We start from the raw sequence: 205,292 nt of genomic DNA on the forward strand, positions 1-205,292 counted from the left end.
GCCAAGCCGTCGACGTGATCGATCCGCAAGCCATCGACCTGTCCGGATCGGACAAGGTCGAGCGTCAGACGATGCACATCTTCGAAGACGGAAGGCGCCTCGACACGCACGCCAACCAGGCCCGTGACTTCGAAGAACCGCCGGTAGTTCAAGTGCCTTCGGGCATCCTTCCAGTAGAGGAGCCGCCATGGCTGGGCGGCGTGGGTTGCGTCGACAAAGGCGCTGTCGTCGGAACGCTGGGCCAACGCATCTTCCAGCTCGGATGTTGCGGCGCTGTCGCCCAGCGAAGCCTCGAGCGCGTCATTCCAGGCCTGGTCCTGTTCAGGACGCGCTGTGCTGGCAATCTGCAGCATATCGGCAGCGAGCTGTCCGCTAATTCCGGCCAGCACTTCCTGATATGTCGACGGCGATAGCGGCAAGTGGTGGTCGAAATAGGCCAGTACCAGCCCGCCTTGACGGCGATCCAATCGGACCGACAATTCGCCCGTTGCCAAGGCCTCTTCATAGGGACGACCGAGGATCGGCAGTGTCAGCCTTTCACTCCAGTCAATATCGAAGTGGCGGTGATAGAGGCTCCGCGACCCCCACTCCACCACGTCCCGCCACCATGGGTTTTCCAGGGCCGCCGCCATGTGGTTGGGCACGATGTCGAGGATGAGACCCAGCCCCGCGCGTTTCAGGGCGCTGCTCAGCCTGTCAAAGCCCTGGCGCCCGCCAAGCGCCGGATCGATCTCATTGTGGTTGGCGACATCATATCCATGCGTCGATCCGGCGGCGGCGGTGAAGATGGGCGAAGCGTAAAGGTGACTGATTCCAAGGCTTTGCAGATACGGGACGATGCCGACGGCGCGATCGAAATCCATGCCGTTGCGAAACTGCAGCCGATATGTTGCCCGAGGCAATGTCATGCCGGTCTTTCCTCAGCCATGGCCCGGGTGATCAACTGGAATAGCTCGCCGGTGGAGAGGTCTTCCAGGCGCATCGATGACCGGAGACGCCAGTTGGGATAGCTGTCGACGGTGCCCGGGAGATTGGTCTGGCGTCGCTCGCCGGTCAGGTCAGCCAGCCGGACGCCGGCCAGCAGGCTCTGTGTCTTCGCGACGAACCGGTTCGCGGCAACAGCAATAACGGCGGGAAGGTCGCCCGCGCAAGCTTCGGCAGGTTCGGCAATGGCGAGATCGTCCGAAGCCAGAGCGCCGGCGGCCGCCAGCGCTTCCACCAGCGCGGTGCGTTCCCGTTTTCTTTCCAGACGTTGCGCGCGTGCGGCGGCCGCGTCGATCAATGAATGCCGCAGCCGCAGTTCGATGTCGTCGCCAAGCCACCAACCCTGCAATGTCGGCATATCATGCGTCGAAAGACAGGCGAGTGCCAGCCGCGGATAATCCTCGGGCGCGATGAAGGCTCCATTCTGCTTCTCGAAATAAACGATGCGATAGGAGAATATCCCGGCCTGCTCCATGACATCCCGAAATCCCGGCGGGACATGGCCGAGATCCTCGCCAATGACGATCGTGCGGTGCCGGTTCGATTGTTCCGCCAGGATGCGCAGCAAGCTGCCTAGGGGATAACGGACATAGGCACCGGCCGCCGGCGTTTTTCCGGCCGGCACGAAGAAAAGCTGCCAGAGCGACATCACGTGATCGATACGCAACGCGCCCGCATGCCGCATCAGAGCATCGTTCGTCCGGCTGAACGCCGCAAAGTCGGTGCGCGCCATGGCCAGGGGCGAGACCGGCGCCAGTCCCCAATCCTGGCCATTGGCCGTAAACATGTCGGGCGGCGCGCCGACGCTCATGCCGGAAACGCAAAGCTGCTGATCGCTCCAGGTGGCTGATCCGTCCGGCGCTTCGCCAACAGCAAAATCGACATAGATGCCGATACGCATGCCGGCTTGGCGAGCCGCCGCGGCGCATTGTTCCAGCTGATCGTCCGCGATCCACTGCAACCAGGAATGAAACAGCACTTCGTCCTCGTTCGCCCTGGCGAAGTCTTTCACGGCGGGCCCGTCTAGGTCCCTGAATTCCTCCGGCCATGCCGTCCATCCGCTCCCATTGCCGGCGGAAACCATGGCATCGCTGAGTGCCTCGAACAATGCGTGCCTCCGCAGCGCCTCTCCCGATCGCTCGAGAAACCGGGAGAATTCCTGCTTGGCGGACGACGCTACCGGCTGGTCCGGCCCTTGCCAGGAGCGCCAGAGGCGGTGCAACGCCGAAAGCTTCAACGCGGCGACCGCAGAATAATCCACCTCAGTCCTGTCGCGGAGTCGTTCCGCGATGCCGGCCTCGTCGCCCTCGGCAGTATAGAAGGGGATCTGGTCGACTGCGATGTAGAGCGGGTTCAGGAACAGGCGGTTGGAAGGGGAAAACGGGCTGCAGCGGCTTGGATCGGAGCCGAACAAAGCGTGCAGCGGGTTGGTGCCGACAAAATCGGCGTGGACCGAAGCAGCAATCCGGCAGAAGGCGGCGAGGTCGGCGAAGTCCCCGATGCCCCAGTTACGGTCGGAACGAAGTTCGTAAAGCTGAACGGTGATGCCCCAGGCCCTTCCCTTCTCCAACCAGTCGGGCAGATAGCAGCGCGTGCCGGCACTCGCCCGCAACGTCGGCGGTTCCCGGTCGGCAGCCTGCCTCAGGCTCTCGTCGATTGCTTTGCTAGACCCCACATCGATGCCGAGCGCAGCGAGAATTTCGCCGATAGCGGCGGTGCTGCCGGGGGTGTCGGCAAGCGGCGCGACGCCGTAAAGCCTTGCCAATTCATCGATGCCGGGCGGGTTCATGTCCTTGTGCCCGCTTTCGAGCGGTGTCCGCGCCACAACGACACAGTGGGGTGGGAGTTCTCCATCGCAGAGAGCGGCGGCGGCGTCCGCCGGCTCTGCGAAAACGACTTCGGCGTCCGACGGCGGCAACTGCTGGGGCACGGCCGTAAAATTTGCCCGCAGGTGCAGGCGCGCTGCTGGCATTGTCCAGTCGATCGCAACAACCCCGTCAGGCACATCGAGCCGCTCGCCGCTGTTGCCTCCGGCGTCGCGAAGCAGAGGCACGATCACCTCTCGACGAAGCGCCAGAAGCTGCGAAACGAAGCGCAGCCATGCGGCGCCATCTCCTTCGGCTTTCGCCCAGTCGATCCGGGACCGCTCGAAGGTAGACCGGGCATTGGGATCGGGGATGTGCTCCCGCTTCTCCTCGCTGTTGAAGGCCCCGAACTTCGCGAATTCGCGACGCCGTCCGTTGCGCACCGCTGAGGCAAGCTCACCCTCGAAATCGGTGAAGAACAGGAAGGGGTTCGTCTCGCCCCATTCCTCCCCCATGAACAGCAGCGGAATGTGCGGCGATAGCAGCAGCGTTGCCGTCAAGACACGCAGCACAGGCTCCTCGCAAAGGGTCGGCAGCCGTTCCCCCAGCGCTCGGTTGCCGATCTGGTCATGGTTCTGGAGAAAGTCGATGAAGGCGGTGGGCGGCAGGTGCCCGCTCCCGACACCCCTGCTGGCCCCATCGGCCTGCTCCTCACCCTGATAGGCGAAGCCTTCCGCGAGGGTGCGGGCCAGGTGACGCGCCGGATGTTCGGCGAAGTCCTCGTAATACCCGTCGGTCTCACCGGTGGCGAGGACATGGGCCGCGTTGTGGAAATCATCGTTCCATTCCGCCGTGAACCGCACGGCGTTGCCGCGCGCGTCTCGCTCATGCAGATACACGATGTTCCTGTTGTCTTCCGTCGTCAGGTGGATGTGCCTGTCAGGAAGCTCACGACGCACGCGGTCGGCGATTTCGATGAGGATCTCCGTCTCGGACTTCGGATCGGCGATCTGGTCGATGGCGTCGAAGCGAAGTCCGTCGAGATGGAATTCCTCCAGCCAGTAGAGTGCGTTTTCGATAAAGAACTGCCGGACCGGCAGTTTTTCATAAGCGATCGCGGCTCCCCAGGGAGTGTGGCGGTCGGGGTCGAAGAATTCGGGCGCCAGTAGGGGGAGATAATTCCCGTCGGGCCCGAAATGATTGTAGACGACGTCGAGCAGCACCATCAGTCCATGCCGATGCGCGGCGTCGATGAATGCCTTCATGGCGTCCGGAGGGCCGTAAGCACGATGAGGCGCGTAGAGAAGCACGCCGTCATAACCCCATCCGCGCTCGCCGCCGAACTGCGCCACCGGCATGATCTCGATGGCAGTCACGCCGAGCCTGGCTAGGTGCTCCAGCCGTGCGTTCGCGGCGTCAAATGTTCCTTCCGGCGTGAACGTCCCGACATGCAGCTCGTAAACAACCGCCTCCTCCCATGGACGCCCGCGCCATTCCTCGTCCGTCCACGCATGGCTTGTCGGATCGACGATCAGCGAGGGGCCATGCACGTCTCCGGCTTGTGCTCGGGAAGCGGGGTCCGGGATCGCGCGCCCGTCGGGCAGCACCAGGCAATACCGGTCGTTCGGCGCCACGCCGGTGGCCAACAGCTCGAACCAGCCGTCCTCGTCCCGCATCATCTGACTGTCGGCGCCGTTTCGCCGCAGATGGAGTTGCTCGATGCCAGGTGCCCAGACCCGAAACCGCGCCTCCCCGGGACGAACGAACGCCGCGCCCCAGGATCTGGGAGCAACGCGGAACGCGTTTGCGTCTGATGAGCCCGATAGAATCATGGACGTCTTTCCAGCAAGACGAGCGACCTCGCCTCGGCCAGAAAGGACGGATGCTCGACTGCGTTCGCCGCATTCTCATCGGCGACCGCGGCGGCGGTATCGACCACGATGCGCCAACTGTTTCCGACATCTGCCGGCAGGTTGAACGAGACCGCTTCATGGTGCGCGTTAAACAGCAGGATCAGCGCCTCGCTCGAACTGCGAAGCAGCATGGCCATGGACCGCGTGTCTTTGGCCTCCCAGTCTGTCGACGTCATTCCCTCTCCATCGGGCCGGAGCCACTCCACATCGGCACGCCCGCTGTCGTCGACGGCGTTGCCGTGCGGGAAACGCCACTGGCGAAGCAAGGGCCGGGTGCGCCGGATGCGGATCAGGCCGGCGAGAAATTCGCTGAACTGCCGGTCCCGATCGGGGATGTCTTTCCACTGTAGCCAGTTCATCTCATTGTCCTGGCAGTAGGAATTGTTGTTGCCGGACTGGCTGCGGCCTATCTCGTCGCCCATCAGGATCATCGGTGTGCCCTGCGATGTCAGCACCGTGGCGATAAGGCTGCGCCGCATCCGGTCGCGCAGGTCGAGGATAGCCGGATTGTCCGTCGCACCCTCGACCCCGCAGTTCCAGCTGAGATTGTGTGAATGACCGTCGGCGTTGTTTTCACCATTGGCTTCATTGTGCTTGTCGTTGAAGCTGACGACATCCTTCAGGGTGAAGCCGTCATGCGCGGTGACGAAATTGACGCTTGCATAGGGGCGCCTGCCTCGCTTGTCGAAGCGATCGGCCGAGCCGAGCAGACTGCTTGCCAATTCGGGAGCCAAGCCTTCGTCGCCTTTCCAGAAACCCCTGGCTGTGTCGCGGTATTTGTCGTTCCACTCGGCCCAGCCCGGCGGGAAATTGCCGACCTGGTAGCCGTCCGGGCCGGTATCCCAGGGTTCGGCGATGAGTTTCACCGTCTGCAACACGGGATCCTGCCGGATCGCCTCGAAGAAGACCGCGTGATGGTCGAACTCCGCGCGATCGCGGCCAAGCGTGCTGGCAAGGTCGAATCGGAACCCATCGACATGACAGTCCTCGACCCAATAGCGCAGCGAATCCATCACCATCTGCAGCACGCGGGGGTGACGAAGATTGACGTTGTTGCCGCAGCCGGTCGTGTCGAAATAGTAGCGGGGATCGTCGGCCAGCACATAGTAGCTGGCGTTGTCGATGCCCTTGAAGGAGAGCGTCGGGCCCATATGGTTGCCCTCCGCCGTGTGATTGTAGACGACGTCGAGAATGACCTCGATGCCGGCCTCATGCAGTCGACGGACCATCAATTTGAATTCGTGGATGTCACTCCCCGGCGAGATATAGCGGGCAGCCGGCGCGAAAAAGCCGATCGTGTTGTACCCCCAATAGTTCTTCAGACCGCGCTCGAGCAGGTGGCGATCGTCGAGAAAGGACTGGCTGGGCATCAGCTCGACGGAGGTGACGCCGAGCTTGACCAGATGATCGACCACGCTGGGGTTGGCCAGGCCGCCGAACGTGCCACGCAACTGGGGCGGGATGTCGTCCCGCAGGGCCGTCATCCCCTTTACATGGGCTTCATAGATGATGGTCTCGCCCCACGGCACCCGTGGCCTTGGGTCATCGCCCCAGGTTACCGCCGGGTCGACGACGACGCATTTCGGCATGATCGAAGCGGAGTCACGCTTATCGAAGGAGAGGTCAGCGCGGCTGCTTCCGACGCGATAGCCGAAGGCTGAATCATGCCAGCGCATGTCGCCTTTCATAGCCAGCGCATAGGGATCCAGCAGGAGCTTGTTGGGGTTGAAGCGATGGCCCGCCGACGGTTCATATGGGCCATGAACCCGATAGCCGTAGAGCTGCCCGGGCCTGACATCAGGGAGGTAGCCGTGCCAGACCTCGTCGGTGAATTCGGGGAGCGGGATTCGCTGCAGCTCGCGCCGTCCATTGCCGTCAAACAGGCAAAGTTCCACCTTGGTGGCATTGGCCGAAAACAGCGCGAAATTCACGCCCGACCCATCCCAACGCGCACCCAATGGAAACGGCGATCCATGGGAGATGCGGGACGCTCTGGTCATTGGAACCTCGGGTATGTTGGAAAAGCGATCTGGTGGCGGGAAGCAAGGACGAACTCTACCAGCCGGAATATGTTCCGGGGATCTGGCATTTTCCTGTCGCGCCGTCGGGGCGAGCCAAGCTTTTCGCTGGCGCAGCCATGTCAAGCTGCAAGCTAGATGCTTTTGTGTTCCCGCTCTGTCGCCGGGCGGACGTAGACTTCATCCCCGGTCCGCGGAAATCTGATCGCTTTCGCCGCTGCCGGGAACCTGGCTGTGTTTGACGTCGTTCCGAACAAGAGACGACACTATACGCGTGCGACCATTGCGGCACTGCACACATGAAAGTTCGAGGAGGAAGCGGTTCGATGGCTTGGGTCGGGCAAAAGCTTATCTACGCCGTGGCGCTTATGGCGGCTGTCGGCGCCTCGCAGTTCCCGGAATTCGCGCAACAGTACAGGCAGCGGCTTGGAGGAGCGATCGAAGAGCTCGGGCGTCTCGTCAGCGACTTCGATCGGGATGCGGTCAATTCGGGCCTGTCGCGCGGTCAAGCGCTTGACCTGCACCAGCAATCGACCGTTGCCTTTTTCCAGGCGCGCGGACGCAGCATGCGCACCACCATCGACCGATACGAGACATTGCTGCGCCAAAGAGACGATTTCGCCAAGAGCTCGACCCTTGCCCAGCCGCTTGTCCTTGCACGCAGCGACGCAGCGACCTTCGCCGGGGCATGGCACGATTTCAGTCCTGCGGTGCCCACCACGACCGATGGCTTGATCTGGGCAGCTTTGGGATTCGTTTTGGGCGCAGCCGTTTCATATGTGATCGCCGCTATAATGGGGTTGGGTTGGCGAAGGACCGTGCTGGCCACGCGCCGGACGCCTTCCATGCCGCGGCGATGAGGCTAGACTGCGAACTACCCAAGACCGCCCTTCGCCATTGGACTCTATAATTCCCGGGCATTATTGACCCGGCCAAGTGGGGAGTTGTCATAATCTGCCAGCAGCGCCGCAACATCGTCGTAGATCGCGATTGCGCCGGCCTTGCCGAGAAGCTCATCCGTAAAGCCGCCGGACCTCAGCGCGATGGTGGAGATGCCGATTTTCCGGGCGGCTTCGACGTCATATGGCGTGTCGCCGACAACGACGGTTTGCCGGGGAGAAACACCGGGCAGCTTAGCGAGCGCGGTGGAGAAGATGTCGGGGGCGGGCTTCGTCCTGGCGACGTCCGCGCTGCTGGTCGTGGCGGCAACGATATCGCGCGCCTTGAGCAAGTCGAGATGGTGGGCAAGGTCTTCCTCGGACGCTGAGGATGCGAGCGCAACTCGCTGTCCCAAGCCGTGCGCATGCGCCAGGATTTCGTGGGCGGCCGGAAACGGCTTGACCTGGTGGAGGAACTTATCCCTGAAAATCTTGCCTTGCGCCTCACCAAGCTCCTTGCGGGTTTCGGCATCCGCTTCGGGCATCAGCGTGGGAACCAGCATGTCGGCCCCCTTTCCGATCTGGTCATGGATCACCTGCCGCTCGAACCGCTTGCCGGCGCCAAGAAATGCCTCTTCCCATGCGAGGACATGGAGGTCGTTGCTGTCGACCAGGGTACCGTCAATATCGAAGAGGATGGCGGCTACATGCATGCGATGTCCTTTGGCTGGCGTCATGAGGTTCGCATGCGGTGCGATATCGCACCGGCTGCGGCCCTGACCTGCAGCAGAAGCAAGCCCAAGCTTGGCGGATGGTTCCACCGACAGTCTAATTGCGGCGGGGCCGTCCCATTTGAACGGGGGAATCAAGCTTGCCAGCATTGCATTGCGTCAGCAGGCCAGCGTGCTGCCTGCGCATCGTACAGATGCAGAGGAATCGATGGTACCGTTGGCTGGGATCGAACCAGCGACCTCCGGATCCACAATCCGGCGCTCTAACCATCTGAGCTACAACGGCACGTTTGCCTGAGCGTATCGCGGCAAAGTCTCCGGGATCTGCTGCGTCGTTCGGCGATGCGTCCTTACGGTCTAATGGATCTTAATTCAAGACTTTTGCACGGCAAAGATGACTTCCCCCGCGGCGGCGACTTTTCGCCGGGCAAAAGAAAAGGCCGGCGGGAGGAGGTGCCGGCCTTTTCCTGTTACGAGCCAGCGGGAGGAGGTGCTGGCTGGTTACCCCGGGAAGCAGAGGGAGGAGGTTCCACTCGCCGGGTATCTGTTATAGCTGCATCGTACGCATGAATGGATTTAATGAAAATGCGACCTTTTGTTGCATCTACCAATCATGCGCAAACATTAGGCAGCCTTGATTTCCCTGATCGCCTTCTCGAAGGCGGTCTTGATCGGTGTGGAGACGTCCTCGGCCGCCTTGGAAGCGACCGTCTGGAAGTCCTTGGCCTGGGCAACAGTCATCTCGAAACCCTTGCGCAGGAAGGCGGTCTGCAACTCGACGACTTCCGAAAGCGACTTGGCGCCAATCAGTGCCTCAAGGTGCGAGAAGCCGGCTTCGGCATTGGCGCGCAAGGCGGAGATGGTCTTGAACGACAGGTCGCTGGATACGGATTTGGCGGTCTCGAAGGTCGACTCGAGAGCCTTCTGAGTCTCCTCGGCACCGGACTTCATCTTGGCGTAAGCTTCCTTCGACTGCTCAACGCCCTTTTCGGTGAAAGCGCGGATCTGGTCGGTAGCCTTGGAAGCATCGAAACTCGGAAATTCAACGTTTTCGATCGTCTCTGCGGTCTTGGTCCTGGACATTTTCCATCCTTTTCAGCGGCAGCGGCTTTGACAGAAAGCCGTCTCGTTCCTGTATGATGGCAATATAGAGGCAAATCTTGTGCGTTGCAATATCTTTGTTGCAGTGCACCATAACATTCTTCCCTGGCGTTAACCAAGAGCCCAGATTCCGCCTTCTGCACGTTTTGGCTTGTGGACCTTGATGCCGCCGGCTTTTATTAACAAAGCGTTAACTGCAAATTCGCCGCTCCGTGAGGGTTCGCCAAGCGCATGCCGTCCGAATATTCCTTCCTCGACGTTGCCGTGCTGGACGCGGTGCGCCAGCGCTTTGCCGCGGGAGATGCGATCGCGATTCTGTCGGCGGACCTGGAGCAGGTAATCTGGGCCAACGGCCCGGGCGCCGCGCTGTTCGGCTATCCCGACATCGAAGCGATCATCGGCGCCTCGGCGCAACTGCCGCTCATCGCCAGGCGCCAGATCATGGCGACCAGTGGCTTTCCCGAGATCGGCCTGGACCGCGCGACAACGGTCCGGCTGGCGACCGGCATGACCAGCCGCGCCGTCGGCTTTCTGGCCAGCGCCGTAACCATGCCGGATGCCGAAAAAGCAATCATGTTGGTTGTGCCGGTGGCGTATTCAGGCTCGCGCGGCGCCCACGAAATCGCTGCCCGCGCCATCAGCGGCTTTACCGAGGACGGGCATTTCATTGCGTTCGTAGATGCCAACGGGAAGGTCGAAGCAGCCTCGGAAGGGTTTTCGGCGTTGGGCATCCTGCCGGAGACTCTGGCCGCGCTTGTCGCCGATGTGGCTGGCGAGAGCGACCGCATCGTGAAACGGCTGGTTCCCGGCCGTACGGTTTCCTATCCCGCGGGGATGGCCAGATTGACGGAAGAACGGCATCTGCTGGTTGTGATCGACGAGGACCAACTCGACGACGCGACCGACGGCCGCTCGGCAAAGGAAGAAGCAAGCCTGGCCGCAGTCGAAGCACCGGAAGAGTTGCCCGCTCGCCCGGTGGCGGATCAGGACAACAAGCCTGCGCTCGACGTTGCGGCATTGGTTGGCGCGGCCGATCCGGTCCTGCCGGAGGAAACCGAAACCAGCCAGGCGCCAGACCGGGAAAATGCGGTGGAGCGGGCCGCGGAGAAAGCCGACAATGACGCCGGGGCCGCCGGGAGCATGCCCGCGCAGCACGACCATTGGTACTTCAATGCCGATGAGGACGTTGCGCAACCAGCCGGGCGGCAGGCCGGGAGCGAAGTCATCAATTCCCCCGACGCTGCCCCGGGAATGGTTGACGACGATCCGGCGCCGGGCGACCAAGCTCCGCTTGCCGCTGCCCAGCCGCCTGCCCAGCGCTCGATCGACCGCACGGCCGCGCCGCTGCGTTTCGTGTGGCGTACCGATGCGGATGGCAAGTTCAGCGCGTTGTCGCGGGAATTCGCCGACATTGTCGGGCAGCAGGCCGCGGATGTGATCGGTCGCCGCTTCAAGGATGTCGCCGCCACGTTCGGGCTCGATCCCTCGGGCGAAATATCGGCCCTTTTGGATCGGCGCGACACCTGGTCCGGCCGCACCGTGCTTTGGCCTGTCGTCGGTACTGATCTGAAGATCCCTGTCGATCTGGCTGCGCTGCCCGTTTATGGGCGCAGCCGCGCCTTCGAAGGTTTCCGAGGCTTCGGGGTGGCGCGCGCGGGTGATGCGGTCGTCGACCCGGAAGCTATCGGCATGGCGTTGGTGCCGAACAGCGAGGTGCCGGCGGAGCGACAGGCGCCAGCGAACGAAGCGGCGCCGGAAGAGCCTAAGACCGACGAGCCGGGAGAGGCATCGGATCCCTTCAAGGGCGAGGTGCCGGCCCTGACGATCGTGCCGAAACCGGAGCGCCGTTTCGCCGATAAGGTCATCCGTCTGGCCGAACACCGCCAGCCCGCCAACGACAAGGGCCTGTCGACCCTGGAGCGCAGCGCGTTCCGGGAGATCGGTGAGCGGCTGAAGAAAGACAGTTCCCCGTTAGAAGCCGAGAAGCTTGCTTCGGCCCCCCAGGAACAGGCGCCTGTAGTACCCGCTATCACGCAGGAAGAAATTGCGGTCGAGGCGACCGGTGATACTGTCCCGGCCCACGATGTCTCGCCGGAGAAGCTCGCCGATTTCAGCGCGATCCCGGGCATGGAGGCAGCGAGCGAACCAGCGTTGGCGTCGCCCGCCGGGATCGACGCAGAAGATGAACAGGATCTCGCCCGGATTGATGGTGGCCACCCGCGCGACGCGGCTGATCGGAGGTTTGCGGACACCCTTCCTCACGCGGCGGGGTCGCTGGTCGGCTCTGCCGACCGGGAAGAGACCGGCCCGGTCACGGACAATAATGGAATACCGGTCACAGAACCGGTTGCGGCGGAACAGGAGGGCGTTGAACCCGCCGCAGCGGGCGATGATGAGGCGAAAAAGGCGCCCGGGGATGTCGACGACGACAGCATGACATCGGCCGACTTTCGCGATGCCGAGGACAGCGAGGAATGGATCGACCGCGAGGAGGCCGTTGCGGCCGATGACCGTGGTTCCGACGATTTGGATGTCGCATCGGCAACGGAAGCCGATGCAGTCGACGAGTTAATGGAGACAGCCGTCGAGCCGCCTCGCCGGCTTGCGCCGCCGCTGAAGGTTGCGGGGTTCGTGCCTTCGGCCTTTTCCACCGGCGACGAAAGCAGGGCTCCGGACACATCGCTCCTGGCGAAATTGCCGGTCCCGCTGCTCATCCATTCCGGCGACCAATTGCACTATGCGAACGACGAATTCCTCAGCCTGACCGGTTATGCCACCCTGCAAAGCCTAGGGGACGCAGGCGGCCTGGGGGCTCTGTTTGCGGATCCCTATGCCGACGACGGCGCTTCCGATGGTAGCGACCGCGCGTTGCGGCTGAAGACGCGTGACGGACAGGAATTCCCGATCGAGGCCATCCTGCGCTCGGTTCCTTGGCGGGACGGCAAGGCGCTGATGCTGGTCGTGCGACGCTCCGGGGAGGATGAGGCCCCAGCGGCGTTGCATGCCGTTGGCGAGGAACAGACGCAGCCCGACATTTCCGAGCTCAAGGCCCGCATCGCCGAGATGCGCACCATCATCGACACCGCCACCGACGGCGTCGTGCTGATCGGACGCGATGGTATCATCCGTTCCATCAGCCGCCCCGCCGAAGCCTTATTCGGGTTCGACAGCGACGAGGTGACAGGCAAGCCGTTCGCCTCGCTGTTCGCGATCGAGAGCCAGCGGGCGGCCCGCGACTATCTCAACGGACTGTCCGAACCCGGCGTCGCAAGCGTGATGAATGATGGTCGCGAGGTGATTGGGCGGGAGGCGCAGGGCCGCTTCATTCCGCTGTTCATGACCATCGGCCGGCTGCCCAACGACAGCGGCTTCTGCGCCGTCGTGCGCGACATCACGCAGTGGAAGCGGGCTGAAGAGGATTTGACCCAGGCTCGCGCGGTGGCCGAGCGCGCCTCCTCGCAGAAGACCGATTTCCTTGCCCGCATCAGCCACGAGATCCGCACACCGCTCAACGCCATTATCGGCTTTTCCGAGCTGATGGTGGACGAGAAGTTCGGGCCGGTCGCCAATGACCGCTATCGCGATTATCTGCGCGACATCAACCGCTCGGGCAACCATGTTCTCGATCTGGTCAACGACCTGCTCGACATTTCGAAGATCGAGGCCGGCCAGCAGGAAATGGCCTATGAAGCGGTGTCACTCAACGACACGCTGGCCGAGACGGTGGCGATGATGCAGCCACAGGCCAACCGTGAACGTGTCATCATCCGCTCCAGCTTCGCGTCACGGCTGCCCGAAGTGGTGGCGGATCTGCGCAGCGTGCGCCAGATCGCCCTTAACATCCTCTCCAACGCCATCCGTTACACCCAGGCTGGCGGCCAGGTCATCGTTTCGACTGCTTACGAGACGTCGGGCGACGTCGTCATGCGGGTGCGCGATACCGGCATCGGCATGAGCCAGGCTGAAATCGAGCAGGCCATGAAGCCATTCAAGCAGATCAACGCGCTGAAGCGCGGGCGCGGCGACGGCACCGGACTGGGCTTGCCGTTGACGAAGGCAATGGTGGAAGCGAACCGCGCGAGGTTCACCATCAACTCGACGCCGGGCGAAGGCACACTGGTCGAGATCGCTTTTCCGTCAACCCGCGTGCTGGCCCAGTAGGCCGACCTGCATCCGCGCGTCAAAAGAAAAGGCGTCCGGGGGGACGCCTTAAGGATGGGATTGCTGTCACAACGGGGCTTGAGCGAATTCTGATCCTCCGGGGATGTCGAGGAACGGGATTTCTCCCCTCAAGTTACATGCGACTATCGACGTCGGGCCTTAACAAATCCTTACCAGCTTGGCGAGAAATTTACGAATGTGTACCACTCGTGAAATCTAGGTAAATTCGCGCTTCACATCCGATTAACCATCCGGTTCTGACTCACTCGGCCAGTTGCGGCAGGCTCCTGAACAGCTCCAGCGCTTCGGGATTGGCCAGCGCCTCCTTGTTCTTGATGGCTCGGCCGTGGACAACGTCGCGCACGGCGAGTTCGGTGATCTTTCCAGACTTGGTGCGGGGGATATCCGTGACGGCAACGATCCTGGCCGGCACGTGACGGGGGCTGGCGCCGTCGCGGACCTTGGCGCGGATGCGCTTCTCCAGATCCTCGTCCAGTGCGGCTCCGGCTGCCAGCCGCACGAACAGCACGACGCGCACGTCATTGTCGAAATCCTGGCCGATGCATAGCGCTTCCAGAATCTCGGGCATCTGTTCAACCTGGTTGTAGATCTCCGCCGTGCCAATGCGCACGCCGCCCGGGTTGAGCGTTGCGTCGGAGCGGCCATGGATGATGATGCCTCCATGCGCGGTCCATTCGGCGAAATCGCCATGGCACCAGACATTGTCGAAACGTTCGAAATAGGCGGCCTGGTATTTCTTGCCGTCGGGGTCGTTCCAGAAACCGATAGGCATCGCCGGAAAAGCCTTGGTGCAGACCAGTTCGCCCTTCTCCTGTCTTACCGGCCTGCCGTCGTCATCCCAGACATCGACGGCGAGGCCGAGGCCCGGTGCCTGGATTTCGCCGGTCCATACCGGCAGCGTCGGAACGCCAAGCACGAAGCAGGAGACGATATCGGTGCCGCCCGAGACCGAGGCGAGGTGCACCTCCTTCTTGATGCCCTCATAGACGAAGCGGAAGCCTTCCGGCGACAGTGGCGAGCCGGTGGAGGAAATGGCACGCACGCTGGACAGATCATGCGTGCCAATCGGCTTGAGGCCGGCCTTGCGCACGGAATCGATGAATTTGGCCGATGTGCCGAAAAAGATCATCTTCTCGGCATCGGCGAAGTCGAACAGCACGTTGCCGTCCGGATAGAAGGGCGAGCCGTCGTAAAGCAGCAACGTCACGCCTGAAGCGAGGCCCGACACCAGCCAGTTCCACATCATCCAGCCGCAGGTGGTGAAATAAAACATGCGGTCGCCCTCGACCAGGCCGGCATGCAACCGGTGTTCCTTGACATGTTGGATCAGCGTGCCGCCGGCGGAGTGAACGATGCATTTGGGTATGCCGGTCGTTCCGGACGAGAACAGGATATAGAGCGGGTGCGAAAACGGCAGCCGCTCGAAAGCCACGGGCTTGACGGCGAAGGGCGACAACGCCTCCTCAAGCGCCATCGCCTTATCGACGGTGGCCGCGACATCGGCCGAAGTGCCGAGATAATCGACGACAAGGACTTTGCGGACGGTGCCGAGCTTGGCCGCGACCGCCGCGACCTTGTCGCCGACCTCGATCGCTTTGCCATTATACCAATAACCGTCGGGCACGATGAGGATAACGGGCTCGATCTGGCCGAAGCGGTCCAACACGCCCTGCTCGCCGAAATCGGGGGAGCAGGATGACCAGACCGCGCCGATCGAGGCGGCGGCCAGCATGGCGGCAACCGTCTCCGGCATGTTGGGCATCATCGCCGCGATGCGGTCACCCTTCTTGACCTCTAGCGCCAGGAAAAGCTGCTGCAGGCGCGAGGTCAGCGCATGCAACTCGTTCCAAGACAGCCGACGCTCGACCTTGTCCTCGCCACGAAAGACGATTGCCTCGCCCGAGCCGGTCTTGCGCAACAGGTTTTCGGCGAAATTCAGCATGGCATTGGGGAAGAACGATGCGCCCGGCATCCTGTCGCCATCCACGAGCACACCAGGGCCCTTGTCGCCAACAATGCCGCAGAAATCCCAGACCAAGGCCCAGAACCCTTCCCGGTCTTCGACCGACCATCGGTGCAGTTCGGCGTAGCTGGAGAACGAAGCCCCGGCCTTGGCGGCCGCCTCCCGCGTGAAAGCCGTCAACGGAGCGGCGTCGATCTGGTCTTGCGTCGGGGTCCAGAGTGGTGCTTCGGCAACCATGTTCGATCCTCCACGATCGCCATCGCTTATGCATATCGCGGCGCGGCAGGGCAAGATTTGTTCTGATGAACCCACGGAGTGTGCGCAAATGCCATCGCCGGGCCATAAAGACTTGAAATGCCTCGCCGCTAGGTCGTAGTGACGAATGATTGTACAAGTCGGCCGATTTGTCGGAATGGGAGCATACGGGGCGATATGCCATCATCCTTGATCCGGCGCGGAGTATGGGCGATCGGCGCTGCCGCGATCGTCGTGGCGCTGGTCGTCGCCACCCTGCCGCTGATCGCGTCCACCCGCATCGTGCGCGACCGGATCGCCTGGGAAATGAGCGCCTGGAGCGGTTTCCGGGTGGCCATCGAAGGCTCGCCGCAGATCGAGGTCTGGCCGAAGTTCCGGGCAATCCTGACCGACGTGACGCTTTCGCAATGGACGGATTCGGAAGCGCCGCCGGTCGTCGAGTCCGAACGGGTCGAGGTCGACCTTTCCGCCATGGCGGCACTGCAAGGCGACGTCGCCTTTTCGACGGCGCGGCTCATTCGGCCGACCATCCACGTCCAGCGCACGTCAGCAGGGGTTTTCTTGCCGGCGCAACCGACCGGGGGACGCATCACGCGATCCATCGACGCGGCGCGCGAGGTGGTCAAGGCCGACCCGGCCAAGCCCAATCTTGACAAGCTTCCCACCGACGCATTCGGCACGGTCGAGTTCCGCGACGGCCGCATGGTGGCTTCGGTCGGCGGCAAGGATGTCGAAATCCTGAGCAGCCTGACCGGCCAGGCGAGTTGGGCCGCGATGAACAGCAATGCGACGCTTTCAGCTACCGGCATCTGGCGTGGCGAAAGCGTCACTCTCGATGCCGCCTCGCCAAAACCGCTGGTGCTGTTTGCCGGCGGCACGGCGCCGCTGACGCTCTCCTTCAAGGCAGCACCCGCAACCTTCTCTTTCGACGGCATGGCCAGCATGTCGGAGAACGCCTATTTTGATGGCCAGGCCAAATTCTCGGCGCCATCGCTACGGCGCGTGCTGGAATGGTCGCAGGCCGGTATCGCTCCGAGCGCGGCAATCGGCTCGGTCGGCATTTCAAGCCGGATCACGGCCACGACCAGCCGGGTCAAGTTCGACAATACGGCGATCACTCTCGACAACAACCCTGGAATGGGGGCGCTCAACCTCTCGCTGGGCGAAGCGCAGCCTGTGGTATCCGGCACACTCGCCTTCGACACACTGGACCTCAGATCGTTTCTGTCAGCCTTCACGCCGCTCTCGCCGGCCGGCGGGGCTGCACAGGGGGACATCGACACAAGTTTCGCCGACCGGGTCAACCTCGATCTGAGGCTGTCCGCGGCGCACGCCACAGCAGGCGCCATCCAGCTAAACGACGTCGCCGCCACGGCCCAGGTCAAGGACGGGCTTTCCGTTTTCGACATTTCCGACGCCTCGGCCTTTGGTGGCAATTTGCAGAGCAGCCTTCGCTTCGACCGCAAGCCGGAAGGCACGCAGGTCGAGATCCGCCTGCTGGCTTCCGGCATCGACGGCGGCGCCCTCGGCACTGCGGCCGGAATGACGCGGCTGGTGCCTGCGGGCCCTGGAACGGTTTCGGTCATCCTGAAGGGGCCAGGCAGAACCTGGGATTCAATCTTCGACAATGCCGATGGTTCGGTTTCCGCGACCTTCGGGGCGGGTGCGCTCAGCAAGCTCAACCTGCCCGAATTTCTAAAGCATACGGAGCAAGGCGGCTTCTTTGCCCTGGACGACGTGTCCGATGGCACGCTGCCGATCGACGGCGCCGAGATCAAGGCCACCATTTCGAAGGGCGTGGCACGGATCGACAAGGCTGAGGTGAACTCGGCGAAGACCAAGATCTGGCTGTCCGGCATCGCTTCCTACGCAGGGCGAGGATTGGCCTTGTCCGGCGGCGTCATCCAGACGGACCAGACGGCGACGCAAGCCAATGGCCAGCAGGGTCCGAAACAGTCGTCGTTCTTTGTCGGCGGAACATGGAGCACGCCCTTTATCTCGCCGATCAGCCGCGGCGTTTCCGGGGAATAGCCCGGCGAGCCGATCGGGCTCCAACTGCCCTGCTCTCAGCCGCGTTGCGCCGCCCGCTCGTCAAGCTGCCGCTGCACCTCGCGCCGCTTGTTGACGACCGACGCGGCTATGACGCCGACCGCGACGATCGCGATCAGGATCGTGCAGGCGGCGTTGATCTCCGGCGTCACACCGAGACGGACCTGGCTATATATCTTCATCGGCAGCGTGGTGGCGCCCGGCCCCGAGGCGAAGCTGGCGATGACCAGATCGTCGAGCGACAGCGTGAACGCGAGCATCCATCCAGAGACGATGGCCGGCATGATCACGGGCAATGTGATCTGGAAGAAGGTTTTCACCGGCGTTGCGCCAAGATCCATCGCCGCTTCTTCCAGCGAGCGGTCGAAGCTGATCAGGCGTGACTGCACCACGACCGCGACAAAGCACATGGTGAAGGTGATATGCGCAAGGGTCACCGTCATCAGGCCGCGATCCAAACCGATGGCGACAAACAGCAGGAGCAGCGACAGGCCGGTGATGACATCCGGCATCACCAGCGGCGCGAAGATCATGCCCGAGAACAGTACCCTGCCGTGGAAGCGGGTGTAGCGGGTCAGCGCCAGCGCTCCCATCGTGCCGAGAACCGTCGCCACGGTGGCGGATACCAGGCCGACACGGATGGTCACCCATGCGGCGTCCATCAGGCCCTGATTGTGGAACAGCGACACATACCACTTGGTCGAGAAGCCGCCCCAGACGGTGACCAGCTTGGACTCGTTGAACGAAAAGACGATGAGCAGCACGATCGGCAAATAGAGAAAGGCAAAGCCGAACGTGATCGAGGTGATGTTGAAGCGGCTCCAGGTCGTGTTCATGATGTCACCGTTCGATTTCCTGGGCGCGCGCCTGGGCGTGCTGGAACAGCACGATCGGCACGATCAGCAACAACAGCAGGATGACGGCGACGGCCGACGACACCGGCCAGTCGCGGTTGGCGAAGAACTCGTTCCACAGTGTCTTGCCGATCATCAAGGTTTGAGAGCCACCGAGCAAATCCGGAATGACGAACTCGCCGACGGCGGGAATGAACACCAGCAGGCAGCCGGCGATGACGCCCGGTAGCGACAGTGGAAAGGTGACCTTCCAGAACGCCGCCGTGGGCGGACAGCCGAGGTCCTTGGCAGCCTCGATCAGCGAATAGTCCATCTTTTCGAGCGACGAATAGAGCGGAAGCACCATGAATGGCAGATAGGAATAGACGATGCCGATGAAGATCGCCGTGTAGGTGTTTAGGATCACCAGCGGCTGGTTGATGATGTGCAGCGAGAGCAGCAGCTGGTTGAGCAGGCCCTCGGGCTTGAGTATGCCGATCCAGGCGTAGACGCGGATCAGGAACGAGGTCCAGAATGGCAGGATGACCAGCATCAGCAATGTCGGCCGGATCGTCGCCGGCGCGCGCGCCATGCCGTAGGCCAGGGGGTAGCCGACCAGCAGGGTCAGCACCGTGGAGATCGCGGCGATGATGACGCTGGTCACATAGGCGTTGAAGTAGAGCGCGTCCTGCGTCAGCCAGGCATAGTTGTCGAAGTTGAGGTCGCGGAACCCCGCGAAGAAGCCTGCCACGCCATCGCGGAAATCGAGCACCGGCGTATAGGGCGGCATGGCGATGGCCGTCTGCGAAAGCGAAATCTTGAAGACGATGATGAACGGGACGAGAAAGAAAAACAGCAGCCAGAGATAGGGGACGAGGATCACAAGACGGCTGACGAAACCGGCCGCGAAGCTCTTCACGACCGGCTTTGCGGGAACGGCTTGACCGGTCGTGTCGGTGATGGCGATGTTGGACATGGCGGCCCCCCTACCGTGTCAGCACGACGCCAGCGTCGGGCCGGAAGGAAACCCAGGCGCGGTCGTTCCAGGTCAGCGGGTCCTCGGTGACACGGGCCGCGTTCATGGTGCTCGCTCTCACAACCTGGCCATCGTCGAGCCTGACATGATAGACGGTCATGTCGCCGAGATAGGCGATGTCGTAGACCTCCCCTTCGATCGCATTGACGGCCTCTTGTGGCTTCTTCGACGAGACCTTGATCTTTTCCGGCCTGATGGCGAAAGTGACGGCCGCTCCGGCGGTCGCATTGCCGGCGTTATCAGTCTGGATGGTGATGCCGTTGCCGGCATCGATGCTCGCAGGGCCCGTCTCACCGCGCGCGATCTTGCCCTCGAACATGTTCACATTGCCGACGAAACCGGCGACGAAGCGCGACCCCGGCGCCTCGTAGACTTCTGCCGGCGTGGCCACCTGCATCACCTCGCCCTTGTCGATGATGGCGATGCGGTCGGCCATGGTCATTGCCTCTTCCTGGTCGTGGGTGACGACGACGAAGGTCAGGCCGAGATTCTGCTGCAGGTCCATCAGTTCGAACTGGGTTTCCTCGCGCAGCTTCTTGTCGAGTGCGCCCAGCGGCTCGTCGAGCAGCAGCACCTTCGGCCGCTTGGCGACCGACCGCGCGAGCGCGACACGTTGGCGCTGGCCGCCCGACAATTGATGCGGCTTGCGCTTGGCGAATTGCTCGAGCTTGACCAGCTTAAGCATCTCGGCGACGCGCTTTTCGATATCGGGCGTCGGCATGCCTTCCTGCTTGAGGCCAAAGGCGATGTTGTTCTCGACGGTCATGTGCGGGAACAGGGCATAGGACTGGAACATCATGTTGACTGGCCGGCGGTAGGGCGGGATACCGCGAAGGTCTTGGCCGTCGAGCAGGATGCGGCCGGCTGTCGGCTCCTCGAAGCCGGCGAGCATCCTGAGTAGAGTCGACTTTCCGCAACCGGAAGCGCCGAGCAGGGCGAAGAATTCACGTTCGAATATGGTCAGGGACAGATTGTTGACGGCCGTGAAGTCACCGAATTTCTTGGTGACGTTTTCGAACTGGATGTATGGCTTGGCGTCAGGATCATTCCACGGCGCGAAATCCCTGCGGATGCTGCCAAGCGATTTCATGTCCCCACTCCGTCCTGATTTTTCTTGCCCCTGATAGAAAACAGTCCCGGCGGATAACGCCGGGACCTGTCGGATTATTGACCGGTAACGATCTTGGTCCAGGTGCGCGTTATGATGCGCTGGGTCTTGGGATCATAGGGCGCTACGGTGTAGAGCTTCTTGATCGTCTCGGGGTCAGGATAAACGGAAGGATCTTCTAAGAGCGCCTTGTCGACGAATTGCTGCGAAGCCTTGTTGCCGTTAGCGTAGAGCACGAAGTTGGAAGATTTGGCGATTACTTCCGGCTTCATCATGTAGTTGAGGAACTCGAGTGCTTCGGCCGGATGGGGCGCATCGGCGGGAATTGCCATCTGATCGAACCACATCTGGGCGCCTTCCTTAGGCACCGAATAGCCGATTTCCACGCCCTGCTTGGCTTCGTCCGCCCGGTTACGAGCCTGGAACACGTCGCCCGACCATCCAACCGCCAGGCAGATATCGCCATTGGCGAGCGCGTTGATATACTCCGAGGAATGGAATTTGCGAATGAAAGGCCGGACCTTCAGCAAAGCATCCTGGGCCTTGGCGATATCGTCAGCGGAGGTGCTGTTCGGATCGAGACCTAGATATTTCAGTGCCGCCGGGATGATGTCGGCCGGCGAGTCCAGCACATAGACACCGCAATCCTTCAACTTGGCCAGGCTGTCGGGATTGAAGAATACATCCCAGCTGTCGATCTTGTCGGTACCGAGCGCGGCCTGGACTTTCTTGGTGTTGTAGCCGATGCCAACCGTACCCCACATGTAGTTGATCGAATATTCGTTGCCGGGGTCGTAAATCGCGGTCCGCTCCGAAACCGTGTCCCACATGTTGGAGAGGTTCGGGAGCTTCGACTTGTCGAGCTTCTGGAATACGCCGGCCTGGATCTGGCGGGCAAGGAAGTTGCCGGTTGGCACGACGACGTCGTAGCCGCTGCCGCCGGCAAGCAGCTTGGTTTCCAGGATCTCGTTGGAATCAAAAGTGTCGTAGACGACCTTGATGCCGGTTTCCTTGGTGAAATCATCGATGATCGAACTGTCGATATAATCCGACCAGTTGAAGACGTTGACGACACGATCCTCCGCATGGCCCCCGACCGTGAACAGGGTCAGCAATGCCGAAGTTGCCGAAAGCCAGAGCGCTTTACGGATCATGCTATTCTCCTTTTATGAGTGTTCTGTCGCCGGCTCCTCGCGGACCCCGCGGGACCGGGCATTTGTTTCAGACTATTGAGCTTTCCAGGATGCGACAAGCGCGAACTGCCGGCCGCTTTGGAGAGCCAGGACGTGCGGCCGATCATGGTGTTCGCGCCATGCCGGGACCTGATCGGCTTGCATATGACGGCGAAGCTTTCGCCCCGGCGTCCACGGAGACGTGACGATGATGTCCGGTCTCGAACTTACCGGCTGGGAGACTTGGCAAGATACGCCTGTCTTGTCTGTTTCCGATGCGCGAGCCTGCCCGCCCGGCAGAGGCGTTGTCAATGGCGAAGCCATGCGTAGCGTCAGTTGGGCAATGACATTCCGGTGACCCCTGCCCGCGCGGGTCGCGTCTGACGCTTGAACTCGAAGCCGATATGAACCAGCAGCGCCGTTACCACCACCGCTCCGCCGATGATGGTGCGTCCCGACGGCACCTCGGAATGGATCAGCCAAACCCATATGGGTCCAAGGATCGGCTCGAACGTTCCGAGCAGCGCTGCGATCGCCGCGGGGATCAGTCGCGCTCCGGTGGCGAAGAACGCGAGGCCCATGCCGAGATTGAGTACGCCGAATGCAAAGAGGAACCCCATGTCGCTGACCGAAACCGTGAAGGTCGAGGCCTGCGATAGGGCAAGCCCTGCAGCCAGGACGGTTCCCAGACAGGTCGCCGGGGTCATGCGCACGCTGGAGAACCGCCGGGTGATGACGGTGGCGACCGAGAACATCAACGCGATCAGCAAAGCCAGTCCGTCGCCGATCGGCGATACGGTGCCGTCCAGTGATTCCGAGACCATTATGGCGACGCCGGTTATGACCGCGGCGATCGCCAGCCATGTTGCGACACCGACCCTTTCGCGAAACAAAGCCCAAGCAAACAACGCCGCCAGCAGCGGCACGCCCGCCTGCATCAGCAATATGTTGGCAACGGTCGTATAGGCGAGCGCCACGACGAAGGCGGTCGATGCGGTGGCAAAGCAGGCGCCGACGGCAAGGCCGGGCAGGCCCATATCGCGGAACAATCTCAGAGTGCCGCGCCAGCCGTCGCGCCAGATCATGAAGCAGACCAGGAAGGCGGCTGCCCAGACGGAGCGCCAGAAAATAATTGTCCAACTGTCGCCGATGGCGATGAAGCGGGCGATGGTGCCGCCGAAACTCCACATCAGAGCCGACAGGAAGACCAGCAGGAAGCCGATGCGTTCCTCCCGCAACGGGACTGTGGATGGTAAAATGATCGGCGGCGATGCGGTGTCGGTCATGGGCGCGACTGTCGAGCTTTTGTGGACGGGACGATGCGCGAGGGACGACAAAAAGATGCCCTGTTCGCGTAACGCAAAGACGTTTGCCGGGCCTGAGCCAGAGCGCGTCGGCAATGGTGGCAGATTGGCCCGCTTGTCGTTTGCCGTTACTGGAAGTCGAAGGCGCTAAGTCCCGTCGCCATTTCGTCGAGGCCAAGAGGCCGCGTCACAGGCGGTTCGGCGCGCGCCAGGCAGCCGACACGTTCGCATAGCCGGCAGACCGGTCCGATCAGTGTGACCGAGGCAGCGCCCAATCCCGTCTTCGCCGACGCAGCAATGCCTGGCAGTGCCGCGCCGTAGACGACATCGTCACGAAAGCCGATATCGCAGCCGAGCAGCAGCGCCGTGCGACGCGGACGCTCCGAAAACGCCCCTTGAGGTCCTTCCAACGTGCGTGCGATGCAGAGGAAGCGGGCGCCGTCGGGCATCTCGACGGCGTCGACGAAAATCTGGCCCGGCTGGGTAAAGGCGAAATAGACCGGCAGTTTGGGACAGGCGCCACCGAAGCGACTTTGCGGAAAGCCCTCGCTTCCAACCTTGCGGAAACGATTGCCGGCATTGTCGACCTCCAGCAAGAAGAACGGCACGCCCGTCGAGCCCTGGCGGCGTAGCATGGTAAGCCGGTTCGCCGCCTGCTCGAAAGAGACGCCGAAGCGCGAACGCAAGACGTCGATGTCGTATCGGGCGCGGACGGCTGCCGCTAGAAACGCCTGATACGGCATCATCACGGCGTGCGCCGCATAGCGGCCGAGTTCGAAACGGGCGAGACGGCGGGCCTCGTCCGTGGTCAGCCCGAGCGCCTGGATCTCGCCGGCGATCGCGACCGTCATGCGGATCAGGCACGCTTCCATTGCCACTTCGCGCAACTGGTCGAAGGGCGACAGGCGTTCCGACAGGAACAGGCGTTGCGAATGGCGGTCATAGCGGCGGCGCCAGTTCGGCATGGTCGATACCGGCAGCACCTTGACCACGATGCCATATTCGCGTTTCAGCCATGCTTTCAGGGCGCCGAACAGGTCGTCGCCGGGATCAAGGACCGAGGTGAACGCCTCGGCCTCCTCCTCAAGAGCGGGGAAATGGTTGGGCCTGCGCTCGAGGACCTGGTGCACCTCGTCGATCGGCAGGCGGGCGCCGGCAAGCGCAGTCGCCCTGCCCTCGCGCGCCAGAAGTTGGTTGAGGTCGGACAGCCGCTCGGCCTGCTCGCGATAGGCGCGAAACAGTTTTATCATCGCCGCGGACGCATTCGGTGCTGCTTCCGCAAGCTCGATCAGTTCCTGGTCTCCGGGCAACTCGCCGACCAGGAGGGGATCGCCGAACACCTCTTTCAGGGCAGCGACAGCACTCCTTGCCTCGCCTTGCAATTCGTGCGGATCGACCTTGTAGATGGACGCCAGCCTGAGGATCAGCTGGACCGTCAACGGACGCTGGTTGCGCTCGATCAGGTTGAGGTAGGACGGAGAGATCCCGAGGCCTTCGGCCATAGCCGTCTGGGTCAGACCCTTGGCGTTTCGGATGCGGCGGATACGCGGCCCGGCAAAGATCTTCTGGTCAGCCATCGACAGCCGTTGACAGGATTTTACATGACATTGGGAGAGCGGGTTCCATCCCTCACTTGACAATTGTTACAAGTTTACAGCCAGCCTCCGTCAAAGGCAATACAGGTTTGCTCTTATATCCCAATGGATTTGTTGAATTTTCTGGTTCGCTTCGCGTTGTCGTGTAAATCTCGTCACATACAAAGGACACCGCAGGTGGTTGCCCGAATAGCGCCCAGACAAATCGGAGAAGAGAGAGCATGACCGACTTTTACAACCTTGTTCCATCGGCACCGCAAGGTCGCTTCGACGGCGTTGAGCGGCCCTATTCGCCGACGGATGTGAGGCGGCTGCGCGGTTCGGTGCAGATACGCCAGAGCCTTGCCGAAATGGGTGCCAACCGGTTGTGGAAGCTCATCCACGAGGAGGACTTTGTCAACGCTCTCGGCGCCATGTCCGGCAACCAGGCGATGCAGCAGGTGCGTGCCGGGCTCAAGGCGATCTACCTGTCGGGCTGGCAGGTCGCCGCCGATGCCAACACCGCCTCGGCGATGTATCCGGACCAGTCGCTCTATCCGGCCAATGCGGCGCCCGAACTCGTCAAGCGCATCAACCGCACACTGCAGCGTGCCGACCAGATCGAAATGTCCGAAGGCAACGGGTTGTCGGTCGAGACCTGGTTCGCGCCTATTGTCGCCGATGCCGAAGCCGGCTTCGGCGGGCCGCTGAACGCCTTCGAGATCATGAAGGCGTTCATCGAGGCAGGCGCCGCCGGCGTCCATTACGAGGACCAGCTCGCGTCGGAAAAGAAGTGCGGCCATCTTGGCGGCAAGGTGCTGATCCCGACCGCGGCGCATATCCGCAACCTCAACGCCGCGCGCCTGGCGGCGGATGTGATGGGCACGGCTACCCTGGTCATCGCCCGCACCGACGCGGAAGCCGCGAAGCTGCTGACCTCCGACATCGACGAACGCGACCAGCCTTTCGTCGACTACGACGCCGGGCGCACCGTGGAAGGTTTCTATCACGTCAGGAACGGCATCGATCCCTGCATTGCCCGGGCCATCGCCTATGCGCCTTTCGCGGACCTGATCTGGTGCGAGACCTCGAAGCCGGATCTCGCACAGGCGAGGAAATTCGCCGAGGGCGTGCGCCGGCGTCACCCCGACAAGCTGCTCGCTTACAATTGTTCACCGTCGTTCAACTGGAAGAAGAACCTCGATGACGCCACGATCGCCAAATTCCAGAGGGAGCTCGGAGCGATGGGCTACAAGTTCCAATTCATCACGCTGGCCGGCTTCCATCAGCTCAATCACGGGATGTTCGAACTCGCCCGAGGCTACAAGGCACGCCAGATGAGTGCCTATTCCGAGTTGCAGGAGGCGGAATTCGCGGCGGAGACCAATGGCTACACCGCGACCAAGCACCAGCGAGAGGTGGGCACCGGCTATTTCGACGCGGTGTCGATGGCGATCACTGGCGGACAATCGTCAACCACCGCAATGCATGAATCGACCGAGCACGCACAGTTCAGGCCGGCCGCGGAATAGCCAACAGAAGACCACAGAGGGAACGCCCAACAGGGCTCGATAGTAAGGAGAAGAACAATGGCATCGATCAGCCGGGTCAAGGAACGCGCCGAGGAACAATCCTCGACGATGAGCGGCGACCAGCAGGCGACAATCCGCATGCTGGCCAATGATTTGCACCGCCTCAACCAATCGGTGATGAAGGCGGTCGAGGCCGGCGTTTCCGTCGAACTCGTGCGCTCGGCGCGGCATCATGGCGGCGATGGCAATTGGGGCGATCTCCTGATCCCGGTGATCGTCACGCAACACGGCCAGGCTGATTGAAGGCAGCGCAACCGGCCCGTTCAGCCGGCCGGTTCCGCAAGCCGGTCAATTACTTTTCACGGCCATCTATGTAGACAGTTCAGTACAGTAGTAATGCCCGAATTCGCCACCAGCCAGAAGCGTTTCGGCGGCTTTATTTCAACTTGACACAGACCCCAATCTCACGCCAATTGCTGCAAGATTTCAACTCTGCATTGAAATAGGGGCGAACTCTTGGCCGGCTTGGGTGGGCAGTGAATCGCGAGGATGGGGATCCAAAGCATTTGACCGTGGTGGGCCGCGACCCGGGCCTCGAGGCCCCCCGTGATGCCTCCCAGGTTCTTGTCGTGGGGCGATCGCCAATCAATCGCGTCGTAATTTCCAAGATCGTTGAGCGATCCGGACTCAAGCCTATCTCGGAGTCACCCGACACAGCTGCGAAAGCCTTGCGAGCCTTGGTGCCGGGCGCCATCATCCTTGACGGCGGCGCCGACAACAAGGACTGCGACAACCTGCTTCCCAGCATCGATGCCTTGCGGCGTGCTTCGGGAAAATCGCTCCTCCCGGTAATCCTCCTCTCGACAAAGACCGGGACGCCGCAAAGCCTGGACCTGTCGAATATCGTCGACGCCGTGGTCGCCAAGCCAATCACACCCGAAAGACTGCAGCCCGTGATCGATCGCCTGACCAATCGATAGTCTGGCGCCATTCAGGCCAGTTGAAGACAACTCGGCGATGGTCCTTCCGCGAGAGCGTGGAACAAGCTGCCCAACTCGGACTCAGCCGGGGTTCGTGATGGCCTCGATCAGTCCGGGCAATTGTCCGAGATCGGATATCTGCCGGAATCTCGGGGCCGTTACCGGCGCCTCGACATGTTCGAGCACCCATGTCAGTTCGTGCGGGACATGGACACCCCACCCGCCGGCCTCGATGGCAGGGACGACGTCGGACTTCAGCGAGTTGCCGACCATCATGCTTCTCGCCGCTCCGTCGCCATGCCGGCTGAACACACGGGCATAGGTGGCTGCGTTCTTGTCACTGACGATCTCGACCGCGTCGAACAGATCACCGAGGCCGGAGCCGGCCAGCTTTCGCTCCTGGTCGAAGAGATCGCCCTTGGTGATCAGCACGAGGCGGTATGCCCCGGCGAGCCTCTCCACCGTTTCGCGCGCATGCGGCAAGGGCTCGATCGGATGGCTGAGCATATCGCGGCCGGCATCGAGGATTTCGGATATGACCGAGCCCGGAACTCGGCCCTGCGTCACCTCGATCGCCGTTTCGATCATCGACAGCGTAAACCCCTTGATGCCGAAACCGTAGACAGCAAGATTGCGCCTCTCCGCCTCCAGCAATCGTGCCGAAATGTCTCCCGCATCGGCATGATCGGCAAGCATGGTCGCGAACCGCTTCTCGGTCATGCGGAAGAACTGCTCGTTCTGCCAGAGCGTGTCGTCGGCATCGAAGCCGATCGTGGTGAGGGATTGCATGATATCTCCCGTCATGACGGTGCCGTGGACGTCGTTATCAGGCGCTGGCAGCAAGAGGAATATGTGATGTGAAGCGAGGTGCCGAAACCAGTTCCTGGAAGTCGCCCTTGAGCGGCTTCTGCCGAGCTCGCAAGAGCGCGCGCCGACCGAGGTAATCGCCTGGATCCTCGGGCCTGCTCTTTGCTTTCATGACCCGCAGCGGCTATACTCCGAAATCCGCAACCAATCTGGTGAATGATGCCGCCTGCAAAAAAGGAAGTCCGTCCGTCGAGCCGCGGAGGACGCGCCCGCACGCCTGCCTTCGTGAAAAATCTACGTGGCGTGAAGAACTGGAAAGAAGTCAGCGAATGGCTGGAATGGCGCGGCATCGAGGACATTGAGTGCATCACGCCCGATCAGGCCGGCGTCGCGCGCGGCAAGATGATGCCGTCCAAGAAATTCACGTCAAACACCTCGCTGGCATTGCCCTCGGCTGTCTTCATGACGACGATTTCCGGCGGCTATCCGGAGGATGGCAACGGCTTTCACTATCCCGAGGATGACGGCGACCTCAAACTGATGCCGGACCTGTCGACATTGACGGTCGTGCCGTGGGAGGAAGATCCAACGGCCGCCGTCATCTGCGACCTCGTCCACCAGGATGGCCGTTCGGTGGAGTTCACGCCGCGCAATGTCTTGAAACGCGTGCTGGCCGCTTACGACAAGCGCGGGCTAAGGCCGGTGGTGGCGCCGGAGATCGAATTCTACCTGGTGCGCAAGAACCCGGATCCGGATTACCCGCTCACGCCGCCTGTCGGCCGGTCCGGGCGGCCAATCGGCGGAGGCGCCGGCTATTCGATCGCCGGCGTCAACGAGTTCGACGAACTGATCGACGACATCTATCATTTCTCCGAAAGTCAGGGCCTCGAGATCGACACGCTCATCCACGAGGAGGGCGCCGGCCAGCTCGAGATCAATCTGCGCCATGGCGATCCTATCGAGCTCGCGGACCAGGTATTCATGTTCAAGCGCACCATTCGCGAGGCGGCGCTCAAGCACGAAATCTATGCCACCTTCATGGCCAAGCCGATCCAGGGGCAACCCGGCTCAGCCATGCATATCCATCAGTCGATCATCGACAAGAAGACCGGCCAGAACATCTTTTCGGCCGAGGACGGATCGGAAACCGAGGCGTTCTTCCATTTTATCGGCGGCATGCAGAAGCATGTGCCGAACTCGCTGGTGATGTTCGCGCCCTACGTCAATTCCTACCGCCGGCTGACGCAGTCGGCCTCCGCGCCGGTGAACAACAAATGGGGCTATGACAACCGCACGACGGCGTTTCGCGTGCCGCGTTCCGATCCCGCGGCACGCCGAGTCGAGAACCGCATCCCCTCATCCGACGCCAATCCCTATCTGGCGCTCGCCGCCTCGCTTGCCTGCGGTCTGATCGGCATCACCAACAAGATCAAGGCGGAGCCTCCCGTCCTGACCACCGCCAACGCGCACGAGATCGACCTGCCGCGCAGCCTCCTTGAAGCCGTTGACCTGTTCGAGGCCGACGAGGAACTCTGCGCGCTGCTGGGCAAGTCCTTCGCGGCCACCTACGCGGCGATCAAACGGGCGGAGTTCGAGACCTTCATGGAAGTGATCAGCCCGTGGGAGAGGGAATATCTATTGTTGAATGTTTGAGTGAGTGAGTAGTGGGTAGTTTTTAGCGATACCCATCGCGACTCGGAGCAATATCCGCCCTCACGATTCACTACTTCCTACCGACTCTCCATCCGATCCGAGTGTTCGCAATACCATGCCTTACCAGTCCCCCATCTCCCCCGGCCGTTCCTGGTACGAGGACACTTCCGGGCCACGACCCGAATATCCCCCGCTTGACGGTGACCGGACATGCGACGTCATCGTCATCGGCGGCGGCTTTACCGGGCTGTCGGCGGCCGCGCACCTCGCCAAGGCGGGCAGCAATGTCGTGCTGATCGAGGCGCATCGCCTGGGCGATGGCGCGTCCGGCCGCAATGGCGGGCAGCTGGGCACCGGCCAGCGGGCCTGGGTGGAGGAACTGGAAGCCGAGTACGGTTTCACCCGCGCCAAGGCGCTGTTCGATCTCGCCGAGGAGGCCAAGGCGCATCTCATCGAATTCGCCGCCACCAACCAGATCGACATCGATTATGTGCCGGGACAGATGTCCGTGGCGCACAAGCCGCGTTATGTCGATGACTATAAGGCCCATGCCGAGATCATGGCGAGCCGGTTCTCCTACCCACATATCTCGTTCATGGATGCGAAGGAGACAGCGGAGCGGCTGGGCTCGGCGCATTATTTCGGCGGAACGCGTGACACCGGGACCGGTCACATCCACCCGATGAAGCTGGTGATCGGTACCGCGCGGGTTGCGGCCCAAGCGGGCGCGCAACTGTTCGAAAGGACGCCATCGACCGCCATCATGTCCAGCGGCGGCAAGGTGAGGGTTTCGACACCCACAGGCACGGTGTCGGCGCAGAAATGCCTGCTAGCGGCGAACGCCTATGGAGGCACGCTCGAGCCGGTGAGCGCGGCGCACATCATGCCCATCGGCTCGTTCATCGGTGCCACCGTCCCCCTGGGCTCTGATTCGACGGTGTTGCCAGGGGGCGAGGCGGTCGACGATTCCCGCTTCGTCGTTCGCTACTTTCGCAGGTCGAAGGACGGGAGGCTGCTGTTCGGCGGACGCGAGATCTATGGCGTCAATGACCCCAAGGACATCCACATCCACATCCGCCGCCAAATCACGGAGCTTTACCCGGCATTGAAGGATGTCGAGATCACGCACGGCTGGGGCGGTTATGTCGCTATCACCGTTCCGAGGAAGCCATTCGTGCGGGAAGTGATGCCCAACGTTGTTTCCGCTGGCGGCTATTCGGGCCATGGCGTCATGCTTTCGAACTTCTTCGGCAAGCTTTATGCCGAAACCATTGCAGGCAACCGCGACCGGCTCAAGCTGATCGAGGACCTCAAAATTCCACCGTTCCCCGGCGGCCGGCGCCTGCGCGCGCCCTTGCTGTTCCTGGCGCTGAACTGGTTTGCGTTGCGCGACAGGATCTAGTGCATCGCTGTACTACTCGAGTGTAATATTCCTGTAACATTTGTTGCCGACGCCAGACATTGCGCAATTTCCGGCAAAGGCGCAGACTCGGCCAAGGCGTAGTGCTGCCACAATCGGCGGCGAAAGATGCCGGCCTTGGGCGATCACCGGGGGAATTTGCGGGCTTGCCCGCTTGGTTTCTTGGGACCGATGCAGATCCGGCACCTCTTCTCGGATGCCCGATCAAGAGAACATCGGCCCGCTTATGGAGGTGGCAAGAAGTGAGAGAGCCCTTCAGTTTCGGTACGCCGGAACGTCGGCGCTTTGCCATGCAATTCGGATACGACATGCGGCCGTCCTTCTGGCAGGAAGTCCGTTCGAAGTCGCATCTGGTCATCGCCGCGATCGGCACCGCTGCCCTGCTTGGCGTCGCCGCGGTGGCGCTTTGGCTGGCAATGCCCGCAGGTGAGAGGCAGGCTGCAGCGAGTGCGGAGCAGGCCATCCCGGCCGTACGGGTAAAGACGACGAAAATTGCCCCGGCGGCAACTGTCGTTGCCACGACGGCTTCACCTGGGACGACGCGCAAATCCGACGCCGTCGTACCAAAGGTGGCGGCAGCGGAAGCGAACATTCCCGCGCTCCCGGCCAATGATCCGCGCTGGACCAGCGCGAATCCGAAGGCTGCTTCCGCGACAGCCGATGCCGATCAAAACGCACCCGGCCAGGTGGCAAACCAGGCTCAGCCGGCGCCCGACAAGGCCGCGGCATTCGCAGCCTCATCAGACGACACCAATGCCACCGACGAACTTGCCAAGGTCGCGGCACCGGCCCCCACCGCCGGCAGCACTCCGGATGGCGCGCAGACCGCCGCCATTCCCGCAGCGAAGCCGGCGGCCGGGGATGACGCCGGCAAGACCAAGGCTGCAAAAACTGTGGCTGCCGGCAACGGGTTGATCGTCAGGGCCGTCACCATGCGCAGCGGCCCCAAGAAGAATGCAGCGGCCATCCAGACCATACCGGCCAGGACTTCCGTGCAGGTGCTGAGCTGCAAGCAATGGTGCCAGATCGTCCACAACGGCAAGACCGGCTGGGTTTACAAGAGCTACATCAAGATCTGAGCCTGACTGCGGCAAGGGAAATGCCGACGCGGCGTCGGCCGTGGCCAGCGCGAAACTCGGCGCGCCAGCCGGCATCCGCTATGGTCATTCGCCAGTTCCGAGACCGAACAGACGTCGGAGCCTATGCCGCCGTTTCAATCGTCGGCGCTGCTCGACGAGGCCACGATGCTGTTCAAAGGGAATTCCATAGAGGCCGCATTGCTGGCATCCCTGCGTTTTGCCGCATTCCGGCACCCAGCACTGAACATCGTGGGTCCAGGCAAGCGGCACACGTTCCAGATGAAGATTGGAAGAACTCTTCAACAAGATCAATTCACCAGGCGCTGCTGTCCGCCGAACATAGTCCGAGACCTCTTTGGGCGTGCGCAGTTCGATGAAGCGGCCAGTGTCGCGATCGGCCTGGCTTGCCTTGGAACGATGCGCATGCTCGCCGACATAGACTACCTGGTTTGCGATCTCACGCACGCTCTTATAGGCGCGGGCATACTTTGCGTTCGAATCGCTGAAATCCGACATCTGGCCAAGCACAATCCGCTTTTGACCAAGGGTTGATTTGGCCAGCATGTCAAAGGCCAGGGGCAACGAGTGCCAAGGCGCTTTGACAGAGTCTACGATGAAGTGAGGCCCGCCCTCCGGGATGATAACCTCACAGCGGTTTTCGATCGGCTGAAACGTTTCGATCCGGTCCTTCACCGTTTGCGCAGGGACTCCAAGTTCCAGGGCCGTAGCAGCAGCCGCGACCGTCGGCAGCCAGAAGTGCTCACCCGGAAAGGGGGTTTTGAGTTCAAGCACGCCGCCGCGCCAGTGCAATTTGAAGCTTAGCAAGCGCGGGTATTCGGCACTGACCTCGGTGACCCGATAGCCGGCGGCTTCCGACTCGCCGAATGTGACGAAGCGTTGCGTGTTGCCGGAGGCCATGGCCAGCACATTGGGATCATCGGCATTGAGCACGGCAAGGCCGCCCGGTTCCAGCGCCTCGACAAGGGCGCCCTTTTCACGGGCGACATTCTCCAATGTTCTGAACCTGGAGACATGCTCGAGCCGGATCATTGTGACGACGGCAACCTGCGGCCGCAATGTTTCCGCCAACGGCTTGATGGAATTGACCGCCGATGCCGACACTTCGACGACCACGTAGTTTACGCCGCGGATCCTGTGCGAAAGCATCTTCGACAGCATCTTCAGCGAATGAAAAAGCAGTTCAGTATGGACCGAACCGTGCCCGGCCAATATATGCCCAAGCAGTGCCGTTGTGGTCGATTTGCCCGAACTCCCTGTTATGCCGATGAAGGTCGCCTTGCTTTTTGAGCGCGCGCGCCTTGCCCCGTAAGCCCTGAGGCGTTGCCCCAAGCCTTCGCGAATTTTCCGCAGTCGCACTATAATCATGCCGCCATATGCCTCGAGCGAGCAGCTTTATGCCTTCGCGCGGTTAATCAAGTCAAATCGCAGCCATGTGTCGCCCATACCAACTCAGATGCAGCGGCCGCCGTCGACTTCCAGCGCCACGCCGGTAATGAAGGCGGCCTCGTCCGACGCGAGCCAGAGAGCGGCGTTGGCAATATCGAGCGGCGTCGACAATCTGCCCAGGGGGATCGAGGCGCGGAACTTCTCCCGAATTTCGGGCGCATCGACGCCCATGAATTTCTCCAGCATGCCGGTCTCGCCGGCAACCGGGCAAAGACAATTGACGCGGATGTTCTTTGGCGCCAGTTCCACCGCCATCGATTTTGTCGCGGTGATCGCCCAGCCCTTCGACGCATTGTACCAGGTGAGACCTGGTCGCGGCCGCAAGCCGGCGCCGGTGACGATGGCAACCTTGTTTTCAAGACGCATGTGGTACTGCCTGTGGCTGGTGGCGGGCGATCCGGTACTGTCGCGGAGCCGGAGCTGGCGCATTTGGTAGAAGATCCTCGACCATTGCCGATTTCACCTTTGGCTTTCGCCCTGATCCCGTTCTATGCTGCACCCGCGAAGGCAATTCAGGCTCGCTTTGCCGACAAGCCCTTCCGGTCATCGCGCTGTCAAGCGGTCGGCGCATAACACTTGGATGTGACCATTAGAGCACTGGAAAATTTAAATCGATTAGATTATATCAGCCGCGTATTTGCGACCGGCGTCAGAGCGGACAGACAATGACCAGCCAAATTATCCCCGTCGATCCTTTCGACTTCATCATATTCGGCGGCACGGGCGACCTGTCCGAGCGCAAGCTGCTGCCGTCGCTCTATCATCGTCAGCGCGACCATCAATTCTCCGAGCCGACGCGCATCATCGGCGCGTCGCGCGCGAAGATGACCGATGCGGAGTTCCAGGCCTTCGCCAAACAGGCGATCTCGCAGCATGTCAAACCGGCCGACATCGACGCCAAGGAACTGAAGACCTTCCTCGCCCGACTTTCCTACATTTCGGCGGATGCAACGACCGGCGCCGGCTTCGACAAGCTGAAGAAGGCGATCGGCGAGAGCGACAACATCCGGGCTTTCTATCTTGCGGTTGCGCCGGCGCTTTTCGGCGATATCTCGCACCAGTTGAAAGAGCACGATTTGATCACGCCGAAATCGCGCATCGTGCTGGAGAAGCCGATCGGTCGCGATCTTAGCTCGGCGCGCACGCTCAACGATCTGGTCGGCGACAATTTCCAGGAAAGCCAGATCTTCCGCATCGACCACTATCTCGGCAAGGAGACAGTGCAGAACCTGATGGCTCTGCGCTTCGCCAACGCGCTCTACGAACCGCTCTGGAACTCCGCCCATATCGACCATGTGCAGATTACCGTGGCCGAAACCGTGGGGCTGGAAGACCGCGTTACCTATTACGACAAGGCCGGCGCCCTGCGCGACATGGTGCAGAACCACATGCTGCAGCTTTTGTGCCTCGTCGCCATGGAGGCGCCGTCGTCGATGGACGCCGACGCCGTACGCGACGAGAAACTGAAGGTGCTTCGCGCGCTCAAGCGCATCAATGGCAATGAGGCGCCGAAGCAGACCGTGCGCGGGCAGTACCGCGCCGGGGCCTCGGCGGGTGGCCCGGTCAAGGGTTATGTCGAGGAGCTGGGCCATGACAGCAATACCGAGACCTTCGTCGCCATCAAGGCCGAGATCGGCACCTGGCGCTGGGCAGGTGTGCCGTTTTACCTGAGGACCGGCAAGCGGCTGGCGACCCGGGTTTCGGAAATCGTCATCGAATTCAAGCCTATCCCGCATTCGATCTTCGGCGACAGCGCGGGGCCGATATCGGCCAACCAACTGGTCATCCGCCTGCAGCCCGACGAAGGCGTCAAGCAGTTCATCATGATCAAGGATCCGGGTCCGGGAGGCATGCGGCTGCGCCAGATTTCGCTCGACATGAGTTTCGCGCAGTCTTTCGACGGGCGCGCGCCGGATGCCTATGAGCGGCTGATCATGGATGTCATCCGCGGCAACCAGACCCTGTTCATGCGACGCGACGAAGTCGAGGCCGCGTGGAAATGGATCGATCCGATCCAGAATGCCTGGGAAAGCGCCAGGCAGGACGCGCAGGGATATACGGCGGGGACCTGGGGTCCGTCGGCCTCTATTGCGCTTATCGAACGCGACGGACGGACATGGCACGAGAGCAATTGAGCAGCGCCGCCTATAGCTGGAACGGCTTTGCCAGCCGCGCGGAACTCGCTGCCGCCCTGGCAGGCCATGTCGCCGGCCGCCTGACCAAGGCAATCGCCGAACGCGGCCAGGGATTTCTCGCCGTGTCCGGCGGTACCACGCCGGCAAAGTTCTTCGCGGCGCTTTCAGCAGTTCCGATAGAGTGGGACAGGGTGATTGTGACGCTCGTCGACGAGCGCTTCGTTCCGGCCTCGTCGCCACGCTCGAATGCCGGACTTGTTGCAGCCAATCTGTTGCAGAACGCGGCCAAGGCGGCCCAATTCGTGCCGCTCTACCATGAGGGCAGCAGCATCGAGGACGTGGCCGCATCCGACAATGCGAAGCTGCGATCACTGCCATGGCCCCTCGACGTCGTAGTGCTCGGCATGGGGCCCGACGGCCACACCGCTTCGTTCTTTCCCGACGCCGACGAGCTGGCGACGTTGCTCGACGCAGCTTCCGACAGGATCGTGCTCCCGGTTCATGCGGTGAGCGCGGGCGAGCCGCGGCTGACACTGTCGATGGCGCGTATCGTCGACGCCGGTTTCGTCGCTCTGCACATAGAGGGTGAAGAAAAGCGCGTCGCCTTCGACGGCGCGGTCGCGTCCGGACCGCGAAAGCCGATCCGCGCCGTGCTGGAAGCGGCCGCCACGCCCGTGGAGATTTTCTGGGCGCCTTGATTAAACTTGCCGAGGGGTCCCGATAAACGGCGGGAGGATGTTTCCGGGACCTCGCCTGAAAGGACCAATTCCATGACCGTCAGACGCGATATCGAAGCCATCACCGAGCGCATCCGCCAGCGCTCCAAACCGGGCCGCGAACGCTATCTCAGCCGGATCGCCGAGGCGTCGAACCAGACCGCCAACCGGGCGGTCCTGTCGTGCGGCAACCTCGCGCATGGCTTCGCGGTATGCAGCCCGTCGGAAAAGCAGGCGCTCGGAGCCGACAAGGTGCCAAATCTCGGCATCATCACGTCTTACAACGACATGCTGTCGGCGCATCAGCCGTTCGAGACCTTTCCGGCGCTGATCAAGGATGCCGCGCGCGAAGCAGGCGGCATCGCGCAGGTGGCGGGCGGCGTGCCGGCGATGTGCGATGGCGTGACGCAAGGCCAGCCAGGCATGGAGCTGTCGCTGTTCTCGCGCGACGTGATCGCCATGTCCGCGGCGATCGGCCTGTCGCACAACATGTTCGACGCCGCCGTCTATCTCGGCGTCTGCGACAAGATCGTGCCGGGTCTGGTGATCGCGGCGCTGACCTTCGGCCACCTGCCGGCGGTTTTCATCCCGGCCGGGCCGATGAGCACCGGGATACCGAATGACGAGAAGGCCAGGATCCGCCAGCTCTATGCCGAGGGCAAGGTGGGACGTGCTGAACTGCTGGAAGCAGAATCCAGGTCGTATCATGGGCCGGGCACCTGCACCTTCTACGGCACGGCGAATTCCAACCAGATGCTTATGGAGATCATGGGGCTGCACACGCCGGGCGCATCCTTCGTCAATCCCGGCACGCCGCTTCGCGACGCCTTGACGCGGGAAGCGACGAAACGGGCGCTGGCGATCACCGCGCTCGGCAATGCCTATACGCCGGTCGGCCGGATGATCGACGAGCGGTCGATCGTCAATGGCGTGGTCGGCCTGCACGCCACCGGCGGCTCGACCAACCACACTATCCACCTGATCGCGATGGCTGCCGCCGCCGGCATCGCCATCACCTGGCAGGATATTTCCGATCTTTCCGAAGCGGTGCCGCTGCTGGCGCGTGTCTATCCGAACGGTCTTGCCGACGTGAACCATTTCCATGCGGCCGGCGGCCTCGGCTTCCTCATCCGCGAGTTGCTCGACGAAGGCGTGCTGCACGAGGACGTGCAGACCGTGTGGGGCGAAGGATTGCGGCCCTATGCGGTCGAGGCCAGGCTCGGCGCCGATGGCGGCGTGGTGCGCGAGGCCGCGCCCCGGATCAGCGGCGACGAAAAGGTGCTAGCGCCCTTCGACAAGGCCTTTCAGGCGACAGGCGGCCTCAAGGTGCTGGCGGGCAATCTCGGACATGCCGTCATCAAGACATCCGCCGTGAAGCCGGAGCGGCGTGTCATCGAGGCGCCGGCCAGGGTATTCGACAGCCAGCAAGGGCTGAACGACGCATTCAAGGCCGGCACGCTGACCGGCGACTTCATCGCCGTCATCCGCTTCCAGGGGCCGAAGGCGAATGGCATGCCCGAACTGCATAAGCTGACCACAGTGCTCGGCATCCTGCAGGATCGCGGCCAGCGCGTTGCGCTGGTTACCGACGGACGCATGTCCGGCGCCTCCGGCAAGGTGCCGGCGGCGATCCATGTCACACCGGAAGCCGTCGAAGACGGGCCGATCGCCAGGATCCATGACGGCGATATCATCCGGCTGGACGCCGATGCCGGGACCCTCGAAGTGCACGTGCCGGCGCCGGACTTTGCGCTGCGCCGCACGGCGGAAGTCGATCTTATCGGCAATGAATTCGGGTTCGGCCGCGAACTGTTCGCCGGTTTCCGCCAGCTGGTCGGCCGCGCCGACCACGGCGCGAGCGCGTTTGGCGGCGCTTGACCCGCGGCGAATCGCGACCGTCGAGGGCTACTGGACGCTAAGTTCTGTCCGCTCCCCAGCCTTGATGGCGAAGGGTGTTTCCTTGTCGGCCTTGTCAGTGGTGAAATTGGTCACCAGCACATAATCGCCCGCGGCAAGGGTTGTCTGCATCTTCTCTCCGAAGGCGTAAGTCACCTGCTTGCGCTCGCCCTGGATGTTCTTCTTGGCCTCATAGATCTTGTAGCCGTCGGCTCCGGGCGCCTCCACGGCCAGGACACCAGCGTTCAGCGTCACGTTGACATCGCTCATCTGACCGACAGTCACGGTGAAAGGCTGTTCGACGGACGCCGCCTGCACTTCTGCGCTCATCACATAGTCGCCGGCCGGGAGATCGAACTGGCTGTCGGCGCCAAAGGCATAGGTCACCTGGTCGCGTGTACCGTCGATCTTTTTGGCGGCCTTGTAGACTTTCCACGAGACATCGGTGCCAGCCTTCTCGCCGCCCTGGGTGTAGAAGGCATTTGCCTTGACCTTGCCCACGCCGACGATCATGTCCTTGTCCACGACCTGGCCGGCGGCGAGCTGCATCGTTTCGCTTGCCTCGCCGGCGCCCAGGCGCACGGTGATCTTGGTCTCGCCAGTCGGCACAACCAGCTTCGCCTCGCCGTAATTGCTGTCGGACGTGCCACCGGGATAGGCGATGCTGATCTGCGCGTTGCGGTCGACATCTGCGCCGGGCCATGGCCGCGCGCGGATGTCGAGCGACGCGGCGTTTAGGTTGAGCGCCATTTCCGTCGCCTTGTCGGCGGTCAGAGAGACTTTCGCTTCGGCTCTCGCAGCCCCGCTGGTCGCAACGACGATATAATTTCCCGCCGCAATGTGGAACTTGATGGCGTTGTAACCGGAATCGACATGCTGGCCGCTCGTCCCCTGCGCGTCATCCTTGAAGATCTCGTAATAGATATCGGACTTCGGCTGTTCGCCACCCTCCTTGAGCAGCGCTGTCGGAATGAGATTGTAGTCGATCTCCGCCGCTTTCGGTGCTGGAGCTGGTTCGGGCGATGGTGCCGGAGCGGGGGACGGTTCTGGCGCGGCGACCGTCTCGGCCAACGCTTCCCGCAGCGCCTTCGCGTCGGATGCCTGGATATACTTGCCGCCTGTATTGTCCGCGATGCAGGCGATCTGCTTGCCTTCGTCGGCGGTCAGGCCGAAGCCGACAACGTCGGCGGTGAAATCGACGCCGGCCGCCTCAAGCTCCTTGCCGAGCGCGCACGGATCACCTCCGCAGGTTTCCAGGCCGTCGGTGATCAGGACGACAGTTGCCCTGTCCTCCGTATATTTCAACGCCTCGGCAGCCTGCTTGACGGCCGCTGTGAGGGGTGTCTTGCCCAGAAATTTCAGGCTGTCGGCGGCAGCGGTGATCGCGCTTGCCGATCCGGGCTGGGGCGGCACGATCAGCTGGATATCGTCGCAGCTGCCTTTTTCGCGATGTCCATAGGCCATGAAGCCGATTTCCGCATCGGCGGGGGTCGATTGAAGGACCGTCTTCAGCGATTCCCGAGCGATTTCAAGCTTGGGCCGGCCATCGATCTGCGCCCACATCGAGCCGGACGCATCGAGGACAATGATGACCCTATCGGCGGCAAAACCCAGCGTTGTCATCGACAAAAGGAACATCGCCGCGGCGATGTTCCGTGCAAGTCCCGCCATCGAAATCTCCTGAATGAGCCATCCCGTCCGTCCGCGCGCCAAAGCTATTTGAGCCCGCGTCGAGACACAAGCCCGGGCCGGTGGCGGCTTAATATGTGGTGCGTCGCTCTTCCGACGGCGGCCTGCCGAATTGCAGCCGGTAGCTCTGGGCGAAATAAGAATGCGAGGTGAAGCCCGTCGCGATCGCGACGTCGAGGATCGGCATGTTGGTCTGGCGCAGCAATTCGCGTGCCCGCTCGAGCCGCAGTCGCATATAGTAGCGGCCGGGCGTGACATTGAGATGGCGCAGGAAAAGGCGCTCGACCTGGCGCACCGACAAGCCCGCCGATTTGGCCAGTTGCACCGCCGACAGAGGCTCGTCGAGATGGTCGGCCATCAATTCGACGATACGCCTGAGCTTCTCGGACTTGCCGGTCAGGTCGCGTTCGGGGCCGACACGCTGCCGGTCGCCCGCCGAGCGGATGCGCTCGTGCTGGAACTGGTTGGCGACGCCATTGGCGAGGTTGGAGCCGAAGTCGCCCCGCACGATCTCAAGCATCAGGTCGATCGAGGTGGTACCCCCGGCGCAGGTGTAGCGCTTGCGATCGATCTCGAAGACGTTGCCCGTGCAATTGATGTCGGGAAAGCGCTCGACGAAGCCGGCGCGGTTCTCCCAATGGATCGTGCAGCGATAGCCGTCGAGCTGACCTGCCTCGGCAAGCAAGTAGGACCCAACCGACAGCGCGCCCAGCGCATTGCCACGCCGGCCCCAGCTCCGCAGCGCCGCCAGAACCTTGCTCTTGCCGTGAAATTCCGTCGTCAAACCGACCGAAACGAAGAGGATGTCGACGGGCGGGAGGTCGGCAACTGCGTAGTCAATCTTCAGCGGCAGGCCGTTCGACGCCATCACGGCATCGCCATCGGCCGATACCGTGGTCCAGGCATAGAAATCGCGGCCAAGCAGACGGTTCGCCGAACGGAAGGTGTCGATCGCCGCCGCCAGCGAAAACATGGAGAATTTGTCGACCAGCAGGAAGGCAAAATGCCGGCCACCTTGAACGGGATCGCTGACGACCGGCCGCTCCTGGAGACTGGTGGGGTTCGGCAAAGCTGTGGCTTTCAGGGACAATCCGGGCTCAGAAGGAGGGCCGCTTCAATCCGGCCGCAAGATAGGCCGAGGCTAACGTATTGGCCATCAGCATGGCAATGGTCATAGGCCCGACGCCGCCGGGCACAGGCGTGATGGCGCCGGCCACCTTGGCCGCTTCCGTATAGGCGACATCGCCGACGAGGCGGGACTTGCCCTCGCCCTTTTCGGGCGCGGGAATGCGGTTGATGCCGACATCGATGACCGTCGCGCCAGGCTTGACCCAGTCGCCTTTGACCATTTCCGGCCGACCGACAGCGGCCACCAGTATATCAGCGGTGCGGGCGAGTGCCGGCAGGTCCTTGGTGCGGCTATGGGCGATGGTGACGGTGCAGTTCGCGGCAAGCAGCAAGTTGGCCATCGGCTTGCCGACGATGTTGGAACGGCCGACGACCACGGCATTGAGACCGGACAGGTCCTTGCCGCGCACGCGTTCGATCAACAGCATCGAGCCGGCCGGCGTGCAGGGAACGAAGGCGGTGTCGAGTTCGCCCGTGCCGAGCTTGCCGACATTGATGAAATGGAAGCCGTCGACATCCTTCTCCGGCGCTATGGTCTGGATGATCTTGCCAGCATCGACATGAGCGGGGAGCGGAAGCTGCACCAGTATGCCGTTGACGGCCGGGTCGGCATTGAGCTCGCCGATGATCTTCAGCAGGGCCTGCTCGGACGTTTCGGCGGGCAGCGTGTGCTGGACCGAATGAAAGCCGCAATCCTTGGCGGTGCGAGACTTGGAGGCGACATAAACCTGGCTCGCCGGATCCTCGCCGACGATCACGACGGCGAGACCGGGCTTGGCCCTGCCCTTGGCAATCAGGTCGGCCGTCAGGGCCTTGACCTGCCGCACCACGTCTTCGGCAACACTCTTACCGTCAATTACTTCGGCCATGGACCACCCTCAACACCGCGATGCTTCGGGCGACATTTTCACGAAAATTCGGCGGGGCAATCTCGTCAGAGCGCCGTCCCATGCCGCTAACTCGAAACCGGCAGCCTTTATTCGACGCTCAGAAATAGCGGCGGCCCGCACGGCTTCCGGTGAGTCCATGGACTGCTTCGCGGAATTCACGCAGGCTGGCGCGGATTTCATCGATCGATGGCTGGGAACCGGCCGGATCGGTGGCTTGCGAAGGCTCCTCCGACTGCGCGAGAGGCTGGGGCGTCTGCCGCGGATAGGGCGCGGGCCCAAGTGGACTGGGCGTCTGCCCTTCGGCCGTTGGCACGGGCCGCGAATCGGGATAGCCGGCTTGCGGCTGCGTCCGCGAGGGCTGCCCCCGGGGAACGTCCATCGGCTGCGCAACGTGCCGCGGATCCGGAGTATCGGCGCCCTGCGGGGAAGACGATCGCGAAGTTACCTCTTGCGAAGCGAATGCCGGTGATGGTTCGCCCCGGGCGGTTGGAGCCCGATCCTGCGCGGAGATTCCAATGTCCGCTGCACCGGCTGCCGACCTCTTGGGACGGGTCTCACCCGTGTCCCGTGCGGGCGGCTTGCGCGACAAGCCATCGCGCATCCTCGACAGCAGTGCACCGATCCGACCGTCCTTGGCGCTTGCGGCTTCTGCCTGTGGAGGCGCGGGCGATTCTGGGAGCCGCGATGTCGGCGGAGGTGCCGCCTGATATGCCCTGTCCTCGTATCGCGTCCGGCGCTCGTCCTCGGAGCGGTCGCGGCGCGAGCGCGATGTGGCGGTCTCGCGCAAGCTCTCATAGGCGCCACGCATGACGCCGAGGCCGATGCCGGACGCAAAGCCCAGCAGCAGCCCGGCAAGCACGATCATGGCTCGCGACGGCCCGGTGGCCTCGAGCGGGGCGAAGGCCTTCGAAATCACATTGATGTTGGCGGTGTTGATATCTTTCTGCTCGCCAGTCTCCTTGGCGCGCAGCAGATATTGTTCATAGACCGACCGTTTGGCGGTTGCTTCGCGCTCCAGCTCTCGCATCGATACCAGGTCGTCGTTGACGTCGCCGCTGCGGACTTTCAGCTGCGCCAGGCGCGACGCAAGATCCTGTTCGAGCTGAACCGCGCGCTTGAGGTCCACCTGCAACGACGACGCGATGCGGCGCAGCTCCGACGCGATACGCTCGCGCGCGCCGGCGAGCTGCGCATTGAGCGCCTGAAGCTCCGGATGGCGGGGGCCAAGCCGGATGGCGGCGCGATCGGCCTCCTGCTTGAGCGTCGCGTATTGCGAACGCAGGTCGCTCATCGTGTTCGAACTGATCTCTTCCGGCAGGGTTCCGGCGAGCACGGAGTTGACGTCGACCCCGCGCGCCGAGGCTGCCCTGGCGTTGAGTTCCAGGGTGCGGGCGCGCGCAACCGACAGCTGCTCGTTGAGCTTCAACATTTCGTCGTCGCTGATGAGATGGCCCTGCGCGTCGACGAGGTCGTGCGAGGCCCTGAAATCCTCGACCTTGCGCTCCGCGGCTTCGACGCCCTTGCGCAACTCGTCGAGCCTCGCCGTCAATTCGTCGGTGGCACGACCGGCGGTCTCCGACTGAATCTGGCCGAAGGTCTGCAGGAACACGTCCGTCATGGTGTTGGCGATCAGCGCCGACTTCTCGCCGTTCTGCGTGGTGGCGCTGACCGTGATGACAAAGGTTTTGCCGCCGCGCTCGACCGACAGGCTCTCGGCCAAATTGTTGAGGGCCAGGGCGCGGCGGCGCTGGCTGTCGGCACCGCCCGGCCCGTCACTTGGCGAAAGGACGGAGCGGATCAGCGAGATAGGGCTGAAGCCGCCACCGCCCTGCCCGTTGAACTCAGGATCGTCGACGAGGTTGAGCTTGTCCACGACCTTGTTGAGAACGGTTCCCGACGTCAGCACCCGCACCTGGTTTTCGACGATAGCCAGCGTGGCGTCGGAAGCGACGACCGATTGGGTGAGATCGCGGTCGGTTAGTTTCAGGTCTCGCGGGTCGACGATCAGTTCGGTGGAAGCTTCGTATTTCTTGGGCGTCGACAGGGCGATAGCAATCCCCAGACCGGCGCCGAGAAGGGTCGTGGTCACGATCAGGAGCTTCGACCTGGCAACGCCCCGCACGACCTGCATCGGATCGATCAGCGGCTTCCACCGCTGTCCGTCGCCGTCATCGCTGGAGGATTGTTGCACTCCATGGGGATGACGAACTTCGAATTCGGCGTGCGACCGATAGGCATCCTGGTCATGTTCCGGCCGCGGCCTCTGTTCGGTCGCGGCTGGCGAGGCTGGCGCATATTCGGCGGATTCCACCTGTTGCGGCGGTGGGGGAAAATCAGATTCATGGCCGGGCGATTGCGTCTCACGCTGCGAGCGGGCGAGACGGTGACGTGTCGCGGCATCCTCGCGCCATGAGGGGTGCGCGCGATAGCCTGGCGACCCGGGCGGCGCTCCGGTGTCGTCCTCGCCGCGAACAGCCTGACCGAGCGCGAGCAGAGACCGTTCGCGCTTCCAGTCTTCACGGTCTTTCATGTCAACCATAGTCTTGGCGCTTGTTCCTGGCGGCCACGACGTCGCAGTCGGCCATTCGTTAAACCACGCTAAACAGGCATGGAAAACAAAACGTTAATTTTGCCTCGGAGGAGAGGCTGTTTGCGTGCGTCGCCGGCGCACCTGGCACCCGCCCAGTTATTTTCCGAACGGCACGTTAAGCTTTGCGATCTAGGCTCTCGCCAACACATGACGCAGGCCAGTGACATACCGCAAAAGCGGCTGCTCGCCCGGATCGGCGCTTTCGTGGCCGAGCGACGGGGGGTCTTGCGCGACTATCTGTCGGCGATCAGCGGCGCCGGCGGTCGCCTGGTGTTCTCGCTTGCCTATTTCATCGCGCTTGCCAATACGCTGTCGATTTCCGAGTTTGGCATGTTCGCCACGGCCTCCGCGGCGGGCGTGATGCTGTCGCGCATCCTCGCTTTCGGTTTCATCTCGGCCCTTTACCGCACGGCCACCATCCGCCCGAACCTCATCGGCACTTTCACCGCGGGCTTTCTGCTGCTCGCGCTGCTGTCATTGCCAATGCTGGCCGCGACCTCGTTCGGCGTCTATCTGATTTTCTTCGCCGGCACGGTGCCTCTATCGGTATTCGTGGCGATCGTCGCGGCCGAAGCGCTGCTGTGGCGGCCGGTGGAAGTGGCGCTGATCGTCAACAACGGCCTTGGCAGGTTCGGGCGCGCAGCGGTGCTGGCGATCCTGGCGACGGCACTGCGGTCCCTGGGCGCTGTGCTGTTCATGGTCTGGCCAGAGCACAGCATATGGATATGGTCCTGGTTCTATCTCGGCGCCAACGCCGCGTCGCTGCTGCTTGCGTTTGGTTGGTTCTACCCGCGGCAGCGGCTGCGGCTGCGCATCGCGCTCTACGTGCGCCGGCTTGCCGATTCCATCTACGTCGCCGGCGCGGAGATATTGTTCTACCTCCAATCGGAATTCGACAAGCTTCTGGTCCTTGCGATCGGCGGGCCGCATCTGGCCGGTATCTACGCCATCATCATGCGGCTGGTCGACCTGACGGCAATCCCCATCCGCACCTTCTCGATGATGCTGGTGCAGCGCATGATGCGCGCGCCCGACATGCTGTCACGGCTGCGAGTGAAGAGCGGCATCGAAGGCGGGGTCTTTCTCGTCTCGACTTCGGCGCTGCTGGCGCTGGGCCTGGTGCTGCATTTCTTCCCCAACGCACTTGGCAGGAATGTCTCGGAGGCGGCCCCCCTCGTGGGGCTGGCGATCTGCGTTCCAGGCCTGCGCAATCTGGTCGAGTACCAGGCCGAGCTTCTGTTCGCGAGAGGACAGACGCTGGTGCGAGCGCTCAATCTCGGCCTGCTGGCCGCACTGAAGGCGGCGCTGCTGACCTATGTGCTGACGAGGATCGCCGACACGCCAACCCTTGTGCTGTCGCTCAACGTCGTCTTCCTGTTTCTTTACATCGCGTCCATGCTGCTCACCTATTCGGCGATGCGCAAGCCAGCCAAGCCGGTCTAGAATTTTCTTGCTGGTGCCTAATGCCGGAAGGCCGAGCCTAGGCTTGGCGACTCAGCCTTTGTCCAGCCCGATCAGGCGGCGGATACGGCCGATATCGGTGCCGATGAACGACTGCATGCCGATGGCCACCTGCTCTGGCGACATGGCTGCCACGAAATGGCGGAACTCGTCATCCGAAAGCGCTTCGCCCGTCCAGTGCACGCGGCAGAATTCATCCGCAGCATGGAAATGGCCGGCGCCGCCCTGAAGATCGTCGACATAACGCCCGTAAATCATGCATTCGGAAAATCTGCGCGCCGACCCCACGACTTCGACCCAGCCGCGCTCATGGACCTTCTCGATCCGGGCGCACATGGCCAGCACGGTGTCGCGCCGCCACGCGATCAGCGTCGAAATGTAGTCGTGGTTCGACGTCCGCGACGGATCGATGCCGAGGGCCGAGCCGGCGTTGCGGGACCAGGCACGATGCTCCTCATAGCCTTGCTGCGCGAGCACGCCGTCGCGGCGGAACAGTCGCGCCTTGCCGTCGCGCCAGAAGGCGTCACAGTCGAAGGGCTTGAGGAAGGCGACATCGGAATCGCAGAAGACGAGCACATCCTCGGACGCGTGGGCGGCAATGGCTATGCGGCGCAGCTGCTGCACATGCCAGCCGCGCAGCGGTTGGGTCTTGAGGCTGAGCCAGACGCGCCGGCGAAACAGGCTGAGGGGATCGTCGAAGGCGCGCAGCCAACGCGGCAGCAGATCACGCTCGTCGACGATGCTGCGGCGCCCGTTCTCCAGCTGTCGGAAAAGCGCGATGTCGCGATGCTCGACCAGAATATAATGATGCGCCACGCCGGTGACGTGCCGGTCGAGTGTCTCGCACAACAGGCGGCAGCGTTCGAAATCCGGTGCGTAGCTCGCCGTCACGACGGCGCAAATCGGCGTCGACGGAAGCGGGCCGGAGTCGATGGCTACACCCGACGCGAACTGGCTTTTCAAGCGATGTCTCCGGCGGCCCGGACCCTGCGCGACAATCTCTGTCTGGCCACCCTCATCAGGAACAGCGGATTGCCGACAATATATCGGCGCCAGAGGCGGCCGGGCTCGATGGCAAGCCGGAACACCCATTCGAGGCGCAGCCGGCGCATCCACAAGGGCGCGCGCGGCACGGTTCCGCTGAAGAAATCGAGCAAAGCACCAACGGCGATCGGCAGCGTGCAATGGCGCGCGTCGATATGGCGGGCGATCCACAGTTCCTGGCGTGGAACCCCCATGGCGACAAGCAGCACGTCCGGACGCAGATCCTCGATGCGCTTGATGATCCCGGCCTCCTGATCGGCGGAGAAAAACCCATCATGGATGACCACGAAGCGGTGCTGGCCGGCCAGCGCCATCAACCTGAGCGACGCCGCTTCGGCATTGGCGCGCGTGGCGCCGAGCAGCCCCACGGTCAGCGGCTGCGTCGTGGCTTGCAGGAACGCCGGCACGAGATCGGTGCCATTGAGGTTGTCTGGAAAGGGCGCCCCGTAGAGAAACTTCGCCGCCAGATCGACACCAACGCCATCGGGCAGGATCAGGAAATCATCCAGCGCTTCTGCGAAGACCGGATCGATGTAGGCAATGTTGGCATTGTGGGCGTTGAGGAAACTGATCTTGGTGAAACGCCGCTCCGCAATCAGCCGGCCCAGCAAACGGATCGCGTCGTCCCAGCGGATGGCGAGCACCGATATGCCGAGAATTATCCTCAGCCTGTCGCGACTGAACACGGGACGGGAGGGATACACGCTCATGAGAACGCCTCCTGCCTCGCCCTGGCGAGCTTGCGCAGGCCGATCCCGATAGCGGCATCGAGCGCGGCGAGCTGGCGCCGGTGAAAAACGGCGCCGTCGACATCCCGGATGTCGGCCGCAGCCGCCTCCAATGCCTCGGCGAAGGTGGCGGGATCGTCAGTGACCACGCAATTGGAAGGGCGATGGTCGATACCACGCAACGAGTGGCTGGTGGCGACGGAAGGCAGGCCGAGTTCAAAGGTTTCGATCGTCTTCAACTGGACTCCGCTGCCAGCGGTGCTGATCAGCGGGATGACGGCGGCGCCGCGGACGAAGGCCTGCGCATCCGGGACGCGACCGACGAATGCGACACCCGGATGAGCGGTAGTCACTCCCGACGGGACGTCTCCGGCGATACGGATGCGAAAATCGGGCCGCAGACGCGGCACGACCTTGTCGAGGAACCAGTCGAGTCCGATGCGATTCGGCTGCCAGGTCCAGGTGCCGATCAAGGCCGCGTCGCAATCGATGCGACGAGGACTCTTTACGGTCGGCGCCTTGGCGTCGGTCACCAGGGGCAGCACCGCGGAACGGTCTGCGGAGGCCACACCAAGCGCGGCGCGATCGTCCTCGGCCAGCGTGAAGACGAAGCGAGCCCGGCGGCAGAGACGCTCTTCCATGGTCTCAAGCAGCCTCGCTTCGCGGCGAAACAGCAGGCGCTGGAAGATGCCGGGGGCGGCGGCAGCGTTCTCCAGCGCCGAAAGATGCTCGACATTGTGAGCGATGAAGATCGAGGGCCGGTCGCCGAACAGCTTTTCAAAGGCACCGGCAAACTGCACCGAATTCAGGATATAGAAGTCGACCGGACCGGCGCGTTCAACGGCGGCGACAACATCGGTCTCAGACACGATCCGCAGTTTGACCGATGCGAAGGTAAGGCCCGAAAGCAGCGCGTTGCCGGCCCATGCGAGTTTCTGCAGCGACGAGGCATTTTCCGTGCGTACGTCAATAGGGCCCAGCACAAGGGTGTTTTCAGGATCGGCCGCGGATCTTCCCGGCCAGGTGAAGCCAAGGACCGTCACGCGCGCGCCAGTGCGCCGCAAGGCGGCGATGATGGCGGCGTTGGCGATCTCGTAGCCCGAGGCAAGTCCGCCGTCGGGCACGATAGATGTGGCGAACAGCAGATGCATCTCACCTATCCCGTGGTGCAGCCGGTAGCAAAGTGCGGTGAAGCCTTGCTTAAGCGGACACAATCGGCGGTGCAAAGCTCATGCATGGCAGGCTTCTCCCTGCAAGGTGATTAACGAAACGTTATCGCCGCGATGCTACCACAGCACCAACTCACCATGTGACTGGACACGGATGATCCCTTTGCCATCGGACGGTTCGGTATCGATCGTGGGACGCTCGCCGCAGCTTGCCGCCGAGACTATCGACGCAGTCGTCACCTTGCCGACCTTCAAGCGCCCGCAACAGGTGCTGGAAACCCTTGCTTCCTTGAAGGCGCAGCGGACCGGCAGGCGCTTTGCCGTCATCGTTATGGAGAACGAAGCGGAAGCGCTCGCCGGCGCCAAGGCCGTGCTGCCGCTGTACGAGCGCGGCGAGGTAGAGGGCTTGGTCGTCGTTGCGCATGAGCGGGGCAATTGCAGCGCCTACAATGCCGGCTGGCAGACGGCGATCGTGCAGTTTCCGAACTTCAGGCATCTGCTGGTCATCGACGATGATGAAACCGCCGATCCACAATGGCTGGAGCGGATGTGCAAGGCAGCTGAAACACTCGGCGCCGACATTGTCGGCGGCCCGCAGATACCGCACTTTGCGGATCCGGCCCATGCGAAATGGGCCGATCATCCCGTGTTTGCGCCCCCTTACCGGATGTCGGGACGGGTGCCCGCGTTGTATTCGTCCGGCAATCTTCTGGTCGGGCGCAACGTGCTGACAGCCATGGGGCCGCCCTTTCTGGATCTCAGATTCAATTTCATGGGCGGCGGCGATTCGGACTTCCTGAGCCGGGCGGTGCAACGCGGCTTCGTTCTGGGCTGGTGCGCTGAGGCCGAGGTCCGGGAGTCCGTACCGGCGCGGCGCGTCGAGGCCGACTGGATCCGCGCCCGCAGCCTGCGCAATGGCGTGATCTCGACGCTGGTCGAGAAGAAGAAGCGCGCCGGTTCGCCGCTCGCCGGCACCAGGGTGCTGCTGAAGAGCCTGGCGCTGCTTGCCGCCTCGCCGTTTCGCGGCCTGACGCGGTTGGCATTAACGAGATCGCCGGCGGTCGCCATCTACCCCATCCATGTGGCGCTCGGCCGTGTACTGGCCGAATTCGGATATGCCAATGAGCAGTACCGCCAGCCCGAGAAAAACTGAGCGGGCGCCGCTCAGCGCCGCGTTCACGCGCGAAGGCGTGGCGACCACGATCGCCGCGTTGCTGTTCACAGTCATCCTGGTGTCTTTCCGGCCATTCCAGCCCGGCGGGGCCGTACTGACCGGGGACGGCGGCGACATCGTCAACCAGCTCGGCTTGGGCTCTCTCGGCGCCGTCTCGATCTTCTCGCTGATGGCCTTCGCCGACCCGCGCATCGTGCGCTCGCTGCTGAGCCCCTCCTGGATGCTCATGCTGGGTTTCTTCTTCCTGTCGGTGGTCCTGGCGACCGACCCGCCTTCGGCCATGCGCGCCGCCTCGTTCACGCTGATCGGCATCCTGACCATGGCGACCATCCTGGTGCTGCCGCGCGATGCCGACGCCTTCGCGAAGGTCATCATTTTCACCGCCGTCGTGGTCATGGGCCTTTCCTATGCCGGCCTCATCGTCTTCCCGCATGAGGCGATGCACACCGCCGATTCGCAGGAGCCCGAGCATGCCGGGCTGTGGCGTGGGGTGTTCACCCACAAGAACATCGCCGGACCGATCATGGCCTGTTTCAGTTTTGCGGGCCTTTATCTCTACCGGCGCGGGCAACGCTGGTGGGGCGCGGGCATTTTCTGCGCGGCGATGATCTTCATGCTGCATACCGGCTCCAAGACGACCGCCGGTCTGGTGCCCTTCTCGATCCTGATCGTCGTGCTGCCTAGCCTGATGGGTATGCGGCTCGGCACGCCGATCCTGTTCGCGGCGGCGATAATCGCCACGGCGGTCGGCACGCTGGGCATCGTCTTCCTGCCGCCGGTCAAGCATCTGGCGGCAATCTATTTCCCCGACATGACCTATACAGGCCGAACGACGCTGTGGGAGTTCGCCGGCTCGATGCTGGCGAAGAAGCCATGGACCGGCTACGGCTACGAGAGCTTCTGGGGAACGCCACTGCTGCTCAACCAGGACCAGCCCTTCGACCGTCCGTGGGACATCAGGACCATCGTGCACGGCCATGACGGTTACCTCGACATCGCGTTGTTGATGGGCATTCCGGCACTTTGCGTGGCCGTCTACACGTTCCTGCTGGCGCCTTTACGCGACTACATGCGCATCCCTCTGCGCAAGGAGAACATCTATCTCGGCGACTTCTTCATGATGGTCGTGCTGTTCGCAGCGCTCAATGCCTTCCTGGAGAGCTTCTTCTTCCATCGCGGCGATCCGGTATGGCTGTTTTTCGTGCTGGGGGTGCTCGGCCTCCGGCAAGTGTCGCTGCGCCCGATTGCCGTGCGAGAGGGCGGTCGCAATGCGCGGTCTTGGCCTCGTTCCTGACAGGGCTTCCCCGCCGGGGCGCGAGCGTTTATGTGAAGGCCTTCCTTCGGAGGGCTCCATGACGATCAGGCTTGTTCTCGCCGGCTGCGGCAATATGGGTTATGCGATGCTCTCGGGCTGGCTGAAATCCGGCAAGCTCGCGCCATCGGCGGTTTTCGTGGTGGAGCCCAATGCCGATCTGCGCCAGCGCGCGGCAGCGCTCGGCTGCGATACGGCGCCGGATGCCGGCGACATTCCCGCCGACGCCGTGCCGGAGCTCGTCGTCATTGCGGTGAAGCCCCAGGTGATCCGTGACGTCTCCGCGGCCTATAAGCGCTTCGGCGATGGCCGAACCACTTTCGTCAGTGTCGCCGCCGGCACTCCGTCGGCCACTTTCGAGGCAATCCTCGGCCACCGCGCACCGATCGTGCGATGCATGCCCAACACGCCCGCCGCCATTGGCAGGGGCATGATGGTTGTGTTCTCCAACAAGCTCGTTTCCGAAGATACCAAGCGTTTCGTCACCGACCTGCTTTCCGCGAGTGGCGAAGTGACCACCATCGAGGACGAGGGCCTGATGGATGCCGTGACCGCCGTCTCGGGCTCGGGGCCGGCCTACATTTTCCATTTCATCGAAGCGTTGACCGTCGCCGCCGAGAAGGCGGGCCTGCCTGCTGCAACCGCCCAGCTGCTGGCCAAGCAGACGGTCTATGGCGCCGCCTCGCTGGCCATCGAAAGCGACGAGGAACCCGGCGTGCTGCGCCAGCAAGTGACGAGCCCCAACGGGACGACCGCCGCAGCCCTTGCCGTGCTGATGGGCGAGGATAGGCTGACCAACCTGCTCACCGAAGCGGTCGAGGCGGCGCGCCTGCGGTCGATCGAACTGGGAAAATAGAGCCGGCACTGATGCGGCTCGCGGGCCGGGAGAGATTGCACAAAGCCGGCGGCGCGCTCTTTGGTCGAAATCGGCCAATTTCCGCCCCGCTGCCACCGGATATCCACAACTAGTTTCCACGTGGCGCCGCGAGCGCCGCCAGCTCCATTTCGAGCAGGCAACGGCAATTTTTCCAAGCAACGCAGGACGATAGCTGCGATTTCCCGTGGGCGGGGAGCGCGCCGTTCGTTGTGCGCCATTGGCCCAAAGGGTTGCCGATTGACATTGTCGTGAACAGCCACAATAAAACATTCGTTTGGCGATGGAGGCAAATGTTCATACCGGTCAGGTCGACAGGGAAGCGTTTGTCTCGGTCATAATCGGGGGAAGCATCTTTCGCGCCAAGGTGCGGAAGATGTTGGATGGAGCATCAATAGGGGCGCCGGGCCTGGCTCGGTGATCCTTGGGGAGGAAAAATGGACACTATTCTCGCGGGCCTCAAAGGGGCCATCGATACGCTTGGGCCGACGATCCTGCTGCCGATCGTCATTTTCATCATCGCCGTGGTTCTGGGCGCCAAGGTCAGCAAGGCCTTTCGCGCCGCCGTCACCATCGGCGTCGCCTTCATCGGCATCAATCTGGTGCTCGGCCTCATGTTCACGTCGATTGGCGACGTTGCCAAGGCCATCGTCACCAACACCGGAATCCATCGCGACATCATCGATGTGGGCTGGCCATCGGCCGCGGCCATCGCCTTCGGTTCTTCGGTCGGCCTGTGGGTCATCCCGGTCGGCATCCTGGTCAACATCGTGCTGCTGCTGACGCGCATGACGCGCACGCTCAACGTGGACGTCTGGAACTTCTGGCACTTCGCCTTTGTCGGCTCGCTCGTCGTCGCCGCCACGGACAATCTTGCCTACGGCATCATCGTTGCCGCCCTCGTCGCGGCGCTGTCGCTGTTGTTCGCCGACTGGTCGGCGCGCGCGGTGCAGCAATTCTATGGCGTGCCCGGCATTTCGGTGCCGCATCTCGCTTCCGCGCAGATCCTGCCGATCGCCATCATCCTGAATTGGATCATGGACCGCATCCCCGGCATCAACCGCATCAACATCAACACCGAGACCATCGAGCGCCGCTTCGGGGTGTTCGGCGAACCTGTCGTGATGGGCCTCATCATCGGCCTCGTCCTCGGCGCCATCGCCTTCTACAATGCGGGCGAACTCGGTGTCGTGCTGTCCAAGGTCCTGGGGACCGGCATGACGCTGGCCGCGGTCATGCTGCTGCTGCCGCGCATGGTCAAGATCCTGATGGAAGGGCTGATCCCGGTCTCCGACGCCGCGCAGGAATTCGTGCGTAAGCGCACGGGTGACCGCGAACTTCTCGTCGGGCTCGATTCGGCGATCCTGATCGGCCATCCGGCGGCGATCTCCTCGTCCCTGATCCTGGTACCGATCGCGATTATCCTGTCCATCATCCTGCCGGGCAACCGCGTCATCCTGTTCGCCGACCTTGCGGTCATCCCTTTCATCGTCGCCATGACCGCGCCGCTGGTCAAAGGCAACGTGTTCCGCATGGTGGTGATCGGCACGGTGACCCTGGCCATCGGCTTCTACGTCGCCAACGCGCTTGCGCCGCTGTTTACAAGTGCCGCCGTCTCGTCGGGCTTCAAGCTGCCGGCGGACGCGCTGCAGATCACCTCGGTGGTCGACGGCTTCCTGTGGGTGCCCTACGTGATCATCGAGGCGATGGGACTTGGCGTTATCGGCCTTGTCGTGATGGCTGTGGTCATCGCAGCGCTGTTCGTCCTCTACCGCCGCAATCCGCTCGGCTGGGAGCGGGCGGCAGGTGCGGAGGACGAGCCTGTCGACGGCACGGTCTGAACTTCACGCCTCTCAATCGAAACGATCGTGCGCCCTCCCCGGGCGCACGATCTATGACGGAGCAAGACATGTCGAATGGCCTCATGCAGCTTCTCGACCCCGAAGCGATCGTGCTTGGATCCGATGCCTCCACCAATGAGGAGATCATCCGTATCCTGGCCGGCCGTCTAGAGGCGCTCGGCTATGTCAAGGGATCCTATGCCGACGCAGTGGTGCGGCGTGAATCGACCATTCCGACCGGACTGCCGCTGGAGCGCGCCGACAACGTCGCCGTGCCTCATACCGATCCCGAGCATGTGCTGAAGCCCGGCATTGCGCTGGGCACGCTAAAGCACCCGGTGACCTTCGCCAACATGGAGGATCCTGACGAGATGCTGCCGGTGGGCTTTGTCTTCCTGCTTGCCATCAACGACAAGGACAAGCAGATTGAAGCGTTGCAATCCGTCGTGGCCACCATCCAGGATCCGCAAGCCCTGGATGGCTTGAGATCCGCCAGGACACTCGACGACGTGCGCGCCGTGCTCGGCTGAAACAGGAGGAGCAGTGATGGCCAGACAGAAAACGATACTCTTTGCCTGCGGTACCGGTATCGCGACCTCGACCGCGGTCAATGTCGCCGTCACCGAGGAGATGAAGAAGCGCGGGCTCACCTTCAATGCCCAGCAGGCGAAGGCCACGGAAGTGCCGGGACTGGCCGACAGCGTCGACTTCATCGTCGCCACGACACCGATTTCTGCTTCGGTGACCAAGCCGGTCATCAAGGGGCTCGCCTTCCTTACCGGCATCGGCAAGGACAAGGTGCTCGACGAGATCGAGGCGCAATTGCGCAAATAGCGCAACGGACCCGGATTACCGGGGCCGGGTCAGACAACCCTGACGTAGCTCGTCATTCCCGATTTCTGGTGCTCGATGATGTGGCAATGCAGAAGCCAGTCGCCGGGATTGTCGGCGACGAGGCCGAGGCTCACCTTCTCGTTGGGCTGGATGAGATAGGTGTCGGAAATCAGCGGCTGCACCTGGCGGGTCGAGGACGACAGGACCTTGAAGCTCATGCCGTGCAGATGCATCGGATGCGATTGCGGCGTCAGATTTTCCATGTCGATGACATAGCTCTTGCCGAGCTTCAATTCGGCCAGAGGCGCGGTCGGATCCGGCGTGTCGCCCGACCACGGCACCTTGTTGATGGCCCAGAAACTGTAGCCGAGCGAACCGCAGATGCCGTCGCTCGGAACATTTTCAGCCGTGGCGCTGAGTGCCAGCGAAATATGCGCGGCGGCGGAGAGGTCGACTTCCGGCACCGGGTTGACCTCCAGCGGCCCGAGATCGAGGAGGTCGCGCTTGAGCGATGACCCAGTCGCACGCAGGGTGGCCAGGACCTTGGGCTTGGTGCCTCTGACGTCGCGCAGGCTCACGACAGCGTCCTCATCGTCGGGCATTCTGATAGCGAGTTCCATGCGCTGGCCCGGTCCAAGCAGCAAGGCATCGGGCGAGAAACGCTCCGGCACAGGATTGCCGTCGAGCGCGATGACGGCGGCCTCGGCGCCGTCGACGCGGAACGCATAGATCCGCGTGACATCGGTGATGGCCACGCGCAGCCGTGCCAGCCCTCCTGCCGGTGCGTCATAGCGCGGCTGGTCGAGCCAGTTGGCCGTGCGCACCGTGCCATAGGTGCCGGTCCTTGCGGCGTCGCGTGGCCGGAACTGATCGATGAACTGGGCGTCGTCGCCGAGCCGCCAGTCTCGCAGGTTGAGGACGATCTCGGCATCGAATTTCGGATCACCCGGGTTCTCGACCACGATCACGCCGGTCAGCCCATGGCCCATCTGGGTCAGTGTGTTGCAGTGCGGATGGTACCAGAAGGTGCCGGCGTCCGGCGGCGTGAACGCATAATCGAAATGGTCGCCTTGATAGACGTAAGGCTGGACCAGGAACGGAACTCCGTCCATGTTGTTTGGAACACGAATGCCGTGCCAATGGATGGTCGTCGGGTCGTCGATGCCGTTGACAAGGCGCGCGGCGAAAGGCTCGCCCTTCGTCATTCTGAGCACCGGCGGCATTCCGGCACCGCCATAAGTCAGCACATCCCTGGTCTCAGCGACATCCATCAGCTTTGCCTGGATCGTTGCCGTCTTCAGCACGACCGGCTCAGGGCTCGCGTTGGCCCAGCCGCCAAGCCGGCCCATGGCCGACAGTCCGACCCCGCCCGCGCCGGCAATCGCGGCCGTCTTCAGAAGTCCCCGGCGTGTGAAGAAGGTCATTCCGTGCTCCAACTGCTTGGGCGGCTAGCCCAGCGCCGTCATCGTCATGCCATGGACCACAGGCCGGAAACCAGCGCAAATGCCGCTTTGCCGCAGGCGCGGAACCCCATATCTGCCGCCACCAATAGACCACCGCGTAGGATTAAAGACGACAGAGTTCGACCCCGCGGTCAGACGTTCGGCCCGGGTTGAGCTGAGGGCGTGGCGTAGGGGAACGTTCTTCTATTCTTGAGGTTGAGTCTTGAAGGAGACTTCCATGAATGACACCGAGAGCATTTGGACACTGACCGTGATTGGCGGCCCCATTATCCTAGGAGCCATCATCGCTTATGCCCTAATCAAGCAGCGAAGGCTCAGGCAGCCTGAAAAGGCTAGACAGAACCAGGCCGTTAAAAACCTCTACGATGACCCTGACGGTGGCACATCACCCGCTGGAGATGCACGCTCTGTCGAGGCAGAGGTTCGCGCCCCGCAGAAATAGGAACACCTGCCGATCCGTTGCTTGCCGAGCCGCCGGCTCTCCAGTCGGCTGTGAGGTTCCTAAGTAGTCAGATGGCAACCTTGCTCCACAGCTGCGCCTCTGCACGCAGCAGCATGCCAAACAGGTCGCGCGGTTCGTCGGGATCGGCCAGCATTGTCGAGTTCCTGATAGAGGCCGGTGGACGTCAGCTGGTCGCGGACGTATCGCAAGGCCGAGAAATCCTCGATGGCGAAGCCGACCGAATCAAACAAGGTGATCTGGCCGGGATCGCGCCGCCCAGGCACCGAGCCGGTAATGACCTGCCATAGTTCGGTCACTCCGTGATTCGCAGCAAGCTGCTGGATCTCGCCTTCTATGCGGGTCTGCGGTCCGTATTCGACGAAGATGTCGGAGCGCAGCAGGATGTCGCGGTGCAGTTCGGTTTTGCCTGGGCAATCGCCGCCAACCGCGTTGATGTGGACGCCGGAGCCCACCATGTTGTCGGTGAGGATGGTCGCATACTGCTTGTCGGCCGTGACAGTGGTTATGATGTGCGCACCCTCGACCGCCTCCTGTGCAGTGCTGCATGCGACCAGATCGAAGCCAAGCCCAGCGAGATTGCGGAAGCATTTCTCCGTCGCCGTCCGGTCGATGTCGTAAAGCCTCAGCTTGCGAATGCCGAGCAGCGCCTTGAACGCCACCGCCTGAAACTCCGCCTGTGCGCCATTGCCGATCAGCGCCATGCAATCGGAACCGACTGGGGCCAAGTGCTTTGCGGCGAGCGCCGACATCGCCGCGGTGCGCAGCGCGGTCAAGATGGTCATCTCGGACAGCAGCACCGGATAACCGTTTTGAACGTCAGCCAGGACGCCGAAAGCGGTCACCGTCTGGCGACCTTCGCGCATGTTCTTGGGATGACCATTGACGTATTTGAAGCCATAGACCTCGCCGTCGCTGGTCGGCATAAGTTCGATGACGCCCTCGGCGCTGTGCGAGGCGAGACGCGGCGTTTTGTCGAACAATTGCCAGCGCCTGAAATCATCTTCGATATAGCCGGCCAGTTCCACGAGGAAGCGCTCGACGCCGATTTTCAGCACCAGCTTCATCATGTGGTCGACGCTGACGAACGGCAAGATGTTGAGCTTCGGGATCATTTTGTTTCCTTGCTATCGGCATGGCGCGCCGTCCATGCCGCCGGGGCCAGATGAGCGCACATGCCTTCAGACAGCTGACGGGTTTCAAATTGGATGTATCAGGTCAGCTTCGCTGCACCCGCACCGCGGGGATCAGGCCTTGCGGGCGAAGCAGCAACACGGCGATGACCCCCGACAGCACGATGGCATCGCGGTAAGGCGCGATCGCCGCCGGTAATGTCGCCTGCAGCAGCACCTCGATTATGCCGAGCAGGAAACCGCCGGCGACAGCACCAGGCAAGCTGCCCAGACCGCCAACGACGGCGGCGATGAAGGCCTTCAGCACCGGTGTGAAACCCATCAGCGGATCGACCGAGGCACGCTGTGCCACCCAAAGCATGGCCGCAAGCCCCGCCAGCAGCCCTGACAGCAGGAAGGCGGTGGCGATGATGCGGCTGGCCGGAATGCCCATCAGCCGCACCACGTCGAAATCCTCGGCCGCCGCGCGCATCGCCGTGCCGGTCACCGAACGGCGCAGGAAGGTCTCCAGCAAAATCAGCGCCAGCGCCGAGACGACGATCGAGATGCTGGGACCGACGCCGATGGTGAAATCGCCGAAAGAAAAGGCACCCGTCATCCAGCCTGGCATGGCGACGGCCTGCGGCCGGGCCGAGATGCCGTTCTGGAAAACGACTTTCAGCAGGCTGGAAACGGCAAAGCTGGTCAACAATAGACTGGTGACGCTGGCTCCGCGCATGGGCCGGAAGGCGATGCGCTCCATCGCCACTGCGGCGAGCGCCCCACAGGAGACGGCGACAAGCACGGCAAGCGGGAAGGGCAAGCCGAACACCAGGGCGGCCAAAAGCGCATAGCCCGACAGCGTCATCAGTTCGCCATGGGCGAAATTGATGAGGCCGACGATCGAGAAGACGATCGCAAGCCCGAGCGCCAGAAGCGCATAGACGCCGCCGAGGCTGATCGCATTGATGATCTGCTGCGCGAACATGCTTCCTAAGCTCCCAAATAGGCTTGGCGGACGAGATCGGACGAGGCAAGTTCCTTTGCCGTGCCCGACAGCACCACCTCGCCATTGGCGAGCACCACGGCGCGGTCGGCGATTTCGAGCGCCAGCGCCACATTCTGCTCGACCAGAAGAATGGTCATGCCCTTGCGGCGCAGTTCGGCGATGAGGTCGAAGACGGTATCGATCAGCTGCGGGGCGAGGCCGAGTGACGGTTCGTCGAGCAGGATCATGCGCGGCTTGCCCATGAGCGCGCGGGCGATGGCCAGCATCTGCTGTTCGCCACCCGACAGATTGCCGCCCTTGGCGCGATAATAGCGGCGCAGGATCGGGAACAGCTCCAGCATCTCTTCCTCGCGCAGCCGCGCCTCGGCTGCGGGTTGATGCACCGCGCCCCCCAGACGCAGATTGTCGGCCACTGTCAGGCTGGCAAAGATGCGACGGCCCTCCGGAACCAACGCGACGCCTTTGCGGGCGACGACTTCCGGCGCAAGGCCGGTAATGTCGACGCCTTCAAAGACCACCTTGCCTGCAGCAACCCGCACCAGCCCGGCAATCGCGCCGAGCGTCGAGCTCTTGCCTGCGCCATTGGCGCCAACCAGCGCGAGGATCTCGCCGCTCTCGACCGTGAGGTCGACGCGGCGAACCGCCTCGACTTCACCGTAGCGGATCTTCAGGCCTTCGACGCTCAGCATGGCATTACGGCGCCGGCACGTCGGCAGCGTCCGGGATCAGCGTCTTGACATGCTTACCCTCGCCTCCTTCGTAGCGCATGAGCGCCACGGCCCGTAGCGGCATGCGGTTTGTGCCGGCATAGGTGATCTTGCCGGTGACGCCCTGGAAATCCTTGAGGCCAGCAATGGCGTCCCGGATCGCTTTCGCATCGTCGGAACCGGCCGTCTTGACCGCCTGATCGAGTATCAGGCCTATCTCGTAGCCGTTGACCTCATATGTCGATTCCGGAGCATGGCCGGCATATTTGGTGAAGGCGGCGTTGAAGGCCTCCAGCTTGCTGCCCGGCTCGGCATAGCCGGCAGCCGTATAGACCACGCCGTCGACCAGTTTTCCCAAGGCCTTGATGGTCGGTGTGCCGATGGCATCGGCACCGTAGACCGGAACGGTGACGCCGGCGCCTCGCAATTGCTGAATGAAAGCCGGGAAATCAGGCTCGTAGGCTGCCGTCATTATCAGGTCCGGCTGGTCGGCCATGCCCTTGATGTTGGTGATCTCGGCGGAAAAATCGGGCTGACCCATGCTGAACGTGCCGCGACCAACGACGGCGCCGCCCTTCTTCTCGAACACCTTGCCAAAATATTCGGGCAGGTTGGCGGTATAGGTAGAGTCCGGTGACGTCAGCAGGAAAACCTTCTTCTTGCCTTCCGACACGGCGAAGTCGGCAACCGCCGTCGCCTGCACGTTATCAGCGGGATAGGTGCCGAACATCACGTCACCCACCGCGTCGGTGAGCACGGGGGCGGATCCGCACAGCGTCAAGGTCGGAATGCCGGCCGGCTGGGTCAGCTGGCCCGCGGAGATCGAGGCATCGGCGTCGCAGGGCGTGATCATGATCTTGGCGCCTGCGTCGATCAATTCCTGCGCAACGGTGGCGGTCTGGGCAGTGTCGGAACGTGTGTCCTTGATCAGAAGCTTCACGACGTATTTGCCGCCAAGCCCGCCCTTGGCATTGAGTTCGTCGAGAGACATGCGCAAGCCGGCGAGTGCGGGCTGATCGTAGGGGGCCAGGCCACCGGTCTGCGCGGTCGCAGCTCCGATGATAATCTCTTCGGCATTGGCCGTGGAGAACGAAGCGATACCGAATACGGCCGCGCACAGGGCAGCGCGTTGGAGGCGGTAGAGACGTGGCATGTGGTTCTCCTTCTGGATTTGTTATCGTTGGATGAGTGGGGCGTTGCGGGTCATGCGGTCTGTTCCTCCGATGCGGCCGACTTCGCGCGGGCAGTGCGGCTGCCGAGATAGGCGGCGATCACCGCAGGATTGTTCTGGACCTCGCTCGGCGTGCCGTCGGCGATGACGTGGCCATGGTCGATGACGACGATGCGCTCACACAGAGTCATTACCAGCCGCATGTCGTGTTCGATCAGGACGACGCCGATTCGGCGCTCGACGCGGACCGCGGACAGGATCGCGACCAGTTCGGCAGTCTCGACCGCGTTCATCCCGGCAGCGGGTTCGTCAAGCAGCAGGAAGCGCGGCCTCAGCGCCAGCGCCCGTGCCACTTCCAACCGGCGACGTTGCCCATAGGCGAGCCTGGCCGCCGGCTGGTCGGCCAATTTCTCCAACCCCATGCGCGCGAGCTCCGCCATGGCCGCCGCTTCGGCCTGGCCAAGGTCAGGTTCCACCTGGCGCGCGGCAACGACGGCATTTTCCAGCACGGTCATGTGCGGGAAGACCCGGATGTTCTGGAAGGTGCGGGCAACGCCCGAGCGCGCGAAGCGGAAGGCCGACGCCTGCCGCACGGTGCCACCGACGGATACCGTCCCGGCACTTGGCTGGACATCGCCGGCCAGCATGTTCAGCAGCGTCGTCTTGCCCGCGCCGTTGGGGCCAATGATGCCCGTGATACTGTCGGTCTCGAAACTGAGCGATACGTCGTCGACGGCGACGACGCCGGCATAACGGCGCGTCAGATGCTCGGCTACCAGCCGGTCGGCACTCACCGGCCTCGGCAGCGCGGTCGATGCATTGACCGCAGGGCTGCCGGTCATGCGCATCAGGTTCAGCTCGCGCTCACCGAAAAGGCCGGTCGGCCGCCGCCAGATGACCAGGATCATGGCGATGGCCAGCACGCCCTGAGTCAGTCCGAACATGACCGGCAGATGCAGACCAAGCACTTCTCCGCCACCCTCGAAGCGGCGCACAGCCTCGATGACGACAATGGTGACGATGACGCCGGCAAAGGCGCCGAGCGAAGACGACATGCCTCCGACAATCAGCATGGCGAGCATGGTGAAGCCTAGATCGAAATAGAAATCGCGCGGCGAGAAAGCGCCCAGGAACTGCGCCATCAGGGCGCCTGCGGCCATGGCGGCGATGACACCGGCCACCCAGGCCGCGAGTCGGGCCATGCGCTGATCGACGCCAACCGCGGCGGCACCACGCTCGTCATCGGCGGCGGCGCGAGTTGCCAGGCCAAAGGAGGTTTCGCGAAACAACCTTGCCGCTATGAGCGCCACCGAGGCGACCGCCGCAGCGGTCCAAAGGCCGACCTCGCGCGGCACGCCGTAGAAGGGCTGGCTGCCACGGGTGATTTCGCGCCCTGCAACCAGAAGCGTGTAGACGATGATCAGCATGGCAAGCGTTGCGATCGAGGCGCTCGATCCTGTCAGCCTCAGCAGCGGCGTGCCGGTCAGCAGACCGACAAGCGCGGCAAGAGCAAGGACGACGGCCAGTGCTGCGAAGAAGGAAAGTTCATGTCCTGCAAGAAACTGCGGCAGATCGCGCAATGCGGTCCGCTGCAGGGCGGCTGGCATAGTGAGAATGCCGGTGGCGTAGGCGCCGATGCCGACAAAGGCGGCCTGTGCGAAAGAGACGATGCCGCTGTTGCCGGAGAAAATCTGCAGCCCAAGCACCGCCGTCAGCATGATCGCGGCATAGGTGACGACGCGTTGCATAGCCGCACCGCCGAAGGCGGCGGCGGCGAGCGCCATCAGCAACAGCACCGCCACCATGCATAATGCATCCACCGTCGCAGCGCGAAACGCAGCAGGCATGACATTGCGTGGTTTGCTGTCGTCGGGCGCCGCCGCCATCACGCAGCCTTGAAACGGCTGGGCAAGAACGGCGTTAGGATTGGCTGAGCGCCTTCGGTGACCAGTTTGGCGATTGCTTCGCCTACGGCTGGCCCGGTCTTGAAGCCGTGCCCGGAGGACCCTGCCGATACAACCAAACTTTCGACACCAGGCATGGCCCCTATAACGGGCAGATCGTCCGGGCTCATGTCGTAGAGCCCGGCATAGCCGGGGCGGATGCCAAGCTCCGCCATGGCCGGAACACGGGTTGCGAAGGTTTCTAGAATCTCCACCGATTCCGCCTCCTCCACCCCTTCCATGTAATTGTCAGGGTCCTCAACCAGACGCGGCCGCCCAGCGTGCTCATGGCGCAGGCCGGTGCCGCCACCGGCCCAGGTCCCAGCCAGGATGACGCCGTCATTGTCGGGTCGCGCATAGTTGCAGGAGATGTCGTCGCACCACGCAAAAGGCATCACTTTGCGCGCCCGCCCGGCCGCATCGAGCACGGCCATGGGGTGGCGCTCGACATGCAGCGGCAGGTCAAGGCCGATCGTCGCCAGTAGCCGGCGCGTCCACGGACCGGCGGCGAGAACGACCGTATCGGCCTCCAGCACAGTGCCATTGGCAAGAGTGACGCCCGTGATGCGGTCGCCCTGTCGTTGAAGGCTTTCAACGGCCGTGTTCTGCAGGATCGTGGCCCCATTGGCCCGGGCCGCGCGGGCGATGGCGTTGGTCGCGCCGAAGGCATCGGCGTAGCCGAATTCCGGCTCCCACAAGGCCAGTGCGACATTGTCCAGCGTGAACCCCGGCGCGGCGTCGCCGAAGGCTTGCGGCGACAAAGTCTCCATTCGCGCGCCCTCGCCGCGAATGCGTTCGGCCGCCGCCGTCCAGCTCGCCTCATTGTCGTTGCCGCAGACCCACATCATGCCGATCTCGGTGACGAAGGAGCCCTCGCCGGCGATCTCCGGCAGCGACACCAGGATTTCGCGGCCGCGGATGGACAGCTGCGACAGTTCCGGCAAAAGGTAGAAGGCGTGTAGCAAGGCAGATGATTTGCCCGATGGGCCGCCAGCGGGATGGGTCTGCTCGACGAGGGTAACCTTCACCCCAGCCTTGGCCAGGTGATAGGCGGCGCTCGATCCGACAATTCCCGCACCGACGACGATGACGTCGCTTCCGTTTCGCATCGAAGTTCCCCAGAGTTTCCCGATCGCTTTGGGGCAAGGTAAGACCAGCGGTCAGACAATGTCAACATCTCTTCATTGTTGACCGATATTTCAATCTCTGTAATAAACTCGACACTAGCGAACACGATTGTCGGGAGGGCCAGTGGCGATACGCGATGTTCTGATGCGCGGCGATCTGGCGCTGACCCCGTCGGAAGAGAAGATAGTCCGGCTGCTATTGACGGACTATCCGACCTCCGGCCTCGGCACCGCTTCGTCGCTGGCGCGGCGCGCCGGCGTCAGCGATCCAACGGTCGTGCGGCTGGTGATGAAGCTGGGCTATGATGGGTTTGCCGATTTTCAGGCGAAGCTTTTGGCCGAGGTGGAGGCAAGGCTGCATTCACCGCTGCACATGATGGAGGCCAAGCGCCAAGCGGGGTCCAATGACGGCCCCGTGCTGGCATATCTCGATAGTGTCACGACGGCCTTGCAGAAGGCCAACGCCGCGACGCCGGTGCAGACTTATGAGCGGGCCGCGCGATTGCTGATGGAGGCAAAGGGCGAGATCGTGATGCTTGGCGGCCGGTTCAGCCGTCACATAGCGGGTATGCTTGCCGGCTATCTCGTGCAGTTTCGTTCCGGTGTTCGCGATCTCGGCGTGCTTTCCCAGGAGGCTTTCGACACGCTCGCCGATCTCGACCGCCGCGACGTGCTCGTTGTCTTCGACTATCGTCGTTACCAGCTTGATGTGATCGCCTATGCGAAACAGGCAGCGGCGCTCGATGTTCGTATCGTGCTGTTCACCGACCAATGGCTGTCGCCGATTGCCGATCTGGCCGAGGTCACCATAGTCAGCCCGCTCGAAGTCGCCTCGCCCTACGACACGTTGGCCCCCGCGATCGCTCAGATGGAGGCGCTGGTCGCCCAGATTGTTTCGGCTCTGGGCGACGACGCCCGCACCCGCATCGAGCGGCTGGAAAAGGTGAGGCATGCCAACGCGGTAACGCTTGACAGCGACCCGCAACAGAATGGTTTTCGAAAGACACCCGGACCCAAATCAGCAAAACAGGACGGCAAAGCATGACTCAAGCCCTACCCAAGCGAAACGAGGCCTTCCGCGCCGGCGAAACGGCGCTGCTGCTCGTCGACATGCAGCGCATTTGGCTGGAGCCGGGGGTCGATCCCGCGCATCCGGAGCGTGGGCCTGATCATTATTTCTATCGTCAGACATCCTCGCAGACGATCCCCAACCAGGAGCGCTTGCTTGCCGCCGCAAGGGCCAACGGCGTCGAGGTCTTGCATACCATCATCCAGAGCTTGACCGAGGATGGCCGCGACCGCTCGCTGGACCACAAGCTGACGCCCATCCATGTCCCGCCGAGCCTCGCAGCGGGCCTTCCGGTGGCATCGCTGGCACCGGTTGGCGACGAAATCATGCTGCCGAAGACGTCCTCGGGCATCTTCAATTCGACCAATGTGGATTATCTCCTGAAAAACCTCGGTATCCGCTACCTCGTCGTGGCCGGGGTGCTTACCGATCAATGCGTCGACATGACGGTGCGTGACGGCGCCGACCGCGGCTATCTCGTCACCTGCGTCTCGGACGCCTGCGCTACCATCACGCAGGAACGCCACGATACCGCGCTCGAGGCTTTCGGAGGATATTGCTGGGTCACCGACACCGAGCAGGTTGTGGCCCGCTTCAACGCGTTGGAAAAAACCGCATGACATCGATCGTGGAGCCTTTGGTTGCCGTCGTAACTACGGATCTCTCCGCTGTCACGCGAGGCCGCTTCGTTGCCGAAAGCAAGCTGCAGAAATCAGCTGCGACTGGCGTCGGCTGGTTGCACGCCAACCTGTCGATGACGCCTTTCAACTCGATCGTCGATCCCAACCCCTGGGGTTCGTCGGGCGATTTGCGGCTGATCCCCGATCTCAAGGCGCGCTTTCGCACCACGCACACCGGATCGGCGACGCCGTTCGACATGGTGGCGGGCGACATTGTCGAGCTCGACGGCAGCGCATGGCTAGGCTGCACTCGCACGATGCTGAAAGAGGCGCTGGCTGACTTGAAGGCCGCGACCGGCCTATCGGTCATTGCAGCGTTCGAGCATGAGTTCCATGTCGTCGGGGGCAGCTTTGAACCGGCGCATGCGTTTTCGTTCGCGGCCCTCAGGCGCACCGACCCGTTCGCACCCAATCTGATGGCGGCGCTGGCGGAGGCTGGCGTCGCTCCCGAAGTGGTGATCGCCGAATATGGCGAGGATCAGTTCGAGGTGACGCATGAGCCGACCGAAGCGCTGACGGCGGCAGACCGGGCCATAGCCATCCGCGAAATCACCCGGGAAGTCGCGCGTAACGCCGGCTGGCGAGCGAGTTTCGCGCCCAAGACGGCGCCGGCAGCGGTCGGCAACGGTGTCCATGTTCATTTCAGTTTCATCGATAACGCCGGCAAGCCGGCAACTTACGATGCGGCCGAGCCCGGCGGCCTTTCCAGTCTTGCCGGCGCGTTTTGCGCCGGCGTGCTGCGCCACTTGCCGGCGATCACCGCCATGACGGCAGGCAGCGTCTCGTCTTTCTACCGACTGAAGCCGCATAGCTGGAGTTCATCCTATACCTGGCTTGCCGATCGCGATCGGGAAGCCAGCCTGCGCATCTGCCCCACGGTGACGATCGATGGCCGAGATCCGGCGCGGCAATACAACATCGAATACCGGGCCGCCGACGCCACGGGCAACCCCTATCTGTCGCTGGCGGCGATCATCCGGGCCGGGCTGGAGGGGCTGAACGCAAAACTGCCGTCGCCGCCGTTGGTCACCGGCGACCCAACGCTGATGAGCGAAGCAGAGCGGTCCAATCTGGGGCTCGTGCGCCTCCCGGAAACCTTGCCGGCGGCGCTCGACGCGCTTTTGGCCGACAGCGTGGTCACCGGGTGGTTCGCGCCGGTCTTCATCGAAACGTTCGTCGGGCTGAAGCGTCACGAGGCCGAGCGGCTTGCCGGGCTTGATCCGGTTGCCATCTGCGATCTTTATCGGACGCTTTATTGATGAGTGCGCACACCGACTGGCCGGACGCTGTCGAGGTCCTCAACGAGCGCGGCGGCTGCGACGTCGTGCTGCTGTGTGAGCATGCCTCGAACCACATCCCGGCAGAGTATCGGCAACTTGGCCTAGAAGCCGCAAATCTGCAGCATCACATCGCCTGGGACATCGGCGCCGCCCGGGTCACTCGGCTGCTGGCGACCCGGCTCGACGCGCCGGCCTTCCTCGGCGGTTACTCACGGCTGTTGATCGACCTGAATCGGCCGCTGGGCTCCCCGGGCAGCATTCCGGTGCGATCGGAAGACACCGACATTCCAGGCAATGTCGGTATCGATGCAGCGGAAAGAGCGCGCCGCGCCGAGATCATGTTTTCGCCTTTCCATGACCGTGTGGCCGCCCACCTCGATCTCCGTATAGCCGAGGGCAGACCAACGCGAATCGTGACGATCCATTCCTTCACGCCGGTCTTCGTCGGCGTTGCCAGACCTTGGCACGCCGGCGTCCTGCATGGCGCTGCAAGCGATCTTGCCGAGGCATTGATCTCGGGCCTCTGCAAGGATGCGGCGCTCAATGTCGAGGCCAACGTGCCCTACATTATCAGCCGTGACGGCGATTACGCTGTGCCCGTCCATGGCGACGATCGCGGCATCCCCGCCATCCTTGTCGAGATCCGGCAGGACCTGCTGTCGTCACGGTCCGGCATCGAGGACTGGGCAAACCGGCTGGCGGTGGCGCTGCCGGCATAGCAGTCGGTGATGGTTCGGTGAGCACCCGCAACTTGCCGGAGGGTGAGACTGCCATCGCGGATCGGCGAGATGCGTTTTCTCGCCATAGCGAGAGCCGCGGCGCAAGAAGGCTACCTTGGAAGCTTTGATTTCAAAGAGATAATCTGGTGCTGCGAGAGAGGATTGAACTCTCGACCTCTCCCTTACCAAGGGATTTATAGCCACTCCGCAACAGTGCCTTACGATTTGGCGCGATGCCGAACGGGGTCATGCGGGGCCATGAGACGTAAGGGGGTGGCCTTCGTTGCGCGCCACCTGCGCGCCAGCAGCAACCTGGAGGTTCTCGCAAGTTACCTACATTTCTAACATTGACGCCGGTTGCAGCGTGCATCTTATAGGAGGCCTCGCTACTTTTGGAGGCATTCCCCATGACATCCCTTGGCAACACCATCGAATTTATCATTGAGCGCCGCGCTGGGCTCTCTGACAGCGAACTCGCGGAAGCGATTTACGGCGAGAGCATCCAGCAGCACGTGAACGGCGAATGCAGATATCTAGAGAGTGGCGGCAAGCTTGTCCGCCGTCACCGTGAGGACGGCATCATCGGCAATTATCTTCCTTCGCTGACCTCGGCCTAGTGCAGAATCTTGGCCGGATGAACTCGACGCTCCCAGGTGCTCCACTGCCGCATCCACTATGGGTGGGTGGCTGTGGGGGTGGCGTAGCCACGGGTGCAATTAAATAATAGTTTCGCGGTATCTTAGTGCGTTACGGGAGGCAAGTATGTCAAAAACCGGGATTCCAGACATGGACTTTGCCGACGAGCATCTCGACGGCATCGACGACCCATTATTGATGCTGCTAAAAGGGCACTTGATAGTCGAAAGGTTGCTACATGACATTTTGGCTGAATCGGTAACGAACACGAGAAATGACGAAAATTTGGGATTTTTTAGAACGATGTCTCGGGTGCGCGCCCTCTATCCAATCATTGGCAATACATCGCCCTCGGATTCTGATCGCTTTTGGGCTTCCATTGAGGCCCTAAACCAGCTGCGAAACCGGATGGCTCATCGCTTGGATCATGGCGACATTGGGTCGTTGTTGAACCAACTCTTGATATTAGATGACCCGAGCGTAACATCCTTGTCTGACAAAGCGTTTTTGCCTCCGCTTAGTCGGACGATAGGCTTCCTGCTAGCAGGACTGGCAACCATACGCGCAGCCGTACCTCAGCGCGACGGCGCTTGAAACGCCCCACCCTCGCTTCGGGCTCAATGTCAGGGGTCGATGTACTAGATATCATTTCGCCGCCGTTCGTTCATCTTTGCGATCTGGTGGGTGAGGAATTCCTCGCGGTCGACCGCACCCATCCGTTGCGCTTTCAGCCCAGCGGCCAAAAGCTCCATCTTCGTCAGCGGCGCAGCTTCAATCCGTTTCGGCTCGATGGCTGAAAGGAAGTCGAGCTGATCCATGGTCAAGCGGCTTTCCGAGCAGGCGCCAACTCCGCCAGCACCTCTTTCGCCATCCGATAGACAGCGCGTGCTTGCTCTAGCGTCTTAAGCTCACCGGTATGATATTCGTAGCCCAGCCGCACTGACAGCTTCCCATAAATCGCCCGGCGAGAGATGCCGCCGAAACGCCATGCCGGGTCGATGAGGGCATGGATGTGTTGGCGAGCTTTCTTCATCTCGCCTGAGGCAATATTGCCTAGAGGCTTTGTGCGAGTGGCTGTCTTGTGATGACAACCCACATACCCCTTGCACGTGTCACACTTCCAAAACGGTAGGTCGGATAGGTCGGCGCGGTGCGGATAAATTTCGCGACCGTCAGTCAGGCGAGGCGTGATTTCCGCCTGACACTGGCAACAGAAGATCTCCACATCTGCGCCTTCCCTTAAGCCACTCGGGCCGTGGGCCGGACAATCTCAATGTCGTCGTCCTGCCCCTTAATCTTCACGTCAACGGTGACGTTCTTCATGGTGGAGCGGGCAAGGCGGAAAGCCTCGTGCTTGGCTTCGTCCAGTGGCATGGTCTTGCCCACGTATTCGTCGCGGCTGGCAATCTCGCCCTCGCGGTCGTCGCCGAATTGGTTTGGGCAGATATAGCCGGTGGCTGCTTTTACGGCTTCGCGCTCATTTACTAAGTCGCGTTCCCATTGTTGTGTCTGTGTCATAGTCATTACTTCTATTGGTTTACCATAGACTGACACAGATCCGTCTATTAGCAAAGTATAATATGCATAAAACGTATAAAAAGATGGCATTGGGGTGGGATAGCCACGCCCAGTGCGGTTTATTGAATCGCAATGCTTAAAGGTATACGGTCGAATCACCGTTCACAGGAGTCCTACCGGATGGCCAAGCTTCCCTTCTTCGGCAAAAACAACCTTCCCGACCTCGGCTCCCTGTCACTGGAGGAACTGACCGCCCTCCACACTCACGTTGGCAAGCATCTGGTGGACCGCAAAGAAGCTCGCATCAAGGAGCTTCAAGCGGAGCTGAAGTCGCTGGGTGCCGCTACCAACTCCACATTTGTAGGTAACGGAAAGCCTTCTGGCCCACGCGTCGGCAACGGTAAAAAAGCCGGAGGCGAAATAGGCAATGCTAACACGGCCGGAGGCGTGGACAGCGGCGGAAAGGAACGGGCCAAGCCCCCTGTGACCCACCGCGGCCCTAATGGCGAGACCTGGACCTCCCGCGGCGCAAAACCCCGCTGGCTGGCCGCTCTCGTTGCCGAAGGCAAGAACCCGGACGACTACAGGATTAAAGCGTAGCCCTGCATGGACCCTACTCGGGCAATCCCCGCAGGTCTGGCTTGAAACCGTGGAAGGCTACGGCGCTCGTGCCGTATCTCAGCAGCACCTTCAACATGCCGCAGTAGGTCATGGCCCTGTGCTTGTCTTTGAGCGCCTTCTTGGGCACTAGCACGCGTACCACGTCCAGCTTGGCTAGCTCGCTAGTCGCTATGTGGGAATAGCCCCCGTCGGTGTCTATGATGATGTCATAGCCCGGCTGGAGCCCTTCTTTGTAAAAATTGACCTTCACCAATGTCACCTCCTCAATCGTGGAACCCGAAGAACGCCACCGTACACTCGGGATAGACGATAATGAACCGCCCCATTTCCTGCAGGGCGGTGTCCATCAAGTTGATGTCGGCAACCTTCACCAGCACCCTGATTGTCTCCTGATGGACATTGAAGCGGCGCTGCACCGTAAAGCCCCTGTTCGGGTCTATGGTGCAGTCGAACTCCGGTGGGGTGGACTTTCCGTATAGATAAAACTCGATTGTCGGGGTCAATCCTGAAACCCATGGAAAACGACCGTTGAAATCGAGAAGAGCATTACCACCCGCATCATGCTGCCCAAAGCCTCTTCCATGAATGCCTTGCTGCGCAGCTTGACCAGCACCCTCACCACCTTCTTGTCGCGCACATTCCCTTTGCCGACCGGTGTGGCGAACCCAGCCCCACCGGTTATGAGTACGTCGGGATTGTCGATGGTGTTTTTGCCGTCCATGTAGAATTCGATGACCGTCATTAGCTCGCTCCCCGGGTTAAACCCTCCGGAGAGTCGCACACGCCGAATCAGGTGTGAATCCCCGACCCCTGTGGATAAGTCGCTTTGTGGTGTACCGATTGAACGCGCCGAGCTGAACGCATAGGCTCGCCGTCCGAAGACAGGAGGCGGTGTTGGAACCTACGCAGGAACAGCTACGAAAATTCATGATCTTCAACCCGCTGGCGTTCGAAAAATACAACGCCATGAAATTGTCCGGCAGGCGCTTCGTGCACTACTCCAGCTCCGAAGCCGCCTTCCACATGATCAAGACCAATCGGATAAGGCTTCGAAGCTCGTCGGTCATGAACGATTTCATGGAAATTGAGCATGGACTGAATTGCCTGGTGCAAAGCTGGCGCGGTGAAGCGGGCGAGCACCTTCGCTCCCTCATAGACGACATGTTTCCCGGCACCTCGGAGGAGTTGGCAAAGCTTTTTGACGCTTGGTCGCCGCTGTTTCGGGAGGACACCTACATCGCGTGCTTATCCGAGCATGAAGACAAAGACGATGTTCTCGGCCGGCTTTCGATGTGGCGTGCCTATGGCGGCCCCTCGGGCGTTGCCGTGGTGGTGAATCCGCAGGTCTTTCTCTCGGTGTCCGAAGCCCTTTCAGCGTTTACCTCGCCAGTTGCATACTTGTCGGCCGAAGAGTTCGATACCGAATTCCGCCGGGTTACAGGCAATATCGAAATGACCCGCGACTTCCTCATGGAGGGAGGTAAGGAGGAGTTCTTCGCTTATCTGTTCCAGGCGTTTCGCTCGGCTGTTTTGTGTACAAAGCACCCCGGCTTTGCGGAGGAAAAGGAATGGCGGATCATCTACGCCCCGAAGTATTCCACGTCTGAGCTTATCGAGCAGAGCGTCGAACTTATCCGCGGCACGCCGCAAATCGTGTACAGCATCCCGTTCAAGGACTATCCTGATAAGGATTTCGTGGGCGCTGAATTGCCCAAGCTCATTAACCGCATCATTATCGGCCCGACGCAATTCCCACAGGAATTGCGGGCGGCAACAATCGCCTTGCTCGACGGGGCCAATGTGCCGGACGCCGCTAACAAGGTAGTAATCTCCAGCATCCCGCTCCGGCAATAAGCCAGATCGACCAGGGTAACATCATCAATGGCCAATCCACCGACCAAACCACCAGCCCAAAAACTTTGCTTCATTGTTGGCCCCATCGGCGGCAACGACACCGAGGACCGAGTTCATGCCGATTGGCTGCTGGAGGAGATTATCAAGCCCGTCTTTGACGCGCATTTCGCAGACTTCCGGGTGGAGCGCGCAGACAAAATTCCCAATCCTGGCCGCATTGATGAGCAGATCATAACAGCCCTACTAAGCGCCGAACTGGTCATTGCCGACCTGACGACACTTAACCCGAACGCGTTTTATGAAATCGGGATACGTCATGCCATTCAGAAGCCAACCATTCATATGCACCTCGAAGGGCAGAAGATTCCTTTCGATATCGGTTCCTTTCGCTCGATCGAGTTTTCTAGAAAATGGCCGAAGGATATCAGGGCGGCTCGTGAGATTTTGAAGGACTTCGTCGAAACTGCCACTGCGGACGACTATGTGGTAGACAATCCGGTGACATTTTCCCGCGGCAAGGTGGAGTTTGCAAAAACAGCGACGGCTCCGGAGAAAATTATTCAGGACCAACTGTCTGATATCGTTCGTCGGCTAGGCACAATTGAAGGCATTCGCCAGCGGGAGCAATCCTCCGCTCATCTAGCGAAAGTGCGGGACACGCTGCTGAATTCGGTGTTGTCAAGAAATGCCGTCAGGGATACCGGCAAAATCCTTATCAAGTTGAGCCCTCACGACGTCCAAGGGATAGCCTCTTTTCCGTCGGATCTCCAAAAACTGTTGGCTGCGCATGTTTCCTACTTTGCGACCGAGGAGGCCACACAAACGAGTGCCGTGGTGTCTATCCCCGACAGTGCTGACAATCGCGAAGCGGTCAGGAATTTGGTGGAAGACGCTCGGAGGCGAGAGATCGACGTGACCCTGAGTGAACTTTGACAAAATCGCCCCCATCACTGGGGGCAATCTGGGTGCACTCGGGTGGGACCTCCCCGAAGGGAGCGACGGTCCGACATTCACCCTGCTGGCATGGGGTCGCCCCCATGATTATCCAGACAGGCTCGCGAGGGTGAGGTGCATTGACCCGGGTTCACGATGTTGTCGCGCCCGCTCGCTGTGTGTTGACCTAGGCGGCCTTCAGCGGTGGTATTTTGAAAAAGAACAGGGGAAGCCAGTTGGTTTCCCTGATGTAGCGGTTGATGGTGTGCCTCTGGGCCATTGTCGGCGCCTCGGCGCCACCTTCCAGAACCACTTGCCTTACGCCTTCAAGCGGCTCGGGTAGCGGGTTAATGGTCAACCCTCGCCCGTCCATTTTGATGTACACGTCGTAGAGCGGCGGGTACGGGTCACAGTCGCGGTAAAACTCCAATTCCATATGGCCTCCTTTGGATTAGCCGGTGAGGAAGGGATGGAGGCGAACTTCAGCGTTCATAGCCTGGGCCATGAATGCCAGCTGCTCGCGCTGAGGGGCGTTCAAAGACCAACTGTCACAGACGATGTGGATGGTCATTTTCCAGCCCACCGTGGTGAAGAAGCCGGTGTGCAGCTCACCCCTGTCGTCCATCGTGAACTGATACGGCAGGGGCCAGACGGAGCCCCGCCGCCAAACATGGATGATGTTGGGCATGGGTATCTCCTTGTTCGGGGAATAACGCGTCCCCGTGCGCGGCAGGTTTAGGCGCCTTTCCTGCTGCCTAGACGGGATCACCCCCTTCCGATTGCCTGAAAGTCCTGGATCAGTTCCCGCCAGCCTTTGCAGTAGTCGCATTCCTGCTGGCAGCGCTTACACTCCCGCCTCCAGTCAATCTCGAAGGCGCGGGTGTCGGGGACGTTAACCGGCTGCTCGTTTGCGGGCGGCGCCCGTGGTTCCTGCATCGCTGCATCCTTAAACGTGAGAGGTATTTACCTTCACAGGATGAGTCAGCGGCGTAATCTCGGCAAGACTAATTAACGGCGGTTAGCGGGGTTTAACAAGTATACCATAATTGTACTTGCCAAGGGGAGCAACTTCACCTCAGATTGTTTTTAAGGGGTGCGGTTCCTAAGGCCGCATCCTGGCTGATTTAATCCTTAGGAGCCAAAACAAATGAAAGTCTTAGGATGTGGAACGTCCCATTTTGCTTAAAGCCCACGAAGTTCGTGGCATTTTAGAAAATCGTCAAACGCAGCTAAGGCGCGCCTTAAAGGTCCAGCCCCCGCTCAACACTGACCGCTTCTTTGAAAATGAGATTTGCGGCAAATCCAGCAGCTATCGAGAGTTCGAGGGCCTACAACTGAACGGCATGGGGCTAGGACATACGTGTTTCGTTAGGTGTCCCTATGGCGAACCCGGCGACCTTCTGTGGGTGAGGGAGACGTGGGAGGTTTGTCCGCAGGGATGTGGTGCAGGAAAAGACAGTTTTCATATCCGCTATCGTGCGGACGGGGGCATGGTTTTTCATGACTTAGATGAAGGTAACGAGCGCGCTAATTATCTGACACGCGTTTACGACACGCGTCCAGAGAATCTTCCCAGCATCCAAATGCCCCGCTGGGCCAGCCGCATCCAACTGGAAATCATCAGTGTGCGGGTCGAGCGCTTACAAGAGATTTCGGAAACAGACGCTGAAGCGGAGGGCTGCTACTCCCATTCGCAGCGATCCTTTCCGAGATTGGCGCCGGGCTTTCGAGATGACTTCAAGCGCATTTGGCAAGAGGAGTATGGCAAGCCTATTAGCCCCAGGAAGCAATTGAGCTCAGGGAAGCAGCACCGACCGGAAAGCTGGCATGCCAACCCTTGGGTATGGGTCGTCGAGTTTAAGCGGGTGGAGGCATAGCCATGCCAACACTCTGTTTTCTGCCCACCCAGCTCGTCAAAGAGGCGTTCATCGGACGGGGCATCTACCGGCTCTACCGCGAAGGTCGGATCGTTTATGTCGGCCAAGCCAAATGTATCTCGGCCCGTATCCATGTCCATTGGACTGAGCGTCAGAAGGACTTCGACGGGTTCGATTACCTGTTGATGCCTGACGCCTCGGCAGCGGCAATGGATGAGGCGGAAGCTTCGGAGATCTTTCGCCTGAAGCCTGAGTACAATCGTGCTTTGCCCCGTACAGGTAGGCATCTGCGGCTGACGCAAATCGCTCACCAGATGAAGGTGCGGCCGATGAAACTTCAACGGTTCATCACCGCCAACGCAATCGAGTGTTTTCTAGGTCTTTACGACACCGCGATGTTCGAGGGGGTGAGCCGTGAATCACTCGTTTAACATCGATGTTGCCGGGGAGACTGGCGTTGAGGCTGCCATCATCTTCGAAAACATCCTCTACTGGGTGGTTAAGAATACTGCCAACCAAGAGAACGTTCGTGAAGGCGTAGCGTGGGTTTATAACAGCCGCGCCGCATGGTGTGAGCTCTTCCCCTATCTCGGCGAAAAGCAGATCAGGAACGCCCTGGAGCGCCTTCTCGCTGCCAACCTGATTGTGCGGGACAATTTCAGCTTCGGAAGCATGAACCGCACCTATTGGTACACCCTGGCCGAAAGGGCCAAACCGTACTGGCCGAAAGGGCCAAACCTAGGTTCTGGCAAAAAGGGCCAAACCAAAACTGTTATAGACAACCCTATAAACGAAACTCCCTCTGTATCTCCCAAACCAACGAAAGCCTCTTCTCGTGCAAACCCTGCAGCAACCCTTCTCCAGCATCTTGAACCAAGTGGAGGCGTCCCGCCGACCGAATGGGGAGACTGGGCACACACCACCTTCGGCTGGGACGTTGACCGCATCAGCTTCGAATGGGACGACTTCTCTGACTACTGGACCAGCGGCAACGCCAAGGCTGGAGGCCGCAAGTCAGATTGGGCTGCCACCTGGCGGAGCCATTGCCGGCGTGTTGCCCACCTCAGCAATCGAGGCTACCGAGCTGGCGGAAAGGCTCGTAGCGGATTTGCTGCCGCCTTCGCTTCAAGCGTGGCTGCACGATATGGAACAGCACCAGCTGGTGGCAGCGTCGGTGGGGGGCAGGCCGCCGAAGGCGCCGGAGAAGTCACCCGAACTCGTCGCGACCGTCTCCCAAACGGTGAGATCCCTTACTGACCTGCTCGTTCCTGCCCGCGACCGCGGACCCGAGCTCGAAGCGCAGATCCTGAAGATGTTCGCCGCCTTCAACCTCTACACCGGCGACCGGGGTAAGCTGAACGCCATGGTCGAGGTCTGGGCCGATGAGCTGGAGGAATACCCGCTGTACGCCATCCGCAAGGCCTATAAATGGGCCATCCGCGGTGAAGGCAAGCTGCCGTCGCTGGCCGCGTTCATACGGGACGTTAAGCTTGCCGTCGGGAATAACGTGGTGGAGCGCAGGAAGCTGCTACAAAGATGGCTCAACCAGTAGGAATAGCGATGTCAGGGTTTTCCGAGAAGGAAGTGCAGGCGGAGCTGGAGCGCAGAAAGTCGGCTTCTTTACGTGAGGAAGAGGCGAAGAAGTATCGCACGCCACCCCATCCCAGCGGTGAGCATTGCATCCACTGCCAAACCGCCCTCACTGCGCTTGAGCGGCCCCCGTTGTGCGACATCTGCCTGGGCAATTGACCTAGCTGGCGTGTTGCAAATCGTGCCGGCGTGACCGGATGGCGCTTTTCAGTTCCACCATCTCGGTGACGCCCGTCTGGAACAACCTGACCAGCTCGGCGGCTACGCCCGTTGCTTCCTCGGTGTCGGGCAAAATGCCGTGCTCTACGCACACGTCATCGAACACGGCTTTCAGCGTGTCGAGATCGTTGGGATACATCGTATGAGAGTGGACGAGAAAGTGGAGCATCGAGGGCCTCCAAATGAAGAACAGGTGGAGTGACGACCCCGCGAACATGACTCCGTTCGCGTTACCTATCAATTAAAAATGTGTGTCTGATGTGACCGGTTAAAACCGTACCGTCCAATGATGCTGGGAAGGCTCACGTTTCAGGCTCGAATTTCACCTTCCCAGCTGCGTTCTTGCCAGTGAAGGTCAAGCTGAACAGCAGGATCTGGTCGGAGTCGGTCACGTGCATAATCCACGTTTTGTCGCCCTCCCAAAGCTTGCCATCCAGATCGGTGAGCATTTCTCCAGCGGCGCGTACCGCCTCGGATCTTGCTGTATCGATGTCGGGCAGCTGGGTTCCTACCGGGTCGGGCACCAGCTTGCCGTTATCTACGTGGAAGTGGAAGAGAGGCATTACGGACTCCAGGGCGTTCGTCCAACTTCACTTTCGGCTCTATGTTCCAAGCCCTATCTGAACTCAAACAGGCCAATTGACTCTCCAGAACAAAAGGGGAACATATTCCTAGACCCGTTCTGGAGGCCACCATGCCGACCCGACACAAGGGCGTCCACTCTGACGCCTACCTTGACCATTTCTGGCCGCATCACGCCGTCATTCCATGGGAGAACTGCTGCGGCCGGCACTATGACCCTGCCCACAGCCGGGCGCAGGAAATGGGCGAAGCCGTCCGGCATGCCCACATCACCCGGGACGGGCGGGACTACGTGGTGTTTCGGTTCAAAGAGCCGTTCCAGGCTGAGCGCATGGCGCAGGAGTTCGGTGGGGAGACTTACTACGGTGGTGACCGCAAAGGACCGGGTTGGGATAAGTGGCGGAAACGTCTGCGGCGTACGCAGTTATCTTGAGCTCTAGAAAGCCGAACCCGCGCAAAAGTTCTTCTTGAAATAGTCATAGGCTTTCGTAGCGCGTTCAGGGTCTCCAACATTCATAGCCCGCAGCACGTCAGCGACCTTGCAATCGCTCCACGTTCCATCCCTCTCGAGCCCTTTACATTCAGAAACCGCCAAGCCGTCGATTGAAAGTTGTTTCACCAAACTTCCGGCCGGAGTACCCACCGGGGTCGTTAGCTTGACAGATGCAACCTTTGACCAGTCAAGTACACCGTGCATGATCTCCACCAATGGTTTATCCTTCTCCATCGCGATGGATACGTTCGTAGTGTAGTGACACCCGTCAATCTGCTTGTACCTGGCACTTATTGACAATAAGCCGTCCACTATGAAATCTACGCCTGAAGGAGACTCTACGGGCTTGAGAATGACCGTGTGACCTCCCCCGTAATTCGTCACTGGGTCAGCGTCAACACCGTGCATCATGTATACGACTGTTTGCTCAGCGCTTTGGGCAAAGCTCGAACTGATGAGGGTCAACAGCATAAGTACAACAAGTGCAGCCGACTTGGCGACAATCCCTATACGCTTCATATCCAGCCCCCAAAAAAACTCTGGTGGCAGTTTAGCGGAGCAGCAATGAAGTGCAAAGCCAGTTCTATTGGATTGTAGTGTATGCCCGAAATTGCGGTGGTTGAATGTCTGTGTCAGACTCCGAGGACTGGAATTCACCCTGCCCTACAAGACGCCACCGTGCCCACGGCCAAGGGTTACGCGTTGGGGCACCTTCTATCCGAAAGCCTACACTGCGTGGAAGAAGGAGGCTGAGGCCTTCATACGTATGCACGTCACCGCTCAATACCAAGGCCGTGTGAGCGTCTGTATAGAGTGTGTGGAGGCACCCCCTACCAGCGACTCAAGGAAGCGTCGTGAGGAGCGCCTACGTAGTGGGTGGCCTAGAGGGGACGTGGATAACCTGGCGAAGGCAGTGCTGGACGCAATGACACAGGCAGGGGTGTGGCTGGACGACGCTCAGGTCGTTGACCTTCGGTGTACGAAAAAATACGGTGAAATCAACAGAACAAAGGTGGTATGCGAGGCTACAACGCCGGGAACTTAATGCCGTGTGACGCCGTGTACAGACGGAGAACACGGAGCGCGTTAACGTCTCATAAACAGAAAACCACTTGCCTGGATGTGCGTAACGCACTACATACGGGGCCTGCTGCTGACGAGTGCAAAACAGCGAACCCACCAGAAATGGTTCTGCGGAGTGCAGACGTAAGGGGACTCTCGTACAGGCTTTCGGGCCGAAAAATAGCTCCTTCGGGGGCTATTTTTTTGGCTTCACGATGGGCAGCCCCCTCACCACCTTCGACACCAGCGTGGCCATGCTGATGGACGGCGGCGCTTTCGGGAACGCCGTGCGCTCGTGCGCGCTCTGGACGAACAAGAAGGCGTCGTACTTGTTCGAGTTTGACGGCTTCAGCGAGAAGAACGCGACGTACGGCCCGATGCAGCCGGGGACGTTCTGCAGCACCAGGTAGTTGTCTTTCAGGCTGAAGTGCACCTTGCCGTTGGCCGACGCGCGGATCATCGCTGGCAGATGCGCGGACAGGCCGTGTCGCGTGGTGCAGAAGCACCGGATGTCGCCGTTGTAGTCGACCTGGTGCTCGATAGGGTCAGCCGCCAGCCATTCGCGCGAGAAGGTGTGCGAACCGAAACGCACGTGAACACGATATGACGGTGCGCCCGGATTCTGGGGCGCAACCGTCATCGTGAACGGGTTCAAATGCTGAAGGGGGTACTTGACCCCCTGAATTTCCTTCGTGCCATACATGGCGTCTGCGGGCTCCTGTCACCCCGTTACGTCCGGCTTGGTCAACGCCAACGCCGTCTGAGATTTCGTTTTGTCGTCGCCCGTGTCGCCCTCGGGCTCGCGGGACGGTGCTTGGTAAGCCGCCTTCGGGTAGTCCTCGCCCTTGAACCAGTAGCCCCAGCCCGGAAGGTTCACGAATTCGTCGCGCATACGCCACATGATGGTGCCGATGGCCTTGCTGCGGTCGACACCGGCCACCGGAATGCCCATCAGCTCCAACGCGTCGACAATCTCGGTGCGCGTCATCGGCCGCTTGTGGTCCTTCAAGATCTGCGTCACAACCTGCGACATCCGGGCTTTCGGAAGGTTCCTAGTCGGCCGTTCGGTCTTGCCGGACTTGATCGTAGTAACTATCGGTATATCGCCCGCAGAGAAGTCAAACTGGCGCCGAGTGCGGCTAGACCAATAGATCGGCTTGTGCGTCGGCGGCGCCTCCCTTCTGCTATTTTCATCATCGTCAGCGAGGAGATCGGCCTCGTTGATATCGTCGTCGGTGTCGACGTCCTCGACGCCGTGCTTCTGCAGCAGGCTCAGCAGGAGGTCGATTTCCTCAATCTGTTTCCGGTGCGCCTCGCGGCGCTTCTGCAATTTTTCATAGAGCGTGGCCATAACCCATCGACCCACGTTTCGGTTGACGACGATATAGTCGCGGCACCCGGCAAACACAAGCCTGAATCCTATGCGTAACCCTGTGTTCGCGCTTTGTTCATGTGGACTCGTTTTTCATTTGAAAATGAATATCTAAGTCTTTTCAGTCTGTTAGTATAATTCATCTCCCTGAAAAAATTCTGCTGTTTTGAGAGGGCCGAATGTTCTTTTTCGATACAATCGTGCGCACGGTGTCAACAAGGGGCCGACTCAATCGGCTTCGATTCGGCAGCCGGTGTCAGGATCGCCCAAGCTGGAAGTAGGCGGCGCGACGCTGCTCGGCATCGTGCCGAACCTTGTCGGCATGACCTTTCCGCTCCTGATAGTTGTCGCTGTGCGCGCCGAAGGTTCGGTTTGCTGGCACGCGCTCCACAGGTTCGGACGGCATCTGCGGCAGAGTTTCCGGCACCTGCCATACGACGGCATTGCGGGAGCGTATGGCGTCCTCTTCGGCCTTCAGCTTCACAAGGCGGTGGATGAGCTGCCGCTGCTCGGCACCAATGTCCTGCAGGCGCTGATAATCTGCACCGTGCATATCATTTGACCCGCCATATTTCGCAGCCGCCGTCGACGGCACGGGTGGTAAACACCCAGTCCGGCTGCCGCTTGTTGGCGCGCTTGATGTAGGCGTAGGCGTTGGAACGAAGGACACCAGGCACGAAATGCATGGTGTCCACCTTGAGCTCCAGCAAGGCGGCAAGCACCTTGCGGTTAGGGCGTGGGGTTTTCGGCTTCATTAGAAGGGGCATTCATCGTCGACGGTCGCCGCAGCTACAGGTTTTGCTTTTGCTGTAGTTGGCCGTGGCTCGGTCCCCTCGACCTTGTCGCCGACAAGGATGAAGCCGTTCGCGGAAAGCTCCAACGACACGCGGGTGTTGTTCTCCTTGTCGGTCCACTCGCGGTTGGAAGGCTCGCCGGTGAAGCCTATGGCTGCGCCCTTGGTCAGGTTGAAGCGCTCCAGCGTTTCGGCCGTCTTGCCGAAGGCGGACACATTCCACCAGGTCGTGCGCTTCTTGTCGCCAAAGCCGGTGTTGACGGCGAGCGCGGCGCTGAACACCAGCGTGCCAGACGTGGTGTTGCGCGTCTCAGGGTCACGGCCAAGGTGGCCGATGATGGTTGCGGATGCGTGGTTAGGCATTGGAAGTAGCTTTCATTAGTTTCTTGCGGGACACGGCCAGCGCGTAAGACGGCTTGACCTCGTGTCCCTGTTCGACCAGCCATTCGGCCAGCTTCGTTGCGTCGAGCACCAGCTTGACCTCTTCGGTGAAGCATGATGCGGGAACCTCATTTTTCGGATAGCCGTACTGGCGCTCCACCCATGCAAGGCTGATGGCCTCGCGTTTCAGTGTGGATTGCCAGCCGTTGAACTCGATTGTCGTCTCGCCGGTCGAGACCTGGCGGTTCAGAAGCTCTCGGCGGATTGGCTCGGCGCGGGCTTTCGCCTCCCCCTCCAGGCTGATGCACTCCGTGAGCTGGTCAAGCAATTCGACCTCGGAGAGGTTTGAGAGCGGGGTGTCGATCATACCTCCACTCCCAACCCTTGGATCTCTGCATAGAGGTCGGGGTAGTTACGCTTCAACCACTGGATGGCTTTCAGCTGGTCAGGGTTCTCTTGGAGCCATGCGGCCTGAGCGAAGCTGTCGAGGGGCGCCAGCTGTTCGCGGACCTCGGCAAGCTTGGCCTCGGCCTTGGTGCGCATGGCCTTCTCCTCTGGCGTGGGTCCGGCCGCTGGTGCCTTTGCCCGAGCAGCTGTGCCTTCCTCCGGCGTCGAAACGTCAGGATCATCGCCAGTCTCGATGAGGAGGGTCTGCCGCAAGGCATACTTAAGAGCGATGGTTGCCGCCTTCGGACTAGCCTTGTCGCTGGTGTCGGCGCCTTCACCGACGGCCACCACCTGAATGCTTTCACCACTGATATGGGCGAATGTGAACCGATATTCCGCAACAATGCGGTTCATCCGTGAGCCGGACTTCGTCAGATAGTCCTCGCCCTTTATAAGGCTGTAGCCGCTGGGATATACGACGATGCCGTGCTTCAATAGCACTGGTCGAACGGCTTCGATAAAGTCCGCCTCACCGGCGAATTTGTAGCCCTGCTCCTTGTTTTTGCCAGCCTTCTGGACGTAGCCACATTCTTTGTACGCCGCGTTTAGCGCGGTTATAATTTCTTTCACATACCGAGCTTCCTTTGATTCTCGGTGTAGCGGGCCATGTCTGCCCACGCCTGTTCAGCCGCAAGCATTGCTGCCTGCTCCTGCTGTTCGCGCCATTCTTCATATTCCCGGCTACTGCGGCTCATCGTTATTCTCCTATTGGTTGATATTGGAATAATCCTGACGCAACTCTTATAGGTCGTCAACAAGTATAATAAGAATGAAAAAGATAAGAAATAAGTAGACAATGGTTTATTCTTGCGTCAGCATTCATTCACTAACCCAACCAATAAGGAATAAAACCATGACCTATAACCCTATTCAAATGCCTGACACGTGGGCCGACCGCTTGGCAGACGCCTACTGGAGCCACTCGCTCGCGTTTACGGCTAAAGCTGCCCGCATTGGCGGCATGCTGCTCGCCATCGGCATCTGTGCCGCCGCGTTGGCGATTTAATCAAAGAGAAAGTGAGGAATATGAATGCACCAAAGCTCCAGCTCGAAGCTGGGAAATATTACCGGACGCGCGATGGGCGGAAGGCAGTTGTAGTCGGGTTGAGCCCTTTTGAAGGCACTGGCGAAACATTTGTCGCGGCCGGTTATATCGAGACCGAGCCCACTGTCATGACGTGGTCTATGGATGGATTTTTTTCTCCAACGCGCAACAACCACCATCGCGACCTCGTCGCCGAATGGGTCGAGCCGAAGCGCATCAAGGGGTTTGTCGCGCTTTGGGACATCGGCCACGGTGGCAGCTTAATTGCAGGATGCTCACACGTTTACCTAACCCTTGACGCAGCTAAGGCAGAGGGATTTTGCGGCGTTATTGCTTACGTCGAAATCGACGTGCTGGAAGGCCAAGGCCTCGACGGGGAGGCAGGCCGATGAGGAACCTCCTCGACGCAATGGTGATCGCAGCCCTGCTTTGTGCAATCTCCCTCGGAACGACGGTTTTGCAGGAGCGTCGTTATCAAAAGACTATAATTAGGGACGGCGACAACGGTTGCCTGTATCTCGGAACACCTGCGGGTGGGTACACGGTGATGCGCAACACCGACGGCTCGCTGCAATGTGAGGAAGGCCGGTCATGAGTCACTGGCCATTCCTTTCCGCCCTGCCCCTCCGCATGTGGGGCAAACGCCCTCGCCCGCCTGAGCCGACCAAGCACCAGCTGAACGTGAAGGCCCTCGCCGCCCAACACCTCATCAAGCACGGCTGCATCGACGCCCTGACCATCCAGCGCATGGGCACTACGGCACCGCACCGGCTCATCAACCGGCTGCGCAAGGATGGCTACCTGCGACCGCTGGACCATCCGCGGGCGTTCATCGAGGTTCCGAATAGCTCAGGCTACGGCAGGCACCGGCTGCACTACTGGTCCGGATGGCAGCCCAAGGCTGGCGATCGCCGAGCGGTAAGCCGAGCGGCCAGAAAGTAAAAGGGGCACCTTTCGGTGCCCCTTCTATTTAGCTACCGAAGTAGCCGATCAGAAAAACGACGATCTTGAGGACCGTCTTTAGTTCCAGCTTAACTTCAATGTTGACTCGGATGACCATTCTCTTGGCGTTCCGGGTCTGCAGGCGCCGACAGTACCCAAAAGGGGGGTTAATGTCGAGATTTCGAAATCCAGTTCTTGTACCATAGCTCCTGACGGGCGTGGCCACACCCTTCAGCAGCTAGAATAATATCTTTTGTTTCGATACTGTTTTGAGATGGGTTCTGTTTGCTTTGCGCTTGCTAAATTTGATTCTGTTTTGCTTCGCTGGTTCTGTTTTTGATTATTAGCTTTGCTGATCGGTTCTTTTTTGCTTGTCTGAGTTGCTTTTTGCTTGGCTCGATTTGGCGCGCAGTGCACCCACCCTTGATATGGGAATGCTGGCTCGTTCGTTCAAGGGGCGGCCACAATTCTTCTGAAACTTTTGCAGCCCCCTAAGACTGGTCAGACGGAATCAGCATAACCGAGCGGAGCTGATATTGCAGCGACCGCCGACTAGCTTCTGGGTTTATGGCCCATCGCACGGATGGCGTACATGTTCATGTCTTCGCGAAGCACACGGATGCCACCTAATTCATCATTTGCGCACTGTTCCATGTTTGCCGGGATCTCCACGTAAATGCCAGCGCTGTGATTGAGGACGGCGACGGCCAATTGCCCCTTGATAGGACCGACGACCATCTCACACATCATCGTATCCAGTCGGTCGCCTTGCTGAGCAATATTGTAAACGCCTTCGTAGCTCATCGTGGCGGTTGCGGTGTTTTGCGGGCTTCGGAGATACAAAGTGGTTCCCTGGAACCGTGTGCCGTAAGCGTTTGTACGGTCATAGACCTCGGGCTCAGACATGACGATGCCGGTGGCGTCTGTCAGGGTGTAGGCATAGCCATTGGTGCTCCGGGCATGGACAACCGGAGGCTTTGAGACGGTGACGCTTTTCCAAACTTTCTTTGCGCTATCAAGAAACGTGCCCACTGCTCTCTCCCCAGAAATCGATTTGGTCCCTGCCTAGCTCAACCCGCCTGCATTAGGGAGACCTTAACTAAAGATCACTTGCTAGAGAAGTCAACTCGTTCCTATTGTTTACTGTGAACATCACAGAAACGCTTTTTGCTATCAAAGCTGACGTGGACAGCCGCATTGTCTACGATAATACCGACACGCTCCGCCAGCTTCCAGATTACACATGGGTGACTGCGGGCTCCCACGGCCGGGGTGACTGCACCTGCTTTGCGCAGACCTACATGGAAGAATGCAGGCTAGTGGGCCTGGACGCTTCCACCTTCGTCTACCGCCTTGATGATGGGCAGTGGCACTGCGTCTGCAACGTGATGGTCGATGGCGAGACATGGGCCCTGGATTGCCGGGTGAAGTATCCCGAACGACGATAAAAATGGCCCCTCGTGGGGGCCTGTCATTTTGTTGACCTACTGCTTGGCCTCGGGGCTCCCACTGAAGAAGTTCCGGTCGTGGGGACGCTTCTGACCATCTTCAAATCCCAAGAGGGTGCCGAAAAGAGTTATTCCGATAGTGGCGATGAATGCGAGCATATATTAGACTTTCGATTGATTAAGTGGTTCAGCGTCCCGCTATTCCTTATTGGTGTCAAACGTAATTGTTGGCGGGCGGGTGCTTATGCCGTAAGGTATAAGGGTGAAGAAGAATGCAGTTGGCCGCCCCACTGACTTTAAGCCGGATTACGTAGACCAGGCCGCGAAGCTGTGCCGCCTCGGAGCTATCGACCGAGACCTCGCAGACTTCTTCAACGTCAGCGAGGTCACCATCAACGCTTGGAAGAAAGCCAAGCCCGAATTTCTTAAGTCCATAAACGATGCGAAAGCTCAAGCCGACGCTCAGGTGGAGCGGAGCTTATTCCATCGCGCCAACGGCTACAGCCATCCGGCAGTGAAGATCTTCAACCATGATGGGAATGCATTGACCGTCCCTTACATGGAGCACTACGCTCCGGACACGGGAGCCTGCATCTTCTGGCTGAAGAACCGCCGCCCCGACCTTTGGCGAGACAAGCAGGAGGTCGAGCATTCGGCTAACAAGGATGCTCCGCCGCTGTTCACCCTCAAAATCGACAACAGTTAGCCGCCATGCGTGAGCGAGCACGTTTACCAGCGGCCTAAGCTTTACCAGAAGCAGACTGACGCCTTTTTCAACGATAGCCGCTACTCTTGGATCGAAGGCAGCACCAAGAGCGGCAAGACCGTTTCCTGCATGGCTTGGCTGTTCGAGCAGGCGCTATTCCTCGGCAAGCCGGGACGGCAATTCTGGTGGGTAGCGCCGGTCTTTGCTCAAGCCAAGATTGCCTATGGCCGGATGAAGCGCGGGCTGCCGCATGAACTCATCCGCTGCAACGATACCGAGCAGACCATCACGATCATTCCCAATGGTGCCATCATCTCGTTCAAGTCGGGCGAGAAGACGGACAACCTCTACGGGGAAGACGTGTGGGCGGCGGTGCTGGATGAAGCAAGCCGCATGCGTGTGGAAGCCTTCTACGCCATCCGCTCTACCCTTACCGCCACCCGTGGTCATGTCCGCATCATCGGGAACGTCAAAGGCCGTAAGAACTGGTTCTACCTCGGTTGCCGCAAAGCCGAAGGCGGGGAGACTGGCCACAGCTACCATAAGATCATTGCAACCGATGCCGTCGCGGCCGGCGTGTTTCCGCAAGAGGAACTGGACGACGCCCGCCGCGCCCTCCCCGACGCGGTGTTCCGTGAGCTTTACCTGTGCGAACCCTCCGACGACGGCGGTAACCCTTTCGGCCTCCAGTTCATCCGCCTGAACATCGCACCGCTTTCAAACGATGCACCCTGTGTCTACGGCGCCGACCTGGCGAAGTCCGTGGACTGGACCGTTATCCATGGCCTCGATGCCAGGGGCACCACTTGCAGCCACACGCGCTTTCAGAAGCCGTGGACCGATACCATTGACCACATCAAGCTCATCTGCGGCCACACCCATACGGTGTTGGACAGCACCGGCGTGGGCGACCCTATCGTGGAAATGCTGAATAAGGTCGGCGACAATTACATAGGCTTAAAGTTTGCCGCACAATCCAAGCAGATGCTCATGGAAGGTTTAGCGGTTGCCATCCAGCGGGGCGAAGTGCAATATCCTGATGGTGTTATCGTCTCCGAGCTCGAGAGCTTCGAATACGAATACACCCGGACAGGGGTTAGATATTCCGCGCCGGAAGGCCAGCACGACGACTGCGTGATGGCGCTGGCCCTCGCGGTTCATGCCCGCAACTCCCGTCCCCCAGAGCCACAAGTGATTGTATTATGAAGTGCGTATAGCAGAATGGTTTTCTAGGAAGTCTCTCCCGGCACCCGGCACCAGCAGTTTCCTTTTCGGCGGCACCGAATCCAGCCTCCCCCAATCCGTCAAAGCCTACGCTCTCGAAGGGTACGCCCAGAACCCCATCGTGTTTGCGTGCGCCAACATCATCGCCACCGCCGCCGCCAGCGTGAAGCTGGAGCTGCACACCTACGATGCCAAAGGCGACAAGACGGTGGATGTCTCACATCCCGTCCTGACCCTCATGGCCCAGCCCAACCCTGCCCAGACATGGGAGGAATTCGCCATCGAGCTGGTGGCTTGGCACCGCGTGGCTGGCGAAGCCTTCATCCTGCGCCTGCCGGCGACGGGCCAGCCGCGTGAGCTGCACGTGCTCAATCCCGAAGCTATGGATGTAAAGGGCGGTAAGGGCGGCATTCCCACCGAGTATGTGTTCGGCACCGGTGAGGACAAGAAGACCTTCCCCGTCAACCAACTCACCGGCGTAAGCCAGATCCTGCACATTAAGACGTTCAACCCGCTGAACCAATGGCGGGGCCTGTCGCCTCTCAGCCCCGCGGCGCGGGCTACCGACATCCACAACCGCGGGAGCGCGTGGAATTCTTCGCTGCTGCTCAACAGCGCCCGTCCCTCAGGCATTGTGGAGTTTACCGGCACGGTGACCGAAACCGTCCTCAGTCAGATGCGGGAGTATTTCAAGAAGGCCTGGTCGGGTACCGCCAACGCCGGCAACGTGCCCATGATGACCGGTGGCGCCAAGTTCACCGCCCTCTCCCACACACCGAAGGACATGGATTTCCAGTCCGGCATGAGTGAGGCTGCCAAGAACATCGGCCTCGTTTACGGCGTGCCGCTGCCGCTGCTGACCATGGACGCCGCCACCTTTTCCAACATGGATTCCGCACAGGAGCGGCTGTGGACGGAAACCGTGCTGCCATTGCTCAATCTCGTTATCAAGAAGCTTGGGCAATTCGTCATGCCGCTGTTCGCTGATGGCAAGGCGGACAAGAAGACCCGCGTAGTGCTGGCCTACAATGCCGAGAGCGTGCCTGCCTTGGAGCCGAAGCGGGAACGCCTCTACAAGCGCATGAAGGACGCTGTGGCAGGCGGTCTTGTGACGCCGAACGAAGCTCGGGCCGAAATGGGCTTTGAGGAAATGGACGGCGCCGACCAGCTGCTCATCCCCGGCACCCTCAAGCCCCTCGATGCGATTGACACCCAGCCCGCAACTGAACTGGCCAAGGCCATGAAGGCCAGCGGGTTCACGGCTGCTGAAATTGCGGAGGCACTCACTCCAACCCTCAAGGCAGCCGCATAGGGTGATCCTCTGGCGGGCCAAAACCAAAGACTCACTGGCCCGGTGGGATGCCCTCATGCGCGTGGTGGAGACACCGTTCGCCAAAGAGGTCGAGGAGGAAAAGAACCGCTACATTCAGGAGGCTGCCGCCAACTTCCCGCTTCTCCGGCAACTATCCCAGACTGGCGCGGATCTGCACACCGCCAACATGCTGGACATTGCCGCCCGGTACGACGGCATCGCCATCCGCATCGGCCTGAAGGAGGCGCTGGGCGGCATCAAGTCCGTCCATGACCGCCTGAACCGCAAGGAAGACTGGGACAAGCTCTGGCTGTACCTGGTGCGGCTCTGGATTCATGAGAACGGCGCAAAGCGTGCCCGCGAGACCGCCGCCACCACACGGCAGGACATGCAGCGGGTGATTGACCTGGCTCTCGCACCGGATGTCGAGTTCAACCCGGTCGAGGTCGCCACCAGCCTCCTGCGTGTGCAGGCTATGTCCGCGTGGCGGGCCAGCACGATCGCCCGCACCGAAGTCCATGCGGCCATGATGTTCGCCAGCGAGGAAGGTGCGGCCAAGCTGGGCCGTGACGATGCCCTAACCCTGCTCAAGTCATGGCTGCCCGTCACCGATGAGCGCACCCGCGTCAGTCATGCCGCAATGGCTTCGCACCCGGCCATCGGCATCAATGAAGACTTTCTTGTGGGCGGTGTACGCATGAAGAGGCCGGGCGACCCGCGCGGTGGTGCCGACAACTGCGTTAACTGCCGGTGCGTGCTGACCTTTAAGGAGCAAGAATAATTGTTGCCCGATGTTTAATGATGTGAGTTTAATGAAGGCATGAAGAATAAGCACCTTGAGTTCAACGCCGAGTTTAAGGCTGTTGGTGACGACAATAGCGGGGAGTTCGAAGGTTATGGCTCCGTGTTTGGCGTGGTCGACAGTTACAACGAAGTCGTCGACAAGGGTGCATTCGTTGACAGCCTCGCCAAGAACGGTCTCCCCAAGCTCCTGCTTCAGCACTCCACGTGGATGGTTGGCGGCGTCTATCTAGAAGCCCGTGAAGATGAACGCGGCCTCTTTGTCCGCGGTAAGCTCAACCTCGAAGTGCAGGCGGCCCGTGAAGCCTACTCCCTGCTCAAGCAAGGCGCCCTGAGTGGACTTTCCATCGGTTTCCGAACTGTCCGTGAGGAAACGAACGCCGACACCCGCATCACGCACATCAAGGAAGTGCGTCTGTACGAGGTCTCCATCGTGACCTTCCCCGCCAATGAGGCGGCAACCATTTCAGCGGTCAAATCCGCGCCCGATACCATTCGGGATTTTGAGAATTTCCTGCGTGAGGCAGGCAAATACAGCCAGTCGGAAGCCAAGCTCATAGCTTCCAAAGGCTTCAATGCATTGCAAGCCCACCGGGAGGGTGGGGACGCGGCATTGGCACAGTTGGCGCTGCAAGGTGCCCTAGACCAATTACGAAAGTCCCTCCCTAATGGAACCGCAACTTAAAGAGCTGGCACAGCTCGGTACCGAGCTGCAAACCGGCCTGCAGGACCTCAAGTCTGCACAGGAAAAACTGAAGACCGACACAAGCGCCGCTGTGAAGGCCCAAATCGACAAGCTGGCCGAAGACGTGGCCGACAAACTTGCCGCCATCCAAGCCAAGAACGCCGACATCGAAGCTGCCATGCAGCGCGTTGCCGGTGATGCCGGCTCAACCCGCGAGAAGGCCGAAGAAGCCGCTAACCGCGTCCTGCGCGAAGCATACGGCGAATACCTCCGCAAGGGTGGCACCACCCAGGGCATGGACCCCGAAAAGGTCAAGTCTCTTGCCACTGACAACCTCGCCAGCGGCGGCTACCTCATCACAGCCCAGATGCTTGGCGTGGTGCAAACCCGCATTTTCGAAACCTCGCCGATGCGTCAGGTGGCCAACGTCATCAAGACCACCAGCAAGAGTGTCGAAATCGTGCTCGATGACGATGAAGCCGGTGCTGTCTGGCTGGGTGAAGGCGACTCTATCAGCGAAACCGGTACCCCGACCCTCGGTCGTCTGGAAATCGTTGCCAAGAAGATGGCGGCCTATCCAAAAGTCACCAACGAAATGTTGGCCGATAGCTCCATCGACATCGAAGCCTGGCTGACCCGCAAGCTGTCCGATAAGTTCGGCCGCACGGAAAACACCGCTTTCATCAACGGCAACGGCGTCAGCCAGCCGCGCGGTATCCTGACCTATCCCGCATGGTCAGTGGCCGGCGCCTACGAGCGCGGCAAGATCGAACAGATTGCCAACGGCAGCACCTCGGCGCCGACTGAACAGGGCCTCATCTCTCTGATGGGCAGCCTGAAGGAAGGCTACCAGGCCCGCGCCTCCCTGCTGATGAAGCGTGCCACCTTCATCGAATACCTGAAGCTGTCCGGCACCAACATCTTCCGCTTCTTCAACCTGCAACCGCAGACCGGCCCTCAGGGCTCCGTTCTCGGCCCGACGCTCACGTTGCTCGAGAAGCCTGTTTACCTCGCCGATGACATGCCGATCATCGCCTCCAACTCCCTGTCGGTGGCGTACGGAGACTTTGGCGCGGGGTACACCATCGTGGACCGTACAGCTATCTCCGTGCTGCGCGACCCCTACACCCTGCCGGGCTTTGCCAAGTTCTACGCTGAAAAGCGCACCGGTGGCGAAGTGGTGAACTTCGAAGCCATCAAGCTTCTGAAGATGGCCTAACAGTAACAATCGAAAGTCCCGAACATGCAGTTCGATTCCGCAAACGGTATGACGCCGAAGGTTGCCCTTAACACGGCGGCCATCACGTCCAGCACCACCACCAACGGTGTCATCCTCGATACCCAAGGTTACAACGCCCTGACGTTCGTCCTGAACGTCGGTGCGCGGACCGACGGCACCTACACGCTTGCCGTCACCCATGGCGACGACTCCGGCCTGTCTGATGGCGCCACTCCGGCTGCCGACGACCTCGTGGGCACCGCTGCCGGCACCGCAGTAGCGGCCGCCCAAACCATGAAGAAGCTCGGCTACGTCGGCAACAAACGCTACGTGCGCGTGAGCGTTGTCAGCACCGGCGTGACTTCCGGCGCCACGGTCGGCGCGACTGCCATCCTTGGCCGTCCGACGGTCGGTCCGGCTGCCTAGGGCCTGAAGGGGCGGTTCGCCGCCCCGCTTTTAATCAATGAAAGTCATTACGATGAAGATCCTGATGCTCCGGAGCAAACTGGGCTCCAATGACGGCGCCACCGTCCAGATGTATGACGAAGGCGAAACCTATGAGGTCTCAGAAGCCCTCGGCACCTGCTTCCTCGCCGAGAAGGATGCCAAGCTCGTCGAAGGCGAAAAGGCCGTAGCCGCCGCGCCCGCCAACAAGGCGATCGGCAAGGCGCCCGCGAACAAGGCTTCCTAGCCTTGAAAGCCTACACGTTAGTCACCGCACCGGCTACTGAGCCGGTGTCGTTGGCTGATGTGAAAACCTACCTGCGTATCGACAACAGCGCAGACGACGCGGTGCTTACCATTCTGATTGCGGCCTGCCGGCGATCGGCAGAGGAATATACCAAGCGGGCATTCATCAGCCAGACTTGGCAACTCACCATGGACCGGTTCGGGGTGGAGATCGTCCCGCCTCCCGGCTTCCATGTCGCGCCAACTCCGTTCCTCGTGGACGGCAGCCAAACCATTCAGCTTTCCCGGCAACCCATCCAATCCATCACCAGCATCAAGACCACCGACAGCGCCAACGCGGAAACGATCGTGTCGACCGCCACCTATGCGCTGGATAAGGACGCCGGCCGTGTCCTGCTCAACAGCGGCTACAGCTGGCCCACTAGCCTGCGGGCCAATGCTGCCGTGAAAATCTTGTTCGTTGCCGGTTACGGCGATGCTGCTGCGACCGTGCCGGAGCCCATCAAGCAGGGCATCCTCCAGCACGTAGCTGCCAGCTATACGGCCAAGGTTTGCGGCGACATCCCCGAAGGCAGCAAGTCCGCGTATGACGCCTTCCGCCTCGCCGAGGCATTCGGTGCCTTCTGATGTGCAAGTGCGGTGCCGATTTCCCGTCCGTCGCCAACAAGCGGATCTCCGTCCAGTCTGCCGCCGTGCTCGAAGACGCCGTCGGTGGGCGCTCTGAGACGTGGAGTGAGCTGCTTCCGCTCTGGGCTGAGATAGAGCCCATGGCGGGCCGTGAAATCTACGTGAGCGCCCAGCTGCAAAGCCGCGTCGATGCCCGTATTACGGTTCGCTACCAAGGCGCGCTCTCCGATACGACCTCGGCAGCTACCCTGCGCGTGCTGTACGGCTCTCGCATCTACAACATCAAAGCCGTGCGCAACCTCGCATCCGACATGAAGACCGAGGGGACCGAGTACCAGCAGCTGTTTTGCGTGGAAGGAGAAGCCTCATGAACGGGGTCACCGTCCGCGGCTCGGACAAGCTCATCAAGCAGCTTAACCAGATCCCGCTGCAGGCGCGCGCGGGCATCGGTAACGCGTTGGCCGGCTCCGTTGTCCTGCTCGATGCCTATGCCAAGCAGAAGATACAGGGTGGCGGGCGCGCAGGCCGTGTCTACACCCGTCGTACTGTCAGCCATCAGGCGTCCGCACCAGGCGAATTCCCAAAAACCGACACCGGTCAGCTCGTGTCGTCCCTGTTCTTCCGTGTCGCCGCCGACAAGCTCTCCGCCTTCTTCGGCACAACCCTCGCCCACGGCCGCTACCTTGAATACGGCACCAGCCGCATGGCGGCACGTCCGTGGCTACGTCCCACCCTCAAGGCCAACGCATCTGCCATCACCGAACGGGTGCGCAACGCCGTCAACGAGGCGCTGAGAAATGTCTGATACCGCCTTTCCCGTCATCAAGGGCATCATCGCCGCACTTAAGGCGAGCGCTCCCGTGACCACTCTTGTCGGCCAGCGGATTTACTCTGACGTGCCGCAGGGCGCGGCATTCCCGTACCTTGTTGTCTCCATCCAGAGCGAACCTTTTGCCGCGAACGACTTCAGCGGCCAGTCCCATACCGTCCGCCTGCAAGCTCACAGCCGCAAGGCGAGTGCTTCAGAGGTGCTGCTCATCCGGGCGGCCTCGCTGACGGCACTTGACCGGCAGGAGAATGCCATCGCCCTTGATACCGGAACATTGGTGAAGTGCGAGTATTCCGGCCTGAGCGACGCGTTTATCGAAGACGACGGCAAAACATGGCAGTCGGTCGGCGAGCTGGACGTCATCGTAGTTTAATGTTGCGCACCATGCGGTTTAAGCCTTAGTCTAAAACCAATAACGGAAGGGTCATAATTTGGCTGCACAAAAAGGGCGGGCAGTGCTCGTCAAGTACAACACCACGGGTACCACCTACGCAACCGTGGGGGGCGCTCGTGAAGTGACCCTTACCATCAACAACGAACCGGTCGACATCACCAACTCCGACGATTCCGGCATCCGCAAGCTCCTCGAAGGCGCCGGCGTCAACTCCATCAGCATCAAGCTTCAAGGCGTATACGTCGAAGACGCCGCCGCTGCTGCCATCCGAGTCGATGCCAGCACCAATGCCCACCGCAACTACCAACTGGTCATGCCCGGCGCGGTCGCCAAGACCTACCAGGGCAACTTCATGGTGGCTTCCTACGAAGAAGCCGGCTCCTACAAGGACACCGTCACCTACAACCTCACGCTCGAATCTGCGGGCGCGGTTACCATCAGCTAACCGGAAGTCTCGACATGAAGAAACTCCTCCTCGTTACAACCGGCCTTAGCCTGTTCGTGGCCAGCGTGTTTGCGCAGGCTGCCAACATCAGCACCACCGCGGCCAGCTCGTTCAACATCCTGAACCTCACGACCAGCATGACCACGGCCATCAGCAACACCTACTTCACCAATGATGGAGACACGATGCTGGTGGTGAAAACCGGCGCCACCGGCATCAGTGCTACCGCCAAGACGCAGGCGCAAACTATGTCCCAGGCAGGCTACGGGAGCGTTCCGCTCACCGACCTGACTGTGGCTGTTCCTGCCAACACCTACGCGCTGATCGGCCCCTTTCCCCAGGGGCGCTGGAACACGCCACAAGGCACGGTGCAGGTCCAGTTGACCTCCACCACTGCTGTGAGCGTCTCCGCAATAAGTCAGTCCCAGTAATGGCCAACACCCTCCGCAACGAAGTCAAAATCATACTCGCGGGCGAAGAGCGCACCATGCGTGCGACCTTCACCGCCATCCGGGCTATCGAGAAGGATGTGGGCAAGAGCATCATGGCGCTCATCAACCAGCTCGGCCAGCAAGGGGACCTGTCCGTGACGGACGCCGCCGTGGTCATTCACAACGGCCTGCGCGGGCATGACGACAACCGCCTCACCCTACCAGAGGTTGGCGCCGCCATCCTGGAAGCCGGTCTTACCAACGTCAGCATGGCGGTAGTGGAATTCGTCAGCATGGCGCTGAATGGTGTGAGCGTGGGAAAGCCGGAGACGGCGGCTCAATAACCGAGCTGCCGTGGGAGGATATAATCTCCTCCGCTCTCGGCGCACTGAAGTGGTCGCCTAATACCTTTTGGCAAGCCACGATTTATGAATATACTGCTGCTATGAAAGGCCATCTGGTTTCTCAGGGCGTTGACCTTAATCCCGCGGTATCGCGGGATGAGTACCTCACCCTCAAAGCCGAAGATGAAGCCCGCGAGAGAAACAAGAGATTGCCTGATGCGTGAGCCAAACCCTAGAAGCGCTGGTTGTTGAGCTTCGGGCTGACGTAAAGGGTTTACAGACCTCCCTGCAATCCGCTGCCGGCGACGTGCAGCGCTTCTCGAATTCCGCATCTTCCTCAATCAAAGGCTTCCAAGCCTCGGTCCTTCTCGCCCGTACCGCCATCGTTGCAATGGGCGCCGCGTTCGTCGCCTTTAAGGTTGGCAAAGGCATCGTCGATGCCGGTGTGCAGGTGCAGGCGCTCGGCTACCGCATGAACGCCGCTACCGGCGATGCCAAGATCGCCACTGAGGCACTGGCCTTTGTCCGTGCCGAATCTGAACGGCTTGGCTTGAGCTTCCTCGATTCCGCCAACAGCTTCGCCAGCTTCAGTGCGTCAGCGCTGCGGTCGGGCATGACTTTCCAGCAAACCAAGGAGGTCTTCACCGGTGTGGCGGAGGCTGTGACTGCCCTCCACCTTCCCGCCGACCGGGCGCAATCGGCTTTCCTTGCTATCGAGCAGATGGCCAGCAAGGGTACAGTGCAGATGCAGGAGCTTAAGCTCCAGCTCGCTTCCGCTATTCCCGGCGCCATGGAAATCATGGCCCAGGCCAGCGGCAAGTCGGTGCAGGAGTTCAACGCACTCATCGGCAAGGGTGAGGTGCTTTCCTCGGATGCCCTGCCGAAGCTGGCTCGGGCCTTCCGTGACCAGTTCGGCAAGCAGGCCACAGAGGCTGCCGAAGGCGCGCAGGCAGCGTTCAACCGCCTTGGAAATGCGCTTCTTGAACTGCAATCCAAGCTTGCCAACAGCGGCATCCTCGATGTCGTTGTTGAGAGCGTCCGGGATCTGACCAAGGCCCTGAATGACCCGGCCATGGTGGACGGCCTGGTGAAGTTTGCGCAGGCGCTGGCGGCCATCGCGAAGATCGCCCTCGATGTCGCCTCCGGCATCGGTCAGGCCCTCTACAAGATTGGCGAGTTCGAGACCAAGGCGCTTGCACTTGTTGGCCTCGGCGCTGGGGCGCACCCACAGACCGGCAAGATCCGCATACCGGTCCAGCCACACGTGGATCCTTCAGCAAGCGGGAGCTACTCGCTTGGCGGCATTCCGGCACCGGCTGAAAGCGAAGCACAGCAAAAGGCGCGGGAAAAGGCCGAACGCATGCGCCAGCAATTGCGCGACAAGGTGAGCGCCATCGGTCTCACCAACGCCCGAGAAAACGACCCTGGTGAGGCGGCAGCTCTAGAAGTGGACAAGCAGCTTAAGACACTGAAAGAGGCTCTGGATAAGAAGGCCATCACCGAATCCGAGTACCGGGACGCCAGCATAGCCGCGGAAATGGCCTATCAAGACAGGCTTACGGACATCCGTAAGGAGGCCACGGATCTGGAAGTCAGCATGCGTGGCAAAGCCCTCAACAGCATTCAGGGGCTGATGCAGGTATTTGCCGGCAAGAACAAAGCCATAGCGATCGCCATGCTGGCCTTTGACAAGGCCCGAGCGATTGCGCAGGCCATCATGGAAACCCATGTGGCTGCCGCTGCTGCCCTGAAATACGATCCCACCGGTGCTACCTCGGCTTATGTCACGACCTTGGGCTACGCCAACGTGGCTGCGATCGCAGCGACTGGTATCGCGCAGCTCGCCACCATGGGTAGCGGTGGCGGCTCCGGTGGCGACGGGGGTTTCTCTGGAGGAGACAGCCTCGGCGGCGGTGGGGGCGGCACCTCATCCGTCGCCGCCTCTCAGAAGGTCATCCAGGTCACGCTGCAAGGCAGCGAGACGGCCCAGATGTCGAAGAACCAGGTCCGCGACCTCATCGACCTCATCAACGATGCGCAGAAGGACGGCAGCCGCGTCCAGGTGATGAACGCATGACCTCGAATGTGCGCATCGGCTACCAGAACTTGCTCGAACTGGGCACGGTTGTGGCGTCCAGTGAGGATGCCGGGTTTCCCGTCCAGAACGCCTATGACTGGCTTACGTCGGACTATTTCAAGCCGGCTGCAAGCGGAACAATCACCCTCACCCTGACCCTCGGCGCCGCCAAGTCGGCCGATTACTTCGCCTTCTACGGTCACGACCTCTATGCCCACGGCGGGACCATCAAACTGCAATACTGGAACGGCAGCGCTTACGTCGACTGCTTCGCAGCCATCACTCCCACTGATGGGGCGCCACGCCTGGTCACGTTTACGGCACAGACATCCACGCTATTTCGCGTGGTCATCACCTGCACCAGCGTATTCGCCATTGCCGTTATCAGCTTCGGGTCCGCGCTGTCGCTGGAGCGGGGCATGTACCTCAACTGGACCCCGCCTCCATTCGGCCGCACAACGCGTCTGATCAACAGCCAGTCTGAGGGCGGCGCCTTCCTTGGGCGCAGCATCATCGCCAAAGGCGTGAAATCATCGCTTGAGGTGCGGGCGGCATCGGACACGTGGATGCGCAGCAACTGGCCCGCGTTCGTGGCCCATGCCGAGCAAAAACCGTTCTTCTTCCTGCCGGACAATGTCGGTCAACCGCTGGAGTGCGTGTTCTGCTGGGCCGATCAGGACATCCCGGCACCCGCCCATGTCTATTACGGCTACATGGGCGTCACCATCCCCATCCGGGGCCTTGTCGAATGACCACCTACAACGAACTTCGCGTGAAGGTCGGCCGTCGGCCGATCACCGTTGTCGAGCTCGACCTGGACTTCTGCAACAATGTCTACGGCACAGCACCCTGCACCGCGGCTGTCGGCGTCACCGGTACCCAGAAGTGCTTCAACACCTACCCCACCTGTCAGGATGCCGCCCATTACAGCCGGGGCACCAAGACATACAAATTCACGGAGGCAAACTCATTCCTCCCGATCGGGGAAACGGTTTACCCGTGCATCAGTGACGTGGACATTGCGCCGACCCAACTCAAACCCGGCGCCTTCTCTGTCAGCGCGGCTGTCACGGTCACGCTTGACGACTTTCCGCACCACGATCGGGGAGTCGACCCCTACATCGCTTCACGCAGCTATGACGCCCGCAATCAGGGCACCTTCTTCGGCAAACTGAAGGCTCGCAATGCCATAGTCACCAACCGGGTAATGCGGGTGAATACCGGCTATATCGACGCCAACCGCACTGTTTATACCCTCACCCGCACCTACTTCATCGACCGCATCGAAGGCCCGGATGCCAACGGCCGTGTGAAAATCGTCGGTAAGGATCTTCTGCGATTCGATGAAATCGAGAAAACGAAGATGCCACGCCAGCCGACTGCAACGCTCACGGCAGGGGCGCCGCCGAACAGCACCTTCAACGTAAGTATGTCGCCGGCAGGTGTGGGAGCAACTCTGCCCTCCGGCACCTTTCTCATCGCCCTCGACGATGAGATCCTGAACGTCAATGTGTCGCCAGGCGACATCCTAAGCGCCTCAACCCGGCACGAGTATATCACCACAGCACTAGCCCATGGCGCTGGGACGGTCGTCAGGGAAGTTTTCCCGAACGCAACGGGCACCTATCGCCCTGTGCAGATGATACGGGACCTGCTTCTGGCTGCGGGAATCGACAGCTCGTACATTCCCTACTCAGCGTGGCAGACCGAGTGCGACGCGTACATCGATCCTACCTCGGTCGAAACCGTGATCGTGGAGCAGGAAAGCGTCAAAACCCTCATCGAGGAATTGCTGACGGACTTCGGGTGCGCACTCTGGTGGGATGAGCTGGACGCTCAGCTGAAGTTCAAGGTTCTTTCCACGGGCGCATCCTCCATTGCCACCCTGCGTGACGTGGAGAACATTCTTGAAGGGTCAATGACGGTGAAGGTGCTCGAGAAAGAGCGCATGAGCCGCGTGCAGGTCAGCTACGGGATGGTCAAGAAATATCCCCCCTACGCAGACGGGAATTTCGCCTCGGCAATGACACCAGACGTTAAGAACATGTCCAAATCAGCACTCGTGATTGATACCGTTGCCGAAAGCCCCAACGCCTATGCCGGCGCCGTTCCAAAGGAGATTGTGAGCCGGTGGCTGGGTTTTAATGCAGGCGCGGAGGCAACGGCTGTAGCAAACCGCTATCTGGCCCGGTACGGGAAAACCCTGCGGGAGGTTGCCTTCCAGATGGACGCCAAGGATAGCCATATCCGCACCGGCGACGTGGTCAACATCGTATCGAGGTTGCTCCAAGCGCCGGATGGTTCCCAGCAACCGGTTAAGTTCATCATCACCCAATTCCGGGAAACGGTCGTCGGGTCACAATATAGCTATACCGCGCTGGAACTTCCCGCTTAAAGGTTTATTGCCAAGCATCTTTATTGGTGGCTTAATGGGCTAACGAAAGTACCCGCCCATGTTCGACCGTCAGCAATCCATTACGCGGGCGCGGGCCGTAGACTTATCATCCACTGATGACGCAATGTCTGCCAACTCCCCCACGCGGGCCGTTTTCGTTGGCACCGGCGGGGTACTAAATGTGGAGTTGTCGGGGGCGCCGGGGGTAGCGGTGTCCTACACGGTCGCCTCAGGCACACGGCATTCCATATCCGTCTCCAAATTCCTTAAAACCAGCACCACAGCGGCACTCATCGTCGCCGAGTTCTAATGCAGATCGGCGTCAGCACCTGGTATCCCGATCAGCCTTCGGACGGGTTTGACCAGGCGTCGGCTGCCCTGTTCGCAAGAATGACTACGCCGCCGACTGCGGCGCGCGCAGCCCTTATCGACACTATGGTAAAGGCCTTAAAAGCCGCAGGCATCTGGGACAAGATGGATGCTCTTTATGTGATGGCGGCGGCCGATAGTCAGTCAGCCGGGCTAAATTGGAAAAGCTCCAGTTATACCCTGTCTCCAGTTAATAGCCCAACGTTTACGACTGACCGAGGCTACCGAAGTGATGGGGTTACAGCGTACTTGGAAACCAACTGCGCTGTCGGCACCATTGGGGGACAATTCTCGCAAAACAGTGCCCACGCGGCTGTGTGGATCAATACCGACCAAGCCGTTGACTTACGGGACATGGGAACGCCCTTTATGGGGGTGAATAGCCGCAACTCCACTAACGGTTTGGGCGTCGCACTCAACGCTGCCGAAACCATCGTAGCTGCCGCCGCCTCCGATGCGCGTGGGTATTCAGGCGGGCTACGGAACAATAGCGCGAGCATTGACATCTATAAGAACGGCGCGCTCCTCGGCAACCGGCTTGTAGCGTCAGCTGCTATGACCACCGAAACGGTTCACATCTGTAAGCGGAACGGTAATCCATCCCCAACGACCCGGCGTGTTGCGGTGGGTCACTTCGGCTCAGCGTTGACGCCCCAGAACTTCGCGGACGCCTACACGATATTTAATACCTATCTCACAGCAGTCGGAGGTGCCTAATGATCATCCTTACAGCCGAACAAGCTGACCACGTACGCGGGCCGACCACCAACGGTGCCGCGCTGGAACCGCGTGAGCTGCCGGACGGCGTTTTCATTTTGAACGAAGCGGTCCTGACAGACCCTAACCATACGGTGCATCATGATTTTCTTGCCACCCTACCAAAGCGCTCTGTGACAATCCCTGAGAGTGCTGAGTAGCCTGATGCGAAACAAACCTCCCGTCCTGGTGTTACCGTCCTATGAAGCGAATGAGTAATGCTGTCCGCAATGCTGCTAGAGTTTCTGACCGCCTACCAAAGAGAGATAGGCCTGGGGACGCTCGGCCTAATGGGCGGCGTCGTTCGAATTCTCGCGGCCAAAGAGCAAATGTCACCGTCGCTCGCGGCAGCCACGCTTATCAGTGCGTTCATCCTGCCGGCGACGGGCGGAGATCTGCTGCACGATTGGTTCAACCTGGGGGACAAGGCGACAGGGTTCTGTGCATTCTTGGCGGGGGGAGTGGCTATCAAGGCAGTATTGAAAGCTCAGGAAGCCGACCTTTCATGGCCGCCATTCGCGAAAAAGGAGGAAAGGCCATGAAGCTTTTGCGGATGCCTGTGCTGTCGGGGTTCGACGTTGAGGACCTTCTGATCCTGGCGGCCTTCGTCGTCGCGGTGGTAGCTGACCGTCTGTTCTGAACGTGAACCTGACGCTCACCCGCTTCCTGACACTCAACGGCGCCACCATCGGGCGTCTTACCGGGCTCTCGCGGACCCTCTATGTCCTCGAACACCAGTGGAACGCCAACAAGGTCGGGGTGAGCTGTATTCCGGTGGGAGCCTATAAGTGCGTTCCACATGGCTGGGAGCCAGCGTCCAAGGTCACTAAGCCGAAAACGTGGGAGGTCGAAAACGTTCCCGGTCGCAAAGACATCCTCCTCCACATCGGCAATTACCTGGCCAACACCCAAGGTTGCCTGCTGGTGGGACTCGGCTTCTCTGTGACAGACCGGCTCTCCATGGTCACAAGCAGCGCTTTTGCGATCGAACTGATGCGGCAGGAGATTGGTCCTGCCCCTTTCACCATTACCGTCAGGGATGCGTAATTCCGTTTGTCGGCGATTCGGTGACGTGGTGTAATTCCCTCAATGAAAGGGTTTTACGATGAAGTTTTTTAAAGGTGCTGCGTGGCTGCTCGTCCTAATGGCCGCATTCTACGGAGGCTCGAAAGCGGCAGAAGCTGCAGGTTATCCGCAAGTCTCCGACTACCTGAGCAAGCAAGCTGCTGACTTTGGCGAGCAATACCAAGCCGCCAAGGCCACGGTCATATCTCCAACCGAACCCGCCGCCGTTGCTGAGTGACAACGTCCTGCTCGACATCGTCAAGGCGCTATGGAGCGCCGTGTCGGCGTTCTTCCTTGGCATGTCCCGCCAGCAGGTCGCCCAGCTCGAAGCCGACCTGGCTGCTGTGGATCGTGCAAATAAAGCTGCTTCCGGTGTTGAGCTGCTGCCTGATGCTGATGTCGTGCGCGAGCTCAAGAAGCGCGGCCTGTATCGTGTATCAGGCAAATAGGCCGACTGTGTCCGACGGCGATATGGCTGAAACTCTGCGGAGCGTGCTCAAACTTGACGTTGCGATGGATGCCGCTTGCCCTTGACGCAGGGTGTGGCAGTGCCACATCCCGTCAATGGAACAGACACCGTACGAGAATGCCTGGGCCGCTCTCAAGATGGTCCGGATGGCGATTGAGGAAACTTGTCCAGCTGGCGTTCTGCCCAGTGTAGAGGCTGTCATTTCGCTTTATGGGCCAGAGCCGGTTCACGAGGGCGAGGCACTTGCCAGAGCGATCATCGCCACCGTGGAGAAGCTCACTCTCCCTCGCTGAAATCCAGCAACGACGCGTGGCGCAGGTCTTCCTCGCCCCTCAAGTGCTTCACTCGGGCGATGATGCCCGGCTTTACCCATTGCGTTGCCGGCCTTTTCATACCTTTTGGCGCTGAACCTGCATGGTCTTGCACCCGCTTCCAAAGCCTCTCCCGCATTTCGCGGTTGAGGGTGATGAAGGCCGAGCCGACGTATTTGCCGGTAGCGCGGTCGGCCATGAGCGCGAAGGCTGGCTTTCCCGCCTCCCGCTCGACTCCAAGCAGCTCGAACTCGCTGACCGCATAGCTCTTGATCTTCAACCAGTCATTGGTTTGGCCGCTGCGATACCTGCTGCCCACCCGCTTTGACACGATACCCTCAAGTCCGGCCTGGTCGATTAGGTGGAAAACGGACGGGCCATCTCCGGGCATTGCCTCGCTGAACTGGATGCGGGTGCCGGAAGGAATGATCTCGGCTAGGGTCTCGCGTCTCTCCTCGACGGGTAGTGCGCGTATGTCCCGGCCGTTGATGTACAGTAGGTCGAAGGCGATCAGGTACAGATCTTGCGGCCGCTGGGTGATGGCTGAACGCAGAGAGCCAAAGTCCGAGAGGCCCTGTGCATCGGGGACGATGACCTCGCCGTCAACGATGGCGCTGGAGACATCCAGCGCCTCGGATACCTTCACCAGCGGCTTGTATTTGGCGGTCCAGTCAATGCCGCTGCTGGTGAACATGCGCCGGCCTTCCGGCTCGATGTGGAGCTGGGTGCGGTAGCCGTCGAACTTTGCTTCGTGAATCCATTCGCCTGCCTCGGGCGGCTTGGCCACAAGGCTAGGCTTCATTGGCGGGATGAACGCCAATCGACCATCCGCGGTCTTACGCAACACAACACTCCACAGTCCCGGGCGATTCAATGGCAGGGAGGGGTTTCGGTTCCCTTTCCTACACCGGCGGGAAGCGATTCCTTAACGTGAAAAACCGATACTGCTCTTAGAGGCCGGATTGGTGCTGAAATTAAAAGCGAAAAAAAGCTCCAACGAAACAAAAGCATGAACGAATTATTAAACCGTAGTGCCGATCTGTTAACGTCCGATCAAGGTACTGGTGCCAGCCTAAGCGTCATCGAAACTGGCGTTGGGATTGCGTTGGAGCTACACATGTACCAAATCTTACGAGACTGTATTGCGGATGGCGCAAACTTCGCCACCGTCATAACGGCGCTGATAGGGCTTGTCTTCTGGCTACGCCGCCGTAGGCGCTCGCCCAAATGAAAGGCAAAAAAACCCGCCTCAAGGCGGGTTGTGACAGGTCGGGCATGAGGAGCAACGGTCAGAGGGGCATATCGCGATCTGTCATCTGCCTCCGTTGTTAGTGACGGTGGGCTGCACCTTGAGCCAGCGGCGTGTGTCAATGACCTAGACCGTTCGGCAGCTGGGCTATTCCCTGCCTGAACCAATAAACAGGCGTGAAGGGAACTCCAAAACAATGGCGGACAGCTAATGCGGGGTCAAACATTTCCTCTGGTACGCAGTGGAGGAAACTGGATTAAGACGTATGGACTATGTCAGCCTTCTAAGTTGAAATCCGAGCTCTCGACTTTTGACCCGTCCATCATCACTACCACAATCTTCAGGCTTCTGCCCTTATCAACTCGCTCATTAAACGCTTCGGGATCCGCTGGCGAGAAGTAAATCCCTTCTCCAGCAACTATAGAAATTGGCGGATTTTTTTCCTCTACAAACGCAGGCCAGACGACAAGCGGGTTAGAAAAGATGAAATTTGCATGAGAAATGGCGACTTTGCCCGTTTCGACGAAAAATCGACCTCTGTAATGCGCCCTCTTATTATCGAATCCGGCAGCCGATGCGAAAATTGCGTCTGTTGGCACAATAGCCGCTACAGCCGTATTCACACTTTCTTTGGTATCCAAGCTAAATTTTCTTATCGCTATGGTAGCGGATATAACTGCAATCACCGATCCGACGATTGCAGTTCCAGCCGTAATAAGGTCTTTCAAGTTATCCGGCATCATGCGTAAGGCATCCTATTTGCCGTGGTGCAACGGCTTTGCGTCCAAGATGAAGCAAAGTAATGCCACCCCTTTCACGGGGTGGCAAAGCATTTCGCTATTCGGCAGCCTCAAGCTGCTTCTCTTCGACCTTCGGGAAGGCCTGGTTCCAGAGGAAGTCCGCACCCTGCCCGGCATAGCTGGCTGCGGTGAAGATGGCTCGGGTGTCCGACTTCAGCACCTTCAGCCAGTTGTCCAGATAGCTTGCTGACCGGTAGCCGGCGGGCATGCCTAGTCGGGCGCAGAGGAAGGCACTGCCCAACTCCGCGACCAGCTCTTCAAACGCATACTGCTCGTCGCCGAACCGCCTGCCGAGTTTCCGTCCGCACCGCTTTTCGTGGGCGGTAGCGTGCGTTAGTTCATGCATCAGGGTTTGCCAGTAGGCATCATCATCCACAAAGGCCGACGGTCTGGGCATCTGTACCTCGTCACGGGACGGGATATAGCAAGCCGTGTTGCCGCCATGCTGGACCGGAACGCCGCTGCCACGGGCAAGAATGACCTTCGGGGTTAGCTTCTCCGGTTCCTCCGGTTCCGGCTGCTGGGGTACCAGATAGGATTCCGGCACCTTGTCGAGTTGGCTGAGGTTGAACACCGCATAGCTTTTCACGATGGTTTGGCCTCGCTGCTGTCCCTCCTCCTCGCCGTCACGCATGACATGCTTGGTGAAGATGACGTGTTGGGCGCGTTCTCCCTTGCGGACCTGGGCACCTATGCTGTTCACTTGCTGATAGGTGCAGAACTGCAAGTTGGAGTAGCCGTGGATATGTGCGGCCATCCAAAGCAGGAGGATGTTGCCACCGCTGTAAAGGCGGCCGGTGACAAGGTTGGTGGGGATCATGCCGACACCATGAAGCCGGTCGTCCTTCCATGGTTTGACCCATGGCGGAACGCCGTCCTCAAGCTGCTTGATGACGACTGCGGTGATGGTTGAGTAGAGGTCGTTGATTTTCATTTGGAGCCTCGCTGAAGGCCGCAAAAGACTATCTAGCCGGAGGTGTCTCGCGGCTGCGCAAAAGGGTGAAGATGTTTAAGGCTAGATGTGCCAATAATACTGCATGTCCCTTATTGCAGCCATCTTATTCATCTATGGGGTGGCCCGTGGAATGAGAGAGCTATGGAATTTACTCACCGCGCCTGCCCAAATCGCCATCTACCTAATCAGAGTCTTATTCTCTCTGTTTGCTGATGCCGGCCGCGTAATAATAGGCTATTGGGGCTTAAGAAATAAGACCGCACCAACCCACGGCAATGCCGAGCTGGCCTCATGGAAACAGCTCAAAAACACGAACCACGCCAAGCCTGACGGCTGGTTGATGGGGCTTTTAGACGGTCACCGGGTCTATACTGACGCGGAAGCCTGCGTGATTGGGGTCGCTCCCCGGCGCACCGGTAAATCAAACATGGGTAAGGCCCAGCTTCTGGCGCAGGCAAAGCGGGACAGCAAACCCGATGTGGTGTGTTTTGACCCGCACGGGGATCTTCGCCCTGCCGTGCTGCGAACCTTTATCAACCAAGGCTATCGCACGCTGTTCCTGAACTTTGAGCAGCCAATGCAGAGTGATCACCACAATCCGCTCTCTTTCGTGCGCGCCCACCCTTTCCACCAGGGGAAGGATGCCGACCAGATCATGAAACTCATCATGGCGGCCGAGAAAGGCGCCAACGAGCATTTTACAAACTTCCCGCGCGTCGTCATGGCCGGCGTCATCGCCTACATGCTGCGTACCAACCCCACTAATGCCAAGCTGCACAGCGTGGTCGAGATGATGATCGCCGACGATAAAAACCGGGCGGTCATGTTTGACGACATGATTCTCAACGGCGGCCCCTTGGAAAAGGCCGCGGTCGTAGCTTACCGGAATGCCGGCGAACGCGAGCGTGGCAGCTTCGGCACCACCATGACTTGGAAGCTTGGCATCTGGCTGCGGCCAGGCTTTATCCATGTCACCGGAACCGACGGCTTCACCTGGGAAGATGTGTTTCTAGATCCTCGCCCGGTCGTGGTGTTCGTCACCACAGGCGGCAGTGACATTGAAGGCGCCGCCGCGCGCCTCATTCTCGGCAATGCCATCAACACCCGTATTCAGATGTGGCCGCACTTCGTCGCCACCCATACCGGCGACGGCCAGCCGCATTTTCCAAAGGAGCTGCGCATCCTCGTGGACGAAACCCGCCTGCTGGGGAACTGCGCGGCCATCGTCACCGCTGTTACCGAGACCGGCAAAATGGGAGTGTCGCTCATGATGTGGGTGCTGGGGATGCGGGACATCTTCGACATCTATCCGGAAGCCTCCGTCATCACCAACAGCTGCAACGCGGTCATCTTTGGTGGAGGTACGGAAATGTCTACTTACGAGGACTTTAGCAAGGCAATCGGCGAGAAAACCATCGCCAACCCTGCACGTTCCGAAAGCGACAACGGATCTAGCCAGAGCGAAAGCGACCAAGCCCGACGGGTGCGGAAGGCGGATGAATTACGAAGGATGCCAACCGATGAATTGGCGGCGGTGATGGGGGTGACATCCATCCAACCGAAGAAGCCATTCAAGATCGTGGGCGAAGGCAAGCAGCGGCGGCTGGTATTCCTATAACGCTTCGCCTTCGCTGGGGTCTTCCATCCCCATATCGTAGGCCGCAAGCAGCGCCTCCTGGCCAGACTGGACAAGGTAGGTTCGAAACTCGTCGGACGTAATCTCACCTTCGTACATGGCTTCGGCCATTTGCTCGACAGTGGTGCCTGCCTTGGTGATTTCGTGGAGATGAGCTTTTACGGTATTTTGCATCACCTCTTCAGCTCGCGCTAAATCCTGTGCGTCCCCGTAAAGGTCCAGCAACTCGTTCCGGCGTACATAGGCCTCTCGCTCGGCCTCCTGCTCGCGTGTCTCCGCCAGCTTGGCGTTGTAGTCATAACCTTCCTGCTCTTTGGCATGGTAGGTCGCCGCAACGTCGGCTCGCTCGGCGCGGTCTTGCGCCTGTTCTGCCTGCTTGCGACCCGGCGTCTTGAAACCGAGTAGCTTGAACCCCTTCAGCTTGCCTTTGCCAGTGACGTGGGCCTGCAAATCCTGCTTGGCCTGGTAGGCGGTCTGACGAGCTTTCTCGACGTGGATGAAGTGGGCACTCGCCGCGATGCTGGTGTTCTCGCGTGCCTTCGTGGCAAGCGCATAGCGACGCTCCGCCTCGGCAAGGCGCTTCTCGGCGTCATGCTTGCGGTTAAGCTCGGTAACCGTCCGAAACAGCTCGCGGGCGTGAAAGCCGTGGGGCGTGCCCTCGTAGCTCTCAAGCGCAGTCGTCTCGATGCTGGCGGCAGCTGCCATGTCTTCATCCTCAGGAAAATCCACCGTATCAATATCCGGCTCGGCTTCAAGGTCGGGTTCGGAAGATGGCTCGGGCTCTATGTGGTCAACCGCGTTGTCGTTGTCGAAGCCGCGATGCTCCTCGGCTTCTGGCAACCCGCGCTCCAGGTTAGTGCGCCGGTCCATGACGATCTCATAGCCGAACTCCTCGCAAACGGAGTTGCATTGTCGCTCCCAAACTTTGCGCAGCCACTCGGTAGCGTTTGGCTCAAGTCCAGCCTTCATCCGGTTCGACCGGCTGGCGCCCATCATGGCAACGGCTTGGCCGGTCTCTACGTCCCGGTCGAGGAGGATGACGTGCATGTGCGGGTTATGGGCTTTGTCCGCATGGTAGAAAGCCGCCGCCCGGCTCCGACCTTCCCCGGTAATCACCCAGAGGAAACGCGCCGTCGCCAGCTCGCGGTGTTCGTCCGAAAGCTCGGTAGGCAGCGACAGTAAAATCTTGTCCCCCAGCCTCGCGTTCTTCCGGGAGATCCCTTCCTCGTGACGCTGGATATAGTCACGAATGGCGTACCTGTCAGCCGCCATATTGATGTGCAGGATCTTGGCGCACTTGTTGTCGTTAGCGGCATAGTTGGCCGACGCGGCTAGGTATCCGTCGCCTTTATCGGCACGGTTTACCGAGCTGTGCTCCAACCGGAAGTAACCAAACTGTGCCATGCCGCCAATCTACAACAGGCGCAGCTCTTGGGGACAATTTCTCAAATTGTCTAACTGCGCTATCCCTACATGGCACGCTACGCTAACCCCCAAAATTCCGCATTTGGCTTAACGAGGCTTAACGGGGTACGGGTTGGGAAATGTCACACGGGGAAATCTTGCCTGCTATGGCGACCCAGAGTGCCCCATCTTCCTCCGGCAAGCGAAGAATCGGGGGCAGCAACACCATGGGCTCCTCCGGTTCGGGTGGCTCCTCTGCAACAGGTGCAGACGCTCGGACAGGGAAGGTTAAGGCAGGAAGGTCAGTGCGAGTCAGACCGGTGTGACTGGCCGCCCACAAGGCTCCATCGGTCTCTGGCATCGGATGGACCGGCATAGGCGGCGGCAGGGGTGCATACAGCGCATAGTCGGGGGGTGCTGCGGAGTCGTCCAGCTCCGGCATGGATATCTCGGAAACGAGGTTCGCGTTCATGCGTAAGGTGGCGAACCGCGTCACCATCTCGTCCAGCTCACCAGCGTAGGGGTGTTCGAACATCACGGCACTTGATGTGGTGATGTAAATACGATTGTCTGGCGACACTAGGGGCGACGACGGGGGACTCTGCGACGGCTGCAAGCGCGGCTGGGGTTGGACGGGCACAACTTCACGGCTTGGCTGCTGAGGAGGAGCTTCCGGCAGCGGCTCGGCCTTTAGACCCCGAACGGCCCTGTACACGCCTCTCGCCAACCCGGTCACGAGTCCTGCTACAATCAGAACCGACCACTCAGCCAGGTGCAGTGCAAACTTGAACATGTCCGACCTCGCAAGGAAGTATGCCGCCAAGGTGGCGTCCACGGCAAACCGTGACGGCGACGGCTTGAGCATCGGCGACCTCAATATTCTGGTGATGTCACTGCCGTTTGCCGAGGCCCACACTGCACTAAGCGGCAAACTCGTCAAATACCTTCCCTTGCTGGGCGAGGATATTTCGCTCGAACAGCATATCAAGGACGCCTTCTTCGCCATCGTGAACAGTGACCGGGAGGCCTTCAAGCTCACCGAGCCGGTGCTCATCTCTGGCGAGCATCTCGTGGGGCTGGAATACTGGCAGGAATGGAGGACGCTGTTCTCCTTCCTGTCCCAGTTCGGACTCTGCCCCTGCGTGGTGTTCAGAAACACACCCATCGTCAAGCCGGGAGTCGGGCCGTGCTACGTCGCTGATGTCCGCGTCACTTTTCAGGAAGCTTAGGGCGATGAAAAGCCAGTCGAAGCTGCCCAAGATGAATGCAGGGTCAATCGCCCTCGGCGTGGCGCTGCTTCTGCTTCTCGTGAACTGGGCGGGTGGATATTGGTTTAGCTACCCATTCGTTTATTGCTTGACGGCTCCCTTCACCGCGTCGGCTTATATGGCGTGGGGCCGGTTCATCATGATCTTATTCATGGTGCTTATCGTTTATGGCCTTTTCTGGGGAGCCAAGAAGTGGGCGTTTGTAGGGGTCGCGGGCTTCATACTCGTCGTTGAATTGCCGAAGCTTATAACCTATGTATTAGGCGCCGGTGCTTCCTGTGGATGAGATACAGTGGATGCGTGAGGGTGTCGCCAAGGAAAAAGGAATAAGCCTGTTCCGCGAATACGGAGAGGAAGAAGCCGCCCATTTCCTCGGCATCCACCACGACACCTTAAAAGAATGGCGCCGTACCGGTAAACTGGATGCGGTTGTGCGCGGTCCCCGGATTATCCGGTATTACGGCTTTATGCTGGTCGACTTCCTCCTGTGGGGTGAAAAGTGGCGCGATACACAAAGAGGGATTTCCAAGTCGGGGAATACTGGCTCTCCCAGCGAGAGGGAAGTGCCGCCTATTACCGCACCAGCTACGACGCCAAAACCCGACGCACAATCCGCGTTAGCCTTGGCACGGAAGACGGTGAAGCCGCCAAGCAAGCGCTAACCGAGTATTATCTGCTCACCCGTAAACCCGTCGATGAAAAACCTACCGAGGCTTTTCTGTCGGATGTGCTGCGCCGGTATTATACCGAGCATGGCAGCAAGGCCCGTTCGAAAGGGCAAGCCAACGTGGGTGTCAACCACTGGCTCGACTTTTGGGAAACGTCCACGGTCGAGGAGCTGCGCGACATCACCCGGCAGGAAGATTTCCACAAGCACCTGTTCGCGCGCGGGATGACGCCCGCCGCCGTCAACCGGGTTATTGGTGTCGGCAAGGCAGCGTTGAACCGTGCATGGAAGCGTGGCGAGCTGCAACAGCCGCCCTACATCGCCCGCGTGAAGGAAAAGCCCGTGGCGCCGCGTGGCCGCCCCATGACCGTGGAGGAGCTGCAGAAGCTCTACGCGGCGGCAAGCCCGCACCTGAAAACCTTCATGCGCTGGATGCTGGGGACCGCGGCGCGGCCGGAAGCTATCCTGACGCTAAACAGCGACCAAGTCTCCCGCACCGACCGGACGATTCGGCTGAACCCCGAAGGCCGGGCGGAGAACAAGAAGCGTCGTCCTGTCGTGCGGCTGCCTGACGCCCTCGCCAAAGAGCAATTCAACGGTTCACTTATTCAATACAAGGGTGAGGCAGTTGGCTCGCTCAAAACCGCATGGAAAGCCGCGCGGGTGCGCGCTGGGCTGGATGATGCGTGCAAGCCTTACTCGCTCCGCCACACCGCCTCCAAATGGATGCGCAAGCACGGCGTGAGCATGGACGAAGTGGGGCAGCAGCTCGGCCACCGCGAGAAGGGGAACGCCGTCACAGCCATCTACACGGCGGATGACCCGGCCTATCTGGAGCAGGCGTCAAAAGCCCTGAATGCTCTTGTTTCGGCTGTTTGCGCGCCAGTTGCGCGCCAACAACGCAAGCGGTATTCCGGTACCGCCAAGCAAGTCACTGTTTCTGCTTAGGAAAATGGTGCTGCGAGAGAGGATTGAACTCTCGACCTCTCCCTTACCAAGGGAGTGCTCTACCACTGAGCTACCGCAGCCGCTGATGGCGGGGCTTCTGCCATATCGAACCGGCAAGCGCAAGGCCAGAACCGCGCATGCGTGAAAGCCTTGCCGGATCGCTTCCAATGACATGGCCGCGCCACAATGTTGGCTATCCCTCATCGTCGGGGCGGCGGTTGCCTGCCGGGACGGGACGATGAACGACAAGACAGCTTCGCCTGATAAGAACGGGCCAGCGAAAAAGCGCCGCGAGGACCGGCTGGCCGAGCAATTGCGCGCCAATCTGCAGAAACGCAAAGCGCAGTCGCGCTCGCGCCGCAGCGGCGAGGCCGATCAGCGGCCGGATGGACTGACCGCTTCGAAGGAACCGCGGGAAATCTAACCGAGTCGTCCCCTCTTCAGCCATGGCCGGCGAAATCCTATTTCTTGAACCGGGTTGGCCAATGGTCTAGAGGGGCCGATACTCAAACGATTGAACCGGCCTTCCTGGCCGAGAGGGACGCTCTTTCATGGATCGCATCAGAATTGTCGGCGGCAACGAGCTTGCCGGGAGCATTCCGATCTCGGGTGCGAAAAACGCGGCCCTGCCGCTGATGATCGCCTCGCTTTTGACCGATGACACGCTGACGCTGGAAAACGTGCCGCATCTGGCCGATGTCGAGCAGCTGATCCGCATTCTTGGCAATCACGGCGTCGACTACTCGGTCAATGGCCGCCGCGAGAAGCAGAACGAGGGCTATTCGCGCACCATCAACTTTTCCGCCCGCAACATCGTGGATACGACGGCGCCCTACGAACTGGTGTCGAAAATGCGCGCCTCCTTCTGGGTGATCGGCCCGTTGCTGGCCCGCATGGGCGAGGCGAAGGTGTCGCTGCCCGGCGGCTGCGCCATCGGCACGCGTCCGGTCGACCTGTTCCTCGAGGGCCTGCAGGCGCTGGGCGCCGACATCGACGTCGATACCGGCTACGTCATCGCCAAGACGCGGCACGGCCGCCTGGTCGGCAACCGCTATGTTTTCCCCAAAGTGTCGGTCGGCGCTACCCATGTGCTGATGATGGCCGCGGCGCTCGCCAAGGGCGAGACGCTGCTGGAAAACGCGGCCTGCGAGCCCGAAATCGTCAACCTTGCCGAATGCCTCAATGCCATGGGCGCCAGGATCTCCGGCGCCGGTACGCCGACGATCACCATCGACGGCGTCGAATCACTGTCGGGCGCGCGCGTGCGCGTCATTCCCGACCGTATCGAGACCGGCACCTATGCCATGGCCGTGGCCATGACCGGCGGTGACGTCGTGCTGGAAGGCGCACGGCCGGAGTTGCTTCAGTCCGCGCTCGACGTGATCGCCCAGACGGGCGCCGAGATCACGCCGACCAATTCCGGCATCCGCGTCAGGCGCAATGGCGCCGGCATTTCGCCCGTAGACGTGACGACGGCCCCGTTCCCGGCCTTTCCGACCGATTTGCAGGCTCAGTTCATGGGTCTGATGACCATGGCCAAGGGCAGGTCGCGCATCACCGAGACGATCTTCGAGAACCGCTTCATGCATGTGCAGGAGCTGGCCCGGCTTGGCGCCCACATCACACTTTCGGGCCAGACGGCGATCGTGGACGGCGTGCCGAAGCTGAAAGGCGCCCCAGTGATGGCGACCGATCTTCGCGCTTCGGTTTCGCTGGTTATCGCCGGGCTGGCCGCGGAAGGCGAGACGACGGTCAACCGCGTCTACCACCTCGACCGCGGCTTCGAGCGACTGGAAGAGAAGCTGTCCAACTGCGGCGCGGTGATCGAGCGGATTTCGGCTTAAGCCGGTCCGCCGGGAAGGCTTCGGACAATCGATCCGGGCGCGGCGGCGGATACCCGACACGGCCTGGCTCGCGGTTGCACCCGCGGGAAAGACCGCCTAACAGAGGTCAACCGCAAACTTTCAGGTGCGAAATCCGCATGACAGCCCTCAAGCTTATCGCGCTCGACGACCAGGATCTGAGCATCGTCTCGGCCCATGTCCAGGACGCCGTGATGAAGGTCTCGGACCTCGAATATCTGCCCTCCGCCAAGCGTTTCGTGCTGATCATGAACCGTTTCGTCTGGGAGGCGAAATCCGGCCTGTTCAGCCAGCACAACGAGCGTCGTCAGGCCGTCCTGCATTTCGACCGGGTGCTCGGCGCCAAGACCAACGGTGTTCCCCGCGACAAGCCGGCCGAGGTCCTGTCCTTGCTGGCGATCAGTTTCGTCGAGATCAGCAAGCCGGCCGGCATCGTGGAGCTGGTGTTTTCGGGCGGCGGCACCATCATGCTCGACGTCGAGTGCATCGAGGCCCGCCTCGCCGATGTCGGCGGCGCCTGGGAGGCCACGTCGCGTCCGGTCCATAAGGTCTGAGCAGGCGATGGCCATCACGCTTCGCCAGTCCGATGTCGATTTCGAGCAACGCTTCGCCGCCTTTCTGACGACCAAGCGGGAAGTGTCCGAGGATGTCGACGCTGCCGTGCGTCAGATCATTGCGCGCGTGCGCGCCGAAGGCGACGCGGCGCTGATCGACTACACGCGCAAATTCGATCGCTTCGACCTCGGTGGCGTGGGACTTGCCGTTTCGAAGGACGACATTGCGCGCGCCTATACGCAAGCCGACCCAGGCACCATCGAGGCGCTGGAATTCGCGCGCGACCGCATCCGTGCCCACCACGAGCGGCAGCGGCCAAAGGACGATCGCTACACCGATGCCGCGGGCGTGGAACTCGGCTGGCGCTGGACCGCCATCGAGGCGGTCGGGCTATACGTGCCGGGGGGCACGGCGAGCTATCCAAGCTCGGTGCTGATGAACGCCGTGCCGGCAAGGGTGGCCGGCGTCGATCGTGTCGTCATGGTCGTGCCGGCGCCCGGCGGCCTCATCAATCCATTGGTGTTGGTAGCGGCGGACATCGCGGGCGTGTCCGAGATCTACCGTATCGGCGGCGCGCAGGCGATCGCCGCCCTTGCCCATGGGACCGAAACCATCCGGCCTGTGGCCAAGATCGTCGGCCCCGGAAACGCCTATGTCGCGGCGGCCAAGCGCCAGGTTTTCGGCACGGTCGGCATCGACATGATCGCCGGCCCCTCGGAAGTGCTGGTTGTCGCCGACGGCCGCAATGACCCCGACTGGATCGCCGCGGACCTTCTTGCCCAGGCCGAACACGATGCATCGGCGCAGTCGATCCTCATCACCGACGACCCGGCCTTTGGCAGGGCCGTCGAAGAGGCGATCGAGCGGCAGTTGCCGACCCTGCCGCGCGCCGAAACGGCGGCGGCGAGTTGGCGCGATTTCGGCGCGGTTATCAAGGTTGCCACCATCGAGGCCGCGCTGCCGCTGGTCGACCGCATCGCGGCCGAACATGTCGAGCTCGCCATCGACGACGCCGAAGGCTTCCTGTCGCGGATGCGCAATGCCGGCGCCGTCTTCCTGGGCCGCCACACGCCGGAAACCATCGGCGACTATGTCGGCGGCTCCAACCATGTTCTGCCGACGGCGCGCTCGGCGCGATTCTCCTCGGGGCTGTCGGTGCTGGACTTCGTCAAGCGTACCTCGATCCTCAAGCTGGGCCCCGACCAGCTGCGGGCGCTGGCCCCGGCGGCGATCGCCTTGGCCAAGGCGGAGGGCCTCGATGCGCATGGCCGCTCGGTCGCCATACGGCTGAACATGTAGGCCGGCATGGCGGGCTCCGATCATACCCGTTCGCGGCTGATCGATGTCGAACTCGATGAATCGATCGGCCGTTCGACACCCGATGTCGAGCATGAGCGCGCGGTGGCGATCTTCGACCTAATCGAGGAAAACAGCTTCCAACCTGTCAATGACAGCGGCACTGGGCCTTACAGGCTGAAGCTTTCGCTGGCGGAGCAGCGCCTTGTGTTCGCCGTGGCGCGCGAGGACGGCACGCCCGTCGTCACCCATATCCTGTCGCTGACGCCGCTGCGGCGCATCGTCAAGGACTACTACATGATCTGCGAAAGCTACTATGACGCGATCCGCTCTTCGACGCCAAGCCACATCGAGTCGATCGACATGGGCCGGCGCGGCCTCCACAATGACGGGTCACAGACCTTGATGGACCGGCTCTCCGGCAAAATCGACATCGATTTCGACACGGCGCGCAGGCTGTTCACGCTTGTCTGCGTGCTGCACTGGCGGGGTTAGTCCTGGCACCCGGCGCCCCGCCCCGATCGATCCTGTTCCTGTGCGGTATGAACGCCGTGCGATCGCCGATGGCGGAGCAGTTGGCGCGCCGCGCGTTGCCCGCCACCACTTTCGTCGCCTCGGCCGGTGTGCGCGCGGGCGAGCGGGATCCCTTCGTCGACGCGGTGCTGGCCGAGGACGGGCTTTCGCTGGGGGAGCGCCATCCAAGGACGCTTGACGAGCTTGAGGACGACTATTTCGACCTGATCGTCACGCTGGCGCCGGAAGCCCATCACGCGGCACTTGAACTTACCCGCTCGCTGGCCGTCGAGGTGGAATACTGGCCAACGCCGGATCCCACCGATGCCGGCGGCACGCGCGAACAGATCATGGCGGCCTACCGCGACGTGCGCGAGCGGCTTAAATCCCGCATAGACCGTCGATTTCCGCTTCCGGAGGCAAAAAAAGCGCAGGATTAAGCGTGTTCACAAGCGGATGATTATCATATAGGTTCCGCCGAAATTCCGGCTAGAGTCGGATGATTGCAGGTCTGTTCGACCTGAAATCCGAATCCGGCTCTAAACCAGGAATTAGGGCATAGTGTCGTCGCGAAGTCGCTTCGCACTTTTCGGCATCATGCTCTAAACGCCGGAACTGCCCATCCAAGCAAAGGTATCGAATGCCGAAGGAAGAAGTCCTCGAGTTTCCGGGTGTCGTGACGGAATTGTTGCCCAACGCGATGTTCAGGGTGAAGCTCGAAAACGAACACGAAATCATCGCCCATACGGCCGGCCGCATGCGCAAGAACCGCATTCGCGTGCTGACCGGCGACAAGGTTCTGGTCGAGATGACGCCGTACGACCTGACCAAGGGCCGCATCACCTACCGTTTCAAGTAATATCAAGGTCCGGCCGGTACAGCGATGGGCATTCTGCAGAAGCTGGTGCTTGCCTCGGGTTCGCCGCGCCGCATCGAACTGTTGCAGCAGGCAGGCATCGAGCCCGACCGCGTTTTGCCAGCCGATATCGATGAAACGCCGCTGCGCAACGAACATCCGCGCTCGCTGGCCAAGCGACTGTCGAAGGAAAAGGCCGAAAAGGCGTTCGCGTCGTTGAAAGCGGAGCCCGACCATGCGCCCGCTTTCGTTCTGGCCGCGGATACTGTGGTGGCGGTCGGGCGGCGCATCCTGCCCAAGGCCGAAACCATCGACGACGCCGCCAATTGCCTGGGTCTGCTGTCGGGCCGCTCGCACCGCGTCTATTCCGGCGTCTGCCTGATCACTCCAAGCGGCAAACTGCGCCAAAGGCTGGTCGAAACGCGGGTGCGTTTCAAGCGGCTGCCGCGCGAGGAGATCGACGCCTATATCGGATCGGGCGAATGGCGCGGCAAGGCCGGCGGCTATGCCGTGCAGGGTCTGGCCGGCGCCTTCGTCGTCAAGCTGGCCGGCTCTTACACAAACATTGTCGGCCTGCCGCTCTATGAGACAGTGGCGCTGCTGAGCGGCGAAAGTTTCAAGGTGCATGGCGGCTGGCAGGCAGGAACACGGCCGTGAGTCCGGATGACAAGGTCACGCCGCTGCGGCCAAAACGGCCCTGTCCCGAATGCGGCAGGCCTTCGGCGCGCGATTCCTTTCCCTTCTGTTCGGCGCGCTGCAAGGACATCGACCTCAACCGCTGGCTGAAGGGTGCCTACGTCATCTCGGCGCGCGACGACGAGGAAGACACAGACGCCGGCGATCCGAAATGAAGCCCCAGTGATGCCACGGCATCCCCGGCGGGCAAGTGCCAATCGGCCTGTCCATTTCCAACCGGAAATCAACAGCTAGGCGCTGGACAGGCCGGATTCCCGTGCTATAACCCACGCGCTTTCAAGGGGCGCCCAACGTGTCTCCTTAAAATCCGGTGCACGAGATTTCGTTTGCCGGCGAGGCCCAGATAGCTCAGTTGGTAGAGCAGCGGACTGAAAATCCGCGTGTCGGTGGTTCGAATCCGCCTCTGGGCACCATTTTTTGTCCTCAATCCAACTCCGCTGGATGATTTGATGCCCGCTCGGCACTTCTGCGGGCGTGCCCAATTGCCGAGAACCTGCTGGACGACGGTCGACGACCAATTGGCGGCGCAAACGGGCAGTGCAAACGCCGGAAAGCCCGCTGGTCGCGGGCTTTCCGAACCGCCGGGAGACAGGAGAATGTCGTCAGTCACGAACCCGGCAGATCTGGACTTCCTACCTACCGCCTTGAGATAAGCAGGCAGAGCTGGAGCAAGTCGCGGTCATAAGAACCTTCGCTGCTCAACACGTCGGCGCAACGCTTTTTGTAGCGGGCAATCTGGCTGTCGGACATATCGGCCACCTTTGCCGGTAGGCCAGGGGTGCTGGGGTTCGATGGATTTGACGGATTGCTCGGGTTGGACGGATTGCTCGGATTTGTCCCGACGCCCACGCCGACGCCTACTCCAACCCCGCTGGTGCCGCCGACGTTAACGCCCAAGCCTGCGGTAACACCGCTCGTCCCCCCGACATTGGCCCCAGCTCCCGCGCTAACGCCGTTCGTTCCGCCGACGTTGGCGCCCACACCGGCATTCACGCCGCTTGCGCCTCCTATCGACGCGCCAGCGCCGGCATTGACGCCGCTACGCCCGCCGATCGACGCACCGGCACCAACTCCGATACCGCCGGAGCCGCCGATCGACGCTCCAACACCAGCGCCGATACCGCCTCGACCGCCAACCGAAGCGCCGCCGCCAACGCTTATTCCTCCTGCAAGGGCCGGCAGCGAAATGGAAACAATGAATGCACTGCTAGCCAAGACTTTCACGAAAGAATTCATGACATCCTCCTGTTGCGTTGCCTCACCAGCCAAGATCGGCTGTGTGACAAGTAACGGTCATGACGCTTTCAGAGTTCTTTAGCCGAAGACCAAAGCGCGAACAGGCTTTTTTGACGGTTTACAAGATATCTAAAATTCTAACATCTTACGCACACCATGAGCTCTACGTAGCGGCTGGTTTGCTGACCCTTTCACCCCGGCTCTGTTGCTCAACGCGTAATGAGCGCACCTTTTACCGGTAGCGCCTCCGGAGGGTAACCTGCCGATTCCTTCAGACCGAAGCCCAAAGCCGTCCCACCAATCCCCGCGCCAATGCGCGCTTTTGCAGCCGCCGGCAGATTCCTGTCCCGAATGCTCTCCGAGCATGTCAATGGCATTGACGGACCTTCCCCGCCGCTGCAAGTTGTTAACAGCTGTTAACCATAATCGGGGGAAATGTGGAAACGTTCCTAAACGCGAATCTCTTGAATTGGGACGATCGCGCAGAGCTGCATGCCACCGACAAAACGGGCAGCTACAGAATCGACAGCGTCCTGGCTGGCGGATCGAACCTGTATGAGCTGGAATCGAGCGAAGTCGGCGATATTGTTGGCAAAGACATTGTCCACCTTCAATGCCACATCGGCCTCGACACAATTAGCCTCAGAAACCTTGGCGCGGGGAGCGTGACCGGGTTGGACTTCTCACCTCGGGCGATCGTGGCGGCGCGGGATTTCGCAGCCAAGGCAGGAAGCGATGTTCGCTTCGTGGAATCGCCGGTTTTCGAGGCAGTGGAAGCGCTCGACCGGACCTATGATATTGTCTACGTCACGTGGGGCTCAGTGAATTGGCTTGACGACGTTTTCCGTTGGGCGCGCGTGGTCGCAGACCTTTTACGGCCGGGAGGGAGGCTGTATCTGGCCGAAGGTCACCCTTTGATGTTCCAGTGCAATCGCAAGGGCAAGGCTCTCGAGTTGAAGCACGATTGGAGAACGCCGGCCGGTCGGCCCCTGGCCTGGAAAGAGGATCTCACGTACACCGGCGATGAGCGAGTCTTGGAGCATCCTCGCTACTACGAGTGGATCCACCCTATCAGCGACGTGGTTAACGCTCTGATCGCGGCAGGGCTTTCGCTCGACTTCTTGAACGAACATGACAAAGTTTCCTGGCAGCACTTTTCATTCGCGGTCAGGGCCGGCAAGGATATGTACGGCCTGCCTGAAGACGCGCCAAAGATCCCAATGGCGTATTCAATTGGGGCGACCAAGCGAGGCGTAGGGACATACAGAATCGTGCCGAAGAAGGTCGACAGTCACTAACCATCGTGGGCTCAACCAGTTTTGGCTTGGCTTTTTACGTTTTCTGATGGCCAAAATTTAAATGATTGCAATTCAATATTCCTGCGAGTCGTCTCAACGCAAGCGTGAGAAACTTACAGGGATCAGGTTCTGTTGGGATCTTTCGCCAGAATTTTTAGCCGCGTCACGGGCTTCATGTTTTCGCCGGCGAGGATACCGACGGCGATAGCCATTGTGGTCATTACGGCCTGTGCCATTTTCGCGGATCATCAAAACAAAATCGTCTCAGACCAGGCGGCCCGTGCCGAGGTCACAAGGAAGCTAAGCGTCGTCCGTTCCAAGCTGGAAGCGAACATAAACGGTAACCTTCAGCTCGCACGAGGGCTCGTCGCGGCCGTCGCGACGGAACCGTACATGAGTCAGCAACGGTTCGAGGAGCTTGCCAGCGGTCTTTTTAGCGAAGAGTCGCAGCTGCGCAATATTGTCGGCGCCCCGGATCTGGTCATTTCCCTGATCTATCCGCTTCCCGGCAATGAGAAGGCGATCGGGCTTGATTACCGCAAGAACGAACAGCAGCGCACCGCTGCTTTCCGCGCTCGCGACCTGCGCAAGCTTGTTCTCGTCGGTCCGGTAGATCTCCAACGAGGGCAGGCTTTCATCGGCAGGTTTCCTGTCTTCGTGAGAGGCCAAGGAACTTCAGAGCGGTTTTGGGGGATCATATCCGCAGTCATCGACGCTCAGCGCCTTTATCGAGCGAGCGGCCTGCTCGATGACAATCTGGGGATTGACGTGGCGCTTGTGGGCAACGACGTCGCCGGTGTGTTGGGATCGCAGTTCTTCGGTGACAAACAAGTCATCAACGGCGACCCTGTGACTGCTGACGTCATTGTTCCGTCCGGCTCCTGGCGGATCGCTGCCATCCCCGCGGGCGGCTGGCCAACGAGTCCGTCCAATGTCTGGCTCATGCGCGCAATCATGACGGCTGCAGCGGCGCTGATCTTGGTTCCTTTCCTTGTCGCGGGGCGCTTGGTCGACGAAAGAAACACAAATTACTGGGAACTGCAGCGACTGTCGCAGCGACTGGAACTTGCCTTGGAGGCTTCATCCATAGGGGTGTGGGAGCACGACCTCCAGACAAACCACTTGGCCTGGGACAATCGTGTTAACCAGATATACGGCAAAAAATCGGACGCGGGACAACGCGGATATGCAGACTGGGCAGGAAGCATCCATCCTGCCGATTTGCCTCACGCTCTTGCCGACTTCGACAGGGCAGTCAGCGAAAAAAGCACCTACTCGTCCGAGTATCGGATCATTCGATCGGATGGGGAGCTTCGCCACATCCGGTCAAGAGCGATCTTTTATCAGACCGCGGATAAGTCGCCCCGGATGGTTGGCGCCGAGTGGGACGTTACGTCCGACGTGTTGCTGAACAACGAGCTGAAACTTGCCAGTCAGCTCGCGGCGTCGAAGAACCTGGAACTGGAGCATGCGCGGGAGCAGCTGGAACACGTTGCCCTGCATGACGCCCTAACGGACTTGCCGAACCGCCGCTACCTGGACCTGGCACTGAAAGACTACACCGCGAAGGCCGCATTGGATGGCAGCTATGCCGCCTTGCTGCATGTCGACCTGGATCACTTCAAGCACATCAACGACACTCTCGGCCATGCAGCGGGCGACGCCATGCTCGTGCATGCGTCATCGGTTCTGAAGTCGAATGTCGACGAGCGTGGTTTCGTTGCCCGCGTCGGTGGCGACGAGTTTATCGTACTTTGCACGGTCAGCGATAATGCGAGCCAGGCGGCTGCGCTCGCTGATCGCATTATCGACCAAATGCGAAAGCCTGTTTACTACGACGGTCATCAATGCCGCTTTGGCGTCAGCGTGGGAATTGCCGTCGACACCGGCAGGGATGCCGAGGCCAAACAGTTGCTTGTCAATGCTGACATCGCGTTATACCGGGCGAAAAACCGCGGTCGCAACCGCCATGAATTCTTCTCCGGCGAATTACAAAGCGAAATCATCAAGACAAAAAGACTGGCTGATGAGATTCTTGGGGGGCTCGAGCGAAACGAATTCGTTCCCTTCTACCAGCCCCAGTTCGATGCCAAAACGCTAAGGATAGTGGGGGTCGAGGCGCTGGCGCGGTGGCAGCATCCGGAACGCGGAATCCTGGCTCCTGATGCCTTCTTGAAGACCGCCGAAGAAGTCAGTGCAGTCGCCACCATCGACCGTAAAATCTTAACGCAGTCGCTTAAGGACTTCGATGGCTGGACCCGCCAGGGCATCTCCATTCCGCACGTTTCGGTCAACGTGTCGGCACGGCGGCTTCAAGACGAGGACCTGATCAAGAGCTTGGGCGATCTGCACATCAAGAAAGGGACATTCTCTTTCGAGTTGGTAGAGTCGATCTTCCTCGACGACAGCGATGATCTGGCGAAATGGAACATCGAACAGATCAAACAGCTTGGCATTGACATCGAGATCGACGATTTCGGCACTGGATATGCCTCTATCCTAAGCCTGCTTAAACTTCTGCCTCGCCGCCTGAAAATAGACCGCCAGTTGGTGGATGCGGTTGTCGACTCGCCGCAGCAAAGACAAATCGTGTCGTCGATTATCGAAATAGGCAAATCTCTGGGGATCGAGATCATTGCCGAAGGGGTCGAGACCATGGAACACGCGCGGGTGCTTACAGGGCTAGGCTGCGACATTCTGCAAGGCTACGCGTTGGGCCGTGCGATGGACTTCGACAGCCTTGTCAGCTTTGCCCGATCTCGCGCTCTGTCGGTAGCGGTTTGATCTCGTTGAATAGACGGCGCCAAATTGCATTCAGTCGGAATCCCCTCGCCTGCCACGTCTACACGGCCGGTGGCAGCTCCCGCGTCGCGTACCCTCTGATCGCGATGTAGCCCGCTTACGGTCTATCGATCAGTCGCCGGGCTGCCGTGGTGGACGGTATCCAGCCGGCGAAGTGCCTAGCTTGTAAGAGTTGAAACCAAATGCGTCCCGCTCGCGTAGCTGACATTTTCGGGCGGGGACGCGGATGCTTTTCAGGAAGTTTCGCTGCGAAAAATGCCAGGGTTTGGGCAAGACCCTTCATTGCGGGAGGTGGCTGGCAACGCAAGGAAGATGCTGTCCCGACGGCACGCGACGCCTGCAGTGCAAGGGCACGGTCATCGTATGCACCGTTTGCCGCGGCAGCGGCCTGCGCAATACGCCCTGAGGCAAGTGGGGCAGGATCACTATGGCGCACGTCGCGGCGGTTCGAGACCTGGCCGCGACGTAACCTTTGACGATTCCACGAAGCCACAATCAGGCGGCCGCTGCCTGCGAATATGCGAATACAGAGTCCCCGCCGTCTCGTCCCTTTGGCCGTCCCATGGCAAAGGCGGGCGCCGGCGGCGGATCATCGTCGTCGGAACCATCGCTTTTGCGCCAGAGCCCGCGCGACCACGGACTGCGCCACCGTTTCGAGGGACGCCACAGGAACGAAGTGCGGTTCGCCCGTGCGTCCGTGACGTTTTCACCACCATCCAGTGCTTTCAAGGCACGAAGAATATCGTCGACCTTGAGGATCGACCCATCGGGAAGCTGGCGCAGCGCAGGCAGATGGGGAACCGCATTGGCATCGGATGCCCATGATGCCAGCAAAGCGCGCTTTTGCTGCTTCGTTAGCCCGGGATCGTTCAAGACATCGTCCGGGTGGCCTGACAGGACGAGTGCGAGACTTCGCGATAACCCGGGATCGTATTCAAACTCGCTGTAGCAATCGGTCATCTCCATTCTCCAGCAATCCAGCCTCCCGGCTTGGTGCCGGGAGGCAACCGCAGTGTCAGGTGTCAGGTGATATCAAGCCGCGGCTTTACGCTGCGGTTTGATATCCTGGCTGATCTGCTCGCCGGTGTCGGCGTTGCCGCTCGCTTGCGTCGGCGCCGAGATGACGATGCGCCTGGGTTTCAACTGCTCGGGGATCTCACGCACCAGATCGATCGACAGCAGACCGTTTTCCAGCGACGCGTTCGCGACCTTCACATAGTCGGCGAGCTTGAACACCTGCTTGAAGTTGCCGATCGCGAGTCCGCGGTGCAGGAGTTGGTGCTCACCCTCCTCGGGCTTCTTTTGCCCGGCGACGCTGAGTTCGGGGCCGTGCTGGGTCAATTCGACCTCGTCGGCACTGAAGCCGGCAACCGCCATTGTGATGCGGTAGTCGTTCTCGCTCTTCTTTTCGATGTTGTAGGGCGGCCAGTCGGTCCGCACACTCGTATCAAGCATGTCGAACAGACGGTCGAACCCGACCGTAGAACGGAACAGGGGCGCATATTCAGAGCTTCTCATAGCCATATCCTCCAAAAAGCAACATGGGTTACAAGCAGCGTCGCAGCGTCTTACGCGACGCGCGTTTGCCGAGCCGAAGCCTCGACAGCGATCGATTTAGAAACGGCAAAAAATCGCTTCAAGAGGGAGACAATAAAAATTTTTGCGTAACGATTTCAAGCAGTCTGGTGATGGTCTCAGTTGCTCCTTCAGGGCGACAGGGCTCTGTTTTACGACACGCCTCGGACCGAACACGCCTTCGGCCGCAGTCGCTTCACACTGTGCTTGTTGAGGCAGAGCCCCTAATACCGGCTAAGCGCCTACCGAGCCGAGGAACACCGAGGCTCCATTCGAGTTACTGGGCCATGCATGCGCATCGACCAGATCTCTCACCTTGTTCGAAATCCGCGCGAGCCGCCACGGCGTGCAGGTCGAGATGATATTGTTGCCGATCTCGTGGCAAGCGCGGTGGGACGGAATGCGATGACATCAGGAGCACCCAGCGAATGACCGAACAGAAACTTATCATCGAGACCTTGGGCGTGGCTCCCGTTTTTGACGTTGCGCTGGAAGCGCGTCGGCGCATCGACTTCCTTGCCACCTATCTGCGGGCCTCGGGTCTCGGCGCCTATGTGCTCGGGATTAGTGGCGGGGTGGATTCGCTCGCGGCGGCCCTTCTTGCTCAACGCGCCGTCGAGGACCTGCGGGCGACCGGATACGAGGCCAAGTTCCTGGCCGTTCGTCTCCCCTATGGAGCCCAGGCGGACGAGAGCGACGCGCAGCGGGCCTTGGACGCCATACGGGCGGACGAGGTCCGCCGTGTCGACATCAAGCCGGCAGCCGATGCGATGCTGCATTCGATCAAACTGGCCGGCACAGATCTCGGTGACGCCGGACGCGAGGACTTCCTGCTCGGTAACATCAAGGCGCGTCAACGCATGATTGCCCAATTCGCGCTCGCCGGGGCAACGCGCGGTCTGGTCATTGGCACCGATCATGCCGCCGAAGCCTTGATGGGATTCTTCACCAAGTTCGGTGACGGCGCCGCGGACATACTCCCTCTATCGGGACTGAACAAACGCAGAGTTCGCGCTCTGGCGGCGCATCTGGGTGCTCCGCTGGATCTCGTTGCCAAGGTGCCGACGGCCGATCTTGAGAACCTGGCGCCGCTTCGTCCCGATGAAGATGCCTACGGCGTTACCTACGATCAGATCGACGACTTTCTTGAGGGCCGGCAAGTCGACGATGGAGCGCGCCGCCGGATACTTCACATGTATTCTAGCACGGCACACAAGCGCGCTCTTCCGGTCGCGCCCGATTCGGCTGCCAGCTGATGGGAGAGCGCGATTCCTCGAATGGCGACGTCCCTGTGACGGTGGATTCTGCCGCGACGGGGTCGGTGCGCGCGCCGGATGACGGCGACTCAGTGGTCGAGGGCCAAGTCTATGACTGCCTCATCATCGGTGGCGGTCCCGCCGGTCTGACGGCCGCCAGCTATCTCGGGCGGTTTCGTCGTCGGGTCATCGTGGTCGACGCCGGGCAAAGCCGCGCGAAGTGGATCCCGGTAAGCCACAACTGTCCTGGTTTTCCTGATGGGATTTCTGGTCTGGACCTGCTTGACCGGCTGCGGAAGCAGGCGCTGAAAAGCGGCGTTGACTTCGTTGAAGATACCGTGTGCGGCTTGCATCGTGACGGCGCCGATTTCATCGCCCAGGCTCGATCTCCCATTCATGCTCGAACGGTCCTTATCGCCACCGGCATTCTCGACACGCTTCCAGATGCTCCTGATGTCCCCGATATGATCGCAACCGGATCGTTGCGCCTTTGCCCGATCTGCGATGCTTACGAAGTCATCGACAAACGGATTGCAGTGATGGGCCCAGCTACCCCGGCGATGAAGAAAGCGCTATTCATGCAGGCTTACACCGGCGACGTCACAGTGCTTGTGCCGGACGCGCCTGTTGAACTGGATGCCGAGGCCCGTGCCCTGATCGCGCGAGCTGGAATCGATGTCGAGAAATGCATGCTCGATTCGGTCCATCCTTCAGGGAATCAGGCGGGCATCCGTCTGGCCGACGGCGCCGTCTCCACATTCGATACAATCTACCCAGCTATGGGCTGCACGATCCTGTCAAAGCTCGCCACCGACTTGGGAGCGCAACGCGATGAAGTTGGCAATCTTGTCGTAGACCCCCATCAGCGCACGATCATTCCGGGCCTGTACGCCGCGGGTGATGTCGTCAATGAGATCAATCAGATTGCCGTCGCGTTCGGGCACGCAGCCATCGCGGCAACCGATATCCACAATTATCTATCCGGCACAGAGCGTAGCTAGCCACCAGGGCGTTCTTTGCCAGCCTTTATCAATGCATGGACCGGCGAGTCGTGAAGGCGTTCGCTTACGACCCCGTCTCGGAATTTGCCGCCCCGGCAGGCTTCGATTCGGGAGAGCCTTTGTGTCTCAGAAAAATCGAAAGGACGACGAGGACCGCGGTCGACAAGAATTCAGACTGCCAGTTCTGGAAGGATTCGAACCACAGCTCGGAATCCATGAGGTAGCTTGCCAACGACTGCACCTCGCCTCCGTGGCGAAGAGCCTCGGCATTCGCAGCCGCCAAGCTCGCCCACCAGTGCAACGCAAAGGAAATGACGAACAACCCGGCCAGGGCGAGGCCCAGCGAGTAGGAATAGAGCCATGACAGAACCGGGTTGCGCCTGCGAGCGGCAGCCGGCAACTCATCGTCGGGCCGGTCGGGGTCGTCGGGATCGCGAGATTCAGCCGAGCCACGCTGGAACCGCATTGCGGTAAGCATGACGTAGGCTGACATCTGCAGGAATTCGCTCTCCCAATTCTCGAAAAGGGCCGAAAGGAAATCGCCGCTTGTCAGATATTCCAGCAGGCTGATCGCGGCCGAGCCGTGGTGCTCAAGTTCTTCATTGTAGGCGGCATGGCCCGACCAGATCATGCCCAGCGCGCTGAACAAGAACAGTGCCACCAGGGCAATTGTCAGACCATTGTTTCGAAAGAAGGTTTTCACAGAGCAGGCCTCATAGGGCGGGCAGCTTCCGCCTGTTGAACGTCAAAGTCTGAATGCTGGCCTTGCCCCTTTGTTCCTTGGGTGAGCGGTGCGTCCTCCAACTGCTGGCAGCACCGCCTCGACACAAGGTGTTGCCCGCGTCCGGTCAGAAGCCTGGCGCCATTTGGAACGGTTCTCGCCGCGCGCAGTTTCGAAAAGCAGTGTCGAGAAGAAGCGTGAGGACGAATCGATGGCCAATGCAAAAGAAGTGGAAATAATCACCAGGCTCGCGCGTGAGCACGGCGTCTCCGAGGAGGCTGTGCGGGCTATCCTCGATGCGTTGCGGCGCGGTGGCGGGACGATGGCCCAGTTCACTCACGCCGACTTCGGTGGAATGTCGCAATGGTCTTCCGGGATGACCATGGTCGGCGACATGTTCAACGACGGCCTTAAGGCGAAGCTCAATGCCATCGCCGGCGAACTGTCGAAACATCTGGGCGAGCACGCGGCATTTCTGGGCGAGGACGCGGCGCAGGACAGCGGCGAAGACCACACTGTGAGCTATCGGTCTGCTGGCCCGCGTCAGGCCGGCCAATGGTGGCCGCAAGCGCTTGGTGATCCCTCTTCTGTCGGATCTCAAAACAATATGCGCTACGCGGTTTTTCCGGAACGGCGTCGCCTGGTCATCGACGATCACGGACGGACAAAAACCTACGACACACGCGACCACCGCATCTCCGGAGTTTCCCAAAGCCAGAGCACGGATTCCAGCCTGACATTTGTCAGTCAAAACGGCGTGGTGCGCGTTTCGGATCTGGCGCATGTCGATGACGGTTGATCTGGAAGATTGGGCGCGGGGGGACATCGCTGCAACACAGCATTTCTTCGGATCAAACCGTGTGCGCCGAACCCAAGTCTCGCGCGGCGACTGCGGTGGTCGTGCGCGCCGGGCGCGGCTTCACCCCTCAGCCGCACCGATATCCCCGCTCTTTGTCGAAACATCAAAAGAGGTTTGCGAAGCACAGATTATCAATGCGGAAGCAGTGTTGCAATTCTGTTACAGACACCGGCGAGCCGACGCTGTAAGTCTGCCGCATCAACTGGGCAAGGGAACACCTCTATGACACGTACTCTCCTTCTGGCGGCAACCGCTCTCGTCGCCATTTCCTCGCATGCTTGGGCAGCAGACGCGATTGTGGATGCTCCGATGCCAGTCGGCGACGCGGCTACCTGGACCGGCCTTTACTTCGGCGGTTTTGCGGGCGGCTCCTTCGGCGACACCGACTTCAGCGCCGGCCCCAGCGGCGGCCCGTCTTTCATCGATGCTTCGATAAGCTCGAGCGGCTTCACCGGTGGCGCGCAGATTGGCTACGACTACCAGATCGACAATTTCGTGATCGGCGCCGTTGCTGACATCGCCTACTCGGATTTTAAGGCTGACATCTCCGCTAGCGCTCCTGGAATCGACGCCGAAGCCGAGGCGAAGCTGCAGTATCTCGGCACCGTTCGCGCTCGTCTTGGCTATGCTTGGGACCGCGCTTTGATCTACGGCCATGGCGGCTTCGCCTATGGCAAGTCGGAGCAGACGATCTCCTTCAATGGCACGGAAGTCTACAACGACAGCCAGAACCGTACCGGCTGGACCATTGGCGCCGGCATCGAGTACAAGCTCACCGATCACGTGTCGTTCGGCACTGAATACGCATATGTCGACTTGGGCAGCAAGACGATCTACGATGACGGCAACACCTTTGTTGACCAGGATCTGAAGTTCCACACGATCAAGGCTCTCATCAACTACCGCTTCTGATCGTCTCGACGTTTATGTAAAGCGCCGGCTTTTCAGCCGGCGCTTTTTCTGTGGCGGATACTCTGTCACGGACTTGCAGCATCTGCGCTTTGCCGCCCCGCCAAGTCGCGCCTTCGCCTTCATGCTAATGAAGACTGGGCGTGGAACATGGCGGCATCGGTTGGATAGCCGAAGAGAAAATTGTGGCTGCACGACACTCGCGCCACGCGAGCTGTTTCGGCGTGGCGGTCACCGACTCCAATTGGCCAACCACACGTTGCCAAGCTTCTTCCTGGCTTTACCGCCGAGCCTAGTGGGCAATTGCCGACTAGTATTTCTTTCCAAAAAAATCAAATGGGATGAAGCCCGGATTGTAAGATCCGGCCGCTCTGTCGTATTTTTTTCAAACACACATAAAATGAAATTACCTTGCCGAGCGAGGAACAACCGCTGATTTGCTAAGTTGGCCTTGGTACACTCTTACCAAGGAAGCCCTCAATGTTTTTACGTGTGGATAAATTACAGATCGAATTGCCGGCTCCGTTGAAGATGGATCCAAACGCCGGTGCGGCGCTTCAGGAACTGCTCGGCGGCAAGTATGGCGAGATGTCTACCCTGAACAATTATCTGTTCCAGAGCTTCAATTTCCGCAGCAAATCGAAGTTGAAGCCGTTTTACAGCCTCGTGGCCGCCATCACGGCCGAGGAACTTGGCCACGTCGAACTCGTCAGCAATGGCGTTGCCATGCTCAACAACGGACCTGACCTGGTCGGCGCCGACGAAGAGGATGGCGGCGATATTTCGGACGCGCCCTACGAGGCGATGAAAGATGTCCGCCTTGCGGGCGCCTTCCTTTCCAATGGCGGCGGCGCCATGCCCATGAACAGCAACGGAGCGTCCTGGAATATGGACTTCGTCACGACGACCGGCAACGTCATCGTCGACCTGCTGCATAACTTCCATCTCGAATGCGGCGCTCGTCTGCACAAGCTACGGGTCTATGAAACCCTCACCGACCCAACCGGCCGGGAGGTCTGCGGATATCTGCTGGTTCGTGGTTCGGTCCATGCCCACGCCTATGCGCTTGCCATCAAGAACCTGACCGGCGTCGACATCGAAAAGATGTTGCCCACCCCAAACATCAACCTCGACAGAATTCCGGAATCCCAGAAATATTTGGACGAGGGTTCGCACCGGCGGCTCTATACGTTCAGCCCCGAAGACTACAAGGACATTGTCGGCATCTGGGGCCAGGGCGAAATGGCCCTGCCGGGCGACCCGCCCGGAGAGCTCGAAGTCGTCGAAGGCATGCCTGAGGGAGGCAAGATCCATCAGCTGACGGGTGTCCCGTCAGCATTCACTCCGGACTACGCGCCAGAGGAAATGATGGAAATCGCCGCGAAGCTATACAAGGCGTCGCGCTGAACCGAAGGCGCAGCCTCGCGCTGCGCCTGAAAATTGGAACCTCACTTAATTGACCACGTTTGGCGAACCCACGGTTCGTTATGAAGGGAGTATCACAATGGCGACCACCAGAAAGACGAAAAAATCCAACCCGAAGGCTCTGCAGGACCTCTTCCTCGACGGGTTGAAGGATATCTACTACGCCGAGAAGAAAATCCTCAAGGCGCTTCCCAAAATGGCGAAGGGGGCGGAATCGGAGGAAGCTTCTGCCGCTTTCGAAAAGCACAGGGTCGAGACGGAAGGCCAGGTCGAGCGGCTGGAGCAGATCTTTGAAACCATGGGCGTTGCGGCTCGCGGCAAAACCTGCCCGGCAATCGACGGCATTCTCGAAGAGGGAAGCGAGATCCTTGAAGAGTATGCCGGCTCCCCTGCCCTCGACGCAGGCCTCGTCGCCGCAGCCCAGGCGGTTGAGCACTATGAGATCGCCCGCTATGGCACCTTGATCACCTGGGCAGGTTTGCTAGGCATGACCGAGGCTGAAGACCTTCTCTCGGCCACGCTCGCGGAAGAGGAAGCAACCGACGAAGCCCTCACCGCGCTCGGTGAGTCTGGGATCAACGATCGCGCGATCCAGGAAACGGCAGAGGCCGCGTGACCTCTGCGGGGCGACACTCGTTGTCGCCCCGATCCTGCCGATCAATGTCGCGCCGCCGAATTTCGTGGCGAGCCGAGGGTCGCAAAGCAATCTGGAAGCCTCTCAGGGAAGAGCCGCTGGTTTCCAGATATGCGTGGATATGATGTCGCGCAGTTCGGTTCGCACCGCTCGAAAAAGGGGGCGAAAGTTCGCGGACATCGGCCTCTGCGACGAGGTCGCAAGAATCAGCTGTCGGGTGATTGGCGGGTCGAAAGGCCAGACCTCAATGCGACCGGCCTCAACCAGCTGGTGGACGGAGGCGTAGGGCAGAACCGTATAGCCGGTGCCTTCCTCGACCAGCAGCAAGGTCGAAGGCATTGCCTCCAACTCCATCTCGATACGCGGATAGATGCCGTGCTCGGCCAGGGTGTTGTCGATCAGTCGCCGTAGCCCGTGCGGACGGCTCGGCAGGATCATCGGCAGCTCGGCGAAGATATTCAGGCCGACCGGCCGGCGTGGCAGCAGGGGCTCGGCCAAGGCCGGTCCGATCAGAAACAGCTCGTCATCGGCAAGAGGTTCGGTCAGCACGGAGGGATGATTCGGCGAATTGTAAAGCACGGCGGCATCGATCCGCCCGGCGATCAGCCATTCCAGTATATGGCCGCTGAAGCCTTCGATGACCTGCAGCGCTACATTGGGAAACTCGTTCTTGATCTTCTTGACCAACGGCACCGTCAGCACAGTGCCGACAGAAGGCGGAACGGCCAGCACCAACCTTCCCCTCGGCGAGGATTTGAGGTTCGACACGGCATTCTGCGCCAGCCGGATCCGCTCGACGATCTCGTCCGCATGGGCCTTCAAGAGCACGCCCGCCTCGGTCAGCACGACACCGCGGCCATTGCGATAGAACAGCTCGACGCCGAGTTCCTCCTCGAGCCCGCGAATATGGCGCGTGACCATGGGCTGGGTAACATTGAGGTCGAGCGCGGCCTTCGAGAAGCTGCCGGCCGCGCCGACGGCGATGAATACCTGTAGCTGCTTCGTGTCCAACTCTCACCTAACCGCCCGCGCCGCACGGCTTTCAGGCTGACCCCGTGGTGCCTGCGTCACGTGCCGAACGGGTACTTCTGGCCCCTGACATTCAGGAACACGGCATAGACCGACGTTGTCGCCGTGATAAACAGCCGGTTGTTGCGCGGCCCACCAAAGGCCAGGTTCGCAACCATTTCCGGCACCTGTATCTTTCCGATGAGCTCACCTTCGGGCGTATGGCACTGTACGCCGTCCCAGGCGCTGATCCAGAGATTGCCCGTTACGTCGACGCGAAAGCCATCCGGGATGCCGGGCGATATGTCGGCGAAGACGCGGGAATTTAGCAATCTGTCGCCGTCAACATCAAACTGCCTGACATGATGCGGGGCGCTGCGATCGGTGAGGAAGCCGGAATCGGAAATATAGAGGCGCTTCTCGTCGGGCGAGAAGGCGAGCCCGTTCGGCATGGAGAAATCATCGGCGACGACGGTGATCGCTCCAGATAAAGGATCGATCCGGTAGACGTGGCAACCCGTCTGCTCCTGCAGGCCCTTGCGCCCGACATAGTCGGAAATGATCCCGTAGTTGGGATCGGTGAACCAAATGCTGCCGTCGGATTTCACGACTACATCGTTTGGCGAGTTCAAGGGCTTCCCATCGAACGAATCGGCCAGAACGGTGATAGTGCCGTCCCACTCCGTGCGCACGACGCGGCGCTCGCCCTGCATACAGGTGACCAGCCTTCCCAGGCTATCACGCGTATTGCCGTTCGGGTTGGAGACATGGCTCCGGAACAGCGAAACCGCCCCCGTATCCTCGTCCCATCTCAGCATGCGGTCGTTGGGAATATCGCTCCAGATCAGCGAGCGAAGGTCGGCGAAATAGACCGGTCCCTCGGCCCAGCGATTGCCGGTATGGATGGTCTCAAGGAACGCGACGGGGTCGATCAGATCCCCGAACCGCGCATCGATCATCTCGTAGCAGGACATTGGCCCCCTCGCCTATCGCTGGATCGCGACCGTGTGGGTCTCGGTATAGGGTCGGAGTGCCTGCTCGGCATCGAGACGGTTGGTCAAAGATTTCCTCCGAAGCATCTGGTCGATCAGCGCTGGACGAACGGCGCGGGAATGGAATTCCCCGCATCGATCCAGATGCTTTTTTCCTGAAGATATTCGTAGATGGCGGTCTGGCCGTTCTCGCGGCCGATGCCCGACTGCTTGTAGCCGCCGAACGGCGAGAGATAGCTGGTGGCGCGGTACATGTTGACCCAGACGCTGCCGGCCTCGAGCCGCTCGGGCAGACGTATCGCGCGGCCGAGGTCCTGCGTCCACATCCCGGCCGCAAGGCCGTAGATGGTGTCGTTGGCGATGGCCACAGCCTCGTCCTCATCCTCGAAGGGGATGACCGACAGCACCGGTCCGAAAACCTCCTCCTGGGCGATGCGCATGGATTGCTTGACGTTGCCGAAGATCGTCGGCTCGACGAACCAGCCGTCGGCGATCGATGCATCATCCGGGATCCTGCCGCCAAGCAATTGAGCGGCGCCCTCGGCATTGGCGACGCCGATGTAGTCGAGCACTTTCGCCCGCTGCGGAAGAGTGGTGATGGGACCAACCTGCGTCTCGGGATCGAGCGGATCGCCGATCCTCGCTGTCTTGGCGAATGCCACCAGCTTCTCCGTCACCTCATCGTATACGGAGCGCTGTACGAGCGCACGCGAACCGGCAATGCAGGTCTGGCCGGTCGCGGCAAAAATGCCGGAAACCAGGCCGGGAATGGCAGCCTCCATCTTGGCGTCGGCAAAGACAATGTTGGCGGATTTTCCGCCGAGTTCGAGCGTGACCTTCTTGAGGCCACCTGCGGCAGACTGGTAGACGCGGCGGCCGGTGGCGTCGCCGCCGGTGAAGGCCACCTTGGCGACATCCGGATGGGTAACCAGGCAGTCGCCGATCTCGTTGCCGAATCCCGTGACGATGTTGACCACGCCCTTGGGAAAGCCAGCCTTCTCGAAAAGCAGGCCGAAGAACAATGCCGACACCGACGAGAATTCCGACGGCTTCCAGACGATCGTATTGCCGGCAGCGAGCGCCGGCGCGAGCTTCCATGTCGCCAGCATCAGCGGCGAGTTCCATGGCGTGATCGCGGCCACGACACCAAGCGGTTCGCGCCGCGTGTAATTGAACACGCCCGGCTTGTCGATCGGGATGACCCGTCCCTCGATCTTGTCTGCGAGACCGCCGAAGAAGCGGAACCATTGCGGGATGTATTTGCACTGCATCCGCATTTCGTTGATCAGCTTGCCGTTGTCGCGGGTTTCGAGGACGGCCAGTTTCTCGGCCTCCTCGGCCACGAGGTCGGCAAAGCGCATCATGATCTGCCCACGTGCGCTTGCGGTCATTGTCCGCCACTCGCCGCGGAAGGCGGTCGCCGCTGCATGAACCGCCGCATCGACGTCGGCGACGCCGGCTCGCGGGACCAGCGCCCAGGCCTTGCCGGTGAAGGGGTCGAAGGATTCGAAAAAATCCCCGGACTGCGCTGCGACGGAACGGCCGTCGATCAGCATGGAGAGCTTTTCCGTGGCGAGCGGCGGACGGGTTGTCATGCTGCGACTTCCTGCATGGCTTCGCGCGCGACCCGGAAAGCATCGACGCCCGCCGGAACGCCGGCATAGATCGCGACCTGTAGAAGGACCTCGCGGATCTCGTCCTTGCTTACGCCGTTGGTCAGCGCACCCTTGACGTGCATCTTCAACTCGTGCGGACGATTGAGCGTGGCAAGCATGGCGAGGTTCAACATGCTGCGGGTCTTCTTGTCGAGCGTGTCCCGGCCCCAGACGGCGCCCCAGCAATATTCGGTGACGAGTTCCTGCAACGGCCGATTGAAATCGTCGGCGCTGGCGAAGGACTTCTCCACAAACTCGGCGCCCAGGACCGATTTGCGGATCTCAAATCCCTTGTCGAATACGTCTTTGCTCATTGGATTGTCCTTTCCCATTGATTGGGACATCAAAGGCCGGGGGTCGGCCGATATTTGCGGCCGCGCGCGATGACGTGGCCGAGCGAGCCGTCGGTCAGGTAGATCTGCGTCTCCTTTGAATCGTAGGGGACGTTCTCCTGGCCGGGATAGCCGATCAGTTCGCGCACGCGCGGGCTCATATAATACGTTGCGATGGCAATGGTGGTGATCGCTGAGAAGGCCTCTCCATCCTGCTGGTTGAGGCTTTCCAGGCAAGCTTCGGCGCCGTTGGCCGGATCGACCGCAATCCCGCGCGCAAAGCCAGGCTTCAGATCGATACGAAAATCCAGCGACTTCTCGACATCAGCGTAGCCGCAGACATCGCTGAACTTCGGCATCTTGCCGTGCGCGGGGATGAGGAAGTCTGCGAGCGCGAAGAAAGTGTCCTGGTTCGACATGTCAGGCCACCTTCTGATTGCGGCGTTCGGCGATCATGCGCCGCGTGTTGCGCAGCGCGACAGCCATGATGGTCGCCGTCGGGTTGGTGGCGCCCGACGTCGGAAAGGTCGACGCATCCATGACATAGAGGTTGGGCACGTCGTGACAGGTACCCCATTGGTCGACGACCGAGCGCTTTGGATCGTCGCCCATGACGGTGGTGCCGATGAGATGCCAGCCTGACTCGCGTACCGGCGTCGAAACAAGCGTCTCGATGGCGCCGGCGGCACGCACCGATTCCAGGCAGCGGTCGATGTTGAACTTCAGCAACCGGTTGGAATTCTCGTTGACCTTATAAACGATCTGCGGCGCCGGCAGCCCGTCGGAGTCCGTCATGTCCTTTGACAGGACCACCTGGTTGCTCTCTTCGGGAAGATCCTCCCCGACAATGCCCCAGATCAGCGAGTGACCAAACCGGCGCGCAACGTTTTCATGCAGATTGGCGCCCCAGAAATCCTGGAACCGGCCGCTTTCGGCAACATAGACCTTGGACCCCGTCGCACCGGACACGCCGACCGGTCCGCCCGACGGCATGCAGTTCCATTTCGAGCCGCGTACGAAGCCGCGGCTCTCATCGGTCTCATAGAATTCCAGCGAATAGACCTGCTGGCCGAAGGGACCGCGCCAGGAATCCAGCGGGTCCTGGTAGGAGGCGAGCACGCTTGCAAAGGGATGCATCATCAGCCGCTTGCCGACCATGCCCGACGAATTGGCAAGACCGTCCGGATTGCCGGCCTTTCCCGACATCAGCAGCAGCCGGGGCGTTCCGACGCCATTGGCGCACAGGATCACAACCTTGGCGCGCTGGCGCCGGTCGCGGCCATTGGCGTCGACATAAACGACCCCGGTCGCAAGCCCCTGCTCGTTCGTCTCGATTTCTTTGACGCGCGCGCGGGTCACGAGCCGCGCGCCGGCTTTGAGCGCCAGCGGCCAATGCGACCGGTCGCTTGTCGATTTGGCCCCTTCCGGACAGCCCGTCAGGCAGGTACCGCGGCGCACGCAGGGATTGAGGTCGCCGAACTTCTCCGACGGGATGGCGTTGCTGCCGGGCCACCAGTGCCAGCCCATCTTCTCCATCCCCAGCGCGCCGCGCTGGCCTACTGAGCCCATGGGGAGTGCGGGAAAAGGATAGGCACCGCGCGGCGGATAGGCCGGATCGCCGGCGAGGCCGGAGACGCCCACTTCGCGCTCGATCTCAAGTTGGTATGGCAGCAGATCTTCATAGCTGAACGGCCAGTCCTCGGCCACGCCATCCATCGAGCGCACGCGAAAGTCTGACGGCAGGAAATGCATCCATTGCGCGCCGTAGAGCGTCGCGCTGCCACCCACGCCGGCAAACATCAGCGGATTGATGTCCGTCGTCGAGGTGTCGACGGGATAGTCGTTGGGATTGTCGCGGACGTTGGGATTGGGATGCCACAGCTTGGTGCTGACCAGTTCGTGCTCAGGACGGGCACCGGTAAAGTCGGCATAATCCGGCCATTCCCCCTGCTCGAGCACGATGACGGAAATACCGGCGCGTGCCAGGTGAAGTGCTGCCACCGAGCCGGAGGGACCGGCGCCGACAATCACCACGTCGACTTCCTCGTCGCGCCTTGTGCGCGCACTGCGGTCCGCCAGAACTTCAACGGTCATTTTCTTCCTCCCTTACGGTCAACATCGTGTCAGACGAGGCGCGTCCGGTAAAACGCAGCGGCGCCGATGATGATGATGCCCTTGATGATGAGCTGCATCTCGATTGGAAATCCGAGCAGCAGCACGAGATTGTTGATCACCATCAGCACGGCGACGCCGAGCAGCGCCGCGAAGATGTTGCCCCGCCCCCCGGTTAACGCAACACCGCCCATGACGGCGGCCACGATGGAATCGAGTTCGTAGCCCTGACCGACCCAATTCGAAACGGTTCCCACATATCCGAGCAGGAACAGCCCGCCTATTCCCGCGCAGACCGAACAGATGACGTAGCACAGGATGATTACGCGATCGGGCGCCACGCCGTTGAGGAACGCGGCCCTGGGATTGGTTCCGACCATGAATATTTCGCGGCCGAGACGCGAGCGATGCAGCACGATCCCGAAAGCAATCGCCAGCACTGCCAGCGTCATCAGGTTGACGGGAACGCCGAGAATGCGGCCTGAGGCTAGAAACCCCATGCCGGGCGGCAAGGTGCTGATCGGCGCACCGCCGGTGTAGGCGAAGCGGATGCCTTGCAGGATAATCATCATCGCGAGCGTCGCCAGGAATGGACTGACGTTGCGCCTGGCGACCAGCCAGCCATTCAGGAAACCGACAACGGCCGAGAATAGGATCGCCGCGACGAAGATCAGGGGAATGACGTCGTTGGTGGTCGCCTTGAAGGCTGTCGCCAGCACGGCGACCGTCGCCATCAGGGACGCCACGGAAAGATCCAGCCCGCGCACCAGGATGACGAATGTCTGGCCGATCACGACCATGCCAAGCGGTGCCGCAATGGTCAGCACATTGACCAGGTTGGCCGGCCGCAAGAAGGTCGGCGACGCCAGTGCGGCGACCGCCATCAGAACCGCCAGGAAGACTACCAGCCCATAGCGTTCGAAGATGGTCGCGATCGAAGGGCTTCGCGAGCGCGGCATCGACGTGTCGAGAGGCGCCATCTTTATCTCCGCCTCGACGTGTGGATGCCGACCGCAACGATGATGATGAGGCCCTGGATGACCCACTGGAAGTAGGACGAGACGTTGACGAAATTCAGCAGACTGTTGAGCATGGTGACCAGCAGCACGCCCAGGAACGTGCCAAGCACACCACCCCTGCCGCCGGCCAGTATGGTGCCGCCAACCACGACCGGCGTCACGGATTGAAGGGTCAGGGCAACACCGATGCGAGGGTCGCCAACACCGGTGCGGGCGGTGAGGAAGATCGCGGCAATGCCGGCGCACAGGCCCGACAACGCATAGGCGAGCACGACGATGCGGTCGACTGGCAGACCATTCAATCTTGCCGCTTCCCGATCACCGCCGACAAAATAGATGCTGCGGCCCGAGCGGGTGCGCTGCAGCCAGAGCCCGGCCAGCGCAAAAATCGCGACGAGGATGATGGCGCTGACAGGAATGCCGGCGACCTTGGCATAGGCAACATCGGCAAAAGCGCGCGGCACCGACCCGCCGGGCTCCTTGCGATACATGAGGGTGGCGCCGAAAATCACGGAGGACATGCCAAGCGTCACTATGAGCGAATGGACACGCAGCACGACTGTCAGCAACCCATTGAGCGCCCCCACGGCGGTCGCCGCCACCAGGGCGAGCGGCAGCGCCAGCCAGACCAGGTCCGGCCGCCATTCGAGGAAGTTCGCCAGGAAGACCGTCAGGGCGCTTACCAGCGAGCCGATCGCCAGATCGATGCCGCCCATCAACACGACGAAGGTCTGGCCAAGGCTGACCATGCCTAGCACGATAAGCTGCTGGAACAGATTGCCGACATTGCGCCAGGTGAGGAAGCGATCGGACAACAGTCCGCCGGCGACGGCCAACACCACCAGCAGCGCCGCGACAATGAGGTACGATATCATCAGCCGGTTGCGGCGGATATCCATGGCGATAGCGCTCATGCGACCTTCTCCGCTGTCGCCTTTTGACGCTCGATCGAGCGGACGGCGAGATCCATGATCGCCTCCTCGCCGATAGCCTCGCCTTGAATCTCGCCCACGACGCGACCCTGAGCCATCACGAAGACCCTATCCGACAGACCCACGATTTCCGGCAGTTCGGAACTGATCATCAGAACGCCGACGCCCGAATCCGCCAGATGCCGCACGATGCGGTAGATCTCAACCTTGGCGCCGATGTCGACGCCGCGCGTCGGCTCGTCCAGGATGAGCAGCCGGTTGGCGATCCTGGACCAGCGACTGAACAGCACCTTCTGCTGGTTGCCGCCGGACAGATTGCCGACCTTCACATCCGGCGAAGGTGTTGCGACCGAGAAATCCTTGATCTGGCGCTGCGCCAGCGCGCGCTCCCGCGCTCGATCGATGAGACCATGTTTCGTGACGGCCTGAAGGTCCGGGGCCATGATGTTGGCGGAAATCGGGAGGCCGAGAAAGAGGCCCTCATCCTTGCGGTTCTCCGTGAGAAGGCCGAGCCCACCGGCGATGGCGTCCTTTGGCACTCGCCTTGGGAAGGGCTTGCCGTCGAACTCGATCGTCCCGCCTTCGACGGCGCGTGCGCCGAAGATGGCCTCTGCCACTTCGGTCCGCCCGGAGCCTACCATGCCTGCCACGCCGACGATCTCCCCGGCCTTCACGCTCAGACTGACGTCACGCACGCGCGGACCAGCACGCAAATTGCGAACGCTCAATATGTCGGGACCGTCCGCCGGAGCCGCCCGCCGCGCCGGATAGATCTGGCTGAGGCGGCGGCCGACCATCTTGGTGATCATCTCTTCGCGGCTGATCTCGCCCACAGGGCTTGTGCCGACGACCTGGCCGTCCTTGAGGATCGTCACCCTGTCGGCGATTTCGAAGATTTCCTCGAGCCGATGCGACACGTAGACGATGCCAACGCCTTCCTTGCGCAGCCTGCGCATGTTCTCGAACAGAAGATCGACCTCATGGCCGGCAATTACAGCGGTCGGCTCGTCCAGGATGAGCAGCCTGACCTTGCCGACCAGAGCCTTTGCAATCTCGACCATCTGCTGGTCGGCAAGCGGCAATTCGTCGATCCTGGCATGGGTGGGAATTTTGACGCCGAGCTGGGCCAGGATTTCCGCGGCGCGGGCGTGTCGGGCCCGATTGGAGATCAGCCCCAACCGGCCGCGAGGCTGTGCGTCGACCAGAATGTTCTCCGCCACCGACAGTTCGGGGAAAAGAGCAAGTTCCTGGTGAATGACATGGATGCCGGCAGCTCGCGCCGCCTTTGGCGATTGCCAGGAGGCCCGCTGGCCCAGATAGGTGATGGCGCCCGAATTGGGCTTCACGGCCCCGCCCATGACGCGGATAAGGGTCGACTTGCCGGCGCCGTTCTCGCCGAGAAGGGCGTGGATTTCGCCCGGTTGCACGGCAAAATCGACCTTGTCCAGGGGTTTTACGCCGGGATATTCCTTCTCGATCTGGCTAAGCTCGATAATACGATTGGACATTATCCGACGCTCAAAACAATCGAATCACACCCGGGTGGGCGTCCGTGGGACGCGCACCCGGTTGAGCTGGGAGGCTCACTTCGGATAGTCGGGATTGAACGTGCTGGGATTGTATCCAGCCGGCAGTCCGTTGCTCGGCGACAGGTCGCCGGGGTCACTCATGCTGACATGGTCGAGCAGGTGCCGGTCGCCCTTGACGGAGATCGTGTCCGCGCCGGGCGATGTCACCACCTGGAAGCTCACCTCGACCTTGTCGGGAACCGCGATGCCCTTCAACACGTCGAGCGCCGTTTCGATGCCGGTTATGCCCATCGACGTCGGATAGTCGATACCGACCATCTTGATGTTGTGTTGGCTGGCCAGTTGATACATCCGCGCAACGTCACCACCGGTTATCGGCGGAAACTCACCGTCCTTGTAGCCGGCGTCGATGAACGCCTCGATCGCGCCATAGCCCTGCAGGGCGCTGTCGGAGAGCACACCGTCGATGGCCTTGCCGTGCTTCTGGATCAGCGCCGCCATCACCGATTTGCCGGTGGCCGGATTCCAGTCGCAATACTGCTTCTCCAGAACCTTGATGCCGGGGAATTTGGAAAACACTTCCTCGTTCGCCTTGATGCGGATTTCGGCAACGCTGGATCCGGCAATGCCCGGGAGCATGACGATGTTGCCCTTCCCGCCCAGCGTCTCGCACAGCCACTGCGCCTCGAGACGCCCCAGCGCCCAATCGGATGCGGTGACGTAAGTGATGTAGTTGGCGGGAGTCTTCACCTTGCGGTCGACCATGACCACCGGAATGCCTTGTTCGGTTGCGCGGCCGACGACGGAATCCAGCGCATCCTCGGTAGAGGCGGCAATAAGGAGGATATCGACGCCCTGGCTGATCAGATCCTGGATGTCGGCAATCTGCTTGGATGGATCGTCATTGGCGTCGGTGACGAGAAGGTGCGCGATCTCGTCACGATGCTGGCCTGCCGACCAGAGCACGCCATGCTGGAATGCGACGCGCCAGGCGTTGGAAATCGACGCATTGGAAAAACCGATCGTATAAGGACCGTCCTTCTTCCACTTGGACGTGTCGACCATGCTATTGGCATTGGGGTTCCACATCCAGGTCCGTGGCGCGCCATAATAGCCAGGCTTGGTTTCAGCGGCGGCCGCGGTCGCCGCGGCGGCCGGTGTGGCCTGAGCAAGCTGGAGGCCCGGCACCGCCGCGATGGCGGCGGCGGCGGCCGGCACGCCCCTGATGAAACTCTTGCGTGATATCTTTTGGTCTAGGATGCTCTTTATTGACATTGGTTCCTCCTCCTGAACGCTCGACAGAGCGCCTAAAATTCTCCTCAGAAATTCTCTCGGCCGAGACAGTATAAACGAAGCATAGATGTTTATATCTCGGGCAAATCGCACCGCAATCTCCCTGATACCCTCCAGTTCAGGAAAATTCGACAAAAGCGATCTGACGTGAATTAGCGGTCGATTACCCACGAACGTCAATCTGCCCTCTCGTAATATCTGTTATTACCCTTTCGCCATTGGGGGCGGCGAGGAAACCGACTTAACTAGCAACGGTGCCGGGCGCTTGAGGTGCGTTCCGTCGGAGGAGAGGCCGTGAATATTCTTGTTGTCTTGCGCATGATCCCGGATTCCGCGGGCGAGCTGCAACTCGCCGAGGACGGGCGCGCCATCGATCGGGAATGGCTGGATTTCCAGCTCAATGATTTCGACGACCATGCCCTTGAGGAAGCAATCCTGCTCAAGGAAGCCGGCGGCGCGAAGGTAATGGCGGTGGCTATCGGCGAAGGCGCCAAACGTGTGCTGCAGATGGCTGCCGCGCGTGGCGCCGACGAGGTCGTGGCGCTTCAGTCCGAGGAGGACGCCATGATCTCGTCGCGCGAGATCGCAGCTTCCATCGCGGCGATGGCGCGGGCAAGGTCGGTCGATCTGGTCCTGTGCGGCGTACAATCGAGCGAGGACGTCTTCGGTCAGCTCGCGCCTTATGTCGGCGCGTTACTCGATTGTCCGCATGTGTCGGGGACCAACCGCATCGTTGCGAACGGCGCTATGCTACGGGTCACCCAGGAGCGCGGCGCGGGTGTCGCCGTGACCTATGAGTTGGCTACGCCGGCGGTGCTGGGCGTTCAGACCGCGTCGAAGGCGCCACGCTATGTCTCCGGCAGCAAGCTCCGCGAAGCATCCAAGACGCCGATCGGCCGCGCGACGCCTGAACCGTCGGGCTTCGAGCGTTCCGCCGAGATCATCACACTGCGGCTGCCAGTCCAAGGCGGCTCAGGCGAGATTCTGGGCGACAATGCCGACACCGTCGCGGACCGGCTGGTCGGCATCCTGGCGGCCAAAGGCCTGGCAAGGAACTAAGTCATGAAATTGATTGCTTGCACGGAAGGCCACTCGAGCAAGATCGAAGCCTTCTCCCTGGAAATGATCGCCGCGGCACGTTCGCTCGTCGAAGCCGGCGACGAGGTCGTCGCCTTTTTCGCCGGCGCCGAAGCGGACGCTGCATCTTCGTTGTTCGGAGCCGCCGATCGCCTGCTGGTGGCCCGCGCTTCAAAATCGGAGCTTATCCCCGCCGAAACCTATGCGCGGCTTCTTCGCGATGTCATCGACGCCGAGGCCCCCGGCCTGGTGCTGGTCCCCTATTCGGCAAACGGGCTGGATGTGGCAGCCGACATCGCGGCAAGAACCGGCTGGCCGCTGATCTCCTATGTCAATGAAATCAAGCGGGACGGCGACGAGCTGACCGTCGTCGCGCAGATGTATGGCGGCAAGATTCTGGCTGACTGCGCGGTGCGGCTCCCGGCGATCCTGATGGTCAATCCCGGGGCCTTTGCCGAGGCAGCAGCCAGTCCGATCGATTCCGCCAAGGTAAGCATGATCGATGCCGAAGCCGTACTCGCAGGAGGCAAGGTCAAGATGGTGGACATCGACGTGCCGGACTATGCCGATGTCGATCTGACGAAGGCCGAGAGGATCGTTTGCGTGGGCCGCGGCATCGGGGACGAAGCCAGCATCGACCTTGCCCGCAATCTGGCGACTTTGCTCGGGGCGGAGATCGCCGGCAGCCGCCCCGTCGTGGACAATGGTTGGCTGCCCAAGCTGCGCCAGGTCGGAAAATCCGGCCAGAAGGTGAAGCCGAAACTCTATCTGGCACTGGGCGTGTCCGGTGCACCAGAACATCTCGAAGGCATGTCCCAGGCCGACCTCATCATTGCCGTGAACACTGATCCAAAGGCGCCGATTTTCAACGTCGCGCATTACGGCGCGACCTGTGACCTGTTCGATCTCGTCGCCAATCTGGGTGACAGGCTGCGGGCCGGCTCCGGCCGCTGAAATGGCATCGACCCTGCCGCTCTGGATCCTGGTCGTGGCAGCGCTGGTGCTGACCAGCTGGCGGGCGCGACGCTACGCCGTTTCTCTTGCAAGGGCGCCCGCCGCGGCCCGTTTCGACCAGCCGATGCGGCGTCTCGAAGGCGTCATGGTTGCCATCGGCCTGCATCGCAAGATGCTGCGGAAGCCGCTTTCCGGCGTACTGCACGCCATCATCTTCGTCTCGTTCTTCGTGCTGTTCACCGCCACCATCGATGCCTTCGGCTCGCGACTGTTTCCGGGATTCTCGCTTGGCGTCATTGGCGGCGAGACCTGGATTGCCGCGTTGCAGGATATCTTTTCGGTCCTGATGCTGGTCGGCGTCGGACTTGCGCTCTACCAGCGATACGTGCTGCGGCCGGCCCGTTTCGAAGGCTCGAACGGCAAGGACGCGGCAATCATCTATGTTTTGATCGTCCTGATCGTCGTCTCGCTGTTGCTTGAAGCGGCCGCCCGAATAGAAGGTGGCGCCGATGGCTCCTGGCGTCCGGTTGCCTCGGCGGTGGCCGGACTGCTCGGTCGTGCAGGCATCTCAGCGCCCGCCGCTGAAGAGGTCTTCTACTGGATTCACGTCGGCGCCATTCTGGCATTCCTTGTCTATATCCCCGGGTCGAAGCACCGGCATATGTTCCTTGCCGCGCCCAACATCTACTTTCGCAATCTCGAACCGCGCGGCCTGGCGCCAGCCGTCCCTAAACAGCGCGAGGCTCCGGGCGTGGACAGCCTGGGCATGTTCGACTGGAAGCAGCAGCTCGACCTTCTGTCCTGCACCGAATGCGGCCGGTGTCAGGCGGTCTGCCCAGCCTATGCGGCAGGCCTGCCGCTCAGTCCGAAGACTCTGATCACGGACATGCGTGACGCCCTTGCCGCGCCGACCGCTCTCCCCCTGGTCGGCGGCGTGATCGCCGACGAGACGCTCTGGGCCTGCACCACGTGCCGCGCCTGCATGGAAGCCTGTCCGGTCGAGATCGAGCATTTGCCCAAGATCATCGACATGCGGCGTCATCTGGTCGACGAAGGCCGTGTCAGCCCCGGTCTCCAGGACGCGCTCTCGAACTTGACCCGGCTTGGAAACTCCATGGGCAAGCCTTCCAAGATGAGGGCGCGCTGGACCAAGGAACTCGGTTTTCCGGTCAAGGACGCGCGCGAGGAACCCGTCGATGTCTTGTGGTTCGTCGGTGATTACGCGTCCTATGATCCGCGCGTCCAGGAAATCACCCGCAAGGTGGCAGAACTGCTGACCGCAGCGGGCGTCGACTTCGGCATCCTCTTCGACGCCGAACGAAACAGCGGCAATGACGTGCGGAGGGCGGGAGAAGAGGGTCTGTTCGAGACGCTCGCCCAATCAAACATCGACGAGATCAATGCCTGCCGCTTCAATCGGATCATGACCACGGATCCACATAGCCTGAATGCGCTGAAGAACGACTATCGGCATTTCGGCGCGGCCTTCGAAGTGCTGCACTATACGGCGCTGCTGGCGGAACTCATCGCGGACGGAAAACTTGACCTGCATGTCGCCGACGGCGCCAGGGTCACCTATCACGATCCCTGTTATCTCGGGCGCTACAATGGCGGTTTCGATGCCCCGCGCGCACTGATCCGCTCTGCCGGATACACGCTGCATGACATGCCGCGCTGTCGCGAGAATTCCTTCTGCTGCGGCGCCGGTGGCGGCCGCATCTGGCAAGGCGATGACGGCGTGACCGAACGACCGAGCGAGAACCGCATCCGCGAAGCGTTGAGCCTGGGCGACGTGGCCTATTTCGTCGTCGCCTGCCCAAAGGACAAGGTCATGTACACGGCCGCGACCGATGCGCTCGGTGCTACCGGGAAATTGAAGGTCGTGGACATAGCGGAGCTTCTCGTGCCGCGCGCAAGCCAGGCGCTCGATATGCCTGCAGTGGAAACGACCTGACGAAAGTCGATCCAGAGGATCGAGACCAGCACCAGGGCTATAGCCCCCGAAGGAGGAGTGAACGATCATGTCGACCTTGAAAATCGGCTTTGTTGGCATCGGAAAAATGGGCACGCCGATGGCGACCCGTCTGATCAATGCCGGCTACGAGGTGACCGTCTACGACCTCGACAGCAAGGCCGTTGCGGAGTTGACGAATGCAGGCGCGAAAGCCGCCGCCGGTGCGCGTGATGTGGCCGACAATGCGGAGATCGTCTTTGCCAGCCTGCCCAGCCCGCAGATCCTGGAAAAGGTGGTGCTCGGGGACGGCGGCATCGCCGAGGGCAAGGCGGTCCGCATTTTCATCGACATCTCGACGACCGGTCCGCGGACAGCAGCCAAGGTTGCAGAGGGCCTTTCTGCCAAGAACATCGCCATGATCGACGCCCCCGTCAGCGGCGGATTGAAGGGAGCGCGCAACGGCACGCTGGCCGTGATGGTATCGGGGCCGAAGGCCGCCTTCGAGACGGCGAGGCCGGTGATCGAGAATTTCGGCCGGATATTCTTCATGGGAGAGGTTCAGGGCTCCGCTCAGACCATGAAGCTTGCCAACAATCTGATGGCGGCGGCAGCGCTGGCAATCTCCTCCGAAGCCGTCGTCATGGGCGTCAAGGCCGGCCTCGACCCCAAGCTGATGATCGACGTCATCAATGCCTCCAGTGGCCGCAACAGCGCCACCGAAGACAAGTTCCCGAAATCCGTCCTGCCGCGCACCTTCGATTTCGGTTTCGCCACCGGCCTGTCGTTCAAGGATGTCCGATTGTGCGTCGATGAGGCGGAGGCAATGGGCGTGCCGATGGTGGTGGGAAGCGCTGTTCGTCAGATGCTCAGCGTCACGAACCAGCTCTACGGGCCTGATTCCGATTTTACCTGCATGGTCAAAACGGTCGAGACATGGGCCCATGTCGAGGTCGGCTCGGCCCAGGCCACGGACGTCGCCAAAGGGAGCTGATCATGGCTGACCAGGCCCGCTATGAGATCCATGCCGTTCGCTACGGTCATTTCGAGCGCCGCTCGGGCGAGAATTTCCTGGGCGGCGACACGCATGACGTTGCCATGCCGCTGGACTACTTCGTCTGGGCGATCGTCGGGGAAAAGCGGACATTCATCGTCGACACCGGTTTCGACAAGCCGACCGGCGACAAACGCGGACGCAATATCGTCAGGCCCGTCGATGAAGGCCTAGCGGCAATCGGCATCAATCATGTGGACGTCAGCGACGTCATCATCTCCCACATGCATTACGATCATTGCGGCAACCATCATCTGTTCCCCAACGCGAGCTTCCACCTGCAGGACGCCGAAATGGAATTCGCGACCGGCCGCTGCATGTGTCACCATGCAATGCGGCACCCGTTCGAGGCAGAAGACGTCACCACCATGGTGCGGCGAGTCTATTCGGGGAAGGTCTGCTTTCATGATGCGGACTCGCAGATTGCGCCGGGCATAAGCCTGCACAAGGTTGGCGGCCACTCGCGCGGGCTTCAGGTGGTGCGGGTTGAAACCGAAAATGGCGCGGTGGTGATCGCATCGGACGCAGCCCATTTCTACGCCAACATGGAGCGCGAAAAGCCCTTTCCCGTGTTTGACCGGCTGAGCGATGTCATTTTCGGGGTCGAGCGGATGAGACAACTTGCCAGTTCCCCAGCTCACATCGTCCCTGGACACGATCCGCTGGTGCTCAAGCGCTTCGCGCGCAGCCGGCAGGACGTCGAAGACATCGTTACGCTGAGCCGCCCCGCATCGTAGTTGAGCCGCGGGCGATCGGCGCCGCCCCCCTGCCCATATGCCATGGAAGGTCGGCGCGGGCTTGACTACTCTCCGCCAGCCGCAACGCATTCGGATCTCCTGCCGCAGCAGTCTCAACCCCAGGCGCTACCCCGTTATATCATTTGAAATTGAGGGATATTCCTTAGTCTGGAACGATCCCGCCTCGTTCACATTCCGATCATCGGAACCGAGGAGGCTATCGTGAAGCGGCGCACTGTAGACAAGGGAAAGATTGAGCGCGCGGACCGTGAATCCAGTATCGTGCTGAATGCCGAACGGCAGCAACGCGAAACAAAGACAGCCCGGCTCAGGGAGTTGCGCTTGCAACGTGAGCAAGTGCCCTCGAAAGAAAGCAACCCATGATCCACCGTAAAGCGAGGGAGGCCGGGATCGTCAAACCGACGGAGATAGGACTGCTCTTCCGAGTGTTCGACAGAACGCAGGGTTTCAATGAGACCCCGACCGAGCAGGAAGCCCGTGCTTCACGCATCATCGCAAACTACACTGCCGGCATCATGGATGAGCAAGAGCTGATCGCATTGTCTCGGCAAGCCGTGAGGCGATGAGACGGTATGATGCTCGCCACGGCTTGTCCCTCAGAGCAGGTAAGTAAGGCCATCCGAGCAGGGCACGTAGCGACCGTCTCTGCGAGATCACCATGGCTGGCGGGCCCTATTCGGCTAGAGTGGGCAAGCAGGCACTAAAACCTACTCCCAGCAACAGCTCCCAGCGGCCTTTGACCCACGAACCGTCGCTTGTCACTCGCCTTGAGGGCGGCATTTTCCCCGGTCGCCACTCTTTGAGGCAACTTTTCCCTGTCGTTAGGCGTTTCTAGGACGGTCGATACTTGACGACCTCACAACCCGGAGGAGTTTCCATGAATATCAAGATGCTCACCATTGGCTCGATCGCACTTGCAATGATGACCGGCGCTGCCCTTGCAGGGAGCAATACCGGCACTTCCGCCCTTGATGACCCGGCAAAGATGTCGCCGTTCTTCACCGACGCTGGGATGAAGACCATGAAGTCCGATGCCGACTTCAAGACCGCATGGATGGCGATGTCCGAAGAAGACCGTGCGGGCATGATGAAGGAGTGCGGCGACGAGGCGATTGCCAAGCAGCACGATAATTTCTGCAAAATGACGAAACAGCTCGGCGGCGCTAACTGACCATTCGCGAACATCTCGGGCCCGCTACCGAAAGGTGGCGGGCTTTTTGCATCTACCTACAAGCAGAATCGATGATTGACGCAGGGGGGTGGCGTTGACCGGCGGTCCCCCATGAGCGGTCAAGCCAACCCGGCGCTTGTAATGAGTTTGCTCCTAGCTGGCCTAATCCGGATTCGATTTGCTTGGTGATCCTGTGATCATGGGGCAAACTTCCAATGAGGCCGCAGGAGGAGAAATGAGAGCACGCGCAGCAACGCTCGGGGATCTCGAGGACGTTTTTCGCGACCTGTCCAAACGGATGACGGAAGAATACGTGGCGGCCGGCAAGGACAGCAAGGTCGCCTATGACAATCTCATGATGAACCTGAAGGAAGGCCGTGCTCACGCCCTTGTCCAAGGTGACAAGGCCGTGGCGATCATCGCTTGGCATGAGAACAGCGACGCCGCCGATACGTTGTTTGCGGCGCAAGAGGATTTCTTCCGCGCCGCCACCGTGCGGTTCTGCCGCCGGCATATACGCCACATCCAGGAGCTAGCCGGCAACCTGCCGATCCATTCGCGCAGCTGGCTCCGGGGTGCCGATGTCGCCCGATGGTTTCAGATCATCGGCTATACGGAGATCGGGCGGGAGAACGGCGCCAGCATTTTCGAGTTGCGCCCGGCCACATAGGAAAGGCGCCTCGCGCGACATTGCGCGGCCGAACTTCGTCCCCCGCCGAATCCCCGTCCGGCATCATTATTCGTCCACGAATTTGTTCGATGATCAAATGATCGATCGGTCGCTTGGCCGGCTTGAGTTCGCAAGACGACTGGGACACGAATCGAATATGCACTCGGCAAGCCACCGCCGGAAGGCGTTGAAGATCAGGCCGAACACATCTGGCGCGGCGCGATCGGGTTGCGCTCGGCGAGGCTTGATGATTTGCTGCCGCCATACGGAGAATGAATGATGCGAGAGCCTGTCGGTCAAGACGAATATGGGTCGACCAACCCTTTCGATCCGGATGACCTGCCAAATCTGAACGCGATCGGGCCAAGCATCGGCGGCGGCAACGACTTCGAAAAGTACGCCGTGGCCGTGATCATCGTGTTCGGCGCGGTCATCATCGGCGGACTGATGGCCGCGTCGATGACCTTTGGCCATCGAAACGGTTTCCTGTTCGCGCTTGGCGGCGCCACCTCGGCGTGGATATCCGGAAACGCGCTTCTGCTCGACCGGCCGCGTATCTACGCGCTGTTCGTCGGCATCGCTGCCCTGATGCTCGTTGCGTCCACCATCACATTGATCCTGTGACGGGCTGATCCGGTCCTGAGCCAGACCTAGTATCCAAGCGCCTCGCCGGATGCGGCGCGGCTGTCGATGGCGCCGTTATAGCGGGCGCCGCCGCCCTTCTCTATTTCCGCCAGGCTCTTGCCGCCGACCAGGATGCCTGCGGCCTGGCCCCAGGTCGCCTCGCTCAGATTGAGGTGGTAGCCCATGCCGGCGAGCAGCTTTTCGGTATCCGGCGAAAGTCCGAACGGCTCGATGTAGACCGTGTCAGGCAACCATTGATGATGGATGCGCGGCGCGTCTATCGCCTCCTGGATGTTCATGCCGTGGTCGATAACGTTGACGATGGCCTCCAGAGTGATGGTGATGATGCGCGAGCCGCCTGGGCTGCCGATGACCATGAATGGCTTGCCGTCCTTGGCGACGATCGTCGGGCTCATCGACGACAGCGGCGTCTTTCTTGGCGCGATGGCGTTGGCTTCGCCCTGGACCAGACCGTAGAGGTTGGGCACACCCGGCTTCTGGGTGAAATCGTCCATCTCGTTGTTGAGCAGGATGCCCGTCCCGTCGGCGACGACACCGGCGCCGTACGACCCATTCAGCGTATAGGTGACGGCGACCGCGTTGCCGTCCTTGTCGATAATCGAATAGTGCGTCGTCTCCTTGCTCTCGCCAAACCCCTTCGGCATCAGGTCCTGCGAGACGCCAGCCCGGAACGGGTCGATCTTGTCGCGGATGTCCTTGGCGTAAGTCTTGTCCAGAAGCTTCGAGACGGGGTTGTCGATGAAGTCGGGATCACCGAGCGCGGTATTGCGGTCGACATACGCATGCCGCATCGCCTCGACCATGACATGCACGGTCTCCGCCGAACCGGCGCCGAGATAGGATAGCGGATAGCCCTCCAGCACATTGAGGATTTCGCAGATGATGACGCCGCCCGAGCTCGGCGGCGGCGAAGAGGTGATCTCGTAGCCGCGATAGGTACACGTGACCGGCTTCAGTTCCCGCACCGAATATTGCTCGAAATCGGCCTTGGCCAGGATGCCACCTTTGGCACGGCTCGCCTTGACGATGGCATCGGCGATGGCGCCCTTGTAGAAGGCGTCAGGTCCCTTGTCGGAAATGGCTGACAAGGATGCAGCCAGATCGGGCTGGTCGAGTCGCTCGCCGATGCCGTAGGGCTTGCCATCGGGCTTCAGGAAGACGGCGGCTGCGGCCGGGTCTTTCGCCAGCCGGTCGGCGCTGCCGGCGAAAGAAGCGGCATCGCCCTGATTGAGGATGAAGCCGTCCTTGGCATAGCCGATCGCCGGCGCCATCAGCTCCTGGCGGGAAAGCGTGCCGTATTTTTCGCGCGCCATTTCGAAACCGGCCACGGAACCCGGCACGCCGACCGCGAGGTATCCATCCAGGCTGGCGCCTTTCACCGGATTGCCGTCCTTGTCGAGGTACATGGTTTTAGTCGCCGCCAGCGGGGCGCGCTCGCGGAAATCGAGAAAGGTCGATTTGCCATCGGCGAAGCGGATGGTCATAAAACCGCCGCCGCCAATATTGCCGGCATTGGGATAGACGACGGCCAGCGCATAGCCGACAGCAACAGCCGCATCGACGGCATTGCCGCCCTTCTTCAGGACTTCGACACCGACTTCGGAAGCCAGATGCTGGGCTGTCACCACCATGCCATTTTCGCCCTTGGCCGGTGCGGGCGACGCGGCGAAGACGCCCGTCAAAGGCGTCAAGACAAAGGTGATCGAAAGACTTGCTGCGATCAGCGTCCGGCGGGTGAGAGGCATGGCGGGTTCTCCTGGCGGGGAAGCCTAGAAGACCCTGTTGGAGTGACCGAGTCCACTAACAATCGAAGGAGCTTGAGAAAGCGACCCCTCACCCGGATCGCCAATCGAATTGCGAAGTGCGACGCGGAGCAACCCGACCACTCCGCAACGGACGAGGCGTTGCGCCAGCCGCGAAGCGGCCGGATGAAAGGGCTGGCTCGGCTAAACAATCCCGCCCGAGCCGCCAGCCACGGCCGGCCGTTCAGCCGCAACCTTCGCCCGATAGCCGGCTGCACGATAAGCCAGGACGGGATCAATGGCGCCGCCGCTCCTCAGCCGCGCCATGGCGAGGATCGGCTCGACATCGGTGCGGTAGGCAGCCTTCAGCGTCTGCGTTGCCATCAGCGCGTCATTGTCGTCCTGGAAGCCTTCCAACGCCTTGCGGTCAACCAGCAGCGCCTGCGCGTAGGCGCGCTGAACCTCGAGCGCCGACAGCATCAAGCTTTCGATCGGATCGGTGACGTTGTGGCTCTGGTCGAGCATGTGGGCCGGCTCAAAGCCGTCTGCGCCAGAAAGCTCGGCATCGACCAGTTCGTTGAAGACGAGGAACAGCCGGTAGGGATCGATCGACCCGGCATCGAGGTCGTCGTCGCCATATTTGGAATCGTTGAAATGGAAGCCGCCGAGTTTCTTGAACTGGATCAGCCGCGACACGATCATCTCGATGTTGACGTTGGGCGCATGGTGACCGAGATCGACCAGGCAGAACGCCTTCTCTCCGAGTTCCCTGGCTATGAGGTAGTTGGTGCCCCAATCCTGGACGACGGTGGAATAGAAGGCCGGTTCGTACATCTTGTGTTCGCTGAACAATTTCCAGTCGGCGGGCAGCTCGGCATAGATCTCTTTCATAGCGTCGAGATAGCGCTCGAAAGCCCGCGCGAAATTGACCTGGCCGGGGAAGTTCGACCCGTCGCCTATCCATACGGTCAAGGCCTTGGAGCCCAGCGTCTTGCCGATCTCGATGCATTCGAGATTGTGCTCGACTGCTTGTCTGCGCGTGCCGGCGTCGGCATGCGACAGAGAGCCGAACTTGTAGGAAAGCTTCTGGTCCTTCGCGTCCGAAAACGTGTTGGAGTTCATGGCATCGAAGCCGAGGCCGAAGCGCGAGGCGGCCTGCTTCAACCGGTCCGGGTCCGCCTTATCCCATGGAATGTGCAACGAAACGGTCGGGGTGGCCCTCGTCAATTGCTGGATGACCGCGCAGTCCTCGATCTTGTCGAAGATATCGCGCGGCTCGCCGGCGCCGGGAAAGCGCGCAAAGCGGGTGCCGCCGGTGCCGACGCCCCAGGAGGGAATGGCTACGGCAAATTTCTCGACCTTTTCGCGGATGGCATCAATGGCGATGCCGCGGCGGTCAAGGCGCTCGCCCAATGAGCCGTAGTCGCGCTCGAGGTCGGGCCGGAGCGCGGAGTTATCCTTGTAGACAAGGTCGGTGGAGATCATGGTCTCGGGCAAGTCTATTCCTCCCTAATGCGTTCGGTCGGCGCTGCCCCTCATCCGCCTGCTGGCACCTTCTCCCCGTATAGTGACGGGGAGAAGGGAAGCGCGCCGGCGTTGACGCCCCTCTCCCCGTTCTTCATGGGGACGGGGCAAGGGGCGGCGTCGCCTTCAAACGATTACCGCGTAAAGCTCTGCGCGTTGCCCGCGTCGACGTTGATGATGTTGCCGGTCGATTTGGCCGACATGTCGGAAGCGAAAAAATAGATCGCCTCGGCGATGTCTTCCGGAAACACGGACCGCTTCAGCATCGAGCGCGAACGGTAGTGTTCCTCGAGGTCGTCGGTCGACATCTTATAGGCGGCGGCGCGCTGTTCCTTCCACTCGCCGGTCCAGATCTTGGAGCCCCGCAGGACTGCGTCTGGATTGACGACATTGACCCTGATCTGCGCTTCAGCGCCCTCCAGCGCCAGGCAGCGGGCGAGATGGATCTCGGCGGCCTTGGCGGTGCAGTAGGCGGCGGCATTGGGCGACGCGGCAAGTCCGTTCTTGGACGCGACGAACACGACGTTGCCGCCGATCCCCTGCGCCCGCAACAGCCGGAACGCTTCCCGCGAGACCAGGAAATAGCCGGTTGAGAGAATGTCCATGTTCTTGTTCCACAAGGCCAGCGTCGTCTCCTCGATCGGCGCGGCGGAGGCGAGACCCGCATTGGAGACCAGGATGTCGACGCCGCCGAACTCGACCGCCGTCTCGGCGAAACCCGAGATGACCTGGTCCTCCGATGTGACGTCGATCAGCACAGGGCGAACGAAATCCTTGCCGTACGCCTTGGTCAATTCCTCACTTGCATTGGCGAGCGCCGGTTGGTCGATGTCGGCCAGGACCACGCAGGCCCCCTCGCGCAGCAGGCGGTTGGCCGTCGCGCGGCCAATGCCGCCCGCCCCGCCAGTGACCAGGGCGATCTGGCCGGCGAGCGACTTGGGCCTGGACATGCGCTGCAGCTTGAGATCTTCGAGAAGCCAGTATTCGATGTCGAAGGCTTCCTGCGCGGGCAGGCCGACATAGGAAGAGACGGTCGAGGCGCCGCGCATGACATTGATGGCGTTGACGTAGAATTCGCCCGAGATGCGCGCCGTGGCCTTGTCGCCGGCGAAGGTGAACATGCCGACGCCGGGCATCAGATAAACTACGGCATTGGGATCGCGCATGGCGGGCGAGTCCGGATGCTTGCAGCTATCGTAATAGGCCTGGTAGCCGGCCCGGTACGCCGCGATATCGTCGCCGAGGCGGGCCAGGACGGCATCGACGTCGGGCTTGGCCGGGTCGAATTCGATGACCAGCGGCCGGATCTTGGTGCGCAGGAAATGGTCGGGGCATGAGGTGCCAAGTGCGGCCAGCGAACGCATCTCGGCCGAATTGACGAATTCGAGTACCGCAGGCTGGTCGTCGAAATGACCCGTTTTGTGGCTTTTGTCCGAGATCAAGCCACGGATTTTCGGCATCAACCTCGCCGCGATGGCGCGACGCGCCGGGGCGTCGAGCGACTTGACCGCTTCGCCACCGAAGATCGGGAGCCCCTCCGAGCGGCGCTCGAACCAGTCGATGGCCTGGTTGATCACCGAAATCGTCGTTTCATAGCATTCCTTGGGCGTGTCGCCCCAGGTGAACAGGCCGTGGCTTTCGAGGATAACGCCCTTGGCGGCAGGATTTTCGAGGCAGAATTTTTCCAGCAACAGGCCAAGTTCGAACCCTGGGCGTTTCCAGGGCAGCCAGCCGATGGCATCGCCGAAGATTTCCCTGGTCAATGCCTTGGAATCCCTGGCGGCGGCGACAGCGATGATGGCGTCGGGATGCATGTGGTCGACATGCGGCTTGGGCACGTAGGCATGCAGCGGCGTGTCGATCGAGGCAGCGCGCGGATTGAGGTTGAAGGTACAGTGCGGCAGGAAGCCGACCATCTCATCCTCGTGCTCGACGCCGCGATAAAGCCCTTTGAGCGCGCGCAGTTTATCCATGTAGAGGGTGGCGAAGCCGTCGAGCTTGATCGACGCGCTGTCGCCGCCCGAGCCCTTGACCCATAGCACTTCGACGGTCTCGCCTGTGAGGGGGTCCGTCTGCCGGATCTTGGACGAGGTATTGCCGCCGCCATAATTGGTGACGCGCTTGTCGGAACCGAGCGTGTTCGAGCGATAGACCAGAAGCTCAGCCTCGCTCATCCCTGCGGTTTTCGCTTCGTCCCAGAGATTTGCGAGCCGCGAGCCGGAGCGCTTGTCGAGCATTTTATCCTCCCTTGGACGCAGAAAGGCGCTGTCCAATTTTGCGGAAATGTCTACGCGCGGGCCCTGATTGTCAATCATAAACAATCAATACCGATCATATTGCACTGCACAATGGAATTATATGATTGGAAATGATTGACAGTGCTGTTTTCGGATGCCTAGATGCTCAGGCAGGGAGGAACCATGCACGAGAAAGAGCGCCACAGGATCATTCTGTCCGCCGTCCAGGAAAAGCCTGTGGTGACGGTGCAGGAGATGGTCGACCTGACGCAGTCTTCCGAGGCGACGATCCGGCGCGACATCGCAGCCCTGCACGTGCAAAAGCGACTGCGCCGCGTACGTGGCGGCGCCGAAGCAATCTCACCGCCGCAATTCATCGGCCTGGCGGGACGACCCTTCTCCGTCAACGAGACGTTGAACGCTTCGCAGAAACGGGCGATCGCCCGCGAGGCTGTCGATTTGTGCGGGGACGGCGAGCCGATCATCATCAATGGCGGCACGACCACGTTCCAGATGGTGCATTTCCTGACCGGCCGCCGCATGCCGATCTTCACCAATTCCTTCCCGATCGCTGAGCACCTCCTCAAGCACTCCAAGAACACGGTGATGCTGTCGGGCGGCACGATCTATCGCGAGCAGAACATCATCCTGTCGCCCTTCGACAATGACGTGACGCGAAACTTCTATGCGCGCCGTATGTTCATGGGCGCGCAGGGGCTAGGCCCGCTCGGCCTCATGGAAGGCGACCCGTTGCTGATCCAGGCGGAACAGAAGCTCATCGACCAGGCGGACGAACTCGTGGTGCTGGTCGATTCCTCGAAGTTTCGGAAACGCTCGAGCCTGATCCTGTGTGGCCTCACGCGTATCGCGACGGTCATCACCGATGACGGGATCGAGGATCGCGAAGCCAAGATGTTGGAGACCGCCGGCGTGACGCTGATCGTCGCCCGCAACGCGGCAAGCGACAAGGAAGAATCTTCACTGCAGGCTTGAGACACCTCACGCCCGCGGCGGCGATGGAACGCAACAATCAAGGGAGGAACTACGATGAGCTTTCTGAAGAAATTGATGGTGACCGCAGCCTTCTCGGCCGCCATGGTCGTGAATGCCGCCTATGCCGCCGAACACGTCAAGATCGCGCTGGTGGTGAAGTCGCTTGGCAACGGCTTTTTCGATGCCGCCAACAAGGGCGCCGAGGAGGCGGCCAAGGAACTCGGAGATGTCGACATCATCTACACGGGCCCGACCAAGGCAACCGCTGAAGCGCAGATCGAGGTGGTCAATTCGCTGATCGCGCAGAAGGTCAACGCCATCGCCATTTCGGCCAATGACGCCGACGCCCTTGTGCCGGTGCTGAAGAAGGCCATGAAGCGCGGCATCACCGTCATCTCCTGGGATTCGGGCGTCGCCAAGGAAGGCCGCGAGCTGCACCTCAACCCGTCGGATACCGGCCTGATCGGCGAAACGATCATCAAGCTTGCCGCCGACTATTTGCCGGAAGGCGGCGACGTCGCCATCCTGTCGGCATCCTCGACCGCGACCAACCAGAACGCCTGGATCGACGCGGCCAAGAAAATCCTGCCGGAGAAGTTCCCCAAGATCAAACTGGTCGCCACCGTCTATGGCGACGACGATTCGGCCAAGAGCACGGACGAAGCGAAGGGCCTTTTGAAGTCCTATCCCAACCTCAAGGCGATCATCGCGCCGACCACCGTCGGTGTCGTCGCCGCCGCCCAGGTCGTCACCGACGAGAAGCTGATCGGCAAGGTCAATGTCACCGGACTCGCTCTGCCATCCGAGTTCAAGAAATTCATCGACAACGGCGCCAGCCAGGCGGTTGCGTTGTGGAACCCGATCGATCTCGGCTACTCCGCCGTCTACCTCGCCCATGACCTGGCGGTGAAGAAGGAAAAGGCCAAGCCCGGCGCCACCCTGTCGATCGGCCGCGTCGGCAAGGTGACGCTGGACGACACCAACTCGGCCGCGATGGCTCCGCCCTTCCAGTTCGACAAGACCAATATCGAGAAGTTCTCCAAGATCTATTGATCGTCGCGCCGGTGCTTCCCCGCTTGCGGACAAGGATAGTGGCATAGGCAGCGCTCCCCGCTCCGCAGGGGCGAGGGAACGCTAATCTCCAAGGCCGCGGCTGTGTAAGCCTGGGTTCCTCGCCCCCCCGCGATAGCGGGGGAGAGGTGGCTCGGCGAAGCCGAGACGGAGAGGGGGAGCGCCATAGGCGACGGCTCTCCCCTTGTGGGAGACCCAACGAGACGGGTGGCAACGTCGCCTGTGCCAGGACTTGATATGCAAGCAGCCCCTCACCCCGCTCACGATGTTCACGACACTTCCCAGAAGGGAGAGGGTAAGGCCGCGCCCCGCCTGACTCTTTCAGGCATCTCCAAGAGCTTTCCCGGCGTGCGCGCTTTGCACGATGTCAGCCTGTCGCTCTATCCGGGCCAGGTGACCGCGCTGATCGGCGAAAACGGCGCCGGCAAGTCGACGCTGGTCAAGATCATGACCGGGATTTACCAGCCAGATGCGGGCACGATCAGCATCGATGGCGAACCGGTAACCTTAGACAGCGCGCATGCCGCCTTCGGCCATGGCGTCACCGCCATTCATCAGGAAACCGTGCTGTTCGACGATTTGACGGTCGCCGAAAACATCTTTCTCGGCCACGCGCCGCGCACTCGCTTCGGCCTTATCGACTGGCGTACGATGCGCAAGGATGCACGCGAAGTCCTCGACACGATGCATGCCGGCCATATCGACGCCGACGCGCGGCTCAAGGACCTTGGCATTGCCAACAAGCATCTGGTCGCCGTCGCGCGCGCCATGTCGATCGACGCGCGCATCGTCATCATGGACGAACCGACCGCGGCGCTCTCTATGAAGGAAATCGAGGAGCTTTTCCTGCTCATCGAGTTCCTCAGGGAAGTGGGCAAGGCGATCCTGTTCATCAGCCACAAGTTCGACGAGATCTACCGTATCGCCGACCGCTACACGGTGTTTCGCGATGGTGAAATGGTCGGCGAAGGCCTGATCAAGGATGCGGGCCAGAGTCAGATCGTGCGCATGATGGTCGGCCGCTCGGTCGACCACATATTCCCGCAGCGAACGGCCGCGATCGGCGCTCCGGTGCTCTCCGTTTCGGGCCTGTCGCACCCGACCGAATTCGATGGGATCAGCTTCGAGCTGCGAAAGGGCGAGATCCTCGGCTTCTACGGTCTTGTCGGCGCCGGGCGCAGCGAGGTGATGCAGGCAATATCGGGCATCACACGCATCTCTGGCGGCACGATCATGCTGGAAGGCAAAGCGATCGCGCCGAAATCGGCCGCGGATTCGATCGAGGCCGGCATCGTCTACGTGCCTGAAGAACGCGGCAAGCAAGGCGTCGTGATCGGACTGCCGATCTTCCAGAACGTTTCGCTGCCATCCCTCAATCGGACTTCGAAATCCGGCCTGCTGCGGCTGGCGGAAGAGTTCGCGCTCGCCCGCTCCTACACCGAGCGGCTTGACCTCCGAGCCTCATCGCTCAGCCAGGATGTCGGCACGCTGTCGGGCGGCAACCAGCAGAAGATCGTCATCGCCAAATGGCTGGCGACGGCGCCGAAGGTCATCATCCTGGACGAACCCACGAAGGGCATCGATATCGGCTCCAAGGCCGCCGTGCATAGCTTCATGGCCGAACTGGTGGCGCAGGGCCTGTCGGTGATCATGGTCTCTTCGGAACTGCCTGAAATCCTTGGCATGTCCGACCGTGTGATGGTCATGCGTGAGGGACTGATCGCGTCCGTTTACGACAATGACGGACTGGACGCCGAAACGCTTGTCAAAGCCGCTGCGGGGATCGCGGCATGAAGGCGTTTCTCAAGTACCGCGAGGTCTGGCTGCTTGCGGCCATCATCGTGCTGATCGGCCTGATCTCGACGCGCTTTCCAGCCTTTGCCGACCCGAACAATCTACGCCAGGTCTTCAACGACACCTCGATCTTGATGATCCTGGCGCTGGGCCAGATGGTGGTGATCCTGACGCGGTCGATCGACCTGTCGATGGCGTCCAATCTCTGCTTCACCGGCATGGTGGTGGCAATGCTTAACGCCGCGCATCCGGCGATCCCGATCCCGCTGCTGATCGTCATCGCGCTCGCTATCGGGCTGGTGCTCGGCGCTGTCAACGGCCTCTTGGTGTGGCGGCTGAACATTCCCTCCATCGTCGTGACCTTGGGCACGCTGACCATCTATCGCGGCGCCACCTTCGTCCTGTCCGGCGGCGCCTGGGTCAATGCCGACAAGATGAGCCCGGATTTCATCGGCTTCCAGCGCGCGGTCCTGCTTGGCATTCCGGTGCTGTCATGGATCGCCATCCTGGTGATTGCGCTGTTCTTCGTGCTGATGACGCGCACCGCGCTCGGCCGCTCGATCTACGCCATCGGCGTCAATCCGACCGCATCGGTCTATGCCGGTATCGACGTCGGCCGGACGAAATTCATCGTTTTCTGCATCTCTGGGATGGTCGGCGGCCTCGCCGGCTACCTCTGGATCTCGCGCTACGTGATCGCCTCGGTTGAGGTTGCCAACGGCTATGAGCTCAACATCATCGCCGCCTGCGTCATCGGCGGCATCTCGATCGCCGGAGGCATCGGCTCGGTCGGCGGCGCGGTGCTCGGCGCGCTGTTCCTCGGCATCATTTCCAATGCGCTGCCGGTCATCAACATCTCGCCGTTCTGGCAGATGGCGATCTCGGGCGCCGCCATCATCCTCGCCGTCGTCCTCAACGCACGCGGCGAACGCCAGCAAGGCCGCATTATCCTGAGAAAAGCAGAGGCGGCATGACCGACACCCCTGCCCCTCGTCATATTCCCGACCGGCTAGACAGGCCGCTCTCTTCGGCGATCTTCTCCTGGGAGGCACTGCTGGTGCTGGTGGCCGGGGCCATCTTCGTCGTCAACAGCTTGGCCTCGCCCTATTTCCTCGATCCCTATTCGTTGTCGGACCTGACCTTCAACTTCACCGAAAAAGGCCTGATCGCCTTCGCCATGGCGTTGCTGATCATTTCGGGCGAGATCGACCTGTCGGTGGCTGCAACAATAGCGCTCGCGTCGACGCTGATGGGAATGGCGGTTCAGGCCGGCGCCGATACGCCGCTGCTGGTGCTGATCGGCATCCTCGTCGGTCTCGGCTGCGGCGCCTTCAACGGCCTGCTGGTGACACGGCTTGGCCTACCCTCCATTGTCGTCACCATCGGAACGATGAGCCTGTTTCGCGGCATCGCCTTCATCATCCTCGGCGACCAGGCCTACAAGGGTTATCCGGACAGCTTCGCCTTCTTCGGCCAGGGCTATGTCTGGTGGGTGGTGTCGTTCGAACTGCTGCTTTTCCTCATCGCGGCCGTCATCTATTGGTTCCTGTTGCATCGGACCAGCTTTGGCCGCCGCATCTTTGCCATCGGCAACAATCCCGTCGCGGCGCAGTTTTCAGGCGTGCGCGTCGGCCGCATCAAGTTCGTCCTGTTCTGCCTGACAGGATTGATGTCGGGTATCGCCTCGGTGCTGATCACCTCGCGCCTAGGCTCGACGCGCCCGTCGATCGCGCAGGGCTACGAGTTGGAAGTCATCACGATGGTGGTGCTGGGCGGCATCAGCATTCTTGGCGGGGCCGGCAGCATTGTCGGCGTGGTGCTTGCCGCCCTCATCATGGGATTGGTGACCTTTGGGCTCGGCCTGCTCAACGTGCCCGGCATCGTCATGTCGATCTTCATAGGCCTGCTGCTGATCATCGTCATCGCCTTGCCGATCGTTTGGCGGCGGCTGCACGGAGGCCGCTGATGCGCAGAAAGACCGCATTCGCGTATGGTCTGCCGCCCGGCACGACGGCTTGAGTCCATGGACGCGATCCGCCATGTCGCTGTCATCGATATCGGCAAGACCAATGCCAAGGTGGCGCTGGTCGATCTCGTCACTCTGAGCGAGGTAGCGCTGCGACGCATGGCGAACGCGCCGCTGCGGCGCGCGCCCTACCCGCACCACGATGTGGAGGCGCTGTGGGCGTTCATCCTCGACAGCCTTGCGAGCCTCGGCCGCGAACAACGCATCGACGCGATTTCGATCACGACGCATGGCGCGACCGGAGCGTTGGTCGACACTTCCGGCGAACTCGCGCTGCCGATACTCGATTATGAATTCGACGGTCCCGAAGCGCTTGCGTCTGACTATGACGCGATCCGTCCGCCCTTCAACCAGACCGGGTCGCCACGCCTGCCACTCGGTCTCAATCTCGGTGCGCAGATCTACTGGCAGCAGAAACAATTCCCTGCCGAGTTCGCCAGGGCGGCGAGGATGCTGATGTACCCGCAATATTGGGCCCTGCGTCTGACAGGCGTTGCCGCCAGCGAGATGACGTCGCTGGGCTGCCACACCGATCTGTGGAACCCGTGGACAGCGGATTTTTCGTCGCTGGTCGATCGTCTGGATTGGCGCGGCCTGATGGCGCCGGTGCGGCCGGCCGGGGAGCGACTTGGATCGATCCTGCCGGCGCTCGCCGACCGAACCGGCCTCGATCCACAAACGCCGGTATTCTGTGGCCTGCACGATTCAAACGCCTCGCTGCTGCCGCATCTGCTCTCCGACAAGCCGCCCTTCTCGGTCGTCTCTACCGGCACCTGGGTCGTGTCGATGGCGGTCGGCGGCAGACAGGTCGACCTCGATCCGGCGCGCGACTCGCTGGTCAATGTCAATGCGCTGGGCGACCCCGTCCCTTCGGCCCGTTTCATGGGCGGCCGCGAATTTTCCCTGCTGACGCAAGGCCAATCGGAAGATTGTAGCGACGGGGATGTCGCTGCCGTGCTGGCGCGAAAGACATTGCTGCTGCCTTCCATCCAGCAAGGCTCAGGGCCGTTTCCACACCAAGCCAGGGCATGGCTCGACGCCGAGGACATCGACGCCGGCCAGCGCTTTGCCGCCATCTCGTTCTATCTGGCGCTGATGACAGCGAGCTGTCTCGAGCTGATCGGCGCCGATGGGCCGACCACGATCGAGGGACCCTTTGCCCGCAATCGTCTTTTCGTCGCCATGCTGGCCGCGGCAACGGCTCGCAGCGTCGTCGCCTCCGAGGCCGCCACCGGCACCAGCATCGGCGCGGCGTTGCTTGCATCGGATCAAGGAACATTGCTCGGCAAGGGGGAAAGACTGGAGCCGCCGACCGACGCGGCCTGGGCGGACTATGTCAGGAGCTGGCGTGAGGCTGTCGAAGCACGGCGCTGATCAGAGAATCCGCTTGCCGAAGGCCGACATGACGAAGTTCACACTATCCGTGGTAATCCTTGGCTCCAGATCGGCTGTAATGCCTGAAACATCCATCGACAGCAGCCCGCCCGAAAGCGCAATGGCCTCCATCGCCTGATGCGTTTCGCGCACGGTCAATCCACCCGACCCAGCGCCCCAGCCGGCGAACTCGGTTGCGGTCGGCGAGTAGCTGACATGGAAGCCCTGGGTCCCGGAAGCAGCGATGCGGATCGCCTCGTGCATCAGGTCGCGCATGCCCATGGCGTCGACATCGGTCATGGTGAAGGCCGAGACGCGCGAGTCCTTCAGCACCCTCACCTCCGCCGGATCGGTATGGCGCAGACCGACGATGACGACATTCTCCGGCGACAGCTGCGGCTGCAGCGCCCCGGCCTTGTGATCGAGCCCGAGTGTCCGCGCCAGAACCGACGCTTCCGGCAGATCGATTCCTTCTTCGTCTTCCGGCATCAGGGCGGCGATGGAATCGATCCAGATCAAACCGAAGGAATGCTTAGCCCGCGCCATCGCCGTCAGCGCCTTGTGTGCGATGCGACGGTCAGCGCCGACCGTCAAACGGATCAAGCCCGAGGGCGGCCGATCCATGTCGGCCAGTTCGACGACGTCGAAATTCATCGCCTCGAGCCGCGCGCCGGTGGCTTCCCGCGCAAGAATGCCGGCAGCCTCGCGGTCGGCCGAGATCGAGACCATCCTGCGCCCGGAAAAGTCGGCGACGTCGTGCATAGGCGCCTTCTCGACATATTCCGACGTCATCGCCAACAGCATGGCGCCATAGCTCATGCGGAAGGCGACGCGGTCGCCGACAGCCGGCGGCGGGTCGGCATCCTGTACGTCCAGCATCAAATGGTCGCTGGAGGCGCCGAGCACCCTTATCCCTTTGGCGATCGGCGTCAGACCCTCGACCAGCACGTCCTCCCTGCCGATATTGGCGATGGCGCGCAGCCTGTCGCCATCGTCGGAAAAGACCGGCTGATTGCCGAAGGCGTCGTAACCGGATTGGCCGATCGGCCGTGACGGCTTGAGCTTGACCTCGATGATGTCGCTGGTCAGCCGGCAGGCATCGGTTTCGAGCTCGGCCCATGGCCCATCGCGGAAGGTCTCGACGCCGCCTTGCAGGATTGCCTCGCCGACGCGCAGATTGTTGATGCCGGCGGGCAATCTGCCTTCGAGCAGCAGGGGCAGTGACGAAGAGGCTCCCCCGGAAATCCAATCGAGACTTTTGCCCGACAGTCGCTCGGCCTTGTAGGCGTGGGCGACCAGTTGGCCGAGATTTTCCTCCGTCGGCATGATGGCGCCGAAGCAGCCGAGATTGGTACCGATGCCCGCGATGCGCACGCCCTTGAACTCGAGGATCTGCTCGACGGTCGGGATCAGGTCGGACGGCCAGATGCCTTCGCGCAGATCGCCCAGGTCGATCATCAGCATGATGTCATGGACGCGGCCCATGCGCTCGGCAATGCGCGCGATCTCGCGGATGGTGGCAAGTTCCGACTGCAGGCTGATGTCGACGGTGCGCACCACCTCCTCGACGCGCGCCATCGGTGGGCTGCGCAAGAGCATGATGCGCGCGTTGATGCCGCTTTCGCGCAGCCGACGGATGTTCTCGAAGCGAGACTCAGCGATGCCGGCGACTCCGCCGCGCAGCATGGCGCGCGCCACCTGCGGCATGCCACAGGTGCCCTTGGTGACGCCGAACACCTTGATGCCGGACTGAGCGCAACGGTCGACGATGGTGCGGGCGTTGCGCTCGATACGGCCAAGGTCAATGGCGACTTGCGGTCCCGACATCCCTCAATTCCTGTAAACCAGCCCTTGCGGATCGATCTCTGGCTTGCGGCCGGCGACGAGATCGGCGAGGAATTTTCCCGAACCGCAGGCCATGGTCCAGCCGACATGGCCATGGCCGGTGTCGAGATAAAGGTTTTTGTAGCGCGCCTGGCCGATGACCGGCACCGAGTTCGGCATCATGGGCCGCAGTCCTGCCCAGAGCACAGCTTTCTTCTCGTCGAAGGCGCCCGGGAACAGATCCTTGCCGGTCCTGAACATGGTGGCAAAGTCGCCGGGCTTGTGAGTGCGGTCAAAGCCGGCGAATTCGGCCGTCGATGCCAACCGCAGTCGATTGCCAAGGCGCGAATAGGCCATCAACTGGTCCTCGTCGGCGCCGCCCATGGTCGGCCCCTTGGTCTCGTCTTCCAGCGGAATTGTCGCCGTATAGCCCTTCACGGGGTAGACAGGCAGGTCGATGCCGTAGCGGCGGCCGAGGAGGCCGCTTTCCGGTCCCATCGAAATGACCACGGCATCGGCGGCCACAGGACCGGCGGACGTCATCACCGCACGGACACGGTTGCCCTCGATATCGAGGCCCTCGACGGTCGTCCCGCACAGGAATTTGACGCCGAGTTTGTCGGCTGCGTGGGCGGCCAATCTATCGACAAACAGTTTGGAATCACCGGTCTGGTCGATCGGCGAATAGACGCCACCGGCGATCTTTTCCTTCACGCCGGCAAGGCCGGGCTCAAGTTCGACAAGCCTGTCGCGGCCGACGATCTCGATCGGCAGGCCATGTTCGGCTAAATAGCGATAATTGTCGGTACCGGTGTCGAGGCTGTGCTGCGAGCGAAAGAAATAGAGGATGCCTTTCTTGCGCTCGTCATACTGGATGCCGGTTTCGGCCGAGATGACGTTGATGCATTCGCGCGAATAGAGCGCCAGGCGCAGCTTGACCTGGCTGTTGGCGCGCAGCCGCGCCACCGTGCACTGACGCAGGAAACGCAGGCTCCAGGCGAGGAAATAAGGATCGAACCTCAGCCTTACCTTGATGCCAAGATCGTGATTGTAGAGCGCGCGCAGGAAAGTCTTCAGAGCCGCCGGCGAGGCCCAGGCAGTGGCATCGCCAGGCGACACCAGACCGGCATTCGACTGGCTGGTGCCACGTGCCGGCGCCGCATGACGCTCGACCACGGTAACCTCATGACCGTCGGCCGCCAGATAGTAAGCGGCCGCCGTCCCGACAACGCCGGCTCCGAGCACCACTATCTTCATGCCGTCCCCCAAAGCTGTTCGCGGCGCGGCGTTTCCGTGCCGAGCGCGAATGCCTTCCATAGCGCTTCGCCAAGCGCCTTGCGACCCCTCGGGAAACTTGGCTTAGCTTCGTGCGGAGTTCTTGCCGGTCAGAATGCGCTCCCAGGCCAGCGCGTCGGCAACGATCTGGTCGAGATCGTCCCGCTGCGGCGTCCAGCCAAGCTGCGCCCGGGCAAGGTCCGAATTGGCGACCACCGCGGCGGCGTCACCCGGACGACGCTCGCCCATTTTTACCTCGAAATCGTGGCCGAAGGCGCGCCGCACGCTGTCAATGACCTCAAGCACCGAATAGCCATGGCTGTAGCCGCAATTGGCGACCAGGCTCGTGCCGCCTGCGCGCAGCCGCTGCAGGGCCAGGCGATGCGCTGCCGCCAGGTCGCTGACATGGATATAGTCGCGCATGCAGGTTCCGTCGGGCGTCGGATAATCGGTGCCGAACACCTGCATGAACGGTCGCTTGCCGAGCGCGGTTTCGCAGGCGACCTTGATCAGATGCGTTGCGCCTGGGGTCGATTGGCCGGTGCGGCCCCTCGGATCGGCGCCTGCGACGTTGAAGTAGCGCAGCGCCGTGTAGCGCAGCCCATAGGCGGCTCCTGCATCGCGCAGCATCCACTCGCTCATCAGCTTGGACAGGCCGTAGGGCGATTCCGGCGCCAGGCGGGCATCCTCGCGCACCGGCTCCAGCCCGGCGCCGCCATAGACGGCGGCTGTCGACGAGAAGATGAAATGCGGCACGCCCTCGCGAACGGCGGTCTCGATCAGCGTGCGGGTCTTGGACGTGTTGTTTTCGTAATAGGCCAGCGGATCCGCGACCGACTCCGGCACCACGATGGAGCCGGCGAAATGGATGATCGCGTCGACCTTGTTCTCCCGGATGATCGAGCCGACAAGTTCTTTGTCGGCCACATCGCCGACCACCAGCCTGGCCTCCGGCGCAACTGCCCATTCGAAACCGGTCGAGAGGCGGTCCAGAACGACCACGCTCTCACCAGCATCCAGCAGTTCCCAGACCATGTGGCTGCCGATATAGCCGGCGCCACCTGTTACCAAAACCGCCATCCGCGACCTCGCATCTCAAGATTGATCGGAAATTGTCTCGACCACCGCCATTACTGCAAAGCCCGCCGCATGGCCACCAGCCGTCGTAACGGGCGAAGCCGCAATGTGGCATCGTCTGGAAACAAAGTTGATCCACATCAAGGGAATAGGCCACCATCCGTGGTCGTTAGGAAACATTGTCCGGGCGTGGCATTTTGACCAGAGCGGCCCGGTGGACGTCCAATAGGGCAATGACTATGATCCCGCGCAAAAATTGGGAAGCCGACATGAACTACCAGCGGTTCTTCGAGGACGCTATCGACCAGCTCCATGCGGAGCGGCGCTACCGCGTCTTCGCCGACCTAGAGCGTATCGCAGGCAAGTTTCCACGCGCCATCTGGCGCGCCAATGGGCGCGCGGAGGAAATCACAGTCTGGTGCTCGAACGATTACCTCGGCATGGGACAGCACCCCGATGTGGTCGCCGCGTTCCAGAACACGGCGGGCAGGATGGGCTCCGGCGCTGGCGGCACCCGCAATATTTCCGGCACCAGCAATCCGCTGGTCGAGTTGGAGATCGAACTTGCCGATTTGCACGAGAAGGAAGCCGCACTCGTCTTCACCTCCGGCTTTGTCTCCAACGAGGCGTCGATCTCCACCATCGCACGGCTTCTGCCGAATTGCCTGATCCTTTCGGATGAACTGAACCATGCCTCGATGATCGAGGGCGTGAGGCGCTCCGGCGCGGAAAAGAAGATCTTCCGCCACAATGACGTCGCGCATCTGGAGAGCCTGCTGCTGGCGGCCGGCCGCGAGCGCGCCAAGCTGATCGTCTTCGAAAGCGTCTATTCGATGGATGGCGACATCGCGCCGATCAAGCAGATCGTCGAACTCGCCGAACGCCACAACGCCATGACTTATATCGACGAAGTCCACGCTGTCGGCATGTATGGGCCGCGCGGCGGCGGCATCACCGAGCGCGAAGGCCTTGCCGATCGCATCGACATCATTCAGGGCACGCTGGCCAAGGCGTTCGGTACGCTGGGCGGCTACATCACCGGCACTAGCGCGGTTATCGACGCGGTGCGCTCCTATGCGCCGGGCTTCATCTTCACGACAGCGTTGCCGCCGGCCATTGCTGCGGCGACGACCGCCTCTATCCGCCATCTCAAGCGGTCGCAGGCCGAGCGCGACGCACAGAAGCAGCAGGCGACGCGGACCAAGCAGATTCTCTCCGCCGCCGGCCTGCCGGTGATGGAGTCGCCGACCCATATCGTGCCGCTGTTGGTTGGTGACCCCGAACTCTGCAAGATGGCCAGTGACCGCCTGCTCGGCGTACACGGCATCTACATCCAGCCGATCAACTATCCGACCGTGCCGCGCGGCACGGAGCGCCTGCGCATCACGCCGACGCCGTTCCACACCGACGCGCTGATCGCGGGGCTGCAGGACGCGCTAGTCGAGACCTGGGACGCGCTGGGCATCCCCTACGGTTCCGCCGGCCGGCCTTCGGTGGCCAAGAGCGACCGCGTCATCCCCCTGCTGGTGCCCACGTCCGGAGGCTGAAGCCGGTTCGAAGCTCCCACGCTTAGACTTCTTGCCGGGGCGCTGGCCCCGACCTGTCAGCGCCTCAGGCAGTCTTCATCCATTTGGCCAGCCTGTGGGCGGCGTCCTCGATCTGGTCGAGGCGGCGATGGAAGCAGAGCCTGAGAAAACCTTCGCCGCCAGGGCCGAAAGCCGTGCCGGGAGCCAGCCCGACATTGGCCTTGTCGACGATATCGAAGGCGGCGGCACGCGAATCGGTAATGCCATCGACCTGGAAAAACAAATAGAAGGCGCCCTGCGGCACGGCAAAACGGGCGCGGCCTGTGTCGCCGAGGATGCCGCAGACCAGATCGCGCGCGGCCCGCGCCCGCTCCACCTGTTCGGCAATGAAGGCATCGCCCTCGTCGAGCGCGGCGATCGCGCCGCGCTGCATGAACTGAGCAACGCCTGAGGTCGAATACTGGATCAGGTTCTCGAACACCTGCTGCAGGTCAGGATGCGTCTTGATCCAGCCGACACGCCAGCCGGTCATCGCCCAGTTCTTGGAGAACGAGTTGACGAAGAGGATGCGATCGTCCGCCGTGGCGATGTCGAGGAAGGACGGCGCGCGGCCTTGGCCATAGTGGAACAGGGAATAGATCTCGTCGGCGATAATCCAGATATTCTTCGCGCGTGCGAGATCGAGAATCGCCCGCAAGGTCTCGTGATCGGCGGTCCAGCCGGTCGGGTTCGACGGCGTGTTGATGAACAGCGCCTTGGTTCGCGGCGTTATCGCCGCAGCGATCTTCTCGACATCGCAGGACCACCCATTGCCTGAATTGTCCAGCGTGACCGGCACCGGGACGGCGCCCGATATCGCCGCGGCGGCATCGAAATTCGGCCAGGCCGGCGACAGATAGATCACCTCGTCGCCGGCGCCGGCAAGCGCGTCGAGCGCCAGTTGGATCGCATGCATGCCCGATCCGGTGACGATGAATTGCTCCTCGGGGAAGGTCTTGCCGAAATGCCTGGTATAATAACGGCCAAGCGCCTGACGCAGATCGGGAATGCCTTTCTGCCATGTGTAGAACGTTTCGCCATTGGCGAGCCCACGCGCCGCAGCCTCGCCGATAAAGGCGGGCGTGGGCAGGTCGCCCTCACCGGCCCACAGCGGGATCATGCCCTCGCGCAGGCGACCATAGTTGATGACGGCGACAATGCCGCTTTCTGGAGCAGCACGGGCTTCCGCGCGCAAGCTATCGATCAAGGTCATTGGCGTGTCCGTTCTGGTCTCTTTCAGCGCTCCTTAGCAGATGCCAAACCAGAAAACCCCGGCCGTGAACGACCGGGGTTTTGGTCCAGCATGCAGCTAAGCGATCAACGCCTTGCGAGGAGGTCGCGAATCTCGGTCAGCAGCGCGATGTCGGCGGGAGGCGGGGCCGCCGGCGCCACAGGCTTCTCGCGCTCCAGGCGCTTGCGCAGGTTGTTCACGGCCTTGACCATCAGGAAGATGATGAAGGCGAGGATCAGGAAGTTGAGCACGGCGGTAATGAAACTGCCATAGGCGAGCACGGCGCCGTGAGCCTTGGCATCGGCCAGCGTGGTGGCGTTGTTGTCCAGGGAAAGTGGCAGGAAATAGTTGTTGAAATCCAATCCGCCGAAGACCGCACCGACAATCGGCATGATGACGTCGTCGACCAGCGATTTGACGATCGTGCCAAAGGAAGCTCCAATGATGACGCCGACCGCAAGGTCCATCACATTGCCCTTGGAAATGAATTCCTGGAATTCCTTCAGCATCAGACCCTCCTTGTCATGACCGGCGGCGTGGCCGTCCCAAGCTAGCAACCGGGAGGCATCATAACAAAAAGCTGAAGTTGCGATATGGGCAAAGGGGAGAGCCAACTGCTTTCTCCTCCGGCCCGGCAGGTCCGGGCTAGCCCACGGCCCCCTTGCCGGGAATGACGCGATGGACTCATGCGGCAAGCTGTGATTGCGTCTGGGCAAGCCGTGTTGAATTTGGCAGGGAGGATGTTGCCGGCGTGCAGGGCTTGTTCATCGTCATCATCGCGATCGCCTATGTGACGCTGCTGTTCGCTATCGCCAGCCTGGGCGACCGCCGCGCGGCGAAGTCGGGGGCCGGCCGGGCCCGGCCGTTCATCTATGCACTCAGCCTCGCCATCTACTGCACATCCTGGACCTTCTTCGGCTCGGTCGGACTGTCCTCCGAGCGCGGGCTGGAATTCCTCGGCATCTACACTGGTCCCGTGCTGGTGTTCGTGTTCGGCTTTCCGCTGCTCAACCGCATCGTGCGACTGGCCAAAACAGAGAAGATCACCTCGATCGCCGACTTTCTCGGCGCGCGCTACGGCAAGAGCTTCACCGTCTCGGCGATCGCGACGCTGATCGCCACGATCGGCGCGGTGCCCTATATCGCGCTGCAGCTGAAGGCGATCTCGGGTTCGGTCAGCCTGATGGTCGAGCATTACACCGGATCGCCACCCTCATTCGACCCGTTCGTCAGCGACATTTCGCTGGTCGTCGCCATGCTGCTGGCGCTGTTCGCCGTGCTGTTCGGCACCCGCCACGCCGACGCGACCGAGCACCAGGACGGGCTTGTCCTGGCTGTGGCGGTCGAGACCGTGGTCAAGCTCGCGGCCTTCCTTACGGTCGGACTTATGGTCACCTTCCTGATCTTCGGCGGTCCTGGCGACATGCTCGAGGAACTCGCCCGGAACGCGCAGGTGCGGCAGGCGATGAACTACAACACCTCGCTGGCCACATGGCTGGTGCTGACCACATTGAGCGGTTTTGCCATCATCATGCTGCCGCGGCAGTTCTACGTCACCATCGTGGAGAACCGCGGCGAGGCCGAGTTGCGCACCGCGACATGGGTGTTTCCCCTCTATCTCGTGGCAATCAACCTGTTCGTACTGCCGATCGCGTTTGCCGGCCTGACGGTGGTCGGCAGCGGAACCAGCAGCGATCTCTATGTGCTGTCGCTGCCCTTGTTCAGCGGCCATGATGTGCTGGCGATGGCGGCTTTCATCGGCGGCCTGTCGGCGGCAACGGCCATGGTGATCGTCGAAAGCGTGGCGCTGTCGATCATGATCTCCAACGATCTTGTCATCCCGCTGTTCGTGCGCCGCCTGCTCAAGACGAAGTCTCCGGAGACAGAGGACTGGTCGACGCTGATCCTCAATGTGCGGCGCGGGGCGATCTTCACGCTCCTGTTCATCGCCTTCCTCTATTACCGCGAGAGCACCAACAGCGCGCGCCTGTCGTCGATCGGCCTGATGTCCTTCGCGGCCATCGCCCAGTTCGCGCCGGCGCTGATCGGCGGCCTGATCTGGCGGGGCGCCAACGGTAGGGGTGCCGCGCTCGGCATGATCGCCGGCATCCTCATATGGGGCTACACATTGCTGTTTCCGTCGCTTGCCGACCCTGATACCGGCATCATCGTGCGCGGCCTGTTCGGCTTCGAGGCGTTGCGGCCGCAGGCGCTGTTCGGCACTGTCGCCGAACCGCTGAACCACGGCGTCCTGTGGAGCCTTTCGATCAATGCGGTGTTCTTCGTGCTGGGCTCGCTGTCGCGCGCTTCAGTACCGCTGGAACGCATCCAGGCGTCGATCTTCGTGCCTCGCGACGCCGGACCGATGCCCAGCCTGCGCCGCTTCCGCACCGCCATCACCGTCAACGATCTCAAGGACACGATCGGGCGGTATCTCGGCGTCGAGCGGACCGAGCGCTCCTTCCAGACGTTCGAGAAGACCAACGGCACCTCGCTGCACGGCAACGAGCAGGCGAGCATGGATGTCATCCGCTTCTCGGAGCAATTGCTGGCCAGCGCCGTCGGCTCCTCGTCGGCACGGCTGATCCTGTCACTTTTGTTCCGGCGCCACGACCGCGAATCCCGTGATGCGTTTCGCCTGCTCGACGACGCCACCGAAGCGCTGCAACACAATCGCGACCTGCTGCAGATCGCGCTCGACCAGATGGAGCAAGGCATAACCGTCTTCGACCGGGATTTTCGACTGATCTGTTGGAACCGCCAATATCGGGCGCTGTTCGACCTGCCCGACGAGATGGGCCAGGTTGGCGTCTCGCTCGACCGCATCCTGCGCCATCTGGCCGAGCGCGGCGACATTCCGGCGGAGCAGCGCGTGGCGATGCTCAACCGGCTGACGAGCTTCGTCAGCCCCTGGCAGATGGAACTCAAGACCAGCGGCCGCATCCTCGAACTGCGCTCCAATCCCATGCCGGACGGCGGCATCGTCGCCACCTATGCCGATATTTCCGGGCGCGTCGAACAGGATCTGGCGCTGAAGCGGGCCAATGAATCGCTCGAACAGCGCGTCAAAACGAGGACCATCGAACTAACTGGGGTCAATGAGGAGTTGACCCGGGTTAACGAAGAACTGGCGCAGGCGCAGATGCTGGCCGAGGAGGCCAATCTCGGCAAGACGCGATTCCTCGCAGCGGCCGGCCACGACATCCTGCAGCCGCTTAACGCAGCCCGCCTCTATTGCTCGTCGCTGATCGAGAAGGCCGGCACCGGGCCTGCCGCCATCGCGGCCGTCAACATCGAATCCTCGCTGGAATCGGTCGAGACCATTCTCGGCGCCGTACTCGATATCTCCCGCCTCGATGCCGGCGCGATGAAGCCGGAGAACACCGCCTTCAACCTTGACGGCTTGCTGCGCCAGCTCGGCAATGATTTCCAGCCGCTCGCCTCCGAAAAGAAGCTCGAGCTGACCATCATGCCGTCGTCGCTGACCGTGGTGACGGATCGCAATCTGTTGCGTCGCCTGATCCAGAACCTCGTCTCCAACGCCATCAAATACACGCGTCACGGCCGTGTGCTCGTCGGCGTGCGGCGCCGTGGCGAACTGGCCGAAATCCAGGTGATCGACACCGGCATCGGCATTGCCGGCGACAAGCTGAGCACGGTCTTCGACGAATTCACCCGGCTCGAAGAAGGTGTGCGCGAGGCCGAAGGCCTCGGCCTTGGCCTCTCCATCGTCGATCGCATAGCCCGGGTGTTGCGCCTGGAAATCCGAATCTTTTCAGATCCAGGCAAGGGCACGCGTTTTTCCGTCGTCCTGCCCGTGGCGGAAGCGCGGGAGGCGCGGCGCGAGATTGAGACCAGGCCGGCTGTCCGTTCGACAGCGTCGCTGTCCGGGCTGCGCGTGCTCTGCATCGACAATGATGCACGCATTCTGGATGGCATGCGGCTGCTGCTCGAGGGCTGGGGCTGCGACGTGGAAACGATCTCCGGCTCGAAAGACCTGGAGAGCACGATGATCCGCCGGCCTGACATTGTGCTGGCCGACTACCACCTCGACGGCGAAATCGGTCTCGACATCATCGTCAGGCTGCGCGCGGTCCACGGCGACGACATGGCCGCCGTGCTGGTCACCGCCGACCGCTCCCGCGAAGTCCGCACGGCAGCGGGCAGCCTCGAAATCCCGGTGATCAACAAACCGCTGAAACCAGCGGTGCTGCGCTCCATGATGGCCCGGATGCGGCCGCTGGCGTCCGCGGCCGAATGAAGGCCGAAGGCGCAGCGGTTTCGGCGTATGGTGACGCTCTATCCGAGTTCTCTGAGATAAGCGCAGAACATATCGGCCATCGCATCGGCGTAGGTTTCGATTTCGACGGGGTTTCGAGGGGTTTCGGAAAACTGTTTTCCGACCGCGCCGAGGGTCGTGCCTATCAAACTTCCCGCAAGATTGCGGACAGCATCCGAAGCCCCGGGCAAGGCCTCCTGCATGAAGAGTTGTATGGTGAGCGCTCCCGAAGCTTTGGCCTCCTCCGCCTCCGGCGCATCGCGGTAGAGTGGAGCGGCGTCGCTGAGGGCCACCCGAACGGCCGCCTCATCGCATTCCGAGCGAATGAAGGCGTGAACGACAGCGCGCAGCCTTTCAAACGGCGTCTTCTCCACTGACCGCAGAATTCCGCTCAGCAGATCGTTGGTCTGTCGCCATTCATCGCTCTGCAGCCGGAACAGCAATGCCGCCTTGTTGGGAAAATACTGATAGAGCGATCCGACGCTGACGCCAGCCTTCTCGGCCACGCGCGTGGTGGTGAAACGCTGCGCCCCTTCGCTCGCCAAAACCTGAACAGCAGCCTGCAGGATCGCCGCAACCAGGTCGGTGGCCCGCTCCTGTTTTGGCTGTTTTCGCGAGGAAATCGAAGGGTTGAGCGTCGGGCCATGTCTCGAGCCGGCAATGCGAATTGGAAACCTGAAGGATTATTCGTATTTTCAGGGCAACACAAGAACGCAGCCATTTTCAATCGGAGACTTCATGACAACGCTGACCAACGCCCCACTGGCACCTTTGCTGAAGCGCCTGTTCGACGAAGCCAATGCCGCAACCAGTCCGGCTGAGGCGGAGCTCTCGCATGAGGAGCGGGCGCGCCTGCTCAACAGCAAGACCGAATATGCCGATTTCTACGGACGGCTGAAGGATCTCTGGCTGGCGATCTCGCCCGAGACCGGCACCCTGCTCTATATGCTGGCGCGCAGCAGCGGCGCGCGCATCATCATCGAATTCGGCACCTCGTTCGGCATCTCGACGCTCTATCTTGCGGCAGCACTGCGCGACAATGGCGGTGGCCGCCTGATCACCACTGAGTTCGAGCCATCGAAAGTGATGCGTGCCAAGGCCAATTTGACCGAGGGCGGTCTGATCGACCTGGTGGACATCCGCGAAGGCGATGCGCTTGAGACGCTGAGCGCCGATCTGCCGGAGACGATCGATCTGCTGCTGCTTGACGGCGCAAAGGCGATCTATCCGGAGGTCCTCAGCCTGGTCGAGAGCCGCTTGAGGCCGGGCGCACTGATCATCGCCGACAATGCCGATTTCTCTCCCGAATATCTGCAAAGGGTGCGTTCACCGGCGTCTGGCTACATGTCCACGCCGTTTGGCGAGGACGTCGAACTCTCCGTGCGGCTCGGCTGACCAACCTCGTTGCCGCGTAAGACTTCAACCACGCGGCTCAACTCCTAATGTCGCTAGAGGCGACCGTAGGCGTTTACGTCAACCAACGCGCAATCGTCCGGCCGTCGACGGCGTGATAGGGCGAGCGCGGGAATCCCACGCTCAGCCTATCGGCTGCGGCGGGTCGCTGCCGATCCTGGACAGTAGGATCACCGCCTGGGTGCGGCTATCGACGCCGAGCTTCTGCAGGATGGCCGAGACATGCGCCTTGACCGTGGCCTCCGATACACCCAGTTCATAGGCAATCTGCTTGTTGAGCAGGCCTTCCGCCAGCATGCCGAGCACGCGCGTCTGCTGCGGCGTCAGTGCCTGCAGCCTCTTGATCAAGTCCGATATTTCGGGATCACGTTCGACGCCGAGATCGACCCCGACCGGTGCCGCGATATCGCCTGCAAGCACCGAGCGCACGGCATCGCGGATTTCGTCCATGCTGGCCGATTTGGAGATGAAGCCCGAGGCGCCGAGGTCGAGCGCACGCCTGATGGTTGCCGGATCGTCATGCGCCGACACCACGACGAGCGGCACCGCCGGATGGATGCCGCGCAGCGAGATCAGGCCTGACAGGCCGCTGGCGCCCGGCATCGACAGGTCGAGCAGCACCAGGTCGACATCTTCATTGGCGACGACCAGCGCCTTGGCGCTTTCGAAATCACCGGCCTCGTGGATGGCAACGACATTGCCGATGCCGGCCAGCGCTTCGCGCAACGCACCGCGAAAAAGCGGGTGATCGTCGGCGATGACGAAAGAATAGCCTGGCGGCAAGCGTTCCTCCCCAAATCCCTGATTTTCTGCTTTTTGCGGGATCAGTCAGGCGATTATGAAGGGCTGCGTGCCGTTTTCAAGCAGCAAAGCCGGCCAGCGGTGTTTTCCGGGCTTCGGGTGCTCAGGTCTTCTGTGAATTCGGTTGGGGGCCGTCGCCCTTATCCTTGTCCAGGTCCTTCACGATGCCCATGAAGCCCTTCAGGAAGCGCTCCATATAGCTCATCGACTTGTTGAAATCCTCCTCGCTCGGCAGCTTCGATTCGAGGCGGGCCGAAAGCGAATTCTCGAGCTTGGTAACGCGTTCGTCCATTGCCTTCATAGAGCTTTGCAGTCGGTCGATTTCGTCTTGGAAAGCGGTGCGTTCATCGGCAGCCACCTTGCAGACGAGTTGGCCGGAGCGCTCCTCGCAGATCGACATCGCGCCTGTGCGCGTATCCATCCGGACATAGCCATTGTCGGACTTTTCCAGCCGATAGTGGTCGGTTTCCTCCGAAAAGGCGGATGCCGCGACCAGCGAAACGAGTGCGGCGGGGATCAAGATGTGCTGCAGACGCATGTTGTCCTCCATGGCCAAAGCCCGAGATATCGCTTGTTTGCGCTTGAAATGGGGAAGACCCGTGGCACAGCCTTCCCCGCGGGGCTGGTTCGGACTATAGCGCAAACCATGTCCCGGATCATCTATAAGATAACCCCCGAAGCGCCTTGGCGCGAGGCCGAAGCCAGTGGTCGCTTCTCCGGCGCACCGATCGATGTCGCCGACGGCTTTATCCATTTCTCCACGGCGGCCCAGGTTCGGGAAACGGCGGCGAAGCATTTCTCCGGGCAACCGGACTTGTTGTTGGTTGCGATCGACGAGGCCCGCCTTGGCAACGCCTTGAAATACGAAGTCTCCGGCGGCGGCGCGCTGTTTCCGCATCTCTATGATGTGCTGGACATGAAAGCGGTGCTGTGGGTCCAGCCCTTGCCGCTGGGCGCCGACGGTGCGCACCAATTCCCTGCCTTGGAGGCTGAATGAGCGTGTTCGACCGGATCGGCCAGAAGCTGCTTTTCACATTCGATCCGGAAACCGCCCATGGCCTGTCAATCGCTGCGCTGCGCTGCGGACTGCCGGTGGCCGGGCGACCGATCCGCGACGACAGGCTGAAGGTCAGCCTCTGCAGCATCGACTTCCCCAATCCGCTCGGCATGGCGGCCGGCTATGACAAGAATGCCGAGGTGCCCGACGCCCTGCTCGGGCTCGGCTTCGGCTTCGCCGAGGTCGGCACGGTCACACCGCTACCGCAGGCTGGCAATCCGAAGCCACGGATCTTCCGGCTGACGGCCGATGAAGCGGTGATCAACCGGTTGGGCTTCAACAATGAAGGTCACGCGGCCGCCGAACGACGTCTTGCCGCGCGTAAGGGCCGTTCCGGCATTGTGGGCGTCAACATCGGCGCCAACAAGGACAGCAGCGACCGTGTCGCCGACTATGAGCGCGGCGTCATCCGCTTTGCGCCCTATGCCAGCTACCTGACGATCAACATCTCCTCGCCCAATACCCCCGGCTTGCGCACCATGCAGGCGCGCGAACAGCTTGGCGAGCTCTTGTCGCGCGTCATCGCCGCACGCGCCTCGGCAAGGGCGCGGCCGCCGGTCTTCCTCAAGATCGCGCCGGACCTGGTCGAGGCCGAGCTGGAGGACATCGCCGCCGAGGTGACCGAGAAACGGATCGATGGCGTCGTCGTCTCCAACACCACCGTCTCGCGGCCGGCCCTGCGCAGCGGCGACGCCGTGCGCGAGACCGGCGGGCTCTCCGGCAAGCCGCTGTTCGAACGCTCGACCATCGTGCTGGCCAGGATGCGCAGATTGCTCGGGCCCTCGATTGTGCTAATCGGCGTCGGCGGCGTCGACTCCACCGAAACGGCGCTGGAGAAGATCCGGGCTGGCGCCGATCTTGTCCAGCTCTACACGAGCATGATCTATGCCGGGCCCGCGCTGCCGGGCCGCATCATTGCCGGAATGGCCCGCCATGCCGAGACGGCAGGGCTGAAGTCCATTCGAGACCTGCGCGACAGCCATCTCGGCCAGTGGGCGGCGCGGCCGCTCAGCTGAACGCTGTCCGCATCCGCAGTCGCAGGATAGCCAGCAAGCTGAAACCGCGCACCAGCAGGAACACGTGCAACGCCGCCCACAGGCCGCTATTGCCGAACACCGGCCCCAAAGTCAGCAGAGCGGCCGTAAAGACGAGAAACGACAGCAACATCATGTTGCGCATGTCGCGCGACCAGGTCGCACCGATGAAGACGCCATCCATCTGGAATGCGAGCACACCGCTCAGCGCCGTGAACGCCGCCCATGGCAGGTAAATGTCGGCAACCGAACGGACCTCTGTCGACGTCGTGACGAGGGCGACCAGATCGGTGCCGCCGGCCAGCAGCACCAGCGTCGCTACTCCGGCCAGACCGAAACCCCACAGCAGCGTGAGCTTGACGGCCCTGCGGAACGGGATGGCGGCGCGCGCGCCGACGGCGCGGCCAGCCAGCTGTTCGGCGGCAGTGGCAAAACCATCGAGAAAGTAGCCCGCGACGAGGAAGAAATTCATCAGCACGGCGTTCGCGGCCAGCGTCACCGTGCCGAACTGCGCGCCCTGGCGCGTGAACAGAGCGAAGGCGGCGAGCAGCGAGAAGGAGCGGATCATGATGTCGCGGTTGAGCGAAAGCATGCGCAGGAAGGCGCCCGTGTGGAGCAGGCGATGACGCGGCAAGGCCGGCGCCGCGCGGAACCGCCTGACAACGATGGCAAGACCAAGCAGCATGGCGAGGAACTCTCCGGCGACGGTTGCCCAGGCGACGCCGGCAACCCCCCAGCCGAGCCTCAGGCCGAGCAGCAGACAGAGCGCCATGTTGACGCTGTTGAGCACCAGTTGCAGCATCAGGCCAAGCCCGCCCTCGCCGCGCCCCAGCACGTAGCCCAGGATGGCGTAGTTGATCAGCGAAAAGGGCGTTGCGAGCAGCCTGATGCGGATGTAGACCCCCATCGCCTCGCTGACGCGCGGTTCGGCCCCCATGAACCACTGACCGCCGACCGCGAACAATGGCGCCAGCGCCGCCAGAACGATGCCAGCGATCACGGCGATCAGCATGGCGCGCCAGAACACCGCCTGTTCTTCCAGAACATCGCCGCGTCCGAAGGCTTGCGCGACAAGGCCGGTGGTGCCGGAGCGCAGGAAGTTGAATGTGGTGAAGACGACGTCGAAAACCAGCGCTCCGGCGGCCAGCCCGCCCAAGAGGGCGGCGTCGCCGAACTGGCCGACGACAGCCGTATCGACCAAGCCGAGCATGGGCGTCGTCAAATAGGCAAGCGTCATCGGCACCGAGATGGCGAGCACCGAGCGGTTGGTGACGACGAAGGATCCCCGGTCCACGGCGGATCCGGCGTCGGCTGGGGTCGCACCCTGGTCCAAGGATTGCTGCCTTGCTGATTGCGGCTTGATCGAACTGCCGATGTGCCCCATTTTCCGGCCACCGCGCAATCATCCTTCCCGGGATGGCCAACCGAAATCCCGGTCTGGCGTGAGCCCGGCGGACCCATTCCATGCCGTTGCACATCGTCCATCATCCCGACTACGACGCGGGTTTTGCCGCCAACCATCGCTTTCCGATGAGCAAATATCCGCTGCTGATGGAAGCCTTGACTGCACGCGGCCTGGCTGGACCGGACGCGCTCAGCACCGCCGAACCGGCGCCCGTGTCATGGCTCAAGCTTGCCCATGCGGCGGATTATGTCGATCAGGTCGTTGACTGCCGCGTGCCCGAAAAAATCGAGCGGGAGATCGGTTTCCCGGTCAGCCCTCGCGTCTCGCTGCGTGCGCGGCTCGCCGCGGGCGGTACTATACAGGCGGCGCGGCTGGCCTTGCGGCACGGCATCGCCTGCAACACCGCCGGCGGCAGCCATCATGCGCGTCGCGCGCAAGGCGCCGGCTTCTGCACCTTCAACGATGTCGCAATTGCCTCGCTGGTCCTGTTGGCCGAGGGTGCCGCGCAGAACATCCTGGTCGTCGATCTCGACGTGCACCAGGGCGACGGCACGGCGGATATACTGGCGGGCGATCCGCGCGTGTTCACCTTCTCCATGCATGGGGACCGCAATTATCCCGCGCGCAAGATTGCCTCGGACCTCGATATCGCCCTGCCCGACGGCACGGGCGATGCTGCCTATCTCAGTAGGCTGGCCGCCATTCTGCCGGAGCTGTCGGCCAAGGCCCGTTGGGACATCGTGTTCTACAATGCCGGGGTGGACGTCCATGCCGAGGACCGACTTGGCAGGCTGGCGCTTTCCGATGACGGGCTGCGCGCCCGCGAAGAAGCGGTTATCCGCCACTTTCGCGCGCGTAACATTCCGGTCTGTGGCGTCATTGGCGGCGGCTATTCAACGGATGTGGCGGCACTTGCCGCACGCCACGCCATCCTTTTCGAGGTCGCGTCGGATTACGGCCGATAGCTCACTTGCGGTAGTTGGCAAGCCTCAGCAGGATGAAGGCGGGTATGACAATCGCGGCGCCGAGCAGGATATAGCCGAGGAAACGATAGACCGCATTGAAGCCCAGGTTCCAGAGATCCGTGAACAAACGCTGGATTGCTTGCAGCACATCCATGGGCGACCAGCCGAAGGCATTCATCACCAGACCGACAAGGAACGACACCACGAGCAGCTTCAGGATCACCCTGAGCGGGGAGTCGCCGAGAAAGCGCGTCAATGCGGACAATTCCTGTCTCCGGCTCCGTCGCCCGATTCGGGCCACCGAGACATACGCATTCGAGTTCCTTGCTTCAAGCCGAACCAGGCCGGAACAACAGCCCCCCTGGCTTATCTGTTTTCTAACCAATTGCCGCTATTCCGGATCGAATAGCGGGAGCCGGGCCCTTGATGGAGACGACGAAAAACAGCGGGCGACGCAGCGTCATGCTGTCGGTGGTCGTTCCCTGCTACAATGAGCTCGATGGCATCAGCGAACTCCATCGCCGGGTAACCGCCGCATGTCTGGCGCAGGGCCCCTCCTATGAGATCGTGCTGGTCATCGACGGCGCGACGGACGGTACGCGCGACGCGATTTTCCAGCTGGCTGAGAAGGACGACCACGTCGTCGCCATCGATCTTGCCCGCAACTACGGCCACCAGATCGCGCTGACTGCCGGCCTCGAATTCTGCCGCGGCCAGCGCATCCTCATTCTCGACGCCGACCTTCAGGATCCGCCCGAGCTTCTTGGCGCCATGATGGCGAAGATGAATGAAGGCTTCGACGTCGTCTACGGCCAGAGGATCAAACGTGACGGCGAAAGCTGGTTCAAGCTGGCTTCCGCGTCGATGTTCTATCGCCTGCTTGGACGGATGGTCGACGTCGATATCGCGCCGAATTCCGGCGACTTCCGGCTGATGAGCCGCCGCGCGCTGGACCATCTGAATGCGATGCCCGAGCGCTACAGGTTCATTCGGGGCATGGTGAGCTGGATCGGACTGAAACAGGTGGCTTTCCCCTATGAAAGACACCGGCGCTTCGCCGGCACCACCCATTATCCGCTTAAGAAGATGGTTCTGCTGGCGGTCGACGCGATGACCAGCTTCTCCATCGCGCCTTTGCGGTTTGCCTCTTTGCTCGGCATGATGTTTGGCCTGCTGGGGCTGGTCGTGTTGGGCTACACGCTTGTCGAATGGTCACTCGGCAACGTGCTGCCCGGCTGGACCAGCCTTGCAGCGATCATGCTGATCCTTGGCAGCGTGCAACTGATGGTGCTCGGGATTTTCGGCGAGTATCTCGGGCGCATGTACATGGAGACCAAGCGCCGTCCGCTGTACTTCGTCGACGAGATCGTTTCGCGGCGCCCGGCGGTCCTGGACGATGAGGATTTGCCCGTCCACCGCCTCCAGGAAATGGCAAAAAGAGCCGCGCGTGGTTGAGACGAAGGTCGGCCGGGCGCAAACGAAATGGCATGGGCGCAATGCGGCCTGCTTTTCAGTCTGACTTGCCGCCTATGAAGCTGTCCGGCACCATCCGCCTCAAAAAGGCGCTCGGATATGGGACCATCCTGCCCGGTGGCGTTATGACATGAGCGGGGCAGAGGCGATTATGCGGTCGATGCCGCGGCTCGATGATGCGCAACGCATCCGATTGCTGTTCTGCCTGTTCGCCGCTTGCGCCGCGGGTCTGGTGCTCGCCGCTTTCGCCGGATCCATGCTGCAGGACCCCGACAGCTGGTGGCAGGTGAAGGTCGGACTGGATTTCCTGTCGAACCCGATATTTCCGACCGTCGACACCTACTCACACACTTTCGCCGGCAAGCCGTGGATCGCCAAGGAGTGGCTGGGACAGGTGCTTCTGGCGCTCGCCTACAGCGCTGGCGGCTGGAAAGGCGTGGTGACACTGATCATCGCGACCATCTGCCTGACGATCTTCCTGATGGGATGGTTCCTCAGTGCCTCGCTGAAGCCTCTCCTGGCGGTCGGTCTGGCCTTCGTCGCCGCCTTCCTGATCGACCCGATCTATACGGCGCGGCCTCACGTTTTCACCTTGCCGATCATCGTCGTCTGGACCGCAATGCTGTTTGGAGCCGCGCGCGCCGAGAAGGCGCCTCCGCCCTGGCTGCTTGTGCTTGTCGTGCTGTGGGCGAACCTGCACGCAACGTTCACCCTGAGCTTCGTCATAGCCGCCTTCGCCGGCCTCGATATCCTGGCGCGGACAGGCTTGTCGAAGCCGAGGCTCCTGGCGAAATGGATCGTATTCGGCCTGCTCTGCCCGCTTGTGAGCCTGATCCATCCCTATGGCCTGAAGGCCATCATGGCCACCTTGACGGTCGCCTATGGCAACGAAGCAGTGCCCCTCATCACCGAATGGCAACCCTTCAACGCCCAGGAACATCTGTCCCAGGAAGTAGCGATGCTGGTGGCGCTTTTCGGGCTTTTGATATCAAGGCTGCGGATCGGCTGGCCCAGGGCGCTGTTCATTGTCTTCACCCTGCACGTCTATCTGTCGCATCTGCGGTTCATGTATCTGTTCTTCCTGCTGGTTCCACTGGTCGTCGCGGCCGAGGTCGCGCAGCAATATCCCGGGCTGTCGCTTGCCTCCTGGCTGGCTGACAAGCGTGACGGACTGGAAAAATTCATTGCCCGTCACCTCCACCCGATCTGCGCCACGGCGGCCCTTTGTGTGATCGGTGCGGTCTCCCTGCTCGGCGATGTCTATCGAGTAGAACCGAGCCCAAGGACATCGGCCACCGGGGCGCTGGCTTTTGCCGAGAGCCACCATCTGTCCGGCAACGTGCTGAACTCCTACAATTTCGGCGGCACTCTGATCTTCCACGGCATCAAGACATATATCGACGGCCGGACCGATCAGTTGTTCCTGGGCGGTTTCACGAAGACCGACGACGAGACCGGGCTGAGCGGCGGAAAGCCGTTGCTCGACGCCCAGATCAAGAAATACGGGATTGGATGGGCGCTGCTGTCGTCCGACGACAATCGCATCCCCTTCTTCGAGGAACTCGGCTGGAAACGGGTCTATTCGGACAATTACGCGGTAATCTACCAACCCGGGGCGTGATCCCCTTGTGTCTTGACAACGGCGCTTTGCGATTGCCCGGAGGCGTGCCGTCATGATAACGAAGGGTCGCGCGGGTATGATGTAATGGTAGCTTGTCAGCTTCCCAAGCTGAACGCGAGGGTTCGATTCCCTCTACCCGCTCCACTCTTTTGAGCCGATGGCCGATCGTGACGGATAAGTCTGTCGGCTCGGCCGTCATCAGTTCCAGGACCGCTACGTTGGATAATTGTGGCGGCGGCTCTGGAGCATGCCGGCCTGCCGCCAAGGCGCATGGTGCGGCCGGCGATGCGGAGAGTGAATCCGCATCGTCGGCCGCATGAAACGTTTAGCTTGCCACGACCATCTGCGGGACGCCCCGCTTCACGGTTTCCGCGAGGTCCGCAGATGCGACGCGCCTACGAAAGCGCCCTCAGTCCTGGGGCCGGAGACCGCACGCCTGAAGCAATTCATCGAGAGTGCCTGTCTGGCACAGCGTCTTCTTGCCTCCATCCGCGATCCGGGCCGGGGCGACGGATCGGCCGGTGACTTCACGAACGACGTCGGCGATCTGGGTGCTGTCGAGGTTCTGGTAGCACAGGGTCGTCTTTTCAGAGGCGTTCATTGATAGCCGCTTCTGGCCAGGCGATTTCCTCCGTGCCGAAATACCCTGGTCCGCAGACTCGACCTGAGGGTAGCATTTCCAGAAGAAGACTTGGCCATCGGCCCCCTCCCACAATGCACAGCCGCCCCCGCCGCAGTCGAGAACCCAATGTTCAGTTTCACATACCGACATTTTTCGCTCCATATTGGATTGCGGCAAGTCAACGATCCGAGAGCAAGTCAACTGCATCCGACCAGTGTCACTCAGTGCGACGCGCCCTCCGACAATTCCTTGCCGTGCGGACACAATCGCAGCGTTAGCGTGATCTGATCGTGAACCGCCTCCCCAGGGAGCGCATGCTGTGATGTCACATTGATTTTGGCCGGAAGGCGCACGCAGTAGCATGTGCGGATCGTTGCCAGCCTGGTATCGAGCGCGACTTGCATGCGCTCTGTTTTCGCGGGATCAGCCGCCAGAGAACCCGCTATTTCTCGCGATCATAAGGGAAGGTCGCGTCTCCATCGTCATTGCCTGAAATGACGCGAGGGTTCGCGCTGGAGACACCATCGTTCGATCCGCCCTTGTGGTTCTTCTCAGACTGTCCTTTGGCGTCGGCTTCCGGGCCGGACTTGGCCTGCCCCGGTCCTTTGTTATCGGGGGACGAAGGGCTTGGTTCGGCTGATCCTTTATCGGGGCGCGGCTTGCTGGACATGCGAATCTCCTTGCTCGAGACGGCAACTCGGTTTCGCAAGCAAGGTTCCTCCGGGCTGCCGCGTTCCACCGCTATCCAACCTCCCGCAAGATGAAATCATGCAGCATCTTGGCCGCCGGAGAGAGCACGCGGTTTCTTACCGTGATCAAGCTATAAGGCCTGACCTCGATGTCGAATTCGGTCTGGACGACATCGATGGCGCCGGCGAGCCCCTCGGGATTCTGGATGAACTTCGCAACCTGGACCGAGACCGGGGCGATGGCGTCCGATTGCGCCACCATGACCAGGGTCAACAGCAGCGAACTGGTGTTGAGGATGCGATCGGGCAGCGCGATGTTGCGGTTCAGGAAATTGCTCTCCATCGCCTGGCGCAAGGGCGAGCCGCCGGACTGGAAGACCCAGTCAAAGGCTGCGGTCTCTTCCAGCCGAATGGCTTCCCCCCTGGCCAGCGGATGACCACGGCGCACGATCAGGCAGGCCTTCTCGACGCCGATGACGCGTGCGTCGAACAGTCGAGGGTTGAGGTCATCGGGAATGCGCGCGATGATGAAATCATGGCGTGACGCCAGCAATTCGCGGGCCAGTACGTTGGAGGTTTCGACCTGCATGGTGATTTCGATGCGCGGGTGGAGCCGACGGATTTCACGAATTGCTGGCACTGCCAGTTCGATCGCCGGTGCCGTCACCGCGCCAAGAAACACCGACCCGCCCTTGCCGGCCTTCAGTTCGGAAATCTCGCGGTCGACCTCGCGCATTTCCAGCAATATGGAACGTGCGCGCCTGGCCAGCGCCTTACCGTAGGGCGTCAATGTGATGCCGCGCGGCAGCCTCTCGCACAATTTGACCGCCAACACTGCTTCCATCTCGCTGATCATGCGAGACGCTGCGGGCTGGGAAATGTTCATGACCTGCGCCGCCGCGCTGACCCTTGCATGATCATCGAGCGCCACGATCATGCGCATGTGACGCAGGCTGAGCCCGCTGCGCAGAAGGGTTTCGCCGTCGCCTGGATTGCCGTCGCTACCATTCGAACCGGCTTGGGGGTTTCTTGGCGGGGCCATGCCTGATGCCTGTTCCGGTTGCGATGCGCAGCCCGGGAAGCCGGCCGCCACGCTTCATTAGCTATACCGTGCTCGATATAGCAACTATCACAGATCGCATTTGACAGTTATGGCAAAAGCGTCGAAACGTTCGTGCGTTCCGAAACGCCTCGGTCGATCACGTCAATCGTATCGATTGAAATCGCATTTTGGAGCCATGGGAGGATACCGGATATAAACATGACGGCAGCAGCGCCTTGGCGTGTCTGCACGATTGCGCGGCCCACGACCCCGGGGTGCCGTGTCCATCAACCAGGGAGAGTTACGTGAAAATCATCAAGACGTTAGTCGCCGCCTTGGCGGTCAGCATCGCGGCCATGTCGGCAACTGCCTACGCAGCGGACAAGGGCCTTGTCGGTGTTCTGATGCCGACCAAGACCTCGCAGCGCTGGATCAATGACGGCGACGCCGTGAAGTCCCAGCTCGAAGCTCTGGGCTATACTGTCGACCTGCAGTACGCGCAGGACGACATCCCCAACCAGCTCAGCCAGCTCGAGAACGAAATCACCAAGGGCCCGAAGGCGCTGATCATCGCCTCGATCGACGGCACCACACTTTCGGATGCCCTGCAGAAGGCCGCTGACGCCGGCGTCGTCGTCGTCGCCTACGACCGCCTGATCAAGAAGACCCCCAATGTCGACTATTACACCACGTTCGACAATTTCGGCGTCGGCGTGATCCAGGCAAATTCGCTGGTCAAGGGCCTCAAGGAGCGTTTCCCCAACACCAAGCCTTGGAATGTCGAACTGTTCGGCGGCTCGCCCGACGACAACAACGCCTTCTTCTTCTACAATGGCGCGATCTCTGTGCTGCAGCCGCTGATCGATGACGGTTCGATCAAGATCAAGTCCGGCCAGACCGGCATGGACAAGGTCGGCACGCTGCGTTGGCTCGCCGCCACTGCCCAGGCGCGCATGGACAATCTGCTCTCGGCCAACTACTCGGACGGCAGCCGCGTCGATGGCGTTCTGTCGCCCTATGACGGCCTGTCGCGCGGTATTACTGCTTCGCTGCGCGCCGTCGGCTATGGCACGGATGCACAGCCTTGGCCGATCGTGACCGGCCAGGACGCCGAGACCGCCTCGGTCAAGTTGATCATCAGTGGCGAACAGTACTCGACCGTGTTCAAGGACACCCGCGAACTGGCCAAGGCCACTGTCCAACTCGTCGACAAGGTGCTTTCTGGCGGCAAGCCGGAAGGTCTCGACACCAAGACCTACAACAACGACGTCAAGGTCGTTCCCTCGATCCTGCTGACGCCGCATGAGGTCGACAAGTCGAACTACCAGGCGCTGGTCGTCGACTCCGGCTACATCAAGGCCGAAGAACTGAAGTAAGTCGTCTGACAAGACAGGGGTCCTGCCCAAGGCAGGGCCCCCTTTTCGTTCACCAGCGAGCCCGGTATTGTCACCGAACTCGCCGGCAGTGTTTGCCGACCTCTCAAGGAGCGGTGGTCCCATGGCCTCGACGATTTTGGAGATGCGTGACATCACCAAGACGTTCCCCGGCGTGAAGGCGCTGTCGAACGTCAACCTCAGCGTCGAAGAAGGCGAGATCCACGCCGTGGTCGGCGAGAACGGCGCCGGCAAGTCGACACTGATGAAGGTGCTCTCAGGCGTCTATCCCGCTGGGACCTATGACGGCCAAATCATCTTTCAGGGCCAGGAATGCCAATTCAAAGGCATCCAGGATAGCGAGCACAGGGGGATCGTCATCATCCACCAGGAGCTTGCGCTGGTGCCGATGCTGTCGATCGCCGAGAATATTTTCCTTGGAAACGAGCATGCCAAATACGGCGTCATCGACTGGGACGCCAATGAAAACCGTACCCGCGCGCTGCTGAAGAAGGTGGGCCTCAGGGAGGACCCCAAGACGCTGATCACCAATATCGGCGTCGGCAAGCAGCAGCTGGTCGAGATCGCCAAGGCGCTCAGCAAGGAAGTCAAGCTGCTGATCCTCGACGAACCGACCGCGTCACTCAGCGAAAAGGACAGCCAGGCGCTGCTCGACCTGCTGCTGGAATTCAAGCGGCAAGGCATGACCTCGATCCTGATCTCGCACAAGCTCAACGAGATCAACCGCGTTGCCGACAAGGTGACCGTCATCCGTGACGGCCGCACCATCGAGACGCTTGCCAAGCAGGACATCTCGGAAGACCGCATCATCACCTCGATGGTCGGCCGTTCGCTCGACGACCGCTATCCGCCGCGCGATCCGCACATCGGCGAGGTCGTGTTCGAGGTAAAGAACTGGTCGGTCTACCATCCCCTCCACGCCGACCGGCAGGTGATCAAGGGGATCGACATCAATGTGCGCAAAGGCGAGGTTGTCGGCATTGCCGGACTGATGGGCGCGGGCCGCACGGAATTCGCCATGAGCCTCTTCGGCAGGTCCTACGGCCGCCGCATCAGCGGTGAGGTTCTGCTCAACGGCCAGCCGATCGACGTGTCGTCGGTGAGTAAGACCGTGGAACACGGCGTTGCCTACGTCACCGAAGATCGCAAGACCTACGGGCTGAACCTCATCGACCATATCAAGCACAACATCACGCTTGCCAATCTCGGCGGCGTCTCGCGCCATAGCGTGATCGACGATCTTCGCGAACTCGCCGTCGCCAACGATTATCGCAAGAAGACCAATATCCGCGCCTCCAGCGTCTACCAGATGACCGGCAATCTTTCCGGCGGCAACCAGCAGAAGGTGGTGCTGTCGAAATGGCTGTTTGCGGACCCTCAGGTGCTGATCCTCGACGAGCCGACGCGCGGCATCGATGTCGGCGCCAAGTACGAGATCTACACCATTATCGCGCGGCTCGCAGCCGAAGGTAAGGCGATCGTGGTGATTTCGTCGGAAATGCCGGAACTGCTCGGCATCACCGACCGCATCTATGTCATGAATGAAGGGCGGATCGTCGGCGAAATGCCGGCGTCGGATGCAAGCCAGGAAAAAATTATGCGCGCCATCGTTCGGGCGGAAGGAAAAGCAGCATGAGCACAGAAAGCGCCCCCGCGCCGAAGAGCAACGTCGCCGAAGACGTGCAGCAGGGTCCACGGGTCGCCGTCTCGGCGCTTATGACGAACCTGCGTGAGTACGGGCTGATCCTGGCGCTGATCGCCATCATGGTGTTCTTCCAGTTCACCACCTCGGGAACGCTGTTCAAGCCGGTCAACCTCAGCAATCTCATACAGCAGAACTCCTTCATCATCGTGATGGCGCTCGGCATGCTGCTGGTCATCGTGTCCGGCCATATCGATCTCAGTGTCGGATCGGTGGCGGGTTTCATCGGCGCCCTGGCGGCAATGATGATGGTCATCTGGCCGCTTGGTCCTCTCAGCAACCCGCTCGTCGTTTCGATCATCTGCCTGATCATGGGGGGCTTGATCGGCGCGGCCCAGGGCTACTGGATCGCCTATCATCGAATACCGAGCTTCATCGTGACCCTCGCCGGAATGCTGATCTTCCGCGGCATCTGCCAGGCCCTGCTGGGCGGAGGCTCGTCCGTGGGCCCGCTTCCGCCCGAATTCAAGGCGCTCAGCTCCGGCTTCATCCCGGATGTCATCGGGCCGCTTACTCTGATCCCGCCGACGGTCAACGCGGCCGGCAAGACCATCATGGGCAGCGGACTGACGCTGCATATGACGACGATCGTGCTGGGTGTGTTGGCTGTGCTGGCCTATGCCTATTTCGGGCTCAGCACCCGGCGCAAGCGCGAGAGGCATGGCTATGAGGCCGAGCCGTTCGTGCTGTTCGTCGCCAAGACGCTGGTCGGCAGCGCGCTCGCGCTGTTCCTGGTCTATCAGTTCGCCAGCTACAGGGGCCTGCCCGTCGTGCTGCTGGTGATGGGCGTGCTGATCTCCCTGTTTGTCTTCATCACCAAACGCATGACCATCGGCCGCCGCATCTATGCGATGGGCGGCAACGTCAAGGCCGCGCAATTGTCGGGCATCAACACGGAGCGGCTAACCCTGCTGGTGTTCGTCAATATGGGCGTGCTGTCGGCGCTGGGCGGCCTGATCATTGCTGCGCGGCTCGGCCAGGCCGTGCCGGCGGCAGGATTGGGGTCCGAACTCGATGTCATCGCGGCCGTCTTCATCGGCGGCGCCTCGGCGATGGGCGGCGTCGGCCAGGTGATCGGCGCCGTGGTCGGCGGCTTCATCATGGGTGTCATGAACAACGGCATGTCGATCATGGGCGTCAATGTCGACTGGCAGCAGGTGGTCAAGGGGCTGGTGCTGCTCGGCGCCGTCATCTTCGACGTCTACAACAAGAACAAGGCCTGACAGGCTTTAGGCGAGGCAAGCAGGAGGCATGCGGTCGCTGCGCTGACGGTAAGATTACCGGCATGAAAGCCCCTCCGGGGCCAGCGTAGCAGCGCTATCCGGACGACGATTCTTCACCCGTGGCAAGGCAACGTCCGAGCCGCGCAGGCCGGGGTTTGCCAGGAGGCAGCCAGGCCAAGGCACATGAGAGAGGACTGATCATGCTGATCTCGCAAATTCTCGACGACGCCGAGACCATCCGTGTCGTTGCCCGCAATGGCGGCAAGACAAGGGTCATCAATGGGGCGCGCAGCGTCTACTCGCTCGCGATGGAAGCTGCCCGTACCGGTGTCGGCCTCGTCGCCCTGATCGAGCGCAAGGGACTTGCCGAGACCATCGACCTCGATGCCGCCTATAAGAAGGGACGGCTGTTGTCGCCGATCAATCATCCCGATCCGGCCCATCTGCATCTCACCGGCACGGGTCTGACGCATCTGGGTTCAGCCGCGACGCGCGATTCCATGCACAAGAAGCTCGGCGAAAGTGGCGAGGAACAGCTGACCGATTCCATGAAGATGTTCCGCATGGGACTGGAGGGCGGCAAGCCCGCGAAAGGCGAGATCGGCGTTCAGCCGGAATGGTTCTACAAGGGCAATGGCACCATGGCCGTGGCGCCGGGCGCCCCACTCCTGTCGCCGGCCTTTGCCAAGGACGCCGGCGAAGAGCCCGAGGTGGCCGGCATCTATGTGATCGGCGATGACGGTGCCCCGTTCCGCGTCGGCTTCACGCTGTCGAACGAGTTTTCCGATCATGTGACCGAGCGCGTCAACTATCTGTTCCTGGCGCATTCCAAGCTGCGCAACGCCTCTTTCGGACCGGAGATCCTTATCGGTGAGCTGCCGGCCGATATAAGAGGCAGATCACGCATCTGGCGGGACAACCAGCTGCTGTGGGAAAAGCCCTTCCTCTCGGGCGAAGCCAACATGTCTCACACCATCGCCAATCTCGAGCATCATCACTTCAAGTATACGGCCTTCCGCCAGCCGGGCGACGTGCATGTGCATATGTTCGGCACGGCCACCCTCTCTTTCGCAGATGGCATCAAGGCCGAGGCCGGCGACATGTTCGAGATCGAAGCCGGGGATTTCGGACTGCCGCTGCGCAACCCGCTCGAAATCGAGCAGCCGGTGAACGTGGCCGTCAAGGCGCTGTGAAATAGCGCACCTTTCCTTCTCCCCTTGTGGGAGAAGGTGGATGGGCGAGCAGCGCCGAAACGGTTGAGGGTTGTTCCAGCGCAGTGAGGCGTTTGTGTTCCCTGGAACACCCCTCATCCGCCCTCGCTTCGCGAGGCCACCTTCTCCCACAAGGGGAGAAGGACAAACGCGATCGGCAGCTTCAACCTCAATAAATATCGAAATCGAAATACTTCGCCTGGATCTTCTTATAGGTGCCGTCGGCAACGATTGCATCGATCGCCGCATTGAGCTTGTCGCGAAGTGCGGTGTCCTCCAGGCGAACGGCGATGCCGGCCTGCGTCTCGGTGCCCTTGACGTCGCCGACCAGCTTGCAGCAATCTTCGCTCGCCTTCTTCAGCCAATCCACCAGCACGAACTTGTCGGAGATGACCGCGTCGAGACGGCCGTTCTGCAGGTCTGTGATCGCCTCTTCCTGGGTCGGATACAGCTTGGCTTCGGCACCCGCCTTGCCGTAGGAATTCTGGGCATAGTCCGCTTGGGTGGTCGACGCCTGGGCGCCGACGGTCTTGCCGGCAAGGGCGGCAGGCTCGGTGGAGGTGATGTCACTGTCCTTCGGCGCCACCAGGGCGAGAGGGGTGGTGTAGTATTTGTTGGTGAAGGCGACCTGCTTCTTGCGCTCCTCGGTGATGCTCATCGATGCGATGATGGCATCGAACTTCTTGGCCTGCAGGGCGGGAATGATGCCGTCCCAATCTTGCGTGACGATCTCGCACTCGACCTTCATCTGCGCACACAAGGCGTTGGCGATGTCGATGTCGAAGCCGACAATCTTGCCGTCCGAGGTGATGGTGTTGAAGGGCGGATAGGCGCCCTCGGTGCCGATCTTCAGCTTCTCCGCCGCCTGGGACAGTGAGCTGGCCGCCACCATGAAAATTGCGGCACCCGCTGCCGAAACGATCCATTTGGAAATCTGCATTTTGTTGTTCTCCTTGAAAGCACGACGCTGAAAATCGTCAGGTCAGCCAAGCACGACGGCCCCGCGCGCACAAGTCCGTTGCCGGATGGTCGCGGAACTCAGCGCGCGGCTCGAAAATGCTTGGAAAGCTTCAGGCCCTGCGCCTGGTAGTTTGAGCCGAGATCGGTGCCGTAGAGCGCTTGAGGCCGCCTCAGCATATGCTCGTAGACCAGCCGTCCGACGATCTGGCCATGGTCGAGGATGAACGGCACTTCGTGGCTGCGCACTTCAAGCACCGCCCGGCTGCCGGTGCCGCCCGAGGCCGAATGGCCGAAGCCAGGATCGAAGAAGCCCGCATAGTGGACGCGGAATTCGCCGACCAGCGGATCGAACGGCGTCATCTCGGCGGCGTAGAGCGGCGGCACGTGCACGGCTTCCTGGCTGACCAAGATGTAGAATTCGTCGGGGTCGAGCACCAGCTCACCGGCGCCGCTCTTATGGAGCGGCTCCCAGAAATCGACCACATCCTGCGCGGCACGCTTGTCGACATCGACGAGGCCGGTGTGGTGCTTGCCGCGATAGCCAACCAGCCCGTCGCTGTCCCCGTTGAGATCGATCGACAGCGCGATGCCGCCGCCCGAAATATTCGGCGGCTCGGTGGCGACCAGCATTTCGGCGCCATGCAGTTCATGCAGTTCGGTTTCCGACAGCAGCGCATTGCCGGTGCGGAAGCGGATCTGAGACAGGCGCGAGCCGGTGCGCACGACGATCGGGAATGTGCGCGGGCTGACCTCAAGATAGAGCGGACCGTTATACCCGGCCGCGATCTTGTCGAACTCATGGCCTCGGTCGGTCATCACCCGGGTGAAGATGTCGAGCCGTCCGGTCGAGCTCTTGGGATTCGCGGAAGCCGAGATCTCGGCTGGCAATGCCAAGCTTTCCAAGAGGGGCACGATGTAGACGCAGCCCGTTTCCAGCACCGCGCCCTCGACCAGATTGATCTCATGCAGCTTCAGCCGGTCGAGCTTTTCCGAAACCTTGTGGTTGGGACCCGGCAGGAAGGAGGCGCGCACCCGCCAGGCCTTGTCGCCGAGCCTGAGATCCAGGCTCGCCGGCTGGATCTGGTCGGCATCGAGCGCACGGGGCGACTTCAGCGCACCGCCCTGGAACAGCGCCGAAATGTCCTGATCGGGAAGAATGCCTGTCTGCCGCAAAGGCTTCGCTCCTAGGCCAGACGTTTTCATGCCGCAGGTTCTTGCCGCAAACCGGGGAACAATCTTGCTGCACCTGCTTGGTACAAACCTCTTAATCAAGCCGGCAATTGACGCAAGCGTGCCGCAGGTCTAAAGGGTCGTTATCCCGTGGTGATTTGGCCGGTCGGCTTGCAGCCACGTTAAACAAGTCGCTAAAGGACCGTCGGGCCGCAAGGCCGTATGGACCGGTTGCGACTTTCGCCGCCGGTTTTTTTGTGTCTGGAACAAAGCGATGAGCAGCAACAAGCGCAACTGGAAGCCTCAAACAGCCCTCGTGCATGGAGGAACCCTGCGGTCCCAATTCGGCGAGACATCGGAAGCGATGTACCTGACGCAGGGCTATGTCTATGAGACGGCGCAGGCGGCCGAGGCCCGCTTCAAGGGCGAGGAACCGGGTTTCATCTATTCGCGCTACGCCAACCCGACCGTCGACATGTTCGAAAAGCGCATGTGCGCGCTGGAAGGCGCGGAGGATGCGCGCGCCACGGCGTCGGGCATGGCGGCGGTAACGGCGGCGCTGCTGTGCAGCGTCAAGGCCGGCGACCATATCGTCGCGGCACGGGCTCTGTTCGGCTCCTGCCGCTGGGTGGTCGAGACGCTGGCGCCGCGCTACGGCATCGAGGCAACGCTGGTCGACGGCACCGACATCGCCAACTGGGAAAAGGCGGTCAGGCCGAACACCAAGCTGTTCTTCCTGGAGAGCCCGACCAACCCGACGCTGGAAGTGGTCGACATCGCCGCGGTCGCGGCCCTTGCCAACTCGATCGGCGCACGGCTTGTAGTCGACAACGTCTTCGCCACGCCGCTGCAGCAGAAGCCTTTGCAGCTCGGCGCCCACATCGTGGTCTATTCGGCGACCAAGCACATCGATGGCCAAGGGCGCTGCCTTGGCGGCGTCGTCCTGTCCGACAAGAAGTGGATCGACGAGAACCTGCATGACTATTTCCGCCACACCGGCCCGAGCCTCTCGCCTTTCAATGCCTGGACGCTGCTGAAGGGGCTGGAGACGCTGCCGCTTCGCGTGCGCCAGCAGACGGAAAGCGCCGGTAGGATCGCCGACTTCCTCGCCGGACAGCCGCAGATCGACCGTGTCATCTATCCTGGCCGCGCCGACCATCCACAGGCCGATATCGTCAAGAAGCAGATGTCGGGCGGCTCGACGCTGATCTGCGTGGACGTCAAGGGCGGCAAACAGGCGGCCTTCGCCCTGCAGAACGCGCTCGACATCGTGCTGATCTCAAACAACCTCGGCGATGCGAAGAGCCTGATCACCCACCCGGCGACGACGACGCACAAGAATTTGAGCGACGAGGCTCGCGCCGAACTCGGCATCGGGCCCGGCACACTCAGGCTGTCGGTCGGCCTGGAAGATACCGATGATTTGCTGGAAGACGTCGCGCAGGCGCTAAAAGCCGCAAAGTAGGAAAGTTGCGGGCAACCTCAGGCGCTGGACGAAGCCTCTTCAAGCTCGGCCGCCTTGGTGCCGATGGTCATCGCATTGCCACGCCAGTCGACGGCGCCGCCGAGCCAGCCGCGAATCCACATGGCCGGCAGGATCATGTCGCGCGCCATCATTGCCGCGAGCATGCGCGGCGACAGATACCAGCCCTTGGCCAAGGCCAGGGCCCATTCCGGAAGGTAGAAGGCGCCCAGTAAGGCCCCGGCGGCCAGCGGGAGGCTGAAACTGCCGCTCGCGGCCGCAACCAGCGCCAAGGCCAGCGGCACTACAGCGCCGGTCAGGATTTCGGGCGCGAAGAAGAGCGGGAAGGTGACGCGGCGCAGGCGCGCCCATCGGGCTTGGCGCGACCAGATTTCGCCCAGTGTGCGCGGGCCGAGCGGCTGCTCGAAAGGCGCTGCAACAAGATGGACGCGCAGGCCGAGGCCGTTGACCAGCTTGGTTGCCGCCGCATCCTCGGCGATCTCCGCCGCCAACGCCCGGATGCCACCGCTGGCATCGAGCATCGCCTTGTTCCACAGCATGCTCTTTCCCTGCGCGAAGCCTAGCCCCAGCGCCTCGCCCGCATATTGCCAGCGCGCCTGCAGTGTGTTGAGAAAGGCGCATTCGACTTCGGCCCAAAAGCCGGTCGGCCGCGAGCCGATCGGCGTCGAACAGACCAGGCCGGTGTCCGCCCGCCAAGCCGCCACCATGTGCTGAACGTAATCGCGCGGCATCAGCACGTTGGAGTCCGCAAGGATGACCCAGTCATGGCGCGCCGCATCCCAGCCCTTGACGCAATTGTTGAGTTTGGGATTGGCGCTGACACTGTCGTCGCCGATCAGCAGGCGCGCCCGCACCTCTGGAAAGCGGACAATGGCGGCGCGGATCGATCTCACCACCGGGTCGTCGGCCTGGGCGACGCAGAAGATCAATTCATAGCGCGGCCAGTCGAGGGAAAAGGCCCGTTCCAGCGTTTCTTGCGTAAACGGCTCGACGCCACGCGAGGGCACCACGATCGACACCGGCCGCGCTTCGGCCGGAGGCGCGATGTCGGTTCGCCGCCTCAGACGTGAAGCGGCGAGCAGGATGCTGGCGGCGTTTGAAACAATAAGAGCGAGGGAAAGCGTGGCGGCTATGAAGGTAAGGTCCATCGAGATCCGGTCACTCCAGAAAAGTCGGTTCGCTTGATGACCGTTTTCGACAGTTCGACAGAGCGCCGAGTCGCCCGGTTCGCGCACCCGATCATTGTCATGTGTCACTGAAATGACATTCTTTGCCGACACCTGCCTTTCCGGCCGGGCGCGACACAACGCGTCTGTTGACCTGCCGGCGCTGTGCGCCGAAACTTACCCGTATCGTTGGAGCAGCCCATGTACAGCGCCGTCACGCACAATATCGAAGTGCAGGTCAGGCCATTCTATATGGAGGATCGCTCGGACCCCGCAGAGAACCGCTATGTCTGGGGCTACCAGATAACGATCGACAACCAATCGGACGAATTCGTGCAGTTGATGTCGCGCTACTGGCACATCACCGACGGCGCCGGCCGGGTAGAGGAAGTACGCGGGCCGGGCGTCGTTGGCGACCAGCCCGAGCTCAATCCCGGCGATAGCTATCAATACACATCCGGCTGCCCGCTCTCGACGCCATCAGGGATCATGGTCGGGCACTACACGATGCGCAACAGGCGTGGCGAGACGTTCGACATCGCCATCCCCGCCTTCTCGCTAGACCTGCCTGGGACGAGACGCACGATGAATTAGAGGATCCGGTTCCTCGCCCTGCAAAGCGGGGCGAGGAACCGGAGCTTTCCTACTGAGGCGCGAATTCCGCCGGGTCGAAGTCATATTGCGTCGAGCAGAACTCGCACGCGACGTGGATGCCGCCGTCCTCGGTGCTGTCCGCGATCTCCTGCGCGGAGAACCCCTCGAGGATGCCGCGGATCTTGTCTCGCGAGCATGAGCACTGGTCGGCGACCGGAACGCCGCCGAACACGCGCACGCCATGCTCGTGGAACAGCCTGTACAGCAGCCGCTCGGCGCCGATTGTCGGATCGATCAGCTCGGTCGGCTCGACCGTGCCAAGCAGCGCCAGCAGTTCGCGCCAGGAATTGTCAGCGGGATCGTGGATCTCCGCGCGGGGATCGCCATCGCCGCCCGGCAGGTCCGGCACGCGCATGCGTTCGGGCGATTGCGGCAGGAACTGCGCCAGGATGCCTCCGGCGCGCCACTGTTCGCGCGCACCGCCGACCCCCGGCGTCAGCAGCTTGGCGACCGAAAGCCTGATATCGGTCGGGATCTGTTCCGACTGGCGGAAATAGGTCCGCGCGGCGTCTTCCAGCGTTTCGCCATCGAGCTGGACGATGCCCTGATAGCGCTGCGTGTGGGCGCCCTGGTCGATTGTCAGCGCCAGCACGCCGCTGCCGAGCAGAGTCTGCTGAGACGTGTCGCCCGCCGCCACCAGGCCCTCGAGCCTGGCCGCGTCGAAGCGCGCATAGGCGCGCAATGCCGAAGGCGTCGTGAAATCCGCCACCAGCATGTCGACGGGCCCGTCGGTGCGGGTCTGCAGGATGAACTTGCCTTCGAACTTCAGCGAGGTGCCAAGCAGCACCGTGAGCACGCAGGCTTCCGCCAGGAGGCGAGCGACCGGCTCCGGATAGTCGTGACGGGTTAGGATGGCGTCGAGCATCGGCCCGAGCTGGACCGTGCGGCCGCGCACGTCGAGCGGGCCGACCTCGAAGGGAACGACGTGGTCGTCGCCGGCATAGCCGAATTCGCCCAGTTTGCGGTGATGTTCAGCCAATTGATGTGTTTCCAACATGACAAAGCTCCAGGGCGCGGCCATGCCGCCCTCCGGGGCGCATGCGTCGAAACGCGCTTGATTTGCGTGATGCGGCGCAGATAGGCATCGCATCACCGCAGATCAAGCTGCCAGCCGCTTCAAGCGCCAAGGCGCTTCACGCCCCGAGGCACCAGGCGAGCACGGCCTTCTGGGCGTGGAGCCGGTTCTCGGCCTCATCGAAGACGACCGAGTTCGGCCCGTCGATGACCTCGTCTGTCACCTCCTCGCCGCGATGCGCCGGCAGGCAATGCATGAACAGGGCGTCGGGCTTTGCCCGGGCCATCAGCTTGGCGTTGACCTGGTAAGGCGAGAAGACATTGTGCCCACGGGCCCGATGCTCCTGGCCCATCGACACCCAGCAATCGGTGACGACGCAATCCGCCTGGTCGACGGCCTCCTCCGGCGAGCGGGTGAAGTGCAGCTTGCCACCATGCGCCAGCGACCAGTCGACATGCTTGCGCCCCGGCTCGCTGCCCTCGGGGACGGCGACATTGAGATTGAAGCGGAAGCGCGCCGAGGCCTCGAGCAGCGAATGCAGCACGTTGTTGCCGTCGCCGGTCCAGGCAATGGTCTTGCCGGCGACCGGACCGCGATGCTCCTCGAAGGTCATGATGTCGGCCATCAGCTGGCAGGGATGGGTGTCGTCGGTTAGCCCGTTGATGACGGGAACGGTCGCGTTCTCGGTCAACTCCACCAGCCGCTCATGCGAGGTGGTGCGGATCATGATCGCATCGACATAGCGCGACAGAACCTTGGCGGTGTCGGCGATAGTCTCGGAGCGGCCAAGCTGCATTTCGGTGCCCGTCAACATGATGGTCTCGCCGCCGAGCTGGCGCATGCCGACATCGAAGGACACGCGCGTGCGCGTCGACGGCTTATCGAAGATCATGGCCAGCACCTTGCCTTCGAGCGGCCGCGTCCGCTCGCCGGCCTTGAGGCGGGCTTTCCGCACCACCGCGTCGTCAAGCATGGAGCGCAGGTCGCCCTCGGACACGGCGGAAAGATCTGTAAAATGGCGAACTGACATCAGGAATGTTTCCGGATTACTTCGCGGCGGCGGAAGCGATCGCCTCCACAAGGCCCTTGGCACCGGCTCGGATGCGGTCGAGCGCGTCATGAATTTCGGCATCGGTGACCGTAAGCGGCGGCAGCAGGCGGATGACATTGTCGCCGGCCGGAACCGCCAGCAGGTGATGGTCGCGCAACGCCAGGTTCACCTTGGTGTTGGGCATCGCGCATTTAAGGCCGAGCATGAGGCCGGTGCCCCTGATCTCCTCGATCACCTCGGGAAACTCGTCGGCAACCGAGGCTAGTCCCTGCTTGATGAGCAACGCCTTGCGCTGGACATCTTCCAGGAAGCCGTCTTCCAACACCACGTCGAGCACGGCGTTGCCGACGGCCATGGCCAAGGGATTGCCGCCGAACGTGGTTCCGTGCACGCCCGCGGTCATGCCGATGGCCGCTTCATCCGTGGCCAGGCAGGCGCCCATCGGGAAGCCGCCGCCAATGCCCTTGGCGATCGCCATGATGTCGGGCGTAACCCCGGACCATTCATGCGCGAACAGTTTGCCGGTCCGGCCGATGCCGCACTGGACCTCATCGTAGATCAGCAGCAGGCCGTGCTGTTCGCAGAGCTGCCGAAGCCGCTTCAGCGACTGCGCCGACACCGGGCGGATGCCGCCCTCGCCCTGGACCGGTTCGATCAGGATCGCCGCGGTTTCGGGCGTGATCGCCTTCTCGGCAGCGTCGATGTCGTCGAAGCCGACCTGATCGAACCCCTCGACCTTTGGCCCGAAGCCTTCCAGATATTTGTACTGGCCGCCCGCCGCGATGGTCGCCAGGGTGCGGCCATGGAAGGCACCCTCGAAGGTGATGATGCGGAAGCGCTCCGGATGGCCCTTGGCGAAATGATAGCGCCGCGCGGTCTTGATCGCACATTCAAGCGCCTCTGCGCCGGAGTTCGTAAAGAACACCTTGTCTGCAAAGGTGGCGTCGACCAGGCGTTCGCCCAACCGGCTCTGCCCGGGAATCTCGTAGAGGTTGGACACATGCCAGAGCTTGGTTGCCTGCTCGCTCAGCGCGGCGACTAGGTGCGGATGGCCGTGTCCCAGGGAATTGACAGCAATGCCGCCGGCGAAGTCGAGATATCGCTCGCCCTTGTCCGTAACTAGCCAGGTGCCTTCCCCATGGTCGAAGGCCAGGGGTGCGCGCGTAAAGGTCTCGTAAAGCGCCGAACCGCTCATTACATGCGTCTCCGGTACCGGAAAATCAAAAAAGCCGCCAAAGCGGCGGCCTGTGCGGCTTATCGTGTTTTTCGGCCGTGAAGTCAATGAAGACGTCGCATGGAAGCGCGCGCAAAGCCCCTGACGAGGCGCCGGCTCATAAGCGACCGGTGAAGTTGGGGAAAACCGAAAAAAGCGATTCGTGTTGCACTTGGGACTCTTGTCACCGAGTCAGCGCATGGGGTAGTTGTAGTCGAGAAATAACTAGATTTCGTGCGGCGGACCTAATCACCAGATATATGTGGTGTCTGCCCCGGCAAATGGTGCCGGGTCGGGAATGGATTCGGCCCACGCTTAGCAGGAGCGCGGTCTCATGAATTGGACTGACGAGCGGGTAGAACTTCTCAGAAAACTGTGGTCGGAAGGTCTGAGCGCAAGCCAGATTGCCGCCCAGCTCGGTGGGGTCAGCCGCAACGCGGTCATCGGGAAGGTGCACCGGCTGAAACTCTCGGGCCGCGGGCGTGCGACAGCGACGCCGGCACGACAGAAGAAGGCGGCACAGGGATCTACCGTGCAGAAGTCGGTGGCACGTGCCGCCACGGCAGTGCGCCACGTCACGACATCAATCGGTGCGACGGCCCTGCAGACCCAGTTCGACGCCGAGCCGGTGGCACGCAACTATGTCAGGCCGGTCGAGAATGTCGTCGTTCCGATCTCGCGGCATCTGCAGCTCGTCGAACTGACTGAACGCACCTGCAAATGGCCGAACGGCGATCCGCTTTCCGAAGACTTCAATTTCTGCGGCAACGAGGCCGCCGAAACCGGCCCCTATTGCAAGTACCACGCCCGCCTGGCGTTCCAGCCTGCCTCGGAGCGGCGGCGCAGCCGCTGAACAAGATTAGCGAATAGCACGACCGGGCTCAAAGCCGTTCTAGATGCCGATCAGCTATTCGCTATCGGGTGCAGCCAGCATTCGTGCGGCGCCGCGTAGAGATCCGGGTGATCGCGGTGCGAACCGGCGCAGGCTACGCACATCAGCGTAGCGGCGATCAAACAGGCAGGCTCACTCTTGGACGGCTTCAGGAGAGGTCTCCCAATCAGGACACCGGCAGCGTTGCCGATATACTGATCCTGTCGGTGTTGTCACCCTTCGGGCGTTCCGCCGGCATCTGCTCGCCCGTGACGATATAATAAATGGTCTCGGCAATGTTGGTGGCGTGATCACCGATACGCTCTATGTTCTTGGCGCAGAACAGCAGATGCGTGCAGGGGGTGATGTTGCGCGGATCTTCCATCATGTAGGTCAGCAGCTCGCGGAACAGCGACGTATACATGGCGTCGATCTGGTCGTCGCGATCGCGCACGAAGCCAATCTTGTCCACAGTGCGCGACGCGTAGACGTCGAGAACTTCCTTGAGTTGGGTCAGCGCCAAATTCGCGAGGGCCTCGAGGCCGCGGAAAAGGCTGGTCGGCTGGCGCCCGTCGGTGACGGCGGCAACGCGCTTGGCAACGTTCTTGCCGAGATCTCCGACCCGTTCGAGGTCGGCAGAAATGCGGATTGCGCCGACGATCTCGCGCAAATCGGTCGCCATCGGCTGACGCCTAGCGATGATGATGATCGCCTTGTCGTCGATTTCACGCTGCCCTTCATCCAGCACCGCATCGTCGCGTATGACCTTCTGGGCTAGGCCCGGATCGGCATTGACCAGCGCAGCGACTGCCTGTTCGACCATGCGTTCGGCATGGCCGCCCATGGCGGCGATGCGCTTGGACAGGTATTTCAGTTCCTCATCATAGGCGCTGACGATGTGCACGGACTGCATGGACGAAATGCCTTCCCACGGGAGTGTCTTGATTTTAAGTCGTTTCCTCGAATCCCGCTGATACGCTAGCGCGATGACAGAAAAAAGAAACGGTTGCCTGGGAAGTTAGGGTACTAACCGTGCGTCGGCAAATGAACCGAGAACGCCGCGCCGTTGCCGACCTCCGATTTTATTGAAAGCCGGGCGTTATGGCGCGTCAGGATATGCTTGACGATGGAGAGGCCAAGACCGGTACCCTTCTGCGTCCGGCTGGTCTCGACATCGATGCGGTAGAAGCGCTCGGTGATGCGCGGAATATGCTCCTCGGGGATGCCTGGGCCAAAATCCCTGATGATCACATCGATGCCCGGTTCGGCGCCGGCATCGCTTTGCTTGATCGACACCACGACCCGCCCTCCCGACTGACCGTATTTGCAGGCGTTTTCCAGAAGGTTCTCGAAAACCTGAAAAAGCTCGTCGCCGTCGCCGGGAACCTCGAGCGGTCCGTCGGCGAAGTCCCGGTCGATGACAACGTTGGTGTCCCTGGCAAGAGGCCCAAGCGAATCGATGACGCTTTCCAGGATCCGGCGCAGATCGACTGTGGTTCCGGGCTTCAGATATGGCTTCATCTCCAGCCTCGACAGCGACAGAAGATCGTCGATGAGGCGGGCCATGCGGCTGGTCTGGCTGTGCATGATCTGCAGAAACTGTTCGCGCGCCGCCGGATCATTGCGGGCCGGGCCACGCAGCGTTTCGATGAAGCCGGCGATCGAGGCGAGTGGCGTGCGCAATTCATGGCTGGCATTGGCGATGAAGTCTGCACGCATGCGGTCGATCCTGCGTGCTTCACTCTGGTCCTTGAACACCAGCACATAGAGATCGGTGCCATGGCCGACCGAAGACGCGCTTACCCGGTAGGCGCGTTCGACCGGAAGTTTCTCCAAATAGTCGACGGCGTCCGAAGCGACGTCGCCCGAAAGGATGCCGTCCAGCAGGGCCTGCATCTCCGGCGCGCGGAATTTCAACGACAGCGACATGCCGGGCGCGATCCCGCCGAAAGCCGCGAAGGCGGCGGCATTGGCGTGGACGATGGTACCGGCCCTGTCGAAGATGATCAGCGGATCGGCAACGGCGGCGGCAAGATATTCGCCGGAGAGCCGTTGCAGGCCAATGGCCTCGATCGCCAGAGCGCGTTGCGGGGTCTCGCTGGGGACGGCGGCCGGCAACATGGCCGCCGCTACCAGCAGGAGAAGCGCCGGCACCAACACATAGGCGGAGATATCGCCAAAGGCATAGGCGATAAAAACGGAGACGACCCCCGCGGCAAGAAGCCAACGGCTGCTGAACAGCCTGGCCGCGAGGATCCGTGCCCTGGTATTGCGCCCCGACTCGAGGTCAGTCATTCGCTCGCGCGTGCGCGCCCTCCATCCTTTCGGCCAGTTTAAGAACCCTCCGCAGGGCCGGTCCCAGCGCTTGGTCCTGAAAATTGCAATCGATTTTCAGAAAGGATCATGCGCAAATCGAAAGTGCCACAGGGTTAGTGGCCCCAATAGCATGAGTCCACAGACTGGAAAGGGTCCGTCTCGATGAAAAAATCCAAGGAAACTCCTGCAGTGGCGACGTCGACGCCAGTCAAGATCACGGTCGACGGCAAGGAGCGGGAATTCGACATCGACAATCCGACGCTGCCCGACTGGATCGAGGACCACAAGCTTACCGCGGGCGGCTACCCCTACGACGAGAAGATGAAAGGCGACGAGTACGACAAGACGCTCGAGCTATTGCAGATCGAGCTGGTCAAGGCTCAGGCCTGGTTGCAGGCGACAGGCAAGCGTGTCATGGCGCTGTTCGAGGGGCGTGACGCTGCTGGAAAGGGCGGTACCATCTTCGCACTCCACCAGTACATGAACCCCCGAACGGCCCGCAACGTTGCGCTGACGAAGCCAACCGAGGCGGAGCACGGACAGTGGTATTTCCAACGCTATGTGAAACACTTCCCCACGGCGGGCGAATTCGTCACCTTCGACCGCTCCTGGTACAACCGCGCTGGGGTCGAGCCGGTGATGGGCTTCTGCACGCCGGAACAGCACGAGCAGTTCCTCGAGGAGACGCCGCATTTTGAACGGATGATCTGCAATGACGGCATTCATTTTTTCAAGTTCTGGCTGAATATCGGCCAGGAGACGCAACTCGAACGGTTTCACGATCGCCGCTTCAGCCCGCTGAAGAACTGGAAGTTTTCGCCGATCGACATCGCCGGCCTCACCAAATGGGAAGACTACACGAAGGCGCGCGACCTGATGTTCGAGCGCACCCACAAGAAATTCGCGCCCTGGATCATCGTGCGGGCCAATGACAAACGGCGCGCCCGGCTGTCAGTGATGCGCCGCATCCTGCTCTCCCTGCCCTATGACGGACGCGATCTCGACGTGATCGGCAAGGAAGACAAAAAGATCATCGGCGAAGGCCCGTCATTCCTTAGCAAACAGGATTGACGCTTTTCGCGCCGCGCGGGCAAGGCCCCCGCGGCCCTCATGGCGGGGTCCCCGCCGT

The 205,292-nt window shown here is 61.4% G+C and carries 207 protein-coding genes, 5 tRNA genes, 1 pseudogene and 1 riboswitch (1 of these 214 cut by a window edge); of the genes and pseudogenes, 119 read left to right on the top strand and 94 right to left on the bottom strand.

The genetic code is table 11. The annotated features are described in order from the left end of the window. The 3 genes in view from treY to glgX are tightly spaced (each overlapping or abutting the next) and all read right to left on the bottom strand, a layout consistent with a single transcriptional unit that may run on beyond the window. Positions 1 to 908 carry the start of a malto-oligosyltrehalose synthase gene (treY, locus tag LB513_RS01745; RefSeq protein ID WP_224661718.1) on the bottom strand. It extends 1,771 nt beyond the left edge of the window, so 908 of the gene's 2,679 nt are visible here — the first part of the coding sequence; the start codon lies at positions 906 to 908; the stop codon falls past the left edge of the window. Further along, entirely contained in the window at positions 905 to 4,621 is a 3,717-nt protein-coding gene (gene treZ, locus LB513_RS01750; RefSeq protein ID WP_224661719.1) for a malto-oligosyltrehalose trehalohydrolase, read from the bottom strand. The genes treY and treZ overlap by 4 nt, the downstream gene beginning before the upstream one ends. Continuing rightward, the gene (gene glgX, locus LB513_RS01755; RefSeq protein ID WP_224661720.1) at positions 4,618 to 6,702 is read right to left on the bottom strand and encodes a glycogen debranching protein GlgX; all 2,085 of its coding nucleotides are present in this window, start codon (positions 6,700 to 6,702) and stop codon (positions 4,618 to 4,620) included. Before glgX ends, treZ begins: the two co-directional genes overlap by 4 nt. Before the next feature lie 344 nt (positions 6,703 to 7,046). Between glgX and LB513_RS01760 the strand changes: the two genes are divergently transcribed. Next, positions 7,047 to 7,580 (top strand): DUF2937 family protein, encoded by a 534-nt coding sequence (locus LB513_RS01760; RefSeq protein ID WP_224661721.1) that lies wholly within the window; start codon positions 7,047 to 7,049, stop codon positions 7,578 to 7,580. Between the two features lie 44 nt (positions 7,581 to 7,624). On the opposite strand, the gene LB513_RS01765 is transcribed toward LB513_RS01760, so the two are convergent. From LB513_RS01765 to LB513_RS01775, 3 genes are all read right to left on the bottom strand, one after another. Then, positions 7,625 to 8,311, bottom strand: a complete 687-nt coding sequence (locus LB513_RS01765; RefSeq protein WP_224661722.1) for an HAD family hydrolase — start codon at positions 8,309 to 8,311, stop codon at positions 7,625 to 7,627. Between the two features lie 227 nt (positions 8,312 to 8,538). After that, positions 8,539 to 8,615 (bottom strand) — tRNA-His (locus LB513_RS01770). 338 nt (positions 8,616 to 8,953) lie between these two features. Beyond that, complete coding sequence (locus tag LB513_RS01775) at positions 8,954 to 9,412, bottom strand: phasin (protein ID WP_224661723.1); 459 nt, start codon at positions 9,410 to 9,412, stop codon at positions 8,954 to 8,956. Positions 9,413 to 9,661: 249 nt separating this feature from the next. Here LB513_RS01775 and LB513_RS01780 point away from each other — a divergent pair, with 249 nt between their 5' ends. Further along, positions 9,662 to 13,591 (top strand): PAS domain S-box protein, encoded by a 3,930-nt coding sequence (locus LB513_RS01780; RefSeq protein WP_224661724.1) that lies wholly within the window; start codon positions 9,662 to 9,664, stop codon positions 13,589 to 13,591. Positions 13,592 to 13,853: 262 nt separating this feature from the next. Here the strand turns inward: LB513_RS01780 and LB513_RS01785 are convergent, their stop codons facing one another. Further along, positions 13,854 to 15,812: an acetoacetate--CoA ligase gene (locus LB513_RS01785; protein WP_224661725.1), complete on the bottom strand. Its 1,959-nt coding sequence runs from the start codon at positions 15,810 to 15,812 to the stop codon at positions 13,854 to 13,856. 195 nt (positions 15,813 to 16,007) lie between these two features. Between LB513_RS01785 and LB513_RS01790 the strand changes: the two genes are divergently transcribed. Beyond that, positions 16,008 to 17,861, top strand: a complete 1,854-nt coding sequence (locus LB513_RS01790; RefSeq protein WP_224661726.1) for an AsmA-like C-terminal region-containing protein — start codon at positions 16,008 to 16,010, stop codon at positions 17,859 to 17,861. A gap of 35 nt (positions 17,862 to 17,896) precedes the next feature. On the opposite strand, the gene LB513_RS01795 is transcribed toward LB513_RS01790, so the two are convergent. The 6 genes from LB513_RS01795 to LB513_RS01820 all read right to left on the bottom strand — a co-directional run bounded on the left by LB513_RS01795 (position 17,897) and on the right by LB513_RS01820 (position 24,909). After that, a complete protein-coding gene (locus LB513_RS01795; RefSeq protein ID WP_224661727.1) occupies positions 17,897 to 18,715 on the bottom strand; it encodes an ABC transporter permease in 819 nt (272 codons plus the stop codon). Positions 18,716 to 18,719: 4 nt separating this feature from the next. Continuing rightward, positions 18,720 to 19,688, bottom strand: coding sequence for an ABC transporter permease subunit (locus LB513_RS01800; protein WP_224661728.1), 969 nt, complete (start codon positions 19,686 to 19,688; stop codon positions 18,720 to 18,722). A 10-nt stretch (positions 19,689 to 19,698) separates the two neighbouring features. Beyond that, on the bottom strand, positions 19,699 to 20,838 hold the full coding sequence (locus LB513_RS01805; RefSeq protein WP_224661729.1) for an ABC transporter ATP-binding protein: 1,140 nt from the start codon (positions 20,836 to 20,838) through the stop codon (positions 19,699 to 19,701). Between the two features lie 74 nt (positions 20,839 to 20,912). Continuing rightward, on the bottom strand, positions 20,913 to 22,010 hold the full coding sequence (locus LB513_RS01810) for a polyamine ABC transporter substrate-binding protein (RefSeq protein ID WP_224661730.1): 1,098 nt from the start codon (positions 22,008 to 22,010) through the stop codon (positions 20,913 to 20,915). A gap of 350 nt (positions 22,011 to 22,360) precedes the next feature. Continuing rightward, positions 22,361 to 23,314 carry a DMT family transporter gene (locus LB513_RS01815; protein ID WP_224661731.1) on the bottom strand — a complete coding sequence of 318 codons (954 nt, stop codon included), beginning with the start codon at positions 23,312 to 23,314 and terminating at the stop codon, positions 22,361 to 22,363. Between the two features lie 146 nt (positions 23,315 to 23,460). Beyond that, positions 23,461 to 24,909: a short-chain fatty acyl-CoA regulator family protein gene (locus LB513_RS01820; protein ID WP_224661732.1), complete on the bottom strand. Its 1,449-nt coding sequence runs from the start codon at positions 24,907 to 24,909 to the stop codon at positions 23,461 to 23,463. A 239-nt stretch (positions 24,910 to 25,148) separates the two neighbouring features. Between LB513_RS01820 and aceA the strand changes: the two genes are divergently transcribed. The 3 genes from aceA to LB513_RS01835 all read left to right on the top strand — a co-directional run bounded on the left by aceA (position 25,149) and on the right by LB513_RS01835 (position 27,418). Beyond that, positions 25,149 to 26,438 (top strand): isocitrate lyase, encoded by a 1,290-nt coding sequence (gene aceA, locus LB513_RS01825; RefSeq protein ID WP_224661733.1) that lies wholly within the window; start codon positions 25,149 to 25,151, stop codon positions 26,436 to 26,438. 57 nt (positions 26,439 to 26,495) lie between these two features. After that, the gene (locus LB513_RS01830; RefSeq protein ID WP_224661734.1) at positions 26,496 to 26,741 is read left to right on the top strand and encodes a hypothetical protein; all 246 of its coding nucleotides are present in this window, start codon (positions 26,496 to 26,498) and stop codon (positions 26,739 to 26,741) included. Between the two features lie 263 nt (positions 26,742 to 27,004). Beyond that, complete coding sequence (locus LB513_RS01835) at positions 27,005 to 27,418, top strand: response regulator (RefSeq protein WP_224661735.1); 414 nt, start codon at positions 27,005 to 27,007, stop codon at positions 27,416 to 27,418. A gap of 81 nt (positions 27,419 to 27,499) precedes the next feature. On the opposite strand, the gene LB513_RS01840 is transcribed toward LB513_RS01835, so the two are convergent. Further along, a complete protein-coding gene (locus LB513_RS01840; protein WP_224661736.1) occupies positions 27,500 to 28,207 on the bottom strand; it encodes an HAD family hydrolase in 708 nt (235 codons plus the stop codon). Between the two features lie 234 nt (positions 28,208 to 28,441). Here LB513_RS01840 and LB513_RS01845 point away from each other — a divergent pair, with 234 nt between their 5' ends. The 3 genes from LB513_RS01845 (at position 28,442) to LB513_RS01855 (ending at position 32,377) form a co-directional block, all read left to right on the top strand. Continuing rightward, the gene (locus LB513_RS01845; protein ID WP_224661737.1) at positions 28,442 to 29,878 is read left to right on the top strand and encodes a glutamine synthetase family protein; all 1,437 of its coding nucleotides are present in this window, start codon (positions 28,442 to 28,444) and stop codon (positions 29,876 to 29,878) included. 115 nt (positions 29,879 to 29,993) lie between these two features. Beyond that, complete coding sequence (locus LB513_RS01850; protein WP_224661738.1) at positions 29,994 to 31,280, top strand: NAD(P)/FAD-dependent oxidoreductase; 1,287 nt, start codon at positions 29,994 to 29,996, stop codon at positions 31,278 to 31,280. 308 nt (positions 31,281 to 31,588) lie between these two features. Further along, complete coding sequence (locus LB513_RS01855; protein ID WP_224661739.1) at positions 31,589 to 32,377, top strand: SH3 domain-containing protein; 789 nt, start codon at positions 31,589 to 31,591, stop codon at positions 32,375 to 32,377. An 84-nt stretch (positions 32,378 to 32,461) separates the two neighbouring features. On the opposite strand, the gene LB513_RS01860 is transcribed toward LB513_RS01855, so the two are convergent. Together LB513_RS01860 and LB513_RS01865 are read right to left on the bottom strand one after the other, a co-directional pair. Next, positions 32,462 to 33,763 carry a Mur ligase family protein gene (locus LB513_RS01860; protein ID WP_224661740.1) on the bottom strand — a complete coding sequence of 434 codons (1,302 nt, stop codon included), beginning with the start codon at positions 33,761 to 33,763 and terminating at the stop codon, positions 32,462 to 32,464. An 84-nt stretch (positions 33,764 to 33,847) separates the two neighbouring features. Further along, positions 33,848 to 34,210 (bottom strand): SDR family oxidoreductase, encoded by a 363-nt coding sequence (locus LB513_RS01865; protein ID WP_263481903.1) that lies wholly within the window; start codon positions 34,208 to 34,210, stop codon positions 33,848 to 33,850. A gap of 299 nt (positions 34,211 to 34,509) precedes the next feature. On the opposite strand from LB513_RS01865, the gene zwf reads away from it, so the two are divergent. The 3 genes from zwf to edd all read left to right on the top strand — a co-directional run bounded on the left by zwf (position 34,510) and on the right by edd (position 38,573). Beyond that, positions 34,510 to 35,979: a glucose-6-phosphate dehydrogenase gene (gene zwf / locus LB513_RS01870; RefSeq protein ID WP_224661741.1), complete on the top strand. Its 1,470-nt coding sequence runs from the start codon at positions 34,510 to 34,512 to the stop codon at positions 35,977 to 35,979. After that, positions 35,961 to 36,677 (top strand): 6-phosphogluconolactonase, encoded by a 717-nt coding sequence (gene pgl / locus LB513_RS01875; RefSeq protein WP_224661742.1) that lies wholly within the window; start codon positions 35,961 to 35,963, stop codon positions 36,675 to 36,677. The genes zwf and pgl overlap by 19 nt, the downstream gene beginning before the upstream one ends. Positions 36,678 to 36,749: 72 nt before the next feature. Then, entirely contained in the window at positions 36,750 to 38,573 is a 1,824-nt protein-coding gene (gene edd, locus LB513_RS01880) for a phosphogluconate dehydratase (RefSeq protein WP_224661743.1), read from the top strand. Positions 38,574 to 38,600: 27 nt separating this feature from the next. Here the strand turns inward: edd and LB513_RS01885 are convergent, their stop codons facing one another. The 4 genes from LB513_RS01885 to LB513_RS01900 form a co-directional block, all read right to left on the bottom strand. Continuing rightward, positions 38,601 to 40,262, bottom strand: a complete 1,662-nt coding sequence (locus tag LB513_RS01885) for a vWA domain-containing protein (protein WP_224661744.1) — start codon at positions 40,260 to 40,262, stop codon at positions 38,601 to 38,603. Between the two features lie 88 nt (positions 40,263 to 40,350). Continuing rightward, a complete protein-coding gene (locus LB513_RS01890) occupies positions 40,351 to 41,370 on the bottom strand; it encodes a GlxA family transcriptional regulator (protein WP_224661745.1) in 1,020 nt (339 codons plus the stop codon). A 7-nt stretch (positions 41,371 to 41,377) separates the two neighbouring features. Beyond that, a complete protein-coding gene (folD, locus tag LB513_RS01895; protein ID WP_224661746.1) occupies positions 41,378 to 42,277 on the bottom strand; it encodes a bifunctional methylenetetrahydrofolate dehydrogenase/methenyltetrahydrofolate cyclohydrolase FolD in 900 nt (299 codons plus the stop codon). Positions 42,278 to 42,395: 118 nt separating this feature from the next. Beyond that, entirely contained in the window at positions 42,396 to 44,837 is a 2,442-nt protein-coding gene (locus LB513_RS01900) for a GumC family protein (RefSeq protein WP_224661747.1), read from the bottom strand. 198 nt (positions 44,838 to 45,035) lie between these two features. Here LB513_RS01900 and LB513_RS01905 point away from each other — a divergent pair, with 198 nt between their 5' ends. Then, positions 45,036 to 46,331, top strand: a complete 1,296-nt coding sequence (locus tag LB513_RS01905) for a lipopolysaccharide biosynthesis protein (protein WP_224661748.1) — start codon at positions 45,036 to 45,038, stop codon at positions 46,329 to 46,331. A 51-nt stretch (positions 46,332 to 46,382) separates the two neighbouring features. On the opposite strand, the gene LB513_RS01910 is transcribed toward LB513_RS01905, so the two are convergent. Genes LB513_RS01910 through LB513_RS01920 form a run of 3 tightly spaced genes read right to left on the bottom strand, consistent with a single transcriptional unit; the run spans position 46,383 to position 49,272 of the window. Then, positions 46,383 to 47,312: a DUF6492 family protein gene (locus tag LB513_RS01910; RefSeq protein ID WP_263481904.1), complete on the bottom strand. Its 930-nt coding sequence runs from the start codon at positions 47,310 to 47,312 to the stop codon at positions 46,383 to 46,385. After that, a complete protein-coding gene (locus tag LB513_RS01915) occupies positions 47,309 to 48,103 on the bottom strand; it encodes a WecB/TagA/CpsF family glycosyltransferase (RefSeq protein WP_224661749.1) in 795 nt (264 codons plus the stop codon). The genes LB513_RS01910 and LB513_RS01915 overlap by 4 nt, the downstream gene beginning before the upstream one ends. After that, the gene (locus LB513_RS01920; RefSeq protein WP_224661750.1) at positions 48,100 to 49,272 is read right to left on the bottom strand and encodes a glycosyltransferase; all 1,173 of its coding nucleotides are present in this window, start codon (positions 49,270 to 49,272) and stop codon (positions 48,100 to 48,102) included. The genes LB513_RS01915 and LB513_RS01920 overlap by 4 nt, the downstream gene beginning before the upstream one ends. Positions 49,273 to 49,444: 172 nt before the next feature. Between LB513_RS01920 and LB513_RS01925 the strand changes: the two genes are divergently transcribed. The 6 genes from LB513_RS01925 to LB513_RS01950 all read left to right on the top strand — a co-directional run bounded on the left by LB513_RS01925 (position 49,445) and on the right by LB513_RS01950 (position 55,325). Continuing rightward, the gene (locus LB513_RS01925; protein ID WP_224661751.1) at positions 49,445 to 50,443 is read left to right on the top strand and encodes a glycosyltransferase family 2 protein; all 999 of its coding nucleotides are present in this window, start codon (positions 49,445 to 49,447) and stop codon (positions 50,441 to 50,443) included. Next, on the top strand, positions 50,412 to 51,758 hold the full coding sequence (locus LB513_RS01930; RefSeq protein ID WP_224661752.1) for an O-antigen ligase family protein: 1,347 nt from the start codon (positions 50,412 to 50,414) through the stop codon (positions 51,756 to 51,758). Before LB513_RS01925 ends, LB513_RS01930 begins: the two co-directional genes overlap by 32 nt. A 58-nt stretch (positions 51,759 to 51,816) precedes the next feature. Continuing rightward, positions 51,817 to 52,632 carry a pyrroline-5-carboxylate reductase gene (gene proC, locus LB513_RS01935; protein WP_224661753.1) on the top strand — a complete coding sequence of 272 codons (816 nt, stop codon included), beginning with the start codon at positions 51,817 to 51,819 and terminating at the stop codon, positions 52,630 to 52,632. A gap of 455 nt (positions 52,633 to 53,087) precedes the next feature. After that, entirely contained in the window at positions 53,088 to 54,491 is a 1,404-nt protein-coding gene (locus tag LB513_RS01940) for a PTS galactitol transporter subunit IIC (protein WP_224661754.1), read from the top strand. 68 nt (positions 54,492 to 54,559) lie between these two features. Next, on the top strand, positions 54,560 to 55,021 hold the full coding sequence (locus LB513_RS01945) for a PTS sugar transporter subunit IIA (RefSeq protein ID WP_224661755.1): 462 nt from the start codon (positions 54,560 to 54,562) through the stop codon (positions 55,019 to 55,021). A 16-nt stretch (positions 55,022 to 55,037) separates the two neighbouring features. Continuing rightward, positions 55,038 to 55,325 carry a PTS sugar transporter subunit IIB gene (locus LB513_RS01950; protein ID WP_224661756.1) on the top strand — a complete coding sequence of 96 codons (288 nt, stop codon included), beginning with the start codon at positions 55,038 to 55,040 and terminating at the stop codon, positions 55,323 to 55,325. Positions 55,326 to 55,354: 29 nt separating this feature from the next. Here LB513_RS01950 and LB513_RS01955 read toward each other — a convergent pair whose 3' ends face one another. Next, positions 55,355 to 56,749, bottom strand: a complete 1,395-nt coding sequence (locus LB513_RS01955; RefSeq protein ID WP_224661757.1) for a multicopper oxidase family protein — start codon at positions 56,747 to 56,749, stop codon at positions 55,355 to 55,357. A 256-nt stretch (positions 56,750 to 57,005) separates the two neighbouring features. On the opposite strand from LB513_RS01955, the gene LB513_RS01960 reads away from it, so the two are divergent. Further along, positions 57,006 to 57,230 carry a hypothetical protein gene (locus tag LB513_RS01960; RefSeq protein WP_224661758.1) on the top strand — a complete coding sequence of 75 codons (225 nt, stop codon included), beginning with the start codon at positions 57,006 to 57,008 and terminating at the stop codon, positions 57,228 to 57,230. A 67-nt stretch (positions 57,231 to 57,297) separates the two neighbouring features. Here LB513_RS01960 and LB513_RS01965 read toward each other — a convergent pair. From LB513_RS01965 to LB513_RS01990, 6 genes and pseudogenes are all read right to left on the bottom strand, one after another. Continuing rightward, positions 57,298 to 58,363: pseudogene (locus tag LB513_RS01965) on the bottom strand (ornithine cyclodeaminase). Positions 58,364 to 58,466: 103 nt separating this feature from the next. Next, positions 58,467 to 59,348, bottom strand: coding sequence for a branched-chain amino acid ABC transporter permease (locus LB513_RS01970; protein WP_224661759.1), 882 nt, complete (start codon positions 59,346 to 59,348; stop codon positions 58,467 to 58,469). Between the two features lie 5 nt (positions 59,349 to 59,353). Beyond that, entirely contained in the window at positions 59,354 to 60,058 is a 705-nt protein-coding gene (locus LB513_RS01975) for an ABC transporter ATP-binding protein (protein WP_224661760.1), read from the bottom strand. 4 nt (positions 60,059 to 60,062) lie between these two features. Continuing rightward, positions 60,063 to 61,229, bottom strand: a complete 1,167-nt coding sequence (locus tag LB513_RS01980; protein ID WP_224661761.1) for an ABC transporter substrate-binding protein — start codon at positions 61,227 to 61,229, stop codon at positions 60,063 to 60,065. A gap of 50 nt (positions 61,230 to 61,279) precedes the next feature. Further along, positions 61,280 to 63,094, bottom strand: a complete 1,815-nt coding sequence (locus LB513_RS01985) for a branched-chain amino acid ABC transporter ATP-binding protein/permease (RefSeq protein WP_224661762.1) — start codon at positions 63,092 to 63,094, stop codon at positions 61,280 to 61,282. A gap of 38 nt (positions 63,095 to 63,132) precedes the next feature. Next, positions 63,133 to 64,299: an NAD(P)/FAD-dependent oxidoreductase gene (locus tag LB513_RS01990; protein WP_224661763.1), complete on the bottom strand. Its 1,167-nt coding sequence runs from the start codon at positions 64,297 to 64,299 to the stop codon at positions 63,133 to 63,135. Between the two features lie 142 nt (positions 64,300 to 64,441). Here LB513_RS01990 and LB513_RS01995 point away from each other — a divergent pair, with 142 nt between their 5' ends. From LB513_RS01995 to LB513_RS02010, 4 genes are read left to right on the top strand one after another with little or no spacing between them, the layout of a single operon-like run. Then, positions 64,442 to 65,362, top strand: a complete 921-nt coding sequence (locus LB513_RS01995) for a MurR/RpiR family transcriptional regulator (protein WP_224661764.1) — start codon at positions 64,442 to 64,444, stop codon at positions 65,360 to 65,362. Continuing rightward, positions 65,359 to 66,006 carry a cysteine hydrolase family protein gene (locus tag LB513_RS02000; protein ID WP_224661765.1) on the top strand — a complete coding sequence of 216 codons (648 nt, stop codon included), beginning with the start codon at positions 65,359 to 65,361 and terminating at the stop codon, positions 66,004 to 66,006. The genes LB513_RS01995 and LB513_RS02000 overlap by 4 nt, the downstream gene beginning before the upstream one ends. Then, entirely contained in the window at positions 66,003 to 67,325 is a 1,323-nt protein-coding gene (locus LB513_RS02005; RefSeq protein ID WP_224661766.1) for a glutamine synthetase family protein, read from the top strand. Before LB513_RS02000 ends, LB513_RS02005 begins: the two co-directional genes overlap by 4 nt. After that, positions 67,325 to 68,065, top strand: a complete 741-nt coding sequence (locus tag LB513_RS02010) for an N-formylglutamate amidohydrolase (protein ID WP_224661767.1) — start codon at positions 67,325 to 67,327, stop codon at positions 68,063 to 68,065. The genes LB513_RS02005 and LB513_RS02010 overlap by 1 nt, the downstream gene beginning before the upstream one ends. A 144-nt stretch (positions 68,066 to 68,209) precedes the next feature. Here the strand turns inward: LB513_RS02010 and LB513_RS02015 are convergent. Next, positions 68,210 to 68,277, bottom strand: a tRNA-OTHER gene (locus tag LB513_RS02015). Between the two features lie 195 nt (positions 68,278 to 68,472). Between LB513_RS02015 and LB513_RS02020 the strand changes: the two genes are divergently transcribed. Beyond that, the gene (locus LB513_RS02020; RefSeq protein WP_224661768.1) at positions 68,473 to 68,682 is read left to right on the top strand and encodes a hypothetical protein; all 210 of its coding nucleotides are present in this window, start codon (positions 68,473 to 68,475) and stop codon (positions 68,680 to 68,682) included. Between the two features lie 169 nt (positions 68,683 to 68,851). Continuing rightward, the gene (locus LB513_RS02025) at positions 68,852 to 69,295 is read left to right on the top strand and encodes a hypothetical protein (protein ID WP_224661769.1); all 444 of its coding nucleotides are present in this window, start codon (positions 68,852 to 68,854) and stop codon (positions 69,293 to 69,295) included. A gap of 44 nt (positions 69,296 to 69,339) precedes the next feature. On the opposite strand, the gene LB513_RS02030 is transcribed toward LB513_RS02025, so the two are convergent. Genes LB513_RS02030 through LB513_RS02040 form a run of 3 tightly spaced genes read right to left on the bottom strand, consistent with a single transcriptional unit; the run spans position 69,340 to position 70,219 of the window. Then, positions 69,340 to 69,525, bottom strand: coding sequence for a hypothetical protein (locus tag LB513_RS02030; protein ID WP_224661770.1), 186 nt, complete (start codon positions 69,523 to 69,525; stop codon positions 69,340 to 69,342). Beyond that, entirely contained in the window at positions 69,522 to 69,926 is a 405-nt protein-coding gene (locus LB513_RS25285; protein ID WP_224661771.1) for a zinc-finger-containing protein, read from the bottom strand. The genes LB513_RS02030 and LB513_RS25285 overlap by 4 nt, the downstream gene beginning before the upstream one ends. Positions 69,927 to 69,940: 14 nt before the next feature. Further along, positions 69,941 to 70,219 carry a hypothetical protein gene (locus LB513_RS02040; protein ID WP_224661772.1) on the bottom strand — a complete coding sequence of 93 codons (279 nt, stop codon included), beginning with the start codon at positions 70,217 to 70,219 and terminating at the stop codon, positions 69,941 to 69,943. A 180-nt stretch (positions 70,220 to 70,399) separates the two neighbouring features. On the opposite strand from LB513_RS02040, the gene LB513_RS02045 reads away from it, so the two are divergent. Beyond that, the gene (locus LB513_RS02045; protein ID WP_224661773.1) at positions 70,400 to 70,819 is read left to right on the top strand and encodes an H-NS family nucleoid-associated regulatory protein; all 420 of its coding nucleotides are present in this window, start codon (positions 70,400 to 70,402) and stop codon (positions 70,817 to 70,819) included. A gap of 13 nt (positions 70,820 to 70,832) precedes the next feature. Here the strand turns inward: LB513_RS02045 and LB513_RS02050 are convergent, their stop codons facing one another. Genes LB513_RS02050 through LB513_RS02060 form a run of 3 tightly spaced genes read right to left on the bottom strand, consistent with a single transcriptional unit; the run spans position 70,833 to position 71,582 of the window. Then, a complete protein-coding gene (locus tag LB513_RS02050) occupies positions 70,833 to 71,093 on the bottom strand; it encodes a hypothetical protein (protein WP_224661774.1) in 261 nt (86 codons plus the stop codon). A gap of 10 nt (positions 71,094 to 71,103) precedes the next feature. Then, positions 71,104 to 71,343, bottom strand: a complete 240-nt coding sequence (locus tag LB513_RS02055; RefSeq protein WP_224661775.1) for a hypothetical protein — start codon at positions 71,341 to 71,343, stop codon at positions 71,104 to 71,106. Then, a complete protein-coding gene (locus tag LB513_RS02060) occupies positions 71,340 to 71,582 on the bottom strand; it encodes a hypothetical protein (RefSeq protein ID WP_224661776.1) in 243 nt (80 codons plus the stop codon). Before LB513_RS02060 ends, LB513_RS02055 begins: the two co-directional genes overlap by 4 nt. Before the next feature lie 152 nt (positions 71,583 to 71,734). Between LB513_RS02060 and LB513_RS02065 the strand changes: the two genes are divergently transcribed. Both LB513_RS02065 and LB513_RS02070 read left to right on the top strand, forming a co-directional pair. Next, positions 71,735 to 72,694 (top strand): DUF2971 domain-containing protein, encoded by a 960-nt coding sequence (locus tag LB513_RS02065; RefSeq protein WP_224661777.1) that lies wholly within the window; start codon positions 71,735 to 71,737, stop codon positions 72,692 to 72,694. A gap of 27 nt (positions 72,695 to 72,721) precedes the next feature. After that, entirely contained in the window at positions 72,722 to 73,627 is a 906-nt protein-coding gene (locus LB513_RS02070) for a hypothetical protein (RefSeq protein ID WP_224661778.1), read from the top strand. 187 nt (positions 73,628 to 73,814) lie between these two features. Here the strand turns inward: LB513_RS02070 and LB513_RS02075 are convergent, their stop codons facing one another. Continuing rightward, positions 73,815 to 74,063, bottom strand: coding sequence for a hypothetical protein (locus LB513_RS02075; RefSeq protein ID WP_224661779.1), 249 nt, complete (start codon positions 74,061 to 74,063; stop codon positions 73,815 to 73,817). 15 nt (positions 74,064 to 74,078) lie between these two features. Then, entirely contained in the window at positions 74,079 to 74,315 is a 237-nt protein-coding gene (locus tag LB513_RS02080) for a hypothetical protein (RefSeq protein ID WP_224661780.1), read from the bottom strand. Between the two features lie 475 nt (positions 74,316 to 74,790). Between LB513_RS02080 and LB513_RS02085 the strand changes: the two genes are divergently transcribed. Genes LB513_RS02085 through LB513_RS02100 form a run of 4 tightly spaced genes read left to right on the top strand, consistent with a single transcriptional unit; the run spans position 74,791 to position 77,056 of the window. Then, positions 74,791 to 75,504 (top strand): hypothetical protein, encoded by a 714-nt coding sequence (locus tag LB513_RS02085; protein ID WP_224661781.1) that lies wholly within the window; start codon positions 74,791 to 74,793, stop codon positions 75,502 to 75,504. Positions 75,505 to 75,506: 2 nt separating this feature from the next. Further along, entirely contained in the window at positions 75,507 to 75,935 is a 429-nt protein-coding gene (locus LB513_RS02090) for a hypothetical protein (RefSeq protein WP_224661782.1), read from the top strand. Continuing rightward, a complete protein-coding gene (locus LB513_RS02095; RefSeq protein ID WP_224661783.1) occupies positions 75,919 to 76,761 on the top strand; it encodes a hypothetical protein in 843 nt (280 codons plus the stop codon). Before LB513_RS02090 ends, LB513_RS02095 begins: the two co-directional genes overlap by 17 nt. 55 nt (positions 76,762 to 76,816) lie before the next feature. After that, positions 76,817 to 77,056 (top strand): hypothetical protein, encoded by a 240-nt coding sequence (locus tag LB513_RS02100; RefSeq protein ID WP_224661784.1) that lies wholly within the window; start codon positions 76,817 to 76,819, stop codon positions 77,054 to 77,056. Positions 77,057 to 77,254: 198 nt separating this feature from the next. Here the strand turns inward: LB513_RS02100 and LB513_RS02105 are convergent, their stop codons facing one another. Both LB513_RS02105 and LB513_RS02110 read right to left on the bottom strand, forming a co-directional pair. Continuing rightward, positions 77,255 to 77,482, bottom strand: a complete 228-nt coding sequence (locus LB513_RS02105) for a hypothetical protein (RefSeq protein ID WP_224661785.1) — start codon at positions 77,480 to 77,482, stop codon at positions 77,255 to 77,257. A 133-nt stretch (positions 77,483 to 77,615) separates the two neighbouring features. Further along, complete coding sequence (locus LB513_RS02110) at positions 77,616 to 77,876, bottom strand: DUF6894 family protein (protein WP_224661786.1); 261 nt, start codon at positions 77,874 to 77,876, stop codon at positions 77,616 to 77,618. A 131-nt stretch (positions 77,877 to 78,007) separates the two neighbouring features. On the opposite strand from LB513_RS02110, the gene LB513_RS02115 reads away from it, so the two are divergent. After that, positions 78,008 to 78,328, top strand: a complete 321-nt coding sequence (locus LB513_RS02115) for a hypothetical protein (protein WP_224661787.1) — start codon at positions 78,008 to 78,010, stop codon at positions 78,326 to 78,328. Between the two features lie 3 nt (positions 78,329 to 78,331). On the opposite strand, the gene LB513_RS02120 is transcribed toward LB513_RS02115, so the two are convergent. Beyond that, the gene (locus LB513_RS02120; protein WP_224661788.1) at positions 78,332 to 78,907 is read right to left on the bottom strand and encodes a hypothetical protein; all 576 of its coding nucleotides are present in this window, start codon (positions 78,905 to 78,907) and stop codon (positions 78,332 to 78,334) included. Between the two features lie 100 nt (positions 78,908 to 79,007). Here LB513_RS02120 and LB513_RS25290 point away from each other — a divergent pair, with 100 nt between their 5' ends. Beyond that, entirely contained in the window at positions 79,008 to 79,433 is a 426-nt protein-coding gene (locus LB513_RS25290; RefSeq protein ID WP_224661789.1) for a RusA family crossover junction endodeoxyribonuclease, read from the top strand. 213 nt (positions 79,434 to 79,646) lie between these two features. On the opposite strand, the gene LB513_RS02130 is transcribed toward LB513_RS25290, so the two are convergent. The 8 genes from LB513_RS02130 to LB513_RS25150 all read right to left on the bottom strand — a co-directional run bounded on the left by LB513_RS02130 (position 79,647) and on the right by LB513_RS25150 (position 83,138). Beyond that, a complete protein-coding gene (locus LB513_RS02130) occupies positions 79,647 to 80,153 on the bottom strand; it encodes a hypothetical protein (RefSeq protein WP_224661790.1) in 507 nt (168 codons plus the stop codon). An 18-nt stretch (positions 80,154 to 80,171) separates the two neighbouring features. Then, complete coding sequence (locus LB513_RS02135) at positions 80,172 to 80,801, bottom strand: hypothetical protein (protein WP_224661791.1); 630 nt, start codon at positions 80,799 to 80,801, stop codon at positions 80,172 to 80,174. Positions 80,802 to 81,078: 277 nt separating this feature from the next. Next, on the bottom strand, positions 81,079 to 81,417 hold the full coding sequence (locus LB513_RS02140) for a hypothetical protein (RefSeq protein ID WP_224661792.1): 339 nt from the start codon (positions 81,415 to 81,417) through the stop codon (positions 81,079 to 81,081). Continuing rightward, the gene (locus LB513_RS02145) at positions 81,377 to 81,577 is read right to left on the bottom strand and encodes a hypothetical protein (protein WP_224661793.1); all 201 of its coding nucleotides are present in this window, start codon (positions 81,575 to 81,577) and stop codon (positions 81,377 to 81,379) included. Before LB513_RS02145 ends, LB513_RS02140 begins: the two co-directional genes overlap by 41 nt. Continuing rightward, positions 81,577 to 81,978, bottom strand: a complete 402-nt coding sequence (locus LB513_RS02150) for a single-stranded DNA-binding protein (protein ID WP_224661794.1) — start codon at positions 81,976 to 81,978, stop codon at positions 81,577 to 81,579. Before LB513_RS02150 ends, LB513_RS02145 begins: the two co-directional genes overlap by 1 nt. Next, a complete protein-coding gene (locus tag LB513_RS02155; protein WP_224661795.1) occupies positions 81,971 to 82,363 on the bottom strand; it encodes a hypothetical protein in 393 nt (130 codons plus the stop codon). Before LB513_RS02155 ends, LB513_RS02150 begins: the two co-directional genes overlap by 8 nt. Further along, positions 82,360 to 83,013 carry an ERF family protein gene (locus LB513_RS02160; RefSeq protein ID WP_224661796.1) on the bottom strand — a complete coding sequence of 218 codons (654 nt, stop codon included), beginning with the start codon at positions 83,011 to 83,013 and terminating at the stop codon, positions 82,360 to 82,362. The genes LB513_RS02155 and LB513_RS02160 overlap by 4 nt, the downstream gene beginning before the upstream one ends. Next, positions 83,010 to 83,138 carry a hypothetical protein gene (locus LB513_RS25150; protein WP_263481905.1) on the bottom strand — a complete coding sequence of 43 codons (129 nt, stop codon included), beginning with the start codon at positions 83,136 to 83,138 and terminating at the stop codon, positions 83,010 to 83,012. Before LB513_RS25150 ends, LB513_RS02160 begins: the two co-directional genes overlap by 4 nt. Before the next feature lie 158 nt (positions 83,139 to 83,296). On the opposite strand from LB513_RS25150, the gene LB513_RS02165 reads away from it, so the two are divergent. From LB513_RS02165 to LB513_RS02175, 3 genes are all read left to right on the top strand, one after another. Next, positions 83,297 to 83,449, top strand: coding sequence for a hypothetical protein (locus tag LB513_RS02165; RefSeq protein WP_224661797.1), 153 nt, complete (start codon positions 83,297 to 83,299; stop codon positions 83,447 to 83,449). A gap of 20 nt (positions 83,450 to 83,469) precedes the next feature. After that, entirely contained in the window at positions 83,470 to 83,880 is a 411-nt protein-coding gene (locus LB513_RS02170) for a hypothetical protein (protein ID WP_224661798.1), read from the top strand. A gap of 199 nt (positions 83,881 to 84,079) precedes the next feature. Beyond that, positions 84,080 to 84,430: a hypothetical protein gene (locus tag LB513_RS02175; protein ID WP_224661799.1), complete on the top strand. Its 351-nt coding sequence runs from the start codon at positions 84,080 to 84,082 to the stop codon at positions 84,428 to 84,430. Positions 84,431 to 84,982: 552 nt separating this feature from the next. Here LB513_RS02175 and LB513_RS02180 read toward each other — a convergent pair. After that, a complete protein-coding gene (locus LB513_RS02180; protein WP_224661800.1) occupies positions 84,983 to 85,462 on the bottom strand; it encodes a hypothetical protein in 480 nt (159 codons plus the stop codon). Positions 85,463 to 85,575: 113 nt separating this feature from the next. On the opposite strand from LB513_RS02180, the gene LB513_RS25295 reads away from it, so the two are divergent. From LB513_RS25295 to LB513_RS02305, 26 genes are all read left to right on the top strand, one after another. Continuing rightward, positions 85,576 to 85,878 (top strand): transglutaminase domain-containing protein, encoded by a 303-nt coding sequence (locus tag LB513_RS25295; RefSeq protein ID WP_411962670.1) that lies wholly within the window; start codon positions 85,576 to 85,578, stop codon positions 85,876 to 85,878. A 262-nt stretch (positions 85,879 to 86,140) separates the two neighbouring features. After that, positions 86,141 to 86,584: a helix-turn-helix domain-containing protein gene (locus LB513_RS02185; RefSeq protein ID WP_224661801.1), complete on the top strand. Its 444-nt coding sequence runs from the start codon at positions 86,141 to 86,143 to the stop codon at positions 86,582 to 86,584. A 9-nt stretch (positions 86,585 to 86,593) separates the two neighbouring features. Continuing rightward, the gene (locus tag LB513_RS02190) at positions 86,594 to 87,790 is read left to right on the top strand and encodes a terminase large subunit domain-containing protein (RefSeq protein ID WP_224661802.1); all 1,197 of its coding nucleotides are present in this window, start codon (positions 86,594 to 86,596) and stop codon (positions 87,788 to 87,790) included. Beyond that, complete coding sequence (locus LB513_RS02195; RefSeq protein ID WP_224661803.1) at positions 87,780 to 89,120, top strand: phage portal protein; 1,341 nt, start codon at positions 87,780 to 87,782, stop codon at positions 89,118 to 89,120. Before LB513_RS02190 ends, LB513_RS02195 begins: the two co-directional genes overlap by 11 nt. Positions 89,121 to 89,175: 55 nt before the next feature. Next, a complete protein-coding gene (locus LB513_RS02200) occupies positions 89,176 to 89,901 on the top strand; it encodes a phage head morphogenesis protein (protein WP_224661804.1) in 726 nt (241 codons plus the stop codon). Between the two features lie 39 nt (positions 89,902 to 89,940). Then, complete coding sequence (locus tag LB513_RS02205; RefSeq protein ID WP_224661805.1) at positions 89,941 to 90,606, top strand: HK97 family phage prohead protease; 666 nt, start codon at positions 89,941 to 89,943, stop codon at positions 90,604 to 90,606. Then, positions 90,590 to 91,825 (top strand): phage major capsid protein, encoded by a 1,236-nt coding sequence (locus LB513_RS02210; RefSeq protein WP_224661806.1) that lies wholly within the window; start codon positions 90,590 to 90,592, stop codon positions 91,823 to 91,825. The genes LB513_RS02205 and LB513_RS02210 overlap by 17 nt, the downstream gene beginning before the upstream one ends. A gap of 24 nt (positions 91,826 to 91,849) precedes the next feature. Continuing rightward, on the top strand, positions 91,850 to 92,251 hold the full coding sequence (locus tag LB513_RS02215) for a hypothetical protein (protein WP_224661807.1): 402 nt from the start codon (positions 91,850 to 91,852) through the stop codon (positions 92,249 to 92,251). Positions 92,252 to 92,315: 64 nt separating this feature from the next. Further along, positions 92,316 to 92,516 (top strand): hypothetical protein, encoded by a 201-nt coding sequence (locus LB513_RS02220; protein ID WP_224661808.1) that lies wholly within the window; start codon positions 92,316 to 92,318, stop codon positions 92,514 to 92,516. Positions 92,517 to 92,518: 2 nt separating this feature from the next. Beyond that, on the top strand, positions 92,519 to 93,142 hold the full coding sequence (locus LB513_RS02225) for a head-tail connector protein (protein ID WP_224661809.1): 624 nt from the start codon (positions 92,519 to 92,521) through the stop codon (positions 93,140 to 93,142). Beyond that, positions 93,142 to 93,513, top strand: a complete 372-nt coding sequence (locus LB513_RS02230) for a phage head closure protein (RefSeq protein ID WP_224661810.1) — start codon at positions 93,142 to 93,144, stop codon at positions 93,511 to 93,513. Before LB513_RS02225 ends, LB513_RS02230 begins: the two co-directional genes overlap by 1 nt. Next, positions 93,510 to 93,947 (top strand): hypothetical protein, encoded by a 438-nt coding sequence (locus LB513_RS02235; protein WP_224661811.1) that lies wholly within the window; start codon positions 93,510 to 93,512, stop codon positions 93,945 to 93,947. The genes LB513_RS02230 and LB513_RS02235 overlap by 4 nt, the downstream gene beginning before the upstream one ends. Further along, positions 93,940 to 94,344: a DUF3168 domain-containing protein gene (locus LB513_RS02240; RefSeq protein ID WP_224661812.1), complete on the top strand. Its 405-nt coding sequence runs from the start codon at positions 93,940 to 93,942 to the stop codon at positions 94,342 to 94,344. Before LB513_RS02235 ends, LB513_RS02240 begins: the two co-directional genes overlap by 8 nt. A 58-nt stretch (positions 94,345 to 94,402) precedes the next feature. After that, positions 94,403 to 94,810: a phage major tail protein, TP901-1 family gene (locus tag LB513_RS02245; protein ID WP_224661813.1), complete on the top strand. Its 408-nt coding sequence runs from the start codon at positions 94,403 to 94,405 to the stop codon at positions 94,808 to 94,810. A 14-nt stretch (positions 94,811 to 94,824) separates the two neighbouring features. After that, complete coding sequence (locus LB513_RS02250) at positions 94,825 to 95,241, top strand: hypothetical protein (protein WP_224661814.1); 417 nt, start codon at positions 94,825 to 94,827, stop codon at positions 95,239 to 95,241. Beyond that, positions 95,241 to 95,585 carry a GTA-gp10 family protein gene (locus tag LB513_RS02255; RefSeq protein WP_224661815.1) on the top strand — a complete coding sequence of 115 codons (345 nt, stop codon included), beginning with the start codon at positions 95,241 to 95,243 and terminating at the stop codon, positions 95,583 to 95,585. Before LB513_RS02250 ends, LB513_RS02255 begins: the two co-directional genes overlap by 1 nt. Positions 95,586 to 95,590: 5 nt before the next feature. Then, on the top strand, positions 95,591 to 95,809 hold the full coding sequence (locus LB513_RS02260; protein WP_263481930.1) for a phage tail assembly chaperone: 219 nt from the start codon (positions 95,591 to 95,593) through the stop codon (positions 95,807 to 95,809). Beyond that, positions 95,806 to 97,662, top strand: coding sequence for a tape measure protein (locus LB513_RS02265; protein WP_224661816.1), 1,857 nt, complete (start codon positions 95,806 to 95,808; stop codon positions 97,660 to 97,662). Before LB513_RS02260 ends, LB513_RS02265 begins: the two co-directional genes overlap by 4 nt. Beyond that, a complete protein-coding gene (locus LB513_RS02270; protein WP_224661817.1) occupies positions 97,659 to 98,414 on the top strand; it encodes a hypothetical protein in 756 nt (251 codons plus the stop codon). Before LB513_RS02265 ends, LB513_RS02270 begins: the two co-directional genes overlap by 4 nt. Next, entirely contained in the window at positions 98,411 to 100,057 is a 1,647-nt protein-coding gene (locus LB513_RS02275; RefSeq protein ID WP_224661818.1) for a hypothetical protein, read from the top strand. The genes LB513_RS02270 and LB513_RS02275 overlap by 4 nt, the downstream gene beginning before the upstream one ends. Positions 100,058 to 100,366: 309 nt before the next feature. Beyond that, positions 100,367 to 101,143 carry a hypothetical protein gene (locus LB513_RS02280; RefSeq protein ID WP_224661819.1) on the top strand — a complete coding sequence of 259 codons (777 nt, stop codon included), beginning with the start codon at positions 100,367 to 100,369 and terminating at the stop codon, positions 101,141 to 101,143. Beyond that, complete coding sequence (locus tag LB513_RS02285) at positions 101,143 to 101,343, top strand: hypothetical protein (RefSeq protein WP_224661820.1); 201 nt, start codon at positions 101,143 to 101,145, stop codon at positions 101,341 to 101,343. The genes LB513_RS02280 and LB513_RS02285 overlap by 1 nt, the downstream gene beginning before the upstream one ends. Before the next feature lie 57 nt (positions 101,344 to 101,400). Next, entirely contained in the window at positions 101,401 to 101,724 is a 324-nt protein-coding gene (locus LB513_RS02290) for a hypothetical protein (protein WP_224661821.1), read from the top strand. A gap of 100 nt (positions 101,725 to 101,824) precedes the next feature. Then, the gene (locus LB513_RS02295; protein ID WP_224661822.1) at positions 101,825 to 102,229 is read left to right on the top strand and encodes a DUF5675 family protein; all 405 of its coding nucleotides are present in this window, start codon (positions 101,825 to 101,827) and stop codon (positions 102,227 to 102,229) included. 58 nt (positions 102,230 to 102,287) lie between these two features. Beyond that, a complete protein-coding gene (locus LB513_RS02300; protein ID WP_224661823.1) occupies positions 102,288 to 102,485 on the top strand; it encodes a hypothetical protein in 198 nt (65 codons plus the stop codon). Next, positions 102,475 to 102,696 (top strand): hypothetical protein, encoded by a 222-nt coding sequence (locus tag LB513_RS02305; RefSeq protein WP_224661824.1) that lies wholly within the window; start codon positions 102,475 to 102,477, stop codon positions 102,694 to 102,696. The genes LB513_RS02300 and LB513_RS02305 overlap by 11 nt, the downstream gene beginning before the upstream one ends. A gap of 296 nt (positions 102,697 to 102,992) precedes the next feature. Here LB513_RS02305 and LB513_RS02310 read toward each other — a convergent pair whose 3' ends face one another. The 3 genes from LB513_RS02310 to LB513_RS02320 form a co-directional block, all read right to left on the bottom strand. Next, positions 102,993 to 103,829, bottom strand: a complete 837-nt coding sequence (locus tag LB513_RS02310; RefSeq protein ID WP_224661931.1) for an RNA ligase family protein — start codon at positions 103,827 to 103,829, stop codon at positions 102,993 to 102,995. Between the two features lie 722 nt (positions 103,830 to 104,551). Then, on the bottom strand, positions 104,552 to 105,019 hold the full coding sequence (locus LB513_RS02315; RefSeq protein ID WP_224661825.1) for a hypothetical protein: 468 nt from the start codon (positions 105,017 to 105,019) through the stop codon (positions 104,552 to 104,554). A 94-nt stretch (positions 105,020 to 105,113) separates the two neighbouring features. Continuing rightward, entirely contained in the window at positions 105,114 to 106,010 is an 897-nt protein-coding gene (locus LB513_RS02320; protein ID WP_224661826.1) for an ArdC family protein, read from the bottom strand. Between the two features lie 103 nt (positions 106,011 to 106,113). Between LB513_RS02320 and LB513_RS02325 the strand changes: the two genes are divergently transcribed. Continuing rightward, positions 106,114 to 107,649 (top strand): type IV secretory system conjugative DNA transfer family protein, encoded by a 1,536-nt coding sequence (locus tag LB513_RS02325; RefSeq protein WP_224661827.1) that lies wholly within the window; start codon positions 106,114 to 106,116, stop codon positions 107,647 to 107,649. On the opposite strand, the gene LB513_RS02330 is transcribed toward LB513_RS02325, so the two are convergent. Then, entirely contained in the window at positions 107,644 to 109,071 is a 1,428-nt protein-coding gene (locus tag LB513_RS02330; protein ID WP_224661828.1) for a MobA/MobL family protein, read from the bottom strand. The genes LB513_RS02325 and LB513_RS02330 overlap by 6 nt on opposite strands. A gap of 791 nt (positions 109,072 to 109,862) precedes the next feature. Here LB513_RS02330 and LB513_RS02335 point away from each other — a divergent pair. The 3 genes from LB513_RS02335 to LB513_RS25215 all read left to right on the top strand — a co-directional run bounded on the left by LB513_RS02335 (position 109,863) and on the right by LB513_RS25215 (position 111,954). Beyond that, positions 109,863 to 110,300, top strand: coding sequence for a hypothetical protein (locus LB513_RS02335; protein ID WP_224661829.1), 438 nt, complete (start codon positions 109,863 to 109,865; stop codon positions 110,298 to 110,300). Positions 110,301 to 110,304: 4 nt separating this feature from the next. Next, positions 110,305 to 110,625 carry a hypothetical protein gene (locus LB513_RS02340; protein ID WP_224661830.1) on the top strand — a complete coding sequence of 107 codons (321 nt, stop codon included), beginning with the start codon at positions 110,305 to 110,307 and terminating at the stop codon, positions 110,623 to 110,625. A 213-nt stretch (positions 110,626 to 110,838) separates the two neighbouring features. Beyond that, positions 110,839 to 111,954, top strand: a complete 1,116-nt coding sequence (locus LB513_RS25215; RefSeq protein WP_224661831.1) for a tyrosine-type recombinase/integrase — start codon at positions 110,839 to 110,841, stop codon at positions 111,952 to 111,954. Positions 111,955 to 111,959: 5 nt separating this feature from the next. On the opposite strand, the gene LB513_RS02350 is transcribed toward LB513_RS25215, so the two are convergent. Next, positions 111,960 to 112,034 (bottom strand) — tRNA-Thr (locus LB513_RS02350). Between the two features lie 158 nt (positions 112,035 to 112,192). Between LB513_RS02350 and LB513_RS02355 the strand changes: the two genes are divergently transcribed. The 10 genes from LB513_RS02355 (at position 112,193) to LB513_RS02400 (ending at position 118,145) form a co-directional block, all read left to right on the top strand. Next, on the top strand, positions 112,193 to 112,378 hold the full coding sequence (locus tag LB513_RS02355) for a hypothetical protein (RefSeq protein ID WP_224661832.1): 186 nt from the start codon (positions 112,193 to 112,195) through the stop codon (positions 112,376 to 112,378). A gap of 127 nt (positions 112,379 to 112,505) precedes the next feature. Continuing rightward, positions 112,506 to 113,798, top strand: a complete 1,293-nt coding sequence (gene murA, locus LB513_RS02360; RefSeq protein ID WP_224661833.1) for a UDP-N-acetylglucosamine 1-carboxyvinyltransferase — start codon at positions 112,506 to 112,508, stop codon at positions 113,796 to 113,798. Between the two features lie 137 nt (positions 113,799 to 113,935). Further along, entirely contained in the window at positions 113,936 to 114,370 is a 435-nt protein-coding gene (locus LB513_RS02365; RefSeq protein ID WP_224661834.1) for a DUF2948 family protein, read from the top strand. 7 nt (positions 114,371 to 114,377) lie between these two features. Then, the gene (gene hisD, locus LB513_RS02370; protein WP_224661835.1) at positions 114,378 to 115,670 is read left to right on the top strand and encodes a histidinol dehydrogenase; all 1,293 of its coding nucleotides are present in this window, start codon (positions 114,378 to 114,380) and stop codon (positions 115,668 to 115,670) included. A 6-nt stretch (positions 115,671 to 115,676) separates the two neighbouring features. Further along, positions 115,677 to 116,162, top strand: coding sequence for a UPF0262 family protein (locus LB513_RS02375; RefSeq protein ID WP_224661836.1), 486 nt, complete (start codon positions 115,677 to 115,679; stop codon positions 116,160 to 116,162). Next, positions 116,150 to 116,620, top strand: a complete 471-nt coding sequence (locus tag LB513_RS02380) for a low molecular weight phosphatase family protein (protein ID WP_224661932.1) — start codon at positions 116,150 to 116,152, stop codon at positions 116,618 to 116,620. Before LB513_RS02375 ends, LB513_RS02380 begins: the two co-directional genes overlap by 13 nt. Before the next feature lie 200 nt (positions 116,621 to 116,820). Then, entirely contained in the window at positions 116,821 to 117,039 is a 219-nt protein-coding gene (gene infA, locus LB513_RS02385) for a translation initiation factor IF-1 (RefSeq protein WP_006200926.1), read from the top strand. 24 nt (positions 117,040 to 117,063) lie between these two features. Continuing rightward, positions 117,064 to 117,693, top strand: a complete 630-nt coding sequence (locus tag LB513_RS02390; protein ID WP_224661837.1) for a Maf-like protein — start codon at positions 117,064 to 117,066, stop codon at positions 117,691 to 117,693. Continuing rightward, positions 117,690 to 117,887 carry a DNA gyrase inhibitor YacG gene (gene yacG / locus LB513_RS02395; protein ID WP_224661838.1) on the top strand — a complete coding sequence of 66 codons (198 nt, stop codon included), beginning with the start codon at positions 117,690 to 117,692 and terminating at the stop codon, positions 117,885 to 117,887. The genes LB513_RS02390 and yacG overlap by 4 nt, the downstream gene beginning before the upstream one ends. A gap of 182 nt (positions 117,888 to 118,069) precedes the next feature. Continuing rightward, positions 118,070 to 118,145 (top strand) — tRNA-Phe (locus LB513_RS02400). Between the two features lie 223 nt (positions 118,146 to 118,368). On the opposite strand, the gene LB513_RS02405 is transcribed toward LB513_RS02400, so the two are convergent. Continuing rightward, complete coding sequence (locus LB513_RS02405) at positions 118,369 to 118,968, bottom strand: hypothetical protein (protein ID WP_224661839.1); 600 nt, start codon at positions 118,966 to 118,968, stop codon at positions 118,369 to 118,371. 437 nt (positions 118,969 to 119,405) lie between these two features. Here LB513_RS02405 and LB513_RS02410 point away from each other — a divergent pair, with 437 nt between their 5' ends. Both LB513_RS02410 and LB513_RS02415 read left to right on the top strand, forming a co-directional pair. Next, entirely contained in the window at positions 119,406 to 120,266 is an 861-nt protein-coding gene (locus tag LB513_RS02410) for a class I SAM-dependent methyltransferase (RefSeq protein WP_224661840.1), read from the top strand. A gap of 174 nt (positions 120,267 to 120,440) precedes the next feature. Next, a complete protein-coding gene (locus LB513_RS02415; RefSeq protein WP_224661933.1) occupies positions 120,441 to 123,050 on the top strand; it encodes an EAL domain-containing protein in 2,610 nt (869 codons plus the stop codon). A 513-nt stretch (positions 123,051 to 123,563) separates the two neighbouring features. On the opposite strand, the gene LB513_RS02420 is transcribed toward LB513_RS02415, so the two are convergent. Both LB513_RS02420 and LB513_RS02425 read right to left on the bottom strand, forming a co-directional pair. Further along, complete coding sequence (locus LB513_RS02420) at positions 123,564 to 124,028, bottom strand: hypothetical protein (protein ID WP_224661841.1); 465 nt, start codon at positions 124,026 to 124,028, stop codon at positions 123,564 to 123,566. Positions 124,029 to 124,100: 72 nt separating this feature from the next. Then, positions 124,101 to 124,586 carry an Hsp20 family protein gene (locus LB513_RS02425; protein ID WP_224661842.1) on the bottom strand — a complete coding sequence of 162 codons (486 nt, stop codon included), beginning with the start codon at positions 124,584 to 124,586 and terminating at the stop codon, positions 124,101 to 124,103. Between the two features lie 485 nt (positions 124,587 to 125,071). Here LB513_RS02425 and nadE point away from each other — a divergent pair, with 485 nt between their 5' ends. Beyond that, complete coding sequence (gene nadE / locus LB513_RS02430) at positions 125,072 to 125,899, top strand: ammonia-dependent NAD(+) synthetase (RefSeq protein ID WP_224661843.1); 828 nt, start codon at positions 125,072 to 125,074, stop codon at positions 125,897 to 125,899. Continuing rightward, the gene (locus LB513_RS02435) at positions 125,899 to 126,900 is read left to right on the top strand and encodes an NAD(P)/FAD-dependent oxidoreductase (RefSeq protein ID WP_224661844.1); all 1,002 of its coding nucleotides are present in this window, start codon (positions 125,899 to 125,901) and stop codon (positions 126,898 to 126,900) included. Before nadE ends, LB513_RS02435 begins: the two co-directional genes overlap by 1 nt. A gap of 64 nt (positions 126,901 to 126,964) precedes the next feature. Here LB513_RS02435 and LB513_RS02440 read toward each other — a convergent pair whose 3' ends face one another. Then, a complete protein-coding gene (locus LB513_RS02440; RefSeq protein WP_224661845.1) occupies positions 126,965 to 127,603 on the bottom strand; it encodes a DUF6766 family protein in 639 nt (212 codons plus the stop codon). Between the two features lie 229 nt (positions 127,604 to 127,832). Between LB513_RS02440 and LB513_RS02445 the strand changes: the two genes are divergently transcribed. From LB513_RS02445 to LB513_RS02460, 4 genes are all read left to right on the top strand, one after another. Continuing rightward, positions 127,833 to 128,420, top strand: a complete 588-nt coding sequence (locus LB513_RS02445) for a hypothetical protein (protein ID WP_224661846.1) — start codon at positions 127,833 to 127,835, stop codon at positions 128,418 to 128,420. A 282-nt stretch (positions 128,421 to 128,702) separates the two neighbouring features. Then, positions 128,703 to 129,392 carry an outer membrane protein gene (locus tag LB513_RS02450; RefSeq protein ID WP_224661847.1) on the top strand — a complete coding sequence of 230 codons (690 nt, stop codon included), beginning with the start codon at positions 128,703 to 128,705 and terminating at the stop codon, positions 129,390 to 129,392. Positions 129,393 to 129,869: 477 nt separating this feature from the next. Next, positions 129,870 to 130,796: a manganese catalase family protein gene (locus tag LB513_RS02455; RefSeq protein WP_224661848.1), complete on the top strand. Its 927-nt coding sequence runs from the start codon at positions 129,870 to 129,872 to the stop codon at positions 130,794 to 130,796. 97 nt (positions 130,797 to 130,893) lie between these two features. After that, positions 130,894 to 131,430: a ferritin-like domain-containing protein gene (locus tag LB513_RS02460; protein ID WP_224661934.1), complete on the top strand. Its 537-nt coding sequence runs from the start codon at positions 130,894 to 130,896 to the stop codon at positions 131,428 to 131,430. A gap of 102 nt (positions 131,431 to 131,532) precedes the next feature. Here LB513_RS02460 and LB513_RS02465 read toward each other — a convergent pair whose 3' ends face one another. The 10 genes from LB513_RS02465 to LB513_RS02510 all read right to left on the bottom strand — a co-directional run bounded on the left by LB513_RS02465 (position 131,533) and on the right by LB513_RS02510 (position 142,302). Next, the gene (locus LB513_RS02465) at positions 131,533 to 132,459 is read right to left on the bottom strand and encodes a LysR substrate-binding domain-containing protein (RefSeq protein WP_224661849.1); all 927 of its coding nucleotides are present in this window, start codon (positions 132,457 to 132,459) and stop codon (positions 131,533 to 131,535) included. 56 nt (positions 132,460 to 132,515) lie between these two features. Then, positions 132,516 to 133,430: an SMP-30/gluconolactonase/LRE family protein gene (locus LB513_RS02470; RefSeq protein WP_224661850.1), complete on the bottom strand. Its 915-nt coding sequence runs from the start codon at positions 133,428 to 133,430 to the stop codon at positions 132,516 to 132,518. Between the two features lie 113 nt (positions 133,431 to 133,543). Continuing rightward, positions 133,544 to 135,043: an aldehyde dehydrogenase gene (locus LB513_RS02475; protein ID WP_411962673.1), complete on the bottom strand. Its 1,500-nt coding sequence runs from the start codon at positions 135,041 to 135,043 to the stop codon at positions 133,544 to 133,546. Next, the gene (locus tag LB513_RS02480) at positions 135,040 to 135,417 is read right to left on the bottom strand and encodes a carboxymuconolactone decarboxylase family protein (RefSeq protein WP_224661851.1); all 378 of its coding nucleotides are present in this window, start codon (positions 135,415 to 135,417) and stop codon (positions 135,040 to 135,042) included. Before LB513_RS02480 ends, LB513_RS02475 begins: the two co-directional genes overlap by 4 nt. A 29-nt stretch (positions 135,418 to 135,446) precedes the next feature. Then, positions 135,447 to 135,854, bottom strand: coding sequence for a hypothetical protein (locus tag LB513_RS02485; RefSeq protein ID WP_224661852.1), 408 nt, complete (start codon positions 135,852 to 135,854; stop codon positions 135,447 to 135,449). Position 135,855: 1 nt separating this feature from the next. After that, positions 135,856 to 137,529 (bottom strand): GMC family oxidoreductase, encoded by a 1,674-nt coding sequence (locus LB513_RS02490; RefSeq protein WP_224661853.1) that lies wholly within the window; start codon positions 137,527 to 137,529, stop codon positions 135,856 to 135,858. A 29-nt stretch (positions 137,530 to 137,558) separates the two neighbouring features. Then, positions 137,559 to 138,527: an ABC transporter permease gene (locus tag LB513_RS02495; protein WP_224661854.1), complete on the bottom strand. Its 969-nt coding sequence runs from the start codon at positions 138,525 to 138,527 to the stop codon at positions 137,559 to 137,561. A 2-nt stretch (positions 138,528 to 138,529) separates the two neighbouring features. Then, a complete protein-coding gene (locus LB513_RS02500; protein ID WP_224661855.1) occupies positions 138,530 to 139,480 on the bottom strand; it encodes an ABC transporter permease in 951 nt (316 codons plus the stop codon). Then, the gene (locus LB513_RS02505; RefSeq protein ID WP_224661856.1) at positions 139,477 to 141,006 is read right to left on the bottom strand and encodes a sugar ABC transporter ATP-binding protein; all 1,530 of its coding nucleotides are present in this window, start codon (positions 141,004 to 141,006) and stop codon (positions 139,477 to 139,479) included. The genes LB513_RS02500 and LB513_RS02505 overlap by 4 nt, the downstream gene beginning before the upstream one ends. A 75-nt stretch (positions 141,007 to 141,081) precedes the next feature. Next, the gene (locus tag LB513_RS02510; RefSeq protein ID WP_224661857.1) at positions 141,082 to 142,302 is read right to left on the bottom strand and encodes a substrate-binding domain-containing protein; all 1,221 of its coding nucleotides are present in this window, start codon (positions 142,300 to 142,302) and stop codon (positions 141,082 to 141,084) included. Between the two features lie 312 nt (positions 142,303 to 142,614). Here LB513_RS02510 and LB513_RS02515 point away from each other — a divergent pair, with 312 nt between their 5' ends. The 10 genes from LB513_RS02515 to LB513_RS02560 all read left to right on the top strand — a co-directional run bounded on the left by LB513_RS02515 (position 142,615) and on the right by LB513_RS02560 (position 150,579). Then, positions 142,615 to 143,379 carry an electron transfer flavoprotein subunit beta/FixA family protein gene (locus LB513_RS02515; RefSeq protein ID WP_224661858.1) on the top strand — a complete coding sequence of 255 codons (765 nt, stop codon included), beginning with the start codon at positions 142,615 to 142,617 and terminating at the stop codon, positions 143,377 to 143,379. A gap of 3 nt (positions 143,380 to 143,382) precedes the next feature. After that, positions 143,383 to 144,351: an electron transfer flavoprotein subunit alpha/FixB family protein gene (locus tag LB513_RS02520; RefSeq protein ID WP_224661859.1), complete on the top strand. Its 969-nt coding sequence runs from the start codon at positions 143,383 to 143,385 to the stop codon at positions 144,349 to 144,351. A gap of 1 nt (position 144,352) precedes the next feature. Beyond that, complete coding sequence (locus tag LB513_RS02525; protein ID WP_224661860.1) at positions 144,353 to 146,305, top strand: (Fe-S)-binding protein; 1,953 nt, start codon at positions 144,353 to 144,355, stop codon at positions 146,303 to 146,305. Between the two features lie 67 nt (positions 146,306 to 146,372). Then, positions 146,373 to 147,296: an NAD(P)-dependent oxidoreductase gene (locus LB513_RS02530; RefSeq protein WP_224661861.1), complete on the top strand. Its 924-nt coding sequence runs from the start codon at positions 146,373 to 146,375 to the stop codon at positions 147,294 to 147,296. A gap of 2 nt (positions 147,297 to 147,298) precedes the next feature. Further along, entirely contained in the window at positions 147,299 to 148,093 is a 795-nt protein-coding gene (locus tag LB513_RS02535; RefSeq protein ID WP_224661862.1) for an N-acyl homoserine lactonase family protein, read from the top strand. 222 nt (positions 148,094 to 148,315) lie between these two features. Beyond that, on the top strand, positions 148,316 to 148,477 hold the full coding sequence (locus tag LB513_RS02540; protein WP_224661863.1) for a hypothetical protein: 162 nt from the start codon (positions 148,316 to 148,318) through the stop codon (positions 148,475 to 148,477). Then, positions 148,474 to 148,680 carry a hypothetical protein gene (locus LB513_RS02545; RefSeq protein WP_224661864.1) on the top strand — a complete coding sequence of 69 codons (207 nt, stop codon included), beginning with the start codon at positions 148,474 to 148,476 and terminating at the stop codon, positions 148,678 to 148,680. Before LB513_RS02540 ends, LB513_RS02545 begins: the two co-directional genes overlap by 4 nt. A gap of 311 nt (positions 148,681 to 148,991) precedes the next feature. Then, positions 148,992 to 149,285 carry a hypothetical protein gene (locus tag LB513_RS02550; RefSeq protein WP_224661865.1) on the top strand — a complete coding sequence of 98 codons (294 nt, stop codon included), beginning with the start codon at positions 148,992 to 148,994 and terminating at the stop codon, positions 149,283 to 149,285. 235 nt (positions 149,286 to 149,520) lie between these two features. Beyond that, the gene (locus tag LB513_RS02555) at positions 149,521 to 149,955 is read left to right on the top strand and encodes a hypothetical protein (protein ID WP_224661866.1); all 435 of its coding nucleotides are present in this window, start codon (positions 149,521 to 149,523) and stop codon (positions 149,953 to 149,955) included. A gap of 276 nt (positions 149,956 to 150,231) precedes the next feature. Then, complete coding sequence (locus LB513_RS02560) at positions 150,232 to 150,579, top strand: hypothetical protein (protein WP_224661867.1); 348 nt, start codon at positions 150,232 to 150,234, stop codon at positions 150,577 to 150,579. Between the two features lie 26 nt (positions 150,580 to 150,605). Here the strand turns inward: LB513_RS02560 and ggt are convergent, their stop codons facing one another. The 3 genes from ggt to LB513_RS02575 form a co-directional block, all read right to left on the bottom strand. Beyond that, positions 150,606 to 152,345, bottom strand: a complete 1,740-nt coding sequence (gene ggt / locus LB513_RS02565; RefSeq protein WP_224661868.1) for a gamma-glutamyltransferase — start codon at positions 152,343 to 152,345, stop codon at positions 150,606 to 150,608. 201 nt (positions 152,346 to 152,546) lie between these two features. Further along, the gene (rhaI, locus tag LB513_RS02570) at positions 152,547 to 153,827 is read right to left on the bottom strand and encodes an L-rhamnose catabolism isomerase (RefSeq protein WP_224661936.1); all 1,281 of its coding nucleotides are present in this window, start codon (positions 153,825 to 153,827) and stop codon (positions 152,547 to 152,549) included. Positions 153,828 to 154,000: 173 nt separating this feature from the next. Beyond that, complete coding sequence (locus LB513_RS02575) at positions 154,001 to 156,103, bottom strand: bifunctional rhamnulose-1-phosphate aldolase/short-chain dehydrogenase (RefSeq protein WP_224661869.1); 2,103 nt, start codon at positions 156,101 to 156,103, stop codon at positions 154,001 to 154,003. A 183-nt stretch (positions 156,104 to 156,286) separates the two neighbouring features. Between LB513_RS02575 and LB513_RS02580 the strand changes: the two genes are divergently transcribed. The 6 genes from LB513_RS02580 to LB513_RS02605 all read left to right on the top strand — a co-directional run bounded on the left by LB513_RS02580 (position 156,287) and on the right by LB513_RS02605 (position 163,361). Continuing rightward, positions 156,287 to 157,096 (top strand): DeoR/GlpR family DNA-binding transcription regulator, encoded by an 810-nt coding sequence (locus tag LB513_RS02580; RefSeq protein WP_224661870.1) that lies wholly within the window; start codon positions 156,287 to 156,289, stop codon positions 157,094 to 157,096. A 54-nt stretch (positions 157,097 to 157,150) separates the two neighbouring features. Beyond that, positions 157,151 to 158,149, top strand: coding sequence for a rhamnose ABC transporter substrate-binding protein (gene rhaS, locus LB513_RS02585; protein WP_224661871.1), 999 nt, complete (start codon positions 157,151 to 157,153; stop codon positions 158,147 to 158,149). Positions 158,150 to 158,404: 255 nt separating this feature from the next. Beyond that, positions 158,405 to 159,961 (top strand): sugar ABC transporter ATP-binding protein, encoded by a 1,557-nt coding sequence (locus LB513_RS02590; protein WP_224661872.1) that lies wholly within the window; start codon positions 158,405 to 158,407, stop codon positions 159,959 to 159,961. Beyond that, positions 159,958 to 160,935 carry an ABC transporter permease gene (locus LB513_RS02595; RefSeq protein ID WP_224661873.1) on the top strand — a complete coding sequence of 326 codons (978 nt, stop codon included), beginning with the start codon at positions 159,958 to 159,960 and terminating at the stop codon, positions 160,933 to 160,935. The genes LB513_RS02590 and LB513_RS02595 overlap by 4 nt, the downstream gene beginning before the upstream one ends. Continuing rightward, entirely contained in the window at positions 160,932 to 161,927 is a 996-nt protein-coding gene (locus LB513_RS02600) for an ABC transporter permease (protein WP_224661874.1), read from the top strand. Before LB513_RS02595 ends, LB513_RS02600 begins: the two co-directional genes overlap by 4 nt. A 57-nt stretch (positions 161,928 to 161,984) precedes the next feature. After that, a complete protein-coding gene (locus tag LB513_RS02605) occupies positions 161,985 to 163,361 on the top strand; it encodes an FGGY-family carbohydrate kinase (RefSeq protein WP_224661875.1) in 1,377 nt (458 codons plus the stop codon). Here LB513_RS02605 and LB513_RS02610 read toward each other — a convergent pair whose 3' ends face one another. The 3 genes from LB513_RS02610 to galE form a co-directional block, all read right to left on the bottom strand. Then, complete coding sequence (locus LB513_RS02610; protein WP_224661876.1) at positions 163,362 to 165,188, bottom strand: alanine racemase; 1,827 nt, start codon at positions 165,186 to 165,188, stop codon at positions 163,362 to 163,364. Positions 165,189 to 165,191: 3 nt separating this feature from the next. Continuing rightward, positions 165,192 to 166,442 (bottom strand): D-amino acid dehydrogenase, encoded by a 1,251-nt coding sequence (locus LB513_RS02615; RefSeq protein ID WP_224661877.1) that lies wholly within the window; start codon positions 166,440 to 166,442, stop codon positions 165,192 to 165,194. Positions 166,443 to 166,544: 102 nt separating this feature from the next. Beyond that, entirely contained in the window at positions 166,545 to 167,540 is a 996-nt protein-coding gene (gene galE, locus LB513_RS02620) for a UDP-glucose 4-epimerase GalE (protein ID WP_224661878.1), read from the bottom strand. A gap of 266 nt (positions 167,541 to 167,806) precedes the next feature. Between galE and hemA the strand changes: the two genes are divergently transcribed. Continuing rightward, positions 167,807 to 169,084 (top strand): 5-aminolevulinate synthase, encoded by a 1,278-nt coding sequence (gene hemA, locus LB513_RS02625; RefSeq protein WP_224661937.1) that lies wholly within the window; start codon positions 167,807 to 167,809, stop codon positions 169,082 to 169,084. 64 nt (positions 169,085 to 169,148) lie between these two features. Here the strand turns inward: hemA and LB513_RS02630 are convergent, their stop codons facing one another. Beyond that, positions 169,149 to 170,315, bottom strand: coding sequence for a pyridoxal phosphate-dependent aminotransferase (locus tag LB513_RS02630; protein ID WP_224661879.1), 1,167 nt, complete (start codon positions 170,313 to 170,315; stop codon positions 169,149 to 169,151). A gap of 104 nt (positions 170,316 to 170,419) precedes the next feature. After that, positions 170,420 to 170,842 (bottom strand): large conductance mechanosensitive channel protein MscL, encoded by a 423-nt coding sequence (gene mscL, locus LB513_RS02635; RefSeq protein WP_224661880.1) that lies wholly within the window; start codon positions 170,840 to 170,842, stop codon positions 170,420 to 170,422. Positions 170,843 to 171,084: 242 nt separating this feature from the next. Here mscL and LB513_RS02640 point away from each other — a divergent pair, with 242 nt between their 5' ends. Then, positions 171,085 to 174,594: a PAS-domain containing protein gene (locus LB513_RS02640; protein ID WP_224661881.1), complete on the top strand. Its 3,510-nt coding sequence runs from the start codon at positions 171,085 to 171,087 to the stop codon at positions 174,592 to 174,594. A 38-nt stretch (positions 174,595 to 174,632) separates the two neighbouring features. On the opposite strand, the gene LB513_RS02645 is transcribed toward LB513_RS02640, so the two are convergent. Beyond that, positions 174,633 to 175,274 carry a TetR family transcriptional regulator gene (locus LB513_RS02645; protein WP_224661938.1) on the bottom strand — a complete coding sequence of 214 codons (642 nt, stop codon included), beginning with the start codon at positions 175,272 to 175,274 and terminating at the stop codon, positions 174,633 to 174,635. 76 nt (positions 175,275 to 175,350) lie between these two features. Here LB513_RS02645 and LB513_RS02650 point away from each other — a divergent pair, with 76 nt between their 5' ends. After that, positions 175,351 to 176,007, top strand: a complete 657-nt coding sequence (locus LB513_RS02650; protein ID WP_224661882.1) for an O-methyltransferase — start codon at positions 175,351 to 175,353, stop codon at positions 176,005 to 176,007. Between the two features lie 141 nt (positions 176,008 to 176,148). On the opposite strand, the gene LB513_RS02655 is transcribed toward LB513_RS02650, so the two are convergent. Next, on the bottom strand, positions 176,149 to 176,808 hold the full coding sequence (locus LB513_RS02655; protein ID WP_224661883.1) for a response regulator transcription factor: 660 nt from the start codon (positions 176,806 to 176,808) through the stop codon (positions 176,149 to 176,151). 121 nt (positions 176,809 to 176,929) lie between these two features. Beyond that, positions 176,930 to 177,364, bottom strand: a complete 435-nt coding sequence (locus LB513_RS02660) for a hypothetical protein (protein ID WP_224661884.1) — start codon at positions 177,362 to 177,364, stop codon at positions 176,930 to 176,932. A 108-nt stretch (positions 177,365 to 177,472) separates the two neighbouring features. Here LB513_RS02660 and LB513_RS02665 point away from each other — a divergent pair, with 108 nt between their 5' ends. Both LB513_RS02665 and LB513_RS02670 read left to right on the top strand, forming a co-directional pair. Continuing rightward, a complete protein-coding gene (locus tag LB513_RS02665; protein WP_224661939.1) occupies positions 177,473 to 177,823 on the top strand; it encodes a DUF952 domain-containing protein in 351 nt (116 codons plus the stop codon). Next, entirely contained in the window at positions 177,820 to 178,899 is a 1,080-nt protein-coding gene (locus LB513_RS02670; protein ID WP_224661885.1) for a quinone-dependent dihydroorotate dehydrogenase, read from the top strand. Before LB513_RS02665 ends, LB513_RS02670 begins: the two co-directional genes overlap by 4 nt. Here LB513_RS02670 and LB513_RS02675 read toward each other — a convergent pair. After that, the gene (locus tag LB513_RS02675; RefSeq protein WP_224661886.1) at positions 178,892 to 180,250 is read right to left on the bottom strand and encodes an MATE family efflux transporter; all 1,359 of its coding nucleotides are present in this window, start codon (positions 180,248 to 180,250) and stop codon (positions 178,892 to 178,894) included. The two genes, LB513_RS02670 and LB513_RS02675, sit on opposite strands and share 8 nt — an antisense overlap. Positions 180,251 to 180,381: 131 nt before the next feature. Here LB513_RS02675 and LB513_RS02680 point away from each other — a divergent pair, with 131 nt between their 5' ends. After that, positions 180,382 to 181,287, top strand: a complete 906-nt coding sequence (locus LB513_RS02680) for a histone deacetylase (protein ID WP_224661887.1) — start codon at positions 180,382 to 180,384, stop codon at positions 181,285 to 181,287. Between the two features lies 1 nt (position 181,288). Here the strand turns inward: LB513_RS02680 and LB513_RS02685 are convergent, their stop codons facing one another. Next, the gene (locus LB513_RS02685) at positions 181,289 to 181,552 is read right to left on the bottom strand and encodes a DUF6460 domain-containing protein (protein ID WP_224661888.1); all 264 of its coding nucleotides are present in this window, start codon (positions 181,550 to 181,552) and stop codon (positions 181,289 to 181,291) included. 161 nt (positions 181,553 to 181,713) lie between these two features. Between LB513_RS02685 and LB513_RS02690 the strand changes: the two genes are divergently transcribed. From LB513_RS02690 to LB513_RS02700, 3 genes are all read left to right on the top strand, one after another. Continuing rightward, entirely contained in the window at positions 181,714 to 182,742 is a 1,029-nt protein-coding gene (locus LB513_RS02690) for a glycosyltransferase family 2 protein (protein WP_224661889.1), read from the top strand. Between the two features lie 148 nt (positions 182,743 to 182,890). Next, positions 182,891 to 184,381, top strand: coding sequence for a hypothetical protein (locus LB513_RS02695; protein WP_224661890.1), 1,491 nt, complete (start codon positions 182,891 to 182,893; stop codon positions 184,379 to 184,381). Positions 184,382 to 184,451: 70 nt separating this feature from the next. Then, a tRNA-Gly gene (locus LB513_RS02700) sits at positions 184,452 to 184,525 on the top strand. A gap of 265 nt (positions 184,526 to 184,790) precedes the next feature. Here the strand turns inward: LB513_RS02700 and LB513_RS02705 are convergent. The 3 genes from LB513_RS02705 to LB513_RS02715 form a co-directional block, all read right to left on the bottom strand. Next, a complete protein-coding gene (locus LB513_RS02705) occupies positions 184,791 to 184,982 on the bottom strand; it encodes a hypothetical protein (protein WP_224661891.1) in 192 nt (63 codons plus the stop codon). Between the two features lie 463 nt (positions 184,983 to 185,445). Continuing rightward, a complete protein-coding gene (locus LB513_RS02710; RefSeq protein WP_224661892.1) occupies positions 185,446 to 185,673 on the bottom strand; it encodes a hypothetical protein in 228 nt (75 codons plus the stop codon). 71 nt (positions 185,674 to 185,744) lie between these two features. Then, the gene (locus tag LB513_RS02715) at positions 185,745 to 186,734 is read right to left on the bottom strand and encodes a LysR family transcriptional regulator (protein ID WP_224661893.1); all 990 of its coding nucleotides are present in this window, start codon (positions 186,732 to 186,734) and stop codon (positions 185,745 to 185,747) included. Between the two features lie 305 nt (positions 186,735 to 187,039). Between LB513_RS02715 and chvE the strand changes: the two genes are divergently transcribed. The 4 genes from chvE (at position 187,040) to araD1 (ending at position 192,246) form a co-directional block, all read left to right on the top strand. Further along, positions 187,040 to 188,110 (top strand): multiple monosaccharide ABC transporter substrate-binding protein, encoded by a 1,071-nt coding sequence (gene chvE, locus LB513_RS02720; protein WP_224661894.1) that lies wholly within the window; start codon positions 187,040 to 187,042, stop codon positions 188,108 to 188,110. Positions 188,111 to 188,231: 121 nt separating this feature from the next. Further along, positions 188,232 to 189,764, top strand: a complete 1,533-nt coding sequence (mmsA, locus tag LB513_RS02725; RefSeq protein WP_224661895.1) for a multiple monosaccharide ABC transporter ATP-binding protein — start codon at positions 188,232 to 188,234, stop codon at positions 189,762 to 189,764. Next, positions 189,761 to 191,053: a multiple monosaccharide ABC transporter permease gene (mmsB, locus tag LB513_RS02730; protein WP_224661896.1), complete on the top strand. Its 1,293-nt coding sequence runs from the start codon at positions 189,761 to 189,763 to the stop codon at positions 191,051 to 191,053. Before mmsA ends, mmsB begins: the two co-directional genes overlap by 4 nt. A 200-nt stretch (positions 191,054 to 191,253) precedes the next feature. Beyond that, positions 191,254 to 192,246: an AraD1 family protein gene (gene araD1, locus LB513_RS02735; RefSeq protein ID WP_224661897.1), complete on the top strand. Its 993-nt coding sequence runs from the start codon at positions 191,254 to 191,256 to the stop codon at positions 192,244 to 192,246. A 187-nt stretch (positions 192,247 to 192,433) separates the two neighbouring features. On the opposite strand, the gene LB513_RS02740 is transcribed toward araD1, so the two are convergent. Together LB513_RS02740 and LB513_RS02745 are read right to left on the bottom strand one after the other, a co-directional pair. Then, a complete protein-coding gene (locus LB513_RS02740) occupies positions 192,434 to 193,204 on the bottom strand; it encodes an ABC transporter substrate-binding protein (RefSeq protein WP_224661898.1) in 771 nt (256 codons plus the stop codon). Positions 193,205 to 193,302: 98 nt separating this feature from the next. Next, positions 193,303 to 194,427, bottom strand: a complete 1,125-nt coding sequence (locus tag LB513_RS02745; protein ID WP_411962674.1) for a 2'-deoxycytidine 5'-triphosphate deaminase — start codon at positions 194,425 to 194,427, stop codon at positions 193,303 to 193,305. Positions 194,428 to 194,534: 107 nt separating this feature from the next. Beyond that, positions 194,535 to 194,612: riboswitch (SAM riboswitch) on the top strand. A 56-nt stretch (positions 194,613 to 194,668) separates the two neighbouring features. On the opposite strand from LB513_RS02745, the gene LB513_RS02750 reads away from it, so the two are divergent. After that, positions 194,669 to 195,859, top strand: a complete 1,191-nt coding sequence (locus LB513_RS02750) for an O-succinylhomoserine sulfhydrylase (protein ID WP_224661900.1) — start codon at positions 194,669 to 194,671, stop codon at positions 195,857 to 195,859. 17 nt (positions 195,860 to 195,876) lie between these two features. Here the strand turns inward: LB513_RS02750 and LB513_RS02755 are convergent, their stop codons facing one another. Continuing rightward, positions 195,877 to 197,025 (bottom strand): ceramide glucosyltransferase, encoded by a 1,149-nt coding sequence (locus LB513_RS02755; protein WP_224661901.1) that lies wholly within the window; start codon positions 197,023 to 197,025, stop codon positions 195,877 to 195,879. A 219-nt stretch (positions 197,026 to 197,244) separates the two neighbouring features. Between LB513_RS02755 and apaG the strand changes: the two genes are divergently transcribed. Beyond that, on the top strand, positions 197,245 to 197,637 hold the full coding sequence (apaG, locus tag LB513_RS02760) for a Co2+/Mg2+ efflux protein ApaG (RefSeq protein WP_224661902.1): 393 nt from the start codon (positions 197,245 to 197,247) through the stop codon (positions 197,635 to 197,637). 49 nt (positions 197,638 to 197,686) lie between these two features. Here the strand turns inward: apaG and LB513_RS02765 are convergent, their stop codons facing one another. The 3 genes from LB513_RS02765 to LB513_RS02775 all read right to left on the bottom strand — a co-directional run bounded on the left by LB513_RS02765 (position 197,687) and on the right by LB513_RS02775 (position 200,958). Then, complete coding sequence (locus tag LB513_RS02765; protein ID WP_224661903.1) at positions 197,687 to 198,718, bottom strand: Hsp33 family molecular chaperone; 1,032 nt, start codon at positions 198,716 to 198,718, stop codon at positions 197,687 to 197,689. Between the two features lie 112 nt (positions 198,719 to 198,830). Beyond that, positions 198,831 to 199,742 (bottom strand): ornithine carbamoyltransferase, encoded by a 912-nt coding sequence (argF, locus tag LB513_RS02770; RefSeq protein WP_224661904.1) that lies wholly within the window; start codon positions 199,740 to 199,742, stop codon positions 198,831 to 198,833. Between the two features lie 16 nt (positions 199,743 to 199,758). Next, positions 199,759 to 200,958, bottom strand: a complete 1,200-nt coding sequence (locus LB513_RS02775) for an aspartate aminotransferase family protein (protein ID WP_224661905.1) — start codon at positions 200,956 to 200,958, stop codon at positions 199,759 to 199,761. Between the two features lie 352 nt (positions 200,959 to 201,310). On the opposite strand from LB513_RS02775, the gene LB513_RS02780 reads away from it, so the two are divergent. Further along, on the top strand, positions 201,311 to 201,829 hold the full coding sequence (locus tag LB513_RS02780) for a GcrA family cell cycle regulator (RefSeq protein ID WP_224661906.1): 519 nt from the start codon (positions 201,311 to 201,313) through the stop codon (positions 201,827 to 201,829). A gap of 205 nt (positions 201,830 to 202,034) precedes the next feature. On the opposite strand, the gene phoU is transcribed toward LB513_RS02780, so the two are convergent. Together phoU and LB513_RS02790 are read right to left on the bottom strand one after the other, a co-directional pair. After that, positions 202,035 to 202,760, bottom strand: coding sequence for a phosphate signaling complex protein PhoU (phoU, locus tag LB513_RS02785; protein ID WP_224661907.1), 726 nt, complete (start codon positions 202,758 to 202,760; stop codon positions 202,035 to 202,037). A gap of 113 nt (positions 202,761 to 202,873) precedes the next feature. Beyond that, positions 202,874 to 204,142, bottom strand: coding sequence for an ATP-binding protein (locus LB513_RS02790; protein WP_224661908.1), 1,269 nt, complete (start codon positions 204,140 to 204,142; stop codon positions 202,874 to 202,876). Positions 204,143 to 204,325: 183 nt separating this feature from the next. Between LB513_RS02790 and ppk2 the strand changes: the two genes are divergently transcribed. Then, positions 204,326 to 205,234: a polyphosphate kinase 2 gene (gene ppk2 / locus LB513_RS02795; RefSeq protein ID WP_224661909.1), complete on the top strand. Its 909-nt coding sequence runs from the start codon at positions 204,326 to 204,328 to the stop codon at positions 205,232 to 205,234. The last annotated feature ends 58 nt before the right edge of the window (positions 205,235 to 205,292 follow it).

It is taken from the genome of Mesorhizobium sp. ES1-1 (assembly GCF_020164785.1).
In the GTDB taxonomy this organism is placed as follows: domain Bacteria; phylum Pseudomonadota; class Alphaproteobacteria; order Rhizobiales; family Rhizobiaceae; genus Mesorhizobium.

Bases quoted from the DNA above. Each gene is read 5' to 3' on its own strand.
- LB513_RS01810 (WP_224661730.1), bottom strand. From the start codon at position 22,010: ATGATCCGTAAAGCGCTCTGGCTTTCGGCAACTTCGGCATTGCTGACC.
- LB513_RS01970 (WP_224661759.1), bottom strand. From the start codon at position 59,348: ATGTTCGCGCAGCAGATCATCAATGCGATCAGCCTCGGCGGCGTCTAT.
- LB513_RS02145 (WP_224661793.1), bottom strand. From the start codon at position 81,577: ATGAAGCCGAAAACCCCACGCCCTAACCGCAAGGTGCTTGCCGCCTTG.
- LB513_RS02375 (WP_224661836.1), top strand. From the start codon at position 115,677: ATGGCGGGCTCCGATCATACCCGTTCGCGGCTGATCGATGTCGAACTC.
- LB513_RS01865 (WP_263481903.1), bottom strand. From the start codon at position 34,210: ATGCGTCTTGAAAACAAGGTTGCCATCGTCACCGGCGCCGGCTTGCGG.
- LB513_RS02420 (WP_224661841.1), bottom strand. From the start codon at position 124,028: ATGACCGATTGCTACAGCGAGTTTGAATACGATCCCGGGTTATCGCGA.
- LB513_RS02045 (WP_224661773.1), top strand. From the start codon at position 70,400: ATGGCCAAGCTTCCCTTCTTCGGCAAAAACAACCTTCCCGACCTCGGC.
- LB513_RS02120 (WP_224661788.1), bottom strand. From the start codon at position 78,907: ATGAAGCGTATAGGGATTGTCGCCAAGTCGGCTGCACTTGTTGTACTT.
- LB513_RS02590 (WP_224661872.1), top strand. From the start codon at position 158,405: ATGCAAGCAGCCCCTCACCCCGCTCACGATGTTCACGACACTTCCCAG.
- LB513_RS02555 (WP_224661866.1), top strand. From the start codon at position 149,521: ATGAGAGCACGCGCAGCAACGCTCGGGGATCTCGAGGACGTTTTTCGC.
- LB513_RS02205 (WP_224661805.1), top strand. From the start codon at position 89,941: ATGAAGAATAAGCACCTTGAGTTCAACGCCGAGTTTAAGGCTGTTGGT.
- LB513_RS02340 (WP_224661830.1), top strand. From the start codon at position 110,305: ATGAAAAGCCAGTCGAAGCTGCCCAAGATGAATGCAGGGTCAATCGCC.
- LB513_RS02660 (WP_224661884.1), bottom strand. From the start codon at position 177,364: ATGCGTCTGCAGCACATCTTGATCCCCGCCGCACTCGTTTCGCTGGTC.
- LB513_RS02115 (WP_224661787.1), top strand. From the start codon at position 78,008: ATGCCGACCCGACACAAGGGCGTCCACTCTGACGCCTACCTTGACCAT.
- proC (WP_224661753.1), top strand. From the start codon at position 51,817: ATGACGATCAGGCTTGTTCTCGCCGGCTGCGGCAATATGGGTTATGCG.
- LB513_RS02105 (WP_224661785.1), bottom strand. From the start codon at position 77,482: ATGCTCCACTTTCTCGTCCACTCTCATACGATGTATCCCAACGATCTC.
- LB513_RS02510 (WP_224661857.1), bottom strand. From the start codon at position 142,302: ATGTCAATAAAGAGCATCCTAGACCAAAAGATATCACGCAAGAGTTTC.
- LB513_RS02480 (WP_224661851.1), bottom strand. From the start codon at position 135,417: ATGAGCAAAGACGTATTCGACAAGGGATTTGAGATCCGCAAATCGGTC.
- aceA (WP_224661733.1), top strand. From the start codon at position 25,149: ATGACCGACTTTTACAACCTTGTTCCATCGGCACCGCAAGGTCGCTTC.
- LB513_RS01860 (WP_224661740.1), bottom strand. From the start codon at position 33,763: ATGATTATAGTGCGACTGCGGAAAATTCGCGAAGGCTTGGGGCAACGC.
- LB513_RS02290 (WP_224661821.1), top strand. From the start codon at position 101,401: ATGCTGTCCGCAATGCTGCTAGAGTTTCTGACCGCCTACCAAAGAGAG.
- LB513_RS02390 (WP_224661837.1), top strand. From the start codon at position 117,064: ATGGGCATTCTGCAGAAGCTGGTGCTTGCCTCGGGTTCGCCGCGCCGC.
- LB513_RS02075 (WP_224661779.1), bottom strand. From the start codon at position 74,063: ATGGAATTGGAGTTTTACCGCGACTGTGACCCGTACCCGCCGCTCTAC.
- LB513_RS02475 (WP_411962673.1), bottom strand. From the start codon at position 135,043: ATGACAACCCGTCCGCCGCTCGCCACGGAAAAGCTCTCCATGCTGATC.
- LB513_RS01790 (WP_224661726.1), top strand. From the start codon at position 16,008: ATGCCATCATCCTTGATCCGGCGCGGAGTATGGGCGATCGGCGCTGCC.
- LB513_RS02275 (WP_224661818.1), top strand. From the start codon at position 98,411: ATGACCACCTACAACGAACTTCGCGTGAAGGTCGGCCGTCGGCCGATC.
- LB513_RS02135 (WP_224661791.1), bottom strand. From the start codon at position 80,801: ATGGCCACGCTCTATGAAAAATTGCAGAAGCGCCGCGAGGCGCACCGG.
- LB513_RS02705 (WP_224661891.1), bottom strand. From the start codon at position 184,982: ATGAACGCCTCTGAAAAGACGACCCTGTGCTACCAGAACCTCGACAGC.
- infA (WP_006200926.1), top strand. From the start codon at position 116,821: ATGCCGAAGGAAGAAGTCCTCGAGTTTCCGGGTGTCGTGACGGAATTG.
- argF (WP_224661904.1), bottom strand. From the start codon at position 199,742: ATGTCAGTTCGCCATTTTACAGATCTTTCCGCCGTGTCCGAGGGCGAC.
- mmsB (WP_224661896.1), top strand. From the start codon at position 189,761: ATGAGCACAGAAAGCGCCCCCGCGCCGAAGAGCAACGTCGCCGAAGAC.
- LB513_RS02235 (WP_224661811.1), top strand. From the start codon at position 93,510: ATGAACGGGGTCACCGTCCGCGGCTCGGACAAGCTCATCAAGCAGCTT.
- ggt (WP_224661868.1), bottom strand. From the start codon at position 152,345: ATGCCTCTCACCCGCCGGACGCTGATCGCAGCAAGTCTTTCGATCACC.
- LB513_RS02355 (WP_224661832.1), top strand. From the start codon at position 112,193: ATGAACGACAAGACAGCTTCGCCTGATAAGAACGGGCCAGCGAAAAAG.
- LB513_RS02525 (WP_224661860.1), top strand. From the start codon at position 144,353: ATGGCATCGACCCTGCCGCTCTGGATCCTGGTCGTGGCAGCGCTGGTG.
- LB513_RS02330 (WP_224661828.1), bottom strand. From the start codon at position 109,071: ATGGCACAGTTTGGTTACTTCCGGTTGGAGCACAGCTCGGTAAACCGT.
- LB513_RS02520 (WP_224661859.1), top strand. From the start codon at position 143,383: ATGAAATTGATTGCTTGCACGGAAGGCCACTCGAGCAAGATCGAAGCC.
- LB513_RS02670 (WP_224661885.1), top strand. From the start codon at position 177,820: ATGAGCGTGTTCGACCGGATCGGCCAGAAGCTGCTTTTCACATTCGAT.
- LB513_RS01815 (WP_224661731.1), bottom strand. From the start codon at position 23,314: ATGACCGACACCGCATCGCCGCCGATCATTTTACCATCCACAGTCCCG.
- murA (WP_224661833.1), top strand. From the start codon at position 112,506: ATGGATCGCATCAGAATTGTCGGCGGCAACGAGCTTGCCGGGAGCATT.
- mscL (WP_224661880.1), bottom strand. From the start codon at position 170,842: ATGCTGAAGGAATTCCAGGAATTCATTTCCAAGGGCAATGTGATGGAC.
- LB513_RS02335 (WP_224661829.1), top strand. From the start codon at position 109,863: ATGTCCGACCTCGCAAGGAAGTATGCCGCCAAGGTGGCGTCCACGGCA.
- LB513_RS01960 (WP_224661758.1), top strand. From the start codon at position 57,006: ATGAATGACACCGAGAGCATTTGGACACTGACCGTGATTGGCGGCCCC.
- LB513_RS02485 (WP_224661852.1), bottom strand. From the start codon at position 135,854: ATGTCGAACCAGGACACTTTCTTCGCGCTCGCAGACTTCCTCATCCCC.
- apaG (WP_224661902.1), top strand. From the start codon at position 197,245: ATGTACAGCGCCGTCACGCACAATATCGAAGTGCAGGTCAGGCCATTC.
- LB513_RS02165 (WP_224661797.1), top strand. From the start codon at position 83,297: ATGACCTATAACCCTATTCAAATGCCTGACACGTGGGCCGACCGCTTG.
- LB513_RS01955 (WP_224661757.1), bottom strand. From the start codon at position 56,749: ATGACCTTCTTCACACGCCGGGGACTTCTGAAGACGGCCGCGATTGCC.
- LB513_RS01795 (WP_224661727.1), bottom strand. From the start codon at position 18,715: ATGAACACGACCTGGAGCCGCTTCAACATCACCTCGATCACGTTCGGC.
- LB513_RS02470 (WP_224661850.1), bottom strand. From the start codon at position 133,430: ATGTCCTGCTACGAGATGATCGATGCGCGGTTCGGGGATCTGATCGAC.
- LB513_RS01765 (WP_224661722.1), bottom strand. From the start codon at position 8,311: ATGCATGTAGCCGCCATCCTCTTCGATATTGACGGTACCCTGGTCGAC.
- LB513_RS01980 (WP_224661761.1), bottom strand. From the start codon at position 61,229: ATGCCACGTCTCTACCGCCTCCAACGCGCTGCCCTGTGCGCGGCCGTA.
- LB513_RS02155 (WP_224661795.1), bottom strand. From the start codon at position 82,363: ATGATCGACACCCCGCTCTCAAACCTCTCCGAGGTCGAATTGCTTGAC.
- LB513_RS02500 (WP_224661855.1), bottom strand. From the start codon at position 139,480: ATGAGCGCTATCGCCATGGATATCCGCCGCAACCGGCTGATGATATCG.
- LB513_RS02630 (WP_224661879.1), bottom strand. From the start codon at position 170,315: ATGACCTTGATCGATAGCTTGCGCGCGGAAGCCCGTGCTGCTCCAGAA.
- LB513_RS01985 (WP_224661762.1), bottom strand. From the start codon at position 63,094: ATGCCTGCTGCGTTTCGCGCTGCGACGGTGGATGCATTATGCATGGTG.
- phoU (WP_224661907.1), bottom strand. From the start codon at position 202,760: ATGCAGTCCGTGCACATCGTCAGCGCCTATGATGAGGAACTGAAATAC.
- LB513_RS02600 (WP_224661874.1), top strand. From the start codon at position 160,932: ATGACCGACACCCCTGCCCCTCGTCATATTCCCGACCGGCTAGACAGG.
- LB513_RS02715 (WP_224661893.1), bottom strand. From the start codon at position 186,734: ATGGCCCCGCCAAGAAACCCCCAAGCCGGTTCGAATGGTAGCGACGGC.
- pgl (WP_224661742.1), top strand. From the start codon at position 35,961: ATGGCACGAGAGCAATTGAGCAGCGCCGCCTATAGCTGGAACGGCTTT.
- LB513_RS02300 (WP_224661823.1), top strand. From the start codon at position 102,288: ATGAAGTTTTTTAAAGGTGCTGCGTGGCTGCTCGTCCTAATGGCCGCA.
- LB513_RS02605 (WP_224661875.1), top strand. From the start codon at position 161,985: ATGGACGCGATCCGCCATGTCGCTGTCATCGATATCGGCAAGACCAAT.
- LB513_RS01925 (WP_224661751.1), top strand. From the start codon at position 49,445: ATGATCCCTTTGCCATCGGACGGTTCGGTATCGATCGTGGGACGCTCG.
- LB513_RS02740 (WP_224661898.1), bottom strand. From the start codon at position 193,204: ATGCAGATTTCCAAATGGATCGTTTCGGCAGCGGGTGCCGCAATTTTC.
- LB513_RS01830 (WP_224661734.1), top strand. From the start codon at position 26,496: ATGGCATCGATCAGCCGGGTCAAGGAACGCGCCGAGGAACAATCCTCG.
- LB513_RS02750 (WP_224661900.1), top strand. From the start codon at position 194,669: ATGAGCAGCAACAAGCGCAACTGGAAGCCTCAAACAGCCCTCGTGCAT.
- LB513_RS01905 (WP_224661748.1), top strand. From the start codon at position 45,036: ATGACGCAGGCCAGTGACATACCGCAAAAGCGGCTGCTCGCCCGGATC.
- LB513_RS02560 (WP_224661867.1), top strand. From the start codon at position 150,232: ATGATGCGAGAGCCTGTCGGTCAAGACGAATATGGGTCGACCAACCCT.
- LB513_RS01760 (WP_224661721.1), top strand. From the start codon at position 7,047: ATGGCTTGGGTCGGGCAAAAGCTTATCTACGCCGTGGCGCTTATGGCG.
- LB513_RS02310 (WP_224661931.1), bottom strand. From the start codon at position 103,829: ATGAAGCCTAGCCTTGTGGCCAAGCCGCCCGAGGCAGGCGAATGGATT.
- LB513_RS02765 (WP_224661903.1), bottom strand. From the start codon at position 198,718: ATGGCCGCGCCCTGGAGCTTTGTCATGTTGGAAACACATCAATTGGCT.
- LB513_RS01820 (WP_224661732.1), bottom strand. From the start codon at position 24,909: ATGGCTGACCAGAAGATCTTTGCCGGGCCGCGTATCCGCCGCATCCGA.
- glgX (WP_224661720.1), bottom strand. From the start codon at position 6,702: ATGACCAGAGCGTCCCGCATCTCCCATGGATCGCCGTTTCCATTGGGT.
- galE (WP_224661878.1), bottom strand. From the start codon at position 167,540: ATGGCGGTTTTGGTAACAGGTGGCGCCGGCTATATCGGCAGCCACATG.
- LB513_RS02460 (WP_224661934.1), top strand. From the start codon at position 130,894: ATGGCGACCACCAGAAAGACGAAAAAATCCAACCCGAAGGCTCTGCAG.
- LB513_RS02170 (WP_224661798.1), top strand. From the start codon at position 83,470: ATGAATGCACCAAAGCTCCAGCTCGAAGCTGGGAAATATTACCGGACG.
- LB513_RS02070 (WP_224661778.1), top strand. From the start codon at position 72,722: ATGGCCAATCCACCGACCAAACCACCAGCCCAAAAACTTTGCTTCATT.
- hemA (WP_224661937.1), top strand. From the start codon at position 167,807: ATGAACTACCAGCGGTTCTTCGAGGACGCTATCGACCAGCTCCATGCG.
- LB513_RS02250 (WP_224661814.1), top strand. From the start codon at position 94,825: ATGAAGAAACTCCTCCTCGTTACAACCGGCCTTAGCCTGTTCGTGGCC.
- LB513_RS02535 (WP_224661862.1), top strand. From the start codon at position 147,299: ATGGCTGACCAGGCCCGCTATGAGATCCATGCCGTTCGCTACGGTCAT.
- LB513_RS02020 (WP_224661768.1), top strand. From the start codon at position 68,473: ATGACATCCCTTGGCAACACCATCGAATTTATCATTGAGCGCCGCGCT.
- LB513_RS01930 (WP_224661752.1), top strand. From the start codon at position 50,412: ATGAGCAGTACCGCCAGCCCGAGAAAAACTGAGCGGGCGCCGCTCAGC.
- hisD (WP_224661835.1), top strand. From the start codon at position 114,378: ATGGCCATCACGCTTCGCCAGTCCGATGTCGATTTCGAGCAACGCTTC.
- LB513_RS01840 (WP_224661736.1), bottom strand. From the start codon at position 28,207: ATGCAATCCCTCACCACGATCGGCTTCGATGCCGACGACACGCTCTGG.
- LB513_RS02025 (WP_224661769.1), top strand. From the start codon at position 68,852: ATGGACTTTGCCGACGAGCATCTCGACGGCATCGACGACCCATTATTG.
- edd (WP_224661743.1), top strand. From the start codon at position 36,750: ATGACCGTCAGACGCGATATCGAAGCCATCACCGAGCGCATCCGCCAG.
- LB513_RS02325 (WP_224661827.1), top strand. From the start codon at position 106,114: ATGTCCCTTATTGCAGCCATCTTATTCATCTATGGGGTGGCCCGTGGA.
- LB513_RS02110 (WP_224661786.1), bottom strand. From the start codon at position 77,876: ATGCCTCTCTTCCACTTCCACGTAGATAACGGCAAGCTGGTGCCCGAC.
- LB513_RS01915 (WP_224661749.1), bottom strand. From the start codon at position 48,103: ATGAGCGTGTATCCCTCCCGTCCCGTGTTCAGTCGCGACAGGCTGAGG.
- LB513_RS02100 (WP_224661784.1), top strand. From the start codon at position 76,817: ATGTTCGCCGCCTTCAACCTCTACACCGGCGACCGGGGTAAGCTGAAC.
- LB513_RS25150 (WP_263481905.1), bottom strand. From the start codon at position 83,138: ATGAGCCGCAGTAGCCGGGAATATGAAGAATGGCGCGAACAGCAGGAG.
- LB513_RS01800 (WP_224661728.1), bottom strand. From the start codon at position 19,688: ATGTCCAACATCGCCATCACCGACACGACCGGTCAAGCCGTTCCCGCA.
- LB513_RS02210 (WP_224661806.1), top strand. From the start codon at position 90,590: ATGGAACCGCAACTTAAAGAGCTGGCACAGCTCGGTACCGAGCTGCAA.
- LB513_RS01885 (WP_224661744.1), bottom strand. From the start codon at position 40,262: ATGGCGGGACTTGCACGGAACATCGCCGCGGCGATGTTCCTTTTGTCG.
- LB513_RS02495 (WP_224661854.1), bottom strand. From the start codon at position 138,527: ATGGCGCCTCTCGACACGTCGATGCCGCGCTCGCGAAGCCCTTCGATC.
- LB513_RS02040 (WP_224661772.1), bottom strand. From the start codon at position 70,219: ATGACACAGACACAACAATGGGAACGCGACTTAGTAAATGAGCGCGAA.
- LB513_RS02005 (WP_224661766.1), top strand. From the start codon at position 66,003: ATGACATCGATCGTGGAGCCTTTGGTTGCCGTCGTAACTACGGATCTC.
- LB513_RS01845 (WP_224661737.1), top strand. From the start codon at position 28,442: ATGATGCCGCCTGCAAAAAAGGAAGTCCGTCCGTCGAGCCGCGGAGGA.
- folD (WP_224661746.1), bottom strand. From the start codon at position 42,277: ATGGCCGAAGTAATTGACGGTAAGAGTGTTGCCGAAGACGTGGTGCGG.
- LB513_RS02450 (WP_224661847.1), top strand. From the start codon at position 128,703: ATGACACGTACTCTCCTTCTGGCGGCAACCGCTCTCGTCGCCATTTCC.
- LB513_RS02280 (WP_224661819.1), top strand. From the start codon at position 100,367: ATGCAGATCGGCGTCAGCACCTGGTATCCCGATCAGCCTTCGGACGGG.
- mmsA (WP_224661895.1), top strand. From the start codon at position 188,232: ATGGCCTCGACGATTTTGGAGATGCGTGACATCACCAAGACGTTCCCC.
- LB513_RS02425 (WP_224661842.1), bottom strand. From the start codon at position 124,586: ATGAGAAGCTCTGAATATGCGCCCCTGTTCCGTTCTACGGTCGGGTTC.
- LB513_RS02130 (WP_224661790.1), bottom strand. From the start codon at position 80,153: ATGTATGGCACGAAGGAAATTCAGGGGGTCAAGTACCCCCTTCAGCAT.
- LB513_RS01805 (WP_224661729.1), bottom strand. From the start codon at position 20,838: ATGAAATCGCTTGGCAGCATCCGCAGGGATTTCGCGCCGTGGAATGAT.
- LB513_RS02320 (WP_224661826.1), bottom strand. From the start codon at position 106,010: ATGAAAATCAACGACCTCTACTCAACCATCACCGCAGTCGTCATCAAG.
- LB513_RS02615 (WP_224661877.1), bottom strand. From the start codon at position 166,442: ATGAAGATAGTGGTGCTCGGAGCCGGCGTTGTCGGGACGGCGGCCGCT.
- LB513_RS02755 (WP_224661901.1), bottom strand. From the start codon at position 197,025: ATGGACCTTACCTTCATAGCCGCCACGCTTTCCCTCGCTCTTATTGTT.
- LB513_RS02650 (WP_224661882.1), top strand. From the start codon at position 175,351: ATGACAACGCTGACCAACGCCCCACTGGCACCTTTGCTGAAGCGCCTG.
- LB513_RS01775 (WP_224661723.1), bottom strand. From the start codon at position 9,412: ATGTCCAGGACCAAGACCGCAGAGACGATCGAAAACGTTGAATTTCCG.
- LB513_RS02415 (WP_224661933.1), top strand. From the start codon at position 120,441: ATGTTTTCGCCGGCGAGGATACCGACGGCGATAGCCATTGTGGTCATT.
- treZ (WP_224661719.1), bottom strand. From the start codon at position 4,621: ATGATTCTATCGGGCTCATCAGACGCAAACGCGTTCCGCGTTGCTCCC.
- LB513_RS01850 (WP_224661738.1), top strand. From the start codon at position 29,994: ATGCCTTACCAGTCCCCCATCTCCCCCGGCCGTTCCTGGTACGAGGAC.
- LB513_RS02175 (WP_224661799.1), top strand. From the start codon at position 84,080: ATGAGTCACTGGCCATTCCTTTCCGCCCTGCCCCTCCGCATGTGGGGC.
- LB513_RS02255 (WP_224661815.1), top strand. From the start codon at position 95,241: ATGGCCAACACCCTCCGCAACGAAGTCAAAATCATACTCGCGGGCGAA.
- zwf (WP_224661741.1), top strand. From the start codon at position 34,510: ATGACCAGCCAAATTATCCCCGTCGATCCTTTCGACTTCATCATATTC.
- LB513_RS02490 (WP_224661853.1), bottom strand. From the start codon at position 137,529: ATGACCGTTGAAGTTCTGGCGGACCGCAGTGCGCGCACAAGGCGCGAC.
- LB513_RS01975 (WP_224661760.1), bottom strand. From the start codon at position 60,058: ATGCTGAGCGTCGAAGGCCTGAAGATCCGCTACGGTGAAGTCGAGGCG.
- araD1 (WP_224661897.1), top strand. From the start codon at position 191,254: ATGCTGATCTCGCAAATTCTCGACGACGCCGAGACCATCCGTGTCGTT.
- ppk2 (WP_224661909.1), top strand. From the start codon at position 204,326: ATGAAAAAATCCAAGGAAACTCCTGCAGTGGCGACGTCGACGCCAGTC.
- rhaS (WP_224661871.1), top strand. From the start codon at position 157,151: ATGAGCTTTCTGAAGAAATTGATGGTGACCGCAGCCTTCTCGGCCGCC.
- LB513_RS02550 (WP_224661865.1), top strand. From the start codon at position 148,992: ATGAATATCAAGATGCTCACCATTGGCTCGATCGCACTTGCAATGATG.
- LB513_RS02745 (WP_411962674.1), bottom strand. From the start codon at position 194,427: ATGAAAACGTCTGGCCTAGGAGCGAAGCCTTTGCGGCAGACAGGCATT.
- LB513_RS02230 (WP_224661810.1), top strand. From the start codon at position 93,142: ATGTGCAAGTGCGGTGCCGATTTCCCGTCCGTCGCCAACAAGCGGATC.
- LB513_RS02000 (WP_224661765.1), top strand. From the start codon at position 65,359: ATGACTCAAGCCCTACCCAAGCGAAACGAGGCCTTCCGCGCCGGCGAA.
- LB513_RS01940 (WP_224661754.1), top strand. From the start codon at position 53,088: ATGGACACTATTCTCGCGGGCCTCAAAGGGGCCATCGATACGCTTGGG.
- LB513_RS02405 (WP_224661839.1), bottom strand. From the start codon at position 118,968: ATGAATTCTTTCGTGAAAGTCTTGGCTAGCAGTGCATTCATTGTTTCC.
- LB513_RS01780 (WP_224661724.1), top strand. From the start codon at position 9,662: ATGCCGTCCGAATATTCCTTCCTCGACGTTGCCGTGCTGGACGCGGTG.
- LB513_RS01785 (WP_224661725.1), bottom strand. From the start codon at position 15,812: ATGGTTGCCGAAGCACCACTCTGGACCCCGACGCAAGACCAGATCGAC.
- nadE (WP_224661843.1), top strand. From the start codon at position 125,072: ATGACCGAACAGAAACTTATCATCGAGACCTTGGGCGTGGCTCCCGTT.
- LB513_RS01990 (WP_224661763.1), bottom strand. From the start codon at position 64,299: ATGCGAAACGGAAGCGACGTCATCGTCGTCGGTGCGGGAATTGTCGGA.
- LB513_RS02010 (WP_224661767.1), top strand. From the start codon at position 67,325: ATGAGTGCGCACACCGACTGGCCGGACGCTGTCGAGGTCCTCAACGAG.
- LB513_RS02610 (WP_224661876.1), bottom strand. From the start codon at position 165,188: ATGTCGGGACCGCAAGTCGCCATTGACCTTGGCCGTATCGAGCGCAAC.
- LB513_RS01950 (WP_224661756.1), top strand. From the start codon at position 55,038: ATGGCCAGACAGAAAACGATACTCTTTGCCTGCGGTACCGGTATCGCG.
- LB513_RS02150 (WP_224661794.1), bottom strand. From the start codon at position 81,978: ATGCCTAACCACGCATCCGCAACCATCATCGGCCACCTTGGCCGTGAC.
- LB513_RS02680 (WP_224661887.1), top strand. From the start codon at position 180,382: ATGCCGTTGCACATCGTCCATCATCCCGACTACGACGCGGGTTTTGCC.
- LB513_RS02445 (WP_224661846.1), top strand. From the start codon at position 127,833: ATGGCCAATGCAAAAGAAGTGGAAATAATCACCAGGCTCGCGCGTGAG.
- LB513_RS02365 (WP_224661834.1), top strand. From the start codon at position 113,936: ATGACAGCCCTCAAGCTTATCGCGCTCGACGACCAGGATCTGAGCATC.
- LB513_RS02790 (WP_224661908.1), bottom strand. From the start codon at position 204,142: ATGACTGACCTCGAGTCGGGGCGCAATACCAGGGCACGGATCCTCGCG.
- LB513_RS02220 (WP_224661808.1), top strand. From the start codon at position 92,316: ATGCTCCGGAGCAAACTGGGCTCCAATGACGGCGCCACCGTCCAGATG.
- LB513_RS02580 (WP_224661870.1), top strand. From the start codon at position 156,287: ATGCACGAGAAAGAGCGCCACAGGATCATTCTGTCCGCCGTCCAGGAA.
- LB513_RS02240 (WP_224661812.1), top strand. From the start codon at position 93,940: ATGTCTGATACCGCCTTTCCCGTCATCAAGGGCATCATCGCCGCACTT.
- LB513_RS02080 (WP_224661780.1), bottom strand. From the start codon at position 74,315: ATGCCCAACATCATCCATGTTTGGCGGCGGGGCTCCGTCTGGCCCCTG.
- LB513_RS02200 (WP_224661804.1), top strand. From the start codon at position 89,176: ATGCGCGTGGTGGAGACACCGTTCGCCAAAGAGGTCGAGGAGGAAAAG.
- LB513_RS02060 (WP_224661776.1), bottom strand. From the start codon at position 71,582: ATGACGGTCATCGAATTCTACATGGACGGCAAAAACACCATCGACAAT.
- LB513_RS02215 (WP_224661807.1), top strand. From the start codon at position 91,850: ATGCAGTTCGATTCCGCAAACGGTATGACGCCGAAGGTTGCCCTTAAC.
- LB513_RS02710 (WP_224661892.1), bottom strand. From the start codon at position 185,673: ATGTCCAGCAAGCCGCGCCCCGATAAAGGATCAGCCGAACCAAGCCCT.
- LB513_RS02315 (WP_224661825.1), bottom strand. From the start codon at position 105,019: ATGATGCCGGATAACTTGAAAGACCTTATTACGGCTGGAACTGCAATC.
- LB513_RS02545 (WP_224661864.1), top strand. From the start codon at position 148,474: ATGATCCACCGTAAAGCGAGGGAGGCCGGGATCGTCAAACCGACGGAG.
- LB513_RS02575 (WP_224661869.1), bottom strand. From the start codon at position 156,103: ATGCTCGACAAGCGCTCCGGCTCGCGGCTCGCAAATCTCTGGGACGAA.
- LB513_RS02775 (WP_224661905.1), bottom strand. From the start codon at position 200,958: ATGAGCGGTTCGGCGCTTTACGAGACCTTTACGCGCGCACCCCTGGCC.
- LB513_RS01920 (WP_224661750.1), bottom strand. From the start codon at position 49,272: ATGCATCTGCTGTTCGCCACATCTATCGTGCCCGACGGCGGACTTGCC.
- LB513_RS02455 (WP_224661848.1), top strand. From the start codon at position 129,870: ATGTTTTTACGTGTGGATAAATTACAGATCGAATTGCCGGCTCCGTTG.
- LB513_RS02695 (WP_224661890.1), top strand. From the start codon at position 182,891: ATGAGCGGGGCAGAGGCGATTATGCGGTCGATGCCGCGGCTCGATGAT.
- LB513_RS02435 (WP_224661844.1), top strand. From the start codon at position 125,899: ATGGGAGAGCGCGATTCCTCGAATGGCGACGTCCCTGTGACGGTGGAT.
- LB513_RS01855 (WP_224661739.1), top strand. From the start codon at position 31,589: ATGCAATTCGGATACGACATGCGGCCGTCCTTCTGGCAGGAAGTCCGT.
- LB513_RS02690 (WP_224661889.1), top strand. From the start codon at position 181,714: ATGGAGACGACGAAAAACAGCGGGCGACGCAGCGTCATGCTGTCGGTG.
- rhaI (WP_224661936.1), bottom strand. From the start codon at position 153,827: ATGATCTCCACCGACCTTGTCTACAAGGATAACTCCGCGCTCCGGCCC.
- LB513_RS01945 (WP_224661755.1), top strand. From the start codon at position 54,560: ATGTCGAATGGCCTCATGCAGCTTCTCGACCCCGAAGCGATCGTGCTT.
- LB513_RS02270 (WP_224661817.1), top strand. From the start codon at position 97,659: ATGACCTCGAATGTGCGCATCGGCTACCAGAACTTGCTCGAACTGGGC.
- LB513_RS02780 (WP_224661906.1), top strand. From the start codon at position 201,311: ATGAATTGGACTGACGAGCGGGTAGAACTTCTCAGAAAACTGTGGTCG.
- LB513_RS02665 (WP_224661939.1), top strand. From the start codon at position 177,473: ATGTCCCGGATCATCTATAAGATAACCCCCGAAGCGCCTTGGCGCGAG.
- LB513_RS02505 (WP_224661856.1), bottom strand. From the start codon at position 141,006: ATGTCCAATCGTATTATCGAGCTTAGCCAGATCGAGAAGGAATATCCC.
- LB513_RS02285 (WP_224661820.1), top strand. From the start codon at position 101,143: ATGATCATCCTTACAGCCGAACAAGCTGACCACGTACGCGGGCCGACC.
- LB513_RS02090 (WP_224661782.1), top strand. From the start codon at position 75,507: ATGCCAACACTCTGTTTTCTGCCCACCCAGCTCGTCAAAGAGGCGTTC.
- LB513_RS02530 (WP_224661861.1), top strand. From the start codon at position 146,373: ATGTCGACCTTGAAAATCGGCTTTGTTGGCATCGGAAAAATGGGCACG.
- LB513_RS02595 (WP_224661873.1), top strand. From the start codon at position 159,958: ATGAAGGCGTTTCTCAAGTACCGCGAGGTCTGGCTGCTTGCGGCCATC.
- LB513_RS01900 (WP_224661747.1), bottom strand. From the start codon at position 44,837: ATGGTTGACATGAAAGACCGTGAAGACTGGAAGCGCGAACGGTCTCTG.